181 protein-coding genes, 7 tRNA genes and 1 other RNA gene (2 of these 189 cut by a window edge) are annotated in these 230686 nt (G+C 37.8%); 123 read left to right on the plus strand and 66 right to left on the minus strand.

The window, feature by feature from the left end; genetic code table 11:
• Positions 1–1548 carry the 3' portion of a KUP/HAK/KT family potassium transporter gene (locus G7Y57_RS00585; protein ID WP_165020232.1) on the plus strand. It extends 429 nt beyond the left edge of the window, so 1548 of the gene's 1977 nt are visible here — the last part of the coding sequence; its start codon lies off the left edge, out of view; the stop codon is at positions 1546–1548.
• Here the strand turns inward: G7Y57_RS00585 and G7Y57_RS00590 are convergent.
• From G7Y57_RS00590 to G7Y57_RS00615, 6 genes are all read right to left on the minus strand, one after another.
• Complete coding sequence (locus G7Y57_RS00590; RefSeq protein ID WP_165020233.1) at positions 1525–2592, minus strand: M20 family metallo-hydrolase; 1068 nt, start codon at positions 2590–2592, stop codon at positions 1525–1527. The two genes, G7Y57_RS00585 and G7Y57_RS00590, sit on opposite strands and share 24 nt — an antisense overlap.
• Positions 2593–2602: 10 nt before the next feature.
• Positions 2603–2971 carry a DUF1801 domain-containing protein gene (locus G7Y57_RS00595; RefSeq protein ID WP_165020234.1) on the minus strand — a complete coding sequence of 123 codons (369 nt, stop codon included), beginning with the start codon at positions 2969–2971 and terminating at the stop codon, positions 2603–2605.
• 89 nt (positions 2972–3060) lie between these two features.
• Entirely contained in the window at positions 3061–3735 is a 675-nt protein-coding gene (locus tag G7Y57_RS00600) for a 2-C-methyl-D-erythritol 4-phosphate cytidylyltransferase (RefSeq protein WP_165020235.1), read from the minus strand.
• Complete coding sequence (xseB, locus tag G7Y57_RS00605) at positions 3732–3929, minus strand: exodeoxyribonuclease VII small subunit (RefSeq protein ID WP_165020236.1); 198 nt, start codon at positions 3927–3929, stop codon at positions 3732–3734. The genes G7Y57_RS00600 and xseB overlap by 4 nt, the downstream gene beginning before the upstream one ends.
• On the minus strand, positions 3929–5236 hold the full coding sequence (gene xseA, locus G7Y57_RS00610; protein WP_165020237.1) for an exodeoxyribonuclease VII large subunit: 1308 nt from the start codon (positions 5234–5236) through the stop codon (positions 3929–3931). The genes xseB and xseA overlap by 1 nt, the downstream gene beginning before the upstream one ends.
• Before the next feature lie 3 nt (positions 5237–5239).
• Complete coding sequence (locus tag G7Y57_RS00615) at positions 5240–6655, minus strand: S8 family peptidase (protein WP_165020238.1); 1416 nt, start codon at positions 6653–6655, stop codon at positions 5240–5242.
• Positions 6656–6875: 220 nt separating this feature from the next.
• Here G7Y57_RS00615 and G7Y57_RS00620 point away from each other — a divergent pair, with 220 nt between their 5' ends.
• From G7Y57_RS00620 to G7Y57_RS00640, 5 genes are all read left to right on the plus strand, one after another.
• Positions 6876–8705 (plus strand): ABC transporter ATP-binding protein, encoded by a 1830-nt coding sequence (locus G7Y57_RS00620; protein ID WP_165020239.1) that lies wholly within the window; start codon positions 6876–6878, stop codon positions 8703–8705.
• Positions 8706–8725: 20 nt separating this feature from the next.
• On the plus strand, positions 8726–9487 hold the full coding sequence (gene trmB / locus G7Y57_RS00625) for a tRNA (guanosine(46)-N7)-methyltransferase TrmB (RefSeq protein WP_165020240.1): 762 nt from the start codon (positions 8726–8728) through the stop codon (positions 9485–9487).
• A 10-nt stretch (positions 9488–9497) separates the two neighbouring features.
• Positions 9498–10613, plus strand: a complete 1116-nt coding sequence (locus G7Y57_RS00630) for an Mrp/NBP35 family ATP-binding protein (RefSeq protein ID WP_165020241.1) — start codon at positions 9498–9500, stop codon at positions 10611–10613.
• Positions 10614–10726: 113 nt separating this feature from the next.
• Positions 10727–11971: a TlpA family protein disulfide reductase gene (locus G7Y57_RS00635; RefSeq protein ID WP_165020242.1), complete on the plus strand. Its 1245-nt coding sequence runs from the start codon at positions 10727–10729 to the stop codon at positions 11969–11971.
• Positions 11972–12413: 442 nt separating this feature from the next.
• Positions 12414–14756: a GH92 family glycosyl hydrolase gene (locus tag G7Y57_RS00640; RefSeq protein ID WP_165020858.1), complete on the plus strand. Its 2343-nt coding sequence runs from the start codon at positions 12414–12416 to the stop codon at positions 14754–14756.
• A gap of 118 nt (positions 14757–14874) precedes the next feature.
• Here G7Y57_RS00640 and G7Y57_RS00645 read toward each other — a convergent pair whose 3' ends face one another.
• The 3 genes from G7Y57_RS00645 to G7Y57_RS00655 all read right to left on the minus strand — a co-directional run bounded on the left by G7Y57_RS00645 (position 14875) and on the right by G7Y57_RS00655 (position 18585).
• Positions 14875–15303 carry a VOC family protein gene (locus tag G7Y57_RS00645; protein ID WP_165020243.1) on the minus strand — a complete coding sequence of 143 codons (429 nt, stop codon included), beginning with the start codon at positions 15301–15303 and terminating at the stop codon, positions 14875–14877.
• A gap of 420 nt (positions 15304–15723) precedes the next feature.
• Complete coding sequence (gene mazG / locus G7Y57_RS00650) at positions 15724–16506, minus strand: nucleoside triphosphate pyrophosphohydrolase (RefSeq protein WP_165020244.1); 783 nt, start codon at positions 16504–16506, stop codon at positions 15724–15726.
• Positions 16507–16560: 54 nt separating this feature from the next.
• A complete protein-coding gene (locus G7Y57_RS00655; protein WP_165020245.1) occupies positions 16561–18585 on the minus strand; it encodes a protein-disulfide reductase DsbD family protein in 2025 nt (674 codons plus the stop codon).
• Between the two features lie 153 nt (positions 18586–18738).
• Between G7Y57_RS00655 and dnaG the strand changes: the two genes are divergently transcribed.
• The 3 genes from dnaG to G7Y57_RS00670 all read left to right on the plus strand — a co-directional run bounded on the left by dnaG (position 18739) and on the right by G7Y57_RS00670 (position 23062).
• Positions 18739–20751, plus strand: coding sequence for a DNA primase (gene dnaG, locus G7Y57_RS00660; RefSeq protein ID WP_165020246.1), 2013 nt, complete (start codon positions 18739–18741; stop codon positions 20749–20751).
• Between the two features lie 92 nt (positions 20752–20843).
• Positions 20844–21755, plus strand: a complete 912-nt coding sequence (locus tag G7Y57_RS00665) for an ABC transporter ATP-binding protein (RefSeq protein WP_165020247.1) — start codon at positions 20844–20846, stop codon at positions 21753–21755.
• Positions 21752–23062, plus strand: coding sequence for an ABC transporter permease (locus G7Y57_RS00670; protein ID WP_165020248.1), 1311 nt, complete (start codon positions 21752–21754; stop codon positions 23060–23062). Before G7Y57_RS00665 ends, G7Y57_RS00670 begins: the two co-directional genes overlap by 4 nt.
• A 181-nt stretch (positions 23063–23243) precedes the next feature.
• On the opposite strand, the gene G7Y57_RS00675 is transcribed toward G7Y57_RS00670, so the two are convergent.
• The 8 genes from G7Y57_RS00675 to G7Y57_RS00710 all read right to left on the minus strand — a co-directional run bounded on the left by G7Y57_RS00675 (position 23244) and on the right by G7Y57_RS00710 (position 40314).
• Positions 23244–24089: a patatin family protein gene (locus G7Y57_RS00675; protein WP_165020249.1), complete on the minus strand. Its 846-nt coding sequence runs from the start codon at positions 24087–24089 to the stop codon at positions 23244–23246.
• A gap of 25 nt (positions 24090–24114) precedes the next feature.
• Complete coding sequence (locus G7Y57_RS00680; RefSeq protein ID WP_165020250.1) at positions 24115–24444, minus strand: DHCW motif cupin fold protein; 330 nt, start codon at positions 24442–24444, stop codon at positions 24115–24117.
• Positions 24445–24824: 380 nt separating this feature from the next.
• Positions 24825–28043, minus strand: a complete 3219-nt coding sequence (locus tag G7Y57_RS00685; protein WP_165020251.1) for a glycosyl hydrolase — start codon at positions 28041–28043, stop codon at positions 24825–24827.
• A 369-nt stretch (positions 28044–28412) separates the two neighbouring features.
• Positions 28413–30449, minus strand: coding sequence for a glycoside hydrolase domain-containing protein (locus tag G7Y57_RS00690; RefSeq protein ID WP_165020252.1), 2037 nt, complete (start codon positions 30447–30449; stop codon positions 28413–28415).
• A gap of 452 nt (positions 30450–30901) precedes the next feature.
• A complete protein-coding gene (locus G7Y57_RS00695; RefSeq protein WP_165020253.1) occupies positions 30902–33547 on the minus strand; it encodes a glycoside hydrolase family 78 protein in 2646 nt (881 codons plus the stop codon).
• Between the two features lie 372 nt (positions 33548–33919).
• A complete protein-coding gene (locus G7Y57_RS00700) occupies positions 33920–35458 on the minus strand; it encodes a RagB/SusD family nutrient uptake outer membrane protein (RefSeq protein ID WP_165020254.1) in 1539 nt (512 codons plus the stop codon).
• Between the two features lie 65 nt (positions 35459–35523).
• Positions 35524–38673: a SusC/RagA family TonB-linked outer membrane protein gene (locus G7Y57_RS00705; RefSeq protein ID WP_165020255.1), complete on the minus strand. Its 3150-nt coding sequence runs from the start codon at positions 38671–38673 to the stop codon at positions 35524–35526.
• 747 nt (positions 38674–39420) lie between these two features.
• The gene (locus G7Y57_RS00710; protein WP_165020256.1) at positions 39421–40314 is read right to left on the minus strand and encodes an AraC family transcriptional regulator; all 894 of its coding nucleotides are present in this window, start codon (positions 40312–40314) and stop codon (positions 39421–39423) included.
• 218 nt (positions 40315–40532) lie between these two features.
• On the opposite strand from G7Y57_RS00710, the gene G7Y57_RS00715 reads away from it, so the two are divergent.
• The 5 genes from G7Y57_RS00715 to G7Y57_RS00735 all read left to right on the plus strand — a co-directional run bounded on the left by G7Y57_RS00715 (position 40533) and on the right by G7Y57_RS00735 (position 47866).
• The gene (locus G7Y57_RS00715) at positions 40533–42011 is read left to right on the plus strand and encodes a rhamnulokinase (protein WP_165020257.1); all 1479 of its coding nucleotides are present in this window, start codon (positions 40533–40535) and stop codon (positions 42009–42011) included.
• Between the two features lie 24 nt (positions 42012–42035).
• Positions 42036–43292, plus strand: coding sequence for an L-rhamnose isomerase (locus G7Y57_RS00720; protein WP_165020258.1), 1257 nt, complete (start codon positions 42036–42038; stop codon positions 43290–43292).
• Between the two features lie 92 nt (positions 43293–43384).
• Positions 43385–44419 (plus strand): L-rhamnose/proton symporter RhaT, encoded by a 1035-nt coding sequence (rhaT, locus tag G7Y57_RS00725; RefSeq protein ID WP_165020259.1) that lies wholly within the window; start codon positions 43385–43387, stop codon positions 44417–44419.
• Positions 44420–44474: 55 nt separating this feature from the next.
• Positions 44475–45275 carry a rhamnulose-1-phosphate aldolase gene (gene rhaD / locus G7Y57_RS00730; protein WP_165020260.1) on the plus strand — a complete coding sequence of 267 codons (801 nt, stop codon included), beginning with the start codon at positions 44475–44477 and terminating at the stop codon, positions 45273–45275.
• A gap of 1283 nt (positions 45276–46558) precedes the next feature.
• Positions 46559–47866 (plus strand): site-specific integrase, encoded by a 1308-nt coding sequence (locus G7Y57_RS00735; protein WP_165020261.1) that lies wholly within the window; start codon positions 46559–46561, stop codon positions 47864–47866.
• Between the two features lie 338 nt (positions 47867–48204).
• On the opposite strand, the gene G7Y57_RS00740 is transcribed toward G7Y57_RS00735, so the two are convergent.
• Positions 48205–49086: a helix-turn-helix domain-containing protein gene (locus G7Y57_RS00740; RefSeq protein ID WP_165020262.1), complete on the minus strand. Its 882-nt coding sequence runs from the start codon at positions 49084–49086 to the stop codon at positions 48205–48207.
• A gap of 762 nt (positions 49087–49848) precedes the next feature.
• On the opposite strand from G7Y57_RS00740, the gene G7Y57_RS00745 reads away from it, so the two are divergent.
• The 14 genes from G7Y57_RS00745 to G7Y57_RS00810 all read left to right on the plus strand — a co-directional run bounded on the left by G7Y57_RS00745 (position 49849) and on the right by G7Y57_RS00810 (position 68487).
• A complete protein-coding gene (locus G7Y57_RS00745) occupies positions 49849–51099 on the plus strand; it encodes a fimbrial protein (protein WP_165020263.1) in 1251 nt (416 codons plus the stop codon).
• Positions 51100–51286: 187 nt separating this feature from the next.
• On the plus strand, positions 51287–52237 hold the full coding sequence (locus G7Y57_RS00750) for a hypothetical protein (RefSeq protein WP_255491297.1): 951 nt from the start codon (positions 51287–51289) through the stop codon (positions 52235–52237).
• A gap of 36 nt (positions 52238–52273) precedes the next feature.
• Positions 52274–52873, plus strand: coding sequence for a DUF3575 domain-containing protein (locus tag G7Y57_RS00755; RefSeq protein WP_165020265.1), 600 nt, complete (start codon positions 52274–52276; stop codon positions 52871–52873).
• A gap of 12 nt (positions 52874–52885) precedes the next feature.
• Positions 52886–54889, plus strand: a complete 2004-nt coding sequence (locus tag G7Y57_RS00760) for an OmpA family protein (protein WP_165020266.1) — start codon at positions 52886–52888, stop codon at positions 54887–54889.
• Positions 54890–54906: 17 nt separating this feature from the next.
• Entirely contained in the window at positions 54907–57366 is a 2460-nt protein-coding gene (locus G7Y57_RS00765; protein WP_165020267.1) for a Calx-beta domain-containing protein, read from the plus strand.
• Between the two features lie 79 nt (positions 57367–57445).
• Positions 57446–57946, plus strand: a complete 501-nt coding sequence (locus G7Y57_RS00770; RefSeq protein WP_165020268.1) for a hypothetical protein — start codon at positions 57446–57448, stop codon at positions 57944–57946.
• 117 nt (positions 57947–58063) lie between these two features.
• Positions 58064–59293 (plus strand): hypothetical protein, encoded by a 1230-nt coding sequence (locus G7Y57_RS00775; RefSeq protein ID WP_165020269.1) that lies wholly within the window; start codon positions 58064–58066, stop codon positions 59291–59293.
• 11 nt (positions 59294–59304) lie between these two features.
• Positions 59305–61929 (plus strand): BACON domain-containing protein, encoded by a 2625-nt coding sequence (locus G7Y57_RS00780; RefSeq protein WP_165020270.1) that lies wholly within the window; start codon positions 59305–59307, stop codon positions 61927–61929.
• 11 nt (positions 61930–61940) lie between these two features.
• A complete protein-coding gene (locus tag G7Y57_RS00785; protein ID WP_165020271.1) occupies positions 61941–63260 on the plus strand; it encodes a hypothetical protein in 1320 nt (439 codons plus the stop codon).
• A gap of 51 nt (positions 63261–63311) precedes the next feature.
• Positions 63312–64283: a hypothetical protein gene (locus tag G7Y57_RS00790; RefSeq protein ID WP_165020272.1), complete on the plus strand. Its 972-nt coding sequence runs from the start codon at positions 63312–63314 to the stop codon at positions 64281–64283.
• Between the two features lie 192 nt (positions 64284–64475).
• Complete coding sequence (locus tag G7Y57_RS00795) at positions 64476–64826, plus strand: hypothetical protein (RefSeq protein WP_165020273.1); 351 nt, start codon at positions 64476–64478, stop codon at positions 64824–64826.
• Between the two features lie 24 nt (positions 64827–64850).
• A complete protein-coding gene (locus G7Y57_RS00800; protein WP_165020274.1) occupies positions 64851–65459 on the plus strand; it encodes a porin family protein in 609 nt (202 codons plus the stop codon).
• 63 nt (positions 65460–65522) lie between these two features.
• Positions 65523–65933 (plus strand): polymer-forming cytoskeletal protein, encoded by a 411-nt coding sequence (locus tag G7Y57_RS00805; RefSeq protein ID WP_165020275.1) that lies wholly within the window; start codon positions 65523–65525, stop codon positions 65931–65933.
• Between the two features lie 154 nt (positions 65934–66087).
• The gene (locus G7Y57_RS00810) at positions 66088–68487 is read left to right on the plus strand and encodes a hypothetical protein (protein WP_165020276.1); all 2400 of its coding nucleotides are present in this window, start codon (positions 66088–66090) and stop codon (positions 68485–68487) included.
• A gap of 90 nt (positions 68488–68577) precedes the next feature.
• Here G7Y57_RS00810 and G7Y57_RS00815 read toward each other — a convergent pair whose 3' ends face one another.
• From G7Y57_RS00815 to G7Y57_RS00825, 3 genes are all read right to left on the minus strand, one after another.
• Positions 68578–68772 (minus strand): hypothetical protein, encoded by a 195-nt coding sequence (locus G7Y57_RS00815; RefSeq protein ID WP_165020277.1) that lies wholly within the window; start codon positions 68770–68772, stop codon positions 68578–68580.
• A 506-nt stretch (positions 68773–69278) separates the two neighbouring features.
• Positions 69279–69542, minus strand: coding sequence for a DUF4884 domain-containing protein (locus G7Y57_RS00820; RefSeq protein ID WP_165020278.1), 264 nt, complete (start codon positions 69540–69542; stop codon positions 69279–69281).
• A gap of 124 nt (positions 69543–69666) precedes the next feature.
• Positions 69667–69739, minus strand: a tRNA-Lys gene (locus tag G7Y57_RS00825).
• A gap of 145 nt (positions 69740–69884) precedes the next feature.
• On the opposite strand from G7Y57_RS00825, the gene queC reads away from it, so the two are divergent.
• Both queC and queF read left to right on the plus strand, forming a co-directional pair.
• Positions 69885–70541: a 7-cyano-7-deazaguanine synthase QueC gene (gene queC, locus G7Y57_RS00830; protein WP_165020279.1), complete on the plus strand. Its 657-nt coding sequence runs from the start codon at positions 69885–69887 to the stop codon at positions 70539–70541.
• A 1-nt stretch (position 70542) separates the two neighbouring features.
• A complete protein-coding gene (queF, locus tag G7Y57_RS00835; protein ID WP_165020280.1) occupies positions 70543–71010 on the plus strand; it encodes a preQ(1) synthase in 468 nt (155 codons plus the stop codon).
• 15 nt (positions 71011–71025) lie between these two features.
• Here the strand turns inward: queF and G7Y57_RS00840 are convergent, their stop codons facing one another.
• From G7Y57_RS00840 to G7Y57_RS00875, 8 genes are all read right to left on the minus strand, one after another.
• Entirely contained in the window at positions 71026–72399 is a 1374-nt protein-coding gene (locus G7Y57_RS00840; protein WP_165020281.1) for an MATE family efflux transporter, read from the minus strand.
• Between the two features lie 28 nt (positions 72400–72427).
• On the minus strand, positions 72428–73753 hold the full coding sequence (locus tag G7Y57_RS00845; RefSeq protein ID WP_165020282.1) for a YihY/virulence factor BrkB family protein: 1326 nt from the start codon (positions 73751–73753) through the stop codon (positions 72428–72430).
• A 55-nt stretch (positions 73754–73808) separates the two neighbouring features.
• An RNA gene (gene rnpB / locus G7Y57_RS00850) (RNase P RNA component class A) lies at positions 73809–74170 on the minus strand.
• 103 nt (positions 74171–74273) lie between these two features.
• Entirely contained in the window at positions 74274–75572 is a 1299-nt protein-coding gene (locus G7Y57_RS00855; protein WP_165020283.1) for an NAD(P)/FAD-dependent oxidoreductase, read from the minus strand.
• A gap of 78 nt (positions 75573–75650) precedes the next feature.
• Positions 75651–76325, minus strand: a complete 675-nt coding sequence (locus tag G7Y57_RS00860; protein ID WP_165020284.1) for a DedA family protein — start codon at positions 76323–76325, stop codon at positions 75651–75653.
• Positions 76326–76396: 71 nt separating this feature from the next.
• Positions 76397–76936: a DJ-1 family glyoxalase III gene (locus G7Y57_RS00865; RefSeq protein ID WP_165020285.1), complete on the minus strand. Its 540-nt coding sequence runs from the start codon at positions 76934–76936 to the stop codon at positions 76397–76399.
• A gap of 6 nt (positions 76937–76942) precedes the next feature.
• A complete protein-coding gene (locus G7Y57_RS00870; RefSeq protein ID WP_165020286.1) occupies positions 76943–77806 on the minus strand; it encodes an energy transducer TonB in 864 nt (287 codons plus the stop codon).
• 16 nt (positions 77807–77822) lie between these two features.
• Positions 77823–78554, minus strand: coding sequence for a pyridoxine 5'-phosphate synthase (locus G7Y57_RS00875; RefSeq protein WP_165020287.1), 732 nt, complete (start codon positions 78552–78554; stop codon positions 77823–77825).
• A gap of 216 nt (positions 78555–78770) precedes the next feature.
• Between G7Y57_RS00875 and G7Y57_RS00880 the strand changes: the two genes are divergently transcribed.
• Complete coding sequence (locus tag G7Y57_RS00880) at positions 78771–79637, plus strand: NAD kinase (protein ID WP_165020288.1); 867 nt, start codon at positions 78771–78773, stop codon at positions 79635–79637.
• A gap of 84 nt (positions 79638–79721) precedes the next feature.
• On the opposite strand, the gene lpdA is transcribed toward G7Y57_RS00880, so the two are convergent.
• Positions 79722–81074, minus strand: coding sequence for a dihydrolipoyl dehydrogenase (lpdA, locus tag G7Y57_RS00885; protein ID WP_165020289.1), 1353 nt, complete (start codon positions 81072–81074; stop codon positions 79722–79724).
• Between the two features lie 128 nt (positions 81075–81202).
• Complete coding sequence (locus G7Y57_RS00890; protein WP_165020290.1) at positions 81203–82177, minus strand: adenosine kinase; 975 nt, start codon at positions 82175–82177, stop codon at positions 81203–81205.
• Between the two features lie 86 nt (positions 82178–82263).
• On the opposite strand from G7Y57_RS00890, the gene G7Y57_RS00895 reads away from it, so the two are divergent.
• From G7Y57_RS00895 to G7Y57_RS00945, 11 genes are all read left to right on the plus strand, one after another.
• Positions 82264–82337, plus strand: a tRNA-Asn gene (locus G7Y57_RS00895).
• A 30-nt stretch (positions 82338–82367) separates the two neighbouring features.
• Positions 82368–82441: transfer RNA gene (locus G7Y57_RS00900), tRNA-Asn, on the plus strand.
• 296 nt (positions 82442–82737) lie between these two features.
• Positions 82738–85575, plus strand: coding sequence for a triple tyrosine motif-containing protein (locus G7Y57_RS00905; protein ID WP_255491298.1), 2838 nt, complete (start codon positions 82738–82740; stop codon positions 85573–85575).
• Between the two features lie 293 nt (positions 85576–85868).
• Entirely contained in the window at positions 85869–88949 is a 3081-nt protein-coding gene (locus G7Y57_RS00910; protein WP_165020291.1) for a SusC/RagA family TonB-linked outer membrane protein, read from the plus strand.
• 19 nt (positions 88950–88968) lie between these two features.
• A complete protein-coding gene (locus tag G7Y57_RS00915) occupies positions 88969–90432 on the plus strand; it encodes a RagB/SusD family nutrient uptake outer membrane protein (protein WP_165020292.1) in 1464 nt (487 codons plus the stop codon).
• A gap of 81 nt (positions 90433–90513) precedes the next feature.
• The gene (locus G7Y57_RS00920) at positions 90514–92676 is read left to right on the plus strand and encodes a glucoamylase family protein (RefSeq protein ID WP_165020293.1); all 2163 of its coding nucleotides are present in this window, start codon (positions 90514–90516) and stop codon (positions 92674–92676) included.
• Between the two features lie 10 nt (positions 92677–92686).
• Complete coding sequence (gene bglX, locus G7Y57_RS00925) at positions 92687–94927, plus strand: beta-glucosidase BglX (protein WP_165020294.1); 2241 nt, start codon at positions 92687–92689, stop codon at positions 94925–94927.
• 91 nt (positions 94928–95018) lie between these two features.
• On the plus strand, positions 95019–97277 hold the full coding sequence (gene bglX / locus G7Y57_RS00930) for a beta-glucosidase BglX (RefSeq protein WP_255491326.1): 2259 nt from the start codon (positions 95019–95021) through the stop codon (positions 97275–97277).
• Between the two features lie 220 nt (positions 97278–97497).
• Positions 97498–98850 carry a glucoamylase family protein gene (locus G7Y57_RS00935; protein WP_165020296.1) on the plus strand — a complete coding sequence of 451 codons (1353 nt, stop codon included), beginning with the start codon at positions 97498–97500 and terminating at the stop codon, positions 98848–98850.
• An 18-nt stretch (positions 98851–98868) separates the two neighbouring features.
• The gene (locus G7Y57_RS00940) at positions 98869–100626 is read left to right on the plus strand and encodes a discoidin domain-containing protein (RefSeq protein WP_165020297.1); all 1758 of its coding nucleotides are present in this window, start codon (positions 98869–98871) and stop codon (positions 100624–100626) included.
• A gap of 163 nt (positions 100627–100789) precedes the next feature.
• Positions 100790–101638: a hypothetical protein gene (locus G7Y57_RS00945; RefSeq protein ID WP_165020298.1), complete on the plus strand. Its 849-nt coding sequence runs from the start codon at positions 100790–100792 to the stop codon at positions 101636–101638.
• 13 nt (positions 101639–101651) lie between these two features.
• Here the strand turns inward: G7Y57_RS00945 and G7Y57_RS00950 are convergent, their stop codons facing one another.
• Both G7Y57_RS00950 and prfB read right to left on the minus strand, forming a co-directional pair.
• Positions 101652–102587, minus strand: coding sequence for an FkbM family methyltransferase (locus G7Y57_RS00950; RefSeq protein ID WP_165020299.1), 936 nt, complete (start codon positions 102585–102587; stop codon positions 101652–101654).
• A gap of 120 nt (positions 102588–102707) precedes the next feature.
• Positions 102708–103821, minus strand: a protein-coding gene (prfB, locus tag G7Y57_RS00955; protein WP_165020300.1) for a peptide chain release factor 2 whose coding sequence is annotated in 2 segments (ribosomal slippage) — positions 102708–103757 and positions 103759–103821 — 1113 coding nt in all. Because the reading frame shifts where the segments join, the coding sequence is not laid out codon by codon here.
• A gap of 123 nt (positions 103822–103944) precedes the next feature.
• On the opposite strand from prfB, the gene G7Y57_RS00960 reads away from it, so the two are divergent.
• The 17 genes from G7Y57_RS00960 to G7Y57_RS01040 all read left to right on the plus strand — a co-directional run bounded on the left by G7Y57_RS00960 (position 103945) and on the right by G7Y57_RS01040 (position 119673).
• Complete coding sequence (locus tag G7Y57_RS00960; RefSeq protein WP_255491299.1) at positions 103945–104400, plus strand: GNAT family N-acetyltransferase; 456 nt, start codon at positions 103945–103947, stop codon at positions 104398–104400.
• Between the two features lie 257 nt (positions 104401–104657).
• Positions 104658–104849 (plus strand): 30S ribosomal protein S21, encoded by a 192-nt coding sequence (gene rpsU / locus G7Y57_RS00965; RefSeq protein WP_165020301.1) that lies wholly within the window; start codon positions 104658–104660, stop codon positions 104847–104849.
• A 63-nt stretch (positions 104850–104912) separates the two neighbouring features.
• Positions 104913–105800 (plus strand): tyrosine-type recombinase/integrase, encoded by an 888-nt coding sequence (locus tag G7Y57_RS00970; protein WP_165020302.1) that lies wholly within the window; start codon positions 104913–104915, stop codon positions 105798–105800.
• A 20-nt stretch (positions 105801–105820) separates the two neighbouring features.
• The gene (gene hpf, locus G7Y57_RS00975; protein WP_165020303.1) at positions 105821–106120 is read left to right on the plus strand and encodes a ribosome hibernation-promoting factor, HPF/YfiA family; all 300 of its coding nucleotides are present in this window, start codon (positions 105821–105823) and stop codon (positions 106118–106120) included.
• Between the two features lie 170 nt (positions 106121–106290).
• Positions 106291–106364, plus strand: a tRNA-Thr gene (locus G7Y57_RS00980).
• 142 nt (positions 106365–106506) lie between these two features.
• A tRNA-Thr gene (locus G7Y57_RS00985) sits at positions 106507–106579 on the plus strand.
• A 60-nt stretch (positions 106580–106639) separates the two neighbouring features.
• The gene (gene tuf / locus G7Y57_RS00990; protein ID WP_165020304.1) at positions 106640–107827 is read left to right on the plus strand and encodes an elongation factor Tu; all 1188 of its coding nucleotides are present in this window, start codon (positions 106640–106642) and stop codon (positions 107825–107827) included.
• 51 nt (positions 107828–107878) lie between these two features.
• Positions 107879–107951: transfer RNA gene (locus G7Y57_RS00995), tRNA-Trp, on the plus strand.
• 21 nt (positions 107952–107972) lie between these two features.
• The gene (secE, locus tag G7Y57_RS01000) at positions 107973–108161 is read left to right on the plus strand and encodes a preprotein translocase subunit SecE (protein ID WP_165020305.1); all 189 of its coding nucleotides are present in this window, start codon (positions 107973–107975) and stop codon (positions 108159–108161) included.
• Positions 108162–108175: 14 nt separating this feature from the next.
• On the plus strand, positions 108176–108721 hold the full coding sequence (gene nusG, locus G7Y57_RS01005; RefSeq protein ID WP_165020306.1) for a transcription termination/antitermination protein NusG: 546 nt from the start codon (positions 108176–108178) through the stop codon (positions 108719–108721).
• Positions 108722–108783: 62 nt separating this feature from the next.
• On the plus strand, positions 108784–109227 hold the full coding sequence (gene rplK / locus G7Y57_RS01010; protein ID WP_165020307.1) for a 50S ribosomal protein L11: 444 nt from the start codon (positions 108784–108786) through the stop codon (positions 109225–109227).
• 18 nt (positions 109228–109245) lie between these two features.
• A complete protein-coding gene (gene rplA, locus G7Y57_RS01015; protein WP_165020308.1) occupies positions 109246–109941 on the plus strand; it encodes a 50S ribosomal protein L1 in 696 nt (231 codons plus the stop codon).
• A 19-nt stretch (positions 109942–109960) separates the two neighbouring features.
• Positions 109961–110473 carry a 50S ribosomal protein L10 gene (gene rplJ / locus G7Y57_RS01020; protein ID WP_165020309.1) on the plus strand — a complete coding sequence of 171 codons (513 nt, stop codon included), beginning with the start codon at positions 109961–109963 and terminating at the stop codon, positions 110471–110473.
• Positions 110474–110514: 41 nt separating this feature from the next.
• Positions 110515–110886: a 50S ribosomal protein L7/L12 gene (rplL, locus tag G7Y57_RS01025; protein WP_165020310.1), complete on the plus strand. Its 372-nt coding sequence runs from the start codon at positions 110515–110517 to the stop codon at positions 110884–110886.
• Between the two features lie 102 nt (positions 110887–110988).
• On the plus strand, positions 110989–114801 hold the full coding sequence (rpoB, locus tag G7Y57_RS01030; RefSeq protein ID WP_165020311.1) for a DNA-directed RNA polymerase subunit beta: 3813 nt from the start codon (positions 110989–110991) through the stop codon (positions 114799–114801).
• A 114-nt stretch (positions 114802–114915) separates the two neighbouring features.
• Positions 114916–119199: a DNA-directed RNA polymerase subunit beta' gene (gene rpoC / locus G7Y57_RS01035; RefSeq protein WP_165020312.1), complete on the plus strand. Its 4284-nt coding sequence runs from the start codon at positions 114916–114918 to the stop codon at positions 119197–119199.
• A 120-nt stretch (positions 119200–119319) separates the two neighbouring features.
• On the plus strand, positions 119320–119673 hold the full coding sequence (locus tag G7Y57_RS01040) for a TM2 domain-containing protein (protein WP_221412100.1): 354 nt from the start codon (positions 119320–119322) through the stop codon (positions 119671–119673).
• A gap of 55 nt (positions 119674–119728) precedes the next feature.
• Here the strand turns inward: G7Y57_RS01040 and trpS are convergent, their stop codons facing one another.
• Positions 119729–120718 carry a tryptophan--tRNA ligase gene (gene trpS, locus G7Y57_RS01045; RefSeq protein WP_165020314.1) on the minus strand — a complete coding sequence of 330 codons (990 nt, stop codon included), beginning with the start codon at positions 120716–120718 and terminating at the stop codon, positions 119729–119731.
• A gap of 159 nt (positions 120719–120877) precedes the next feature.
• Between trpS and G7Y57_RS01050 the strand changes: the two genes are divergently transcribed.
• The 9 genes from G7Y57_RS01050 to G7Y57_RS01090 all read left to right on the plus strand — a co-directional run bounded on the left by G7Y57_RS01050 (position 120878) and on the right by G7Y57_RS01090 (position 131885).
• Complete coding sequence (locus tag G7Y57_RS01050; RefSeq protein ID WP_165020315.1) at positions 120878–121753, plus strand: alpha/beta hydrolase; 876 nt, start codon at positions 120878–120880, stop codon at positions 121751–121753.
• A gap of 21 nt (positions 121754–121774) precedes the next feature.
• Positions 121775–122998: an isocitrate dehydrogenase (NADP(+)) gene (locus G7Y57_RS01055; protein ID WP_165020316.1), complete on the plus strand. Its 1224-nt coding sequence runs from the start codon at positions 121775–121777 to the stop codon at positions 122996–122998.
• A 140-nt stretch (positions 122999–123138) separates the two neighbouring features.
• Positions 123139–123558: an rRNA maturation RNase YbeY gene (gene ybeY / locus G7Y57_RS01060; RefSeq protein ID WP_165020317.1), complete on the plus strand. Its 420-nt coding sequence runs from the start codon at positions 123139–123141 to the stop codon at positions 123556–123558.
• A 7-nt stretch (positions 123559–123565) separates the two neighbouring features.
• Entirely contained in the window at positions 123566–124489 is a 924-nt protein-coding gene (locus G7Y57_RS01065) for a YeiH family protein (protein ID WP_165020318.1), read from the plus strand.
• A complete protein-coding gene (locus G7Y57_RS01070) occupies positions 124490–125272 on the plus strand; it encodes a sulfide/dihydroorotate dehydrogenase-like FAD/NAD-binding protein (protein ID WP_165020319.1) in 783 nt (260 codons plus the stop codon).
• A 4-nt stretch (positions 125273–125276) separates the two neighbouring features.
• A complete protein-coding gene (gltA, locus tag G7Y57_RS01075) occupies positions 125277–126749 on the plus strand; it encodes an NADPH-dependent glutamate synthase (protein ID WP_165020320.1) in 1473 nt (490 codons plus the stop codon).
• 307 nt (positions 126750–127056) lie between these two features.
• Positions 127057–128982: an FISUMP domain-containing protein gene (locus tag G7Y57_RS01080; RefSeq protein WP_165020321.1), complete on the plus strand. Its 1926-nt coding sequence runs from the start codon at positions 127057–127059 to the stop codon at positions 128980–128982.
• A 392-nt stretch (positions 128983–129374) separates the two neighbouring features.
• Positions 129375–131156 (plus strand): biotin/lipoyl-containing protein, encoded by a 1782-nt coding sequence (locus tag G7Y57_RS01085; RefSeq protein WP_165020322.1) that lies wholly within the window; start codon positions 129375–129377, stop codon positions 131154–131156.
• A 105-nt stretch (positions 131157–131261) separates the two neighbouring features.
• Positions 131262–131885, plus strand: coding sequence for a 4'-phosphopantetheinyl transferase family protein (locus G7Y57_RS01090; RefSeq protein ID WP_165020323.1), 624 nt, complete (start codon positions 131262–131264; stop codon positions 131883–131885).
• Here G7Y57_RS01090 and G7Y57_RS01095 read toward each other — a convergent pair.
• Together G7Y57_RS01095 and G7Y57_RS01100 are read right to left on the minus strand one after the other, a co-directional pair.
• Entirely contained in the window at positions 131882–132553 is a 672-nt protein-coding gene (locus G7Y57_RS01095; protein ID WP_255491300.1) for a DNA alkylation repair protein, read from the minus strand. The two genes, G7Y57_RS01090 and G7Y57_RS01095, sit on opposite strands and share 4 nt — an antisense overlap.
• A gap of 3 nt (positions 132554–132556) precedes the next feature.
• Positions 132557–132856 (minus strand): Dabb family protein, encoded by a 300-nt coding sequence (locus G7Y57_RS01100; protein WP_165020324.1) that lies wholly within the window; start codon positions 132854–132856, stop codon positions 132557–132559.
• Positions 132857–133053: 197 nt separating this feature from the next.
• Between G7Y57_RS01100 and G7Y57_RS01105 the strand changes: the two genes are divergently transcribed.
• A complete protein-coding gene (locus tag G7Y57_RS01105; RefSeq protein ID WP_165020325.1) occupies positions 133054–136167 on the plus strand; it encodes a glycosyl hydrolase in 3114 nt (1037 codons plus the stop codon).
• 281 nt (positions 136168–136448) lie between these two features.
• Here G7Y57_RS01105 and G7Y57_RS01110 read toward each other — a convergent pair whose 3' ends face one another.
• Positions 136449–137441 (minus strand): metallophosphoesterase family protein, encoded by a 993-nt coding sequence (locus G7Y57_RS01110; protein ID WP_165020326.1) that lies wholly within the window; start codon positions 137439–137441, stop codon positions 136449–136451.
• Positions 137442–137798: 357 nt separating this feature from the next.
• Between G7Y57_RS01110 and trpB the strand changes: the two genes are divergently transcribed.
• From trpB to G7Y57_RS01190, 16 genes are all read left to right on the plus strand, one after another.
• Positions 137799–138989 carry a tryptophan synthase subunit beta gene (gene trpB, locus G7Y57_RS01115; RefSeq protein ID WP_165020327.1) on the plus strand — a complete coding sequence of 397 codons (1191 nt, stop codon included), beginning with the start codon at positions 137799–137801 and terminating at the stop codon, positions 138987–138989.
• A gap of 4 nt (positions 138990–138993) precedes the next feature.
• Positions 138994–140400 carry an anthranilate synthase component I family protein gene (locus tag G7Y57_RS01120; RefSeq protein ID WP_165020328.1) on the plus strand — a complete coding sequence of 469 codons (1407 nt, stop codon included), beginning with the start codon at positions 138994–138996 and terminating at the stop codon, positions 140398–140400.
• A 4-nt stretch (positions 140401–140404) separates the two neighbouring features.
• On the plus strand, positions 140405–140980 hold the full coding sequence (locus G7Y57_RS01125) for an anthranilate synthase component II (protein WP_165020329.1): 576 nt from the start codon (positions 140405–140407) through the stop codon (positions 140978–140980).
• Between the two features lie 9 nt (positions 140981–140989).
• Positions 140990–142348 carry a TrpB-like pyridoxal phosphate-dependent enzyme gene (locus G7Y57_RS01130; protein WP_165020330.1) on the plus strand — a complete coding sequence of 453 codons (1359 nt, stop codon included), beginning with the start codon at positions 140990–140992 and terminating at the stop codon, positions 142346–142348.
• A gap of 93 nt (positions 142349–142441) precedes the next feature.
• Positions 142442–143440, plus strand: coding sequence for an anthranilate phosphoribosyltransferase (gene trpD / locus G7Y57_RS01135; RefSeq protein ID WP_165020331.1), 999 nt, complete (start codon positions 142442–142444; stop codon positions 143438–143440).
• A 5-nt stretch (positions 143441–143445) separates the two neighbouring features.
• Complete coding sequence (locus G7Y57_RS01140; RefSeq protein WP_221412101.1) at positions 143446–143760, plus strand: cupin domain-containing protein; 315 nt, start codon at positions 143446–143448, stop codon at positions 143758–143760.
• Positions 143761–143779: 19 nt separating this feature from the next.
• Positions 143780–144106, plus strand: coding sequence for a chorismate mutase (locus tag G7Y57_RS01145; protein WP_165020332.1), 327 nt, complete (start codon positions 143780–143782; stop codon positions 144104–144106).
• Positions 144107–144127: 21 nt separating this feature from the next.
• Complete coding sequence (locus G7Y57_RS01150; RefSeq protein ID WP_165020333.1) at positions 144128–144700, plus strand: NAD(P)H-dependent oxidoreductase; 573 nt, start codon at positions 144128–144130, stop codon at positions 144698–144700.
• A gap of 62 nt (positions 144701–144762) precedes the next feature.
• On the plus strand, positions 144763–145968 hold the full coding sequence (locus G7Y57_RS01155; protein ID WP_165020334.1) for an MFS transporter: 1206 nt from the start codon (positions 144763–144765) through the stop codon (positions 145966–145968).
• A 14-nt stretch (positions 145969–145982) separates the two neighbouring features.
• Positions 145983–146765, plus strand: coding sequence for an indole-3-glycerol phosphate synthase TrpC (gene trpC / locus G7Y57_RS01160; protein WP_165020335.1), 783 nt, complete (start codon positions 145983–145985; stop codon positions 146763–146765).
• Complete coding sequence (locus G7Y57_RS01165) at positions 146762–147388, plus strand: phosphoribosylanthranilate isomerase (protein WP_165020336.1); 627 nt, start codon at positions 146762–146764, stop codon at positions 147386–147388. The genes trpC and G7Y57_RS01165 overlap by 4 nt, the downstream gene beginning before the upstream one ends.
• The gene (gene trpA, locus G7Y57_RS01170; RefSeq protein ID WP_165020337.1) at positions 147381–148154 is read left to right on the plus strand and encodes a tryptophan synthase subunit alpha; all 774 of its coding nucleotides are present in this window, start codon (positions 147381–147383) and stop codon (positions 148152–148154) included. Before G7Y57_RS01165 ends, trpA begins: the two co-directional genes overlap by 8 nt.
• Before the next feature lie 91 nt (positions 148155–148245).
• The gene (locus G7Y57_RS01175; protein ID WP_165020338.1) at positions 148246–149685 is read left to right on the plus strand and encodes a lipopolysaccharide biosynthesis protein; all 1440 of its coding nucleotides are present in this window, start codon (positions 148246–148248) and stop codon (positions 149683–149685) included.
• A 15-nt stretch (positions 149686–149700) separates the two neighbouring features.
• The gene (locus G7Y57_RS01180; protein ID WP_165020339.1) at positions 149701–150576 is read left to right on the plus strand and encodes an alpha-1,2-fucosyltransferase; all 876 of its coding nucleotides are present in this window, start codon (positions 149701–149703) and stop codon (positions 150574–150576) included.
• Positions 150577–150585: 9 nt separating this feature from the next.
• Positions 150586–151587 (plus strand): glycosyltransferase family 2 protein, encoded by a 1002-nt coding sequence (locus tag G7Y57_RS01185; RefSeq protein WP_165020340.1) that lies wholly within the window; start codon positions 150586–150588, stop codon positions 151585–151587.
• The gene (locus G7Y57_RS01190) at positions 151587–152393 is read left to right on the plus strand and encodes a phosphorylcholine transferase LicD (protein ID WP_165020341.1); all 807 of its coding nucleotides are present in this window, start codon (positions 151587–151589) and stop codon (positions 152391–152393) included. The genes G7Y57_RS01185 and G7Y57_RS01190 overlap by 1 nt, the downstream gene beginning before the upstream one ends.
• Before the next feature lie 14 nt (positions 152394–152407).
• On the opposite strand, the gene G7Y57_RS01195 is transcribed toward G7Y57_RS01190, so the two are convergent.
• From G7Y57_RS01195 to rpmB, 7 genes are all read right to left on the minus strand, one after another.
• Positions 152408–153640, minus strand: coding sequence for an HU family DNA-binding protein (locus G7Y57_RS01195; RefSeq protein ID WP_165020342.1), 1233 nt, complete (start codon positions 153638–153640; stop codon positions 152408–152410).
• Entirely contained in the window at positions 153633–153923 is a 291-nt protein-coding gene (locus G7Y57_RS01200) for an HU family DNA-binding protein (protein ID WP_165020343.1), read from the minus strand. The genes G7Y57_RS01195 and G7Y57_RS01200 overlap by 8 nt, the downstream gene beginning before the upstream one ends.
• A gap of 19 nt (positions 153924–153942) precedes the next feature.
• A complete protein-coding gene (rimO, locus tag G7Y57_RS01205) occupies positions 153943–155241 on the minus strand; it encodes a 30S ribosomal protein S12 methylthiotransferase RimO (RefSeq protein ID WP_165020344.1) in 1299 nt (432 codons plus the stop codon).
• Positions 155242–155249: 8 nt separating this feature from the next.
• Positions 155250–156203: a signal recognition particle-docking protein FtsY gene (gene ftsY, locus G7Y57_RS01210; RefSeq protein ID WP_165020345.1), complete on the minus strand. Its 954-nt coding sequence runs from the start codon at positions 156201–156203 to the stop codon at positions 155250–155252.
• 248 nt (positions 156204–156451) lie between these two features.
• Positions 156452–156613: a DUF4295 domain-containing protein gene (locus tag G7Y57_RS01215; protein WP_165020346.1), complete on the minus strand. Its 162-nt coding sequence runs from the start codon at positions 156611–156613 to the stop codon at positions 156452–156454.
• Positions 156614–156626: 13 nt separating this feature from the next.
• The gene (rpmG, locus tag G7Y57_RS01220; RefSeq protein ID WP_165020347.1) at positions 156627–156815 is read right to left on the minus strand and encodes a 50S ribosomal protein L33; all 189 of its coding nucleotides are present in this window, start codon (positions 156813–156815) and stop codon (positions 156627–156629) included.
• A gap of 19 nt (positions 156816–156834) precedes the next feature.
• The gene (gene rpmB / locus G7Y57_RS01225; protein WP_165020348.1) at positions 156835–157074 is read right to left on the minus strand and encodes a 50S ribosomal protein L28; all 240 of its coding nucleotides are present in this window, start codon (positions 157072–157074) and stop codon (positions 156835–156837) included.
• Positions 157075–157371: 297 nt separating this feature from the next.
• Here rpmB and G7Y57_RS01230 point away from each other — a divergent pair, with 297 nt between their 5' ends.
• The 4 genes from G7Y57_RS01230 to G7Y57_RS01245 all read left to right on the plus strand — a co-directional run bounded on the left by G7Y57_RS01230 (position 157372) and on the right by G7Y57_RS01245 (position 162438).
• Positions 157372–158385 carry an NAD-dependent epimerase/dehydratase family protein gene (locus G7Y57_RS01230; RefSeq protein ID WP_165020349.1) on the plus strand — a complete coding sequence of 338 codons (1014 nt, stop codon included), beginning with the start codon at positions 157372–157374 and terminating at the stop codon, positions 158383–158385.
• A gap of 158 nt (positions 158386–158543) precedes the next feature.
• The gene (gap, locus tag G7Y57_RS01235; RefSeq protein ID WP_165020350.1) at positions 158544–159548 is read left to right on the plus strand and encodes a type I glyceraldehyde-3-phosphate dehydrogenase; all 1005 of its coding nucleotides are present in this window, start codon (positions 158544–158546) and stop codon (positions 159546–159548) included.
• A gap of 485 nt (positions 159549–160033) precedes the next feature.
• Positions 160034–161452 carry an L-fucose/L-arabinose isomerase family protein gene (locus tag G7Y57_RS01240; protein WP_165020351.1) on the plus strand — a complete coding sequence of 473 codons (1419 nt, stop codon included), beginning with the start codon at positions 160034–160036 and terminating at the stop codon, positions 161450–161452.
• A gap of 77 nt (positions 161453–161529) precedes the next feature.
• Positions 161530–162438 (plus strand): AraC family transcriptional regulator, encoded by a 909-nt coding sequence (locus tag G7Y57_RS01245; protein ID WP_165020352.1) that lies wholly within the window; start codon positions 161530–161532, stop codon positions 162436–162438.
• Positions 162439–162650: 212 nt separating this feature from the next.
• Here G7Y57_RS01245 and G7Y57_RS01250 read toward each other — a convergent pair whose 3' ends face one another.
• From G7Y57_RS01250 to G7Y57_RS01270, 5 genes are all read right to left on the minus strand, one after another.
• Positions 162651–163082, minus strand: coding sequence for an acyl-CoA thioesterase (locus tag G7Y57_RS01250; RefSeq protein WP_165020353.1), 432 nt, complete (start codon positions 163080–163082; stop codon positions 162651–162653).
• Positions 163083–163088: 6 nt separating this feature from the next.
• Entirely contained in the window at positions 163089–163382 is a 294-nt protein-coding gene (locus G7Y57_RS01255; protein WP_165020354.1) for a DUF721 domain-containing protein, read from the minus strand.
• A complete protein-coding gene (recF, locus tag G7Y57_RS01260; RefSeq protein WP_165020355.1) occupies positions 163379–164485 on the minus strand; it encodes a DNA replication/repair protein RecF in 1107 nt (368 codons plus the stop codon). Before recF ends, G7Y57_RS01255 begins: the two co-directional genes overlap by 4 nt.
• Before the next feature lie 55 nt (positions 164486–164540).
• Positions 164541–165152 carry a polysaccharide deacetylase family protein gene (locus G7Y57_RS01265; protein WP_165020356.1) on the minus strand — a complete coding sequence of 204 codons (612 nt, stop codon included), beginning with the start codon at positions 165150–165152 and terminating at the stop codon, positions 164541–164543.
• A gap of 71 nt (positions 165153–165223) precedes the next feature.
• Positions 165224–168685 (minus strand): DUF2723 domain-containing protein, encoded by a 3462-nt coding sequence (locus G7Y57_RS01270; RefSeq protein WP_165020357.1) that lies wholly within the window; start codon positions 168683–168685, stop codon positions 165224–165226.
• A 224-nt stretch (positions 168686–168909) separates the two neighbouring features.
• Here G7Y57_RS01270 and G7Y57_RS01275 point away from each other — a divergent pair, with 224 nt between their 5' ends.
• Complete coding sequence (locus G7Y57_RS01275) at positions 168910–170013, plus strand: glycosyltransferase (protein WP_165020358.1); 1104 nt, start codon at positions 168910–168912, stop codon at positions 170011–170013.
• Positions 170014–170162: 149 nt separating this feature from the next.
• Here the strand turns inward: G7Y57_RS01275 and G7Y57_RS01280 are convergent, their stop codons facing one another.
• The 7 genes from G7Y57_RS01280 to G7Y57_RS01310 all read right to left on the minus strand — a co-directional run bounded on the left by G7Y57_RS01280 (position 170163) and on the right by G7Y57_RS01310 (position 179436).
• Complete coding sequence (locus tag G7Y57_RS01280; protein WP_165020359.1) at positions 170163–171647, minus strand: DUF3943 domain-containing protein; 1485 nt, start codon at positions 171645–171647, stop codon at positions 170163–170165.
• A 111-nt stretch (positions 171648–171758) separates the two neighbouring features.
• Positions 171759–172250, minus strand: a complete 492-nt coding sequence (locus tag G7Y57_RS01285) for an isoprenylcysteine carboxyl methyltransferase family protein (protein ID WP_165020360.1) — start codon at positions 172248–172250, stop codon at positions 171759–171761.
• A 1-nt stretch (position 172251) separates the two neighbouring features.
• A complete protein-coding gene (locus G7Y57_RS01290; RefSeq protein ID WP_165020361.1) occupies positions 172252–173313 on the minus strand; it encodes a type III polyketide synthase in 1062 nt (353 codons plus the stop codon).
• 305 nt (positions 173314–173618) lie between these two features.
• Positions 173619–175988 carry a transglycosylase domain-containing protein gene (locus tag G7Y57_RS01295; protein ID WP_165020362.1) on the minus strand — a complete coding sequence of 790 codons (2370 nt, stop codon included), beginning with the start codon at positions 175986–175988 and terminating at the stop codon, positions 173619–173621.
• Between the two features lie 125 nt (positions 175989–176113).
• Positions 176114–178552, minus strand: coding sequence for a primosomal protein N' (priA, locus tag G7Y57_RS01300; RefSeq protein ID WP_165020363.1), 2439 nt, complete (start codon positions 178550–178552; stop codon positions 176114–176116).
• Positions 178553–178630: 78 nt separating this feature from the next.
• On the minus strand, positions 178631–179245 hold the full coding sequence (locus G7Y57_RS01305; RefSeq protein ID WP_165020364.1) for a porin family protein: 615 nt from the start codon (positions 179243–179245) through the stop codon (positions 178631–178633).
• 119 nt (positions 179246–179364) lie between these two features.
• A tRNA-Arg gene (locus tag G7Y57_RS01310) sits at positions 179365–179436 on the minus strand.
• Between the two features lie 203 nt (positions 179437–179639).
• Between G7Y57_RS01310 and G7Y57_RS01315 the strand changes: the two genes are divergently transcribed.
• Genes G7Y57_RS01315 through G7Y57_RS01330 form a run of 4 tightly spaced genes read left to right on the plus strand, consistent with a single transcriptional unit; the run spans position 179640 to position 185606 of the window.
• Positions 179640–180224, plus strand: coding sequence for a DUF3109 family protein (locus tag G7Y57_RS01315; protein WP_165020365.1), 585 nt, complete (start codon positions 179640–179642; stop codon positions 180222–180224).
• A gap of 14 nt (positions 180225–180238) precedes the next feature.
• Positions 180239–180772 carry an NUDIX hydrolase gene (locus tag G7Y57_RS01320; RefSeq protein WP_165020366.1) on the plus strand — a complete coding sequence of 178 codons (534 nt, stop codon included), beginning with the start codon at positions 180239–180241 and terminating at the stop codon, positions 180770–180772.
• Entirely contained in the window at positions 180769–183768 is a 3000-nt protein-coding gene (locus tag G7Y57_RS01325) for a tetratricopeptide repeat protein (RefSeq protein WP_165020367.1), read from the plus strand. The genes G7Y57_RS01320 and G7Y57_RS01325 overlap by 4 nt, the downstream gene beginning before the upstream one ends.
• 50 nt (positions 183769–183818) lie before the next feature.
• Positions 183819–185606 (plus strand): TonB-dependent receptor, encoded by a 1788-nt coding sequence (locus tag G7Y57_RS01330; RefSeq protein WP_185153906.1) that lies wholly within the window; start codon positions 183819–183821, stop codon positions 185604–185606.
• 66 nt (positions 185607–185672) lie between these two features.
• Here the strand turns inward: G7Y57_RS01330 and G7Y57_RS01335 are convergent, their stop codons facing one another.
• Both G7Y57_RS01335 and G7Y57_RS01340 read right to left on the minus strand, forming a co-directional pair.
• On the minus strand, positions 185673–186848 hold the full coding sequence (locus G7Y57_RS01335) for an MFS transporter (protein WP_165020369.1): 1176 nt from the start codon (positions 186846–186848) through the stop codon (positions 185673–185675).
• A gap of 36 nt (positions 186849–186884) precedes the next feature.
• On the minus strand, positions 186885–188765 hold the full coding sequence (locus tag G7Y57_RS01340; protein WP_165020370.1) for an ABC-F family ATP-binding cassette domain-containing protein: 1881 nt from the start codon (positions 188763–188765) through the stop codon (positions 186885–186887).
• A gap of 283 nt (positions 188766–189048) precedes the next feature.
• On the opposite strand from G7Y57_RS01340, the gene G7Y57_RS01345 reads away from it, so the two are divergent.
• Positions 189049–190953, plus strand: a complete 1905-nt coding sequence (locus tag G7Y57_RS01345) for a PQQ-binding-like beta-propeller repeat protein (RefSeq protein ID WP_165020371.1) — start codon at positions 189049–189051, stop codon at positions 190951–190953.
• Between the two features lie 184 nt (positions 190954–191137).
• Complete coding sequence (locus G7Y57_RS01350) at positions 191138–191917, plus strand: hypothetical protein (RefSeq protein WP_165020372.1); 780 nt, start codon at positions 191138–191140, stop codon at positions 191915–191917.
• On the opposite strand, the gene G7Y57_RS01355 is transcribed toward G7Y57_RS01350, so the two are convergent.
• The 7 genes from G7Y57_RS01355 to G7Y57_RS01385 all read right to left on the minus strand — a co-directional run bounded on the left by G7Y57_RS01355 (position 191914) and on the right by G7Y57_RS01385 (position 197996).
• Positions 191914–192603, minus strand: a complete 690-nt coding sequence (locus tag G7Y57_RS01355; RefSeq protein ID WP_165020373.1) for an LrgB family protein — start codon at positions 192601–192603, stop codon at positions 191914–191916. The genes G7Y57_RS01350 and G7Y57_RS01355 overlap by 4 nt on opposite strands.
• Positions 192600–192947 carry a CidA/LrgA family protein gene (locus tag G7Y57_RS01360; protein ID WP_165020374.1) on the minus strand — a complete coding sequence of 116 codons (348 nt, stop codon included), beginning with the start codon at positions 192945–192947 and terminating at the stop codon, positions 192600–192602. The genes G7Y57_RS01355 and G7Y57_RS01360 overlap by 4 nt, the downstream gene beginning before the upstream one ends.
• Positions 192948–193068: 121 nt before the next feature.
• Positions 193069–193875, minus strand: a complete 807-nt coding sequence (locus G7Y57_RS01365; RefSeq protein WP_165020375.1) for a UDP-2,3-diacylglucosamine diphosphatase — start codon at positions 193873–193875, stop codon at positions 193069–193071.
• A 10-nt stretch (positions 193876–193885) separates the two neighbouring features.
• Positions 193886–194200, minus strand: a complete 315-nt coding sequence (locus tag G7Y57_RS01370) for a metal-sulfur cluster assembly factor (protein WP_165020376.1) — start codon at positions 194198–194200, stop codon at positions 193886–193888.
• A 236-nt stretch (positions 194201–194436) separates the two neighbouring features.
• Complete coding sequence (radC, locus tag G7Y57_RS01375) at positions 194437–195135, minus strand: RadC family protein (RefSeq protein WP_165020377.1); 699 nt, start codon at positions 195133–195135, stop codon at positions 194437–194439.
• A 121-nt stretch (positions 195136–195256) separates the two neighbouring features.
• A complete protein-coding gene (gene efp / locus G7Y57_RS01380; RefSeq protein WP_165020378.1) occupies positions 195257–195823 on the minus strand; it encodes an elongation factor P in 567 nt (188 codons plus the stop codon).
• Between the two features lie 55 nt (positions 195824–195878).
• A complete protein-coding gene (locus G7Y57_RS01385; RefSeq protein WP_165020379.1) occupies positions 195879–197996 on the minus strand; it encodes a M3 family metallopeptidase in 2118 nt (705 codons plus the stop codon).
• Between the two features lie 187 nt (positions 197997–198183).
• Between G7Y57_RS01385 and G7Y57_RS01390 the strand changes: the two genes are divergently transcribed.
• The 11 genes from G7Y57_RS01390 to G7Y57_RS01440 all read left to right on the plus strand — a co-directional run bounded on the left by G7Y57_RS01390 (position 198184) and on the right by G7Y57_RS01440 (position 211630).
• The gene (locus G7Y57_RS01390; protein WP_165020380.1) at positions 198184–198594 is read left to right on the plus strand and encodes a hypothetical protein; all 411 of its coding nucleotides are present in this window, start codon (positions 198184–198186) and stop codon (positions 198592–198594) included.
• Between the two features lie 6 nt (positions 198595–198600).
• Positions 198601–199047, plus strand: a complete 447-nt coding sequence (locus tag G7Y57_RS01395; protein WP_165020381.1) for a YhcH/YjgK/YiaL family protein — start codon at positions 198601–198603, stop codon at positions 199045–199047.
• A 21-nt stretch (positions 199048–199068) separates the two neighbouring features.
• Positions 199069–201075, plus strand: coding sequence for an alpha amylase C-terminal domain-containing protein (locus G7Y57_RS01400; protein ID WP_165020382.1), 2007 nt, complete (start codon positions 199069–199071; stop codon positions 201073–201075).
• Between the two features lie 382 nt (positions 201076–201457).
• Positions 201458–202432: a type I phosphomannose isomerase catalytic subunit gene (locus tag G7Y57_RS01405; protein ID WP_165020383.1), complete on the plus strand. Its 975-nt coding sequence runs from the start codon at positions 201458–201460 to the stop codon at positions 202430–202432.
• Between the two features lie 86 nt (positions 202433–202518).
• Positions 202519–203478 carry a ferrochelatase gene (gene hemH / locus G7Y57_RS01410; RefSeq protein ID WP_165020384.1) on the plus strand — a complete coding sequence of 320 codons (960 nt, stop codon included), beginning with the start codon at positions 202519–202521 and terminating at the stop codon, positions 203476–203478.
• 3 nt (positions 203479–203481) lie between these two features.
• Positions 203482–204642 (plus strand): glycosyltransferase, encoded by a 1161-nt coding sequence (locus tag G7Y57_RS01415; protein WP_165020385.1) that lies wholly within the window; start codon positions 203482–203484, stop codon positions 204640–204642.
• A gap of 123 nt (positions 204643–204765) precedes the next feature.
• A complete protein-coding gene (locus G7Y57_RS01420) occupies positions 204766–205530 on the plus strand; it encodes a ParA family protein (protein ID WP_165020386.1) in 765 nt (254 codons plus the stop codon).
• Between the two features lie 36 nt (positions 205531–205566).
• Positions 205567–206475 carry a ParB/RepB/Spo0J family partition protein gene (locus G7Y57_RS01425; RefSeq protein WP_165020387.1) on the plus strand — a complete coding sequence of 303 codons (909 nt, stop codon included), beginning with the start codon at positions 205567–205569 and terminating at the stop codon, positions 206473–206475.
• A 116-nt stretch (positions 206476–206591) separates the two neighbouring features.
• Complete coding sequence (locus tag G7Y57_RS01430) at positions 206592–207305, plus strand: DUF5683 domain-containing protein (protein ID WP_165020388.1); 714 nt, start codon at positions 206592–206594, stop codon at positions 207303–207305.
• Between the two features lie 50 nt (positions 207306–207355).
• A complete protein-coding gene (locus tag G7Y57_RS01435) occupies positions 207356–209272 on the plus strand; it encodes a LysM peptidoglycan-binding domain-containing protein (RefSeq protein ID WP_165020389.1) in 1917 nt (638 codons plus the stop codon).
• Positions 209273–209365: 93 nt separating this feature from the next.
• The gene (locus G7Y57_RS01440) at positions 209366–211630 is read left to right on the plus strand and encodes a RelA/SpoT family protein (protein ID WP_165020390.1); all 2265 of its coding nucleotides are present in this window, start codon (positions 209366–209368) and stop codon (positions 211628–211630) included.
• 74 nt (positions 211631–211704) lie between these two features.
• Here the strand turns inward: G7Y57_RS01440 and G7Y57_RS01445 are convergent, their stop codons facing one another.
• On the minus strand, positions 211705–214611 hold the full coding sequence (locus tag G7Y57_RS01445; RefSeq protein WP_165020391.1) for a beta-mannosidase: 2907 nt from the start codon (positions 214609–214611) through the stop codon (positions 211705–211707).
• Between the two features lie 175 nt (positions 214612–214786).
• On the opposite strand from G7Y57_RS01445, the gene rimP reads away from it, so the two are divergent.
• The 16 genes from rimP to recN form a co-directional block, all read left to right on the plus strand.
• Complete coding sequence (gene rimP, locus G7Y57_RS01450; protein WP_165020392.1) at positions 214787–215254, plus strand: ribosome assembly cofactor RimP; 468 nt, start codon at positions 214787–214789, stop codon at positions 215252–215254.
• A 1-nt stretch (position 215255) separates the two neighbouring features.
• On the plus strand, positions 215256–216512 hold the full coding sequence (gene nusA / locus G7Y57_RS01455; protein ID WP_165020393.1) for a transcription termination factor NusA: 1257 nt from the start codon (positions 215256–215258) through the stop codon (positions 216510–216512).
• 132 nt (positions 216513–216644) lie between these two features.
• Positions 216645–219515, plus strand: coding sequence for a translation initiation factor IF-2 (gene infB / locus G7Y57_RS01460; protein ID WP_165020394.1), 2871 nt, complete (start codon positions 216645–216647; stop codon positions 219513–219515).
• Positions 219516–219710: 195 nt separating this feature from the next.
• Positions 219711–220235, plus strand: a complete 525-nt coding sequence (locus tag G7Y57_RS01465; protein ID WP_165020395.1) for an OmpH family outer membrane protein — start codon at positions 219711–219713, stop codon at positions 220233–220235.
• A 65-nt stretch (positions 220236–220300) separates the two neighbouring features.
• Positions 220301–221128, plus strand: a complete 828-nt coding sequence (murI, locus tag G7Y57_RS01470; RefSeq protein WP_165020396.1) for a glutamate racemase — start codon at positions 220301–220303, stop codon at positions 221126–221128.
• Positions 221129–221136: 8 nt separating this feature from the next.
• On the plus strand, positions 221137–222213 hold the full coding sequence (gene dinB / locus G7Y57_RS01475) for a DNA polymerase IV (protein WP_165020863.1): 1077 nt from the start codon (positions 221137–221139) through the stop codon (positions 222211–222213).
• 76 nt (positions 222214–222289) lie between these two features.
• Complete coding sequence (locus tag G7Y57_RS01480; RefSeq protein WP_165020397.1) at positions 222290–222508, plus strand: hypothetical protein; 219 nt, start codon at positions 222290–222292, stop codon at positions 222506–222508.
• Positions 222509–222516: 8 nt separating this feature from the next.
• On the plus strand, positions 222517–222951 hold the full coding sequence (locus G7Y57_RS01485; RefSeq protein ID WP_221412105.1) for a nucleoside deaminase: 435 nt from the start codon (positions 222517–222519) through the stop codon (positions 222949–222951).
• Positions 222952–223087: 136 nt separating this feature from the next.
• Positions 223088–223783 (plus strand): NigD-like protein, encoded by a 696-nt coding sequence (locus tag G7Y57_RS01490; protein WP_165020399.1) that lies wholly within the window; start codon positions 223088–223090, stop codon positions 223781–223783.
• 207 nt (positions 223784–223990) lie between these two features.
• Positions 223991–224500 carry a Fur family transcriptional regulator gene (locus tag G7Y57_RS01495; RefSeq protein WP_165020400.1) on the plus strand — a complete coding sequence of 170 codons (510 nt, stop codon included), beginning with the start codon at positions 223991–223993 and terminating at the stop codon, positions 224498–224500.
• Entirely contained in the window at positions 224497–225762 is a 1266-nt protein-coding gene (locus G7Y57_RS01500; protein WP_165020401.1) for an adenylosuccinate synthase, read from the plus strand. The genes G7Y57_RS01495 and G7Y57_RS01500 overlap by 4 nt, the downstream gene beginning before the upstream one ends.
• 141 nt (positions 225763–225903) lie before the next feature.
• A complete protein-coding gene (locus G7Y57_RS01505; protein ID WP_165020402.1) occupies positions 225904–226590 on the plus strand; it encodes a zinc metallopeptidase in 687 nt (228 codons plus the stop codon).
• A 259-nt stretch (positions 226591–226849) separates the two neighbouring features.
• Positions 226850–228004 (plus strand): glycoside hydrolase family 99-like domain-containing protein, encoded by a 1155-nt coding sequence (locus G7Y57_RS01510; protein ID WP_255491302.1) that lies wholly within the window; start codon positions 226850–226852, stop codon positions 228002–228004.
• A 156-nt stretch (positions 228005–228160) separates the two neighbouring features.
• On the plus strand, positions 228161–229303 hold the full coding sequence (locus G7Y57_RS01515) for a metallophosphoesterase (protein WP_165020403.1): 1143 nt from the start codon (positions 228161–228163) through the stop codon (positions 229301–229303).
• The gene (locus G7Y57_RS01520; protein ID WP_165020404.1) at positions 229300–230442 is read left to right on the plus strand and encodes a metallophosphoesterase; all 1143 of its coding nucleotides are present in this window, start codon (positions 229300–229302) and stop codon (positions 230440–230442) included. Before G7Y57_RS01515 ends, G7Y57_RS01520 begins: the two co-directional genes overlap by 4 nt.
• A gap of 15 nt (positions 230443–230457) precedes the next feature.
• Positions 230458–230686, plus strand: partial view of a DNA repair protein RecN gene (recN, locus tag G7Y57_RS01525; protein WP_165020405.1) — the start only. The gene runs 1433 nt beyond the window's last position; the window shows 229 of its 1662 coding nt (coding positions 1–229); it begins with the start codon at positions 230458–230460; its stop codon lies beyond the right edge, outside the window.

A 230686-nucleotide genomic window follows, 5' to 3' on the forward strand; every position in this document is an offset into this window, starting at 1 on the left:
GCTATTGTATTAGGTGTTTTCCTCATACAGCCTTTTGGAACCGGCTCTCTTGGTCGATTCTTCGGTATCTTCATGGTTGGCTGGTTTACAATGATGGCTGTGATGGGTATGAGTCAACTGGTTGGAGACCTTAGTGTTCTCAAAGCATTTAGTCCTTATTATGCTGTCAACTTTCTGATAGAGGTACCTCAGGCGATGATTATATTAGGTGCGATATTCCTTTGTACGACAGGGGCAGAGGCGCTTTATTCCGATTTAGGACATTGTGGCTTGAAAAATATACGTGTATCGTGGGTTTATGTGAAAGCTGCTCTCATTATAAATTATCTGGGGCAGGCTGCTTGGATTATTAATTCGCCGCAACTGGTAAGCCACGATATTAATCCGTTCTTTGCCATGATGCCCGAATGGTTTAGCTTTATAGGGGTGATGATGGCAACGCTAGCTGCTATTATAGCCAGTCAGGCTCTCATTAGTGGATCGTTCACCGTGATAAGTGAAGCTATTTCGCTCAATATATGGCCAAATGTCAAGATAAAATATCCGACTAAGATAAAGGGGCAGATGTACATCCCTTCTATCAATTATACATTGATGATATTGTGTATACTTATCATTCTTATGCTCCAATCTTCTATGCACCTCGAAGCAGCGTACGGTTTGGCGATAACCCTGAGTATGCTCATGACATCAATTCTTCTTTTCTTATATTTCATAAAAATGAAGAAGCCATTATGGTATAGTATTCCATTGACATTATTCTTTGTAATTATAGAATTAGGATTCTTCTTTGCCAACATGCAAAAGTTTGCTCACGGTGGTTTTGTACCTATCCTTATGGCGGGAACATTAGTCCTTATCATGTATTCATGGTATAATGGCAGAAGAATAAAACGTAGTTATACAATCTACGATCAGGTAGACGATCACTATATCAACCAGATTGTAAAAATGAGTGAGGATACGACGATTCCTAAGGCAGCCACTCACCTTGTTTATATCGTTAAAGCAAATAAGAAAAACTTTTTAGAAAGTAAAATAGCATATTCTTTGTTCAAAAGAACACCTAAACGTGCTGACACCTATTGGTTTGTTCGTCTGAGAAGGACGGATCAGCCATACGAGTTCAGTTATGAAACAACAGTCTTTGTACCCGGTAAAATATTCCGTGTCGATATTCATGCCGGATTTAAATTAGGCATCCATACAGATAAATATCTTACACTGATAACAAACGAATTGGAGAAAAACGGTATAGTCGATCTCTCATCCCGTTATCCTTCTTTGCAAGATGCCGACGATAAGAGAGGCGATTTTAAATTTATGGTTGTAGACCGTATATTTAGGAATGTGCATATGAATCCTTCGCGTCAGATAATATTCGGTTGCTATAACTTGGTGAAACGATTGACCACATCGGATACTCAAATGTATGACATAGATCCATCACTGGCAGTTGTAGAGACTGTGCCATTGAAAGAAAGTGATCATACCGAAGAGCAATTGAGAGAATTGCTGGAGCAATCAAAGTCTGAGGCCGTCGAGTAATTTAACGTAAAGTTCGATTGCTTCTCTAATTTCACTAAGCAGGATGTATTCGTCGGCTGTATGAGAACGTGCCGAATCTCCGGGTCCTATCTTTACAGTAGGGAAAGGCATCAAAGCCTGATCCGACAATGTAGGAGAGCCGTAAGGTTCTTTACCTATCATGATAGCTCGTTGTACAAAAGGGTTTTCGATTGCTATATTCGAAGAGTTTAGTCTGAATGATCGAGGTTTTATCTCGCTGGTAGTATGCTCGTCGATCAATTTGAAGAGTTCTTCATTGCTATATAATTCATTGCTGCGGACATCTACTACAAAATCGCATTTGTCGGGAACTACATTGTGCTGTGTGCCTGAATTTATCATTGTAACGGTCATTTTCACAGGACCCAATAAATCACTTTCGTTTGCAAATCGGTAATCTCTGAACCATTCAATGTCTTGTAATGCTTTGTATATGGCATTATCTCCCTCGTTGCGGGCTGCATGTCCTGATTTTCCGTAAGAGGTGCAATCTATAACCATGAGTCCTTTTTCTGCCACAGCAGGATGCATACCTGTCGGCTCACCTACAATGCCGAACTCGATTGCTGGCAGTTCTGAAATGATAGACTCTACACCGCCTTTACCTGATACTTCTTCTTCGCATGAAGCGAGGAAAATGAGATTGTAGCTCTGAACTTTATTTGTAAGTATGAAGAATGCATGCAAAAGCGACACTACGCTAGCTCCGGCATCGTTACTGCCTAAACCGAATAGAATATCATCATCGACTACCGAATCGAAAGGGTCTTTTGTCCATGCACTGACAGGTTTCACCGTATCGATGTGCGAATTGAGTAAGATTGTTGGGTTCGATGAATCGAAGTCCTTATTTTGTATCCATAGATTATTGCCTTTACGCTTGGGTTCGAAACCCATATTTTTCATGTAGGTTTCTATGTAATTTGCTAAATTATCTTCCTCCCTGCTGAAAGAAGGTGTTTGTATCATCGTTTTTAATAAATCGATAGCATTGTAATATAGCGCGTCAATATCTTGCTCCATAATGGGTTGATTATTTAATTTTTATTCTTCCGCTTTTGTATAAGTCCAAAGCATCATTTAATATAAGTTCGATTGTTTCGATCGGTAAATCTTCACTTGGATCGATCCTCAATATCTTCATACGAGAGCGATTTCCTTGCTCCAATTCAGGATGGCTAAGAAGTTTACCTTCAACCATCAGGATATATGGTTCGTTGGTTTTCTTATCAGTCCATAAAAAACAAAACATCTTTTTCTTATAACAAAAACAAGGCATCTCATATTTTACAGTCTCCGACACATTCTCATCTAAGTTCAGAATAATACTGCGTAAAGCAAATAAACAACTTTTTTGAGGTTCTACCTGACTCAGATAATAATTTGAAAGTATATCTATCATTGCTTATCTCTTTTATTCCAAAAATCCTCATCGAAATTACTTCGAATTGTCACTTTCTTCATTCTTGTATAATCCTTTATAAAATATTTTCAGAGGGACGAATTAACGATAAACTCTCCTATTTTCAAATCCAAGGGTGTCGTTACTTTTATATTTGTTGTTTCCCCCCTTACCAGATGTATATTTATGCCGATTGCCTCCACTACCGATGCGTCGTCGGTGAAAGTTTCTGTATAATCGGTCTGATATGCTTTTTTAAGTATCTCGACCGAAAAGACTTGAGGCGTTTGTACTAATCTGATCTTAGAGCGATCTATAATTTTGCTTCTTTCAGCGCCTGTCATTTCACGTAGGCTGTCGGTCGAATCGATAACAGGTATTGCAGCCTGATATTGTTGGGCAGCATCGAAACATCTGGCAATCATCTCTTTCGATCCGAAAGGTCTTACACCATCCTGCACTCCGACTAAGCCTTCGTTGATAAATGCCAGTCCGTTTTTTACAGAATGAAATCGTGTTTCGCCACCTGTGGCTATTTGATGAGCAATGTTGAATTTGTATTTTCGACACAACTCTTTCCAATAATCCTGATGTGACTCGGGCAATACAAGCACTATATTTATGTGCTTATCATACTCATAGAATGCATTGATTGTATGCATCAGAATGGGTTTACCACCTATCGGAATAAATTGCTTCGGAAGATCGGCACCCATACGAAGCCCCTTTCCTCCGGCGACAATAATAATGTTTTTTTGATTCATTCTATCTTGTCTAATATCTTTTGTATCTCATCATTTGTTTTGTGTAATTTATCTTTGCAGAATTTGATAAGGGTAGCTGCTTTCTTTACCTCTTCGAGTAATACATCTACATCCAGTTCTTCATTCTCTACACGAGACATGATGTCTTGAAGCTCTTGCATTGCTTCGCCATATGATTGTTCTTTTTTTGCCATTATATTTTTTTTATGATGGATTCTACTTGTCCTTTAGCAAACACAGTTGTTATCGTATCTCCTTTTTCCAAGCTATCTGTATGTTTTACTATCTTGCCGTTTTTCATAGTTAAAGTATAGCCTTTCTTTAGGATAGTTTCGGGAGATATAAGATTGAGATGTTTCTCGAATGTCTCCAGCCTTGTTTCATTGCCCTTTATTGCTTGGTGCATATTTCTTGACAGAGAGTTTCCTAATAAAGAAAATGTATTTTGCTCATTCCTTACTATTTTCTGAACCTCTTTCCGAAGTACCTCTTTTATCGAAAGCATTTTGTTCTGCTGTTCTTTGTGCCAGTTCTTCAAAAGGAAAGAGATATGTGCTTCAACAGTATTTAGTTGTAGCATGTTTTCTTGTAAATGTAGGGCGATAGTAGATGTAATACCAATTTGCAAACTGTCTAACTCCTCTGCAATTTCGCCCATGTTATTAATCAAGAATTCAGCAACAGCAGTTGGAGTTTTAGCACGTGTATGTGCAACTATGTCTAGAACTGTTTCGTCACGTTCATGCCCTATTCCCGTTATTATAGGAAGAGGGAATTGTGCGCAACTTGCAGCCAAAAGGTATGAATCAAAACAGCTTAGTTCGGAAGTTGCCCCTCCACCACGGATAATCACTACAGCATCGAAACAATCCTGATATTCATAAATTTTTTCCAATGCTGAGATTATAGAATCTTCTGCCCTGTCTCCTTGCATAATAGCAGGGAATAGCTTGGTATAGAACGCAAACCCGAAAGGGTTATTCTCTAATTGATTACAAAAGTCCTCATAGCCTGCGGCAGTGGGAGATGAGATTATAGCAATTCTGTTTGTCGGAAGAGGTAATTCCAGTTCTTTATTAAGATCGATAACGCCGTCTTCTTGAAGTTGCTTTATAATTGCCGCGCGATTAATAGCCTGATCGCCGAGTGTATACGTCGGGTCTATATCGTGAACTGTAAGGCTGAACCCATATAGCTCATGAAATTCGATACTGACCTTTACCAATACTTTTAATCCTGAAGCAAAAGGCTGATTGGTCGCATTTTCAAAATACGCTTTCAGTATAAAGAACGTATTAGCCCATATCATTGCGCGGGCTTTCGCTACAATGGATTTGCCTAAAGTATCCTTTTCTATAAATTCAAGATAACAATGCCCATTTTGATTAGCACGTACATCGCTCATCTCTGCTCTTATCCAGAACATCTCAGGGAGGCTGTCATGTATGACGCCCCTTATCAGACGATTCAGTTCATGTAGGGAGATGGCTGTATTATCCATTATTTATTTCTTTTTCTTTTTGGTCATTTCTTTAGCTAATTGCATTGCTTTTCCCATATCGGGTAAGCCATAGCCATACGTGTCGTCCGGAGATTCATATTTATTACCTGCTTCTCTGATAACATGGAGCAATTGTCTGTTGGTCAATTTAGGATAAGCCTGCCATAAGCATGCTGCTAATCCGCACATAACAGGAGATGAGAAAGAGGTTCCATTTTTAAGTGTCTCATAGCCATTATCCCCTATAACTGCTGTTCGTGAGCCAAGAGCCACAACATCGGGTTTGGTTCGTAGGTCGGCCGTTAGTCCACGGGAGCTAAAACCTGCAATGATAGAGTCTTGTTGAATAGCCCCAACCGTTAATACCAGATTTGCGTCTGATGGAGGGGTTATTTTTCTCCATTCAGAGTTTCCCGAATTACCGGCACTCACGACAACAAACATTCCTTTTCTAACTGCCATGTCAGCGCCTCTGGTTATTAATGCAGTCTTGCCATCTAGGTCTGAATGCTCGAAGCTTTTTGCAGGAGTATCGAAATGGTTATATCCTAGGGATGTATTTACAACATCGACACCTATACTGTCGGCATATTCTATAGCTGTTACCCAATAATCTTCTTCTATGGGGAATTCGCTGCGAGAGTCTTCCGACCCCAATAATATATAATTAGCCTCGGGCGCTGTCCCTACAAAAGTATGCGGTTTGTTAGTCGCCATAGCTGATAAAACATTCAGTCCGTGTTGACTGGCATTATGAAATATATTCTCTCTGCCACGCACAAATCCTTTAGAGTCTTGTATGTTGATATTGTCCAGCAAGCTTATTCGTAGAAGGTTGTTATATCCGGCATCAATTACCGCAATATCAATACCTCCTCCTTTAAATCCGGCTTCGTGCAGTAATTGCCCGTTTTGTATTCTGATGTTTTTTTCGGCAAAACCATAATAATCTCTATAAACAGGAGGTTCTATTCTATCTTCGGGTAGTGGTACTATGACCATTATATGCATCATTGTATCGCTTTCACTTTTGGGTGTTTCCGTTACTTTTTTTCCTTTCCATACAAACCTTGCATCTGCAACAAAAGGTAAAGCTTTGAGCGTTTCTACCATGCTACTGTCTCCGCAGTGAACACTTACCGAATTGAGCCACTTACTTTTGGCTACAATAATTCCACCTGTGTTTTCAATGGATTTTATGTAGTCTTCCGAAATTGGAATATCTGTTTTTTCTATCTTTATATTTTGTTTTTCTCTTCTTTCAATAGCTTTTTTTGAAAGAAACTCCTCCGGCTTATTCAAGGAATATTCCGTTGTTCCCTTGTCTTTTAGAGTTAGTCTGAATTGATAATCATAATCCTGTGCTACCAATACGCATGTAAGTAAAAAGGAGACTAATAATAATGTGGTTCTTCTCATGTTTCTTCGTGTTTACTGCAAAAGTAAAGATAATAGTTTAAATGTAGAATCTGGTTCTGATATTTTATAAATCACGGTTCTTTTAATTCTTTCAAGCCATAATGTTCGGTTTCCTAAAAACTACAAAAGACTTTTAATAACAAAATAATTATAACTAACTTGCACCCGTTTTGTAAAAACACGATTTTGAAACAATATTCAGCTATCAAATAGACCATTAATGAACGATTTTATCAAACTGATAAGGCGCTTTATACCGCCATATAAAAAACAAGTAATACTTAATATTTTCTTCAATATATTAAGTGCTGTGTTAAACGTATTTTCCTTTACACTTATCATCCCCATACTACAGATATTGTTTGGTATGGATATACAGAAATATGAATACATGCCGGTAGACTGGGATAACCTATTCAATTTCCATATATTAAAGAACAACTTTTACTGGTTTTTGACCGATTTCATGCAAAAATATGAAGGGGCGACCGTGCTTGTTCTTCTTGGAGCATTTCTTGTATTAACTACCGGATTGAGAACACTTACTACTTACTTTAGCGGATATTTCATTGTAGCAGTGAGAACCGGAGTTGTGAGAGATATACGTAAGCAGATAAATGATAAAATACTTTCTTTGCCACTTGGCTTTTTCTCTAATGAGAGAAAAGGAGATATTATGGCACGTATGACGGGAGATGTGGGCGAAGTAGAAAACTCTGTAATGAGTTCGCTCGAGATGGTTAGTAAGAACCCTATTCTCATCATAATAAACTTAGTAACTATGTTTATTATCAGTTGGGAGCTGACATTGTTTGTATTGGTATTATTACCTATTGCCGGTTATATTATGGGTAAAGTAGGTAAGAGTTTGAAGCGAAAGTCGGTAGAGGCTCAGAATCTATGGGGGGGCTTAATGTCTCAGATCGAAGAAACATTAAGCGGATTGCGGATAATAAAAGCATTTAATGCAGAAGATAAGATGACCCAGCGTTTCGATAAGGTCAGCAATACTTTCAGAGATATGTCGAACCGTATTGCTCGCCGTCAGATGATGGCACATCCGATGAGTGAATTGTTGGGAACTCTGACGATTGCAATTGTCTTATGGTATGGCGGATCGCTTATATTGGGACAAAGAAGTGCAATAGACGCTCCGACATTTATTTTTTACATCTCTATTTTTTATCTGATTATCAATCCTGCAAAAGATCTATCGAGATCGGTATACGCTATTCAGAAAGGTTTAGCCTCGGTAGAACGTATCGACATGATTCTAAAGGCTGATAATAACATAAAAGATCCAGCCAATCCCAAACCAATTCCTTTTGAAAGAGAAATAACATACAGAAATATAAAATTTAAATACGAAACAAGCTGGGTGATTAATAATGTGAGCATAACGATTCCTAAAGGAAAAACAATTGCTCTTGTTGGTCAGTCCGGTTCTGGAAAATCTACAATGGCCGACTTGTTACCTCGTTTCTACGATGTGAACGAAGGGGGTATCTATATTGATGATGTAAATATCAAAGATGCCTCGTTACACGATTTGAGAGGATTGATGGGCAATGTAAATCAAGAGGCTATCTTATTTAATGATACATTCTTCAATAATATATCTTTCGGAGTGGAGAATGCTACTCTCGAACAGGTAATTGAGGCTGCTAAAATAGCTAATGCCCACGACTTCATTATATCCACAGAAAATGGTTACGATACAAATATAGGTGATCGTGGTGGGAAGATGTCAGGCGGGCAACGTCAGCGTATTAGTATAGCTCGTGCTATATTGAAAAATCCTCAGATATTAATTCTTGACGAAGCTACATCTGCTTTAGATACCGAGTCGGAACGGCTGGTACAAGATGCATTGGAAAAACTGATGAAAAATCGTACAACGTTGGTTATTGCTCATCGTCTGTCTACAATTAAAAATGCAGATGAGATATATGTAATGCATGAAGGAAAAGTTGTAGAACGCGGTCATCATACCGAGCTATTTGAACTAAACGGATATTATCGCAAGCTATGCGATATGCAACAATTCTAAATCGACAATAAAACAAAGATATGGGTAAAAATAAGCTCGCTAAGTTTGCCAACATGGAGGAATATCCTCATGTATTTCAATATCCCTTTTCTGTTTTGCAGGAAAAAGGTTTTGAAATGAGGGGAAAATGGAATGAATTATTTTTCAAAAACGACAATCCCATTGTTCTTGAATTAGGCTGTGGCAAGGGAGAGTATAGTGTAGGTCTTGCAAAATTATTCCCCAATAAGAATTTTATAGGCATAGATATTAAGGGAGCCCGTATGTGGACAGGGGCAAAGCAATCCTTTCAGGAGAGTATGACTAATGTCGCTTTTCTTCGTACACACATAGAACTGATCAACAAGTTCTTTGGTGAAGGAGAGATCTCGGAAATCTGGATAACATTTCCTGATCCGCAGATGAATAAAGTGAATAAGCGTATGACATCTACCCGTTTTATGAAATTATACCGCGAAATACTTATTCCAAATGGTATTATTCATCTGAAATCTGACAGTAACTTTATGTTTACCTATACTTGCGAGATGGTAAAAGAAAATAAGCTGCCTGTTCTGTTTCAGACAGATGATCTATACCATTCCGATCTGGTGGATGAAATCCTTAAAATTCAGACGTTTTATGAACAACAATGGCTAGCTCGTGGTTTAAATATAAAATATATCAAGTTTGAATGTCAGGACAGGGATAACTGGATTGAACCCGAATTGGATATCGAAAAAGACAGTTACCGTAGTTTTGGTAGAAATAACACACAATCGCTAAAGGAAGCTAAGCAATAAATAATTAGAAATGAGTACAAAAATATATCCTAAACTGATTCTGGATGCACTTCGCAATGTGCGTTATCCCGGTACAGGGAAAGACGTTGTCGAGATGGGATTTGTATCCGATGATATTCATATAGATGGAATGAAAGTGAGTTTCTCGATGTTATTCGATAAACCTAACGATCCATTTATTAAATCGGTAGTGAAAGCATGTGAAACTGCAATTTTAACATATGCTGATCCGAATATTGAAATAAAGGGAAATATAGAAGTAAAAACGGCGCAAGCTGCACCTCCTAAAGCTGCTAAATTATTACCTCAAGTTAAGAATGTAATAGCAGTGTCTTCGGGCAAAGGTGGAGTAGGCAAGAGTACTGTGTCTGTCAATCTGGCTATATCATTAGCAAAAAAAGGCTATAAAGTTGGGTTGCTCGATGCTGATATCTTCGGCCCTTCACTCCCTAAAATGTTTAACGAAGAAGATGCACGTCCGCTTTTAGAACCTATTGACGGAAAAGAATATATCGTTCCTATCGAAAAGTATGGCGTTAAGATGCTTTCTATCGGTTTCTTTGTGAATAGAGATGAGGCTGTTGTATGGCGTGGAGCAATGGCAGGAAATGCTTTAAAGCAATTGATTGCCGATGCAGATTGGGGCGACTTGGACTATTTCCTTATCGATTTTCCACCCGGTACAAGCGATATTCATTTGACATTGGTGCAGACCCTAGCTATTACCGGTGCGGTAGTAGTAAGTACCCCGCAACAAGTCGCTTTGGCCGATGCTCGTAAAGGTATAAACATGTTTACCAACGAAAAAGTAAATGTGCCGATACTTGGTTTGGTAGAAAATATGGCTTGGTTTACTCCGGCCGAACTTCCTGAAAATAAATATTATATATTTGGTAAAGAAGGTTGTAAGGCTCTTGCCGAAGAGATGAATGTACCTCTTTTAGGGCAGATACCTATTGTACAGAGCATCTGCGAAGGTGGTGATAGCGGAGTCCCTGTTTCGCTGAACGAAAACTCTATAACAGGTATGGCATTTGCATCTCTTGCTGATAGCTTTGTGGCTTCGGTCGAAAAACGAAATGCGGAACATGCGCCTACCCAAAAGGTCGAAGTTCATAAAAAATAATATAATTAGGCTATAATATAACGGGCTGGAGGTTGTTCTAACTTTCAGCCCTTTCTTTTTCTATTTTCTGTCAATTAATATTGTATCTTTATTTTCTTATAAACTAGTATAATATGAAAAAGCCAATTTCTGTTGTTCTCCTTTTTGTTTTATTTATTTTACAAATTGATGCACAACAAGGCGATGACATAATAAATATAAAGTTAAATACTCCCCAGTACTATGAAGAAACAGAAGGAGGTTTAATTTTTATTCCAAACCCTATTAAAATTTGGCCGGAAAATGATCTTGTAGCACCATTCGATAGCATTTTGTATGAATTGGTGTTACAAGATGATCTACAATTCAGAAAATCCACAGATATCGGTCAAAAAATATGTGAGGATATGCCTGACGGATTAAAAATTCTTCTTAGAAAAGAATCGGATTCGATTATAATAAAGTTATCAAAGCATTATAATTATTTTTTAAAAAATGACATAAGGTTATCATATCATGCTGATTCTGCAAAGAAATGGACAAATAAAATTTTACCCGATAATTTATTTCCTCGAATAGATATAATTTATCCTTATTGCCTCGAGAATAAGATAGAATATAAAACCTGTGAATTATTTTTCCTGCCTTTTGTCGATGGAGTTACTTTCAATGATTCACGATTTTACGAATTACCTCTGAATGTTTTTATTTCAAAAATGAGAAATGCAAAATTTCAGAATAATACTATATCCATTATTAAAAACAATCTCGCAAACTCAGATATAGTAGGGCTCGAATTGAATGTAATAGATTCTTTGGGTAATTATCATGGTGACGCATATGTAAATGGGATAAAATATAAAAGAAATTACCGGTTAAACGATTCAATCTACATAAACAATCAATATTACAAACTTACAGAAATTAATGAGAATTGGGATAATGTTCAACTTCAATTATTGACTGATATCAATGAGAAAACTCCATTATTAGCGAATATACTATTAGATAAACTAAATCCTTTTTTTACAGAGAAAAAGAAATTCATTGTTATCGATTTTTGGGGAACATGGTGCAGTCCATGTATAGCGACTCTCCCTAAATTGCGTGAATTATATAACTTATATAATGATAGATACGAATTTGTTAGCGTTTGTTTTGATAGAGCCGATAATTTTGATAAAGCCAAAACAATATTTGAAGAAAATGATATTCAATGGCCGCAGATATTCGATGAATCTAATAACGAATCGATTACAGTCAAACTAGGTATTACAACATTTCCAACTTATATGTTGATAGACCATAAAGGACAAATATTATTGAAAAATGGAGGATTACCCGGGTTTGAAAATTTAGCAAACTATATGAAAAAATGAAACTTGAAATTTTCAAGTTTATATGGCTGAACAATAGGTGTTTTGGCAAAAAAAAATGCGTTTTTAGCTCCAAAGTATTTCATTGATTAAAATTTGAAAGGTTACTTACTATTAACATGACTTTTCATACCCATATATAGATAAATACCAAAATAGGTTACAATGGTGATTTTATCCTGATTATCTCAATTGTTAAGCTATGCAAATAGTTAAATTACTTTAACTATTTGCATACAAGTGGGAGAATAGATGGTCAATTCTCCTACTTGTATTATTTTTGGTATCTTAATCTATTATTTAAATGTCATACCTATGAAGAACTACGCGTTGAGTGCCATTTCGGTAGCAATAATGCTTTTATCAAGTCCGTTCTGTTGTAGGAAGCTATTATAATAAAAACGTTAGAAAATCAATTAATAAGTCAAACAACAAAAAAGAAATGATGAGAAAAGCAAGTGTTTTTTTACTGCTGAGTTTTCTTTGTGTCTGGTCGGCTAATGCGCAGACAAATTTAGACCCGGTAGATTATGTAAGCCCGCTTGTGGGAACACAATCGAAGCATTCACTATCCACAGGAAATACCTATCCGGCAATAGCAATGCCTTGGGGTATGAACTTCTGGATGCCACAAACCGGTAAAATGGGTGACGGATGGGCATATACCTATGATGCAGACAAAATCCGCGGATTTAAACAAACTCACCAACCAAGTCCTTGGATTAACGATTACGGTCAATTTTCTATTATGCCTATCACAGGTAAAGTAATATTTGATCAGGATGAGAGAGCTAGCTGGTTTTCACATAAGGCAGAAGTTGCTAAGCCATATTACTATAAAGTATATTTGGCAGATCACGATGTGGTAACAGAAATCGCTCCAACAGAACGTGCTGCAATGTTTCAATTTACATTCCCTAAGACAGATAGTTCTTATGTTGTGATTGATGCTTTCGACAGAGGTTCGTACGTGAAAGTTATCCCTGGCGAAAATAAAATTATTGGTTACACAACACGTAACAGCGGTGGTGTTCCTGAAAATTTCAAAAATTACTTCGTAATTACATTCGATAAGCCATTTACTTATACAGCTACAGTTGCAAGTAATACAATTACTAAAGGTAAATTGGAGTCGTCTGACAATCATGCAGGTGCTATTATCGGTTTTGCTACAGAAAAAGGAGAAAAAGTACATGCAAGAGTGGCTTCTTCTTTCATTAGCTATGAGCAAGCTGAAATTAACCTGAAAGAACTGGGTAATAATACATTTGAACAAGTTGCTCAAAAAGGAAGAGCAGAATGGAATAAGATATTAGGTCGTATCGAGGTTCAAGATGAGAATGTTGATAACTTAAGAACATTCTATTCTTGTCTTTATCGTTCGGTACTATTCCCTCGTAGCTTCTACGAAATAGATGCTAAAGGACAAGTTATGCATTACAGTCCGTATAACGGCGAAGTACTTTCCGGCTATATGTTTACTGATACAGGTTTCTGGGATACATTCCGTTGTTTGTTCCCATTCTTGAATCTTATGTACCCCTCTATGAACGAAAAAATGCAGGAAGGTCTTGCTAACACGTACAAAGAAAGCGGATTCTTACCTGAGTGGGCTAGTCCCGGTCATAGAAACTGTATGGTTGGTAACAACTCTGCGTCAGTTGTAGCCGATGCATACCTTAAAGGGTTAAGAGGGTACGATATCGAAACGCTATGGGAAGCTGTAGTACACGGAGCTAATAATGTTCATCCGAAAATCGGTTCAACAGGTCGTTTAGGTTATGATTATTACAACAGACTTGGCTATGTTCCTTACGATGTTAAGATAAACGAAAGTGCAGCTCGTACATTAGAGTATGCTTACGACGATTGGACTATCTATCAATTAGGTAAAGCACTAAACAAACCGGCTAAAGAAATCGACATCTTTGCAAAAAGAGCATTTAATTATAAAAACCTATTCTGCCCTGATCATAAATTGATGAGAGGTAAAAATGAGAACGGTGAATTCCAATCTCCATTCAACCCGTTGAAATGGGGTGACGCATTTACCGAAGGAAACAGCTGGCACTATACTTGGTCTGTATTCCAAGATCCTCAAGGACTTATTGATTTGATGGGTGGTAAAGACGGTTTCAACCAAATGATGGACTCTGTATTTAATGTTCCACCATTGTTCGATGATAGCTATTACGGAGGTGTTATCCATGAAATCAGAGAAATGCAAATCATGAATATGGGTAACTATGCACATGGTAACCAACCTATTCAGCACATGATCTACATGTATAACTATTCTTCTGAACCTTGGAAAGCTCAATACTGGGTAAGAGAGGTAATGGATAAACTTTATACTCCACGTCCTGACGGATATTGCGGTGATGAAGATAATGGTCAAACATCAGCATGGTACGTATTCTCGGCAATGGGATTCTATCCTGTATGCCCTGGATCTGATCAATATATCATGGGTTCACCACTATTCAAAAGTGTAACATTGAATCTTGAGAATGGTAAAAAAGTAGTAATCAAAGCAGAAAACAATAGTGTATCGAATAGATATGTTGAGTCGATGGCTCTGAATGGTCAACCATATACTAAGAATTATATCACTCACGATCAATTGATGAACGGTGCTACAATCAATTTCAAAATGTCGGCTACCCCAAATAAACAAAGAGGTATAACAGAAGCAGATCTTCCTTATTCGTTCTCTACAGATTTGAAAGCGAATAATCCGAAGCTTTGGAAAGAAATTAACACAGTATCTAAAAAGAAGAAAAAATAATTCTTTTAATATAATAAAATGTGAAAAGAGTTGTCTTCAATTAGAAAGACAACTCTTTTTTTTATAGTTTTTAGGTTCTATATTATGTGGATGAAGAACCCCATATTCCTCTTATTATTTAGTTGTTCATATTCGGAGCATAATTTATTGCCCAGCTAATGCCGAATTTATCGGTGAACATACCATATAGATCAGCCCAGAACGTTTTTTCTAGTGGCATGATGATTTTGCCCCCTTCAGAAAGAGCATTGAAGATTCTCTTCGTTTCGGCTTCGTTTTCGGTGCAAAGAGTAAGGGTTACAGAGTCGCCGAATTTGGTTGTTTGACCAAATATCTCTGACGAATCTGCTCCCATTAGTCGTACTGCTTCTGTCAGAGGTAATGATATGTGCATGATTTTATCTTTCTCTGATTCTGGTATATCTTCGCCCGGAATATCTTTATAACGTCCGATAAATTCAAAATCGCCCCCAAATACAGATTTGTAAAAATTGAATGCGGTTTCGCATGTGCCATTGAATGACAAATAAGGATTTACTGCTAACATAATCTTTGTTTTTTAATGTGGGTACTGTTGTATTTCTCTCTCTTGGTTGAAAATACTATTGTTTAATAGCACTTTACAAGTTAATTAGAACATTTGGTTTTTCGCACTTGTTCATCTTCTTTACTATTTTTAAGGTCACTGACCTTTTATAGCTTTGCTAAGCGAAATATTAATAATTAATGTGAGTTCGATATAAATATCAGATAATTATGAGCTATGAATTAGTATCTGTCATTCGTCCATTCTGTCATCCCGATACGTAGTGAGGGATCTATTATGAAATAAGCCCTTAGCTAATAGCTATTGGCTAATAACCGCAAGAGATAATGGATCCCTCACTACGTATCGGGATGACAAATTCTTCGAGAAATTTTATTAGTTGTAATTTAATGTCTCACCTACTAAGTATATATCTGTCTTTCACTCCGATTTCTTAGCTTCATTCCACAAGGCATCCATTTCACCTAAAGTCATATCTTTTAGGTTCTTTCCGTCCTCCCTTGCTTTCTGTTCTATATAGTTGAAACGATGGATAAACTTTTGGTTAGTTCGCTCTAAAGCATTATCTGGATTTACTTTGTATAATCTGGCGGCATTTATCAGACTGAAAAAAACGTCACCGAATTCGGCTTCCATTTTGTCGGCATCCATGTTTGTTATTTCGTCTTTCAACTCATTAAATTCTTCGCTGACTTTCTCCCATACGTCTTCTTTTTTCTCCCAATCGAATCCTGCATTGCGAGCTTTGTCTTGTATGCGATGAGCCTTAGCGATAGAAGGAAGTGATGCCGGAACACCTTCGAGCACCGTTTTATTTCCCCCTTTTTCTTTTAGTTTGAGTTGTTCCCACGATTTTTCTACTTCGCCTGCTGTCTTGGAAGCATCGTCCCCGAATACATGAGGGTGGCGGTAAATGAGCTTGTCGCATAACGTATTGCATACATCTACAATATCAAAAGCGTCTTTTTCTTCACCTATTTTGCAGTAGAAAACTGCGTGAAGAAGTACGTCGCCCAGTTCTTTCTTTATCTCGTTATCATCATTTTTTATGATAGCCTCACACAATTCATATACTTCTTCTATTGTGTTGGTCCGAAGGCTCTCGTTCGTTTGTTTAGCATCCCACGGGCATTTTATCCTTAGTTCGTCCATAATGTCGAGTAAGCGGCCGAATGCTTCCTTCTTCTCTTCTCTTGTATGCATATATTTTATATTTTATAGAAAAAAGCAGACCGTTTAAAATCTGCTTTTCTTCATTTATTTTGCTTCCTGTAATTTCTTGAAGTTAGTCAATCCTATGTTTAAGAAGTTGAGGTATTTATTTACATCTTCGTCGTAAGCATAAGAAGGACCTATCGGCTTTCCTTCGTGATCTAACAATACGTAATAAGGTTGCGAGTTAGTTCCGAACTTATGACGTTGCAGATAACTCCACTTGTCTCCAATCGTTTTCAATTTAGCTGTTTTTCCATTTCCTTCGGTAACTTCTATTACTTCAGGCAGCTTTTTCTTATCGTCCACCATCAGTGTTATCAGAACATAGTCGTTGTCCAATATTTGTTTCACACGGATGTCTGTCCATACAGATGCTTCCATCTTGCGACAGTTAACACAGCCATAGCCGGAGAAATCTATCATGACAGGTTTGTTATTTTTTCGTGCATATTCCATACCTGCTTCGTAATCGTCGTATTTGGCATGAACCTCCCCTTTATATAGATTGAAATCTTGTGTAGTAAGAGGTGGCGAGAATGCGCTGATAGCTTTAAGTGGTGCACCCCATAAGCCCGGGATTAGGTATATAGCAAATGCAAATGATATGATTGCCATAAATAAACGAGGTACGGACACATATTTCAAATCGCTATCGTGCGAGAATTTCAGTTTTCCTAATAGATATGCTCCTAGCAGAACAAAAATAGCTATCCACAATACAAGGAATACTTCTCTGTCGAGAATTCCCCATCCGTAGGCTAGGTCTGCTACCGATAAGAATTTCAGTGCTAAAGCAAGTTCTAAGAATCCTAGTACTACCTTAACCGAGTTGAGCCATCCGCCCGATTTTGGCATACTTTCCAAAAGTGAAGGGAAAATTGCAAACAGCGTGAATGGAATGGACAGGGCTAACGCAAATCCGAACATACCTATTGCCGGTGCTGTAATACTGCCTGTACCCGCAGCTTCAACAAGTAAAGTTCCGATCAAAGGACCGGTACAAGAGAAGGATACGAGAGCCAGCGTGAATGCCATAAAGAATATGCTGATGACTCCTGTTGTAGAATCTGCTTTACTATCCATCTTGTTTGTCCATGAGGATGGTAATACCATCTCAAAAGCCCCTAGGAAAGATATTGCAAATACAACGAGAAGGGCAAAGAATATGAGGTTGAAGACAGCGCTTGTCGCCATATCATTGAGAGCACTGGCCCCGAATATGGCAGTTATGATAAGCCCTAGCGATACATATATTATAATAATACCCAAGCCGTATGTTACTGCATCTTTGATAGCTTTAGCTCTGTTCTTCTTATTTCTTTTCAAGAAGAAACTTACTGTCATCGGTATCATTGGCCATACGCAAGGCGTAAGCAAGGCTACGAAGCCATACAAAAATCCCGAAATGAATATAAACCAATATGTTTGGTTGGTAGTGCTGCCTGCAGCGCCAAAAGCTTCTACTTCTTTAATCACAGGAGCCCATAGGTCTGTATCGCTGGAAAATGTAGAGGCTGACTGAGTAACAGAATCAGTAGGGACTTGTTCCACAGCAGCTTCATCAACAATAGCCTCAGCAGCACTTCTACTCGCGGCTACAACAGTAGCAGGTAGGTCTTTGGCCGAAAAAGAGAAGTCGGTCGGTAAAGGCGGGGTACATTCCGTATCGTTACAAGCCTGTGCCCGTATGTCTCCTTTTAGTGAAAAAGCAGCTTTATCTGTTACTTTGAAACGTTGCACAAAAGTGGCTTGTGTCTCATAATAGCCGATCTCCATTTGGAAAATGTCATCAAAGCCTTTATGAAGTTTCGAATTTACAACTTTAAATCCGCCAACTTTTGTAGCACCTTTCGCTTCATCTATTGTAAGCGTAGTAGGGTTAGGTCCGCCATCTGGAATAGTAATATCATAAAGATGCCATCCCGGATTTATTTTGGCAACAGCTGTCAGTTCGACTTCGCTATTTCCTTTATCTACTAATTTGAATGACCAATTAACAACGTCTTGCGCATAAATGTTGATCGCCGAAAAGACCAAAATGGTCAGTAATAAAAGAACCTTTTTCATAAATAGTATCTATATTGGAAATTATAACCAGACATTAGACAAAGATATGAAAAGAGAATAGATTAGTTGAGAGACCCTTCGCCTTTTTTAATTATTTTAAGTACTTCTACAGCGATATTTTTTAGTACTTTCGTGAAAGAATTATATTTATAAATGATCGATCAGGGAACCATAGACCGCATAATGGATGCTGCACAAGTAGTTGATGTAGTATCCGATTTTGTTACACTCAAACGAAGGGGGATCAACTATGTTGGTCTTTGTCCTTTCCATACAGATAAAACGCCTTCGTTCTATGTGTCTCCTGCCAAGAACATTTGTAAATGTTTTGCTTGCGGCGAAGGTGGGACGGCTGTACACTTCATTATGAAGCACGAACAGTTGTCTTATTATGAGGCAATCAGATATCTCGCGAAGAAATACAATATCGAGATTCAGGAGCGGGAATTGACTGATGAGCAGAAGAAAGCATATAACGAACGCGAAAGCCTTTTCATTCTCAATGATTATGCCCGCGATTATTTTATGAATATTCTACACGAACATATCGAAGGTAAAGCTGTAGGGCTTTCATACTTCAAAGAGCGTGGATTCAGAGAAGATATTATTCGGAAGTTTCAACTTGGTTACAGTCTTGAACAGAGAGACGCCTTCACGCAAGAATCGTTGCGAAACGGGTACAAAAAAGAATTTCTTGTTAAAACAGGTCTGACGATAGAGGGAGACAACAATTATGTTGCCGATCGTTTTCGTGGACGTGTAATGTTTCCGGTTCATACGCTATCGGGCAAGGTAATTGCTTTTGGTGGGCGTATATTGAAAAAGGCTGAGAATACAGGTAAATATATCAATTCGCCCGAAAGTGAGATTTATCATAAAGGGAACGAATTATACGGAATTTTCTTTGCCAAGCAAGCCATAACAAAAGCCGATTGCTGTTTTCTGGTAGAGGGATATACGGACGTTATATCCATGCATCAGGCAGGTATTGAGAATGTCGTGTCCTCTTCGGGAACGGCACTGACAAACGGGCAAATACGGCTGATACATCGTTTTACGGATAATGTTGTCGTTATATACGACGGCGATGCAGCAGGTATAAAGGCTGCGTTGAGAGGTATCGACCTCCTTTTGGAGGATGGTATGAATATCAAAGTGGTTCTTTTGCCTGACGGTGAAGACCCCGATTCGTTTGCACGTAAACAGAATGCCGAATCGTTTATAGCTTATATAAAAAAGAATGAAGTCGATTTTATCCGTTTCAAAACCCAATTACTCTTGGAAGAGGCGGGAAATGATCCGATAAAGCGAGCTGCTCTAATTTCTGATATTGTGAATAGTATTTCGGTGATTCCCGATAATATTATTCGCACAGTTTATCTGAAAGATTGCAGTATACTGCTCGATGTGGATGAGCGTATTCTTATTCAGGAAGTAAATAAAAAACGCCAGACTCAGGCAGAAAGAGCTCCTGCAAAACCTAACTATGCTGAAATTGCAGATGTAACTAATTCTCTTTTGCCCCACTCGTCAGAAAAGAAACTGGATACAAGTAAGGTGAGAAAATCGACAGTCGATAAAGCAGAGCTGGCTATACTCTACTATATTGTGCGCTTCGGCATGGAAAGGCTTATAGATGAGGAAGCTGCCGAGCCCGTAGAAGGCGAGGAGGTAGAAGAACCTATGACAGTTATAGAATATGTCAGTTTCGATCTGAAACGTGATGAATTGTGGTTTCATAGTCCTATCTATAAGCAAATATTAGATGAGGCAATTGCACGATCAGAAGACCCGAATTTTAATTCGAGCCGTTATTTTTTGGCACATCCCGATGAGGAGATCAGTAAAATAGCCGCAGATATTGTTAGCGACAGGTATCATCTTAGTAAGGTGCATACTAAGCAATTCGGACCAAATGCAAAGAAGGAAGATACGCCGTTAGCCGAAGAAAAACACCTTGCGAAAAATGTACCGCGTGTTCTTACCGAACTCAAGAATATATATATATCCCAACAAATAAAAGAAATAAAAGAGTTAATGGCTCATAAGCAGAAAGAAGGAGATTGGGATTCAGCTATCGAATTGATTCAGAAGATAAAAAAACTGGAGGAAATTAAGAAAGTGCTGGCAAAAGCTTTGGGCGAACGTATTATTTTACGCTGGTAAACTCCGCTTTGTGATTTTTAGGTCGATGTTGCGACTAACAATATAGTATTAAGTACAATAAAAAGGTCTGCGACCTAAAAAATAAATAAAATATGTTTTATCTCGAAGCTCATGATATTGTAAAGCAATATGGTGATTATACAGCTCTTAACGGTGTGACTCTGGAGGTGCCTCGCGGCTGTGTATATGGTTTACTTGGTCCCAATGGGGCAGGCAAATCTTCTCTAATCCGTATTATTAATAGAATAACAGCTCCCGATAATGGACATGTTCTTATCAATGGAAAACCATCTACCGGAGAAGATATCTTCAATATAGGTTATCTGCCCGAAGAAAGGGGTTTGTATAAGAAGATGAAAGTTGGAGAGCATATTATTTTCCTTGCCCGACTAAAAGGATTATCGAAAGATGATGCTAAAGAGAGAATGTTATACTGGCTTCAAAAGTTTGATATAGCTTCGTGGGAGAATAAGAAAGTCGAAGAGCTATCAAAAGGTATGCAGCAAAAGATACAGTTTATTGCAACTGTTATCCACGAGCCCGATCTGTTCATCCTCGACGAACCTTTCAGCGGATTCGATCCTGTAAATGCCGAATTGCTAAAGAACGAGATACTGGAATTGAAGGCAAAGGGTAAAACAATCATCCTTTCTACACACAATATGGAATCGGTCGAAGAGCTTTGCGATGAAATAACTCTGATCAATAAATCGAAAGTTGTTCTTCAGGGTAATGTTAAAGATATTCGTGCCCGATACAGAAAACACATATTCAAACTGCAAGTGGTAGGGGATAATTTTAATGTAGAATCATCGCACTTTGCAGTGCTTTCGCAAACTACCGAAAAAGGTATAGTAGAAGTTCGTATTCAACGAAATGATGAAGCATCTAATTCTGATCTAATTCAGGAAGTAGCCTCTAAATACGAGATTCTGTCTTTTGAAGAAGAACTACCAACCATGAATGATATATTTATACAAATCGTATCAAAACCAGCAGAATGAAAGCATTAAAATTAATTATACATCGCGAATATACATCGAGGGTAAAGACGAAGGCTTTTATCCTTACTACGATATTAACTCCTTTCTTATTTATAGCAATAACAGTACTTCCTGCATTGTTATCATCAATAAACGATTCATCAATAAAAACTGTTTTTGTTATTGACAATACAGGGTTGTACTCTAATTTATTTGAATCGTCTGATACTTATAAGTTTGTACCTATTACAAATAGCAATAGTCAGGAGAAGATGGACGCCTTACTTCAGATAGATGGCGATTTATCTGAAAATCCTGCATGGGCAAGATTCTCTTCCGAGCAACAACAGCCACCGCGCGACCTGATCGGGTATATTAATGATGTTTTAACGGAGGCGGTAAAAGCGAAAAAAATAGAAAATTTTACAGCTGAAAGTAATCTTGAACCGCAGATTGTAGTCAATTTACAAAATATATTGAAATCGAAAGACCAGATCCAAATCAGGACAATGCGTTGGGATACAGAAGGTAAAAGTGCAGACACACTGGGCGAAGTAGCGTCCGTGGCAGGTATGGCATTTACTTTCTGTATGTTCTTTTTCATTATGATGTATGGATCGATGGTGATGCAAAGTGTTGTGGAAGAGAAAACGAATCGAATAATAGAGGTTATTATCTCATCAGTGAAACCTTTCGACTTGATGATGGGTAAAATAATAGGTGTGGCTTTGACCGGACTGACTCAATTGATGATATGGTTGGGTGTCGGTATTGTAGCAATGTTGGGCATAAGCATTTTTATGGGAATACAAACTCCCGATATGAATTCTGGCGACATGCAACAAATGATGTCTATGATGAATAATAATCCCGAAATAGCTTCGGGGCTGGCCGGTTTGCTTAGTATCAATTGGTTTCAGGTTGTGGTTTGTTTTATTTTATACTTTATCGGCGGTTATCTGCTGTTTGCATCTTTATTTGCCATGTTTGGTTCGGCTGCGAATGATTCGCAGGAAGCACAACAATTTATTACTCCTGTTATGGTAATTCTTATGGTAGCCTTTTATACAGGGTTTGCTGCGGCAAGTAATCCCGAAGGTTCTATTGCTTTCTGGTGTTCACTCATACCGTTTACTTCTCCTATTGTAATGATGGTGCGCACGCCATTCGAGATTCCGATATGGGAACTGGCTCTATCTATTGTATTGCTTTATGCAACTTCGATACTTATGGTGAAATTAGCGGCTAAGATTTATCGTACAGGAATACTGATGTATGGTAAGAAAGTTAGTTTTAAGGAATTATTTAAATGGTTAAGCTATAAATAAGATTATAACTTAATGTGGTTTGATATAAACCCTATATAAGTATGAGTTAGTTTCGTCCATTTTGTCATCCCGAACTGAAAGGAGAGATCTCAACCTTTCCTCGTTGTAGTATACAGATCCCTCCTTTCAGTTCGGGATGACAAATGAGAGTAGAAATTTCATTATTCTTTATCTAGCAAACTCAAGTTAATTTAATATCATTAATAGCTTTTGCGCATTCATAACCTTCTTCATAGAGGGCTATTAATTTTTTAGTATTTTTCTCAATACGATCTACAATCATTGGCTTTTGTGGGCGTATAACAGAAATAACCCCTTCTTCTTCCAGCTTATCTACCAAATCTAGTTGAGAGTTGTATGACGCATTTCTGTTACTAAGAGCTTTTCTAACGGCAGGATATTTTTTGTATAGGAACGAGGGTATTTTTATATCTTTGCTTGTTTTGCGATAGCCTTTATTGCGGGTTAATACAACAATGTTTTTTTTGTACCCTTGGTCTATAGCTCGCTCTATCGGTATAGAATTACATATGCCGCCGTCAAGCATTGGTATCTGATCTACATATGCAATGGGGCACATTATCGGCAGGCTACCCGATGCTTTTACAATGTCAATCACCCGTTCGGTACTTGATTTTTCCTCAAAGTAGTTCGACTCGCCTGTAAGGCAATTGGTTGTCACCATTTCAAAACGGTGGGGAGATTCAAAGTAAGCGTTGTAATCATAAGGGATAATATGATTGGGGAATTCATCAAAAAGTAGATCAAAATCCATAATGTTTCTTTTTCTGATAAAGTGCTTAATCCCTATGTATTTGTACTTTTCCAGTAAATCAATATTGCTGTATTTGGCTCTTCCCCGCTGGCGTGACATGAACGAAAGCCCGTTGCATGCTCCTGCTGAAACTCCTATCGTATAAGGGAAGTAGATGTCGTTATCCATAAAATAGTCTAACACACCACACGTGAACACGCCTCGCATACCACCGCCTTCCAGAACTAATCCTATATCTTTTGTATCAATCATATTAAGTTATTACCCAGTTATTGGGTTAATCTACTATAAAAAGAGTAGCACCATCTTTCGTGTAAGAGCGATGAGGGTTTACGTCGTCAGCAACCTGATAACTTGTGCCTGGATTAAGTGTAAATTTCCTCCCGTCAGATAATTCTGTAATTAAGGTGCCGCTTAAAACGAATAAAACATGCCCTCTGCTGCACCAATGGTCTGCTAAATAACCAGGGGTGTATTCTACCATACGAACACGTATGTTCCCCATTTCAAAAGTCCGCCAATAAGCCTCTCCTTGTATTCCCGGGTGTGTTGTTGGCGATACAGTACTCCAATCAATTGTACAAAATGGAACATCTTGAATTTTCATATCACAATCCTTCCAGTTTTTTATTTATATAAGTAACGGTTTATATTTTACAAATTTACCTTTGTAAATAATTTGCTGATTATAAGAATTTAAATGAGAATCAACAGCTTCGAAGGCGACGATTTTAGCTGACTTATTTCTGCATCTTGCATTGTATTTCCTTAAATAACTCGCTGCAAATCTATGGAATATTTCTTAAATACATAGCATATATTTTTCTTTTATATATTTTATTCTCTTGGTTATACTTGAACGAAGCGAAGCATCTATATTTCGATATTTTTTGTATCTCAGGATGGCGAGAAAAAAGAATAAACAAAAAATATAGACGACTTCCAAATAAAGAAATGATTGTACGAAAGAGTATTTTGTTCTAACCCTTATTTGATATTAACCAATCTAACAGGACCAACTAATCCCGATGATTGCAATGGAGAATCAGCATTCCATGTATTGACCTCCAGCCATGTAGCTCTATCTGCCTCGGGAAGGCGTAAGTCTCCAATGAGGCGATTTACCCATGTGCTCGCAACCTCTATCTCGAGTGTATTGTTGCCTTTTTTTGTGAATTTAGAAATATTCAAACGGTAAGGTGCAGTCCATACACCACCTACATATTGTCCGTTTACTTTTACTTTAGCCATCACACTCACTTTACCGAGATCGAGATATAATTCATCTTTAGGTTTTTCTTTCAGATTGAAACTGGTTGTGTATATCCCTGTTCCCGAATAATAGCGGATACGTTGATCGTCATGTTGAGACCAATCAACTAGTTTATTGAAAGTAATAGTTTCTGCAGGTCCGCGTCTCACTTTATCCGATTCGAATTGAACTTTCCAAGGTGAATTTATAGTTTCGATCAATTGAGGTTGTGGATAGTTAGCTTCGATAGTCGATGCTGTCGGCTCTCCTTTTTGCTGGAATACAATAAATGCACTTTCTAGCGGTTCCAATTGTATTGGCACAGTTGTTATTCCTTTCACCGAACTGAACGCAGGTAATAAACGGGTGGTGCCGTTTGTGGCATCCCATAACTCGGGTTGCATGCCATCTACTCTGAATTTCGGATTTATCCGGATGCGTTCCTCACTTTGGTTGGTGATAAAATAAATTTCATTACCATCTACTGTACGGTGATTGTATAGTACCGGATCTCCATCGTTAAAACTGCAATCGGGTGCAACTTTTAATAAATCTAAAGCTTCGGTCATGCTCATGTTCGTCAGAATTGTTCCTTTGCCATATCTACGTTGTTTTACGGCGATACTTCCCCACATATTGGATGCCATCTGTTTTATTTCCTGATCGGCTTTAGGGTATCTTTCCATACTTGGTGAATGGCTGGGCGGTGGGCCAAGTACGGTAGCTCCATTAGCAACTAATTGCTCTATTTTGCCCAATATTTCGGGGCGCATTGTCTCTAGCTTTGGTAATACGAGTATGCGATATGATGTTCCGTGAGGCAGAACCAAGCGTCCGTCTTTTACTTGTAGGTCGCGTAAGATAACTTCTCCATTAATATAATCGAAAGAATATCCTTTGGGTAATTCGGGGTCACGAATTCCTGTCATTTTTGGCGCATCGTCTCCGATATAATAAGCTACATCGGCTACATTTAATCCTTGTTGAAGCATAAAATTGCTGCGTTTAAGATAATTCACGAATAAATCCATGTGATTAAACCATGTATTTTTTCGGTTAAACTCATTTCCAAACCAGGCATTCATTCCCGGATCTTTATCTTCGTGCGCCTGTTGAATATAAACGTGTAAAAGTGTATTGTTTATGCCCTCAGTGAATGACCAGTCTCCGCGTTTTTTCATTGTAGCAGGATAGCGGCTAAAGACATCGTTTGCACAGGTAAAAGATTCTGCCGATACCTTGCTCTTGCCATAGATATGCGCACATGACGATGCTGCACGATTCTCTATATCACCTAAATTACCTTCGCTCCAGAATTCGCCTCCAATCTCATCCGACTGTCCTCCATATTGTAGAAATTCGCCCGGAAATCCCCAGTGACCATAATTTTCCAGCCACGTGGTAAGCCCATGTTGGTGACTTATTTCTCGAAGACCGCCTACATAGTCGTACGAAACTTTATCTGCTATCAGACGTCGTAAATCCCATAGAAAACGATCGGATAAATCCTGACTTCCAATGGTGTACCCTTTGAATACAGGCAGATAAGGAAGTGGATCGTAACCGTATCGTTGTTCAAATTCTTTAAGGAAATCATCAGTAAAGTTCTGTCCACCTGTTTCATAACTATCCTGAACTACTACTTTCCATGACTTACGATCAGCAGCAGGAATACGCTTTATTATTTCTCCCATAAAAGCATCGAAGTGGCTTGCCACATGCTCCTTACTCATTTTGTCGACTTCACGCCCTTCTCCTTCGGGTGAAGCGGGGGCATTGACTACTCCTGTTGGAGCCATTCCTGTTCGCATAATAATCCAATCGCCCTTTGGTACACTCCATATAAGAGTGCCATCGGCCGACATATACGAGGATATATCCTGTATCTGCTCAGGCTTAACCAAACCCGCAGGATCATAGATCAATGGTTGTGGTTCCCACAAATACTCATCCCAATAGGGTAGTGGTGATTGAAACATCTTTGCTAATGTTTTCTCAGCATACCGTTCTACGATAGGGGTCGGAGAAAGAATAATGTCAGATATCTCGACACCTTTATTCATCTTGTTAAAAACAATGCGGAACTCAGAACTACTGACCTCAGGTAAAGATATTACAATGGGTGCAAAAGGCATAAATCCGACATTAAGAGCCGGGTTTGTCCTATTTATATTGAACTCTCTTATTGTATGAAATTTATCGCCATCTTTTATTTGCAATTCACAATCTGCATAAATATTTCCTTTAGGATAAATAACTAAACTTCGTGCAATAGATTTTTGCGGTAGAACTACATCTATATATTCTTCACTGTTAGCAAATGTAAATCGTGCCGAATTGTTTAAAACTAAGGGTGCAACTACATTATCTGAAATTTTCATTTTAGTGCTTGGTATATCCAGCAGATTCTGACGGTAACCGGGGCTAACAGGCCATGCAAGAACTTTCACATCGTCAAACTCATCAGTTGGTTGTTCCAACTTCTGTGTTAGTTTTCGCGGACCTTTTACTTGTAGTTCGGACGATGCTAAATAACGCATCGACTGTTCTGTTTTTATCCAGGGACCACCAGATTGACTCCATCCCGGACCATTAAAAATACCTATCTCGATACCTAATTCAGTTGCAGTTTTAAGTGCCGTGTGCATAACCTCCCACCATTCATCAGAAAAGAGTTTTATATTCCCGTAAGCATTGGCTTGATCACCTATATTACCGATGAAAGCACGGTTGATACCCACTTTTTTCATCGATTGTAAGTCTTTTACAACAGCCTCTTTCGATATATTGTCGTTGATCCAGTACCAATATACACTGGTCTGTATGGTATCGGGAGGAGTTATAAATCCATTTTTTACAGAAGTAAAATCCTTTGCTGATACAGGCTCTATGTATGAAGACAGGGTCAGAAAGCTCATTACTACTATTACCGACGATCTGAGTAGTTTATTCATATTATTAGTGTATTTAATGATATTTTCATAGTTAACGGGGGCAGAAATCCCATATCGCAAATTAGCTTATCTAATTGTTGTAACTATGTATTTTCTGATAAAAAAACTTTGATAAATGATGTTAAAGTCAGATTAGCCTTTGAAATCGTCTTGACTATTCAAAAGGCTTTCTTTTTGTTTTTTAGACTCTCTGTCATGTTGAACGGTAGTGAAGCATCTTGGTTGCGAGATACTTCATTTCTTAGGGTGACAAAATAATACGAAAAACAAAAAGTCAAGACAACTTCTTTGTAAAATGAAAAACTGTATTACGATTAGTTTCAAAATACAGTTTTATCGAATAATTACATTCGGATATCATACCTTGATTTAATATTCAAGTTCTAATACGCCTCCTTTTTCTGCTATGTCGTTATGATTAATTCTGAAATCAGAAATAACAGAATTGTTAAATCGTACTTGTTTGATTGGGCTGGTAGGCGATAGTTTATTGATTGATTTTATAATCAATTTCTTACCCTTGCCTACTTGAATGGTAACAGTCTCGAAGTTTGGAGAAGTTATTTCATAGAATGGTTCTCCGACAACCAGAGGGAAAAGCCCCATTGAAGCAAATACATACCAGGCACTCATCGTTCCGTCGTCTTCATCCATTTCAAACAAATAGCCTTCGGGTTTGGCGCTGAATACTCTACCATGGCGAGGCTCGGGATATTCAGCATTACCGCCATAGATATGCTTCATGTCGGTATTTAAGATATTGTAGGCAACCTGTTGACCTTTTTCGGGCTGTCCAAGTCTGTTAAATATAAATGGGGCGTGAATGCCAGGTTCGTTACCTTGGTTATTAAGGCTGTTTTGGAAAAAGTAGTCTAATTGTTTTGCCAGAACCTCCTTGCCACCAACACTTTCTGCCATTTCATCCAGATATTGAGGAAGAGCCCAGCGATATTGCCAGCGTGTACCTTGATATAAACCACTGCCTTTCATTTTCATATATGTATCATCCACATTTTTGAAATCTTTTTCCCATGCTGCGAGAAAGATGTCTTTTGACTTCTTTGCATACATATCTGCATCGGCAGTTTCGCCAAGTATTGCCGCAACTTTAGACATGGCCCAAAGGTCGATAGATGTTTCAAAAGCCTGATCGGGACGTTCGGTTTTAAGCGTTTCCATTTCGGCTTTCATACCGGCATATGCTCCTTTCAGATCGATATTTGGAATTCCTTTGTTATAGGCATCCAATAGAACAACTATACTATGTTCTGTGCGTACAGTCGGTGTAGATTCGAAATCTGTAGCCCAGTCTTTCTTTTCATACATGAATAGCTTGCAAAGAGAGTTGCTGATGTCTTTCATTGCGGGAGCATCGAGCAAAGTAATCAGAGGAAATTTGGTGCGGTACGAATCCCACATCGACCATGAACTATAGTAGATGAAATCTTCAGCCTTACGTATTTCACCGTCTGTTCCAATATATTTGTTATTCCATGATGTGGTATTTGCAGGGCTTAAAAATACTCTGTACAAAGAAGTGTAAAACAGGGTTTTGTTTTCTTCGCTTCCTCCCGTTACATCAATTTTAGATAATACATTATCCCATGCTGATGTCGCTTGTTTCTTTATTTTGTCAAAACTGTTATATGTCTGAAATATATTTTCTTCTTTGGCTGTTTCTGTATTGATCGGAGAGATGGCAATTCTTACTTCAAGCGGTTTTTTATCAGCTTTGCCAAAAGCGAGTTCGATTCCTTTGTCTGTTTCTGCCGTAATTCCGAATGGCTTGCTGGTAGTCATACTAAAGTATAATTTGTATGCTCCGTGATCGCAGGTATTACCTGCTTGAATGTATCCTCTTATCTCATTTGCAGAGATTATTTCATAACTACTATCTAAAATTTTGGTAAAGGAAGATGCTACATTAAATGTGAGGAATGTTTCTTCATTTTTTGGGAACGAATATCTTTGGAATGCAATATTTTTAGTTGCAGTAAATTCAGCTATTACACCATTGTTGAGAGCTACAGTATAATATCCCGGTATTGCCGATTCAGTCTTCTTCACAATCCGTAAAGTATCTGTTTGTCTTCCCGGTTTCATACTGAAATTACCTCCTGCACCACTACAACCAATTCCCGACAGGCGGTTAACGGAAAATCCGGATATCTGATCAACATTATAATCGTACCCGCTGTGGCTGCGAGGGTCGGAGTCGGGGGCAACTCGTACCATCCCGTAGGGTACACACGCCGCAGGATCTACCTGACCATTGTCTCCGGCTGTACCGATAAATAGGTCTACATATTTACTTTTCTGAGCAAACGAAAGCGATGCACTTGAGAATAAAAAGATGAAGATAAGAGCTTTAAATGCTACAGTGCAAGATGTTTTAGGTTTTTTCATGATGATTGATAAATTTGAAAAGTAAAAGTAGGAAAAAATGTTAACCCTTCGAAGCTTTCAGTCGAAATATAAAGGGGTATAGCCTTTAAATAATTCAACTCTTCTGTGGTAATATCAGAAGAGTTGAATAAATGTATTATCAGAGTTAACTGATAAACAAATCTAAATAATAGAACGTATTTATATTTCATTTAGAGCCTCTCCAGCCCTCTCTAGGAGAATACTATTCCTCTTCCTGGGGCTTTTTTCTCTTTGTAATCTCGAAACGTAGTGAGGGATCTCAACTCTGCTATAAGGAAATAGATTCCTCCTTTCAGTTCGGAATGACAGAGAGATTAATACATTATTCATCCACAAACCCTCTTTGATTTTTCTTCTTTAGGAGAAATCAAAGAGGGCTTTTACTTTTACAAGGATGACTTATAAATAAGGTCAGAGTTCTTAAGTCTTTCTTATTTTCGGCTTAATTTTAACGAGTGTTTACCAGCTTCTAATTTTATAACCTGTTCTCCTTTTATATCTTCCGGTAAATATAAAGTCGCACTGCTATTCGCAGGGATTTCGATATTATAAGTGATATTTTTCTTTTTACGTTCCCATTGTGAAACAATCATGCCATAAGGCGAACGGTGCTTAGTTTCAGACTGGGTTAATCCTTCTACAAAGTTCGGACGAAGGATGATATGTTTAAATCCGGGTTGCTCCGGATCGGGTTTTATACCCCCTAATCCTTTGAAAAACCAGCCTCCTATTTCGCCAAACATCATATGATTGTCTGATATGTCGCGTTCCGCTTTAAGATCCCAGTTCTCAAGAAGTGTCGTTGCTCCATTTGCAATCCACCATCCCCACGAAGGGTATGTGTCTTGTGCAGCTACTTTATAAGCAGCCTCGGCCTGTCCGTTTTCACTCAAAGCATTTAGTATAGCTTTCGCTCCCAATACACCTACATCCAAGTGAAATCCGGCTTCTTCTACTTTCTTAGCAAGATTTTGCGCCACCTTAATTTTTAATTCTTCGGGAACAACACCCCATTGTAATGGAACACTTAATTCCGTTTGAGTTCCGCTTGCATAGATGCCTGTCTCTCTATTGAGGTATTTTGCATTTACAGCATTCTTGATCTTTTCTGCTAATGCCGTGTAATGTACATAGTCGTCTTGTTTGCCGAATAATTTAGCAGCTTTAGCTAATATTGTCGCATCCACATAATAATATATAGATGAGGTAAGTTCTTTTGATGAACGCGATTTAACAGGTACCCAGTCACCTCTGCCCCATGAAGTCAAACCATTGGGACTAGTACGGTCTACATAGTTGACGTACCTTTTTATGTTTTCATAGCAATCGGCAAGTAATTTGCTGTCACCATAGAACATATATACTTCCCATGGTATAATAGCAATTGTACTTGTCCAATCCAATCCGTTCTCGGTGCCGTATCCCCAGCCACCTGTCGGGATGATATCCGGAAGAACACCATTTGGTTGCTGTTCGTCGCGGTGGTCAGCAAGCCATTTTTCGTAAATGGTAATACCATCGAAATTATATAATGCTGTTTCTATAGCAAAATGTCCGTCACCTGTCCATCCGTTTTTCTCACGTTGAGGGCAATCGGTAGGGAATCCCATTAAATTTGACAGATAGGCATTGTTTGTAGCCCACCATAATTTGTTTACAAGTTCGTTCGATGTTTTGATTTCTCCTACAGGAGCAACATCACTGTGCATAAAATATCCTGTAATACTATTTATATCTAATTTAACAGGTTTGCTAGAGGTAACCTCTACATAGCGGAATCCTTTGTAGTTGAATTTCGCCATGAACTCGTCCTCTCCATTTCCGCTTAATGTAAGGATATCGGTTTGGAATGGATCTTTGTCGTCTTTCGGACGATGATATACATCTATGTTAGACATATCTATATGACCATTGTCGTATAAGCGTTCGCCATGTTTAATTCTAACTACTGTTCCTTCTTCACCTGATACTTTGATTTTTGTAACACCGGCTATATTTCTTTGCAGATCGAAAATGTAAGTGCTATCGTTCAGTTGTTTGATAGTTTTAGCAGGTATCGTTTCCACATTGCGGATCGGTTGCATTTGTTGTGAAAATATATTCTGAGATGGTGCACCTCTATAGCCCACACCTCTCCATTGCGAATCGTCAAACGAAGGAGTGTTCCATCCTTTTTGTTCTAAACGTGCGTCGTAATGTTCGGCTGTATATATACTATTGAATACAACTGCGCCCGATGATGTCTTCCAGTCTCTTTCTGTTGGTATAACTTCAACAGAACCATCGGTGTAAGTAATATGTAAGTCCATGCAAAATGTAGGACGGTTACGCCACGGAGCTTTGTCGAAATCCCATACTCCTATCGATTGATGATTATACCATCCGTTACCAAGCAATACACCGATTGCATTTTTGCCTTGCTGCAACTGTTTTGTCACATCGTAGGTTACATACAATGTTCTTCTGTCGAAGCGTGTGTACATTGGGTCGAGTCGGTGGTTGCCTATTTTCTCTCCATTTATATATAACTCGTATAATCCTGCAACGGCAATATATGCACGTGCCGATTTAACTGTTTTCTTTGTATCGAATGTCTTTCTGAAATAAGGTGCCGGTTTATAATCGATACCTCTTTGGTCGCCAATCCATGCGCCTTGCCAGTTTTTCATACCCATCATCCCTGTTTCGAATGCTGTAACATCCGATTGGGCTAATTGTCCGTCCTTATCCCATACGTTTACCTTCCAGTAGTAGCGTGTAAACGGATTTAATTCTTTGCCGGCATAAGTAACGAGTATAGCATCCGAATTTTTCTTCTTTGAATCCCAAATGTTTCCTTGTCCGTTCACAACTGCCATTGAGTCGGTTCCTACAATCAATTGATAGGCAGTTTGTGCTGCTCCTTGTCGGCTATCATTTATCATCCACGACAATCGGGGGGTAGGGGTATCCACACCAAGTGGGCTTGTAAGGTGTTCGCAGCTCAGATTGTCAGGCTTGCAAACTGTTCCTGTCTGTGCAATCAGAAGATTGGCAGAAATTGCTAAAATAATAGCTAGTAAATAAGTTCTCACCATATTAATATTTAGAGGTTAAATAGATTAGTCGATAGAGATTGTCCGGACAAACTGGATTTAAAGGTAATAATTAAATTAATATCCAGAGTTTTGTTTCAATATTCAAAATTTGATATTGCATGTATTTTATTCAAATAAGGATAAAATGTCTCTACAATAAACAAAAGTAATCTATCGATAATAATATAGTATTGAGTAAAATGATTTAGATACTTGAAAAATTGACAGTGAAAGAAGTTGAGGGCTGAATGCTGCTGTTACTTCAATCGGATAGATTTGTATAGTTTAGTTAAGAGCTATTTTTTTCAGAATAAAAAATCCGCAGAAACCACCGGTATAAACCGATAATTTCTGCGGATATTAAAATATGCATCAATAACCTGGGTTCTGTGTCAATTTACTGTTTATTTGAAGTTCGCGGTATGGCAACGGGAAAATCAAACGCTCTTTTGTCACATTATATGCTCTTGCCTCAATGTAAGGATAGAGAGCTTTCATTTTCACTCCATAGGCATTCATCACTGTGATTGCTTCGCCTGTGCGAATAAGATCGTGCCAGCGTTTGTTTTCGAAAGCAAATTCATGACGACGTTCATCTGCTACAACTTTTGCCGTTACAGCCGTAACATCTGCCAATCCTGCTCGCTTGCGCACTTCGTTAACATAAGGAATGGCTTCACTTGCACGGTTTTGTTCAACCAAGCATTCTGCTAATGATAAGTATACATCTGCATAGCGATATACCGGCCAGTTATCATCCGTATTATCTATTTTGGCATGCGGATTTCTATATTTGTTTACGAAATAGCAATACGATGGATAATTCGCAATTTCCGGATCTCCTACTTTCAATACAGCATCTATTCTCATAATACCACTTTGTGTATCTGTTTTCCCAACTGCTACAGCAATAGATCTGTCAAGACGCTTGTCTCCCGCTTCGTACGAATTTACCATTTCTTGCGTTGGTATTACATATCCTCCGTTACTGGTATTGTTACTACCGGCTACCCCTGTAATGGCTTTCCCATCGTTGGTCAGAGGCATCATTCTGTATATAAAGCTACTTTGTTGTCCGTCGTCACCTTGTTTGAACTGTACCTCAAATATCGACTCTTTGCTATTTTTGTAATTAGGGTCAAACAAGTCGGTATAATCTATCAGGCTATAGCCCATTTTAGTAATCTCTTTCAACAAAGTTTCAGCTTTGGCATAATCGCGCGTCGGTTTTGTCATCAGTACTCTGGCTAACAACATCTTTGCCGATCCTTTACTTGCTCTTCCCGATTGTTTTCCTTTATCATTGAAAGTCGGATTACTTAACATCCTTTCTGCATCTTCGAGGTCTGCAACAATTTGAGCATATACCTCTTCTACACTCGATCGAGGTAAGAAGGCTTTGTCGTCTCCGCTCTCTACAATTTGGAGATTAAGAGAAACACCACCGTAATATCTTACTAATTCAAAGTAAAAATAGGCTCTAAGGAATTTGGCTTGTCCTTCTATTTTATTGTTGAATTCTTCGGAGAAACTTTTCTCGTGAAGACGTTGTATTACAGTATTTGCTTTGGCTATACCCGAAAAACAATCGTTGTAAAACTGGTTTGTAAGGGGATTTATAGCATCGTCGGTAAAATCGGCGATGTCTTCTGCCGGGCGCTGTCCGCGATCTACTTCGTTGCGCACATAATGCGCATTGTCTGATCTTTCTTCTCCCATCAGAAATCCTGATTTTCCGACTGTCGATCTTACGGCTTCGTAAACACCGGCTGTTGCCCGTTCAAATTGGTCTTCTGTCTGGAAAAAAGTTTTGTCGGACAGGTTACTCTCCGGACTCAAATCCAGAAAGCTATCTGAACATCCGAAAAGTAAGAGGACAGAAGTTATATATATACTAATTCGTTTTTTCATAATGTTTCTTTTAATGAAATTCATTTATTTATATGACATTATTGTAACTAATAATTGCTTTAACTTTAGAATGTTATGTTACATCCAATGCTAAATATACGTGGTACAGGGTATGTTGTTCTGTCAATACCTAGTCCTTGCCAGCTACGTGTTGCGCTTCCTGAGTCGTATATGCCGATTTCAGGGTTCAAACCTTTATATTTAGTGAAAACAGCTAGTTGCTGAGCAGTCAGGAATACCCTGGCTTTAGATATATAATCGTTAGGTTTGAACTGGAAAGTATAGCCTAATGTTACATTCTTTATTGCCAGATATGAAGCATCAGATACCCAATGCGAGTTGGCAAAACGATATAATTCGGTTGTTCCCGATTTGGTTCTGGGCACTAAACCGTTACCCGGATTCTCGAGAGAACGCCAGCGATCAGCTACGTATTTTCTTACGTTGAATACACCATCAAGGTTTTCTGTGTCCTCGTAGTTGGCATTCATAACATCTCCACCTACTTGTCCTGAAATAAGGATACTTAAGTCGAAGTTTTTGTAGTAAAATTCATTCGTAATACCATAAATAAAATCAGGGTTAGGATCTCCGATAATTGTGCGGTCGCCTTCGAATGTGATTTCGCCGTCACCATCTATATCTCTCATTTTGGCTGTTCCTACATCAGAAGTCGCGTATTTTGGACTATTGTTAAAATCTTCCTGAGTCATGTACACTCCGTCGTAAATAAATCCAACGAAAACGCCGATTGGTTGTCCTACTTGTAGGCGGTTGAAATCGCTGTCTTTTCCGTAAGCGCCAATAGGTGTATTGTTTGTTCCCAGTTTTAATATTTTGTTTTTATTAATGGACAAGTTGAAGTTTGTAGTCCATTTAAAAACACCGTCTATATTTCTTGAGATAACAGTGAATTCATGTCCCCACGATTTGAAATCTCCCACATTTGAATCGATTTTGCTGAATCCTGTCGAAGTCGGTATATCTATCTGATAAAGCATTCCATCGGTTCTTTTGTGATAATAGTCATACATTACATAGATGCGATCATTGAGGAATCCAAAATCTACACCGATGTCGAATTGCTTGTTTTCTTCCCATGTAAGTTTATTGTTTCCGATACGTTTCAATGCCTGTCCTGACACTAAAGCATCATCAAATACATAATTTTTATTCTCTAACTCGGCAATGTGGTTATAGTTACCGATATTGTAGTTTCCTGTTATCCCATAGCTGGCACGGAGTTTTAGATAATTCATAGTTCTGGTAAGCGGTTCCATAAACGATTCGTCAGACACGATCCATCCAGCCGAAATAGATGGGAAATTGGCATATTTATTCCCTGAACCGAAGCGAGAACAACCATCTCTACGTATTGTGGCTTGTAGTAAATAACGATCCATAAAACTATAATTAACACGGCCGATCATGGAGGCTAAAGCCCAGCTATTGGTGCTGTTCGTGTTTTTTGAACCTCCTTTTGTCGCAGCTCCATCTATCCAAGGAATTTCGTCATCGGGATAGTCTGATCCGTATAGCGAGCTACCTTCCCATGTCGATTTTTGAGCACTGTAACCTGCTAATAAGTTTAACTTATGCTTTTCTGAAAACGTTTTGTCGTAAGTCAACATATTTTCAACAGTCCAGTTGTAGTTGAAGCCTGTGTGGTATTCTCCGCTGGCCTTCCATGGCGGGGTAGAGTTCCAGTTGCCGGCAGATGTCGAAGGGTTAAATACGCGGCGATTATTGCTTGATATATCGGCTCCTGCTTGTAGCTTATATTTAATTCCATCCCAGATATCCAGTTCTGCAAAGAAGTTGTTAAGCACTGTAAATGTCTTATTTTTATCAGTTCTTTCTTGCATTTTTCGAACCCAGTTTACTTGATTAAATGCTCCGGGAGCATTGATCGATTCTCTAAGATTTCCATTTTCATCATACGGACCTACGATTGGAGGTGCTTCGATGGCAGCTCCCAAAATATTACGGTGACCATCCACTCCCTGATTGTTACCGATTACGAATGTAGGCGCTATATTCAATCCTAGTTTTAATCTTGGATTTACCTGATAATCGATGTTGGCACGTAAAGAAGCGCGTTGAAATCCGGTGTTGATCATTACGCCATCTTGGTTGAAATAACCGAGGAATACCGCAGCGTTGAATTTGTCTTTTCCTGTTGTAACGCTTAAGCTATAGTTTTGAACAGTAGCGTCACGGGTCAATTCGTCATACCAGTTTGTTCCTTCACCATAGATCGAAGGGTTTTGATATTCCGTAGGAACACCGCCGGTGTATCCTTCATATTTTGCTTTGTCTTCGTAAAACTCTTTTTTGTACTGAGCATATTCTTGTCCGTTCATCACATCGGGTTTCTTTAACCCTCTTAAGGTTTGAATACCATACGATGCATTGAAACTGACGTCGGTTTTGCCTGCTTTTCCTCTTTTGGTTGTGATAAGTACCACACCATTCGCTGCGCGTGATCCGTAGAGTGATGTTGCAGAAGCGTCTTTCAATATAGAGAAAGACTCAATTTCATCCGGATTTATATTATTAATTCCTGATGTGATCGGCATTCCATCTACTACGTATAATGGTTCGTTACCACTGTTAACTGATGCAGCACCACGTATACGGATAGTCATTCCTTGTCCCGGTTGACCCGATACTTGATTGATCTGAACACCGGCTACCTGTCCTTGTAATTTTTGTGCTACCTGTCCCACAGGGAAGTCGCGTAGAGTACTACCATCTACTTTCGATATGGCTCCGGTTACATCTCTTTTCTTTTGTGTTCCGTAGCTGACTACGATTACTTCATCCAAGAGACGGGTGTCTTCTACGAGTGATACATCGACAGTCGACTGGGGTCCGAGAGGAATTTCTCTTGTCGAATATCCGATAAACGAGAATACAAGTGTTGCTCTTTCTCCACTGATTCGGATCGAGTAATTACCATCGATGTCAGTGACCGTTCCGTTTGTAGTTCCTTTCTCTACAACACTAACTCCGGTAAGAACTTCACCTGAATTATCTTTCACATTTCCTGTGATGATTCGTTGTTGTTGGGTTGCTTGCGTGTGGTTGTCCTCGGCGTAGGTAGTGAGGGAAACCGCAAATAGCAAAACGATTGTAAGTTTGATAGCCAGAAGATTGGGGAAATGCGTATCCCTGAATCCTTTTAGCAAAAGATACAAATCTTTGTTTTTCATAGCGTTTTTAATTAATGTGTTTTTATGAATGTTTCACTTCAAAGTTGCCCGGGCAAAAGGCTCGCAGGGCATTCAAATTGGGTTGGTAATGGTTTAATGTTACATAAGCAGAAGTTTTAGTCAGAAATTGAATTATTTAAATGTATCCCTAGCTAGGTAGATGTTTGTTATACTTAAAATATAGACAGAATATTTATGAAAAATCCGTCTTATGGATAGAATAAATTTTGCAATATTATGCCTATACGCCTGCTTTTGTATTACTCTCTCAAAATGCAGCTAACCTCCAAATTTTCAGAAGAAAAAAGGTGTTTAAAGTGACTGCTTTTGTCTATTATTTAGCATAAAGGTATAGGTGTGTTTTAATATGAATTTACATTGATTAGTAATAGATTTAATACTTAAATCTAATTTATTACAATTAGATTTACAGCTAGCTTTCACCTTTTGCACAAGAATCTTGTTATGGTGGAGCTGTATAAAATGATACAATGTATTTTTCGTTGCACTTCAACGATGAAAAGTGTAAACCTTTCATATTCGACAAAAGTAGTTGATTGAAGGTAATGCGTATTGTATAAAATGATTTATATACTTTGAAAAATGACAGTGAGTTTTATGGCTGTTCTATCTCTTCACCTATTTATCTCAAATAGATATAGAGCTGTATTGTAGCTAAAACTGTAAGGCTTTTATTCGATGTAATAAAGGACTTTTATAAGTTAAATCTTACAATGTTTTTTGCAATTATAAATTTTTTCCTTGTGTAAATTCTCTGTATTTAATCGGAGAGGCTCCGGTCATTTTTTTGAATGCTGTACAGAAATAATCGGGGTTTTCGAAACCAACTTCGAATGCTATTTCCTGACTGGTGAGCATGGTGTTGGTAAGTAGTTCTTTGCTTTTCTGTACGCGCAATTCTTGTATGTACTGGTGTGGAGATAATCCCGTATATTGTTTGAAGATACGTCTGAACCATGAGTAACTCATGAATACCTGATTGGCAACGCTTTCGGGTGTAATGTCCGTATGAAAGTTTTCAAACATTATCATCTTTGCTTTGTTTATCTGGTTTGTTACTTTCATGTCTTCGAAAGCCGCATACTTGTCTTGAGAATAGGCAATACCCAGTAAGTGATTGAGAATACCTGCCAACATTTGTTGGAATCCGGTTGTTTGCTCTTTTGCTACACTGATTGCACGCATATAGAGCTGGACAATATCTTCGCGTGAGCCTACATTAAATATAGGTTTGTGCATATTGAAAAATCCGTTTTGAATCCGGCTATCTATATTTACCCCTTTAAAACCAATCCAATATTCATTCCATCCGGTCGAAGGATCGGGGCTATAAGTATGCCATTCGCCGGGAAATAATAAAAACATATTTCCGGCTTTAATTTCTGTTTTTTTCTGACTGGATGAGACAAAAGTGCCTCTTCCTTGCGTGATGTATATTAATTGGCATTCCTCCAATACGCGTCCCTTCTGTGTCGAGAATAGGTATCTGGTAGGATGGTTTTGGGGTGGATATGGTGTGTGTGGATCGATGTGTTGATAACCGACCGTATTGACAGTAAGTCCCCATAGCATGTCCTGCTCATTTGCTATTAAATACTTGATGTGTACAGAGTTTTTCATTGGTATAACAGTAAGGTAAAACAGAAATTAGAATAGGTCAAAAAACAAAATGAAGATGTAATATTAAAAATAAAAATGTATATAACCAAGAAAATGTTTGAAATATATTAAATGCTGCAAGTGTCAAATTTTTAAATCCTTAAATCAAATACATCAATATTCGAAATGTCCAATGCGTTACTTTTGTACCAAATCAATGCTATATCTAATATTACACTATGAAAACACATTATTTTTTCGCCTTCGACCTCGGTGCCACAAGTGGACGTTCTATTTTAGCGACAGTAGGAGGCGGAAAAATAACATTGAAGGAATTGACTCGTTTTCCCAATAAAATCATATCTGTACATGGTAAATGCTATTGGGATATATATGCCATTTTCGAAGCATTGAAGGATGGGTTGAAGGTTGTAGCAGCGGAGAAAATCAAATTAGATGCTATTGGAATTGATACTTGGGGTGTCGATTTTGTTTATTTAGGAGAAGACGGTTCTTTGTTGAATCTGCCACGATCGTACCGTGACCCTTATACAAACGGGATTCCTGAAGAATTGTTTAAAGTATTGCCTAGAAAGGATTTATACGAATTGACAGGTATACAGATTATGAATTTTAATAGTCTGTTTCAATTATATGCTGCCAAGCTCGAAAATTCTCCGGCTCTGGAGAAAGCCCACGACATTTTATTTATTCCTGATGCCCTATCTTATATGTTAACAGGAGGTAAAGTATGTGAATATACGATTGCTTCGACATCGCAATTATTGAATCCAAAAACAAGAAGAATAGAGCCCGAATTGTTGGATATTTTAGGTCTTAATTCGAATGTGTTCAGACCGATCATAATGCCTGGTGAGACAATCGGCTTTCTAACAGAAGATATTGCTAGAGAGTGTGGTGTTCATAAAGCTCCCGTAATAGCCGTTGGTGGGCACGATACCGCTTCTGCAGTAGCCGCAGTTCCGGCAGATGGTGAGAATTTTGCATATCTTAGTTCGGGTACATGGTCGCTGATGGGAATCGAGGTTAAGGAGCCTATTCTGACACAAGATTCTTATGAGATGAATTTCACAAATGAAGGTGGTGTAGATGGTTCAATCCGTTTCCTTAAAAATATTGCAGGCATGTGGCTTTTAGAGCAATGCCGCAAAGAATGGGGAGGGACTGGTGTCCATTATTCTTATAATGAGATTGTCGAACTTTCTGATTCGGTTGCAGGATTTCAATCTTTTGTAGATCCGGATGATGCAAGCTTTGCTAACCCTGTTAGTATGGTTGTAGCTATTGCTGCATTCTGTGAAAAGACAGGACAAAACGTGCCGAAAACACATGCTGAATTTGTAAGATGTATTTTCGATAGTCTTGCGTTTAAGTATCGATATGTATTGGAGTGCCTGCAAAAAATGGCTCCATTCAATATAGAAAAGCTGCATATAATTGGTGGAGGTTCACAAAATAAATTATTGAATCAGTTGACTGCTAATTCTATAAATATGCAAGTTGTTGCAGGTCCTGCAGAGGCAACTGCTATAGGGAATGTTATGATGCAGTCAAAAGGAATTGGTATGTTCGATTCTTTGCAAGAAATGAGATTAATGGTTCGTAACTCAATAGATTTGGATACTTTTTATCCTCAGGATGTGCATTTGTGGGATAGCGAATACAACAAATTTTTGAATATCATACAAAAGAAATAAAGTTAACACTTAAACGAAAAAACGATGACTAAAAACTCATTAGTACAAAGATCTTATGAAATAGCGAAAGAACGCTATGCTGCCGTAGGTGTAGATATCGATGCGGCTTTAGTAAAATTACAAGATATCTCGATCTCGATTCATTGCTGGCAAGCCGATGATGTTTGCGGATTTGAAAATCTGGGAAATGCCGGAGGCGGAGGTATTCAGGCTACGGGAAACTACCCGGGTAAAGCCCGTAATATAGAAGAATTGCAGTCGGATATTTCTAAAGTTCTGACTCTTGTTGGTGGAAAACATCGTCTGAATCTGCACGCTATATATGGTGATTTCGGTGGTAAAACTGTAGACCGTGATCAGATAGATGCGAGCCATTTTACAACATGGATGCAATGGGCTAAAGAAAGTGATTTGAAATTAGATTTCAATTCTACTTCTTTCGGTCATACTAAAAGTGGTGATTTAACATTGGCGAATCCTGATAAATCGATTCGCGATTTCTGGATAGAGCATACGAAACGCTGCCGTTTGATTTCGGAAGAAATGGGTAAGTTTCAGAATGATCCATGCATTATGAATCTTTGGGTGCATGATGGAATGAAGGATCTGACTGTAAATAAATATAAGTATCGCCAGCTATTAGAGCAATCTTTAGACGAAATATTCGCTATTGATTATAAAAATATGAAAGACTGTATAGAATCTAAACTGTTCGGTATTGCACTGGAAAGCTATACTGTGGGTTCGCATGATTTCTATTTAGGTTATGGTGCAAAAAAACAAAAGATGGTAACGCTCGATATGGGACATTTCCATTTGTCGGAAAGTGTTGCCGATAAGATATCTTCATTGCTTCTGTTTACCCCTGAAATTATGTTGCATGTGAGTCGTCCTGTTCGTTGGGATTCGGATCATGTAACTCTTTTAACAGATGAGGTGATCGATCTGGCCAAAGAAGTAGTTCGTGCAGATGCTATTAATAAAGTTCATGTAGGACTAGACTTTTTCGATGCTTCAATCAATCGAATCGGTGCTTATGCAATCGGTATACGCTCGACACAAAAAGCATTTTTACAAGCGTTGTTAGAGCCTCTTGCTAAATTACGTGAATATGAAGCAAATGGACAATATTTTGAACGCTTGGCTTTGCTCGAAGAAGCGAAGGGTTTGCCTTGGAATGCTGTGTGGGATTATTTTTGCATGAAAAGTGATGTTGCTATTGGTGAAGATTATATAGCAGAAGTACAACAATACGAGAAAGACGTTACTTCTAAGAGATAAAAACAAAGGTTGTGATTTGTGGGTATTTGATATATCTGGTCGGTAACATTCATTTACTCACAATTCATAACATATAATTATAACTGACCAACATGAATACAATAATAGGATTAATCATCATTGCGTTTGGCAGCTTGGGGCAATCAAGCTCGTATGTTCCGATCAATAAAGTGAAAAACTGGTCGTGGGAATGTTTTTGGCTTACCCAAGGTGTCTTTGCCTGGTTGTTATTCCCTCTTCTTGGTCTTTTATTGGCAATACCTTCGGGCTATTCGTTTTCTGAAATAATGTTTTCGGGTGGTGATGCTATCTGGAAGACTATCGGTTATGGTATTCTTTGGGGTATTGGAGGGCTGACCTTTGGTTTGAGTATGCGTTATCTGGGTGTTGCTTTAGGGCAATCTCTGTCGCTAGGTACATGCTCTGCTTTTGGAACATTGATTCCTGCTTTGCTTAAAGGTGATAATCTATTCAGAGGAGACGGTTTAATTCTGCTTATCAGTGTTAGTATTGCTTTGGGCGGTATTGCTGTTATCGGATATGCTGGTGCTTTGAAATCGAGCAATATGTCTGAAGAAGAAAAGAAAAAGGCTGTTAAAGATTTTGCATTGAAGAAAGGTGTCCTGATTGCATTGTTGGCAGGGGTGATGAGTGCCTGTTTCAGTTTAGGGCTGGAAGCCGGAGCTCCTCTTAAGAATCATATTCTTGAGCTCGGTGCAAATCCTTTATTGGCATTGAATCCTGTTATATTCCTTGTTACTTTAGGAGGCTTTATTACCAATGCCAGTTATTGTTTATTTCAGAATTACAAGAATAAAACTTTTAAAGAATATACGTCTATTTCGGGGGGTAACTGGATCAATAATATTTTATTTTGTGCATTGGCCGGATTGCTTTGGTATTCCCAATTTTTCGGGCTAGGTGTAGGACAAAGTTTCTTCGAACCGGGCAGTATTATGATGGCTTTCTCATGGAGCATATTGATGTCGCTCAATGTTGTGTTCAGTAATCTGTGGGGCATCGTACTCAAAGAATGGAAAGGTGTCGGGACGAAGACAATAATAGTACTCCTTTTAGGTTTGTTATTATTAATAGGTTCTATTATTTTCCCTCAATTAATTAAGTAAAGCTGTATGGCGATATGATTAATATTACTTTTATAGAAATAAATTACAATTAAAAATGAAACTAAGTATTAATAATAAATTACAAGCACAACTCGACGAGGTTGCCGAGATTGCAGGTTATTTATGGGAAAAGGGATGGGCAGAGCGTAATGCCGGAAACATATCTATAAATGTAAGTGAATTTATAGGTGATGAGAATAGAAATCTCTCTGCGCAGTCTAAATATCCATTACCTCGCAATATGAAAGAGCTTGCCGGCGATTTCTTTTTTGTAACGGGTACAGGCAAACGGATGAGAGATGTAGCTAAGTGCCCTTTGTCGAATGGCTCGATTGTTCGAGTATCGCAAGATGGAGATTCGTATGATGTAATCTCGGAAGAGAATGTGAAACCGACTTCGGAGCTGGCTTCTCACTTTTCTATCTTAGCATCGTTCAAAAAGAAAGGCTCAAAAAACAGGCTGGTATTACATACTCATCCGACGGATTTGATTGCAATGTCGCACATACCCGAATTGAAAAATGAAAAAGCACTGAATGAATTGTTATGGGGTATGCACCCCGAGACATTTATTGTTGTTCCCCGGGGTATTGGTCTGGTGCCTTATGAAGTACCCGGAACATTAGCTATTGCTGATTTAACTTTACCTGTACTTGACAGGCATGATATAGTTATTTGGGAAAAACATGGAGTATTTGCTGTAGGTGAAAATCTGACTGATACTTTCGACTTGATCGATACTCTATCTAAGTCGGCTCAGATATATGCATTCGCCAGAACTTGTGGCTATACACCAGAAGGACTTACTAAAGAACAGATACAAGGGCTTATAGAGCCTTTTGGGATAAAACTATGAAACTCATTTTGAGATAAAAGCAGTAAATAGTTATTTTATTAGAGAACACTTTAAGAGTAAGTAAGAAGCTGGTTATATTCATAACCAGCTTCTTTGTTAAAACATCTTTTTTGTTTGCCGAAAGCGCTTTAAAATATGAAAAACACGCATGCATCCCTGCGCGCGTGTTCTCTCTCAACACACATTTCACAAAACTGAGTTATGCAACAATACTGCTACACACTCTTTTTCCTGTTACCTTATTATTTCTTCTATCTATTCTCAAAATAAAAAGATAATTTATCTTTTATTATATAAAGGAGAATTTTAATAATAATATCCCTATGTATTAATGATATTCCGGGTCAATTCAATCCTCACAATTTGTACTAATTCTCAATGTATAAAAATACACCATTGTAATTTAGAAACAGTGAATAATTTCGTGTATTATAAACTGCATTTGTGTCGTATTTAGTGGTAAATCCATGTGATGCTGTCTGTTGTTGTCTATTTGGGATTATTGTCTCTTAAAAAGTGTGTATTTTCGTGTTTTGGGATCGTGTTTATTTTTTTTCGTTTGTTCTATGGCTGTTTTAGCTGTGTCGACCTGCTTCAGCAACTTACTCTTATTCGGAGGAATAAATCTTTCAAAGATATTGAACCTTTGCTGAAAAATATGGCAGTAAGAAGAGTCTTACTGCCATAAAACTGTGTTAGATTTTGTATAGAGTTATTTAATTGTTATAAATGTATGTTGCATTGTTGTTAAATCGCTGTATTATGTTGTGCGTAATATTAAATAACCAGATGCTAAAATCCAATTGGGGATATCAAAATGTGTTAAATGGGCAGAGTAATGCAGTTTTATTTTCTAAAGCGTAATACTCAATATATGTTAATGAGAGAAGTGTGTCTAATGCTCAAGGTTAAATTTGGTACTATTCTTCTGATTGGTTTGTTCTTAGACTTATTTTCGTCTGCTATCTTCCAGATAATTTAGAAAACGGTTTTTTCTGACCTTAGTAAGAAAGTCCTTATTTAATATTATCTATTATATTTTGATATTGCTATTGCAAAAGTATGCTGGAATTAAATTTTAAATCTATTTTGAATGCTAGGAAAAATGGCATTTTTTCTAGTTAATATTGGATACATATTATGCTTTTTTCATATAAAACTTCTTAATATTCTATATCTTTGCAATTCTTTTGGTAACAATTTTCCACCTGCAAATGTTATTCTATAAAATATGCATTTGTGAAGACTGTTATTTCAGATTTATATTAATACAATTACTACCTATGGCTTCTGTTAAAATCTTATATCGGCCTTCAAGCAAAGTCGGACAATCGCAAGGCAGTCTTTGCTTTCGTATTATTCACCAGCGTAAAGTGAAAGTGATAACAATAGCATCATCTATTAATCAATCGGAATGGGATAGTAATAAACAGGTTATCGTCTATCCGGCAGCACCTTTATTTCGAGTGAAATTTCTACGGGAGTTAGAAGATAAGATCAAACAGATTGCAAATAGGTTGGAACAAGTAATAGCTGAACTTGAAAAACAAGGGCGTTATGAGATAAGCGATATTGTGTGTAAAAGTTATCTCGAAGAAGAAACAAATTCGTTATATCACTACACTGAAAAGCAGGCCCGATTGCTTTTCGATTATGGGCAAGAGCGAACAGCTCGTGCTTATCGTACAACAGTTCGCCAGTTGATGAAATTTAACAAAGGAGAAGATTTGTTATTGGAGCATATTAATATAACTTTTGTTAAGGACTTCGAGAGACATATGAAACTGCAGAATAAATCATTGAATACTATTTCTTTCTATATTCGTAACTTACGTGCTATTTATCATAAAGCTATTCAAGATAAATTTATTATTGCTAAAGCTGAGAATCCTTTCTCTGGGACTTTTACCGGATTTCAGCGGACAAAAAAACGAGCTTTAAGTTTAGAAGAAATTGCACTACTTAACAATTTAGATTTTTCACAACTATTAAATAATAATGATCAAAAGACTTCATCTGCACTTTCATCTGTTGATGAAAAGCTTTATACTTGCTGGCGTCTGTTTTTCTTCTGTTTCCATGCTCGCGGAATGAGTTTTGTCGATCTGGCATATCTGCGTAAGGATAATATTCGCAGAGGTGTTATTTCTTATTATCGCAAAAAAACGGGACAGCTGATGGAAGTGAAAATTACATCAACGCTGCAAGGTATAATTGATAGCTTTAGTGACGATGTGGCATATTCGCCTTACTTATTTCCAATCATTGCAGATATTGGCAGATCGTCTAGACTCCAGTACGAGAGTGCTTTACGTCTTCAAAATAACAAACTTAAGGAATTGTCTCATCTTGCTGGTCTCAACAAGTCGCTTTCTACACACATGTCTCGACACTCATGGGCTACTCTTGCTAAAAGGGAGAACTTACCATTGTGGGTTATTAGTGAAAGTTTGGGGCATTCTAACGAAAAGACTACTTATACCTATTTAGCTTCATTTGAACGTTCCATTTTAGATCAGGCGAATGAAGCTATTAGCGCAGCTCTTAACAGAACGAGTACTTATCCCTCCAATATTCGTAAGCGAGGCTAATTTATAAGTAGACCTTAATTAATTTATGTGCACTCTTGTGATATTCATGAGGGGATATTTTTATTTTGGGCGCTTTGTTATTCAACTTATGAATAAATATGCCATTTTAGTCTAATTAAAAAACGTTTTATTATGTTAATAAGCAGTCGAAGAGTAGACTTTCACCCTCTTTTTATTACATTTGTATATTAATCACAAGGTAAAAGACATATCTGTCACTTTCTAAGTGTCAGAATGATCAATATGTCTTATGCATTTTAATGTTGACAAAGGTATTACATTCTCAACCCAAATCCGTTCTGTATTTCTCCCTATTTGTTAATAATTTCCGCCATTCGTTAATAATTTCCGCCATTCATTTTATTTTGACGAATATTACCTGGTGTTTGTCCGAAGCAATCTTTGCAAAAATCATTGAAATGAGAAGAAGAATTAAACCCGAAATCTGCACTTATTTCCTTAAAACTACGATCGCTCGTACTTATCTCATGATATATTTTACTGGCCTTTTGCTTTTTCATCCATCTATAAGGTGATGTCCCAAAAGTCCTTTTGAATTTTTTCTCGAAACCTGAAACTGAGTAATTCATTGATTCTGCTAATTGTACCAATGTCGTATATTTGCTGTAGTTTTGCATGATATGTTCAGCAAAATTAGTATTCATACTTAAGGCCATATTGAAAAATATTACCAAATCCTCTTTCTCATAAAATGCTCTAAATAAGAAGAATAGCTCTTTTATTTTTATTTCAAAGAAATATTTACATTTCAGTCCTTTAGAAATGCAAGTATCTAGAAATACTAAATAATCCTTTAAAATAGCATTGATTTCCAAGGACCCTGAGGATGCTATATTATTATCTAACTGAATTGTTGAGGTCTGTTTAACTAAATCTTCAACTCGGTATCGATCACAAAATTGCATTTTATTTTCCAAACGAATAATAATTAAAGCAACATCTTCTTCGACATATCCTTTAAAATGATAGAATGCTGGGATATATAACATCTTCCCCTCTTCTATTATCTCATCGCAGAAATAGCCAAAAGAGAATTTCAGCTTTCCTTTCATCAGAAACACTATTTTATTTGTTAAAGTATTAATATCCCAGGTGGAATCTTTGGTGAGATCTTTTCTTTCAATAACAGGGCTTTCTCTATTGCTATAATTCGCACAGTATAGGTGTTCGTTTGGATATAATAATCTTATATCATTCATATTTACAATGTGTTTAGCAAATGTTTAACGAGATAGATTATATCTTATCGTTTAACATTCAGTTGTATCCGTTGGTAGGTGTTCTTTTTACAGCTTATTTGGTGTAAGCTGTCTCTCATTTTTTGTTTTGATGTTTAACTTTATATTAAACTTTCCTCTTCTTTGCTTCTTCTGTCTTGCATATATGTGTTTGATTATCAGTGAGTATATGTTGTGTTTTTATTATGATCTGACACTTAGAAAGTGACAGATATATAGATTTGTTAAAATATATGTAAGTGCCACCAAACATTAACTGGATATGTACAGAGTTGAGTCTCATAAGAATACCTTAAGGCAACGCAACGGATATATAGATGTTAGTCTGGAAATTGATATCCAATGTTTATCAATTGATAGAGATTGCGCATATGCAATTAGACCTGTTATTGTAGAAGATGGGTGTTGCTGCAAATTGCCGCAAATACTGCTCGATGGAAACTTTATCACAAAGATTATAGTCAGATAATGAGTAATATAGAAGTGTGTATTCTCCACAATGAGCGCAATGGTTACCAAGGTTTTAAGGTGATAAAATAGTAGACTTTGTTATAAATATATGATATCGGTTGTTTACGAACGCCGGATAAACAACCCCCAGAATTACTATTATAAAAATATTTTAAAATATTCAAGAAAAAACTCCTTAAGATCATACACAATAGTTCATAATACATAAAATGTATAGTCATTGCAATTATTTATTTAACATTAATTTTAAAAATGAAGAAAGTATTTATTAGTTTAATTATGTCTGGTTTTTTGTTCTCTGCATGTAGCAGTGACGAGACTCTTGAGACATCAGAAGAAAAGGCTGTAGGTGCAATCGAAGCTACAATCTCTTTCGATCAAACAAACACAAAAGCCGATCCGGCACTATCAAAAGCAATTCCGCTTACTAGTTGGAAAAATATTGAGAGTGTACAGATGTTTTTATATGAGTCTGGAACAGGGAAGATCGTATATGCTTCTGATTACCTAGATCCATATAATGCAGGAGGAACACCAATTACAAAATTTACATGGACTAACATTCCTGTAGGAACAGGAACTTACGATTTAGCTTTAGTTGCGAATGCTAAAAGTGGTGTTGCTAAAAATGTATCAACCTATATTGGAACAGCAGCTGTGCAATGGGGTCAGTATAACGTAAAGGATAAATTACTGAATACTGATGTTTTTGCAAAATTGAAACCTGGAACATTGCCTGCAGCGCATACTTCGCAAAGTGCAGCGCATGCAGCTCAAAAAGGTTATATAGTACCATCTGAAGTATTTACTGCTTATGCTACTGGAATACAAATCGAAGAAGGTGTTACTAAAACATTGGCTACAGCTTTGAAACTGAAACGTGAAGTATCATTATTACGCGTAAGAATAAACAGAGAGGCAATTCCTACGACTGTGAAATTCGATGATGATAAAGCATCTGTACTAATCCAAAGACAACCTCAAAAGTTAGGATTTAAACAAGGTACATTTGCGGGTGGAATCGTGGCAGGTACAGCTAATGATATTAATGAATTAATCGTAGGTGGTACTGGTGCTACTGCTTTTAATACAGGTGTTCCAGCTGCTGCTGATTATTCAAATAATACTCAAATGCTAACAGCTGGTTTTACACTTTGGAAAGATATTGTAGTGTTCCCTAATCTACCTTCGGCAGAAGTAGTAGGTGTTGATGATGCTGTTGCAGGTAACAGACGATATATAATCCGTGTGAGTGCTTTGGCTCCAAAAGATTATGTTTTAGATAATAATACAGTACTGAATGCACCTACTACAGTATGGTGGTATGGTTATATACCTCATGCATTTACAGCGAATACTATAAGAGAAATAAATCTGACACTTACATCTAAAGGTAAGATCACGATACCGGCTGTTCCTGATCCTGAGGGAGGTTTAATTATAAATCTTACAGCTCCTGAAGATTGGAATGCAAACATTGACAGATCTGATTTAGAACTTTAAATAACAATCATTCTTATTCAATAAGTGAGTAGTTCCCTGTATAGTGTTGAGAGTAAGGCTCTCAATGCTATACAGAAGGGGGCTCTCATATCAGAAGCCTTTATCTTTATAAAGTAAAGAACAAATGACAAGTAAATATAAATATACCGGGAGCATCTATCTTATAATTTTTCTAGTATGTATGTGCATGTTTTCATCGTGCACGTATGATTACTTTGAAGATGAGACAAACTATGTTGTATATGTCCCTAAAGCGGATGCCGCGAAAATGACAGATACATACAAAGTAGAAGATGTAAGGATATACATTTTCAATACAGACCTCCAAAGAGAACGTTACTCGGTAAACCCTTTTGCTGAAAACGCAAGATCAAGAGTCGGAAACTTTCATTTCAAACTTTTGCCGGGATTACATCATGTATATTGTTTTACCAATATGCAGAATATCGGATTTTCGGATATTCAATCACACAACACAGCTAGGTTCGGTCTACAACAATCTGAAGATGGTTATTATCAGGAACCACCAGTTATATTAGTCGACTATAATGAGCCGCATATGCGTGTACCAGGGCCACCTATTACCGATACAGCATGGTTCGAACATCAATACGTTGGACGTATTTGTTTTGCAATGAAAAATCTAGGGAAAGTAAATCCTAAACTTTCTTTCGACAATATAAAAAAAGTTGACATTATAGCTTCGGGTGTTGGTACTATCCAATATTTATCTCAACTGTCTGATTCGGTTCAGACCCGCTCATCTCGTAATGGTATAGATGACAAAATGCGATTGAGTGCAGAACTATATCAAAGTCCTTATAAGGATTTTGAATTTGGATTTGAAAACTACTACTTGCCGTCTCCGGATCTTTCTGCCGAAGGTAACTCTTCGGATGCTTTTAGCTTCAAAATAAGTTTCATGGACGCTGGTAACAATATAATAGAAACTCTCAATGTTGATGCGGTTGATAGTAAAACGGGTAAAGCCGTTGTCCTGCATATGGCACAAACCATTGTATTAACAATAGATGGTAATAATGTACAAATACTAGAGTTAGGTAACCCCCATGACTGGTATTCGGATATAGAAGGTACAGATAATAATACTCCAGGTAATGGAGGAATAGAAATGTAATACATATTATAAAATATATTAAACACAATTATTTCGATGAAACATTTTCTAAGATACATATTGGTTTGTTTAACACTCCTTTTGTTTTATTGCCCTCAGTCGCAGGCTCAAGCGATTAAAACGAACATTCCGCTTATTGCGACAGGAAATCCTAATATCGGAGTTGAATGGTCGGTAGGAAAACAGTTAACCCTCAATGGTGACATTCTGTGGGCACCTTATCTTTTCAAAAAAGACGAAGAAGTTTTCAGAGCACTCATTACTAGTGTAGATTTCAGATATTATATCAAACCTAAATTTTATTATACAAATGATTTATGGGATGGTCTTTATGTCGGTCCTTACGCTATGTATGGTAATTTCAATATAGGATTTAAGAATAGCGATGAGTCTAAGATGAGTTATAGAAGAAAGGGATGGGGACTATCCAGTGGTATAACTACAGGTTATAAATTTTATATATCGAGCCGTTTTCGATTAGATGTTAATCTGGGTTTGGGTTATGCTCATATGCAATATGATAAATATCAATTAGGTGGAGAATATGCCGAATACCCACTCGAAAAGAAAAAGACAAAATCATATTGGGGACCTACAAAATTTGGTGTTCATATTGTCTACAATATATTCAGATAATAGTAAGAAATAATGATAAACAGAAAAATAAAAATACGGCTTTTATCCTTGGTTCTTTTATCGGGTATATCTCTTTATACATATTCGAAGGAGATAAAAGGAAGTAAACAAGACAACAAAGCCCGAAAAATAGAGATGAAGGCTGACCGTAAGTTTATCGGGCAGGAGTTCGATAAAGCGATGGAGATTTATGAGTCTGCCTTTGTTAACTCAATGAGTACTGAGTACGCAGCAGCACTTCATTTGAAAACAGCACGGTTATATCTTACATTGCTGGATTATTTGTCGGCAATACCTCATTATGAGGCGGCTATGGCTTCCGGTGAAGAATTATTTACTGCGGTCGATGTATGTAACTACCTAGATGCACTGAGATATTCGGGTCAAAAAATTAAGGCAAGCGGTATAGCCAGACAATATGCTTATCGCGATGTGTATAAACTGGATCAACGTTATCAGAACATATTGCATGCTTTGAATTTCGAAGATGGTTTCTTGCCGGTAGGTGCTCCCGAATATAATGTAGATAAAGTAGAAAGTGCCGGTACTTCCAATTCCGAATTTTGGATCGGTAGGATGCAAAACGACTTTTTCTATGCTACAAGTAATAGTCGGTTTCATGATCCCAATAAGAAATTTTATCACCGGACGAGATACTATTCCTTGGATGAAAATTCAAAATCTTCGTTAAGTAATGAAGATAATCAGAAGGATGCCATATCAAATTCTATACCTGTTTATTTGAAAAACGGATCATTAGGAGATAATCAGAAGGATGCCATATCAAATTCTATACCTGTTTATTTGAAAAACGGATCATTAGGAGATAATCAGAAGGATGACGTATTACGTTCTATTCCTGTTTATTTACAAAACGGACCATTATCTTTTTCTCATGATATGAGCAAAATAATAGTGACCGAAGTGTCTTACGACAAGGGAGATCAGATATCAATGTCAAAGAAGGGTATCAATACATTCCAAACAAAATTATATTATTCACAATACGATGCTAAGCGTCGCGGATGGTCGGCTTTCACAGAAGCTTTTCCACAAAAACAGGGATTTTCTTATGCCCATCCTTATATATTTAACAACGATCGCTCTGTACTGTTTTCGTCCGACATACCGGAAGGATTTGGTGGATATGATATCTACGTAGCACATTGGGACGAAAAAAATAAAAGATGGGGAGAACCTATCAATCTGGGTCCTCAGGTAAATACGGAAGGTGATGAAATATCTCCGTGTTTTTACGAAGACATGCTTGTCTTCTCTTCTAATGGTCATGTTGGCTTTGGTGGATACGATCTTTACGGTATAAGTTATGAAAATAACAGCGTGGTACCCGGTAGCCGAATTCATTTCGATTACCCTCTGAATACCGTACTCAACGATTTTGGTATGTTACGCATCAATCTGAATACAGGTTATATTGTATCGGATAGGCAACGAGTAAACAAAGATGATATCTTTTACTTTGAGCGTAACAAAACAGATAAGAAGAATAGCCTTATTTACGGTATGTCAGAGTCGAAGGCTATATCGAATGGAGCTATTAATCTGATAAATAATGAAGGGAATTATAATAATCTTCGTAAAGAATCTCTACCTCAATTCAATTATACCCAACATATGTTGAGTATATACTTCGATTTCGATAGTTTCAATTTGGATTATGCAGCAACTACGGATTTGGCTAATTGGCTGAAAAAAGTTAATCTGAAAAACATTGAGTCCCTAGTTATAGATGGGTATGCCGACGAAATGGGTACCGAATTCTATAATTATAATTTATCGAATAGCAGGGCTGAAATCGTTGCTCAGTGGCTCGCCGAACAAGGCGTTAATGTCAAGGTAGTTGTTTCCGGGAAAGGGAAAGTTAGAGTCGGCAAAGTTGATTCGTCAGAAGTTCCTTTCCATAGCGATTACTCAAGCAACTATAATTCATGGTCCAATAGAATTTGGATGAATCGCAAAGCAAGGCGCGTAGATATAATAGGAATAATTAAATAACAAATAAATATTTTACAATGCAGTATAGAAAGAGAATATACGGAAGTTTACTGGTTTTGGCTCTTTTAGCCGTATTCTCGGTAGAAAAAGCGAACGCTCAGTATATGCCTATTGTTTATGATAGGATATATGGTGATAATACTAATTTTCAGCATGTTTGCCCGGCATCGTCAGGCGAAGTTGTATTAGTTGGCTGTAATGATGGAAAAACTACAATCTCATGGGTGAAGCGAGACGGAGAAGTACTTTTCTCTCGTAGTCTTCCCGACGGTTTTACAACAGTTAACAATGTTCATTATCTTGGAAATAATAAGATATTGGTTTTGGGGCAGTCTGCTCACTGGAAGGCAAAGAAGAAAACAGCCATAACAGGTGGACGTGCTATTATTATAGATAATGCAGGTGCTGTATCGTCAGATGTTTATATGGGCGAGGATGGCAGTGAATTACTATGCGGAAAACAGCTGAGAGATGGTAGTCTGATACTCGGTGGATATGAAACCAAAATGGGAACAACCCATTCGGGAATGATTGGAAAATTAGATGCTTCCGGTAAAGAAGTGTATAAATATGTTTCCGGAGAAAGTGGTTCATGCATCGGATTTGATGTTTTGGGCAGCAGCACAGAGTATATACATGTGGCTTTCACAGGAGACGAGAACAAAGTAGCATCAGTTGTAAGATTAGACAATAAAGGTAAGCCTGTTTTTGTAACCAGATTGACGGATAATAATTTCCAGATTCAAAAAATGCTGACAGCTGCGGATGATCATATATTCTTGATCGGTAACAGCAATACAACAGGTGGTCGCATAATAAAGATACGTACAGAAGGTGATATTGTTTTCAATAAAGAAATCGCATCATCTTCGGATAAAGCTACAGTTGACTATCTATACCTTGCAAATAACGGTAACATATTAGTGGGAGGAAACGGTTCTAGTAAATCTTATTATTCTCTTTTACGTAATGATGGTACTGATCTTCAAAAGTATATACTTAAAGGTAGTATATCGGGTATGGGCTTGAATCCTGTATCAGGAGAATCGGTGATTGTTGGCTTCGATACAGATCACGGTCGTGGTTCTATTATCGGTTTAGCTAAAGATGGTCGTCAAATATATCAAAAGGCTACCGATGGTAACTTCGATAAAACGCAGTTAACTCCGAATGGTATTTTTCTGGCTAGTAGTGCTACCGGACGTATCTGTATGCTGTCTAATTCAGGTGATCTTCTTTTCGATCGCTATGCTGTGGAAGATGGCCGAAATACATTCGATGAAGTATATTTTACATCTAACGGTGATGTCCTGTTTAAAGGAATGGGCAATCGCTTGATCAAACTGGGACACGGACTGTATGTGTCTGATGTGAGAATAAATAAACCGGTGAATGGTTATACTACGGCGTTGTTTACAGTGACTCTTACGGGCTATTCAACAACAAGTGAAGGTGCTCCGGTACCTGTGACTGTTGAGTACTTCACTAAGGCAGGAACTGCAACGGAAGTGAATAACTATACTCCTATAAAAGGAAGCCTGTCTTTTGTTCCTGCTAATGATGGAGCTACTCATTACATGATAAAACAAGAAATTGAAGTTCCTGTCAAAGCTAATAACCTGATGGAAGGACAAAAAATGTTTGAAGTTCAATTAGCTAATATCAAACAAAGTTATCCTGTTAAACCGGTAGGTATCGGAACAATCGAAGACCATGAGATATTGGTTAAATTGGTTAATACCGAAGATGGTGTAGAAGGTCTCAAAGATGTAGTATATGAGTTGGGTATTTTCAAAACTAATGGAGAACCACTTATTAATTCTACGGGATCAGATATTGTTGTCGACGGTATATATGGTAAGGGTACAGCTGATGTTTTAGATTTCGACATGGGAATTATCCCACGTGTGATGATAACAAAAGGCTCGAAAACGGGACAATTTAATGTGAAAACGCTGAATGATACTCGCTACGAATTACCTAAATCTGTAGTAGTAGACTTCAATAAAATATATGCTATAAATGATGTTAGTATCGGATTCGAAAGTTCTTTATTAAGTTCTACAGGTACTATAATTGATCAACCGGCAATGATCGCCATCAATTCGTTGGGTGACCATGGAAGAATGAATAATATCGTATCAGGATTTTTCAGAGTATCTCTGTTGAGAGCTTCCGATGGAGTATTGTTGACTAATGCAACAGGAGGAGATGTAAACATTTCATGTTCTGTAAGCTCGGAAACTACTGCAACAGAAGGTAAAGATTTTGTATTGACAAACTTACACGATTTACGAATCTGGGGCGATGGTAATAGAAGTGCAGTGAATCTGAATGGTATCATCCTTTTCGATAAAGAAAAACTGGGAGCTAAGAAATTAGTTATTGGTATCGATTCGGTTGCTACACCGGCTAATGCACCTCAAATAAATATTGCGTCCGATGGTAAATATGGCGGCTTCATGATCAACGATTAAGTAGCCTCTTCCATACTCACGTCGTTTGTTTTTAATGTGTTATCCATCTTGAATTAAACTTTAGAATAAGAGAAACAATATGAAAAAGAATATTTTACCCTTGGTTCTATCTTTAAGGAATAGACAAATAAAAGAGTTTAAGATGTTTACTGGTTCCAACAGAGGGGCTATGGAACTCGAAACATCAGATTTAGACCTGAAAAGACTTTGGTTTGATTACATAAGAAACGTAGACACCTGTTACCGGGATTTGGTATTTGCTTTTATCGACGAGTCGAGACTTTGTCTTTTTCCCGATAAAAACATGTATAAGTACCGTTTCGAGAAAGGAGCCTTGCAGATCTATAATGCTCAAAAGGAAGAATGGATAACATTTGCACATGGCGACAAGACGAAGCTAGTCATAAGAAAAGGCTTGACCCATGTCGAAAAACAACATAAAACGAATAAGTGCAGAGTAAAGAGTAGTGATGAGACCTGTTTCGGAGCATTTAATTATGCGGGATTCCCTTCTCTATCTCTGTTGAAAGATAAGCAAGCTAAAATAGCTTGGTGTAATTTACACTACACTTTTCAGTAGACGATCGGAAGAATGCGAAATACAAGTCAATTCCTATACAAGAATTAAGGTTGAGAAATATGGCTTGTATGTCATCATACCATACAAGCTATATTCCTAACTAAAAATGTAAAAAAGATGTACATAAAAATAAAACATATCCTCTCAATTTTAGCTTTACTCATTGTTTGCTTTTCTTGCGGCAATGACGAACTAGCACCGGATTCAGGAGCTGTAGAGGTGCCTGAAACGGGAACGAAAGGTCTCCGAATAAACTTATTTAATGTTTCGGATAACATACGGGATTATTCGGAGGTTTACGTATTTAACGGCGAGGACCCAAACACAAACTTTTTCCATCATAAAATATTGAACAATAACATTGAGCGAACCAGCGAATCTTTAAAAATGATCACAGCTATTGGAAAGTGGAATTTTGTATTAGTGGCTTGCAGCGAAATGGATATCCGTTCAAGATTAACTCCACCTACAGCTTCGTTTATTAGGTCAAATACTCCGATGTGGGTAACTCAACCTTCCGGGGGAATATTGCCTGATGTTCCGGAGATTCGTGTTGCGACTATTAATGGAATAACTATTACAGAGGATACTTATGAAACTGCGGAAGCTATCCTCGAACGAAATGTAGCGAAAGTACGCGTAGTTCTTGCAGATGGTGTTGGGTTTAAAACCGGTACCGGTACTGTTTCTCTTAAAAATGTTCCTACAAGTTTATCTTGGGATGGTTCACTGTTCCCCAATAAAAATACACCTACAGTGGGTGTACCAATGACAAAAACGTTTGCGATATCTAATTCTTCGAATATATCGGGGCATCAGATAAGCGATACAATAGACTTTATCATACCTGCGCATAAGTCTACATCGGCAAGCGATTTTTCAACACATCTGATTACTGTGCAAGTAAATTTAAAAACGGCAGGTTCGACCGACTTCATAAAAGAGGTTGTTGTACCTATTCCTCCTAAAAACAATAAAATTCTGTTGGTAAGCTTAACAGCCAAAGGTGGAGTGGAGGTAAAGGTGGATGTGAAAGACTGGGCAACAGTAGTCTCTAACGAAGATGTCGATATGTATGCCATGTCGCAGATTTCGACTACCGCAACAATGGCTACTTTCAGTATGAATATGAAACAGGAGCGTAATTGGTGGGTTACACTTGAAGACACTAACAATTTTGAGTTTGTCGATGAAAGTAAAACTTTCGGTCAAAAAACAATTTCACCTGCTATTATACAAGTGAGACGCAAAACTTCTGGAGTTGCTCTATCAACAAAAGTAAATCTCTTTATATCCGGTTTGGACGGACTAAAAGAGCAGTATGTCGTAAATAATCTGATACAATAAATTTTTGCTTTATGTATTATAAATATATCCGAAGAATAAGTTTCCTTATTGTTGCTCTATTTCTTCTTTCCTGTTCGGCCGATTTGGATGACGAGCTTGCAAAGTCGAAAGCTCCAATCGATGGAAAGGCAGTTATTGCTTTACAATTGCCTACTGTCCAATCTGATGGTGCAACAACAAGATCTGCAGATAATGAAAGTTTGATTAATAATCTTTCACTTTTTATATTCAATAAAACTACCGGAGCCAAAGAGTTCTATGTACGGTTGAATGTACCTACTGATCCATCTACGGAGGTGGATATGAGCCGATGGGCAAGCGATCAGGTTATAATGTTACTCAATTCGGCAATATTATCGGATTTGAGTATATCCCGAAATATACATGTGGTTGCCAATGTCAATGAAAGTAAACTGAATGCCATTAGCAGTGAAAGCAATCTGAAGGCTGTAATAACTGACGCAATTACAGCTGAGATTGCTGAGCCTGATGCTGACAAACCTTTCGTTATGCATGGTGTGAAAGAAAGCCATGTTTTTGCAACCGATAACAGAGCGTCTGTTTCTTTAGTTCGTAATATAGCTAAAGTGCAAATGACGATTAACACTCAAAATTTCACTTTTGGAGGAGCAGCTATTTCCTTGGCTCCACTTAATCAAAATCCTTCGGTTAAGATGGTGAACGTAGCCGATCGTACTTACCTTGTTTCAAACACAGCGAATCCTGCTACTGCGACTTATTTTTCGTATGCAAATAAGGTAGTTACACCATCTGAAAGGACTGCTACAACAACAAAAACGATAGCTCATTCTTATATCGGCGAAAATTTACGTACGACTTACGATATTGAGAAAAATGCGACCTACCTCCTTCTGCAAATTCCTTATCAGAAAGGTGCTGGTGGCGAAATTATCACAGACAACTATTATAAAGTTCTTATCAATAAAGAAAACGGTTATAAGATTAACCGTAATACAATTTACGACTTAACACTCAATATATCTTCCTTAGGAGGAGAAACAGATGCATCGGCGGCATTAATAGAAGGTACTTTAAATATTCTGCCTTGGGACGAAAATACAGTTATGTCTGATATATCTCAAACATTTCTGACTGTAAAAGAAATAGAAACGGCAATAGGAGTAAAAAAGGATTTCTATTATGCAACCAATGCGGAAACCTCCGATTGCTCCCTAGAATCAGGAGCTCCTTGGTTAACAGCTTCTTTCGATGCAGCTAATAACATTAAGTTGGTGGCCGACGGGGCTGATTATACGGTTCCGCGAACTACTACGTTGAAGATTAAAGTTAAGAATCTCACAAAGACGATTACTGTAAATCAAGCTGCAATGCCAGTCACAAACGGTTCGATAAAACTGGATCCGAAGGTTATTTATATATCTGAAGTATCGCCTAGTAAAAATGTTGCATTGACTGTTAATCCAACTACTTCTTTCTGGACTAAGATTGCAGGTGATCCCACTATGGCCTCTTGTGATGCCATTAATGGCACGGGAAATAAGACTCTCAAATTCACTAGTCAATCGACATATGGTAATACTGAATATCAATTTATGAATACCAGTACATTGGAGTATGATATTGTCAAAGTTTGTAATTTGAGTTTGACTTCTTCTGTAGAAACTATGGAGATTCCAAGTGCAGGCCTTTCTGGAGATATTAGTGGAATCGTAGCTTTGGGTGGAAATGCTGATTGGGTAGTTAAATCGAAATCGTCATGGATTACTAAAGCTCAGAAGGAAGACGGAAAGTTGGTATATGTAATATCGGCGGAAGTCAATGCTCAAGACAGGGAAGGTGAAATTATAATAAATCACGTTGACGATGTCAATCTGATAAGAATTATAAAAGTTAAGCAATCGGCAAAATTCGTCGTATTTCCTAAATTCGATTATTTGGTAATAAGATATAGAGTTGGACTTCACCCTCAACATGCTAGTGGTAAGAGATGGGATATGGATTCAGCAACTTTCTTCGGAGGTACAGGTATCACTACACTTGATAATTATGGGGTAGGGTATGCTGCTACAGGCAATAGTGGTGTTGTACGTCAGGTATTCTATAAATCTGAGGTTGTAATGCAATTTGGTGGAGACAATACGCAGAGTGGATACGAGACAACATATATAAACTTCAAAGATTTAGTGACTTTGTCTACTTTTGATGATTTTCCGCCATCTTTTACTGTGCAAATTTATGCAAGATGGTGGACGACGGGTATAAATAATTACCCAATTCACCTTGATATTGTGACATATTTAGATGGTGATATGGAATCAGACGAGACTTATGATTTTAAAAATGTAGGTGGAACAATAGGTGTAGATGATACTTATTCCTTTATGCTGGAAGTAAACAACCAAACAACGCCGATTGCTCCTGATCATTATGATAGTTCTCAATTGATTGGTTATGTGACATATAATAAAGTAGAGAGTACTGCGGTATTCACAAAAGTGAGTGCAGACCTAGATCCTAACGCTCCGGTGGGAGCATCTGTAACGCCTTTATCTAGCTCTTCACGAGGAGTATCTTTAGATGTAGAGCCTTTACCTGGCGAAACAAAAGATGAGTATGCTATGAGATTATGGAAACTCCGTAATAATAAAAAATAAATAACGTTATAATGAAACACTACATTATATATATCCTATTCCTACTGGCAGCCACTTCGTGTGGGCTGTCGGAGGATCCGGAAGCAATAGAAGAGGGGAGAGAAGTAGAACTATCTTTCTCTCTTGAAATACCGGAGGCATTAAATGAAAATGTAGGCTTAAAAGCCTATGATGAGAATTCGGTACGTTGTATCGACCTGTTGGTATTCGATCAGGCTAATAAGTTTTTGCAAAGAATAAAAGTGAATAGTATCTCCGGAACAGGAGCTACCAAGACTTTTAGTGTAAGAATAGCTGCCACAACTCAAGCCCGTACGTTTCACATTGTTGCTAACGGACGCGACGAGAATAGTGCAGATCTTGTGAATTTCAGTTCTATTACTATAAACACTTTGGAAAGCGTTGCGATCCCTTCGTTAAAAACAAATACCCTAGCCGCCAATACATCCCCCGCATTACCGGTGGTAATGTGGGGAAGGGCTGCATTGACAAGTGTAGCTTCGGGTAGCTCTTTAGGTACGATCAAAATGTTGAGAACTGTTGCTTCTATGTATACCCAATGTGCGACTGCCACGGCTAGTAATGGTATGAGTGATTTCTCATTAACAGCTTTTACAGTCCTTAAGAGTTCAAATGTGGGAAAGGTTGCACCGAATAGCTATACAGTTGAAGCTGCGACACCTACAACTGTCAGTTTGATTGGAGGTTCTGCCTATATCGACTACGTGTTGCCTTCGGGAACAGGTGTATGGGCGAATGCAACCAGTAACAAAACGTCCGAATTGTATATGTATGAAAGAACGAATGAATTAACCAATAACGGCCTTTCTGTTATAATCAGAGGTAAATATAAAGGTGTAGACGGATATTATAAAGTTTGGTTAGCCAATGCATCAGGACAGGTGCTCCATATTGTTCGCAACCATCGTTACCTTATTCAGATCACGAAGGTGTCGGGTACGGGTTATGCTACCCTGCAAGAAGCAATGAATGCTACGTATTCGGCTAATATCTTCGCTGAGATAGTTGATGAAAATAATGAGATTACCGATATGGTAGTGGATGGGAAAAACGAACTAGGAGTTTCGTCGGGTATTACTATTAGTGGAAGTGGCTTAAAGGCTGTCGGTACGGTATTGAATACTAATACAGCGGCTACCCTTACAGCATCAAGTGATGTGGCATGGATAACAAGTATCACATTTACCGGTTCGGGAAATTTCAGAACTGTAACAGCTACTTTTGGTGCTACGGCAGCTGCGCGTACAGGTACTATTACCTTTAGAGCAGGTAGTTTAACAAGAACTATTGTTGTGACGCAGAATCCTTAAAGCCTTTTAGGTTATATATGTCTATAAATAACATATCAAATATTTAAGTTTATGAAAAAAACAATTTTGATTTTCTCTTTAGTTGCAATCTCATTTGCAAGTTGTTCGAGTGACGCAGAGATAAATGATATTTCTGCAAATGGAGCAGTTGAAACAAAGAGTGCTTTAGATAAGATATTTACAGTGGAGAAAGTGGCTGATGACATCCGTTTTGGAGGTGTTAATAGCAATTCTACATGCACAGATTTAGATGGTAATTTATATTTTGTAAAGAGATCAAGTTTGGATGTAATGAAATACGATTTGCAAACAAAAGAAGTTACAGTCGCGTTTAAACTTCCAGAAGGGATATATTCAGGTGGTAGTATATGTGTTGATTACCAGAAAAATTTGTATTATGCTGTAAATAGTAAATTATATAAAATATCAGCAGTTGATGGAAGTGTCACAGATTTGAGTAGTCGTATACCTGTATTAGTTGACCACATAGCAGGAATATGTGCAGCAGAGAATGGGAATGTATTTTTAAGTGGTTATAATAATGCAGAACGCATCTTTAAAATAACACCTCAAGGGCAAATAACAGAAGTGACATCGTATATCAGAGGAGAGTACCCTTATTTAAAAGGTTCTTCTTTGGTTAAATCTAAAGGCTCGTACGTATATGTTGTGAGTTTAATGGAAGAGAATCCTGATAATAAACGTTATTTGAAAATAAATACCACAAACGGACAGATTGAAGATTTATCTGCTCATACCCCTGTACAAGCTATTTCGGCTACGCATAGTAAAGACAATCCATACGCTTTGAGTGGAAATTACATTGTTAGGATTCGTCCAACCGAAACTTCCGATTTATTAATTGGAACTATACCTTCTTATATAACAGACGAAAATGGCGAGCTTGTTCCATTGGAGCACCTAGCAAATTTCTGTATAAATGCCGAAGCAACTGTATTTTATGTGATGTCTTACGATTATGACCAAAATAAAAGTGTTTGCTACAAACTGACTCTAGAGTAGTCATTCGAATTAAAGAAAATAAATAATACTGCATTTTTAAGTAGGGGCAGACCAATGCATTTGCCAATAGCCACATGAGTTTAGCTCCTGCTTAGAAAAGCCACAAATAGAATTAACGGAGAGAAAAACGGGTAATACATACACGGAAAAACCGCTTTTGAGTATTAACAAATAATAGGTGAAAGCAAGATTATGGAAGATATATATCAAATATTGAGAAAAGAAAGAAATGAAGAGAGTAACATCTATTTGTATAAAATGGATGACTATTGGTGTGCCTATGAACGCTCTGCCTTCTATATGTCCTCGATTTGTAAAGTTGATACCATTTTCAAGACAGTGAACGCGATGAAGGAAAGTGTAATGCTTATTACCATTCTCAAGAAGAGAATAAATGATATGAAAAATCCTCATCTGACGATACTGGAACAATCGGATACCAATATGGTTATTAAGTGTCACATAACTTGCAAAGGTTTTTTATTCTGGAAAGAAAGTTTTATCCCGGTGGTTGGCAGCCCGAATTCAATAGAAATAATATAAAAATAGTTGATTTAAATATAGCTGATGAAAGTAAAAGTACTATTCCTGTTGTTCATATTTGTTCCTGTTATTGCACTAAATGCACAGCGTTTAGGTGTGAAAGCAGGGGTTAATCTGAATAATTCTAAAGTCGATTTTAATGGCATGGATGCCGATTTATATACAGGTTTTAATGTAGGCTTGATATCTGATTTTAACTTGCCGTTCAGCGGATGGAAATTTAATACAGGCTTACTATATTCGTATGAAGGATTCAAATTGAAAGAAGACTATGGAAATAATATGGGAATTACTTACCATTTTATAACTAACAATATCGAAATACCGCTTAACATACGTAGAGAGTTCAACCACTTTGTAATTAAACATTATATCCAGGCCGGTCTTAATTCTTCCTACGCTTTGTCAGGAAGAATTAAGGATGGTGAAAGTTCTCGCTCACTCAGTTTCAAAAACAATGCCGATAGATTTGATTTTGGTGCAAGTGTTGGTATTGGTTGCTATCTTACCTCAAAACTCCAACTATTGGCTAGCTATGATCATGGTCTTACCGAAAGCGAGTTGGTTTTCGGTGACCAGATCATTTCCACCAAGAATCGTAGATGGTCGCTTGCTGTGGGATATATGTTTTAACGGTCAACAGACCAAAGGCTGACAAAGAATTTTTATAAGTACAATAAATACAATCTTAAAATAATGTTCAATAAAAAAGCGAAACCAGATACAATCCTTGCAGAAAAGAAATACAGTGTTCTTTCGGAAGGGGTAACTGTTACCGGAGAAGTAAAAATAAAGGATGACCTGAGGGTAGATGGAAATGTTGAAGGTAATATTTCTTGCGAAGGAAAAGTCATTATCGGTCCTAATGGCTGTGTCTCCGGCAATATAGAAAGTAAAAGTATTGAACTGATGGGTAAAGTCAATGGAAATATTTTAGTACATGACATTATCGTACTCAAGTCTTCGTCATATTATGATGGAGATATTACCGCCCTGAATATCGAAATCGAAGCAGGGGCTAATTTCTTTGGGAATTGTAAAATGATTAATAACAGAAAGTCTGAAAAAGATATGATGATTGTTGAAGACAATAGTCTATACAACTAATCATTAGTAGATAAAATTGTATTTAGAATGTAAACCTATATTTTAAATACAGTCTTACGTAGTTTTGTAAAGTTTTTGGAGCCATGTGGGCTGTGAAGTTCGCATGGTTTATTTTTTAAAAATCTTACCTCAAAATAAAGTAAAATAGTATAATATGATTCCGCGATATCCATTTGACTTTTTCATCGTAATTAAAAAAATATTTAACACAAATCTTAGAAATACAAAAGTGTCAATTCTGGAATATATATTTTCTGATTGGCCTGCAAGAGCAGAACAATCTGGACGATTTAGTCCTACAGCTATGGTATGCAAGTCGTTAGCCATAGGCATATTCGTATCACTGATAACAATTTCGTGCTCATCACCTACCCCCACAATTATGACTCAGCGTCTGTTTATGCAGACTAAACGACCTAACATTCAGCTCCCGAATAAAGCAAATTCGGATGAAAATGGAACCTCGATTGTTTCTGAAAAAGTAACATTCAGAGATTCGAGTTCTGGTGTAACTGATGGTGAAGTTGCATTTAAAGAGGGTCAGAACAAATTGGATACAAATGCAGTTTATCGATTGTCTGAGGTTGAAATCAATGCTCAGGGCCGTTTTACCGCAGAACGTGATGGTCGAATAAATGTGGATTTTAAGATTACTGTGCCTAAAGAGATTCTGTCTAATGACTGGCGCTTGGTTTTGAACCCAAAACTTATGCATAATGATTCGGTTGTTCCATTGCAGAAAGTAGTTTTAAACGGGCAGGGATTTGTTGATAAGCAAAAGCAGGATTATGCAGATTATGATAAATATATGAAATCTATTGTGGATAAGTCACAATATGATAGCGTATATCTAGATAAGGCAAATATATCAAAGGATATACGAGCTCGCCAAACCTACTATTATGGTATCTATCAGAAGGATTTCAAAGAGCAGATGGATTACGAGAAATGGAAATATAAGCGTGCAGTAGAAGATGCCTACGAAGATGCCAAGAAAACCAAATACAGGACAGAGCAATATCATGCATATGCCCGTAAGATAATGGAACATAAGGTGCGTAATGTTGTTGAGAAAAAAGATACGACAGGTTTGCATGCTAAATATATGAAAGAATATGAGCATAAGACAAGGAAGTATATAGGACGGTATTTGGATGACTTTAATAATCCTGGTGGCAAAGATTCTGTACAATGGCTGAAAGAAATGGAGTTAAGAGATATTCCGAAAAAATATCGCGCAATACATGAAGAGAAGCGTGGTCTTGGCGATGTTACGAATCATATCTTTACTCTAAATGACTCTGTTGAGATCGCTAAGCACAGATACTTCTTTGATCAGATCGTTCTGAATGAGGTTTCGGCAGCTAGAAGCGATGATATGTTCAAGCATCTGGTGAAATTTCCTTACGACGAGAATAAGGCTGAAATAAGGCTTGATACTATAATTTCTTCAGATAATAATTTTGTTTTCTATTATACGCAAGAGTATCCTGTGGCTCAAGGGCTCAAAACTGTTCGTATAGCAATGGATAGCAAAGTACAGGCTATCGACCGGAGCGAATATACATTCCAGAAAGCTGATACTTTATCTTTTTTTATAGCATCATTAGCTCAACTTGTCGACACATCTCTAATTACTAAACGTACAGAATTGTATCGGAATCTCTATGATCGTATGACAGTTTATACGAAATATAAGACAACTAAAACGCAAATGTCAATTTACGATGCCAACTATCAAGGTAATAAGGAACAGATGGATAGGTTTGTAGAAGCATTCCGCACATATAATAATTCTCCCGAATTTGTAATTGATAGTGTCTCTATGATTTCGACCACTTCCTTAGAGGGCGATTACGATGATAATTATGAATTGACATTAAAACGTGCTGCTTCGGTAAGAAACTATTTGTCTCAAACTTTATCTGGTGAAGTTAATGTAGAAAATCTGTTTAAAATCAATCATAGGGGCGAAGACTGGAATGCTTTACTAGTCCATATTCGAAAAAGAAACGATATTGAAAATCTGAGTGAAATTCAAAATATGCTGACGAATGCTGTGTATCCTGATCAGTGCGAAACTGATATAGCAAAGCAATTTCCGGCAGATTATAAGATTATTCAGGATTCGGTTTATCCATTGCTGAGAAAGGTTGATTTTATCATTGATATGCATCGTACGGGATTAGATGCGGATACTGTAAAGGTTGAATATCGGTCTGACTATGAAGAAGGACTCCGTTTGTTGCAAGATCGTAAATATTGGGAGGCGATTGATATATTGGCTAATTATCCTGATTACAATGCTGCTCTGTGTCTGACTTGCATGGGGTATAACAATAAAGCGTATGATTTATTGATACAGCAGCCTTCATCTGGTAATGCCGAATATTTGTTAGCGATCCTTTCGAGCCGTTTGCAGAAAGAAGACGAAGCAGTTAGTCATTTACTGAAAGCTTTTGAGTTAGATCCTACAAAGGTGTATCGTGCTAAGTTAGATCCGGAGGTATCAGCTTTAGTTAGTAAATATAATTTAGAGTCTCAGTTGGATTGAAGTTTCACTATATTAGTAGATATAAAAGGAAATAAGCAAAAGGGGTTCGAGCCCCCTTTTGCTTATTTATATTAAAGGGGGAATGATAATTTAGTCTTTGCTATTCTGGGCAGAAAACTTACCGGCATAGAAAATGATAAAACCAATGGCTGCTATTATAGCACACGCACCTATAATATAGAGAAAAATAGTGGAGACAACCTTAACTCCGATGACTAATAAGACAATGAATAAAGCTATAGAAATAGCCCCGATGGCGATCAGAAAGTATTTTAGTAATTGCATAATATATTTGTTGAAGTTATTATTCATTATTAGTTTAAACAAGTCTAACGCGGAACTTGTTTACTAATTAAATATGAATCTTCTGCGAGTTTTCGTATATTTATGCAGAAAAGCACCAGACTTTTATTTCTAAAAATAGAAATAACTACTCTTCTATAATTCGGTTAGGTATAAATTCTTAAATATATAAAGTTATGAATGCTATAATTATTCTTTTATTTGCCAGCATTATTCTTCTCGTTTTAAGCCTTGCTATATGGTTTATATCCGGATATATAAACATGAATAGATCTAAAGTGACGAAGAAATATGATAGTATTGCAAGCTACATATTTTCGGCATCCATATTTGGCTTTATTTTGTATTTTATTCTTAGAACAACGCTATAGAAATATTGTTTCCATAACGATGAACGGTTATGGATAACTTACCTAAACGTAACAGAATGTTGATCGTTATTTGTTTAATCCGAAGATCAGAGTGCCTTTGATACAGGTCAATTTTTCTTATTTTCTTTTTGTAATAGTTTGTATACGGGTACTTGTCGAATCATTGCTTATTGCAGTTACATCTCCTGTACAATTTGTAAAGTACACATAATTACCTCTGTCATAAAAGCGGTAAACTTTGCATCCATCATGCTCAAATAAATAATCAACGGTGTATGTTGGGTTATTATCTGACGGGGCTACGAGAAGAGCACTACCACCGCACGATGCGAGAATGAAGGCAACTGCGACGGTCATTAATTGGAGTGTGATTCGTTTCATAATAGGCGTTTTGATATTAGATATGGCAAATATAAACAAATGAGCTGTGATTGATACACAAAAATATTAAGATGCTGTTACTTAAAATAAAAACCACCTACATATAATGTAAGCGGTCTTTAAGTGACCTCGGAGGGGCTCGAACCCTCGACCCACTGATTAAGAGTCAGTTGCTCTACCAACTGAGCTACGAAGTCATTTAACGGGTGTAAAAGTAAAACAATTATTCTTTTCAGTGAAATTTTTGAGGAACAATATCTAAAAATCATTACTTTTGTACCCGAAAAGGAATTCACCTCTTCCGTGTAACTTAGGACTAACCACGTAAAAAACAGAGTAAATATGGAATATAAAGAACCTGCATTAGTCTTGTTCTCAGGAGGTCAAGACTCAACTACATGCCTTTATTGGGCAATCAAACATTTTTCATCCGTACGCACCTTGTGCTTCACATACGGACAACGTCATTCTCAGGAAATAGAAGTCGCTAGAGCTATTGCTGAACAAGCCGGAGTCTCATTCCAGCTAATGGATGCATCTATTATCAGCCATCTTTCAGTTAATTCTCTGACAAGTGATATAGAGATGGATCAGGAAAAACCGGGCGATTCGTACCCGAATACATTTGTACCTGGTCGAAATCTTTTGTTCTTAACTTTTGCCGGAGTAATTGCACGTTCGCATGGTATCCGTCATATCATAACAGGTGTATCGGAGGCTGACTATAGTGGTTATCCTGATTGTAGAGACACCTTTATCATGTCGGCTAATACATCTATCAATTTGGCAATGGATGAGCATTTTCATATTCATACCCCTTTGATGTGGAGAGATAAAACATCGGTATGGCAATTGGCTGACGAACTGGGTGCATTTGATGTCGTACGTTACCAGACGCTTACTTGCTATAATGGTATTGTCGCAGATGGCTGTGGTGAATGCCCATCATGTAAATTACGTCGACAAGGTTTGGATAATTATTTGAAAATAAGAAAATAAAATGAGTATAGAAGGACTTAGCCACTTGGGTGGTAAAACAGAATATAAAGATGATTATGCACCAGAGGTATTGGAAGCATTCGAAAATAAGCATCAAGGAAACGATTATTGGGTAACATTTAATTGTCCGGAGTTTACAAGCCTATGTCCTATTACCGGACAGCCTGACTTTGCGACAATATATATTAACTATTTGCCTGATGTGAAAATGGTGGAAAGTAAAAGTTTAAAATTATATCTTTTCAGTTTCCGCAATCATGGAGCTTTTCACGAGGATTGCGTAAATATTATGATGAAGGACTTGATCGAGCTGATGAACCCAAAGTATATAGAAGTAGTAGGTATCTTTACACCGCGTGGAGGAATTAGTATTTATCCATACTGCAATTATGGTCGTCCGAGTACTGAATACGAACAGTTAGCAAAAGAGCGATTGCTAAGACACAATCCCCAGCAAATCTATAAATAACAGATATAAAAGACTTCAACTAATTTGAGGTCTTTTTTTATTTACTCTCCTATAAACTACCGAGAACCATGTTGGCAATATAATTCCCTTGCATACAGAGGATATCGCGATTGCCCACCATACACCTACAATTCCCATCTGTGAGGCAAGATAATAAGCCAACGGAATACGCAAAGCATTGAATGATATGCTTATAATAGCCGGTTCGATTGTCCGTCCGATACCATTAAACATACCTTGAGTTGTGAGTTCAAACATCATAAAGATCTGCACCAGTCCCATAATCATAAGGTATTGTGCTCCGGCTTTCATCGCATTTTCTTCGGGTACAATAATCCCGAATATTTGTGCTCCGAATAATATAAATGCAATACTCACAAATATCCCGAGTACAAGCATTACACGTATCGTATAGACATATGCCTTTTTTCCTCTGTCCAATTTATTCGCTGCATAATTTTGCGCAACAAAAGCGCTCAGTGCAGTCGAAAATCCTTGCGAAGTGTTCCACGTAACAGCTTCTATTTGTCCGCCTGTTGTCTGTGTCATCAATCCGATATGTCCGCCATGTATAGAAGCTACACGTGCAAGATTCATATTTATGATGGCATACAGCGAATTCATTATAGAAACAGGTGCACCTAGAAAACAAATTCTTTTCAGAAATACCAATCGTGGTTTTATCAAAAATGAGAAGTTTCCTAGTATCCTGCTACCATATTTGATCTGATAGAAGAATAAGCCGAATACAAATAGTTGCGAAACAACAGTACCTATTGCAGCACCGTGCAATCCCATATTAAACGTAAACATCAGAATCGGGTCGAGAATCATATTCAATACAAGTCCTGCTGCATTGTTTCTGAATGGAATAATACTGCGTCCTGCACCGTTGTATATACCCGTAATATTGTAGGACACAAATTGAAAAGGAAGGCAGATGGCGAGTATTCTCAGGTATAATGTAGCAGCTTCAATAATGTCACTCTCCAGTTTGAAGAAAGATAGGATTTGTGGTGCAAAAATAAATAAGAGAGCAGTCCATATACAGCCAAGAATAGTAGCTATTGTTGTTGTATGTGAAGCATAAACGGCAGCTCGTTTCAGTTTTCTAGCACCGATGGATTGCCCAACCGAAACCTCAGCTCCGATCATCGCCAGATATGCAACGGATGCACTTAGCCACAATAGCATCCCGATTGCTCCAATTGCAGCTTCGGCTTTAGTTACATTGCCCGAAGTCGCACTTGCACCTAATCGACCTACCCACGACATAGCCATTAAGGTATATGCCATTTGCAGGAAACTTGTGCCCATTAAAGGTAAAGCAAGGCGAATGAGGCTGGAGAATATCTTACCCTCTGTTAGATTCTGTATTCCGGATTTCATTTATAGTTTTAGTGTTCAAGTGAAAGTTTTATAGGTCTTTCAGCAATTTGTCTTTCTCTTTGAGGTGTATCACCTCTCTTATTTCAAGAATTACTTCCCATTCACTTCTAAATTCGATGTCAGTATCTATCATGAAATCTTCCGAACCATGTAAATTAATTTTATCAAAGAAATAAGCAACACTGATATGATTAATATCTATCGCCGGAATATAAGCCGGTACCATTGTGCTGCCTTCGGATGGTGTTTCGACTATCAATCTTATTTCCTGCAAATAGAAAAGTGTATCGCTTGTCAGTTTTGTTGGTATCTTATAGCGTTCAGATAATTCATCGGCAGTAAATGGAGTATATCCTTTTTCGAAACGTTTTACGATAAGAGTCATTATAAGTAATGTAATGAAATCTTTGTACCGACGGCTAATATTCGATGTTTCATGTTCGAAACTGAACTTATTTACATTCTGATATGCGAATGACAGCTGCACTCCAAATAGAACGAAGAACCACGTTAATTGCAGCCATAATAATAGTAACGGCAAAGCGGCGAAACTACCATATATGGCATTGTATTTCGAAATCCAGATTTGTCCGCTGATATATAGTAATTGGAAGACCTGAAAGCAAATACCCGTGAAAACTCCACCTAATAAAGCACTGCTGAATTTCACTTTCGTATTCGGGATATATATGTAGAGGATAGTAAATAATAAGATCGTGATGAGAAACGGTATAGTCTTAACTAATGGATTGAGAACCAGACCTAGAAAATATTGTTGGTCGGCAGTAGAATTAAGTATAACCGTCAAACCCGCATTACATACTAGAAATACAGGTGCAATAATAATCAATGCCAGATAATCAGTGAACATACGGAAATATGTCCTCCCCTTTTTTATCTGCCATATCATATTGAAATTCTCTTCTATATTCGATAAAAGATTAATCACTGTATATAGTAGCATGATGATACCAATTCCTAAAAAGACACCCCCTTGGGCGTATTCTATCGATTTGTCAATAAAAGCTGTCGCTTTATTAAGCACTTCCTCTTGTCCTGTGAAGTAGCTGAACAATTGCGTCTTAACTATATTCTGAAATCCAAATCCACGGGCTATGGCAAATAGTACCGCCAATAGAGGAACGATGGATAATAAGGTGCTGTATGTGAGAGCTGATGCGCGTGTAAAGAGTTGAGCACCATCTATATTACGGATAGCAAGTATAAATGTTTTAATAATATTATACAGACCTATCTTGTGTGAAGAGTGGCTGGTTGATTTGCTTACTCTCCAGATTCCGTAAGTCAGAAAACGAATAACTCGTTGTACAAACGTTTTTATTTTCTCGATCATATAACTTTATATTTCGTTCAAAATATAGCAGATAAAGAATAAGGCAGAATAATAAAAATACAGTAAGTCTATAAGCCGGGTCCTGTATCTTGCAAGCAAGATGTCTGTCATTTATCTACGGATGCTGTCACCAGCAAACTCTAGCGACCTACCCCCCGACATCGGGCGAGCAGCCCTACATGCGTCGGTATACATGGTCTTACAACTCGCAAGTGGTACGGCTCTGTACATTGCTGCACAGACCGGTGAGCTCTTACCTCACCTTTTCACCCTTACTCCACCGAAGCGAAGCGGTTATTCTCTGTTACCTTAACTCTGCTTTCACAAACAGCTTCCCATTAAGAAGTGCGATGCTCTGTGTTGCCCGGACTTTCCTCTTTCTACCCGAAGGTAGCCAGCGACAAACCGACCTACTGTATGAGGGTGCAAAGATAGGGGTTTTTTCAGTTATGAGTTACAAATGATGAATTATAAGTTTTCTCATTGCCGAATTGACCTGTTTCTCCGTATATCTCACTGATTATTCTTTATCGTACATCTCATTAAATTTAGGACGTATGAACAGACGCAGGGATACATCATAATTGAGATAACTCCATACCCAGTCTATAAATACCGCTAATCTGTTTCGTATTCCCACAATAGATAGTATATGCACCAGCAGCCATAGCCACCATGCAACGAAACCTCCAAATCTGAATTTCCCCAGATCGGCAACGGCTGCATGGCGCCCTATTGTTGCAAGCGATCCTCTATCACTATATTTAAATTTCTCAGGAGCTTTTCCTGTTATCTTATTATTTAAGTTTTTAGCAAGGCATCTTGCCATTTGCAGCGCTACCTGTGCTACCTGCGGATGACCTTTAGGTGTTACCTCCGACATTTGGAGAGATGTGTCGCCTATCGCAAATACATTTTCATATCCATTTACTTGATTATATTGATTCACCACAAGCCGACCTCTATTGTATGCAGATTCATCTAATCCTCTCAATCCATTCGGTTTTACTCCTGCTACCCAGAATACGTTTCTGGTACGAAGGGTAGTATTATCGCTTAGTTCGACAGTGGGTTTGTCGTATGCTTTTACAGATATATCCTGATGTATTATCACACCTCTTTTGGTAAGAGTCTTTGCCGCACCTTCCGATGCATTTTCCGACATGGCAAATAATAGGCGTGGAGAGGCATCTACCAAATGTATTTCCATTTTACTGAAATCTACTTCAGGATAGTCTTTTGGCAATATACTTTTCTTCATATCGGCTAGTGCTCCGGCAAGTTCTACACCCGTAGCTCCTCCGCCAACAATGACAAATGATAGTATTTCTCTCAATTCATCATCGTCTTTTGCGCTTAGTGCTTCTTCGAAACTAAGGAGTATCCTGTTGCGAAGTAGTAGAGATTCAGATACAGATTTTAAAGCAAAGGTGCTTTCTTTCAGGTTGTCATTGCCGAAGTAATTCGTGTCGCAGCCTGTAGCGATTACTACATAATCGTAAGTAATATCGCCGATATTTGTTTCGACTTTTTTGTCTTCAGTAATTATTTGCTTTGCTTCGCACATGCGGAAATGCACATTCTTACTCTTGTTAAATGTCTTTCGATGTGGGTAAGATATCGAACTGGGTTCTAAGCCACCTGTAGCTACCTGATAAAACAGGGGTTGAAACTGATAATAATTATTCTTATCGATTAATACTATTTGATAATATTTCTTGTCTAACCTTTTAGCCAGTTCTAGTCCTGCAAATCCGCCACCAACAATGACCACGCGTTTCTTATCTCCGGCATCGGGGATGTTTACATTATAATTCATTTTATTAAAATATTAAAAGCCAATATTGCATCTAATTAAACAATATTGGCTATTTATAAGTTTTAAATTTAGCTTATTTTAATCGGCTATATCCTTTTTTGCTGTGAATTTTGCCTTTACAACTTCGTATATTGCAGGGAGTATAGACACTACGACTATAATAAGAACTACTTTATCAAGATTTTTTTCTACCCATTCCAATCGTCCTATTAATGCACCTAATGTACAGAAAATAACAACCCAAGCTATGCCTCCGATTACATTATATGAGAAGAAATGTTTATAGCTCATCTTTCCCATACCGGCTACAAATGGAGCAAATGTTCTTACGATGGGAACGAAACGCGCTAAAATGATGGTTTTGCCACCATGTTTTTCGTAGAACTTATTCGTTTTCTCCAGATAGCTTTGTTTGAATATCTTCGAATTGGGGTTGCTAAATAACTTTTGTCCGAAATAACGGCCAATCGTATAATTTACTGCATCACCTATTATTGCAGCAATTATTAGTATAATAACCAAAAAGTATATGTGAAGAGGATTATCAGGTCGTACAGCAATTGCTCCCGCAAGAAATAATAATGAATCACCCGGAAGAAAAGGCGTGACAACTAATCCTGTTTCACAGAATATTATTAAAAATAATATGGCGTAAACCCATACTCCATAGTCTGTTACTAACATATCTAATGTGCCACCTGTATCTCTTAGCAGGTTGAGAAAGAATGTCCATGCTTCGTGTAAAAAATCCATTTTAAGTTTTGTATTATAATTGTAGTGCAGGAGCTAATAAGATTCGTTCTTTTATCCCTACATTATTTTTTTTATACTAATAGCCCCGCAGCAACAGCATCACGTTTCTCTTTTCCGGCAATAAGTTCTACCAGCTTGAGAGCAAAATCGATTGTAAGTCCGGGACCTCTGCCTGTTGTTATATTGCCATCTACTACAACCGCTTTTTCTGTTTGCAATGTTGCGCCTTTCAGGTATTTTTCAAAACCCGGATAACAAGTTGCATTTTTACCATCAAGTAGACCTAGTCCACCCAATACCATTGGCGAAGCGCATATCGCTGCTACTTTTTCTCCTTTTTGAGCGAAAGCAAGTACAGCTTTTTTCAGACCATCATGATCGTTGTATGCAGGCGTTCCACCGGGCAATACTAGCATTTCTGTATCCGAAAGGTCAATTTCATCGAACATTATATCTGCAACAACAGTCACTTGGCGGCTACTTGTCACTTGTTTGCTGTCAGTTAGTGAAACAGACTTCACATTCAGTTCGGCACGACGTAATATATCGATTGTTCCGAGTGCTTCTATTTCTTCAAAACCTGTAGTCAAAAAAACAAATATAGTCTTCATAATAACTTAGTTTAGATTGAATTTATATGTAATGGTTCCTTTTTGATTCGCTGCTTTTTCTACTATGTTGAATTTAGTTTTCCGAGCCGCTTTCAGTGCTTCATTTTTCAGCGTGGCGCTCGGTGTGTTTGTTCCTTTACCTATTGTAGCTTCTGTTACATTTCCCTTAGGATCGACAACAATATCCACAACTACAGTGCCATAGTCGTCTACCGAATAAGTCGGTTTGGCCAATCCACCACTACCAAGGCTACGTCCTCCAAGATCGAACGATCCCCAACCTCCGATGCCCGATGTTTTGCCATAGCTGGCATTTCCGGTCGGTACACCTTGCGTACCTGTGCCCTCGGTGTTTCCACGACTACCGCTGCCTGTTCCATTACCAAAAAGTCCAGCCATCTGATTGTTGATCTGACCTTTCTTTTCAGCTTCTTGTTTGGCTATACGATCTGCTTCCGCTTTTTTACGTTGTTCGGTGGCTTCTTGTTCTTTCTTTTCTTCGGCTTTTTTCTTAGCTTCTTTTATTGCGACAGTTTCCTCAAAATCCTGTGTAACAGCAGACTTTTCGGTATTGGTTGTTGTTGGCTTGGTTTTAGCACTGGTAGGTTCTACCATTGGGATAGGATCTTCACTGACATTTGGCGAGGAAGCTTCTTCTGCCCCCAAATTACCATTGCCACGACCAAAAGGTTCATCGTCGCCGAAAGCATCGGGTACATTGCCGAACATAACGGGCACACCTCCTAAATCTTCAGAAAAACGTGTGTCAATAGAAGGTTTTAAATAGATGAAAAGGAGAGACAGGATAATTATAATATGAAACGCTGCCGTTCCTGCTATACTTATCATTTTTTCTTTTCCGTCTTCCATATTTAGGTGTTTTTTATTAAAGAATCTCTTCCGTATTCTTTAAACAGTTTTTATATCCTATTATTGTCTTCTCAAGTCCGATGTAAAGAGCTTCACTGATAAGAGCATGGCCGATAGATACTTCGTCTAGCCATGGTATGTTCTTATATAGAAAATGTAGATTCTCAAGGCTGAGATCGTGCCCCGCATTTACGCCAAGACCCAGTTTTTTAGCTGCTTTAGCTGCTTCTACAAATGGTGCAACAGCCGCTTCTTTATTCTTCGGATAATTAAGAGCGTAAGGCTCAGTATATAATTCGATACGATCAGTTCCGGCTTTAGCCGCATACTCTACCATTTTTATGTCAGCATCTACAAATATAGATGTGCGGATACCTGCCGAGGTTAGTTTGTCTATTATATCGCGAAGAAAATCCAGATTCTTCACAGTATCCCATCCTGCATTCGATGTTATTGCATCAGGTCCGTCCGGCACAAGCGTTACTTGAGTCGGTTTGATAGTTGTTACTAAATCCATAAACTTAGTAGATGGATAGCCTTCTATATTAAATTCGGTACGTATTCTTCCTTGAAGATCGAATACATCTTTATATCGTATGTGACGCTCATCGGGACGAGGATGTACGGTAATACCATCTGCGCCGAAAGTTTCACAATCACGAGCTACTTTTAAAAGATCCGGAACATTACCTCCGCGCGAATTGCGAAGGGTCGCAATTTTGTTAATGTTAACACTCAGTTTGGTCATAAAAAAACATTAAAAATATCCCGACAAAATAAATACTAAAGAAACAATTCTTATAAGTCAAAACTTTTTTAGCAACTTTGTGCTACAAAAAGAGATACAAATGTAATACGAATTGATGAAATATACGAATCTGACTTCTTATTTCACGCATAAATATAACGATTTGACCTCCTATTTGTTTTATGAATTAATATAATTAGTCTTAAACCAACGATAATGAAGATAGCAATATTCGGTAGCAGACATCAGAAATTAGAGCAGATAGAACGTATATTCAACATCTTGCTCGAAAACCGTGTCGAAATCTATGTGCAGGATCGCTTTTATGAATATCTATCCACCGGATTTGGCTTGCAATACGATGTTGCGGGAATCTTCAATGGTGAGGACTTTTCTGCCGATATGGCAATCAGTATCGGAGGGGATGGAACTTTCTTACGTACGGCTTCGGCGATAGGAAAGAAAGATATTCCCATATTTGGTATCAATACAGGGCGGTTGGGTTTTTTGGCAGATGTCACTGACGAAGAATTAGATTGTGCATTAGCTGATATTCTGGCAGGGAAGTATAGGATCGAAAATCGTAATCAGCTTCAACTTTCTACTAACGAGAAAGCTTTTCATGGTTTTAACTATGCGTTGAATGAAATTGCAATATTGAAACAGGATACGGCATCTATGATAACGCTGCATGCTTATATTAATGACGAGTATCTTACATCTTATGAGGCTGATGGATTGATAATTGCGACACCAACCGGTTCTACTGCTTACTCGCTAAGTGTGGGTGGTCCTATAATGACACCTACTTCTTCGAGTTTTATAATTGCACCTGTTGCACCGCATAGCCTGAGTGCAAGACCGTTGGTCGTAGATAATCATTGTGTGATTACCCTCGAAGTAGAAAGTCGCAGCGATAGCTTCCTTATTTCGCTCGATGGGCGTTCTAATGTGTTTTCTACAGGCACAAAACTGCACATAAAGAAAGCTGACTTCACACTTAAGGTTGTAAAACGCTTAGGTCATACTTTCTATGGCACGCTTCGCGACAAGCTGATGTGGGGTGTCGATCCACGCCAATAATAATATATTCTTAGCCTCCCCAACCTCTCCAGAAGAGGGGCTTGGTTCCTCGCAAGACAAACATCAATAAACTTTATATTGAGCTCACGCGAAGAGTGTTTCGTGTATTATCTCTCCCACAGTAGGATGAGGGAATACTATCTTTTGGAATTCTTCTACAGTGTATTCTTTTTCGATTGCGATTCCTGCTATAACGATCAACTCTGAGGCAGGATTGCCTAGCATGTGGCATCCTACAATTTTTTCGTCGCTATCTATAATTAATTTGCATACGCCGTTTCCTAACTCATTCTCAGCAACAAAACGTCCTGAATATGCCATCGGTAGTTTTAAAATCTTATGCTTTACGTTTTGAGCAATAAGTTCTTCTTCTGTTTTGCCCACTCCTGCTATTTCAGGATTAGTATATACAACACCGGGTATGGCTTTGTAGCTCATCTTATCTTCTATTCCTAGTATGTGATTGATTGCAACCTCTCCTTCGCGTACGGCCGTGTGTGCTAGCAGCGAGTAGCCTGTGATATCTCCACAAGCGTAGATGCTGGGGTGGGAGGTTTGCATATATTCATTTACCTTAATTCCTTTGCGAAATAATTCGATATTTAAAGTTTCCAACCCTAAGTTGCTGATGATTGGTTGACGACCTGTGCTTAATAGTATTTGTTGTGCTTCGATAGCATGTTGTTCGCCATCCTTTTCAACAATAACTTCCTTTTCATTGATCTCTACTACTTTCGTGTCAAGATGAAAACTAATTCCTCTTTTGGCATAGTCTGTTCGAAGCATTGCCGAAAGTTCTTTGTCCATGGCTCCAAGTATTTCGGGAACCATTTCGATTACATTGACTTTCACACCCAAGCTATTGAAGAACGATGCAAATTCTATTCCGATAACTCCACCTCCGATGATAGCTAAAGATTGTGGTAGTTCCTTATTATCAAGTGCTTCTTTTGATGTCCAAAAACTGCTTTCTTTCAATCCTTTTATGGGAGGAATAATAGTTTCGGAGCCTGTGCATAATAATAGTTTCGTTGCAGTATATGTTTCGTCATTGCAAATTATCTGAATGTTTTTATCTGAATCTTCACCAAGAATAGATGCACTGCCATTTACAATTACAACATCGTGTGCAGCTAATTTTTGTTTTATACCTGCTGTCAGTTTGCGTACAGTCTTTTGTTTACGTCCGATAATGCGGCTAAGGTCGAAAGATACTTCACCTTCGACCAATACACCGTATTTAGCGGCGCTTTTAATATTGTCTAATGTTTTAGCCGAATATAAGAGGGTTTTGGTCGGAATACATCCTTCGTTAAGGCAAACGCCTCCTAAAGCGCTTTTTTCAAAGAGAATTGTTTTCATTCCATTTGCAGCAGCTTTTTCGGCAGCAGTGTATCCGGCAGGGCCTCCACCGATAATAGCAATGTCGTATTTCATAATATAATGTGTTTTTCAGTTATTAAGTAGTTACAAGTAATTAGTTACGAGTTACAAGACTGCTTATCAAATAATAAGTCAGTAAAAATATATCAATAAATATTTACAAGAACTTAAGTCTAATCGGATTACATAAAACCCTTTATTCTCTCTCTGATGCCATCCCATTTGTCGTCGGTTATTTTTGCTCCTATAGCTTCGATAACATGTCCCGCCAAGAGTGTTCCTATTTGTCCCGAAACACTAAGTGTGCAATCATGGATGAGGCCGTAGATGAATCCTGCTGCATATAGATCGCCTGCACCTGTTGTGTCTACACAATCTACTTTATTGGCTTCTACAAATACTTTTTCGTTGCCTTTTTGTATCCAAGAACCTTTCTCTCCTGTTTTCACAATAGCTATCTCTGTGTTTGCAGCAAGTAATGAAACCGCTTTTTCGGGAGTTGTGTTAAATAGAGACTTCGCTTCTTCCTCGTTCGCAAAGACAATATCTACATGTTGAGGTATAATGTTAAGAAGGAAATCTCGGTTTTCTTCAACAATATTATAGCTGGCCAAATCTAAAATAACTTTTGCTCCGGCTTCTTTGGCAAGTAGTATGGCTTTTCGTATCAAATCGTGGCTTTGAACAAGATATCCTTCAATATAAAAATATTTATAGCTTTTAAAATCCTCACTGTTCAATTCCTCCGCATTCAGAAGAGCTGCTGCTCCCAGATAAGTGCCAAAAGTGCGTTCGCCGTTTTTCGAAATAAATGTTGTGGCGACGCCGGATGCTTCATCGACTTCGGTTAAATGCGATTTGATATTATACTTTTCGAGATCGCTTTTATAATGTTGTCCGTACGAATCAGATCCTATTCGTCCTATAAAACCTGTACCTATTCCGAGGGATGCAAGTCCTGCAATTGTATTGGATGCTGAACCTCCTGATACAATCGACTTATTTAATTTATTTATTTCTTCAGAAACAACCTGCAATCTTATTTCGTCGATTAACTGCATGCTTCCTTTCGGAAGTTGTAGAACCTCAAGGGTTTTGTCACTTTCTATAATGGCTAAAACATCAACAAGGGCGTTGCCCATTCCTAGTACTTTCATAAACTCTTTTAAAATTTTGTATAAAGATATTGCATAATTCAGAAATATACCCTACTTTTGCCTCACTTTTGAGAAAGTAAAAACACTCTTCAGTAGCTCAGTTGGTTAGAGCATCTGACTGTTAATCAGAGGGTCGCTGGTTCGAGCCCAGCCTGAAGAGCAAAATATAAAAACTCTTCTCAAATAGTATTCTTCAGTAGCTCAGTTGGTTAGAGCATCTGACTGTTAATCAGAGGGTCGCTGGTTCGAGCCCAGCCTGAAGAGCAAAACGAAAAAAGGTAGATGTTTCATCTGCCTTTTTTTGTTGTGTATTGCCTAGACACTCTTCTTTTGAATACTTTTTGAGAGGCTGTGATATACAGTTTTAGTATTCGGCTAGTTGATAAAATAGAAAATTTTGATAACTTCGCCTTGTTGATAAGTATAAATAATGCAATGGAATTACCAAATTATCAAAGAAAATATTAATATAAAGATTCGTTCTTGTTATTCATTATAAGTAAATTGAACAACTGCGCTTTCTGCATGTTAGACCTTAATAAACAAAACAGATTGATTGTATGGAAATGATTTCTCGAAGAATAAAGTTATTCTACATGCTATTCTTCTTTATAATATATACTGCTAATTTATTCGCAAATAATCCCTATATCGTAAATTTTGATAAGAAAAGTTATCAGGCTGCTAATAAAAACTGGTCTATAGCTGAAGATGAAAGAGGTATTGTCTATTTTGGAAATGATATTGGCTTGCTGGAGTTCGATGGTATTGAATGGAATTTGTCAAAGATGCCAAATGCGTCTCAAGTAAGGAGTATAACTGTATTGAATCATGAAACTGTATTTACTGTAGGTTATGAGGAGTTTGGTCGTTGGGATCGGGATGTTTCAGGTCGCCTTGTTTATACATCCTTGAGCGATCAGGTTGATAGCCAACTCTTGAAAGATAATGATTTTTGGAAAGTGTGGATTGTTGATGGATATGTTTATTTTCAATCTTTCAGTTCGCTATTTGTTTACGATTATAAAACAGTTACACAGATACCTACAAATTTTAATATTTTATTTCTGCTGAAAGTGGGAGATGATCTTTGGATGCAAGAAATGAAGGGGCCTTTGTATCGCTTAAATAATAATAAGCTTGATAAAGTTGAGGGCAGCGATGTTTTTGTAGGTAAAGATGTTCGTGTGATTCTTCCATATGATTCTGATAAATATCTGATAGGTACAGCTACGAATGGCTTATATCTTTACGATGGTGAACGTTTTACTGAGTGGAATTCTAAGCTGTCTGACGTGTTTCAGCAAAATGAATTGAATTGCGGGTTATTATCTCATCGTGGTACGTATTTTTTAGGTTCAATCTTAAATGGTATTTACGAAGTCGATAAATCGGGGCAGATATTGAACCATTTTTCGACGGAAAGCCGATTGCAGAATAATACAATCTTGGCCTTGCATGAAGACAAACTGGGTAATCTTTGGGTTGCGTTGGATAGGGGTATAGCCTATGTGCAATATTTGGATAATATGAGCTATTTTACCGATCCCAGTGGCAATATAGGAGCTGTTTATGATGCTGTATTCTGGAAAGACAAACTTTTTTTGGCTACCAATCAGGGATTGTTCTATATATCTAAAGATGAATTAAGATCATCTAATTCATTATCTAAACTAAAACTGGTAAATAATACGCAGGGACAAGTTTGGTCTTTGCAGGTTATTGATGACAAGCTTTATTGCTCTCACAATAGAGGTTTGAAGATTGTAAATGAAAACATGACGATAACTGATTACCCATATTTGAATTCGGGCTTGTATGGAGTTGAGGAGGGTAGGTTAAAAGATCAGGAGGTACTCCTGCTCTCTAGTTATGACCGTCTGAGAATAATACATAAATCTACCAATAAGCTTTATGATATCGGACGACCGAATGACCCGGTGCGGGCAACTGAGATTGATCATTTGGGTAATGTTTGGATGCAGCATCCTTACAAAGGTGTTTATCGTTATATGCTGAATGATAGCTTGACTGAAGTTAAAAATTATGCTTATTATGGAGGGGATTCTAATGATGGCCTGCCATATCGGTTGAGTATGTTTAAGATTGGAGGTCGTATTATTCTTTTAGGAAATGATGAGTTTTTCACATACGATGATATTGAAAATAAAGTGAAGCCCAATGATAAGTTGAATGAATGTTTTAAGTCTATTTCGAATCTGAAAAAGGTTGTTTATATAGGCGAGAGCCTTTTTTGGGCTATTAGTGGTGATTGTGTATTCAAATTTTATTATGATGGGTATAGTGCCTATATTATCGAACGATATGATATCGGGATTCATAACCTTTCTCTGGTCGATGGTTATGAGAATATATCTATACTAGATGATTCGCTTAGTTTAATCTGTTTAGATAATGGATTTCTTCTTTATGATAAAATGACAGCAAAAGCAAATTTGGGATCTATCCAAAATATCCCTCATTTAGAATCTTTTCAGATTAATAATATGAAGGGTGATGCTGTTTATTTAAATCTTTCAGAAAAAGCCGAGGTGCCATATAACTATAATTCCGTTACTGTCAGCTTTACTGTAAATGATATATTCAGTAAGAATCTGTCATTTCAATATATGCTCGACGGTGTTGACCAAGATTGGTCGAGTGCTCAGGAAATAAATAAAATCACGTATGATCGTTTACCTAAAGGTCACTATGTCTTGATGATAAGAACTATTGATAATTTAGGTAACTATTCAGATACGCTGTCTTACGAGTTTCAGGTGCTATCACCTTGGTATCAGACTATCTGGGCCTATTTTGGGTATTTCATTCTTTTTGTTATCCTCTTCTTCATTGTATGGCAAATAATGTTGAAACGATATAGGAATATTCACCTTCAAAAAGTTAGGCTTCGTGAAACAAAGCGATTGAGAGCGATGAATGAAAAATTGCAATTTGAGATTGAAAAAAAGAATGCCGAATTGTTTACTCAAACTTCTTTCATTATTCAGAAGAATGAGTTGATTCTCAAAACAAAAGAAATTGTAGACGAATTTTATCACAGTAGCAAAAACAAAATGCTGGACCCATTGTATCAGAGGATAGGTTCTCTTCTTAGCAACAATCTCAATAGAGAAGATGATTGGAAAATGTTTTTGATAAAATTTGAGCAAAAACACCCTAATTTCTTCAAGCAATTAAAAACTTTATATCCTGAATTGACTACAAATGATCTCAAACTTTGTGCTTGTCTTAAGCTCAATTTGGATTCGAAAGAAATAGCATCTTTTATGAATTTGTCCGTCCGTGCTGTCGAAAATAGCAGGTCGCGGTTACGAAAAAAACTTAATATACCTACTTCGATGCATCTTAGTGACTTTTTATTTTCAATAGATTGATGATCTTAATAGACTCATTATTATATATTTACTATTTAGTGAGAGGTAATGATGAGGTGGTCTATCTGTTAAATGTTTTAGTAGAGTGTTGGTGGTGATGTGTTTTTTTATGTTTTTTTTACTTTCCCTCTCATATTTGTAGAAAATCTGATGCCCTGCAACGAGAATATTGAAGTGATATAATCTTACTTTAAACAAGACTTAGCACTGACCATAAGTCTATCTACTTTTCTTTTCAACGTTGTTCATAGGCGCTTTCTTTTACACGTAACTTAAATTAAAAAAGTTGAACTATGAGATTTAAACTAAAAACCTTCTTTTCACAGAAAAAGAATGATTCTTTGCTCTCAAAGAGTCTTATGCTGTTGGTTTGCCTCTTGCTGGTAAGCACATTTAGCATGTATGCTCAGACAAAAAGCATATCCGGTACTATTACCGATGAAACAAAAGAGCCTCTTATTGGAGTGACCGTACGCGTTAAAGGGACTACTGTAGGTACAGTGACTGATTTTGATGGAAAGTACACGATTTCTGCAAATTCGGGTGATGTCTTAGAATACTCGTTTGTTGGGATGAACTCCCAAGAAGTTACAGTAGGTTCTCAAAACGTTATCAATATTGTACTAACTGATAATGCAACCTTATTGGGTGAAACTATTGTAATCGGTTATGGTAGTGCAAAAGCTAAAGACTTGACATCTCCCATAGCTGTAATCAAAGGAGACGATATCAGTAAGCATCTTACAGCATCTCCAATGCAAGCATTACAAGGAAAGGTACCGGGATTGCAAATTGTGCAAAATGGACAACCAGGTAGCTCACCTAAAGTTCGTATACGTGGTATCGGCAGTTATGATGCAAATAAGCAAGGACCACTCTATGTTGTAGATGGTATGTTCTTCGACAATATCGACTTCTTGAGTAATAATGATATCGATAACATTAGTGTTCTGAAAGATGCTTCATCTTCAGCTATCTATGGTGTTCGTGCAGCAAATGGAGTTATCATTGTCTCAACTAAGAAAGGTTATAAAAACAGTAAGCCTCAAGTTGTTTACGACGGATATATGGGTTTTCAAACAGCATCTAATGTTTTGAAAATGGCAAATTCGAGTCAGTATGCTACAATGATGGGCGAGATAGGTAATACTACAGCCATTAATCAATCGATAAATCGTTTTGGCGGAGCTAACGGAATCCCTTCAACAGATACAGATTGGTATGATGAGCTATTGAGAACAGCAGTGATGCACAACCATTCCGTGAGCATTAATGGTGGTGGAGATAATACTTCTTATGCATTAGGGGTTAGTTATTTGAATCAAGATGGTATTCAGGATAGTGATAATGGCTTCGAACGTCTTAATGTAAGAACAAGAGTTGATGCAGATATAACTAAGTGGATGAAAGTGGGAGGAAATGTAGTTTTAATAAATAGTACTCAGAAACTTGCAAATATGAGTGCTTTTGGAAATGCATATACATCACCATCAATTTATCCTGTTTTTGATGAAAATAATACAGGCGCATTCCCTCGTAAATACGCTTCAGCTCAGGATGTTGGATTAACAACATATTTCTGGAATCCGGTTGCTTTGGCTGATTATTATAATGAGACTTCGCGTATTACACAAGTATTGCCTTCATTCTATGTCCAGTTCTCTATGTTGGACAATAAATTGTCTTTCAGAAGTTCATTCAATCAAGATATAGCAATTACACGCTATCAAAAATTCCTTCCAACCTATTTTGTGTCGTCTTCTCAACAAAATCAAGAGTCGGTTTTGAATAAGAATCAGACATATAGAAATAATTGGCTGGTAGATAATATTTTGACATTTCAAGATACATTTGCCGACAAACATAATTTGACATTGATGGCGGGTAACTCTGTAAGAAGAGATCGAGTAGAGTATATACGATTGACAGCTAAAAATGTGCCGGAAGGAAGAGATGAATATTGGTATATCCATCAAGGTGAATTGCAAAAACCTACTGTTGGTAACGATAATACGCTTTGGATTGATCATGCTGTAGAAGAGAGAAGTGCTTCATTCTTTGGACGTGCAATGTATGATTATGATGGTAAATATTTATTGTCAGCTACATTTCGTGCTGATGGTAGTTCTAAATACCAAGAGAAATGGGGCTATTTTCCGTCTATTGGTCTTGGATGGGTATTATCAGAAGAAGGTTTTATGAAAAACCAAAGTGCTTTCGATTTCTTGAAATTAAGAACAAGCTGGGGACAATTGGGTAATGATAAAATACAGCCTAATGATGGCTTTGGCTCTCTTACATTAGAGAATGCTGTATTTGATAATACAGTAATTCCGGGTACATCAAGTGTATCTTTCTTTAGTAGTCTTAAATGGGAACGCGTAGAGGAATTTAATGTTGGATTGGATTTTGCAACACTGAATAATCGTTTGTCAGGAGAGGTTGATTATTTCAAACGAACTACGAAAAATGCTGTTTTTTCAAGACCTCTGCCTTTTGGTGCAGGTTCATTGTTAATGAATAATGGTGCGGTTGAGAACTCGGGTATGGAACTTACTCTAAACTGGAATGATAAAGTAGGTAAAGATTTCAATTACAATATTGGCTTTAACATGTCAACTTTAAGAAATAGAGTAACGGAATTGGATGGTTTACAGAAAATTGTAGTAACAGGAGACCATGGAATGATAAGGCAAGTAGGAAAAACTGTTGATTCTTATTATGGATATGTAATGGAAGGTATTTATCAAAATCAAGCGGAAATAAATGCCGATCCTACTCTTTCTAATCTGGAACCTAAAGACAGACCTAAGCCTGGAGATATACGCTTTAAGGATCTTGACGGAGATGGACAGATTACAGATGCAGATAGGACTGAATTAGGATCTCCATTACCGAAACTTTTCATAGGAGGTAATTTCGGATTCAATTATAAACAATTTGACTTCAGCACTGTTTTTCAAGGTCAGTTTGGTCATAAAATATTTAATCAAAAGAGATTCCTTAGACAAAAACAAAGTGAGATCAACTTTGAACAGGATTTAATTGATAATAGATGGACAGGCGAAGGTTCTACAAACAAATATCCTTCAGCTGCAGCTTTGTCGAGAGCATGGACTTATAGCAAATTCAACTCTTTCTTTGTAGAAGATGCTGCTACCTTTACTATTCAGAATATTCAGTTTGGATACACATTCTTTGATGTATTCCCAAATAGCAATAGTAAAACCACTTTGCGATTAAGCTTTACAGCAGAGCGACCATTTAGCTTCTTCTCATACAATGGCTTTACCACGGATGTGTCGGATGGTATAGATAATCAGGTTTATCCAAATGCATCTGTTTACAGTTTCGGAGTTAAATTAGTATATTAATAAATAATAAGATTGAAATATGAAACTATATATTTATATTATTATATCCGCAGTACTATTATTTAGTAGTTGCAATGATTTTTTGGATAAGTACCCTGAAAATACTGTAGATATACAAGAAGTTGATTATACAAAGACAGAGGATATGTTTAAACCTGCTGCCGGAATATATGCCAGAATTCGTAGTAATAATGGTTTTGGTTCATGGGCTACTTATGGTTTGATAGCTGTAAGAGGAGATGATATTGATAAAGGGTCATCACCATCTGATCAGCCAGATTTAACAGATGCTGAAAACTTCAACTATTCTCAACTTGGTGGATATTGGGCTCTAAATGGAGCATGGCAAGGGTTGTATAATTTAGTACTTAATTCGAACGCTGCTTTGGTAGCTCTTGATGAGTATAATAAATATACAACTACTGATTCGGAGAAAAAATTGAATACGCAATACCAAGCTGAAGTACGTTTTATGAGAGCATATGCTTATTTCTATCTTGTAAGACTATTTGGTGATATTCCGTTAGTCGTAGATAATAAGGACGTCTTAACTAATTCATTAAAAACACCTCGTGTTGATATCTATAAATTTATTAATGATGAAATAACATTCTGCGTGGCAAATCTACCGGCCTTACGTCCTAATGAAATGCCGTACAAAGGTCAGGTAACAATGTATACAGCATTAGCATTGAAAGCAAAGGCAAATTCCGATATTAACGATTGGGATGCAGTATTGAGTGCCACAAATGAAATAGTAAATAGCGGAAGATTTTCTCTTTATTCTAGTTTTTACGATTATTTCAAATTACCCGGATGTTTGGCTAACGAAAATCTATTCGAATTAGAATACGCAGTAATAGACGGAACAGTATTTGCATCTGATGCATGGTTCGAATTTCAAGGTCCTCGTAATGGATTCGTAGGAGACAAAATCGGTGGAGGATGGGGATTCCTTACTCCATCTCCAAAATTCGAGGCTCTCTTTAAGGCAAGAGGAGAATCTGATCGTTTCGAAACGACATTCTTATTCGCAGGAACAACTACACGTGAAGGTGATGTTTTGAAACCTAGTATTGCTCCGGAAGGATATGACCGTGTATTTAATGGTAAAACTTATTTACCGAGCACACAATTACCTGTAGGAAAAACAACTTATGGTCTTGGAAACAATATCAGAATGCTTAGATATGCAGATGTATTATTGTTGAATGCCGAAGCGAAAGTTCGTAAAGGCCAAAATGGCGATACACCTTTCAACGAAGTGCGAACAAGAGCTAAAATGACAAATTTAACTAATGTGACACTAGATCAGATTCTTGAAGAAAGATCGATCGAGTTAGCAGGTGAGTGGGGTGAGCGCTTCTACGACCTTGTTCGTACAGGTAAAGCGGAAAGTACTCTCAATGGATTCGTGACAGGTAAATCTGAATTTTATCCGGTGCCACAAGCTCAAATAGACTTAAATCCTAATTTAAGGTAAATTATTCCGATAAAGATGTTTAGTTAATTTATCCTGGTGTCGACAAACAGTTGTCGGCATCAGGTTAATAATCTTTTTTCCATGAAGAAAATATTTATACTGACCTTACTATCTTTTGGTTATATATCACTTGTGGCTCAAGAGCCTGAATATGACCATGTCTTTTTCGATAATAGCCTTATGTCAGGTAGTTACTATAATAGCAACGTCGATTATGCATCTCCTAGCTATATAGAAAATATACAGAAAAAATTACCTGTTTCTGAACAGGAATTTTTTACTGCAAAAAATTCACTGCTTCTCAAATATGTCTCAGCACCAAACGGAAGTTGGACTGCTACGGTCTTATATACAGACTGGAGAGGGAAAGACTTTGTTAAAGAAAGCACTTCTCTCGATTTTAGGTTGAAAATAACTTCAAAAACCAATAAAGAAGAATTACCGTCTATAGCTATCGCTATAAAAGATGAAAAACAAATTTCGTCTTATCTTAATCTTGGAAAATATATCACTAATATTAGTAATAATTGGTGTCACGTAAGAATTCCACTTAGTGATTTTCAAAATATAAAATATACACATAGCAAAGAAATTAAGAATGTTCTTTTCAAACAATCGTCACAAGATGGAAAAGAGCATACAATATATATTGATCAAATAGAATTAAGTCCTGCTAAAATAGAAAAACCAAATATCTCTAAAGCTCCTTCAATTACAGCTAAAGGTTATGAAAGACATGTTGATATTGCTTGGAACAAAGCAGGATTAGAAAATATAAAATACATAAAAATTTATAGAGCTTCAGAAAATGGAAGCTATCAGCCCGTAGGTATCCAAGATCCTTCAAGAGGACGTTTTGCCGATTTCATTGGAGACACAGATAAGACGTATAGTTATAAAATTACCTGTCTTGATTATGATTATAACGAAACACCGGCATCAAATGAAGTTGTAGCGAAAACTTATGCAATGACTGACGAGCAATTACTGACTATGTTGCAAGAAGCATCTTTCCGTTATTATTGGGATGGGGCAGAAGAACATTCTGGTTTGGCATTGGAAAATATACCCGGGCGTAAAAATATGATTGCTTCCGGAGCTTCCGGATTTGGTATTCTGGCTATAATAACTGCTACGGAACGTGGTTTTATAACGAGGGAAGAAGCAATCGGAAGATTTAAAAAAATAGTTGCATTTCTGGACAAAACAGAAACTTTCCATGGTGGCTATTCTCATTTTATAAATGGAGAGGATGGCAAAGTCATTCCATTCTTTGGGAATAAAGATAATGGTGCTGATATGGTTGAAACATCATTCTTGTTTCAAGGATTACTTACCGCACGCCAATACTTCGACAAAGATTCGGAAGATGAAACTCATATCAGAAAAATGATAACTAAGCTATGGGAAAACATCGAATGGGATTGGTATAAACAAACCAAAGATAGCAAATACTTATACTGGCATTGGTCACCCGATCAGGCATGGGTTATTAACCATCGGCTTATCGGTTGGAATGAAACAATGATTACCTATTTGTTGGCGATAGCTTCGCCTACTCATGGAGTGAGTAAAGACCTGTATTATACAGGTTGGGCTAGTCAGGATCAATATGCACAAGATTATCGTGCCGATTGGGGACAAACAAGAGATGGATCGATGTATTCGAATGGGAATACTTACCAAGGTGTGAAACTTGATGTGGGCGTATCTACGGGAGGGCCTTTATTCTTTCTTCATTACTCTTACTTAGGTTTTGATCCGCGAGGTATTAAAGATAAATATGTGAGCAAAGATTATTTCGATAATTTCCGAAACATCGCTTTGATCAATCATCGATATTGTATCGAGAATCCTAAAGGTCAACAAGGATACGGAGCAGACAACTGGGGGCTGACAGCAAGTGATGGCCCTTGGGGATATCATGCTGCAGAGGCGGCTCTACATCAGGATGACGGAACAATGGCTCCAACAGGGGCATTGGCATCCTTCCCTTATTTGCCGGAAGAATCAATGGCAGCCTTGAAGAATTATTACCGAAATTATGGTTCTTTTCTTTGGGGTGAATATGGTTTCAGAGATGCATTTAACCTGAATGAGAATTGGTGTGCCAGTATTTATATGGGGCTTAATCAGGCTCCGGTGACTGTTATGATAGAAAATTACAGAACAGGATTACTTTGGAATCTTTTCATGAAAGATCCGGACGTTAGGAAGATGACAGATAAGGTATTCATTAAATAAATTAAAATTGATGGATAAATTATTCAGACATATAGCCGTTTTATTTTTGTTGGGACTAGTATTAAATTCCTGCTCATCCAATTCATCATCAAGAGATGCAGATATGGATAAGTTTGTTGAGGATTTACTAGATAAAATGACCCTCGACGAAAAAATAGGACAAACAGTATTGTACACCAGTGGATATGATATTATCACAGGACCGACAGTTGATCCTAATTATAAAGAATATTTACGCACAGGCATGGTTGGTGGCATATTCAATGCAGTAGGTGCTGACTATACCCGAAGCTTGCAAAAGATAGCGGTTGAAGAAACTCGTTTAGGTATTCCCCTTGTTTTCGGATATGATGTCATCCATGGGCAGCGGACTATATTTCCTATCCCTCTTGCGGAATCATGTAGCTGGGATTTGGAAGCAATAGAACGATCCGGTCAGATTGCAGCAAAAGAAGCATCTGCCGAAGGTGTCAATTGGATATATGCTCCTATGGTCGATATCGCGCGTGATCCTCGTTGGGGTCGTATCGCCGAAGGTGCCGGAGAGGATGTGTATCTAGGTTCGTTAATCGCAGCTGCCAGAGTAAAAGGCATACAAGGTAATAGTTTAAGTGATAAAAGTACAGTAGTCGCTTGTGTAAAGCATTATGCTGCTTACGGAGCGTCGATGGCCGGTAGGGATTACAATACAGTCGATGTAGGAGAGAATGAACTTTGGAATACATATCTTCCTCCGTTTAAAGCGGCGCTTGATGCAGGTTGTGCTACAATAATGACATCTTTCAACGATCTGAACGGTATTCCTGCTACAGGGAATTCATATCTTCTGAAAAATATACTGCGTGATAAATGGAATTTCGATGGTTTTGTTGTGACAGATTATACATCAATCAACGAAATGATACAACATGGTTATGCCTGCGACGAAAAACACTCAGCAGAAATAGCTATGAATGCAGGTGTGGATATGGATATGCAAGGTGGTGTATATATGAAGTACCTCAAAGAGTTGATAGCAGAGGGTAAAGTTTCTGAAAAGGATGTGACTGATGCAGCCCGAAGAATATTGAAAATTAAATATCAATTGGGATTATTTGAAGATCCGTATAGATATTGTGACACAGAAAGAGAAAAAACAGATCTTCTTACAGTTGAAAATAAAGAAGCGGCTCGTGATATTGCCCGTAAATCGATGGTATTACTAAAGAATAAAAACCAATTATTACCGTTAGAAGCGAATAAGCGCATTGCATTAATTGGGCCTTTAGCTAAAGATAAATACGAAATTCTAGGTTGTTGGTCGGCAATGGGTAACAGAGATAGTGTCCCGGTTAGTGTCTACGAAGGGCTGACTGAGGCTTTGGGTAGTGATAAAATAACTTATGCAAAAGGTTGTGATATTCAAAGTGACGATAGAAGCGGTTTCACTGAAGCATTAAGAGTTGCTTCAGCAGCAGATGTTGTAGTTATGGTGATGGGCGAATTTCATAATATGTCGGGCGAAAATAATAGTCGCACAGATATATCACTACCCGGCCTCCAACTCGATTTGCTGAAAGCTATAAAGAAAACAGGTAAACCTGTAGTTCTGGTTTTAATGAACGGACGCCCATTGACAATAAATTGGGAGAATGATAATATAGATGCCATACTCGAAGCTTGGTTTCCGGGAACAATGGGTGGCGCGGCTATTGCCGATGTTTTGGTTGGTAAATACAATCCTGCTGGAAAGTTAACAGTTACTTTTCCTCAAAATGTCGGGCAGATTCCAATATTCTATAATCATAAAAATACAGGACGTCCTTATGATAAAAATGATCCTGAGCTAGCTTATGGATCTCATTACTGGGATGTAACCAACGAACCGCTTTTCCCTTTTGGATATGGATTGAGTTATACAACATTTACTTATTCCGACTTATCACTCTCTTCTACTTCTATTAGTAAGGATAAACCGCTAAAGGTAAATGTGAAGTTAGCTAATACAGGCAAATATGATGGAGAAGAAGTTGTGCAATTATATACTCGCGATATAGTGGGTAGTGTAACGCGACCGGTTAAAGAATTGAAGGGTTTTAAAAAAGTATTTTTGAAAGCAGGAGAAACAAAAGATGTTGAATTTACGCTCTCAGTAGATGATCTTCGATTTTATAATCCTGATTTGAAATTTGTATACGAAACAGGAGATTTCCATCTTTTCGTTGGCGGTGATTCTAATGCTGTATTAAAAGCAGACTTTGTTTTGGAGTAATGCTATTATTGATTTAGGATAGACAGACTATATATAAAATACTAAAATAAATAAGATGAAAAAAATTGTGATGTTACTGTGTTGTGTTTGCATGTTATATTCGTGCTCACAAGATAAAGATAATAAAAAGCAAGATGCAGAAATGAATCGTTTTATAGACGATCTCATGAGTAAAATGACTTTGGATGAGAAAATCGGACAGCTCAACTTACCTGGAGCAGGAGATATAACTACAGGTCAGGCTAAGAGTAGCGACATAGGTGAAAAAATTAAAGAAGGCTCGGTTGGCGGACTATTCAATATTAAAGGAGTAGAAAAAATCAGAGAAGTACAACGTGTAGCTGTTGAAGAAAGCCGTCTGAAAATTCCATTATTATTCGGAATGGACGTGATCCATGGTTACGAAACTGTATTTCCTATTCCTTTAGGCATAGCTTGTACATGGGATATGGCTGCAATAGAGCAGTCGGCTCAGATTGCAGCAGTAGAAGCCAGTGCCGATGGTATTTGCTGGACATTCAGCCCGATGGTAGATATCAGTAGGGACCCTCGTTGGGGACGTGTTTCCGAAGGTAGTGGCGAAGACCCTTATCTAGGCGGAGAGATTGCCAAAGCAATGGTTAGAGGTTATCAGGGAGAAGGTAATACTTTTGCTTCGAATAAAAATATAATGGCTTGTGTGAAACATTTTGCCCTATATGGTGCAGGTGAAGCCGGTCGCGACTACAATACAGTTGATATGAGTCATCAACGTATGTATAATGAATATTTCAGACCTTACGAAGCTGCTGTTGAAGCGGGTGTAGGTAGTGTTATGGCATCATTCAACGAGGTTGACGGTGTGCCTGCAACAGCTAGCAAGTGGCTGATGACTGATGTGCTTCGCGATCAATGGAAATTCGATGGTTTTGTAGTAACCGATTATACAGGAATTGCCGAAATGGTAGAACATGGTATCGGTGATCTTAAAACAGTATCTGCTCGCTCTTTGGATGCAGGTGTTGATATGGATATGGTTGCTGCCGGATTCTTAACTACACTTAAAGAATCGGTGAATGAAGGAAAGATTACAGAGAAACAAATAGATAAAGCATGCCGTCGTATTCTTGAAGCAAAATATAAACTTGGTTTATTTGCCGATCCATACAAATATTGTGATGTAGAGCGTGCTAAGACTGAAATATATGCTAAAGAACACCGTGATGCTGCGCGTAAGATTGCATCAGAAAGTTTTGTTCTTCTTAAAAATAAAGATAATGTATTGCCTTTAACTAAAAAAGGAACAATTGCGGTTGTAGGTCCTCTTGGAAATACACGCTCTAATATGCCAGGCACATGGAGTGTTGCAGCAGATTTCAATAAAGCTGCTACATTAATAGAAGGTTTAGAATCTGTAGTTGGCGGCAATGCTAAAATCGTATATGCTAAAGGTAGCAATCTTACAAGTGATCCTGAATTAGAAGCAAGATCAACAATGTTTGGTCGCGATTTAGGTAGAGATGCCCGTTCGGAAGAAGCTATCCGTAACGAAGCATTACAAATTGCCAGAGGTGCTGATGTAATTGTAGCGGCTCTTGGTGAATCATCTGAAATGAGTGGCGAAAGTAGTAGCCGTACAGACCTGAATATCCCTGATGTTCAACAACGACTATTGAAAGAATTGTTGAAAACAGGAAAGCCTGTTGTTTTGGTATTGTTTACAGGTCGCCCATTGACATTGACATGGGAAGACGAAAATGTTCCTGCCATTCTTAATGTATGGTTTGGTGGAACAGAAGCTGCTTATGCTATTGGTGATGTATTGTTTGGCGATGTAAATCCAAGTGGAAAACTAACGACTACTTTCCCTAAGAATGTAGGACAAATTCCACTATTTTATAATCACAAAAATACAGGACGTCCATTGGCCGAAGGAAAATGGTTCGAAAAATTCCGTAGCAATTACTTAGATGTAGATAACGAACCTCTATATCCATTTGGGTATGGTCTTAGTTACTCTCAATTCGAGTATAGCCCTGTTAAGCTAAGTTCTGCAGCTATTGATGCAAAAGGTGAATTGACTGCTGAAGTAACATTGACCAACAAAGGTAAAGTTGATGGAGCAGAAGTAGTACAATTATATATCCGCGACATAGTAGGTAGTGTAACACGTCCGGTTAAAGAGCTGAAAGGTTTCGAGAAAGTATTTGTAAAAGCAGGTGAATCTAAAACTATAAGTTTCAAGATTACTCCCGAAATGTTGAAGTTCTACAATTACGATTTGGATTATGTGTTTGAACCGGGTGATTTCGATGTGATGATCGGAGGAAACAGCCGCGATGTGAAAACAGCTAGATTTGCATTGAACTAATTACTTCTTTTCGGAAGAAAAGTGGTTTTAAGTTTATCTATATAGAATAAGGTGTTTGGTTATTAGGTTAAGTAGAGAGAAAAGGTAACAAACGAAAACAACATACAAAGTGTCACTTTTGTTACCTTTTAACATTCTCTGATTTAGGTTGGCTATTTTATAGCTTTTGTAAAATTGTAAAAATCAGGTTTGATTCCTGATTGATATTATTTAGAATAATATGAAGAAAATATATATCAGTTTATTTGTAGTATTGTCTATGCTCAACTTTATTAGCTGTAATACAGCCAATAAAGGTTCGAATACTACAACTGTTGCCGAAATATCGGACGAGGCTCTTTTAGATTCTGTTCAGAGAAGAACATTCGGTTATTTCTGGAATGAATCGGAACCGACGAGCGGAATGGCTCGCGAGCGTTTTCATGTTGATGGGATATACCCTCAAAACGATAGGAATGTTGTAACTTCGGGTGGTAGCGGCTTTGGTATCATGGCTATTATTGTTGGTATAGAGAGAGGGTATGTAACCCGACAAGAAGGTCTCGATCATATGGCTAAGATTGTTACTTTCCTTGAAAATGCAGATTCGTTTAAAGGAGTTTTTCCTCATTGGTGGGATGGTGAAACAGGTAAAGTAAAAGGTTTCAGTGATAAAGACAATGGTGGAGACTTAGTTGAAACATCATTCTTATTACAAGGCTTGCTGGCCACTCATCAATATTATATAAATGGTACTGAGGCAGAAAAAGCATTAGCCGCACGTATTGATAAACTATGGAAGGCAGTAGACTGGAATTGGCATCGAAACGGAAAAAATGTTCTATACTGGCATTGGAGTCCTAGTCATTCATGGGAAATGAATTTTGCTATCAGAGGATATAACGAATGTCTTATCACATATGTTCTTGCAGCTTCTTCACCTACGCATGGCGTTCCAGCCGAAGTGTATCACGAAGGCTGGGCTGAGAACGGTAAAATTATAGAACCTCACGAGGTGGAGGGCTATAAATTGAATATGCGTTACCAAAGTAATTCAGGGGCAGGTCCATTGTTCTGGGCTCATTATTCTTTTTTAGGATTAAATCCTACTGGATTGAAAGATCGATATGCTGATTACTTTCAAGAAATGAAAAATTATACATTGATCAACAGAGCATATAGTATCCGAAATCCAAAACAATTTAAAGGATTTGGTGAAGATCTTTGGGGACTCTCGGCGAGCTATTCAACAGTGGGGTATGCTGCGCATGAACCTTCGGAAGAAGGTGATCATGGTGTTATTGCACCTACAGCGGCTTTATCGTCTATCGTTTATACGCCTGAGGAATCTATGAAGGTGATGAGAAGTCTGTATAATATGGGTGATAAACTTTGGGGACCATACGGTTTTTATGATGCTTTTAGCGAAACAGAAGACTGGTATCCACAACGCTATTTGGCAATCGATCAAGGACCTATTATTGTGATGATAGAAAATTATCGTACGCAACTATTATGGAATTTGTTTATGAGTCATCCCGATGTTCAGAGTGGATTAAAGAAACTAGGATTTGAAAGTCCTCAATTAAAATAAGAATTTAACCTGTAGGCCATGAAAAAATTAAAAGTTATATTATTGATATTACTATATGTATTTGTTGGGCAATTATCTGCCCAGCAAAAAACATATTGCAATCCGGTGAATTTAGATTACGCATATTGCCCGATACCCAATTTTACAACATGGGGTAAACATAGAGCTACGGCTGATCCTGTGATTGTGAATTACAAGGGCGATTTTTATTTATTCTCTACTAATCAGGAAGGTTATTGGTGGAGCAGCGATTTATCAGAATGGAATTTTGTATCCCGTTCATTCTTAACTCAGGAAGCTATAGATACAACACCTAATAAATGGGATGACTTGTGTGCGCCTGCTGCATGGGTGAAGGGTGATACACTTATAGTGTTTGGTTCTACTTATTCACGTATATTTCCTATTTGGATGAGTACTGATCCTAAAGGAAATGAATGGAGTAAAGCAGTAGAGCATTTCGATATAGGTGGCTGGGATCCTGCATTCTTTACAGACGATGATAATCGTTTTTATATGTACAACGGTAGCAGCAATGTGTATCCGTTATACGGTATAGAACTCGACCGTAACACATTTCAACCGCAAGGAACCCGCAAGGAATTGCTTTTGCTTGACGATGATAAAATCGGTTGGCATCGCTTTGGTGAACATATGGACAATACTTTCCTTAAACCTTTTATGGAAGGTGCGTGGATGACGAAACATAAGAATAAGTATTACCTTCAATGGGGTGGACCCGGAACCGAATTTAGCCACTATGGTGATGGTGTTGCAATCGGAGATTCTCCTCTGGGACCTTTCGAGCATGTTTCTCTTCCGCTTAGTATGAAAGCCGGAGGCTTTATTCGTGGAGCAGGACATGGTGCTACATTTCAGGATAACTGGAGCAATTACTGGCATACATCGTCAATGGTTGTGAATGTCAAAAACAATTTTGAGCGTCGCATAGGTATCTGGCCTGCCGGATTTGATGCAGAAGATAATATGTATTGTAATACTGCTTTTGGTGATTATCCTCATTATGTGCCGAATGGAAATACTGATCATCTTAAGAGCCGATTTACAGGATGGATGATTTTAAATTATAATAAACCCGTACAAGTGTCTTCTACTTTAGGTGCTTTCTATGCTAACAATATTGTTGACGAAGATGTGAAAACATATTGGAGCGCTAAGACTGCCGAAAAAGGGGAATGGCTGATCACTGATCTGGGAGAGGAATCTACTGTCTATGCTGTGCAAATTAATTATGCCGATCAAGATGCAGAGTTCTTGGGTAAAACTTTCGATAAGTATCACCAATACATGGTATATTATTCTAACGACGGAAAGAAATGGAACACCCTTATCGATAAGAGTAACAACAAGAAAGATGTGCCTCACGATTATGTAGAGTTGGATAAACCAGTGAAAGCCCGCTATCTGAAAATGGAGAATCTTCATATGCCGACCGGTAAATTTGCAATCTCTGGTTTTCGTGTATTTGGGTTTGGAGCGAAAGAAAAGCCATCTCCGGTAAAACAGTTTATGGCTTTAAGGGGAGATCAAACCGATCGACGTAATGTGTGGCTCAAATGGCAACCTGTAGATGAAGCTTATGCTTATAATATCTATATTGGTCTTGAACCGGACAAACTATATAATTGTGTAATGGTTCACGATGTAAATGAGTACTATTACAGTGGTATGGATAAAACAAAACCTTATTATTTTGCTATCGAAGCAATTAATGAGAATGGGACTTCTACTTGGGTAACAGCCGAGGCATTGTAAAGCTCTGGTTTTAATATAAGATACAAGCATCTGATAAAAATCAGATGCTTGTGTTAATTTTATTAGAATTGTTATTTTTTTAGTATATTGCAACAAATATGATACCATTGACGTTATAATATTATTATACTTTGGTATTTATTTACATTTATTTGTATTTGCCATGAAACGCAGGAATTTTTTTTTACTACTACTAATCCCACTTTTTATAGGGGTATTTGCTGCGTGTAGTGATGATGACGGACTTTCTGATACAAGCGAAGCAAAGCATCTTCCATCTAAAATAACAATTAAATTCGTAAATGAGTTTAGTTCAGATTTGGTTGAGTCATATACTTATGATGTCTATAACCGTATTGTTAAGCAAGATGTCCTGGTAACACCCAAGGATGTAGAGTATGGGACATTGTATAGAAATATGTTTGATTATGATAAAGATCAGATAGAAAGCAAGATCATATCGGTAACTTCGTATAAAGAAAATGATCCTAAAGCTACCTATAAAACAAACTATTCATACGGCAATAATTCGTTGGTATATATAAAGAAGGAGGGTGGCGATATCGTTGCAACGATGCAGGTTAATGAAGCCGGCTATATCCAGAAACATACAACGAGTTCTTCTATCGGATTCGGAGAAGATATTACATCTTATCTGTATGACGAAAAGGGTAATATATCAGAATTAGTTATAGAAACGATAGGACAGAATGCTAAAGCTGCATCTTATAATTATATATATGATGAGAAAGTAGGTATCTTTAAATATGTACGTATTCCGCAATGGTTTCTCTTTACTTATGGAGATATGTACGCTACAACATTTAATCCTTTTGTAAACAATGGTTTGAAAATAACCATGGAGGATGAGACCAATCTGATTTATGAGGCCGTTTATGAGTATGATAATTATGGATATCCTGTTGTTATTGAGGTTTATCAACTCACTTCAGGCTCGGAAGAAAGAGTTTTGTACGAGACAATCACAATTGATTATATTTTAGCACAATAGATTGTCTTTTTATCTAATAATTTAGGCCTTTTTGACAACGGATCAAAGCTTTCCGAAAATAGGGTGGTTTTATGTCCAGATCATGTATGAATAGCATATATCTGTCAGTTGTTTCTATTTCATAGCTAATATCTTTCATCAGTTGTGATAAATCTTCGTAATCATTATGCTTATGATAAGTACATATCGCAGCTTTACATTTATATTCGCTGGATGTCAGTGTTTTTTTAGCGCCTTCCAGCGCTTTTTTTTCTGCACCTTCGACATCTAATTTTATGAATATCGAATTTGTGTCAAAAGTGTTAATTAAAGAATCTATGGTTATAGTTGTGTCACTGTTTTCATCCGATACATATTTATTTATAATTTGTACTTTGTCTCCCCATGGCTCAAAGGTTTTTTTCAGTGCTTTTATCCATCGTTCATCGACTTCGAATAATAAAACTTTATATACTTTATCAATCACAGATAAAGATAATATTCCTTCTGCTGCCCCTACATCTAAAAAAATGTCATTAGCGCTAACATTGAATTTGTTAGATAAATAACGATGTGGAGATAATAAATCTTGTTCTATCTGGAGATTTGAATAACATATTTGAACATCTTTATCACTCATCTCTGATGGAAAAAAGAGATTATGTGCATCATATTTTACATATTTAAGATCAGACTCAATATCTCTGAAGACACGAATATTACGATAATCATATTTATTTCTAAACATATAAGGAAAGACGGACATACCTTCTTTCCTTATATATTCTATAGCTTCTTTGAAAGATCCGTCACTATCTTTATGAGATTTATAATATCTCAATATTTCTTTTCGTAATTCCCAGCAGGGGGCCTCAAATCGTCCTCTATTCAGTTTCTTTTTTTGTTTTATTCTTTTGTAAAAATAATAATCAGTGATTGAGGCTAATCTTTTGAAATGTTCGAGTTTCATTATGATTTAGATATAAGGTTATTAGAAGCTGAGGCTAATCCTTGCTATATAACCCAATTGTAATGGATATTATAACAAGGATTCATATTGAAAATTGGCACAGTATAAATATTGAGTAATTCAGGCGTTTTCACCGAATTCCATCAAATATGCTTTAATGAAATCATCAATATCCCCATCCATCACCGCATTTACATTTGATGATTGATAATTGGTTCGATGATCTTTTACACGGCGGTCATCAAATACATAGCTTCGGATTTGTGATCCCCATTCTATTTTTTTCTTTCCGGCCTCGATTAAAGATGTTTCGCGGCTGCGTCTTTCGAGTTCCAACTCATAGAGTTGCGATTTCAATAAACGGATCGCATTATCTTTGTTGCCAAATTGAGAACGGCTCTCAGTATTTTCAATAACTATTTCCTTAGCTTCACCGGTTTCAGGGTCTTTATATTTGTAATGTAGTCGCACCCCTGTCTCTACCTTGTTGACATTTTGTCCACCTGCGCCACTCGAACGGAACGTATCCCAAGTAACATCAGCCTGATTGATTTCAATTTCTATTGTATCATCAACCAATGGAACTACAAATACAGATGCAAACGAGGTCATACGTTTACCCTGAGCATTATATGGCGATACGCGCACAAGACGATGAACTCCATTCTCAGATTTCAGATAACCATAAGCAAATTCACCTTCTACTTGTAGAGTAGCTGTTTTTATTCCGGCTTCGTCACCATCCTGCCAGTTAGTGATGGTTGTTTTGTAACCTTTGTCTTCGCACCAGCGTTGATACATGCGAAATAGCATTGAGGCCCAGTCTTGTCCTTCAGTGCCACCTGCACCACTGTTTATTTTCAGTACAGCACCAAGCTTATCTTCTTCGCGGCGTAACATGTTGCGGAGCTCGAGGTCTTCGAGTAAAGTTATAGCATTGCTATATGCCTCGTCTACCTCTTCTTCAGTAGTAATCCCTTCTTTTTGGAAATCGAATGCCAGCTGTAATTCTTCAGCAGCATTTTTAACCTTATTATAGCCCTCTATCCAGCTTTTTAAACCACGAATGATTTTCATCTGTACTTCGGCGGCTTTAGAATCATCCCAGAAACCCGGAACTTGTGTTCTTAGTTCTTCTTCTTCGAGTTGTATTATTTTCGCATCGACGTCAAAGGTACCCCCTCAACGCGGACTCGCGCTCCAACACTTCTTTTAGTTGGTCTAATGTAATCATAAGATTATCGTTTTATGTTATATGTAATTTAAATTGAGTTGCAAAGGTAGAAAAAAAATAGATAGGAGGTTATGGTAATATGAAAGATAAGTATCTTTGCCTACTTTAGTAGATATATTATTTATGGTGAAAAATACAGTTGACTGGAAAATCAGTCGTTATGAGGATCTTACAAAAGAAGAATTTTACGATATTCTGCATTTACGATGTAAAATATTCGTTGTAGAACAAAACGCTCCGTATCTTGATTTGGATTATAAGGATCAGAAAGCTTTACATTTACATGGTTATGCTGATGGTAAGCTTGTTGCTTATTGTCGCTTATTTAAGCGTGGAGACTATTTTGACGAAGCTAGTATAGGACGGGTTATTGTTGCCGAAGAATGTCGTTCGTTTGGCTATGGACATCAATTAATGGTAAAAGCTATAGATTTAGCGGCCTCTATGTTAAACGAAACAGAGTTGACTATTTCAGGGCAATTATATTTGCAGAAATTTTACGAGAGTCACGGTTTTGAGTGTACCAGCGATGTGTATCTTGAAGATGGTATACCCCATGTTCAGATGAAAAAACGATAAGAGATATCATAAAGACGAAAAAAGTCTTGGAGATTAAGATATTAAACCATAAATTTGCACCCCGAAAATAGAAGGGAGGTTTCATGGTCTTTTGAACTAAACATAATCAAAACAGATGTTTAATATTACGATAAAGTAATGTTCAGGAGGTTATTGAATGATAATCCATATGAGTTTTCGAATAAGATAAAACGGTGTTTTTATCTTGAAAGATTTAAATTAAGAAAGTATAACAAAACAAATAAAATTAAAGAACTATGATCATTGTTCCACTAAAGGAGGGCGAAAATATTGAAAAAGCTCTTAAAAAATTCAAAAGAAAATACGAGAAAACAGGTGTTGTAAAAGAACTAAGAAGACGTCAAGCGTTTGAAAAACCGTCGATTACAAAAAGAAAACAAAGAATACACGCTGTTTACGTAGAGAAACTGCACCGTATCGAAGATTAATGAAATATTGTCTTTCTCGATAATATTATTAACTTCGTTGTTCGTGATACGTAGATAGAAAGAATGACAAAGTTGATAGAAAAATATTTGGATTATCTCCGTTATGAGAAGAACTATTCTTCACATACGGAGATTTCTTATTCTATAGATCTACACCAATTTTCCGATTTCCTTAAGATGTATCATCCTGAAGTAGAAATCCAATCTGCAGATGCAGACGTGATTCGTTTATGGATGGTTTGGTTGATGGAGGAGAAAATGTCTCCCCGATCGGTGAATCGGAAACTGAGTACTTTGAAGTCTTTTTATAAGTTTTTATTACGGATAGAGATTGTGACATTCAATCCAGTGAAAAAAATAGTCGGCCCTAAAATGGCAAAACCTATTCCTTCTTTTGTTAATGATTCGGATATGGAGAGAGTGCTCGATGAGCATAATTTTGATAACTCGTTTCATTCGTTGCGAAATAGGATAATTTTGGAGCTGTTTTATGTGACAGGTATTCGTCGGGCTGAATTAATAGGGCTGAAAGATGCGGATGTCGATTTTTTTGCCGGGTCTATACTGGTGACAGGTAAGCGTAATAAACAACGTCTCATCCCTGTTAGTGGTAGTATGAAATTGCTGTTAAGTCAGTATATGGATGTTCGTAATGCCGAAATTGACAACCTTTCCGGTTATTTCTTTGTTAAAGAAGATGGAGAGCCTCTCTATGAGATGTTGGTGCACCGTATCGTGGTAGAGAATCTTCGATGTATTCCGACTTTGGCGAAAACCAGTCCGCATGTGTTGAGGCATTCATTTGCGACCGGGATGCTGAATAATGGGGCGGATATTAATGCGGTGAAAGAGTTGCTGGGGCATTCGAGCTTGGCAGCAACAGAGATATATACACATACTTCGTTTGAAGAGCTAAAGAAAATATATAACAAAGCCCACCCTCGGGCGTAAATTGAAAAGGAGAATTAATTATGAATATTTCAATTCAATCAGTGCATTTTGATGCAACAGCAGAACTAAAAGCGTTTGCTGAAAAAAAAGTATCGAAATTAGAAAAAATAGCCGACTTTATAGTCGATGCAGAGATTATTCTTAAGGTTGTAAAACCTGAAGTAGCTAATAATAAAGAGGCTTCAATAAAGCTGAATATTAAAAGCGGAGAGCTTTTTGCTAATAAAATAGCAGATACGTTTGAAGAAGCAATTGTGTTATCAGTTGAAGCTCTGGAGAAGCAAGTTCTTAAGGCAAAGGAAAAAGCGCAGGCGAAATAATATTTCGGTCCCGATTTTGCTTTTTGCTCGCAATTGTAGAGTAAATGTTATTAAAAGAAGGACTCTCGAAAAATAAATCCACAAAGTGTTGTGATTGTAAAAAATAATTTCTAATTTTGTCGCCGTTTCGCTATTTAAAGTGCGTAATAGCGGCGAAATTAGAGTATTATGCCTCTTTAGCTCAGTTGGCCAGAGCACGTGATTTGTAATCTCGGGGTCGTTGGTTCGAATCCGACAAGAGGCTCGAAATAAAAGGAGTGAAAGTCGATAGCCTAATGGCTTTTTGTGAGAAGGTTACGACTTAAATTCTATATTTTCTCTTTAAGCAGATAAATAACAAATAAAGGCGTATATTTGTTGACGAGAAAAGAAAGATAAAATATAACGCCAATGTAGCTCAGTTGGTAGAGCACTTCCTTGGTAAGGAAGAGGTCACGGGTTCAAGTCCCGTCATAGGCTCTATTTTAAGATACTGATCAAATAGATATAAATATATACATTAACTAAATAATATTCATTATGGCAAAAGAACATTTTAACCGGTCGAAACCACACGTAAATATCGGTACAATTGGTCACGTTGACCACGGTAAAACTACTTTGACTGCTGCTATTACTAAAGTATTAGCTGACAAAGGATTCTCTGAAGCTAGATCATTTGATCAAATTGATAATGCTCCTGAAGAAAAAGAACGTGGTATTACTATTAATACATCACACGTTGAATATCAAACAGCTAACCGTCATTACGCTCACGTTGACTGTCCGGGTCATGCCGATTACGTAAAGAATATGGTTACAGGTGCAGCTCAAATGGACGGTGCTATTATCGTTGTTGCTGCTACTGATGGTCCTATGCCTCAAACTCGTGAACATATCCTTCTAGCTCGTCAGGTAAATGTACCTAAGCTAGTTGTTTTCATGAATAAATGTGATATTGTTGATGATGAAGAAATGTTAGAACTAGTTGAACTAGAAATGAGAGAACTTCTTTCATTCTATGATTTCGACGGTGATAACACTCCGGTTATCCGTGGATCTGCACTTGGTGCATTGAACGGTGTTGAGCCTTGGGTTAGCCAAGTGATGGAGCTTATGAATGCTGTTGATACTTGGATTCCACTACCTCCACGTGATGTTGATAAACCATTCTTGATGCCAGTTGAAGACGTATTCTCGATCACAGGTCGTGGTACAGTTGCAACAGGTCGTATCGAAACTGGTATCATCAGAACAAGTGAAGAAGTTCAAATTATCGGTCTTGGTGCAGAAGGAAGAAAATCAGTTGTTACAGGAGTAGAAATGTTCCGTAAGATTCTTGACGAAGGTCAAGCTGGTGATAACGTAGGTCTATTACTTCGTGGTATCGATAAAGAAGAAATCAAACGTGGTATGGTTATTTGCCATCCAGGTAAGATTACTCCTCATACTGACTTCAAAGCAGAGGTTTATATCCTGAAAAAAGAAGAAGGTGGACGTCACACTCCATTCCATAACAAATACCGTCCTCAATTCTATCTACGTACGTTAGATATTACTGGCGAAATCACTCTTCCTGAAGGAACAGATATGGTTATGCCTGGTGATAACGTAACTATTCAAGTAGAGTTGATCTACCCAGTTGCTATCAACGTAGGTCTTCGTTTCGCTATCCGCGAAGGTGGTCGTACAGTAGGTGCTGGTCAGATTACTGAAATTACTCAGTAAGAATTAGACAAGAATATAAAAGTCGGTTTGCGATATAGCCGACTTTTTAATACGGGTTTAGCTCAGTTGGTAGAGCACTGGTCTCCAAAACCAGGTGTCGGGAGTTCGAGTCTCTCAACCCGTGCTAAAAAACTCAAAAGAGTAAATGAAAAAAGTAATTAATTATATTAAGGATTCCTATAACGAACTTGTTTACAAGGTTTCTTGGCCTAGTCGTACGGAGTTAACTAGCAGCGCGGTTATTGTTATGATTGCTTCCATAATAATGGCACTAATCGTCTGGGGTGTTGATAGCGTATTCGAGTGGGTCGTTAAGTTTTTCTATAGTCTATAATTTATCAAAAGCAAATGACTGAAATCGAAAAGAAATGGTACGTTTTGCGTGCTGTTAGCGGTAAGGAAAATAAAGTCAAAGAATATCTTGACGCTGAGATAAAAAAATCTGACTTAGGGAAATACATATCTCAAGTTCTTATCCCAACCGAGAAAACTTATATTATGCGTAACGGAAAGAAAGTTTTGAAAGAGAAAGCTTATCTTCCCGGTTATATATTAATAGAAGCTGCCTTAGTAGGAGAAGTTATCCATGAACTTCGCAACATTAATTATGTTGCAGGTTTCCTCCCTGATACTCAAAATCCACAACCATTACGTCAAGCCGAAGTAAATAGAATACTAGGTACGATGGATGAACTGGATGAGCAACAGGTTGAAATGGATGTTCAATATATAGTAGGAGAAAATGTAAAGGTTACAAGTGGACCTTTCTCAGGGTTTTCTGCAATTATTGAAGAAGTGAATGCTGAGAAAAAGAAACTAAAAGTAATGGTAAAGATATTCGGAAGGAAAACTCCTCTCGAATTGAATTACATGCAAGTCGAAAAAGAACAATAAAAATTGGTTACGCAGTTTAATGTTCTATCCAGGTTTTAAATAACTAAAAATTAGAAACAAAAATGGCTAAAGAAATTGCTGGACAATTAAAATTACAGATTAAAGGCGGTGCAGCAAATCCATCTCCTCCCGTAGGACCTGCTTTAGGTTCGAAAGGTATTAATATCATGGATTTCTGTAAGCAATTTAATGCCAGAACTCAAGACAAAGCAGGAAAGATATTGCCGGTGGTAATAACTTACTATGCTGATAAGTCTTTTGATTTTATTGTAAAACAACCTCCTGTAGCAATCCAATTGCTAGAAGCTGCTAAAGCTAAAGGTGGTTCTGCTGAGCCTAATCGTAAAAAAATAGCTGAAATTACTTGGGATCAAGTGCAAGCTATTGCTGAAGATAAGATGACAGACTTAAACTGTTTTACAATGGAGTCAGCCATGAAAATGGTTGCTGGTACAGCAAGAAGTATGGGTATTACCGTAAAAGGGGCTTTCCCTGATGTTAAATAATTAAACTTCAATTGAGAAATGGGTAAACTTACAAAAAATCAAAAGTTAGCTTTCAGCAAAATTGAAGCAGGGAAATTATATACATTGACAGACGCATCTGCTCTTGTAAAAGAGATTACAGTATCGAAGTTTGATGCTTCGGTAGATTTAGATGTTCGTCTTGGTGTAGATCCACGTAAAGCTAACCAGATGGTAAGAGGTGTAGTATCTCTTCCTCATGGAACAGGTAAAGATGTACGAGTTTTGGTATTATGTTCTCCAGACGCAGAAGCTGCAGCTAAAGAAGCTGGCGCTGATTACGTAGGGTTGGACGAATATATAGAAAAAATCAAAGGTGGTTGGACTGATATTGATGTTATCATCACTCAGCCTGCTATCATGGGTAAAGTTGGTGCTCTGGGACGTGTATTAGGGCCTCGTGGTCTTATGCCTAACCCTAAGAGTGGAACAGTTACTCCGGATGTTGCTAAAGCTGTAACGGAAGTGAAATCAGGTAAAATCGACTTCAAAGTTGACAAAGCTGGTATCGTTCATGCGTCTGTTGGTAAAGTATCATTTACTGCCGATCAAATCAAAGATAATGCGAAAGAATTTATCGCTACACTTATCAAGTTGAAACCATCGTCAGCTAAAGGAACTTATGTGAAAAGCGTCTCTCTTTCAAGTACTATGAGTCCGGGCGTGAAAATCGACCCTAAATCAGTAGAAAGCTAATTAAAAATTGATTGAAATTATGAGAAAGGAAGATAAAAGCGCTATCATAGAGACTATTGCAACAACTATCAAAGAATACGATAACTTCTATTTGACTGATATTGCAAGACTCAATGCAGCTAAGACTACCAATTTAAGAAGAGAATGCTCAAAACAGGATATAAAACTGTTAGTAGTAAAGAATACTTTATTACAAAAAGCATTAGATACTCTTGAAGGTGATTACTCAGAACTAGTTCCGGCTTTGAAGGGTAATACAGCTATCATGTTTTCTAATGTAGCGAACGCTCCGGCTAAATTGATAGCTAAATATGTAAAAGAAGGTGTTCCTAGCCTAAAAGCAGCTTACGTACAAGAAAGCTTCTATGTAGGTAAAGAAAACTTGAAAGCATTGGAGAATATCAAGAGCAAAAACGAGCTTATCGGAGATGTTATTGCAGCTCTTCAATCACCAGCGAAGAATGTTATTTCGGCTCTACAATCGGGTGGAAATACTATCCATGGAGTTCTAGAAACTCTATCAAAGAGATAATACTAAAATAAAGAATAATAACAATTTTAAATTATACAAAAATGGCAGATATCAAAGCTATTGCAGAACAACTAGTAAATTTGACAGTAAAAGAAGTTAGCGAATTAGCTGAAATTCTTAAATCTGAATATGGTATTGAACCAGCAGCTGCGGCTGTTGCAGTAGCAGGACCTGCGGCTGCAGCTGAAGTAGTTGAAGAAAAAACAGCATTTGATGTTGTATTGAAAGCAGCTGGTGCTAACAAACTTGCAGTTGTTAAAGCTGTTAAAGAATTAACAGGACTTGGTTTGAAAGAAGCTAAAGATCTAGTTGACGCTGCTCCTAGTGAATTGAAAAAAGGAGTATCGAAAGATGAAGCAGATGCATTGAAAAAACAACTAGAAGAGGCAGGAGCTGAAATTGAACTTAAGTAAAAATAATCCCGTAAAATAGGATATTTGGTTAGGAACCTTCGTTGAGGAAGGTTCTTAACCTTTTTGCGTCAAAAATAATAAGTTCAATAAAATTGGTATCCCATGTCTTCAATAAATAACAATCAAAGAGTCAATTTCGCTTCAATTAAGAATCCATTACCTTATCCGGATTTTCTTGAAGTGCAGCTAAAGTCGTTTCAAGACTTTTTACAACTTGATACCCCACCCGAAAAGAGGAAGAAGGAAGGCTTATATAAGGTTTTCGCTGAAAACTTTCCTATTGCAGATACACGCAATAACTTCGTGTTAGAGTTCTTGGATTATTTTATTGATCCACCTCGTTATACAATCGAAGAATGTATCGAAAGAGGTTTGACATACAGTGTGCCTCTTAAAGCAAAACTTAAGCTTTATTGTACAGATCCAGATCACGAAGATTTCGATACAGTTATTCAAGATGTGTACCTAGGATTAATTCCGTACATGACAGAGAAAGGCACATTTGTCATCAATGGAGCTGAGCGTGTTGTTGTATCACAACTTCACCGTTCGCCGGGTGTATTCTTTGGACAAACAATGCATGCTAATGGTACAAAATTGTACTCGGCACGTATTATTCCGTTCAGAGGATCATGGATTGAGTTTGCGACAGACATTAATAATGTCATGTACGCATACATCGACCGTAAGAAAAAATTACCTGTAACAACTTTACTAAGAGCTATCGGTTTCGAGAGTGATAAGGACATTCTTGAGATATTCGACTTAGCTGAAGAAATAAAAGTTACAAAGCAAAATATTAAAAAAGTTGTAGGGCGTAAACTTGCTGCCAGGATATTAAGATCTTGGATGGAAGATTTTGTTGATGAAGATACAGGCGAGGTAACATCTATTGAACGTAACGAAGTTATTATTGAACGCGAAACTGTATTGGAAAAAGATCACGTAGACCTGATCGTTGATTCGGGTGTTGCATCTATTCTATTACATAAAGAAACTCAGAACTTATCTGACTTTGCAATTATTTATAATACATTGCAAAAAGACCCGAGTAACTCCGAAATAGATGCTGTACGTCATATCTACCGTCAACTTCGTAGTGCAGAACCTGCAGATGATACAAGTGCACGTGAGGTAATCAACAACTTGTTCTTCTCGGAAAAACGTTACGATCTGGGAGAAGTAGGACGCTACAGACTAAATAAAAAATTAGGTCTTTCGACAAGCACCGATATCAGAGTGTTGACGAAAGAAGATATGATCGAGATCATCAAATACCTTATAGAGTTGATTAACTCTAAAGCTATCGTTGATGATATTGACCATTTAAGTAACCGTCGTGTACGTACAGTTGGTGAACAACTTTTCAATCAATTTGGAGTTGGTCTTAACCGTATGGCACGTATCATTCGTGAAAGAATGAATGTTCGCGACAATGAAGTATTTACTCCGATTGATTTGATCAACGCTAAGACGATTTCATCAGTTGTGAATACATTCTTCGGCACAAATGCGTTGTCTCAGTTTATGGATCAAACGAATCCATTGGCCGAGATTACACATAAGCGTCGTATGTCGGCCCTAGGACCAGGTGGTCTTTCTCGTGAAAGAGCAGGTTTCGAAGTGCGTGACGTTCACTTTACCCATTACGGTCGTCTTTGTCCGATCGAAACACCGGAGGGACCAAACATTGGTCTGATCTCTTCACTTTGTGTATATGCGAAAATTAATGATCTGGGCTTTATCGAAACTCCTTACCGTAAAGTTGCGGATAAGAAAGTTGACTTAAGTGAAGATGGTATCATTTATTTAGCAGCAGAAGAGGAAGAAGATAAAATCATTGCACAGGGAAATGCTCCGTTGAACGATGATGGTGCTTTTATCAATACACGTGTAAAAGCTCGTCAGGATGCAGATTATCCGGTAGTAGGTCCTGAAGAAATCGAATTGATGGACGTATCACCGACTCAGATTGCTTCGATTGCAGCATCGCTTATTCCATTTTTGGAGCATGATGATGCCAACCGTGCATTGATGGGATCGAATATGATGCGCCAGGCAGTTCCATTATTACGTACTGAGGCTCCTATCGTGGGAACAGGTATCGAAGGACAATTGATTCGTGACTCTCGTACTCAAATAGTAGCAGAGGGAAGTGGAGAAATTGTTTATGTAGATGCAAGTACTATTAAAATAAAATATGACAGAACAGCGGATGAAGAATTTGTAAATTTCGACAGTGCTGTTAAAACATATGTTATTCCTAAGTTTAGAAAAACGAATCAGAATACAACTATCGACCTTCGTCCTATTTGTAAAAAAGGCGACAGAGTAGTTAAAAATGAAATCTTAACCGAAGGTTATTCTACTGAACAAGGAGAATTGGCAATCGGTAAGAACCTTAAAGTGGCATTCATGCCTTGGAAAGGTTATAACTTCGAGGATGCTATCGTATTAAGCGAGCGCATTGTACGCGAAGATGTTTTTACATCGGTACACGTAGAAGAGTTTTCTCTTGAAGTTCGTGATACTAAACGAGGAGTAGAAGAACTTACATCGGATATTCCGAACGTAAGTGAAGAAGCTACAAAAGATTTGGACGAAAAAGGTATTATCCGCGTTGGTGCACGTGTTGGACCGGGCGATATCCTGATAGGTAAGATTACTCCTAAGGGAGAATCTGATCCTTCTCCTGAGGAGAAACTACTTCGTGCTATCTTCGGAGATAAAGCTGGTGATGTGAAAGATGCATCATTGAAAGCTTCCCCGTCTCTTAAGGGAGTTGTAGTAAATACAAATCTTTTCTCTAAAGCATCTAAAAAAGGTAAAACAAAACTTTCGGCGAAAGCTTTATTACCTAAGCTTGATGAAGAGTATGAGATGAAGATTGCTAAAGTGAAAGGTGTACTGGTAGATAAACTATTGGTATTGACTGAAGGTAAAACATCGCAAGGTGTTAAAGATTATCTGAATGTTGATATCATTGCCAAAGGCTCTAAGTTTACTAAAAGTGCATTAGACAATATCGATTACGAATCTATTCAATTGAGTGGCTGGACAACAGATGCTCACAAAAATGAATTGATCAGAGACGTAGTTGTAAACTACCTGCGTAAATATAAAGAACTAGATGCAGAATTGAAGCGTAAACGATTCGATTTGACTATCGGGGATGAACTTCCTTCAGGTATTATTCAAATTGCGAAAGTTTATGTGGCTAAGAAACGTAAAGTACAAGTAGGGGATAAAATGGCAGGACGTCACGGTAACAAAGGTATCGTGTCTCGTATCGTTCGTCAAGAAGATATGCCTTTCCTTCCTGATGGTACTCCTGTTGATATCGTGTTGAACCCACTAGGGGTGCCTTCTCGTATGAACCTTGGTCAGATATTCGAAACAGTTCTTGGTTGGGCAGGAAAAGAATTAGGTATGAAGTTTGCGACTCCAATTTTCGACGGAGCTAGCCTAGACGACTTGAATACTTGGACTGATAAAGCCAATGTACCTCGTTATGGTAAAGTACGTTTGTTTGATGGAGGTACAGGTGATCGTTTCGACCAACATGCAACGGTAGGTATTATCTATATGTTGAAACTGGGTCACATGGTCGAAGATAAGATGCATGCTCGTTCTATAGGACCATATTCACTTATTACTCAACAACCTCTGGGAGGTAAGGCTCAATTCGGAGGTCAACGTTTCGGAGAGATGGAGGTATGGGCGCTTGAGGCGTTCGGTGCTGCACACATTCTACGTGAGATATTGACTATCAAATCGGATGACGTAATGGGACGTTCGAAAGCTTATGAAGCTATCGTGAAAGGCGAACCAATGCCACAATCCGGTATTCCTGAATCGTTGAACGTTTTGCTTCACGAAATGCGAGGATTGGGATTAAGTGTATCTCTTGATTAAATTATTAAGGCCGTTAGCTTTTAGCTCATAGTTATTAGCTAACGGATTAAATACTCTAATAAACAGCTATCGGCTAATGGCTAATGGCTAACAGCTTTTAAAGACAAAAAGTATATGGCTTTTAGAAAAGAAAATAAAGTAAAGAGTAGTTTCTCGAAAATAACCGTAAGCCTTGCTTCTCCTGAAGAAATTCTGGAAGCATCGAGCGGTGAAGTTTTGAAACCCGAAACAATCAACTACCGTACTTACAAACCTGAACGTGATGGTCTTTTCTGCGAACGTATATTCGGACCTGTAAAGGATTACGAATGTCATTGCGGAAAATATAAGAGAATCCGTTATAAGGGTATTGTTTGTGACCGATGCGGTGTTGAAGTTACAGAGAAAAAAGTACGTCGCGAGCGTACTGGCCACATTCATCTTGTGGTTCCGGTTGCTCACATCTGGTATTTCCGTTCTCTACCTAACAAAATGGGTTACCTTCTAGGTATCCCCACAAAAAAATTAGATACTATCATTTATTACGAACGTTATGTCGTAATACAAGCCGGTATTCAAGCAGAAGAAGGTGTTGCAGATAGAGATCTATTGACAGAAGAAGAATACTTGAATATAATAGATTCACTTCCTAAAGAAAATCAACTGTTAGATGATTCAGATCCTAACAAGTTTATTGCTAAAATGGGAGCTGAAGCTGTTTATGACCTATTGGCACGTATCAATCTTGATTCGTTGGCAAATACACTTCGTCATAAAGCAAGTACAGATACTTCTCAACAACGTAAGAACGAAGCATTGAAACAACTTCAAGTTGTGGAGGCATTCCGTGGATCGAAAGGTAAGAATCGTCCTGAATGGATGATTGTGAAAATCGTTCCTGTAATTCCACCAGAACTTCGTCCGCTTGTTCCATTAGATGGTGGTCGTTTTGCTACGTCTGACTTAAATGACTTGTACCGTCGTGTTATTATTCGTAACAATCGTCTAAAACGATTGATTGATATCAAAGCTCCTGAAGTAATTTTACGTAACGAAAAACGTATGCTTCAAGAAGCGGTTGATTCATTGTTCGATAACTCACGTAAATCAAGTGCTGTTAAGACTGATGCTAACCGTCCTCTTAAATCGCTATCTGATAGTTTGAAAGGTAAACAAGGACGTTTCCGTCAAAACTTGTTGGGTAAGCGTGTTGACTACTCGGCTCGTTCGGTAATTGTCGTTGGACCTGAATTGAAAATGCATGAGTGCGGTTTGCCGAAAGATATGGCAGCCGAACTATATAAACCGTTTGTTATCCGTAAGCTTATTGAGCGCGGTATCGTTAAAACGGTAAAATCTGCGAAGAAAATCGTAGATCGTAAAGAACCTGTTGTTTGGGATATTCTTGAGCACGTAATGAAAGGACACCCAGTGTTGCTTAACCGTGCCCCAACTCTTCACCGTTTGGGTATTCAGGCATTCCAACCAAAAATGATAGAAGGTAAAGCTATTCAACTGCATCCACTATCGTGTACGGCGTTCAATGCCGACTTCGATGGTGACCAGATGGCTGTTCACTTACCGTTAGGTAACGAAGCTGTTTTGGAAGCACAAATGTTGATGCTTGCTTCTCACAATATCCTTAACCCTGCCAATGGTGCGCCGATTACTGTTCCTTCTCAGGACATGGTATTAGGATTGTACTATATTACGAAAATTCGTCCGGGAGCAAAAGGAGAAGGTCTGATATTCTACGGTCCCGAAGAAGCTATTATAGCGTATAACGAAGGGAAAGTAGATATTCATGCACTTATCAAAGTGTATGTTAATGATCTTGACGAGAATGGCAATGTAGCTAAACTTATGCGTGAAACTACAGTAGGTCGTGTATTGGTTAATCAAAACACACCTATCGAAGTAGGTTTCATAAATGAGGTTCTTTCTAAAAAATCTCTTCGTGATATTATCGGTAATATTATTAAGATAGCCGGAGTTGCTAAAACAGCTCAGTTCCTTGATGATATTAAAGATCTTGGTTATATGATGGCATTCCGTGGAGGATTGTCGTTTAATCTCGAAGATGTAATTATCCCTGAAGAAAAAGAAACGCTGGTGAAACAAGGTTATGACGAAGTAGAAACTATTCTGTCGAACTATAATATGGGATTCATCACATATAACGAGCGTTACAATCAGATAATTGATACATGGACACATATCAATTCTAAGTTGTCGAATATCTTAATGAAACAACTTTCGGAAGATGATCAAGGATTCAACTCTGTATATATGATGTTGGATTCGGGAGCCCGTGGTTCGAAAGAACAGATCCGTCAGTTATCAGGTATGCGTGGATTGATGGCGAAACCACAAAAGAGTGGGGCAGAAGGAGCTCAAATTATTGAGAATCCGATCTTGTCTAACTTTAAAGAAGGTCTGTCGGTGTTAGAGTACTTTATCTCTACCCATGGTGCTCGTAAAGGTCTAGCCGATACAGCATTGAAAACAGCTGATGCCGGATATCTTACTCGTCGTCTGGTTGACGTTTCTCAAGATGTAATTATTAATGAAGAAGACTGTGGTACACTTCGTGGACTTGTTTGTACAGAATTGAAGAACAACGAAGAAGTTGTTGCTTCACTTTACGAACGTATCTTAGGACGTGTTTCAGTTCATGATATTCAACATCCGTTGACTGGCGATGTTATCGTAGAGTCAGGAGAAGAAATTAAAGAAGAAGCTGCTCGCATTATTCAGGATTCACCGATCGAACATGTTGAAATACGTTCGGTATTAACTTGTGAATCTAAGAAAGGTGTTTGCGGTAAATGTTACGGACGTAACCTTGCTACCGGACGTATGGTTCAACGTGGTGAAGCTGTAGGTGTTATTGCTGCTCAGTCTATTGGTGAGCCGGGTACACAGCTTACACTTCGTACGTTCCACGTTGGGGGTATTGCTTCTAACATTGCTACTGAAAATAAAATCAGCGCAAAATATGATGGAGTTCTGGAGATCGACGACCTGCGTGTTGTTGATGCTGTAGACGAGGCTGGTAAGAAAACTCAAATCGTTGTTAGCCGATTGGTTGAACTTCGACTTGTTGATCCTAATACCAAAATTGTTCTCCTTACACACAATATTCCTTATGGTTCTAAACTTTACTTCAAAGATGGAGCGAAAGTTAAGAAAGATGAGCTTATTTGTGAGTGGGATCCATTTAATGCGGTTATTATCTCTGAAGCTACAGGTCGAATCAAGTTTGAAAATGTTATTGAAAATGTAACATACAAAGTTGAATCGGATGAGCAAACTGGATTGAAGGAGAAAATCATTATCGAATCTCGTGATAAGACTAAGGCTCCTGAAGCTCACATCTTGGATGAGAAAGGTAAGACAATCAAAACATACAGTTTACCTCTTGGAGCTCACATTGTAAAAGATGATAGCGATACGATTAAGACCGGAGATGTTCTTGTTAAGATTCCTCGTGCAGTAGGTAAGGCTGGTGATATCACCGGAGGTCTTCCTCGTGTAACCGAGTTATTCGAAGCACGTAATCCATCTAATCCTGCTGTTGTATCTGAAATCGATGGCGAAATTTCATTTGGTAAGATCAAACGTGGTAACAGAGAAGTTATTGTTACTTCTAAGTTGGGCGAAGTGAAGAAATACCTTGTGCCTCTATCAAGACAAATTCTTGTACAAGAAAATGACTTTATCAGAGCAGGTATGCCATTGTCGGACGGAGCTACAACTCCTTCAGATATCTTGGCTATCATGGGACCAACCGCTGTTCAGGAATATATCGTAAATGAGGTACAGGATGTATACCGTTTGCAAGGTGTGAAAATCAACGATAAACACTTCGAGGTTATTGTTCGTCAAATGATGCGCAAGGTAGAAGTGATCGATCCGGGTGATACACGCTTCCTTGAACAACAAGTTATCGACAAATATGATGTCATGGAAGAAAATGACAGAATTTGGGGTAAGAAAGTTGTTCTTGAATCGGGTGATTCTGAAACGTTCGAGCCGGGACAAATTGTTACTGCCCGTAAGCTGAGAGACGAAAACTCTATGCTTAAGCGTAAAGACATGAGTCCGGTAATAGTACGTGATGCTATCCCTGCAACGGCTAACCAAATACTTCAAGGTATTACACGTGCCGCCCTTCAAACTCAAAGCTTCATGTCGGCTGCATCGTTCCAGGAAACTACAAAAGTATTGAACGACGCTGCTATCCATGCTAAGGTTGACAGACTGGAAGGATTGAAAGAGAATGTAATCTGTGGTCACTTGTTACCGGCAGGTACAGGACAACGCGAATTCGAAAAGCTTGTAGTTGGTACGAAAGAAGATTTCGACAGAATTACAGCAAACAGAAAGACTGTTGTTGATTTTGATACTGTAGAATAATTATTTCTATTATATAGTTAAGAAAGGAGTGAAAATTTTCACTCCTTTCTTATTTTAATGATATTTGAATCTACTTTTTTTCTACATTTGTTTCATATCAATAATCTAAATGAAATTATCATGAAAACTGAGTATGAAAAGTATTGCTCTAATTGTGGGCAAGTTATAGATATCAATGCGGAAATATGCCCCAAATGCGGAGTAAGGCAATTTACTTCTCCCTACAATAGATATAACTCTTCTACGGTAAATGATGATCCGACCATATCCGATAAAGATTGGTTAACAACAATTGTTTTGTGTGCCTTCTTGGGCTGTTTTGGTATACATCGTTTCTATACCAATAATACGATGATTGGTATTATTCAACTAATAACATTAGGAGGCTGTGGTATCTGGATGTTGGTAGATATAATTCTCTTAGCTCTCGGTAGCTTCAAAGACGGAGACGGACGATATGTAAAGAATAAATAAAGAAAAAAGCCTAAACTCAATTGTTTAGGCTTTTTTTATATAGAATACTCACTTCTTAGAAGTTTTTAAATCCCATTATCTCGCGTACTTCTTTCAGTGTTTTAGAAGCGCTCTCACGGGCTCTGGCGGTTCCTTCCGTAACAACCTTATGCAAGTATGCATCATCATTCTGTATTTCTAGAATTCGCTCACGAATAGGGGATGTTACAGCGATAATATCTTCTGCCAATTGTTTCTTCAGATCACCATAGCGAATTTCGCATGTGTTCCATTTCTCGTCGAAGTGTTTTACTACTTCATCTGTAGAAACAACTTTTAGTATGGTGAATAAATTTTCTATGCACTCCGGTTTTACCGAGTTTGGTTCTTTCGGGCCTTCGTCGGTAAGTGCACGTTTCACTTTCTTCTCTATGCTTTTAGCATCTTCAGCCAGATAAATACAATTGCCTTCTGATTTACCCATCTTTCCACTACCATCTAGTCCCGGAATTTTGATAAGCTCTCCACCAAAGTTGTAAGCAACAGGCTCTTTAAAATATTCAACATTATAGAAGTTATTGAATCGGCGTGCAAACTTGCGGGTCATTTCCAAATGCTGCTCCTGATCTTTACCTACCGGCACTTTGTTGGCATTGTGCATCAATATATCGGCAGCCATCAGAGTTGGGTAAGTAAGCAGACCTGCATTTACATTTTCGGGTTGCTTACGGGCTTTCTCCTTAAATGAAACGGTCTTTGCCAATTCACCCATATAAGCATGCATGTTTAGCAAAAGATAAAGTTCGCATACTTCAGGTACATCGCTTTGTACATATATAGTCGATATATCGGGATCAATTCCTGCGGCAAGATATTCTGTTAGTACATTTTTTACATTACCATGTAATATTTTCGGGTCGGGATGTGTTGTCAGAGAATGATAATCAGCAATAAAGAAAAAGCATTTGTTTTCTTCTTGCATTTTTATGAAATTTCTCAGTGCCCCGAAATAATTTCCTAAGTGTAAATTTCCTGTCGAGCGTATACCGCTTACTACTGTTTCCATATATTTTAAAAATCAATTATCTAACAAAGATAATCAAAATGTAAATTCTTTTTCAATTCTAAAATTCATATCTTTGAATTACGGGATTATTTACACCAAATCAGTCTGTCTTTATATCGGTAAATCTCTAGATGTATCATGTAATTATAACCACTTTGTATGAATAAAAGAATTTACATAATCAGTCTCTTTCTCTTATTTACTATGATGAAAGTTAATTCGCAAACAATAATTAAGCTATGGCCCGAGGGAGCACCTTCGAGTAATGAGCTAAAAGATGCTGAGCAAGTAGGTGATAATTATAGTTGGATATTAAATGTATCGGAAGCCGAGTTATGGATATATCAGGCGGAAAAGGAAAAAGCAAACGGCATAGCTGTTATTATTTGTCCCGGAGGTGGTTACTCAGGGTTGGCATTCAATCATGAAGGCATACAGTTTGCAGAATGGCTCAATAAACAGGGAATTACAGCTGCCATTTTAAAATATAGAATGCCTAATAAACATACAGATATACCTCTTGCCGATGCAAGGGAAGCTATTAAATATATCAGACTTAATGCCGAAAAATTAGAAGTCAATTCCAACAAAGTTGGGGTTGCAGGATTCTCTGCCGGAGGACATTTGGCTTCTACATTATCTACTCATATTATTTCTTCCGAAATTAATATGCGTCCCGATTTTTCAATCTTGTTTTATCCCGTTATCACAATGGGAACCGTAACACATGGAGGCTCGAGGACGAATCTGTTGGGAGATAATCCGTCTCCGGAGGATGTGTTGAAATACTCAAACGAGAAGCAGGTAACAGATGCAACACCTCCAGCTATATTATTGCTTAGTGACGATGACGATGGTGTTCCCCCAATTAATAGTACTCAGTATTACGAAGCATTGAAAAATAAAAATATCCCGGCAACTATGTATATCTTCCCCGAGGGGCATCATGGTTGGGGAATGAATAAAGATTTTAAATACCACAGTCAAATGCTGGATCTGCTGGCTATGTGGTTGAAAGATATAGAGAATAAATAATTTAAACACAATAAGAGATATATGCAGAAAATAAAAGTAGCGAATCCTGTAGTTGAGATGGATGGCGATGAAATGACGAGAATCATTTGGAAATATATAAAAGAAAAATTAATCCTTCCTTATGTAGATGTAGAACTCAAATATTTTGACTTAAGTGTAGAGAATAGAGATATTACAAATGATCAGGTGACAATCGATAGTGCCGAGGCTACTAAAAAATATAATGTAGCGGTGAAATGTGCTACCATCACTCCTGATGAAGCTCGTGTAGAGGAATTCGGGTTGAAAAAAATGTGGAAATCGCCAAATGGTACAATTCGTAATATAATCGGAGGTACTGTATTTCGCGAACCGATTATCATAAGCAATATCCCTCGTTTGGTGACTACATGGACTAAGCCGATTGTGATAGGTCGTCATGCGAATGCCGATCAGTACAAAGCGACTGACTTTGTTACAAAAGGAAAAGGGAAACTAACAATCACCTTCACCCCCGAAGGTGGAGAGCCTGAAATTCGTACTATCTACGATTTTGATGGAGATGGCGTAGCAATGGGAATGTATAATACAGACGAATCTATTTATGGCTTTGCTAATTCATGTTTTAAACTGGCACTAGAGAAAAAATATCCGCTCTATCTTTCTACTAAAAATACTATTCTGAAAGCCTACGATGGTCGTTTCAAAGATATATTTCAAGAGGTATACGAGAAAGATTATAAAATATCTTTCGAGCAAGCAAAAATCACTTACGAACATCGCTTAATTGACGACATGGTTGCTTCTGCTCTTAAATGGGATGGCGGTTTTGTTTGGGCATGTAAGAATTATGATGGCGATGTGCAATCGGATACGGTAGCGCAAGGTTTTGGCTCATTAGGTTTAATGACATCAGTCTTGTTGACACCCGATGGTAAGACAATGGAGGCTGAGGCTGCTCACGGTACAGTGACGCGCCATTACAGAATGCATCAGCAAGGAAAAGAGACTTCGACTAATCCTATTGCTTCTATCTTTGCATGGACAAGAGGTTTAGCTCATCGTGGTAAACTCGATAGTAATGAAGCATTGGTCGATTTTGCTAATAAGCTGGAAGAAACCTGTATCGAAACAGTAGAGCAAGGCAAGATGACAAAAGACTTGGCTCTGCTAGTGCATGGTGATAAAATGCAGTCTTCGGATTATCTAAATACCGAAAACTTTTTGGAAGCTATTGAGCAGGGTTTGCGAGCAAAATTAGCTTAAAAATACATATTATATGATAAAAGGAGATGAATGAGCATTCTATCTCCTTTTATTTTGTTTTTTATGCTTGCCCTAAAAGCAGAATAAATTATCTTTGTAATATTTCAATATCGAACCCTAAGAACAACGCTAAAACTATCATGGCAATCCTGTATCAAGCCGAAGGTGTCAAACTGCCTTCTATAAAAAAGAGAGAAATATCTAACTGGATAAAATCTGTTGCCGCTCACTATGGAAAAAAAGTAGGCGATGTTGCTTATCTGTTTTGTTCTGACGAAAAGATACTTGAGATAAACAATCAATATTTACAGCATAATTATTATACCGATATCATTACTTTCGATTATACCGAGGGTGATATTATTTCGGGAGATATTTTCGTTAGCTTGGATACAGTAAAAAGTAATTCGGAAGAATTCAAAACTGATTATACGGAAGAACTTCATCGCATTATTATCCACGGGATCTTGCATCTTTGCGGAATAGACGATAAAGCTCCCGGTGCTAGAGAGCATATGACCGAATGCGAAAATAAAGCTTTGGAGATGCTGAAAAACTAAATAAGTCATGCAAAAAGTACTGAGTAAACTCTTTTATATTATTCCTGTCTGTTGCTTGTTTCCTTTCTTTTCGCCGCCATTGGCTTTGTTTGCAGGTATTCTGCTAGCCTTTTTGTATAAAGGAGAGGAAGTTGTAAAAACAGGAAAATTGACAAAGTATCTTTTGCAAGCTTCTGTAGTGTGTATGGGCTTTGCAATGTCCGTTAGTGAAGTTATTCATACAGGAAAGACAGGTTTTTTGATAACGATAATCTCTGTTATAACAGTAATTATATTGGGGGTTGTGGTTGGCAAATTGCTTAAGGTCGAAAAAAATACAACATTACTCATTGCCAGCGGAACAGCCATCTGTGGAGGAAGCGCTATTGCAGCGGTAGCTCCGGTATTGAATGCTAAAAATAATGAGATAAGTTTTTCTTTAGCTGTTATTTTTGTGCTGAATGCAGTTGCTTTGTTTGTGTTTCCTATAGTAGGGCATTATTTGTCAATGGATCAGACAGCTTTTGGATATTGGGCAGCTATTGCAATTCACGATACAAGTTCGGTTGTAGGAGCTTGTGCTGCTTACGGCGAAACAGCATTGCAGGTAGGAACAACAGTAAAACTGACACGAACACTCTGGATTATTCCATTGGCACTGTGTCTGGCATTTTATAATAAACAATCGACTTCTAAAATAAGTATTCCCTGGTTTATCCTTCTTTTTGTTGCAGCTATCTTTATCGGTAGTTACTTGCCGGGAATGGAGGATACAAATGCGCATCTTAGTTGGTTGGGAAAGAAAGGAATGACTGTATCCCTCTTTTTTATTGGTACTTCTATAAAAATAGAGGAGGTCAAAAAGGTCGGGTTGAGAGCATTTCTGTTAGGTATTATTCTGTGGATAATTATAAGTATATCATCATTGTACTGGATTAAATTGATGTTTTAAATGAATAAAATTGTAGATAAAGAGTATTTCTCTGAGAATGTAGTCAAATTTGAGGTCGAGGCTCCTTTGATTGCGCGTAGTCGCAAGGCTGGTCACTTTGTAATCTTGAAGGTCGGAGATAAGGGGGAACGTATTCCTCTTACAATAGCTTCGTCTAACAACGAAAGAGGGACGATCACTATTGTTATACAAGCGGTAGGGGAATCTTCTAAGAAAATATGTGCCTTGAATGCTGGTGATTATATTACCGACATGGTTGGTCCGTTGGGACAAGCTACCCATATCGAAAAGTACGGTACTGTTATCTGTGCCGGAGGTGGAGTAGGTGTTGCGCCGATGTTACCTATCATGGAAGCAATGAAAAAAGCAGGCAACAGGGTTATTTCTGTATTAGCGGCACGAACAAAAGATTTAGTTATTCTTGAAAAACAAGTAGCTGAATTTTCAGATGAAGTGATAGTGATGACAGATGATGGTTCGTATGGTCAGCAAGGACTTGTTACTAACGGTATCGAATCGGTTATCAATAGGGAGCAAGTTGATCTGTGTGTGACTATCGGCCCTGCTATTATGATGAAATTCGTATCCCTTCTCACTAAGAAATATAATATTCCTACAATGGCTTCACTTAACACGATAATGGTAGATGGTACAGGAATGTGTGGTGCATGCCGTGTGTCGGTAGGGGGCAAAACTAAATTTGTTTGTGTAGACGGTCCTGAATTTGATGCACACGAAGTAGATTTCGATGAAATGCTAATGAGATTAAAAGCATATAACTAAAGATATGACAGAACAAGAATATATACAGGCTCGTCGTAGCGAACCTTGGAGAGACGAACTCCGTAGAAATATGAAGGCAAAAGAACGTTCGGATAGAACTCGTGTACATATGCCCGAACTGGATGCTGAATATAGAAGTCATTCGTTGAAAGAAGAAGTAAATTTAGGGTTGTCAGAGGAGCAAGCTTTATTCGAAGCTGCACGCTGTCTGGATTGTGCTAACCCAACCTGTATGGAAGGTTGTCCGGTAAGTATCAATATCCCTACCTTTATAAAAAATATAGAAAGAGGCGAGTTCCTCGAAGCTGCTAAAGTTCTCAAAGAAACAAGCGCTCTTCCCGCTGTTTGTGGACGTGTTTGCCCGCAAGAGAAGCAATGCGAAAGCAAATGTATCTACGTTCAGAAGATGAAAAAAGAGGCGGTTGCTATCGGTAACCTTGAACGTTTTGCTGCCGACTATGAGCGCATAAGCGGAAAGGTGTCTTTACCCGAATTAGCTCCTGCTAACAGAATAAAAATCGCTGCGGTGGGTTCAGGTCCGGCAGGTCTTTCTTTTGCCGGAGATATGGCGAAGAGAGGTTACGATGTGACGGTATTCGAGGCACTCCACGAGATTGGCGGTGTATTGAAATATGGTATTCCTGAATTTCGTTTGCCGAACGAAATTGTGGATGTTGAGATCGATGTTCTTCGTAAGATGGGAGTTAAGTTTGTGAAAAACTGCATTGTTGGAAAAACAATCTCACACGAAGATCTGAAAGAAGAAGGATTTAAAGGTATTTTCGCTGCAAGTGGAGCGGGACTGCCTAACTTTATGAATATTCCGGGTGAAAACCTAATTGGTGTTATGTCATCAAATGAGTTTTTGACTCGTGTCAATCTGATGGACGCCTCTAATCCCGAAAGCGATACCCCTGTTCAAATGGGTAAGAAAGTTGCTATCATTGGTGCGGGTAATACAGCAATGGATGCGGTGCGTACAGCTCGCCGTCTGGGTGCTGAGCGCGCTATGGTCGTTTATCGTCGTTCGGAAGAAGAAATGCCGGCTCGTCTCGAAGAGGTGAAGCATGCCAAAGAAGAAGGTATCGAATTTATGACACTTCACAATCCGCTTCAATATGAAGGGGATGCAAATGGACGTGTGCAACGTATGCAGCTTCAAAAAATGGAACTTGGAGAGCCTGATGCATCGGGTCGCCGTAAACCTGTGCCTATCGAAGGTGCTGTGGAATGGATCGATGTAGATGAGGTGATTGTAAGTGTAGGTGTTTCACCTAATCCGCTTATTCCATCATCATTTAAAGGACTTGAAGTAACTAAATGGGGTACAATTGTAGTGAATCAGGACACGATGCAATCTGATCTTCCCGATGTTTATGCCGGAGGAGATATTGTTCGTGGCGGTGCAACTGTTATCCTTGCTATGGGTGACGGCCGTAAAGCTGCTGCTGCAATGGATGCTGCATTGAAAAAATGATATTTAGACTCAGTTTTTTAAAAGTAATTATTATCTTTGTAGTCTAGAAGAAATTGACATTATGCTATTCTAATGACTACTTTATTAAGAATAGCTCTTTGTGTTCTGATGATTTTAATTGTAAAATTGACTTAATTAAAGATAAAAGATAAAACTCTTTTTTTAGTTGCTAATACACAAAGTATCATTCTAAATATAAGAATCGGGTTAATTTCAATATGGAAATTAACCCGATTTCTATTTTTTTTATCTTTCGATGTCCGATTTTATGACTTGATTTGAAGACAAACTAACAAAACTTTATAAAATGAAACAAACCAATAATTTCATCTCTGTTTTAAGTATTCTTGCAATAATCATTTTAAGTATTCCATTAAATGCTCAGGTAACTATCGGTTCGAGTGAGAAAGCGATACAAGGTGCTTTGCTCGATTTGAAAGAGTATGCCCCTGCTGCGGATAACACAACATCTACTAAAGGCTTACTTCTGCCACGAGTAAAACTAACTGTTCCCAACGATCTTGACGATTTACTAACACCCGAGCAGAAACTTGCTGATCCTGATTACAAGCTGAACCATACGGGTCTGTGGGTGTATAATACAGAGAAATGCGATGGTTATTTTTCGGATGGTTTATATCTTTGGGATGGAGACAAGTGGCGTCCTGCGCTTAAGATGTTAGATTATGCTATACCTGGTATTTCATTAAATGGATTGAACCAAAATGTTATGATAGATATTCCCAGTGGCTTAGATGCCCGTGGAGCAACTATTCCTTTGCAAGAATTATCGGTGAGTTGGACGCCTAAAGAAGCAGAAGTTACAATAGCTTCCAGATCGGATTCATATGGCGGTGGTGTCGTTGTAGCATCCGGCAATCCTATAAGCTCGTGGAGTAGTCCTTTGTCTTCTAATCCTACTATTTATAGTTTTCAACCTGCTAATATGAGTAATATTGCCGATATAGCTACTAATCCTTGGCAGACAAGAGAAACACAGGTGGTCTTTACAATACCGAGCAATAAATGTGGTGGAGAAGTAATGAGAACAGTAAGCCTCAATCAAACTAATTATGCGATTAGTCTGATTGAAAGTAGTGTAAGTAATTTTACAGATTTTTCTGTTGCCCCTCTATATAATACAGTTAACAAAAATATTACTGTTAAAGGTAACACCATCTGGAAAGTAACAGTAGAAGATCCTAAGGGCATACTGGAAAGTGCCACTCCTGTAACCGGTGGAGCCGATAACAAAAAAGGATCGACAAATTCTACTTTTTTTTACTACAAGGCGAAAGCAGCAGGGAGTAATACAAGATATGCAGAAGCTAAAATGAGGTTTGAAGATACTTATTCCCCAAAGCGATTTGCCGATATCGTTGTTACAGCCATGTCGTGTATAGGGTCTGAGGGGATGCCTGATGTGAGTTCAGTGCCTCAAGCGCCCGCAAATATTGCTTCTTGGGGAACCCAAGTGCTGAAGCATCAGGATCAAGATGGAAATGATTTTTATTCTGCTTCATTTGGTGCTGCAGGTCGCTGGATGACTACTAATCTGGCTGCTAAACAATACGATCCTGTCCGTACCGATGGTAACGCTGTTCCCCCTGCTATGACAAATAGCTTGGCTGAATCTTTCACCTCCCCTTATTGGACATACCCCAATCCGAGTACAACAGATGCTGGCGATGCTACTTCTTACAATCAAAATAAACATCTGGGTTTATTGTACAATAATTCAGCGGCTACAGGCTCTTTGAATATATCTCAATCGACAGAGGAAAGCGCTGTTAATATTGCGAAACGGCAAGGTATTTGCCCAGCAGGCTGGCATTTGCCATCCGATTATGAATGGACTATGTTCGAAAACGAAATACAAAGGAGTACGTCCAAATATAGTTCTACTCCTGATATTGGTGGTACATTGACACTTCCCGGAGGGATCTTCACTGCTCCTACAGTATTTTCAATGCTTGATATTTGCCAAAATAGCACCTCTACCTCCAATAGTCTAAATCGCGGTGGTTTTTCAGCGCTGCTTGCAGGTTATGCTCAACGAGGTGGCACAGCGTCTTTTGGGTCGGGATTTAGTTTTCACGCGAGCAGCCGGGTCGCTTATAGCAATCGTACATATGGGGTGTCTTACTCCAGTTACTCCGGAGCAGGAGGTATTCTTAGCCGGACAGCTTATGTCAATGTTGTAAGTATGTCGGTAAGATGTAAGAAAGACTAATATATTGTTAGGAATCTTGTATTTTGTTCAGTTCATGCATTAATTTATAGAGTAAGCCATCAGTTAAAAAAACGGTGGCTTATTTTTTATTAACCTCACATTGCATCTATTATGTTCTAACTGATTTTTTGAAAATAAGTTGCAAACTTCTTGCTCACTTATAGGCTGTTTGTGCACTATTTAAGCCATTTTTACGAACTTAAAGAATTAACTTGTTTTTTTATGACAAATTGATAATTTTAGTATTTAAATATTTCTCCTAATTGAAGATAAAGGCTAAATTTGTATTGCTATCAGAGAAATAGTTGTGTAGTTAACGAATTAACAAATTTGAAGGGCAAATAGCTATAATTTAATTCTTTTGTTCTTTCATACCAACATATAAAAACACTATGGGAAGAGAAATCAAATTTAGTCTTGTTTATCGTGACATGTGGCAGTCATCAGGAAAGTACCAGCCACGTGTAGATCAATTAACTCAAATCGCGCCGGTTATTATCGACATGGGTTGTTTTGCCCGTGTAGAGACTAATGGTGGAGCTTTTGAACAGGTAAACCTTATGTATGGCGAAAATCCAAATAAAGCTGTACGTGATTGGACTGCGCCTTTTAACAAGGTAGGTATCCAAACACATATGCTGGAACGTGGGCTGAATGCTTTGCGTATGTATCCTGTGCCAAAAGATGTGCGTCGTTTGATGTTTAAAGTGAAACATGCACAAGGAACAAATATTTCTCGTTCTTTTGACGGTTTGAATGATGCCCGTAACCTCGAATTATCTATTAAGTATGCAAAAGAGGCTGGTATGATTTCTCAAACAGCTCTTTGTATCACTCACTCTCCAATTCATACAGTAGATTACTACCTGAATTTTGCCGATAAACTGGTAGACTTCGGTGCAGAAGAATTTTGTTTGAAAGATATGGCTGGTGTTGGTCGTCCTGCTTTCTTAGGTAAGCTTACTAAAGCGCTTAAAGATCGTCACCCGAATATTCCAATCGAATATCATGGTCATACAGGTCCCGGTTTTTCTGTTGCTTCTATGTTAGAAGTAGCTCGTGCAGGTGCCGACTATTTAGATACTGCTATCGATCCATTGGCTTGGGGTATGATCCATCCGGATATTATTACTATACAAGCAATGTTGAAAGATGCAGGCTTCTCTGTGCCTGACATCAACATGAAAGCATATATGGAAGCTCGTGCTTTGACACAATCTTTCATCGACGACTTTTTGGGTTATTTTATCGACCCGTCTAACAAAATAATGAACTCACTACTTGTAGGCTGTGGTCTTCCGGGTGGGATGATGGGGTCTATGATGGCTGATTTGCGTACAATGCATCCGGCTATCAATATGGCTCTTCGTAATAATGGTAAACCTGAAGTTTCGTTGAACGACTTGGTTGTTGAACTATTCCAGGAAGTAGAATATGTATGGCCTAAATTAGGTTATCCTCCATTGGTAACACCGTTCAGCCAATATACTAAGAATATTGCATTGATGAATATCTTTGCAATGGCACAAGGTCAACCTCGTTTCTCTAACATTGATAAAGATAGTTGGAATATGATACTGGGTAAAGCCGGACAGCTTCCTGGTAAATTAGATGATGAAATCATAGAGCTTGCTAAATCGAAAAATCTGGAATTCTATACAGGTAATCCGCAAGATGAATATCCGGACGAATTGGATAAGTATCGTAAAGAAATGGATGAGAACGGATGGGATTATGGTCAGGATGATGAAGAATTATTCGAACTTGCTATGCATGATCGTCAATACCGTGATTATAAATCCGGTTTGGCTAAAGAGCGTTTCAACAAAGAATTGGAAACGGCAAAAGAGAAAGCCGGAGCTCCAATTATTGTGACTCGTCAGGTGGTGGATGTTCCTGCATTCGATGCAGAAGCTATCCAAGCTAAATATCCTGATGCAAAACCATTGCAGGCAACTATAAGCGGACAGGTTATCTGGCAGATAGATGTTGCTGATGTTTCTACAGCTCCTGTAATCGGTACGCCGGTGAAAGAAGGAGATGTTATTTGCTTTATCCAAACATACTACGGTATAGAGGAGGTAAAAGCATTGGCATCGGGTAAAATTCTTCAAATAGAAACTAAGCAAGGTGCTAAGGTTCAAAAGAATCAAGTGCTAGCTTATATCGGTTAAAAAGATCAACCTTTATATATTGAAAGCGGGGGAAGGATTTTATCTTTCTCTCGTTTTTGTTTTTATCTCAATTATCCGTTTCTTTGTCCGAATAATACAATCCCGATGCTTTATTTAAAAGAAGAAATATCAGATACAATACTAGGTGTATGGCAAATAGAAGAATCGAAAGAAGAACTTTTGCATTTGCTTGACCATCACGATTGGTTGGGAGGAATTCTTTCTATTAAATCAGAATCACGTATTTTGGAAATGCTGGCTGTTAGGGTATTACTCAAAGAGTTGGCAGGTGACGAAAAAGAGATTGTTTATTACCCATCGGGTCGTCCGTATCTAAAAGATGCATCATGCAATATTAGTGTTTCACATACTAAAGGCTATGTTGCGGTGGCTCTAAATCAACATCATAAGGTTGGTATTGATATTGAGAAAATCTCGGATAAAATAAGACGTGTTCAGTCACGTATTATCTCAGAAAGAGAGTATATCGATAAGGATAACGAGTTGATACATCTACTGCTTCACTGGTCGGTAAAAGAAGCAATGTTCAAGTTGCTGGATGTGGAGGGGGTAGATTTCTTAAAGCATTTATACATACATCCGTTTACGCCAAAAATAAGAGGCTGGTTTAAAGCCTCAGAAAGCAGGACGAATGAGGTACATAATTTTAGTGCCTTCTATCAGGTAGAGACTGATTTTGTGTTATCCTATCTCATATTAGATAATTAACCCAAAAAGAATTCGAACTCGAAATCTAGACTGTTATAAGCTTCTTGTTTTAACAAATCCTGATCGTCTTTATATATAGATACTTTTTCCAAAATAAGGTTAGCTTCATCTTTCGATTGACGGCCAATATGTTTTAGGATTAGCAAAGCTGCATTTCTCAGAAATGTATTTTCAGTTATAATATCTTCCCAGATATGTGAAAAGTAATCAGCAGTGAGTACCCCTTCAAATTTCTTTGTCAGTAGTAGTCTTACTAATAACCAATAGCCTGATGTGCGTATATTTTCGTCTTCACTATTTCCCCATGCTATTGCCAGCTGATCGGCAAAAGGAAGCTCTTGGAATAGATTGAGGCATACTTGCTCTCTCATTTCCTGATTAGGGATTTCAGTAACCCATCTGTTCGCTGTATCGGGCGAGAATTTGTCAATAGGGTACAGAAACGTCGATAGAATCTTCAATTCGCGGGTCTCTTCTTTCCAAAGAGTTTCGGCTAACTCTGCATTCGCTTCGTATTGTCCTGCCAAATCTTTGATTTGCTGAATGACTAATCCGAAGTTTAATTTGTAAGTAAGTCCACGTTCGCGCATACTTGCAGAAGCCATGCCGTTCATAGCCATACGGCAACGAGTGCGTATGTCTCTAATAATATCTTCTTGTTTCTCCATTTCTTATATTTCGAAATCCACTGCTTTTCTATCAGCTACAGCTTCTTTTACAAATGGAAGTACAGCTTGGTGTAAAGGATGATTTTGGTAAGTATCCAACGACTCCTTAGTTGCCAGTTCAGAATATAGCGCAACATCATAGTTAGCTCCGCCTAAGAAATCGATACCTACTTCTATTTTAAGCAAACCATCTATTTTACCGCTAAGGGCTTCGAGCTTTTCTTTGATTAATAGGGCATTGGTTTCTTTATTATTACCATGCCCTTCCTCTTTGAGTTTCCAGAATACGATATGTTTTACCATGTTGCTTTTTGATTTATAAGTAGGCAAAAATAGCGATTAATGAGATCATAAGCAAGATATTCGGCTATTGAATTTTATTCTGTTTAAATATCAATTATCAAAACGAATATGTCAATTATTGATACGTGCAACAGGTTGCATCACCTATATTTGTTAACATGTCTTACTATTGAGAAATCTAAATACATCCTACTATTATGAAGAATGCATTAACCATTATTATTGTATTATTATTCTTTTCCTGTAATTCAGGAAATATAGATGATACACCTTCTGATATCAATGATTTTAGCAGCTTAGAGAAAGAGTTTGCCGATCCATCGAAAGAATATCGTACTGCACCACTTTATGTGTGGAATACGAAAGTGACAACCGGTATTATAGACAGTACTCTTACCGATCTGAAAGCTAAAGGTTTCGGTGGTGTATTTATCCATCCTCGTCCGGGTATGGTTACTGAATATCTGTCCGACGACTGGTACAATCTGTACAAACATGCAATAGCTAAAGGTAAAGAGTTGGACATGAATATTTGGATATATGATGAGAATTCTTATCCGAGTGGTTTTGCAGGGGGACATGTGCCCGCCGAAATGCCCGAAAGCTACAATCAGGGTGGGGGATTGGAGATGCTTAAAGTAGAGGTGTTACCCGATACTGTATCTCAATATTATCTGTGTCTCAAAGACGAGAACGGGCAGATGGTCGATATAACTGCTAAAGTGAAAGACGAGCAGGGAAAGAAAGGCACATATTATCTGTTCGCGAAAACCTACGAACGGAAATCTCCTTGGTATGGAGGATTCTCGTATGTCGACCTATTATATCCGGGAGTTACTCAGAAATTTATAGAGATAACGATGGATGGCTACAAGAAGCATATAGGGGAAGAATTCGGTAAAACAGTTCCCGGATGGTTTACCGATGAACCGAATATAAATACGACTGGCGGTATTCGTTGGACTCCCGATCTGTTCGATGTGTTTCAAAAAGAATGGGGCTATGATCTAAAGGTAAACTTACCATCTCTATATGAAGAAACAGGTAACTGGAAAGAAGTTCGCCACAATTATACGCAAACATTACTACAATTATTTATAGATCGCTGGGCGAAACCGTGTTTTGAATACTGCGAGCAAAACAATCTGGAATTTACAGGTCATTATTGGGAACATGGCTGGCCCGATGTGGGTCATGGCGGTGATAATATGGCAATGTACGCATGGCATCAGACCCCTGCAATCGATATGCTTTTCAATCAATTTAACGAAGAATCGCCACAAGCGCAATTTGGAAATATAAGAGCAGTAAAAGAACTGGCTAGTGTTGCCAATCAAATGGGGAATAAAAGAACGCTAAGCGAAACCTATGGCGGTGGCGGTTGGGAGGAAACTTTTACCGATCTTAAGCGATTAGGCGATTGGGAATATGTATTAGGTGTCAATTTTATGAACCAGCACTTAAGTCACCTCACCATATCGGGCGCACGAAAATACGACTATCCACCCTCATTCTCTGCTCATACACCTTGGTGGCCTTATTATAAGACGTTGAACGATCATTATGCTCGTTTGTCTATGGCATTATCATCAGGTCAGCAAAAGAACGATATTCTTGTATTGGAACCGACAACCTCGGTATGGCTTTATTATTCTTATCGAAAAAGTAGTCCCGAATTAATGACTATTGGAACTAACTTCCAGAACTTTGTTACAACACTGGAAAAAGCACAAGTAGAATATGATCTCGGTTCGGAAAACATTATCAAAGATCAAGGGAAGGTAACTAACAATGGTTTTGGTATCGGGAAAAGAAATTATTCGAAAGTTGTGATTCCTCCTTTAACAGAGAATCTTGATGAGCCAACATTTAAATTGTTGAAAGAATTTTCTGACAATGGGGGAACTATCCTAGCTTTCTCTAAACCGACATTACTGAATGGTAAAGCGAGTAAAGAGGTAACAGACTTTTTTGCCGAAAGTAAAAATATAACTTATCTCCAGGATTTGACATCTGCTGTTATCAGTGAGCATTTCTCATCACCTAAAATATCTTTTGCAGATGTTCAAGGGGGCAATTTATTGCATCACCGCCGCGAAATGAAAGACGGTAATGTTTTGTTTCTTGTAAATTCCAGCTTGGATGAGGCTGTCAACGGAAAAGTCTCGATAGTAGGAAAAGATGCTGTGGAATTGAATACACTAACAGGTGAAATACTGGATTATACTGAGACAATAGAGGGCAACAAAGTTATTGTCGATTATAATATTCCTCCTGCTGGCAGTCTGCTTCTATATGTTTTCGATAAAAAACAAGATAAGTTTGAGCCTTCGCCTAAGAAAGCAAATAAATATGAGCCTGTAGTTGCCAAAGGTGAGGTGAAAGTGAAAGCTGATAAGGATAATATACTAGCTGTCGACTTCTGTGATTTATATCTTGGTAAGGATGTATTTAAAGACATTCATATGTTTGATGCAGCGGATAAGGTATTTAAATATCATGGCTTTGTAGATGGGAATCCATGGAATACATCTGTACAGTACAAGGATAATATAGTAAAGAGGGATATATTCCAAACGGGAGGCTTTAAAGTGATTTATAAATTTGCCATCGATGGAGACTTCGATATGTCTGCTATGCAGGCGACTATCGAAAGATCGTGGTTGTATAAGATATCGCTGAATGGCAAAGAAATTAAAACAGAGCAAGGTGTTAGTCCTATCGATCCTCAAATGAGAGTGTTCAATATAGGAGGCATAGTGAAAAAAGGGGAGAACCAATTAGTCCTCGAATTATCACCAATGAAGATCATGGCTGAAATAGAGCCTATCTATATATCGGGTGCGTTTGCTGTAAAACCGATAGCCAAAGGTTTTGCGATAATAGCACCACAATCACAGTTAAATCTTGGTAGCTGGAAAGAACAAGGCTTACCTTTCTACGGACAAATCGTTACATATAGTAAAGCATTCGATATTCCGAAGGTGGAAGGTGCATATCGTGTAAGCTTAGGCGAATGGACTGGTACTGTTGCCGAAGTATTGGTTAATGGTAGATCGGCAGGACTGATTATAACTAAGCCTTACAATATCGATGTAACTAAGCTTATGAATCAAGGTGAAAATAAAGTAGAGATAAAGATCGTTGGTAGTAATAAGAATTTGTTAGGACCATTTCATAAAGCTCAAAAAGGTATTGTAGGACCTTGGCAATTTAGGGGTGTTCCTACTTATCCCGCAGGTAAAGATTATAATCAATTGGATTATGGGTTGATGACTGATTTTAATTTAGAGGTTGGTCAGGTGAATTGATTTTGGATATAATAAATAATTAAAAAGCCTTGCCGTTCAATATACTGCAAGGCTTTTCTATGCTTGGTGATCAGTTTAACGTGAGTTCTATATAAGCATCGTATAATTATGAGTCATTATCTGATATCTATCTTTCGTCTATTCTGTCATCCCGATACGTAGTGAGGGATCTGTTATCCTGTAACAAGGTATAATCGAGATCCCTCACTACGTATCGGGATGACAAAATATTTATTCCATTTTTTTGTTCCTTTCCTTATATAGAACTCACGTTAGGTTTATTATTTTTTAGAAAAAGTCTTAGGATATTCCACAGGATATAGCTTTTCTCCACCAAGTAAACGTATATAAGTCGTAAACTCTCGTTTGCCTTCTTTCATTTCGATAACACGACAACCGTTCTTTCCGAGGTTGTTATAAACTGTTTTACCACCCGAATAACGACCATAAGCAAGATATATATTGTAGTATTCACCGATGTAATCATTATCGTGATCATGTCCTACAAATGTGCCCATCACATCACCTGCCTGACGCATTGCTGCAAACATGCCCGAATTTAGTTTACCATTACATTCATCTTCTCTTTTTTCTCCGATTATCTTCGCATCCTTAGCAGTAGTCATCAATGGATATTCAGCTAGTGGGATATGGAAAAATGCTAGAGCCGGATAAGGTTTCCCATTGTTGTTTTTAGTATAAGCAGCACTTTGATTCGTGTACCATTGTATCTGGCTCAGTCGCATCCAGTCGTAGCTTCCAAGATTCTTTATTGAGGTATATGCTCCCGAATCAAATAAATAAAGAAGAGTTTTTAGCTTTTCATTTTTCTTATCTTTCACTTCTAATATATAGTTGCCCACACCATCAAGACTTTCGTCTCCTGCTTGTGCTAGACAATATGGTTTTTGTACCACATAATCCATTAATTCTTGTCGCGACATGCTAAATTCATCATCATGATTGCCAAAAACATAAGCCCAAGGTATCCCTCTTTCTATAACCGGAGCAAAAACTTCATCTAAGCCTTGTTTTACAGGTTTAGCCCATATAACATCGCCAGTGAATATAACAAGGTCTGGTTTTTCGGCATCCAATACTTCGTTGATTAGTTCTATTGCCACTGCCGATTCAGCTTTTCCTTGTTTGTAATGAACATCTGTGAACTGGATTATTTTAAAATCTCCGCTTGAGTTGAATTTCAATGTTTTTTCTTGTGCTTGTACCGAATAAGTAAATAGTAGCAAGCAAAAAGCTAATAGTAATTGTCTCATGATTAAATTTTATTTGAAAATTAGATTTTGAATACCGCTAAATTACTAAAAAAGAGAAGATGATAAAGCCTTTTTAGTTGCAAAAAGGGTTAATTAGCTGACAGTTCTCCAAAAAGGCAAAAAAAAGTAAATTAAGATTTGACAATATCATTTTTTTTATATCTTTGCAAATACATAAAGAAAGAAAAGATGCAGTTTCAATTATTAAATACATATTGGTGGTGGCGTTCTCAACTCAAAAAGTCGTGAGCAGAATCGCTATGTATTAACTAAATTGAATGAAAATAGAATACAAGGCCTATCGTTACTCACGATGGGCTTTTTTTATGAACAAGAAATAAATAAAAACAAAATATAATGGGAAAATTTAACGTCGATAGCAATGGATTTTATGGAGAATTTGGAGGGGCTTATATCCCTGAAATTCTTTATGATAATGTTGAGGATTTGAAGAATACATATCTGAAAGTATTGAATGATCCTTCGTTTCAGAAAGAGTTTCACGACTTATTAAGAGATTATGTCGGTCGCCCTTCTCCGCTTTATCTGGCAGAACGTCTTTCCGAAAAATACGGATGTAAAATTTATCTTAAACGTGAAGACTTAAATCATACAGGTGCTCATAAAATAAATAATACCATCGGTCAGATATTGCTTGCCCGCCGTATGGGTAAGACTCGTATTATTGCCGAAACAGGGGCCGGACAGCATGGTGTCGCCACTGCTACTGTATGCGCCTTGATGGATATGGAGTGTATTGTCTACATGGGTAAGACTGATGTAGAACGCCAGAACCTGAACGTGCAAAAAATGGAAATGCTTGGTGCGACAGTTGTGCCTGTTACCAGTGGAAACATGACACTGAAAGATGCGACCAACGAAGCCATTCGAGACTGGTGCTGTAATCCATCCGATACGTATTATATTATAGGTTCTACCGTAGGACCTCATCCTTATCCCGATATGGTTGCTCGTTTGCAATCGGTAATCAGTGAAGAGATTCGTAAACAATTGCTCGAAAAAGAAGGGCGTGAGACTCCCGATTATATGATAGCATGTGTTGGCGGAGGTAGTAATGCAGCCGGAGCAATCTACCATTTTATCGATGAGCCTGATGTGAAAATAATACTTGCCGAAGCTGCCGGAAAAGGTGTATATTCAGGAGAATCAGCCGCAACTATTCATTTAGGAAAAACAGGAATTATTCATGGTAGTAAAACTCTGATTATGCAATCGGAAGACGGACAAATAGAAGAACCGTATTCTATTTCTGCCGGACTCGACTATCCGGGTATAGGACCTATGCACGCTCATTTAGCAAAGACAGGACGCTCGGAAGTGCTTGCTGTTACCGACGATGAAGCAATGGAATACGCATTCGAATTGACAAGACTTGAGGGCATCATACCCGCTATCGAATCGGCACATGCGTTAGGTGTATTAGGGCAAAAGAAATTTAAGGCAGATGATGTTGTTGTTCTATGCCTATCTGGACGTGGCGATAAGGACATGGAGACTTATATCAAATATAATGAAGCTAAAAGCTAAAAATATGAACTATAATATAAAGGTAAAAACGACAAAGCTACTTGCCGATCTACAAACACCGGTAGGTATCTATCTTAAGGTACGGGATATATACCCCGAGTCGGCATTGTTGGAAAGTTCTGATTATCATGGTGGTGAGAATAGTTTTTCTTTTATCGGTATTGACCCGATCGCTCGGTTCAAGGTGGAAAAAAATCAAATTACGACGACCTATCCCGATAATACAATTAAGCACCAGGTATTGCTTGATAATGAAAAATTGACTGACAAATTCAACGAATTTATTCATCAATTTAATGTACAAGGCGAAAACGCTACAAACATCAATGGCTTCTTTGGTTATACTTCGTATGACGCTATCCGCTATTTTGAAGCCGTAGATCCTATCAATAAGAAACTGAATAATTCCGATATCCCTGAATTTTATTATATTCTTTACCGTTTTATTTTGGTTATCAATCATTTGAAAAACGAATTGACAATTGTAGAAAATATCGCAGAAGGAGCACAGGCAGAATCATCTAAACTCGAAGGCATCTTGGCGAATAACAATATCGCTTCTTACAATTTCGAAGCAATAGGTAACGAGCAATCGATGATTACCGATGAGGATCATAAAGAGATGATAGAAAAAGGTATTGCTCATTGCAAACGTGGAGATGTATTCCAGATCGTACTATCGAGATGTTTCACCCAACGATTTGCAGGCGATGATTTTAAAGTATATCGCTCGCTCCGTTCTATCAACCCATCGCCTTACTTATTCTACTTCGATTTCGGATCGTTCCGCATATTCGGTTCATCGCCCGAAACTCATTGCCGGATTCAAAAAGGAAAGGCTTACATAGACCCTATAGCAGGAACATATTTCCGTACAGGAGACGACGAAAAAGATCGTATTTTATCGGAAGCCTTATTAGAAGACGAGAAAGAGAATGCGGAGCATGTAATGCTTGTCGATCTGGCTCGCAACGATCTTAGCCGCAATTGCCACGATGTGAAAGTCGATTTTTATAAAAATGTACAGTTCTACTCGCATGTTATCCATCTGGTATCACGTGTTAGCGGTATTGTCGATAAAGACAAAGACAGCATATCGGTTTATGCCGATACTTTCCCTGCGGGTACTCTTTCGGGAGCGCCTAAGGTGAGAGCAATGCAATTGATTCGCGATATAGAAAAACAAATGCGGGGTGCTTATGGTGGTTGTATCGGTTATATCGGATTCAACGGCGATCTTAATCAGGCAATAACGATACGTACCTTTATGAGTAAAAATAATACACTCCATTATCAGGCAGGTGGTGGTATCGTATCCAAATCGAACCCAGATACCGAAGTAATGGAAGTGAAAAATAAACTCGGAGCATTGAAAAAAGCTGTGGATGCAGCCGTGAATCTAAAAAATTAAGAAAATGAAAATATTAATATTCGATAATTACGACTCATTCACATACAATCTGGTACACCTCGTTAAGTCACTTGGTTATACAGATGTCGATGTGTATCGTAACGATAAGATCAGCCTTGCGGACGTAGCGCAATACGATAAAATCATCCTATCTCCCGGTCCCGGTATTCCATCCGAAGCAGGCTTATTACTCCCTCTGATAAAAGAATATGCGGGTAAGAAACCAATTCTAGGTGTCTGCCTCGGTCATCAGGCAATAGGAGAGGCTTTTGGGGCTAAGCTAATCAATCTGGAAGATGTATATCATGGGGTAGCTACACAAATAAAGGTAGTGCGACCCGATTATTTGTTTGAAGGATTGGACAATGAATTTGAAGTGGGGCGTTACCATTCGTGGATTGTCGATCCTCAAAACTTGCCCGACTGCATTGAAGTAACAGCAGTAGACGGTAGTGGGCAGATCATGGCTCTAAAGCATAAGCAGTACGATATACACGGTGTGCAATTTCATCCCGAATCGGTGTTAACTCCTGTGGGAGAAACTATAGTAAAGAATTTTTTAACCTACGAATCAAAATAATTAGAAAACATGAACAAGAAAATTTTATTAAGCGAAAACGATATTCCTAAGCAATGGTACAACATAGTGGCAGATATGAAGACCAAACCTCTTCCTCCACTCAATCCTAAAACAAAAGAGGTCATAAATCCGGCTGATTTGGAACCTATTTTTGCAAAAGAATTAATAGGACAGGAGCTATCTCAAGAAAGATGGATCGATATTCCGGATGAGGTGAGAGAACTATATAAAATATGGAGACCAACTCCACTTGTTAGAGCTACCGGTTTAGAAAAAGCGTTGGGTACACCAGCTCACATCTATTTCAAGAACGAAGGTGTAAGTCCTATCGGTTCTCATAAATTGAACTCTGCGTTACCTCAGGCATATTATAATAAAAAACAAGGTATTAAACGTCTGACTACCGAGACAGGAGCCGGACAATGGGGTACGGCATTAAGTTTCGCTGCAAGCGTATTCGGTCTTGAATTGGATGTATATATGGTAAAGGTTAGTTACGAACAAAAGCCATATCGCCGTTCTATGATGCAAACGTGGGGAGCGAATGTAATACCGTCGCCAAGTAACAAAACCGAAGCGGGTAGAAGTATTCTTGCTAAAGATCCCAATAATTCGGGTAGCTTGGGTATTGCGATATCCGAAGCGGTAGAAATGGCGCTTAAAGATGATGATACACGATACACTTTGGGTAGTGTACTGAATCACGTTTCTCTTCATCAGACTGTTATCGGCTTGGAGAGTGAAAAACAAATGGAGATAGCAGGCGAATATCCAGATATTGTAATCGGTTGTTTCGGTGGTGGATCAAATTTCTCAGGGATCAGTTTCCCATTCTTACGACATAAAATCCTTGATGGAAAAGGAATTCGCATAATTGCTGCCGAGCCGGCAAGTTGTCCTAAACTGTCGAGAGGTAAATTCGAATATGATTATGGTGATAGTACTGGTCTGACTCCTTTGTTGCCAATGTACACACTCGGTCACGACTTCCAACCGGCGGATATCCATGCAGGCGGATTGCGTTATCACGGTGCAGGTACAATTGTTAGCCAACTGCATAAAGACGGGTTGGTTGAGGTACAGGATATTCCACAATTAGAGACTTTCGAAGCCGGACAAATGTTTGCCAATACAGAGGGAATTATCCCTGCTCCCGAATCGACTCATGCTATTGCAGCCGCAATCAGAGAAGCGTTGAAGGCTAAAGAAGAAGGAGTGCAAAAGAATATCTTATTCTGTCTGTCGGGTCATGGATTGATTGATATGAGTGCTTACGATCAATACCTGAGCGGCACAATGACAAATTTCAAGTTGACTGACGAAGATATTGCCAAAACAACAGATACGTTAGAAAAATTAGCCCCCTAATCCCCCAAGGGGGACTTAGGTCAATAAAATAGTAATGATGAATAATAATAGTAAAATCAAAGCCTCTCTTATGGGGAGGTTGGAGTGGCTGATATGAAACAAATACTAAATAGACTTTTTGAGCATCAATATCTCAACCGTGACGAAGCGAAAGAGGTAATGACCAAGATGGCAGCAGGAGAATACAACGAATCGCAAATTGCCGCTTTTATAAGCGTATTTCTGATGCGTAGTATCAATGTCGATGAATTTCTCGGTTTTGCCGATGCTTTGCTCGATCTGCGTACCAATGTAGACGCTTTAGTTCCTTACAATCCGATCGATATCGTAGGAACGGGAGGCGACAACAAAAATACGTTCAATATTTCTACACTTTCGTGCTTTGTTGTTGCAGGCGCAGGATATAAAGTTGCAAAACATGGTAACTATGGTGCGACTTCTGTTAGTGGGGCATCTACTGTAATGGAACAGCATGGTGTGAAATTCACGAAAGATATAAGTAAACTCGAAGAGTCGTTGGATAAACTGAATATTGCTTACCTGCATGCACCATTATTTAATGACGCGTTAAGAATAGTAGCACCTGTGCGTAAAGCATTGGGAGTGCGTACATTCTTTAATATGTTAGGGCCGATAGTGAATCCTATCAAACCCAAAAGGACAGTGTTAGGGGTATTCAATCTTAAAATGGCTCGTATGTATTTCTATACATATCAGCAGACCGATGTGGATTATTCGATAGTACATAGTCTGGATGGGTATGATGAAATTTCGCTTACGAATGACTTTAAGGTTATCAACAAGTTTGGCGAGAGTATTTATTCACCCGAAGACCTTGGCTTTAATCGTTGTACAGACAAAGATCTGGATGGTGGCACAACGAAGGAAGATGCGGCAGTAATCTTTAGCAGTGTCATAAATAATACGGCTACCGAGGCGCAGAAAAATGCAGTTATAGCTAATTCGGCGATTGCTATTCAGACAATAAATTCAAATCTATCTCTTGAAGAATGTATTGCACAGGCTCGCGAGTCGATAGATAGCGGCAAGGTGAAGATTCTGTTTAAGAAATTTATTGAACTAAATAGCTAATTATAATGAACGACTTTACTGTTCCTAAAGATCATATCAACTTTTTGGCAAAGAAATTATTTGACAATTGTGGCGAAATCATTGATGGTTCTATCGCTTACTTAGATGTAGACGGCGGCGGTCCAATTGAATCGCATACTCACGAGCATTCTCATCTGTTTATTGTAATCAGTGGAGAGGCTCGAATAAAGTTAGGCGATAAAGAAACAATAGTAGGGGCTAATGAGTCGTTTCTTGTAGATGGCATGATCCCTCATTCGGTATGGAATAATATAAATATACAAACGGTGATGATTGGTATTTCGGTAAAGAGTAATTAAGAATAGAAAAGGATAACTTATGGAATCAAATAATATTACTCATTGCACTTCCTTAGATGAAGTCCGTCTCAATATAGATAAGATAGACAACGCTTTGGTGAAGCTTATAGCAGACAGAAGCCGCTATGTGGATCAGGCTGCGCAATTTAAAAAGACAACGAACGATGTTGTTGCAGTAGATAGGGTGAGCTTGGTAATTAATAAAGTAAAATCATTAGCAGAACAGCATAGTTTAGACCCTTCTATTGTGGAAAAGGTATATAGAACAATGATTAGAGTTTTTACGGAAGAAGAGCTTGCAAAACAAAATCCATTATATAGTGATATGAAAAAATCATATTATTAATAGAGTTTTAGAAAAGATAAAATGAAAAAAGTTCTGATTATAAACGGACACCCTGACAGAGAAAGTTTTTGTCATGCTTTACATCAAAGCTATAAAAAAGGGAGTTTAAGTAAAGGTAGCGAAGTACAAGAAATAGCTCTTGCTGACATGGTATTCAATCCCAATCTGGCTTATGGATATAGAAAGCGTACAGAATTGGAGCCCGATATGTTAGAAGCTTGGGCAAAGTTGCAATGGGCTGAGCATATTGTATGGATCTATCCTACATGGTGGGCTTCTATGCCAGCTATTTTGAAAGGATTTATAGATCGATTGTTTCTCCCCGGATTTGCTTTCGAGTACCAAGAGAAATCTCCATTCCCTAAAAAGCTATTAGTGGGTAAAACTTCCGAAATAATCAGCACAATGGACTCTCCTGTCTGGTATTACAAATGGATAGTAGGAGATATCGGTGGCAAACTCATCCGTAAAAATATCGGAGCTTTTTGCGGAATAAAAAATATACGCACCACGTATCTGGCTGTAATGAAGACATCGACAGCAGAACAGCGAATCAAATGGCTGCAAAAAGTAGAAAGAATAGCATCTAAGTAATATTAATTAGTTACGAGTTACAAGGTTGTTTTTAAGAACAACAAATCAAGAAATAGAATTTAATGGAAACCCAACAATTACAGCTCAAGCGCATACGTTTAGCAGTCTTTGCATTTTATTTTTGCCAGGGCTTATGCTTTTCGAGTTGGGCAAGTCGCATACCCGATATTAAATCGTTTCTCAGCCTCGACGATGCCGCTTGGGGAACAATTTTATTTATGATACCTATCGGGCAGGTTTGTGCCATGACCATATCGGGGCTACTTGTTTCGAAACTGGGGAGTAGAAATATCTTAAAGTATGCCTTTCCATTATATTCTCTAAGCTTGTTGGCTATCGGTTTGTCAACTACTCAATACTCATTGATCTTGAGCCTTGTGTTTTATGGAATATGTGGTAATTTCTGCAACATATCGGTAAATACGCAAGGTGTCACAACCGAGAATTTATATGGGAAATCTATCATGTCGTCCTTTCATGGAGGTTGGAGCCTGGCAGGATTCACAGGCTCGTTGATCGGACTCTTGATGATCAATCTGAAAGTCAGCCCCTTTCATCACTTTATTTTCATTATTATTCTTGTTAATTGTATTGCGTTCTTCAATCATAAATACTTGCAGCCGGATATGAAAAAAGTGAGGGCTAATCCCGAAGATCAATTGGCTAAAAAGAGAAATAAACCTGAAAAATTCCTCTTTATGCTCGGTATAGTGGCTTTCTGTGGAATGGCAGCCGAAGGCAGTATGTTCGATTGGAGCGGTATCTATTTCAAAGATGTGGTGAAAGTGCCCGAATCGCTTGTTCCGATTGGATTTACAGCTTTTATGATAATGATGGCATCGGGGCGTTTTGTTGCAGACAAGGCTATAAGAAGATGGAGCAGAATGCGGATCATACAAATGAGCGGATTTTTAATTTTTCTTGGTCTACTCATTTCAGTTGCCTATCCACATATTATTGTGACCACTATCGGTTTTATGATTGTAGGATTGGGCACATCGAGTATAGTACCTACAATATATAGTATTGCCGGACAAAAAACAAGGATACCGACAGGTCTGGCACTGACAATCGTATCGAGTATCAGCTTTCTTGGATTCCTTGCAGGACCGCCATTGATAGGCTATATTTCGCATGTAACCAGTTTGCGGTACTCGTATGCAATGGTTAGCTTGTTAGGGATATGTATTATAATACTTGTGTCACAAATAAGAGTGTTTAAGAAAGATAAGACAGAGATCGTCGAGAATGTAGTAATTAATGAATAATTAACCCAAAAGATATGGACAATATATTAGATAAGATAATAGCAAATAAACGTATCGAAGTAGCGCAGCAAAAGAGTGTTATCAGTATCGCTGAATTAGCAAAGAAGATTATCGACACTACGAATAAGTATTCTTTTAAAGAGTCCCTTTTAAATTCTTCTACGGGAATTATATCCGAATTTAAGAGAAGGTCACCATCTCGTGGATGGATTTTCGAGAATGCTAGGATCGAAGAAGTTATTCCTTTCTACTCGAAAAACGGAGCAAGTGCTATATCGGTACTTACCGATCTTGATTTCTTTGGTGGTACGCTCGCCGATTTGGAATTAGCTCGTAGTATAACTGAAACTCCCCTTTTGCGTAAAGATTTTATGATAGACGAATATCAGCTTTATCAGGCAAAAATATATGGGGCGAATGCCATATTGCTTATTGCATCCGCATTATCGGTTGACGAAACAAAACAATTGGCTGCTAAAGCAAAAGATTTAGGCTTAGATGTTTTGTTAGAAATACATAACGAAAAAGAGTTAGACCATATTAACGATAAAGTGGATGTGGTAGGCGTAAACAACCGCAACCTGAGCACTTTCGTTACAGACATACAAATATCGTTCGATTTAGTAGAAAAGATACCCAATGAATTTGTGAAAATATCGGAAAGCGGAATTTCTCAACCTCAAACAGTAATCGATTTGCAAGGGGTCGGATACAGAGGATTCCTGATGGGAGAGAACTTTATGAAAACCGATAATCCGGGTAAAGCATTAGACGATTTCATTAAGCAATTGAAATGAAGATAAAAGTTTGCGGGATGAAAGATCCCAAGAATATAGAGGCTCTGGGCAAATTGCCGGTCGATTTTATGGGATTGATATTCTATCCTAAATCGCCACGGTGTATAAATGATCTGGACCCGCAGGTTTTGAATGTATTGCCTAAAACAATCGAGCGGGTAGGAATATTTGTCAATGAGGATATAGATATCGTTTTAGGGCGAATAGCTGAATACAATCTGAATAAGGTTCAATTGCACGGACAGGAATCTGCTGAATATTGTTCTCAGTGTAAAAGCTTATCTAAAGCCGAGGTGATTAAAGCATTCAATGTATCGGACGAAAAGGATTTTGAGCAAACGAAAGAATATGAGACTGTTTGCGACTATTTCTTATTCGATACAAAAACAAAACATCACGGTGGCTCGGGTCTGAAATTCGATTGGTCTATCTTAAAAGCATACGATGGTGAAACCCCTTTCTTTTTAAGCGGAGGAATATCGATAAATGATGTCGAAAATATAAAAACATTGTCCTTTCCAAAACTATACGCTTTAGATTTAAACAGCAAGTTCGAGACAGAACCCGGAATAAAGGATATTCCATTAATAGAGAAATTTATAAAAGAACTAAGATATGAATAGAATAAAACAACTTTTTGAAAGTAAACAAAAGGATATACTTTCCATCTATTTCACAGCAGGGTATCCGCAATTGAATGATACATGCGATGTGATTCGCGAGTTGCAGGCTAACGGCATCGATTTGATCGAGATAGGTATACCTTTCTCCGACCCGATGGCAGATGGTCCGACAATACAGGCTAGCGGTACAGTAGCTCTCCGTAATGGTATGACTCTAAGAATACTATTCGACCAGTTAAAAGACATTCGTAAAGATGTAACGATACCATTAATCTTGATGGGCTATTTAAATCCGATTATGCAATATGGCTTTGAGGATTTTTGTAAGAAATGTAAGGAAGTGGGTGTAGACGGAGCTATTATTCCCGATCTGCCTTTCAAGGATTATATTGAAGAATATAAACCGATAGCCGATAAATATGATATCAAGATAGTAATGCTTATTACCCCCGAAACTTCGGATGAGCGTGTTCGTCTGATAGATGAGCATACCGATGGATTTATCTATATGGTATCGTCAGCATCGACTACAGGTGCGCAAAAAAGCTTCGACGAGGGTAAACAGGCTTATTTCCGAAAAATCAATGGAATGAATCTGCGTAATCCTCGTCTTATCGGCTTCGGAATATCGAACAAGGCGACTCTTGACGCAGCGCAAGCTAACGCCAGTGGTGCAATTATAGGCAGTAAATTTATTACCTTATTGAAAGAGTCGGCTAGTATAAAAGAAGCGGTGAGCGAATTAAAGAAGAGTTTGGAAAGTTAATCGATAACTTAGAATTTATATAAGAGAGCTTGAATGTGAATATTCAAGCTTTTTTTTTGATACCTTTGTCTTACAAAGATGTACAAAATAAATGTCTGAACCTCTCAAGAAAAAAACAGCAGTAGCTCTTACATGGAGCTTTATAGATAAAGGTGGACAACAAGTTATCCAACTTGTGTTCATGTTTATATTGGCTCGTTTGCTCTCTACCGACGATTTCGGATTAATCGCAGTATTGGCTATTTTTACTGCAGTAGCAAACTTGCTTCAAGAGAGTGGATTCTCTTCCGCCCTTATTCGCAAGAAAGAGGTATTAAATCAAGAATATAGCTCTATTTTTTACTTCAATATTTCGATTAGTATATTTCTATATATTGTACTTTTCTTTTGTGCACCATTCATTAGCGCATATTATGATAAACCGATACTGACTAATCTATCACGCTTCATATTCCTTTCTTTCGTTTTTAATGCGTTAAGCATTATTCAAAACGTGAATCTGGTACGTAATATGGATTTCAAAACCAATACCCGAATCACGCTTATTGCTGGCTGTATATCGGGCATAATTGCTATTGTAATGGCATTTAGTGGTTATGGAGTTTGGAGCCTTGCAGCACAATTGGTAATCCAAAGCTTTCTGCGAAGTGTATTCCTTTGGATTTTTATCAAGTGGAGACCGCAGGGCGGCTTTACATTTCTGCATATCAAGCGGATGTCTTCTTTCAGTATAAAGGTTTTACTGACAGCTATTCTCAATCAGGTTTGTAGTAATATTTATGCTATTATTATAGGGAAATATTTTTCGATATCTCAGGCGGGTATATATGGTCAGTCGGTCAAATTGAACAATATACCTCAATCGGTGATAAGCGATGGCATCAAAAGTGTAGCATACCCATTGCTTACACATATAAACGATGATGAGAGAGGGATCAGAGCCTATCGGAAAATAATGCGCATTACAGCATTTATATCGTTCCCTATTGCGCTAATAATGATTGTGATGGCAAAGCCTATCGTCATGATACTGTTGTCCGAAAAATGGATTGATGCCATCCCTATCTTACAGATATTAGCGGTTGGAGGATCGGTATTCCCACTATATAGCCTTATAGCTACCCTTCTTCAACATAGGGGGAAGTCGGGGCGATTCTTTATTATCGAATTGATACGTAATATTCTATCTCTTACTTCTATTCTGATATCTATCCGATATGGCGTTTTAGGATTGGTAACGGGGGTAAGTATTGTCAATATTTTAGCCTTTTTTATAGGGTATGTGTTTGTAGGTCGGGTTACAACCTATAAGTTGAAACATGTATTATCGGATATATTTCCCTATATCTCAATTGCAATTATATCTTTTGCCCCACTCTATTTTTTTAATAGAATAATTGAGAATAATTTCCTGCTATTGGCTGTACAGTTAATTTTAGGTACAGGGATATATATATTGATCGTAAAACTTCTGGGGTCGAAAGTGTTGGATGATTGTATCAATCTGATAAGGCGAAAAGAGCAGGATTAATTTTATTTTATACGAATGGTTACAGTTATATTATCGGGAGGGTTAGGCAATCAGATGTTTCAATATGCTGCGGCTAAGGGATTAGCAAAACGTTTGAATACATCTGTGGCTATAGATTTATACGCTCTTGAAAAGAAGACTCAAACTACTAACCGATTGTATGCCCTTGATATCTTTAATATAGATGAGAAAATAACTTCATCACTTAAAACCAAGCTATTCGTAAAAGCCCGCCCCTTTATCCAGAAACACTACCCGTTCTTTCAGAAACTGGGATTCTTTTCCGATCGATGGGCTATCTTGTACGAACCGAAGTTCGAGACGCTGGGAGGTAATATTTTTATGTCGGGTTATTTTCAAAGCGAGCGGTATTTTAAAGAAACAGAAGAAGACATTCGACGTGATTTTACGTTCAGATATCCTCTTGATGGCAAGAATTTAGAATTGTCAGAGGAAATTAAAAATACAAACTCTGTTGCGGTGCACATTCGTCGCGGAGACTATGTTACAGATAAAAGTGCAGTTAATAATTTTGTAACTTGCGATAAAGGTTACTACGAAAAAGCTATTGAAATTATCCGCACGAAGGTGGTTAATCCTGTATTTTATATCTTTTCCGAAGATTTTGATTGGGTGAAAGAAAATCTTAGCTTTGGTGATGCTCCTATTCATTATGTTAGAGGAAATAGTGGTAATAAAAGCTATATTGACCTCCAACTGATGAGTTTGTGCAAGCACAATATTATAGCAAACAGCACTTTTAGTTGGTGGGCTGCATGGCTCAACAATAACTCAGATAAAATAGTCATAGCACCCGATAAGTGGTATGCTGATGAGAATAAAAACGAATTACTGGATGAATTTTACCCGAAAGGGTGGATTAAAATATAATAAAAAACGATGCCTAAAGTTTCAATCTTGATGCCTGTCTACAATGCCGAGTTATATATTGCTCAGGCTATTGAAAGTATCATTACCCAGACCTTTACCGATTGGGAATTGATACTTATCAATGATGGCTCAACTGATAGGAGCGAGGCAATAGTATCGAAATACAAAGACAATCGGATTTATTACTTGAAGAATACCGGAAATATTGGCTTAATCAAAACGCTTAATCGTGGTATCGATTATTGTGGCGGTGAATATATTGCCCGCATGGATGCCGATGATATTTCTTTTTGTGACAGATTGGAAAAGCAGGTGGAATTCTTAGATAAGCATCCCTCGCATATTATGTGTGGAACAAATGCATTGGTTATAAACAATTTTAATGATGTTACAGGTCGGATAAGGAATCTGGCAAGTAATAATCTATTACAGATAAATCTGTTATTCTCCGATCCTTTTGTACATCCGAGTATGATGATACGCCGCAATATCTTAATCGAAAATAGGTATGACGAAAGATATAAGCATGTCGAGGATTATGAATTGTGGTGTAGGATTGCTAATCTGGGAGAAATAGCGAATCTTAAAAAAGAACTATTCTTATATCGTTGGCACAATTCGAATGTATCCGTTTTGAATGCTGATACACAAAGCATACTGAAAGATAAAATCATTATCGATGGATTAAAAGAACTCGGTATTCAGCCAAGTGAAGAGGAACTATATTGTCACAAAATTACATTTCAATTATATGCTTTAGGTAAGAAACAAGAAGTCTCGATAGATCAATTTGATAATATAGCCGCTTGGTTTTCCAAACTGACTCGCCAGAATAAGATAAAAAGGAAATACAAACAATCTGATTTTATAGCATTTATTTGGAGTCGGTGGGCTGTTTTATGTATCTCTCAGAAAAAATATAACAAGCTGCTTTTTCCTAAATTTGCTTCATACAACCCGATTGTATTAGTAAAATTAATAAAGCTGGTTTGTATTTTAAGCCGTAAATAATGAAACAAGATATAGAAGATCTAAGTGTATATAATCCCGAAGGTTCTGAGCTAAGAATATTGCAACTGAAAATGTTTGATATTCTTGTTTCGGTAACAGATATCTGCAATAAACACAATATTCCCTATTGGATAAGCGGAGGTACTTTACTAGGTGCTAAGCGTCATGGAGGCTTTATCCCTTGGGATGATGATATCGACATCGAACTTATGCGCAGAGACTATAAGAAGCTGCTTAAAATACTTCCTGGGGAGTTGCCTGACAGCCTCTATCTGCAAACGCCGAAAGAGAAAAGCTATCGATTGCTATTCTCAAAAGTAAGAGATCGGTTCTCTATTGTCTATTCCGAAGAGGAAGATATGGCTTGTTATAAAGAAAAGGGTATCTTTATAGATATATTTTCCGAAGAGAGGAGTTACAGATGGCTTAAAAACAGTGTAGATTTCTTTTATGGTCGTGCATTCAGACGATTAAAGCGTGGACGACCTTTCCATTCGGCAAAATATTTCTATGAATATTCTATCTCTTTGCTGCTTTACCCGATTGGGGTTGTTTCTATGTGGGTAGCAAGGGCAATCTGTTCGGTCACTAAACCCGACAATATCTTGCATAGCTATGGTATCGGTAACTCGACCAACCACAATGCGCAATATATGTTTCCATTAAACAAAATAGAGTTTGAAGGGAAGTCTTTTTCAGCTCCTAAGGATGTTGATAAATACCTGACTAAGCAATACGGAGATTATATGAATATTCCACCTAAAGATAAGCGGCTTACGCACTTTCTTAAAGTGGAATATCTATGAAATGATCTTGGACTTTAATTAGTTTCAGATATTATTTGTCCCTCCATTTTCTGAGCTTTCTTTACCTCTTGTGGATTGGTCGGATCGACATTATATTTATCTAAAGATGGAATGACCAATCTTGTACCGATCGGCACATTATTCGGATTTCGTATCTTTGATTTATTCTCCTGATAGATATATACCCAAAAAGATTTATTCCCATAGTATTTCAGAGCAATCAAGCGGAGGGTTTGTCCTTCTCGAATTGTTTCTTCACCGAGGCTTTTGCTCTTGGTATTAGATTTTATTACCTCTTCATTAACTGCATCCTTGGTTATTTCTGGCTTATTTGGAATTGAATCTTTTACGGTATTTACCGTTGATACGATATTTATTGTATCTGTTTTTCTTGGATTAAGATTATCTTTTTGTTCAGTTATTATTGCAATATCAATAGGTTCTTTATCACTAAAGAATCTGGATATTTCGTTAAAGAATAAGCCTCCTATCGTAAAGCAAGCAAGCATAATTGCAATAAAGAAGCCAAGATAGATATATCTCCATTTTCGGGAAGATTGCTTCGACGACTGATATTCGTCTTCTATATCTCTATCCTCTAAAAATGTAGTAATTTCTTTTTTCTCATTTTCTACAATTGGGAGTTCAGTTTCCTTTTCCTCTTCCTTTATTATTACAGCATCTTCTTTAGGGTCTGATATATCTGATTTACGATCTTGTGTAGAATCTATCTCCGGGCTTTGATCTTCGATTATAATAGTATCTTCCGTTACCTCCTCTTGTATTTTATCTTCAGACTTAGGATTCTCATTAACGATTTCTTCTATGCTATCTTCCTCTAAAATTGTTACCTCGTCCGTACTGTTATACTCATCATTTCCGTCTGCATTGAATGCCTCGTCTTCTATATTGTCAAAAGAAACACCATCTTCTAAAATTATACTTTCGAAATGAGAGAATGGTAGGTTGACAGCTTCGCGAAGAGATTTATCGGGAGCGAAGCTTAACTTATAATGAGCTGCTATTTCTATGGCTTCGCCCGTATTAACGTCTACACTTCGGCGAGAGTTAACTTTCACTAATTTGAACGTGCCAAAATCTTTAATCTTTACAGGCTCATTTTTTTCTATATTTTCTGTGATGAGTGCAATTAATTCGCGCAAAAATAATTCTGCATCTTTCTTCGTAATCTCCTGCTTTTTAGCTAAAAGGTCGATTAAATCCTGTAGTGTAAGTCGCTCATTCATTTACCTCTATTTTTTTAAGGTTATCTTTTATAGTCTGTCCCGGGCGGAAAGCTAATGTAATCTTTGGAGGAATGAGAAATCGCTGTTTCGAAACAGGATTTACAGAGATGCGTTCACCTTTTTTCTTTGTTTCAAACAAACCAAAACCTTGAATATTGATAGAATTGCTATCTTCAAGATTCGTATTAATAATGGATACGGTAGCATCAAGTGTATCTGATGTTTGTCGTTGTGTCCACCCTAAGCGTTTGGCTAAGGCAGCTATTAATTCCTGGTTTGTCATGGGTCTGCGTATTTAGAATTTAGGAAACTATTTCTGCATATAAATCGAAAGGTTGTGCACCTGTTATTTTAACGTTATAGAATTCGCCGATGGTCAGCGATTTGTCTTTGTTGATCAATACTTCCGGATCTACCTCCGGAGAATCATATTCGGTTCTTCCTATATAATAATCCTCTTCTTCTTTGTCAATGATGACTTTAAGGATTTTATCTATTTTTTGTTCATTGGTCTCTAATGCAATTCTTTCTTGCAAAGCCATTAGTTGATCCATTCTCTCTTGCTTAATAGCATCGGGAATACTATCCTTATAGTTGTCATACGCATAAGTTCCATCTTCGTGAGAGTAAGGAAAAGCTCCCATACGTTCGAACTGTACGTCTTTTACGAACTGCAATAGTTCATCAAAATCTTTTTGTGTTTCTCCGGGATGTCCTACCATTAATGTTGTACGAATATGAATGCCCGGAACTTCTTCTCTTATTTGTTTTAAGAGATTATATGTTTGTTCTTTCGATATATTTCTGCGCATCTTGGTCAACATGTTGTCACTAACATGTTGTAAAGCGATGTCGAGGTATTTGCAGACATTATCATTCTCGCGCATTACTCGCAATAAGTCTAAAGGGAAGTTTGTAGGATAAGCATAATGTAGACGAATCCATTCCACTCCTTCTATTTTTGCAATACGTTCAACCAGTTCAGGTAATTTCATATTTTTATACAGGTCTAACCCATAAAAAGTCAAATCCTGAGCGATCATCTGAAATTCTTTAACTCCCGATGCGACTAAACCACGTACTTCTTCTTCTATCTCCTCTATCGCTCTTGACTGATGCTTTCCTGTCATGATAGGAATAGAGCAATAAGAACAAGTACGGTTACATCCCTCTGATATTTTAAGGTAGGCATAGTGCTGAGGAGTAGTAATGCTACGCTCCAGAGCCATATCCTGATTATATGATTTTCCTAAATCGCTGATTAATGTTTTCCAGTTGAACTTACCGTAAAAATTATCGACTTCGGGAATCTCGGCTTTTAGCTCGTCCATATACCTTTCAGTAAGGCAGCCCATTACAAATAGCTTATTAAGCCTACGCTCTTTTTTTGCTTCGGCAAATTCAAGAATCATATTTATCGATTCTTCTTTGGCATCGCCGATAAATCCACATGTATTGATTACTACGATTTCTCCTTCCGATTTTTCGGGATCGTGTTTTACAGTATAGCCATTTGCTAATAGTTGCTTCATAAGCAACTCTGAATCTACAAGGTTTTTCGAACAACCAAGAGTTATGACGTCTATTCTATTTTTCTTCATCCTAAAAATTACTCACCAAACAAGCTATCCACAAATTCTTTTCGTCTAAATACCTGAAGGTCTTCTATGCCTTCGCCCAGTCCGATGTATTTTACCGGAATCTTGAACTGGTCTGAAATACCAATTACTACACCACCTTTAGCAGTCCCATCCAGTTTAGTGATAGCAAGTGCTGTAACATCGGTAGCTGCTGTAAATTGAGTGGCTTGTTCGAATGCGTTTTGCCCTGTCGAGCCATCAAGAACCAATAAGACTTCGTGCGGAGCTTCGGGTATGATTTTATCCATTACTTTTTTGATTTTGGATAATTCATTCATCAAACCTATTTTATTATGAAGACGCCCTGCTGTGTCTATTATCACAACATCCGCATTGTTCGCTTTAGCAGAACTCAATGTATCGAATGCTACAGATGCAGGATCAGATCCCATTGCTTGTTTTACAACCGGTACGCCGACTCTCTCTCCCCAGATAACCAATTGTTCTACAGCAGCAGCTCTAAAGGTATCGGCAGCCCCGAGATAAACAGATTTGCCTGCTTTCTTGAACTGATTGGCTAGCTTTCCTATTGTAGTTGTTTTACCTACACCATTAACTCCTACAACCATTATTACATAAGGTTTTTTGTCTTCAGGAATGCTGAAGTCTTCGGTATCCGTTGTATTGTTTTCAGTTAATAATGCAACAATTTCTTCTCTTAGAATATTGTTTAGTTCTTCTGCATTTACATACTTGTCTTTCTCTGCACGAGCTTCTATCCGTTCTATAATCTTCAGGGTTGTATTGACGCCTACATCAGAAGTAATCAGTACCTCTTCAAGATCATCAAGCACATCCTCGTCAACCTTCGATTTTCCGGCTACAATTCGTGATAGTTTAGAGAACATCGATTCTTTGGTTTTTTCGAGCCCTTTATCTAATGTTTCTTTTTTCTGTTTTGAGAAGAAATTAAACAATCCCATAGATTTATATTTTCAGGTCAGAGACCTATTTGTTATTTCCGGATCATAACAACAGTATCTGTTATGATTGCAAATATGTAATATTAGTAATTTGATAACACTTGGTACGATCCGGCACTATATACTTTGCCGAATAAGATTCTTTGTAATTATATTGTGCATCTAAGGTATTACAAAGCTAGTAAATGGGAAACAAAAAACCTCCCTGCATAAAAATGAAGGAGGCCTTTTAGATATTTTTAACGAAATTATTTCGTGAAATAGTCTTTTACTGATTCGTTAGGAACCATTTCCTCTTTAAATGTGTAAGCACCTGTTTTAGGTGATTTTTCCATTTTGATTACTTTTGCGTAGTTACGACCATCTTTAGACGATGGGTCACGATAACCAGCGACTGTTTTCTTTGCCATGGTTTATGTCTTTTTACTTGATTTCTTTATGAACAGTTACTTTCTTCAAAACAGCGTTGTATTTTTTCAACTCTAGTCTTTCTGTTGTGTTTTTTCTGTTTTTAGTAGTAATGTAGCGAGATGTACCCGGCATACCACTTTCTTTGTGCTCTGTGCACTCCAATATTACTTGGACTCTGTTTCCTTTTGCTTTCTTAGCCATTTCTCGATCCTCCTAATTATTAAGCGTTCAAATAACCTGCTTCAGCCGCTTTCTTAAGAGCAGCATCTAAACCTACTTTGTTGACTGTACGTAGACCTGCAGCAGATATATTTAGGCTGATCCAACAATCTTGTTCTACCCAGTAGAATTTTTTTCTGAATAGATTGACATTAAATTTTCTCTTAGTCTTTTTGTTAGAGTGAGAAACGTTGTTGCCAACCATAGCTTTTTTTCCTGTAATTTGACAAATTTTGGACATTGCTATCTATTTTATTTATTGTTTATTTTCTTCTTTTCCTGCTTAAATTGGGATGCAAATTTAGTTATATTTTTCAAAATCACAAATAATTATACTGTTAAAGTTCTTTTTATCTTTTATTTTGACAATCAGGTAGAAAAACATAGTTGGTGCAATATCTCGACAATGCTTATTTTTACTACCTTTGGCAAAAATATCTGAGTGGCTCTGGATAATAGCAAACTAAACAGAATGCTTTTTAATAGCTTCATCTTTATTGTCTTACTTTAGGTGATTTGGAACTCAAAGGTTGATTGAATGAATAAAAAGAAGATACTCATTACAGGTGCTAGCGGATTTATAGGTAGCTTTCTCGTCGAAAAAGCTTTGGAGAAAGGATATGCTGTGTGGGCTGGTGTGCGTAAAAGCAGTAGCAAGGAATATTTGCAGGATGAGCGTATTCAATTTATTGATCTGAATTTTGCTAATAAAGAATCTTTGACCAATCAATTACGTGAATTTGTTTCTTTGCATGGTAAGTTCGATTATGTTGTTCACAATGCAGGAGTCACCAAATGTCTCAAGAAGGAAGACTTCAATAAAATAAACTACCAGTATACAGTCAATTTTGTAGATGCGCTCAAGGCTGCAGATTGCACTCTTCAAAAGTTTGTTTTGATGAGTAGCCTTAGTGCAATGGGGGCCGGCGATGAAATCAACTATACCCCATTAAAATCTACAGATAAGCCAAATCCTAATACGGAGTATGGGAGAAGTAAACTCAAAGCGGAGCAATATTTAGAATCAATAACTGACTTTCCTTATATAATACTTCGCCCGACAGGGGTGTATGGACCACGTGAGAAGGATTATTTTCTCATGGTTAAGACGGTAAGATCAGGATTGGATGTTGGAGCAGGCTTCAGACCACAGCATCTTACATTTATATATGTAAAGGATTTAGTAGATGCTGTGTTTCTCAGCCTGGAAAGCAATATTAGTAATAGAATATACTTTGTTGCCGATGGTGATGTATATACCGATAAGGAATATACGCAGCTTGTAAAGGAATCGATAGGCAAGAAGCATGTCTTGAGCCTGAAAGTCCCTTTGTGGTTGCTTAAAGTTATTTCTACAATTGCCGAAGGTCTTTCTGTATTTACGAAGCAACCTTCGACCCTCAATAAAGATAAGTACAAGATAATGAAGCAAAGGAATTGGGAGTGCGATATACAACCGCTTGTCGATGATCTTGGTTTTTCGCCACAGTATAATCTTCGCCAAGGTTTGGCTGAATCAGTACAATGGTACAGAGAAAACCACTGGTTGTAAGTTAAAAATAATGAACATTATACCCCCAATAAGAAATATTTTTGCTATTTTTGTACTGCTTTTAGATGGAAGCTTTTTTCTTTGTGGAAAAGCAATATTTAGTCTAAAATACTAATTACGGATTTATTCAATTTTTTAACCAATAAAAGTAAAACAAAATGATTAAAGTAGGTATTAACGGTTTCGGACGTATCGGTCGTCTAGTTTTCCGTGCTGCTCAAGGCAGAAGCGATATTCAAATCGTAGGAATCAATGACCTTATAGATGTAGAGTACATGGCTTATATGCTACGTTACGATACTATCCACGGAAGATTCGACGGAACTGTTGAAATCAAAGACGGTAAATTAGTAGTAAACGGAAACGCTATCCGTGTAACTGCTGAAAGAAACCCAGCTGACTTGAAATGGGATGCTGTAGGTGCTGAATATGTAGTAGAATCAACAGGTCTTTTCCTTGACAAAAAATCTGCTCAAGGTCATATCGACGCTGGTGCTAAATATGTAGTTATGTCTGCTCCTTCTAAAGACGATACCCCTATGTTCGTTTGCGGAGTAAATGATAGCTCTTATGTAAAAGGAACTCAATTCGTTTCTAACGCATCTTGTACTACTAACTGTCTTGCTCCTATCGCTAAAGTATTGAACGACAAATTCGGTATCGTAGAAGCATTAATGACAACAGTACATGCTACAACTGCTACTCAAAAAACAGTTGACGGACCTTCTGCTAAAGACTGGAGAGGTGGACGTGCTGCTGCTGGTAATATTATCCCTTCTTCTACAGGTGCTGCTAAAGCTGTAGGTAAAGTTATTCCTGAATTGAACGGAAAACTTACTGGTATGGCTTTCCGCGTTCCAACTTTGGACGTGTCTGTAGTTGACTTAACAGCTCGTTTAGCTAAAGAAACTTCTTATGCTGACATCTGTGCTGCTATGAAATCTGCTGCTGACGGAGAATTGAAAGGTATCCTTGGATATACTGACGAAGAAGTTGTTTCTTCTGACTTCATCGGCGATGCTCGTACTTCTATCTTTGACGCTAAAGCTGGTATCCAATTGAGCCCAACTTTCGTTAAAGTTGTTAGCTGGTATGACAATGAGTGGGGTTATTCTAACAAAGTTCTTGAACTTGTTGCTAAAATGGCTAAAGTTAACGGATAATTATAAATTATCTCTATATAAGAAAGCATCCCAATATTGGGGTGCTTTCTTGTTTTATAGCCCATCGTGCACTTTCTGTATAATTTGCTTGATCTCCCCTTATTTTCCGGAAATGTTAAAAGGTAACAAAAGTGACACTTTTTACAATTTTTTTCATCATTCCTTTTTTGTTACCTTTTATCAACCTTAATTGCTAGTTATAGATAAATTATAGAAGTCGTCTTGACTTTTCAAAAGATTTTCTTTTTGTTTGTTTTTTACTCTCTTTGTCATTCTGAACGGTAGTGAAGCATCTCCTAACCGAGATCTTTCGTTCCTCAGGATGACAAAATAATACGAAAAACAAAAAGTCAAGACGACTTCATAGTATAATTGATCTGTTCATTTATCCCTTCTATCAAAAAACAATCAATTAGTATCACTTTTCAAAAAAGAGATTGTATCGGCCTGCCTTATTTTTGCTATGAACCTAAATATCTATAATAATGAAAAAACTCAAAGTTGGCGTAGTCGGAATAGGATTAGATACATATTGGACGCAGTTTGACCAATTACTTAACCACCTTCAGTCATATCAAAATACAATTGCAGCGAATATGCAGCAAGAAGAGATAGATATAATAAATGTCGGGATAATTGATAATATGGATAAGGCTTTGATTGCTAAAACAAAAATGATTGTAGAGGAAGTCGACATTATCTTTCTCTATGTTTCTACGTATGCACTTTCATCGACGATACTGCCACTTGTGCAGCAACTCAATAAGTTCGTCGTTATTCTTAATATACAACCGGCAAGTCGGATTGATATTGATAGACTTAATAGCCTGCCTGACCGGAAAGATAGAACCGGAATGTGGCTTGAGTATTGTCAGGCATGTGCTGTGCCTGAATTGTGTTCGGTATTCAATAGGGCGAATATCCGATACGATATTGTTTCGGGGTATATGCAGGATGAAGGCACTTGGCTCGAAATAAAGCAATATCTGAATGCGGCGAAAACTAAAAAAGGGCTTCAATGCTCTACTTTCGGAATACTAGGGCATTACTATAATGGTATGCTCGATGTATATACAGATGTCACTCGTCAGCAGGCTACTTTTGGTTCTAACTTCAAGATGCTTGAAATGTGTGAAGTGAAAAAATATAGAGATGAAGTCGAAGAATCAGAATTGGATAATAAGATAGTTGAATTTTCTGATGTATTTGATGTTTCTAAAGAATGTGATTCTTATGAGGTAAAACGTGCAGCACAAACATCTGTTGCATTGGATCGCCTGATTGAGGATAATGATCTTGCCGGATTAGCTTATTATTATGAAGGAACAAGCGGCAATGAATATGAGAATATTGTGACATCTGTAATTGCAGGCAACACCTTGCTGACAGCTAAAGGAATACCGGTAGCGGGAGAGTGCGAAGTGAAAAATCTGATAGCAATGAAAATCTTGTCTTTATTGGGTGCCGGCGGTTCGTTTGCCGAATTTTATGCGCTCGATTTTGATAAAGATATAGTGATGCTCGGTCATGATGGTCCGGCTCACGTTGCAATAGCAGAAGAAAGGGTGGGACTGGTTCCGTTACCTATCTATCATGGTAAACCGGGCAAAGGACTGTCGATACAAATGACTGTTAGGCACGGGCCGGTAACACTGTTGTCGGTAGTCGAATCGAACGATGGAGTATTTCTTCTTATTGCTCAGGGTGAATCTGTTGCCGGCAAAATACTTCAGACCGGAAATACTAACAGTTGCTATAAATTCCCTATTTCGGCAAAAGAGTTTATTAATAGCTGGTCGAAAGCAGGTCCGTCACATCATTGTGCAATAGGGGTAGGGCATTGTAGAGAAACAATAGAGAAGTTAGCTCAATTACTATCGATTCCAGTGAAAAATATATGTTAATGCTTTCTCTTTAGCAGGGGCGTGTTACCTTTTTATTTTACTTTGTCTTACGTCATCAACCTTTTATGCTAAATACTATGACACAAGATAGGCTTACCATTGTAAAATACTTAACTATAAACGAGCGGGATAATGACTGGGGAAGTTATGTTACGACCCTCGGTTATCAGAAAGTGAAGGCCGATAGCCCTTACCCTCCTCTGGGGCATCCCAAGGGGTATATGTTCGATAAATGCAAAGGACGGGTATTAAAGGAATATCAATTAATCTACATTACCGAAGGTGAAGGCTATTTTGAAAGTTCACATTGTTCGAATATGGTTGTGACAGCTGGTGATATGATTCTTCTTTTTCCAAACGAATGGCATACTTACTACCCTAGTAAAAAAACAGGTTGGGCTACCTATTGGGTAGGATTTGAGGGGGAATATATTGATAACCTGATTAAGAAAGATTTCTTTTCGATCGAAGAGCCTGTTTTCAATATTCATCTATCGGAATCTATTACAAGCCTTTTCATTCAGGCTATAACTACAGCTCAATCCGAGTATAGCGGTTATCAGCAAGTGTTGGGAAGTGTTGCTGTCCTTTTGTTGGGGTTGATGCGTTCCGAATCTATAAATAAGCAATTTGAAAGGAATAAACTAGGCTCTATTGTCGAGCGGGCACGACTCTTGATGAAACAGGATGTTGATAGCAATGTCAGCCCACAAGATATAGCGTCCGCTCTTGATGTAGGGTACTCATGGTTCAGAAAACTATTCAAAAGCTATACAGGTATATCTCCGGCGAAGTATCAAAGCCAGTTGCGTGTAATACGTGCGAAAGAATACCTGACCTATTCGGCAATATCGATTAAGGAAATTGCATATCAGATGAATTTTGAATCAGTTACTTACTTTTCTGCATTCTTTAAGAAAAATACAGGACTCTCGCCTTCGGAATATATTAATAGATATGTTGTAACTAAACAACTTGTGGAATAGATTATTTAAAGTGAGCTCGATATAAGGAAATAAACAATAAAAGCTTCATTTAAATTTGTCATCCCGATACGCAGTGAGGGATCTGTTCTCCTATAAATCAAGGAGTAGTCAAGATCCCTCACTGCGTATCGGGATGACAGAATGGGCGAAAGATAAATTGATCCTAGCTCATAACTTATAATTGCATAATGCTTATATTGAACTCACATTATTTACAATTCTTTTCCTTCAAATTCAGAAATGGCTTTTCTCCAAATATCGGGTATTGCCATCGATGATTGCGTATCGGGATTGTATGTAACGAATACAGACTCACATCTGCACTTTATTTCGTTTGTTTTGATATTTCTGATTTGTTGAAGGCAGACTCCACTTTTCTCTCCCAGTTTTATAACTTTGGTGTCTACCGCAACAATCTCTTTGTAGTAGATAGGTGAAAAGAAATCGACACTGATATGTGCAATAACGACAATACCTTCTGTCCAATTTACCAACGAAGATTTTATTTTCTCGAAATAGTCAGTCTTTCCAAGATCGAAGTAGCTGAAATATATGTTGTTGTTGATGTGTCCTAAGGCGTCGATGTCACTAAAGCGAATTTGAATAGGGAGTGTGGTTTTAAATGTTTCTTCTTTTATTTCCATAACGGTTTATCTGAATATTATATCATTTACAACAGGCATGCCGGCATGCTTATTGAGATTTGTAATTAATCTTTCTTTTGCCATCAGTAGTTCAGACCTCAGTACCGAAGAGCTGAGGTGTACATATAATATACTGTTTCGCAAATAAATATTTGTTGTATATCCGCTGATAGAAGGACCTAACAGTTTAGACCATCCTGAGATAACACGGCTTTCGGCAAACTTCTTTTTGAAAAACTGATTTTCTTCGAAGAACTGCCTGAGTACTTCACCAATAGTTTCTGTATTCTTCTTTCTCATACAGTAACATTTGTTTGAATAACAGCACCTTTGTATACACTGTACAAGTGGTACAGGCTATTAGTCCGTGATAATATGTGGTCTAGATGCTCTCTATTGGTATCAGTGATAAATATCTGCCCGAAATCTTTATCTAAAACAAGTTTTACAATTTGCTCTACGCGCGATGAATCCAGTTTATCAAAAATATCGTCGAGTAGTAATATCGGAGTAGTGGCAGTAGCCTGTCTCAGGAAATCGAATTGAGCTAGTTTAAGAGCTACTACATAAGTTTTATTCTGTCCTTGCGAACCTACCCTTTTAATTGAATATCCGTCCATCTGCATGTCCAGATCATCCTTGTGGACGCCAATGCTTGTATAGCCTAATATCTTGTCCTTTTCTCTTTTTTGTTTGAGTAAAGCCTCAAAGTTATTGTCAGAAAAATGAGATTCGTATTTTAATTCTACTCTTTCATTCGAAAGGCATATAAAATCATAGAATTTCTGGAATGTAGGGATAAATTTTTCTATAAAATCAAATCTCTTCTTATAGATAATTTTACCTTCTTCTATCAGTTGTTCGTCCCAAAGTTCCAGAAGTGTTTCGTCGATACGCCCATCACTTTTTAATAAAGCATTACGCTGTTGAAGGGCTTTGCCGTACCTTATAAGTGAGTGTAAATATTCTTTGTCGAATTGCGACAGAAAAAGGTCCATAAACTTTCTTCGTTCATCACTTCCTCCATTTATTAAATCGGTGTCGGAAGGCGAAACCATAACAAGTGGTAATGTTCCTATATGGTCGGAAAAACGTTCGTATTCCTTTTTATTTCGCTTAAACTGTTTCTTTTGTTTTCGTCGCAGACTACAGAAAAACTCTTCTTGCTTCCCCTCTAATTGATACCAGCCTTGCATAACGGCAAAGTCTGCATCATGATAGATATTTTGCGAATCGATAGGATTGTTGTGACTTTTACAGAACGAAAGGTAATAGATCGCATCCAGTAGGTTAGTTTTACCCATACCATTGCTGCCTAAGAAGCAGTTTATCTTAGGAGACAGGCTCAAGTCGGCTTGCTCTATATTTTTATAGTTGAGTATGGATAAACGTTCTAGAATCATTCACATATAAATTTGCTCTTACAAAAATACAATTTTTATATGTGATATCGGAAGTTTATAATAATTTAAAGGTATAACCTTGCTCTTTAAGCCACTCTATGCTCTTAGGTAGAGCATATTTCATATTCTTCTCTGCTTTTATTGAATCGTGGAATACAATAATAGATCCGTCACGTGTATATTTCTTCACCGCATTCAATACTTTATCGGGAGTCATACACTTGCTGTAATCGCGGGTGACAACATCCCACATAATAATCTTGTATTTTTTTCTCAGAGTGAGATATTGAGGTATTCTCATATGTCCGTGTGGTGGACGGAAGAGATCGGAATCTATGTATTCAGATGCGAGACGGGTATTTTCCACGTATCTTTTTGTGAACTTACGTATACCCTGAATGTGATTGAATGTGTGATTGCCTACACGATGCCCTCTGTTGAGTACCATTTGATAGATATCGGGATGTTTACGGACATTATCGCCTACGCAGAAAAATGTCGCTTTGACCTCGTATTGATCCAACAAATCTAATACCCATGGAGTGATCTCCGGTATAGGTCCATCGTCGAAAGTTAAGTATACCGTTTTCTCCCCTTCTACAGGTATCCTCCATATAGAGTCTTTGTATAAGAGACGGTATAATATAGGCGGCTGTTCTATTAGCATAAACTTATTTTATGAACATAAACAGACTTGCAGCACTTTTATTGCTGCAAGTATATTTTAATTCATCTTTTTTATTGACCAAAATATTTTTGTAAAAGTTCAGGTTTGTATTTTTGTATCAATCCGGCTGCTTTTTCCATTGTTGCACCTTCTGCTTTTTTAGCAGTGGTATCCTCTTCGATCATATAGCCTCTTATGGCTACTCTCATCAAAAAGTCAAGTGGATGGGCACGATCGTTGAAACTTACTCCATTGCTTAAGAATAGATCAGTTTCAGCCATAATCTGATCAAGTAGCGGTTGATATTTTGTTCTGTCGTATCGTTGATAAATATCTAATATTTTCAGTTTGATATCCATATACTCTCTGATATCCGAACTGCAATATACCATATCTTGTTGTTTCAGACGTTTGTACCATTGCAATGATGCATCAACCCGATCCATAATCTCATTTGCAACCATTTGCCCCTTCTCTTTCTCTCCCAATTCGAAGTATGCATCCGCAAATAGTATGGATTCTCCTCCTCTTGGAACGGTGTTGCCCGGGATGGCGGTAATACACTTGTCGAGAGCTACCAGAGCTTTGTCATTTTTTCCTTGTTCTAATAACGCTGTGATAAGTCTGTCGAACATCATGCGGAACGAACGGCACATTCTTAGATTATTTTCATCCAGATATACTTTCGGATTCTCTATTCCACCCCACTGGTATTTGTTTACCATATTGTCGAACATTACTTCGGTATTTACTCCGGTGCTATCCAGTACTCCCGGAAGTATTCGATAAGTAATACCTTCAAGCATTGCTTGATCAGACAGGTTTATAGGGCTTTCTCCAATTGTTACAGCATAATATAATGGGCGCTTCCAATCATCTTTATTAATGTTGTAAAGCATTTCCATAATCATAATCTCTTGGCGGTATACTGCATTCTTATCATCACCCACGTTGATCGTAAAATCTGATTTAGGCTTAGTTCCCAATTTAGCCCAGTCTACATTCGCTGTATTAATTGGAGTTGTGTATATGCTGCTCGGTATAACTACGCCTTTCTCGATAAATGGATTGCGTGGCACATGGTTATCCTGCGTTTTCAATATCTCTGTTACCTCACTTAGTTGCATTGTGTCTTTAAATGCTGCTACATCGAAGTAATCATTGAAACGAATATGTCCCATGAAATTCTTCATATCCGATTGTTGAAGCTGGCTTGTAATTGCTTTTTCAAGATCTTTTCTCGATAAAACATAAGCAGCCTGACCTTTATTACCGAAATAACGATCTCGTTCCCAGTTGATAGGTAGTGGTTCCGAATCGTATGCTTGTCTACGCATTTGATCTACATACCAGTCTGTTTGCAGGTAGCTGAGATTACATACACGTACATCGGTACGGAATCCTTCTACTTCCTGTGCATACCATAACGGGAAAGTATCATTGTCTCCCATCGAGAAGAGTATCGAATTCGGTTCGCAACCACGTAAGTAGTTCATACCGAAATCTCTCATCGTATATCTGTCCGAGCGATCATGATCGTCCCAGTTTTGACTGGCCATTTGTATCGGAATCAGTATTGTGGCAACTGTTGCTATGGCAGCGGCAGGTGCTTCGGGCAGTACCTTTTTGAGTAGTCTCCAAAGGAATGCGACTCCAAATCCTATCCATATACAGAAGGCATAGAAAGAGCCTGCGTAAGCATAATCACGCTCGCGTGGTTCGAATGGTTGCTGATTCAGGTATAATATGATGGCTATACCGGTCATAAAGAACAACATGAACGTAATTAGGAATTGTTGTTCCCCTTCTTTTTTACGGGTCAATTGGAAGAAAATTCCAAGAACTCCGAGAAGGAATGGTAGTGCATAATATGCATTATGCCCTTTGTTGTCGGCTATATCTGGTGGTAGATTGTCTTGCGGACCTCTGCCCAGCATTTCATCTACAAAACTGATGCCTGTTATCCAGTTTCCATTATTCAAAGAACCTGTTCCTTGTATATCGTTCTGACGACCCGAGAAGTTCCACATAAAATAGCGGAAGTACATGAAATCTAACTGATAGGTAAAAAAGAACTGAAGGTTTTGGAACATCGTAGGCTGTACCTTTGTATCTTTTATTCCTCCCCATATCTGATAACCGATCAAATGTCTGTTTTCATCGGAATACATACGTGGGAATGTCATTGTATTTGAATATTCGTAAGTTGGAGCTGTTCCGCTTACAACATACATATCTTTTTGATCAGGCGATTTTTTTACAACCTTATCATAATTCTTTTTTTCACTTACCGGCGGTTTGATTCTTCCTGTTTGAGGGTCACGAGCTTCGCTCGAAGCAAATGTTTTTCCATGAAAAAGAGGTCTGTCACCATATTGTTCACGATTCAGGTAATTGGCTAATGTAAACAGATGCTCAGGTGAGTTCTGATCCATAGGCGGATTTGCAATCGAACGGATAGGTATTAGTGCAAATGAAGAATACCCTATAAGGATAACCATCAGACATAAAATAGTTGTATTTAATTGTCTGAAATTTATTTTCTTATTGATAAATATAAATGCAACTAAAGCACCTATTAGCAGAATAGACAGAATAGCGTTCGACCCGATGAATGTAACACCACTTAATATCATGCAAATGATAAAAGCAATCTTCGCTCTGGTCATATTTCCTTTGACTGACATTGTTTCGTACAATCCCCAAATAATAGAGATAGCTATCAAGATGATGTATACGAAAGCACCGGTATTGTATGAGAAGCCTAAATCGTTAACGAAAAGAAGTTCGAACCATCCGCCAACTTTTGTAAAGCCCGGTATTATACCGTACATTAACAATACGATAAGCGCAAATGAGCCAGCCAGAGCTAGTAATGTTCCTTTCAGATTGGCATTTTCTCTTTTCTTAAAGTAGTAAACCAATACAATGGCCGGAATACATAATAGATTTAATAGATGGACACCGATAGATAGCCCCATTGCATAAGCAATGATTATCAGCCATTTGTCCGATCCGGGTTTGTCTGCCCTGTTTTCCCATTTAAGTATCAGCCAGAATACGAGAGCTGTAAACATAGATGAATAGGCGTACACTTCGCCTTCTACAGCCGAAAACCAGAATGTATCTGTAAATGTATAAGTCAAAGCACCTACCAGTCCGCAGCCCATGATAATGATAAGCTGCCCTAAAGTCATTTCATTACTTTTGTCACTATATATAAGCTTCTTAGCTAAGTGTGTAATAGTCCAGAAAAGGAACAGAATAGTCAATGCACTGAGTAGTGCCGACATTGCATTCACCATCATGGCCACCTGCGAAGTATCAGACGCAAATAGTGTGAAAAACTTTCCTGTAAGCATAAAGAACGGCGCACCCGGCGGATGTCCTACTTCTAGTTTGTATGCTGAGGTTATAAACTCACCACAATCCCAGAAGCTTGCTGTAGGCTCAATGGTCATTAGGTAAACAATTGCTGCGATAGCAAAACTAAACCATCCGAAGACGTTATTTATTAAGTTATATCTTTTCATATCGAAAATGGTATACTTACAAAATTCTTTGTAATAAATGATTGTATTTTATACATTTGGGTGCAAAGATAGTTAAAACACTGAAAGTATCGGTTCACATATCTCTGTTTTTGAGTTCGAAATTTAAAAACTTCTTAATTTCTGAACAGATATACATTGTTTGATCGTTTCCTTTTGTGTGATGTATCGATACTTGTGTTACTTTTGTATAAAACGATTACTTTATGCGAATACTTCTTATCGGAGAATATAGCCGTGTGCATCTAACCTTAGCTGAGGGCTTACGGGTTCTAGGTCATGAGGTTGTGGTAGCTTCAGACGGAGACCGGTTTAAGGATTATCCGCGTGATATAGATTTGACGCGTAAGAGCTCGGGGTTTATTGATACACTATTATGTTTAGTATCAGTCTTCAATAAATTCTCTAAATTCAAAGGCTATGATGTCGTGCAAATAATTAATCCCTGTTTTGTAACGCTTAATGTACGTATCAATCAATACCTTTACAAACAGCTGAAGAAAAATAACAAACGGGTTTTCTTAGGTGCTTTCGGAGATGATTCCTACTGGGTAAGGGCTTGCTTAGCGAAAAATGTTTTTAAATATTCTGAGTTTTTTGTCGATGGCAAAAGCACAAATTTGCAGTATAATCAGAAGCTGGAGTCTCTATGGATTAATTCAAATAGGGAGATTGCTAACAATGAGATGGCTGTGTCGTCTGATGGTATTGTAGCTTGTCTCTACGAATACTACAAATCGTATGAGCCTTATTATTCGGAAAAGCTTGCTTATATTCCTTTACCTATTAATACGTCAAAGATAGAATTTCAACCCATTGATCGTATTCCGGACAGAATCAATTTTTTTATTGGAATCAATAAAGACAGAAGTGAATATAAAGGTACTGATGTAATGGACAGAGCATTGATTCGTTTGGCTCGGAAATATCCTGATCAGGTAGTTGTCTCTCGTGTAGAATCGGTAGGTTATGATGAGTATCAAAAACTTATGATGCAGGCTCACGTCGTCTTGGATCAGCTTTATTCGTATAGTCCGGCAATGAATGCCTTACTGGCGATGGCGCAGGGAAAGGTTGTGGTAGGAGGTGGAGAGCTCGAAATGTATGAGTTATTGGACGAAGAAGAGAACCACCCAATTATAAATGTCTACCCAACGGAAGATGATGTGTTTAATAAGTTAGAATATATCGTTCTGAATAAGTATAAGATTCCTGAATTATCTCAAAATGGGAGATTGTTTGTCGACAAGCATCACGATTTTATAAGTGTCGCCCGACAATATCTAAATTTTTGGGGTGAGGAAAAATAAGATTACATGTCTTTCTCTCTCTGTCATCCCGATACGTAGTGAGGGATCTGTTATCCTACAACAAGGAGTAGCCAAGATCCCTCACTACGTATCGGGATGACAAATTCAAAAAAAGACATTATTGTACCTTTCCTTATATCGGACTCACCTTAAAATCTATAAGTCATCATTAGATAGCCTTCTTTTGCATGAGCTCTCACATCCTCATATTGGTCATAATTAGTTATGCGACTATAAAAATAAGACATGAGTGTAAAGTATATGCGTCTATGAAGTTTCACATCTGCTCTCAAACTAAAAGCTTGAAGAGTAGCCTGAGATTTGTCTCCCTGTACATTTAAAGTATTAGGATCGATAGTATTCCAATCTATTCCGACGGGATAACCTTTCCATGTAAACATACGGTAACCTTCGTAGGTACTATGTAATCCGAATATATCTTTATATGTTAAATTAAACCCTGCTTGCCAGCCCAAACCACTTCCCATATTATAATTACGCATATCCACTTTGTAGTGATCACTTAGGGATGCCCCTAAAATGACAGCATTGAGATGTGTATACGCATCAAATAACCAACTGGCAGATCTTTTGTTTTGATAGATTAATCCTCCTCCAAAAGATGCCGGAACAGAAAATCGATAGGGTATTCTGTTCGATTCAGATGAGATGGTATCTGAATCGTAATAGGCAAAGTGTTGGTATAAACCAAGACTCAAGTAATCTTTCTCGGTATCTATCAGCTCGGTTCCGTGAAGCCGCGCGGTTAAATTAAATCTGCCTAGGATAGGTTGTGATTTATGGGCATTTAAACTGGCTCTGAACATAAAATAATCGTAGGGCTGTTTGTTATATGTGTCGAATCGATCTCCATATTCGACATTAAGATTTGTTGTCCAGATCATTTCTTTCGCCCAATATGTTTTTCCAAGACTCAATGTCCTCACTCCTGTAGATGCTTCTATACGTATTTCGGGTATACCATATTGCCGTCCCGAAGTTGGTTTCTTTTGCCATGCATCACCATTCATAATACGGGTAAGCCCACGAGTAGGTGATATGAGAAAGGCTGCAAATTCACGTCCTAAACGTTCTGTACCTTCAGCTCTATTGTCCAAAACTAAATCTGATGCACTATAGGACACTTCACCTATAACAATTCCTCCGATAGAAGTGGCAATTAGATCGTTGGTAGATGGAGGTTGATTTTCAAGAAGGACTTCCCATATAACACTGCCTCCAAGGGTAAAAGCAGCAGATTCCCAAAAATTGAATCCATTTGCACGAGCTGAGTTGTAATACAAACTACCGGTATATGGATGCCCGAACATATTGGTCGCCATCTGATCGTTATCCCATTTAAAGCCATTTTTTAAATTATTCTCTACTGTATTGATACTGATATAAGCATAATTTGCTTTTAGTGCGTATCGGTCAAATGCCCAGAGTCCTATATTCATTCCTACAATCTGTCCTACTGCCAACTTCCAGTTCTTTTTAGAGTTGTAAGCTATGTCTATTGAGTCAGGAAGTACACGTTTCATCGCTGGCGCCTGATGCATAGAGTATTGAGCAGATACAGAAATGCAAGAAAAAAATGCAATTACTGATATTAAAAAAAATAAGCCTTTCATTGAAATATACTTATCCAGTTTGTATTATGTCGATATAAAATATTAACATAATACATCTTAAAATGTTCGGCAGATTTCAATATTAAGACAAATCTGATTTTTAGATTATGTTCAGATTTTCAGCACTTTATTTTCTTCTTTAATTCTGACAAACAGCATTATACTATTAAGTAATGTGAAAATAATGGCAGTGTAATATAGACCAAATGCAAGAGGGATAATTGCTATCTCAGCAATGACAATGATGTAATTAGGATGCTTGAAGTATTTATAAGGGCCTTTCTTTATCAATGGAAAATTGGGTGCACGGTATATTTTTGTATTCCAAAATCTACCTAGCGACAAAATAGTCCATGCCTTTAAGGCAATCAAAATGAAAAATAATATAAGCAAGAGGTAGTTGTACGAGCCTGTTCCTGCAAGAGTGTATTCTGTGATCAACGAAATGAAAAACAAGGTATGAAGTGCAATCATAAACGGATAGTGCTTCTGCCCGTATTCTATCGCTCCGTGTTTTAAAAGCCATTGTCCATTACTTCGGGCAAGAATTAATTCACCGATTCGTAGTAGAATTACAAATGAAATAAAAAAGAAAAAGGCCATATTATTTTTTCATTTGAAGTAGAACAATCTCACAAGAAAATCCCGGTCCCATAGACATCATCAATCCATAACCGTCTTCAAAATCATGAGTGAAAAACTGTTCCAAGACATACAATACAGTGGAACTCGACATATTGCCGTAATTGTTCATTACCGTTCTGGTTGTCTTCAAAAAATCACCTTCTACACCCAGTGCTTCCTCATAAGCAGCAAGTACTTTTTTACCTCCCGGATGAAAAATGAAATTCTTTATATCTGAAATTTTCAACTGATATTTGGCTAAGAAAGAAGAGACATCATTGTGTACATTTTGAGCAATAATAGCAGGAATACCCGAAGAAAATAAAACTTTAAAGCCATTATCTGTAAAATTCCATCCCATTATTTCTTGCGAATCGAAATATAATTTGCTTTCGTTACCAACAAATTTGATTTGGTGCTTAGCTTTATTTATACGATTATCTCCCATAACCAGGCAGGCAGCAACCCCGTCCGAAAATAAACTGGAACCGATAAAGTTGCTTTTACTAAAATCATCACGCAGAAAAGTAAGTGAACATAATTCTACCGCTACTAACAATACCACAGCTTCAGGATTTGCTTTAGCTACAGTACATGCTTTTGCATAACCCGATACGCCTCCTCCACATCCCAAACCAAAAATAGACATGCGGTTGACATGCTGGTTGAGCCTCATTTTATTTATTATCAGGGCATCCATGCTTGGAGTGGCAAGTCCGGTGGTTGAGATGAAAATAATATCGGTTATATCGTCCTTATTAATTTGTGCGGAAGAAATACACTTTTCAATCGCCTTGACGGAATATTCAAGAGCAAGCCTGATGTATTCGAGATTCTGCTCTTGAAAAGTATGCACGTCAGAATAGTAATCAAGCGACTTACACAAATTTCTTGTTACAATCTCTGTGTTATCAAATGCACCCAACATTCTTTCTACTGCAGGAAATGATACAGCAAATAAACCTTTGGCATACTCTTTTACATCTTGTTGATTCGTTTTGAAAGGAAAATCTATTGTAGATATTGCTGCTAATGAGGGCATAATTTATAATTTTATGAAATAAATAAAATGAAGGAGTCTGCTGTAATATTGTCGTTTTAAACAATTAACAGAGTATAATAGTTTTGCCTTACTCTTTATCTTTATTCATAATTCTAAAATTACCCGATAGTTTCTCATAAAAGGTAAGGAAGGAATGAAGAACCAATCGAAGATTTCCGACGTGATAAACTAAACAGAAATGGCTATTCGATTAAGAATAGCCATTTCTGTTTAAACATTTATATATTACACCACATTAATACAAAGTTATGGATGATAACTTTGTGGTTCGAAGCGTATTCTCTTTAATTAAACATCTTGTCAATCACAACAGGCTGATGATCTATTATATCGTCATCATCGGAGGCTCTGTCGCACGGACTATATTTGGCCGATTGAAACTGGTCTGTTTGCTTATACTCTAAATCGGGGTCGGCATATACTTTTTTCATAAATAATCCGAATATAGGTAATGCCATACTAGCACCTTGGCCGTCGCTTGTGCGATCGAAGTGAATAGAGCGATCTTCTCCACCGACCCAACATCCGGCAGATAATTTCGGCGTGAAGCCCATATACCAACCATCGGAGTTGTTTTGTGTTGTACCCGTCTTACCACCCATCGGAGCTGTTATCCCATAATTCCGTCTGACGCGGCCTCCTGTTCCTCCATCCACTACGCCGCGGAGCATATCTATCATTTTCACATAAGTGCTTTCTCCGAATACTTCATCGAGTTTAGGAGTGAAAGTAGCTACAATGTTTCCGTACATGTCTTCGATGTGAGTAACATATATAGGATTTGATCGGATACCCTTGTTTGCAAATGCAGTGTAAGCAGCAGTCATTTCAGCGACAGATACATCATGTGTTCCCAACGACATAGATACTACGGGATCTATTCGTCCTGTAATTCCAAACGAGTGTAGCAGACGTGCAAATGTATAAGGGGATGTTTGTTTCATTAAATAGGCTGTAACCCAGTTGTCAGAATTTTGTAGCCCCCATTTGATAGTTACTACTTCGCCAACTCTACGTGCGCTCGCATTTCTCGGACGCCATTCTTTTCCGGTTTCGGTTATAAGAACTTGCTCCACATGCAGCATTTCATCGCAAGGAGTCATACCTTCCTCCATAGCAAGCGTGTACAGATATGGTTTGATTGTTGAACCAACTTGTCGTCGTCCCATATTTACCATATCGTATTGAAAGTATTTGAAGTCAATTCCGCCGACATAAGCTCTCACAAAACCTGTTTGAGTATCCATTGCCATAAATCCGGTACGGAGAAATCCTTTGTGATAACGAATCGAATCCCATGGAGTCATCGTGGTATCGATTTCTCCCTTCCACGAAAAGACTTTCATGTCGGTAGGCGTCTTGAATTCTTTGAGGATTTCTTTTTCAGATAATCCTTGATTCTTAAGCCCTCTGTATCTGTCAGTCACTTTCATTGCGCGCAGCAAAAGAGAATCTACATTCTTGGCTACAGAAGATGAAAATGGAGCATACGAACGGCCTTTCTTTTCTCTGTCGAAATCGGGTTGTAACTCTTTGCTGAAATGTTCTTCTACAGCTTCTTCTGCATATTTCTGCATGCGGGAATCAATTGTAGAATATATCTTTAACCCGTCAGTTGTCAGATTGTAATTTGAGCCATCGGCTTTTTTATTTTTGCTACACCAACCGTACAACGGGTTTGTTTCCCACTGCAGCGAATCGGATGCAAACTGTTCTGTTTGCCATGATGCGTAGTTCGATTTACTGGGTTTTTTTGCATTCATTGCCATGCGCAGATATTCGCGGAAATAAGGAGCAAGCCCGTCCTTATGGTCTACCTTTTTGAAATCTAGTACTAATGGCAATTGCTTTAACGAATCCAGTTCTTGTTTTGTAATGTAGTCGGCATTATACATTTGCTCAAGCACAACATTGCGCCGTCCTCTGGTGCGTTCATTTTTACGAAGAGGATTGTAATACGAAGGATTTTTACACATCCCGATCAGGGTTGCTGCCTCTTCTATTTTTAAGTCTTTAGGTGTTTTGTTGAAATATACCTGAGCGGCAGATTGGATACCCACTGCATTATATAAGAAGTCGAATTTGTTGAGATATAGGTTTATAATCTCATCTTTGGTGTAATATCTCTCCAATTGAACTGCAATAACCCATTCAATAGGTTTTTGCAATACACGTTCTACTACATTTTCGGCAGTAGGCGAATATAACTGTTTTGATAATTGTTGAGATATGGTACTACCTCCGCCTCCGCTGGATTGCTGAAGAATTCCTGTTTTTACAACAGCGCGGATTAATGCGAAAATATCTATTCCCGAATGGGAGTAGTATCGTGCATCCTCTGTTGCAACAAGAGCTTCGACAAGATAAGGCGATAAGTCGCTATAGCTCGAGTTGATCCGATTGTTCTTATCTTGAGAAAATGTTCCTAGCAACTGTCCATCTACCGAGTATACCTGTGAAGCGTATTTGTCGATGGGATTCTCAAGGTCTTTGATAGGAGGCATATAGCCGATAATACCTGTGCCTATAAGGATAAATATAAGTGTAACTGATACTATGCCTGCTATGAAAAGTACCCACAATGCTTTAACAATCTTGTTGGGACTAAGTTGCTTAAAGAATGTGTTTTTATTTTTCTTTGTTTTCTTGCTCATATATAGAACTTCTAAATTGCTGCAAATTTATATAAAACGTTTCAATTATACAGATAAAAAAACTTAAATGCCTATGCTATTCATTTCTCTGTTTATAATATTCCTCTCTGGATATAGCCGCATACTCACACCGGATCGACATCGAAATGAAATAATACGGCCTTGAATGCAGGATCGGTCAGTAGAGTTTTCTGATGAAAAACAATAGACTCCCTTACCTTTTGTATCGATGCCTGATTTTCTATCTTTAATAGGATTTTTCTGATATATAGTGCCTGCACTCGGGCAACAGGCGGTTTGCTTGGGCCAAGTATGCGATCGCCGAATGATTGTTTCAGTAATTGAGTGAAGTGTCGTGCGCCACCATCAACAATATTTTCATCTCGTCCTCGGATAACAATTGCTATTAATCTGAAAAATGGGGGGTAATGAAACAGCCGCCTTTCGTCCGTTTGAAGTTCGTAGAATGATTCATAATCATTATTCCTAACATAATTGATAACAGGATGTCCGGGATGCGATGTTTGAAGAAGTACAAGCCCTTGTTTGTTTTTGCGACCGGCTCTTCCGCTAACTTGCGTCATCAGCTGAAACGCTCTTTCGTGTGCCCTGAAGTCGGGATAATTGAGCAGATTGTCGGCATTCAGTATTCCTACAACACTAACATTGTCGAAGTCCAGACCCTTAGATACCATTTGTGTGCCGATAAGGATATTTGTTTTATTGTCTTCGAAATCAGAAATGATTCTCTCATATGATCTTTTCCCTCGAGTTGTATCAAGATCCATTCTTCCGATAGATGTGTCGGGGAAAATGGTGCTTACCTCTTCTTCTATACGTTCTGTTCCATAGCCTATTACCTCTAGGGTGGGGGTTTCGCATTCTTCGCAGACCGAAGGTGCAGAATAAGTTGCTCCACAATAATGGCAGATCATCATCCGTTGTCCTTTGTGATAAGTGAGACTCACATCGCAGTGCTTGCAATGCGGAGTCCATGAGCATGTTTTACATTCTAATAAAGAGGAGAAGCCTCGTCTGTTTTGGAATAATATAACCTGTTCTTTCTTAGATAAAATATCTTTCATCACCTCAATTAGAGGAGGAGATAAGACAGATTTCATTTGTTTCTTCCTTCGAAGTTCCTTCGTGTTGATAACAGATATATGAGGTAGCTTTATATCTTCGTGTCTTTTGGTTAGTTTTACTAATCCATATCTCCCGTTCAGTGCATTATAGTAGGTTTCGATAGCAGGTGTTGCCGTACCGAGTAGTGTTTTTGCTTTATGTATATTTGCCAGAACAATAGCAGCATTACGGGCATTGTACCGTGGTGCAGGGTCTTGTTGTTTATACGAAGCCTCATGCTCTTCATCTACAATAACGAGTCCAAGATCGGTGAAGGGTAAAAATACGGCAGATCGTGCACCTAAAACAACTTTGCATTCATCATTTTTCAGTAGTTTATTCCATATTTCGGCTCGTTCGTTATCGTTGAACTTGGAATGGTAGACAGCTAATTGATTTCCGAATACACTTTTTAACCGCTCTGTAATCTGTGTTGTCAGGGCTATTTCTGGCAATAGGTACAACACCTGTTTGCCTTTACTGATCATGTCTTTAATCAGATGAATATATATTTCTGTTTTTCCGCTCGATGTTACTCCGAATAATAAAGTTACGTCTTTTTCTACGAATGAAGTTTGGATTTCATTATATGCCTCTTGCTGATAGTCATTCAAAGCGTATGCCGATTCTATATTCGATTCTCCATAGTAAAGCCGATTGACTTCGTTGTTGTATATTTCTAAAAGACCTTTTTTTACCAGTTCATTAAGTACGACAGATGATACATCAGCTTTTTCAAGAAGCTGTTTTTTTAATATGAGACCCTGGTTTTCATTGAGATGCAAAAAAGTCGTGAACAAATGCTGTTGCTTTTTGGCTTTACTGAGGCTGTCTAATAAGTTATTCAGTTCTTCGTCTGTATGCGATTTTGTTAGTCGAACGGCTGATTGTGTTTTTGGAGAATAAGTATTCTGGATATCTTCGCTGATGAAAGCTGCCTGCTTGTCTACTAATGATTTTATTGCAGGAAGGGGATTCGGTAAGCCTGTTAGCTTTTCTATATCTGCAATTGTTTGAGCTTTTGTTGGTGAAAGCTGATTGAAAACCTTCTGTTCATTTGGTGTAAATATTTCTTGTGCCTCAAATTCGGGATTAAGAATCACAAAAGTTTTGCTTTCAAGTTTGAGGGAAGACGGAAGTGCAGCCTTATATACATCACCGAGGGTGCACATGTAATAAGTGGAAATCCATTCCCAGAAACGCAATTGAGTAGGTAAAACAATTGGGTGATCTTCCAGTATGGACGTGATTTCTTTTATCTCATTTCGGGCTTCCGATTTGTATACACGGAAAATGATACCTGTGTAGTATTTCTTTTTGCCGAAATGCACCACTGCCCTTACACCCTCTTTCGCTATATTACTTAATTCGCTGGGAACTTCGTATGTGAAAAGAGTATCTAAGGGCAGTGGCAATATTAGATCGGCATATAGTGGCATTTTATAAGTACTATAAATGTATTGTTGTTACGCATCTAGTCATAACAAGCTTGTTTATGACACCTATAAAATTACAAATTAAAAGTAATATGCAGCAGTTATAGACCAGATATTTCTATCTACCTTGTTGTATCGACTAAGATCTGTAGTAGAACTAGAATAGGTATCACCTAGTTTGTGACGGTAGATAAAACCTAATTCCAAATGATTTAATAGGCTAACTCCAGCTCCCCCACTTAATCCGGTTTGGAAACCTTTAGCTTCATATTTTGCTCCGTCTAGTGTAAGGTCGCCACCACTTAGTTTAATGTTACCATATGCACCAGCAGTAAAATATAAGCCAGCAAGACCTAATATAGAGAATTTCTGTTTTATAAATGCAGGTACTTGCAAATAGTTAAAGCTAGATATGTCATTGTTTTGATTTTGCATAAGACTATTTGAGTCGTAGTTGTGACGACCGAATAGTGCTCCTGTTTCTAGACCAAGGCCTATAATAGGTACTGTTAAGTCAAGAGATGCTCCTAATTGATAGCCAACACGATTACTCACTTTAAGAGCATCAGAGTTAAAGCTAGGATTTATAACATCAATGCCTCCTCTAAAGCCATAGCGAACTATTTGGGCTGAGGCTGTTTGTATGCTTAGTACAGCTAGGCTGAATGTTAAAGCAAGAATAATTTTCTTTGTCATTTTCATTTTTAGTTTTTGTTTGTTCTACATCGAATACTATAGCAGTTAAACAAATGTGGTTTTCTTTTGTTCGGTTCCTGTTAAATTATGTTCACAGTCATTGCGTTAGTGAGTAAAAGTAGCACAGCCGGGAATCGAACCCGAATCTAAAGTTTAGGAAACTTCTATTCTATCCATTGAACTACTGCGCCAGATATTTCACTTTGGTCAGAGTGAAAAATTCAACTGCAAAAGTAAAAGAATTTCGGACAATAGTCAAATAGAATTCAATTTTAATCAAATTGTGTTAAAAGAAATCTCTCTTTTGCTCAATTAGCAGTTCTGATAATGGCATGTTGTAGCAAAAACAGTTATCTTTGCTAAGTAATTTTTTGATAACTGCAAACAATAAAAAATGTTTCAAATAAACGATACGATAGTTGCAACAGATATAGTTGAAGAGAGCTTTTTGTGCGACTTGTCTGCCTGCAAAGGTGAGTGCTGTGTTGAGGGAGACTCCGGAGCTCCGCTAGAGGATGAGGAAGTGAAAATAATTGAAGACATATTGCCTCATGTATGGGATGATCTATCTCCCGTAGCTCAAGAACTAATAAAAAAAGAAGGTGTTGCTTACAAAGATAGTGACGGTGAGATGGTAACATCTATTGTCAATGGTAAAGACTGTGTTTTTACTTACTACGATGAGAAAGGTATCTGCAAATGTGCCATAGAAAAAGCTCATAAAGAAGGAAAGATTGATTTTTACAAACCAATTTCTTGCCATTTGTATCCCATACGTTTACAGCGTTATCGTGAATTTACTGCGGTAAATTATCACCGATGGAAAGTCTGCAAAGCAGCAGTAGCTTTGGGTAATAAAAACGGATTGAAAATTTATCAGTTTTTGAAAACTCCGCTTATTCGTCGTTTTGGCGAGGGGTGGTACAACGAACTGGAATTGATAGCCGAAGAATATGCTAAGAGCAAAGAAAATCAGTAATTCGCTATAATCTAATGAAAAATACCCTACACCCATTATCTCAGTTTCGCTTTTGCCCCAAATGTGGCTCCCACCACTTTGTTGAGAATAATTTCAAATCGAAAAAGTGTGAAGATTGTGGTTTTGTGTATTATTTCAATTCCTGTTCATCTACAATAGCCCTCATCATAAATGATAAAGACGAGTTGCTAGTAGCTACTCGTGCTCATGAGCCGGCTATGGGTACACTCGATTTGCCTGGTGGTTTTGTAGATATGTACGAAACCGGAGAAGAGGCTGTTACCAGAGAGGTAAAGGAAGAAACTAATCTGAATATTTTAGACCTACGTTATTGGTTCTCTATTCCAAATACTTATGTTTATTCCGGATTTGAAGTTCACACTTTAGATCTTGTTTATTTGTGCAAAGTTTCGGATAAAGAACAATTAAAAGCGGATGACGACGTTGAAAAATTAGAGTTTATCAAAATATCGGAACTCGATCCTGAGCGGTTTGGGTTACACTCGGTAAAAGAAGTAATTAAGAAAATAAAAAATACTACTATATGAAAAAAATACTCGTAGTACTGGGTATCGCTGCAAGTGTACAATTTGCACACGCACAGAAATCTGTGTATGCCGAATTGCCTAACAGGCTCTTTACGCAGGGCCAAGAAATGTTTATGAACAACAACTATGTGGGGGCTATAAATGCTCTTGAAGAGTTCAAGAAACAGTCGAAAGATGCAAAACTTCAGCAAGAGGCCGATTACATTATTCTGAGTTCTATGTTTTATCAGGGTAAAGCGGGAATCGGTAATATGTTGAAAGATTATCTGGAAAAATATACTGAAACCTATCACCGTAATCAGTTGGCTTTTTTTATCGGTTCGACTCACTTTAGTGAAAAAGACTGGCAGAAAGCTGTTTACTGGTTATCGCAATGCGATGTGGATTATCTCTCCATAAATGAGCAGGAAGATTATAGCTACAGAACTGCTTTTGCAAATTTACAGATTGGCAATACAGCTAAGGCAGTACAATTGTTTGAGGTACTATCGAGAAGAAGCAATAGATATGGTGAGCCTGCATCTTACTATCTGGCATATATCCATTTCCAAAATAAAGATTATGCACACGCTACTCCCATATTTCGTAAGTTGAAGAATAAGCCGGAATATAAGGAAAATGCAACATTCTTTTTAATTCAAAGCGCATATATGGAAGGTAATCTTTCGGAAACCATAACTGAAGGATTAGATTACTTAGCTTCTTATCCAAATAGTAAAAATTCGACAGAAGTTTATCGTTTATTGGGTAATAGCTATTATCGCACAGGAAATACGAGTAGCGCTATAAGTTATTATGAAAGATATTTTCAGGCAGAATCGAATCCGATTCGTGAAGATATGTACCAACTTGGAGATGCTTATTATAGTATAGGTAATTATACAGAGGCTGCACACGCTCTTAAGTTCGTAGCTTCGAGTATAGATCAGCTGGGGCAGGCAGGTAATATGTTGCTTGGTCAATCTTATCTAAAACTAAATGATACTCAAAATGCTTTGTTGGCTTTCGATGCAGCGGCACGTAGTCAGTTTGATTCTACAATCAGCGAAGAAGCTCTGTATAATTATGTAATGCTGGTAAACAGAGAGTCTGTTTCTGCATTTGGGCAGTCGGTGACAGCTTTCCAACGCTTCCTGACTGAATATCCGAATTCGAAACATGCAGATGAGGTGAACAGTGCATTAGCTACAACCTTACTGTCTGTGAAGAATTATAAAATGGCGCTCGATGTGATAGATAAGATAAAATCGCCCGGTAAACCGGTATTGGATGCCAAGCAGGTAATACTTTATCAATTAGGTGTTCAGGAGTTTATTGACGGGGACTATGTTTCTGCAACAAAAGACTTCAATGCAACCATCAATATGGGTACTTACAATACGGATGCTAAAAATGAAGCTTATTTCTGGAGAGGTGAGACGGCTTACCGTCAATCGAATTATCAATCGGCAGCCAAAGATTATAGTACATATATCGGGCAGGTAAGTTCTTCACAAAAGAATTATCCGTTGGCACTATATAACTTGGGTTATACCAACTTCCAGACAAAAAACTACAGTGCTGCACTGACAAACTTTAAGAAATATGTATCTGTCGAGAAAGATCGCTCATCGTCTAATTATCATGATGCACTTAACCGAATAGGTGATTGTTATTTGTACAGCCGTAATTTCTCCGAAGCGGAAAACTATTATGCACAAGCCGTAAATGCTAACCCTGCGAATGCAGATTATTCGGAATTCCAAAAGGCTTTCGTTTTAGGACTGCAACGCAATTATAGTGGTAAGATTACTGCTTTGAATAGCATGATGTCTAAATATCCAAATTCTCAATATTACGATGATGCTTTATTTGAAAAGAGCAGGGCATTAGTTATGTTGAATAAAGAGCCGGAAGCAATATCGGTACTGGAAAAGCTATTGAGTGAACACCCTAAAACAAATCTAGCTCAAAAGGCAGGTGTGCAATTGGGACAATTATATTTCAATACAAATAATCCTCAAAAATCTATTGCAGCTTACAAGCAAGTGGTATCCAACTATCCGAATACAGATGAAGCACGTATTGCAATTCAAAGTATGGAAGGGGTATATAAAGATATTAACGATATCGGTTCATATGCTTCGTACGTAAATTCGTTGGGTAAAGGAAATATTCTATCTGCAAGCCGTCAGGATTCATTAACTTATCTGGCTGCCGAGAATGTATTTATGAAAGGTCGTAAAGATGAAGCAAAATCTGCGTTAAATAAATATTTACAAGCTTATCCTAAAGGAGTTTTTGCTAGCGATGCCAGTTTCCATTTAGGAACTATGGCGTTCGATACTAAAGATTTTACGACAGCGCTCGATAATTTTAAGAATGTAATAAGTTCTAATAATCCGAAATATCTGGACGATGCACTTATTTATGCTTCGGGTATAGAATTCGATAACAAAAATTATGCAGCTGCGTATGCTACATACGAACATCTTAACCAATCGGCTTCAAGTGCTGAGAATAGAGATGTGGCACAACTCGGTATGTTACGCTGTGCATATCTGATGAAGAAAGATAATGATGTTGTTACCGCAGCAAGCAAGATTTTAGCTAGTACTAAGGTTTCAGCTGATGTTGCTAACGAGGCTCGCTTTTATAGAGGACAATCGCTGAGAAATCTGGGTAAGGTAGATGAGGCTATTGTAGACCTGCAATTTGTAGCTAAAAACACCAGAACAGTATTCGGTGCAGAATCTCAGTTCTTATTGGCAGAGGCATATTATAAAGCCAAATCGTACGATAGGGCAGAAGCGCAAGTGGTTTCATTTATGAAAGAAGGTACTACTCACGAATACTGGATGGCACGAGCTGTGATCGTTCTGGCAGATGTATACGTTGCTAGAGGAGATAAATTCCAGGCACGTCAGTATCTTGAAAGCTTGCAGGCGAATTATAAAGGTTCGGAGCAGGATATTACCGATATGATAGCAGGACGTTTATCTAAATTGAATAATTAATAATTCTGTTACAGATGGAATCAATAAGAACGAATTCAAAAAAGAGTAAAATGAAAAATATACATAAATCCATTTTAGTAGCAGCGTTAGGTTTAATAAGCCTTACTACCGCAGCACAGAAAGATACAACACTCACCCGTCAGGTAATGCTCGAACGTGAATACACTCCGACATTGCAGGATGCGTCTAAAATAAATTCGCTCCCTTCTATTTACGAGCCAACAATAGCTAAGAGGGATGCCCGCTTTGTAAGTCAGCCGCCACAAATATCTTTAGCTAACAATCTGTTGGGCAGTGTAGCTTCGGGTGATATCAAAACAGATATAGAGTATAGCAAAAAGCGTGGCTATCTGATATTCGGGGGAGGTACTAATGCCAATTTAGATGGAGCTTTCGGATATAGATTAGTAAACTCCGGCAATGATAGATTAGATATATCGGCAACTCATAATTCGATGAATGGTGACGTTAAGTTCGCCGATCAGGGATATGTATTCGATGAGGTAAAAGCAAAATATGCCGATACCAAAGTAAAATTGAAATATGAGCATGCTTTCGAACCGTCTGTTTTATCGTTCTATGGTTCTTATTTCAATACAGCTTATAATTATTATGGTAACAGTTTCTGGTCTCTGTCAGCAGCTGAAACTTTCCCTTACGATATAAAATCGAAACAGAATGTCGATGTTGTAAGTTTTGGCGCAGGATTGAAATCGACCGATACGAATGGCGGCTTGTTGAAATATAAAGGGAATGTAAGCTACGACTATTTCAAAAGTAAATACGGACTTCAAAAATCAGATAAAGCTCCCGGTGGAGGAATTATAAATTTGGATGCTGATATTTATACAGAGTTCGGCTCTGATAAGGTTGTAGGGGTGAAAGGGTTAATAATGAATCAATCGTTCAATAGCCCTACTGAGCATCTGAAAGATGCCTATCATTCGTTTACGAATGTCACAGGAACTCCTTATATCCGTTTCGAAGGTGTATCATGGACTGCTGAACTGGGTCTGAATGCCAGTGCATTGTTCGACTCTGATAATGCAATATTTTTGAGCCCGAATATTATCGCTAATGTTCATGTTGACGAAACAAGTACACTTTATGGTGAGATTACAGGAGGTGTGAATAATAATACATTCTTAGACATTCTTCAAGAAAACAGATATACATCGCCGATGGCTCGTGTAGAGTATTCCAAAACTGTTTATGATGCTAAAATAGGATTTAAATCGGGAGTTGTTCCCGGTTTTGAATTCGATATATTTGGTGGTTATAAACATACAAAGAAAGACCATCTGTTTATTGCACGTCCAATGTTTGAATGGGGAAATATGAGTGTACCTGTTTATGCGAATATATCGACTGGTCATATTGGTGGTTTGCTTAAGACAAATCTGATTCCTTATACAACTTTGTCTGCAAAGGCTATTGCTTATTTCTACAATGTGAAATATACGAAACCTTTTGTTTATGACAGGGAAAATCCGATAATGGATACTTATCCTACCGAGCAAAAAGCATGGGGGCTTCCTACTTTTACCGCTGAACTGAATGCTGATGTGAAACCAATGGATCAATTAACGATGTCAGCAACTTTTCTGTTTGCCGGAGGACGAAAAGCGTATTTAGAAGATATTACTCCTACTAATAGAGTGTCATCTGTAAGCATGAATGATATCACAGAACTGAATCTTAGAGGAGAGTACCAGATTAACGATTGGGTATCTGTCAATGCCAGACTGAACAATATACTATATGGGAAATATGAATTGGTGAAAGGTTATACTTTGCAAGGATTTAATATCTTGGGTGGAGTAAGCTTGAAATTCTAAGTTACCTATCAGATAAAATAAAAGCACCTGTAATTTCATATTACAGGTGCTTTTATTTTATGACTACTATCTTAATCTCTTCTTTTCAAAAACAATTCTTGCCCAGAACCAGTATACAAATATGCTTACTACACAGAGAGCAGAACATATCAAAAATAAGAATTCAAATGTTTTGATTCCTGTTATATATCCGCCAATGAGCATGCCTAATGCCAGACCTAAATCGAATCCCAGCAGGTAGGTAGAGTTGGCTGTACCGCGTTGGTTATTTGGGGCGAGATTGATATAGAGCGTTTGCAAGGCGGGTGCCATCATACCGAATCCAATACCGATAAATAATCCGGAGGCACAGAATGCATAAATATTATGGACAGTTGCGAAGGCGAAAAATGAGAGTGCAACAATGACCATTGCCGATACATTTACGATATGTATTTTACCTCTGTCGACTAATTTCCCCGAAAAGACACGTGAAGCAATAATACCTCCAGCCCAGAAAATAAAGAATATACCGGCATTCGATATATTTACTTGTTTGGCATACTGGGCAACGAAAGGCCCGATTGTACCCCATGCAAAACATGGAAGTAATTGATTTAAGAATATAGGCCAGCCCTTGAATAGGAAGAAGCGGTCTAACGAGAGCTTTTCCCGTTCCACTTTAGGTCTTACAGGTGCTTTTATTAATGAAACGGCTACGATTCCGAGCATTCCCATACCTACAGCTCCCCACAATAGTATTTGGAAACTGTAGTGATTGTAGATATGCAGAGCGACAAATGGTGCGATAGCCATTGCGACATTCATAAATGTACCATAATAACCAATCCCTTCGGCTCGTCTTTCGGATGGAACTACGTCAATCGCCAGTGTACTGGATGATACGGTGGATAATCCCCATGTGATTCCATGTATGAATCGAACGAGGATAAATAATAATACGGTGGTAGCAAAGAAGTATCCGAAAAAGATAAGCACATAGCATGTGAATGCAAGGAGCAGTACTTTTTTTCGGGGGAAGATGTCGACCATATATCCCGAAAATGGGCGGACAATGAGCAATGCAATAGCATACGAAGCTAGTACGATACCGGTTTTAGATTGAGCAACACCCATTTGCTCTGTAATATATAAGGGGATGGCAGGCATTAACAGGTTAAATGAACATGCCATCAGAAAGTTAGCTATACATACATTCAGGTAGCTTAACGACCAGAGTTTGGGTTTAGATAATACTTCCATTTTTTGATTGCTTATTGAAAAGAAAACACTTCTTATTTATATATGTTCACTGAGTTCTATCCAACGCATTGTTTTTTCGTCAATTTCATTAATAAGTTCACTGATACGGCTCGATTTAGCTAGGAGTTCCTCGTTCGAGAGTGAACCAGTGGATAGTTCATTTTCTATTTTAGCTTTCTCCTCTTCAAGTTTGGGTATCAGAGCATCGAGTTGTTCAAATTCACGTTTTTCGTTGAATGTGAGTTTCTTTTTTTCTTCTTTCTTTGGGGCTTCAGCCTGTGGTTTTATTTCTTTAGGTGCGACAGATGCAGATACTTTTTCTTTTTCTATTAGTTCGCTGACTTCTTTCCATTCGCGGTAATCAGTATAGTTTCCCGGAAAATCTTTAATAGCAGCATTTCCGCTGAAAGCCAGTAAATGATCTACAACCTTATCCATGAAATAACGGTCATGAGATACAACAATAACACAGCCTTTGAATGTTTGCAGATATTCTTCCAGAATATTCAGAGTCATTATATCCAGATCGTTTGTCGGCTCATCGAGTACAAGGAAGTTCGGATTCTTAATAAGAACAGTACAAAGATATAAGCGTCTTTTTTCGCCTCCCGATAACTTGTAAACGAAACTGTGTTGTTTCTCAGGTGCGAATAGGAAGTGTTGTAAGAATTGCGATGCAGTCAATTTATTTCCATTACCCAAGTCAATAACTTCGGCAATGTCCTGAATAACATCGATAACTTTCATTTGCTCGTCAAACTTCAATCCATCCTGACTATAATAGCCAAATTTGACTGTTTCGCCAATATCGAATAATCCTTTGTCGGGAGCAACTTCACCCATCAGCATTTTGATGAAAGTCGATTTACCTGTTCCGTTGTTTCCAACGATGCCTAATTTCTCATAGCGTGAGAATACATAGTTGAAATCTTCGAGGATTTTGATATCACCGAACGCTTTATATACGTGCTGTGCTTCGAATATTTTGTTTCCTATATAAGAGCCTTTCATTTCGAGTTTCACATTACCCGCATCACGTGTTTGTTGTGCTTTCTTTTCCAAATTGTAGAAAGCCTCTATACGTGATTTTGCTTTTGTTGCACGAGCTTGCGGCTGACGGCGCATCCATTCCAATTCTTTGCGTAAAAGGTTATTCGCTTTGTCTAATACTACATTTTGTGTGCTGACACGTTCGTCCCTCTTTTCCAAAAAGTAGGAGTAGTTACCTTTGTATTGATAGATCTGTTTTTGATCTATTTCGATAATCTCAGAACATACACGATCTAGAAAATAACGGTCATGCGTTACCATTAGCAGGCTAAGGCGTGAGCGTTGCAAATATCCTTCGAGCCATTCCACCATATCCAGATCGAGGTGATTGGTCGGCTCATCCAGAATGATAAGATCGGGTTCGGTAATAAGTACATTAGCGAGTGCAACACGTTTAAGTTGTCCTCCTGATAATTCCGATATTTTCTGATCGAAATCTGTAATTTTCAGCTGGGCTAATATTTGTTTCGCTCTGTGTTCATAATCCCATGCTTGAAGCATATCCATGCGTTGAAGTATATCGTCAAGAGTAGAATGTTCTGTCGAATTAATAACCCGCTCGTATTCAGCAATAAGATCGGTTACTTCGTTGCCCGATAAGAAGCAGGCTTGTAAAACTGTAATATCTTCGGGGTAACCGGGATCTTGCTCGAGGTAAGCTACACGTAAATCGCGACGAAAGCTTATAGTACCTTTGTCGTACGACTCTTTTCCTGTAAGAATATTTAGTAGAGTTGTTTTACCTGAACCGTTTTTTGCAATTAGTCCGATGCGTTGTCCTTCGGCTATACCAAAAGAAATATTTTCGAATAGAATCAGATCACCAAAGCTCTTTGTTAATCCTTCAACTTGTAAATAGGATGCCATATATAAGTACTGTATATTTTCTACAAAGGTAAGTAATTAAGATTGTTCTAATCTGTAATAGCTATATAATCTAAATTAAATATAACAAAAGAGTTACATACCTTCTTGTAATACTCTTGAACACAGTAAGAAAAAAGTCATAAAAGTTGAATACATCGTTTATTTTATTATTTTTGCAATAATAAACATTCTTTATGAAAAGGGACATCTGACACACCTTTAATAAATACATTTGCGCTTATCACGAAATACTTTTACAACATATTACTAAATTAACCTATTCATGAACAAAAAAAACACGCTATTACTGCTTTGTATTTTGATACAAAGTAGCTTGCTTTTTGCGCAGCAAAAGGCTGATGTAGTCGTTCCTTTCGGAGCGAAAGTCGAATCAATCTTAATCAACCACTACACAGGAAGTGTTATCGTTAAGGATCGGGATGCTGTTCAGAGTTATAACCCTGAAACTAACACTATAGAGTGGAAGATAAATGATAAAGAGATATCGAATGGTAATGCTCTCAATAATGCTCAGGCTGTTATAGATAATGTCGAAAGTGGCGATTTCCTGAAATTGCTGGAAGCTAAAAAAGACGAAATTAACTTTATCGATAATTCGCCCTTCATCTCATTAGCTATTGATAACAAGGATGTTATTATTAATTCTGCAGATGGTAAAGTTGTCTATAATTCCGGAGAATTTGGGTATCGTGTGTTGCAATCCGAATTTATGCCGGCAGAAAATGCTTTGCTTCTGATGGTGATTAACAATAAAACATATAGCTGTGTATATTACGATTTGGAAAAAGGAACCCAGAAATGGATAACTGAACTTGCTTCGGTCGATTCGTTTTTGAAGTCGTTAAAGTCTTTGCTTAGCTTCAAATCCGAGAATCTTTCGGAGGATAAAGTTATTACTACCGATTCGGATTTATATGTTTCAATAAACGGATCCTTATATAAGATGAATAAGGCAGACGGTAAAATTGCATGGCAGACCGATTTCAAGATGAGTAATTTTTTCCTGTCGGAAAGTCAAAAGAACTTAGTCATGATACGTACAACCGGTAATATTTTATCATCCAAAATAGCATTGAATCTATTGGATGTTAAAACCGGAGACAAACTTTGGAAAGATGATATTACGACTAAGTATATTACATATATAGAAGATGCCGGAGACAAAATTCTGATTGCCCATGCCAACGGGTTTAATTTCTACTCATATGCAGATGGCAAAAAAGTGTGGAAGAAAGATGCTAAGGGTAATAAGATAAAAAAAGTAATCTCTGTTGGAAATGACTATCTCTATGTTGCCGATAAAGAAATGAACCTGATTGGTAAAGATGGTATAAGCAAATGGAAGAAATTCATTGAGATTTGTGATAATGATGAGGATGAGATTTATAATTTAGGTAAAGTAGACAATAATCGTGTTTTCTATTTGACAGATAGCTATGGAAATATGGTAGATTATACGACCGGTAAGAAGGTATGGAAAAAAGATATCAACTTCGATAAGAATCGTCCCGTTCTATATAAATATGATGAAGGACAGAAAGTTTATCTTGTATACAATGACAAGAAGCTGTATAAGTTTGATCCTAAAAGTGTTGATGAAAAAAAGAACGAACCTTTTGCTAAACTGAAAGATGTAAAAAGCGATCATACAATGGCCGATATTGAATTGTTTGATTGGGGAGTATCTTTGATTGGTCAAAGCGATGCAATTGGAGTTGGTTTCGATGGCGAAGTTAAATACCACAATACATATAAAGAACCGGGTGGTAATAAACGAGGATGGCTTAAAGGCGGAAGAGCGTTGTATTCATTTGCTACAACAGGGCAGGCTTCGTTTGCAACAGATTCAGGAAAAGGTGGTTTCGGTATGAGTTTTAGTGGTGCTGAAGACGAAAATGGGAGACCTGATTTTAGCAATACAGATCCTTTGTTTACTGCAAGAATGGAATCTCGTTTCAATGCTCTTAAGCACAACAGCGAATATGCCTTCCTGATAAATAAAGCAGAAAGCGGTGGCGAAGAATTGGTGAAAGTGCGTAAATCGGATGGCAAAGAAGTCGATAGAATATCAGTCGAAAGTGAAAAGCCAATCTATGAGATCGATCATGTAACAAACAATGTGTATTATATATACGACAACGAAATGAGAGTTTACAGCCAGAAATAAAGGTTCGGTAAACTAATTAAGAGTATAATTATGCGCTCAGCAGAGACTTGTGTAAGCAAATTCTGTTGAGCGTATTCTTTTTAAAATTGGTGAAATAGATATAAATATAGATATTCTGTTTTGCTGAAAATACTATCTTTGGGTCGATTTTAAAACTAATTGTATAATTCTAACGACATACGATATGGTAGATATTCTTTTTGGTTATAAGGCTTTGATGGCTGATTATTTAAATCCTGCAGATGTCTTGTTTTGGGGCATTGTCGGTGGTTTAATTGGTTTTACAATAACTCTTCTTGTTGAGCTTCTACTTCGTAAGAAGATTATGGTTAAACGTTGTCATTGGAGTTTGACAATTTTATCATATGTTTATATGTTCTTTTTACCTCTTTATGCCGGATTTTGTTTTACACAATGGTTTGCATTCCATAATTGTGAAACCCAATTGGTTGAAAATATGCCGAAGTACTTAGGGGATACCAAAACATTGTTCAATACATATCTGAACGATGAGATACAGGAAGTGGTGGCACAGAAATACCCAGAGTTTGCCGCATCCATGAATGGTGTATCTGTTGCTTCATTGGCAAAAGGGTTAGGCATGAATGAGAATGATTTGAGAGCTAAAGCTGTTGAATACATTGAATCTAATCCCGACGAAGCCGATTTTTTACAAGAGAAAGCAAGGGCTTATGTGGAACAAAAGATTGCCCCTTTTATAATAATAGATAAAGATCTATCAGAAAGATTGGCACGTGTTAGAATCGAAGATTTGTTGGTAGATGGTGCATTGAATATAATAGTTGAAGATCAGATTAGACAATTTTTCGGTGGTCTTAAACTACAAGCAATATTGCTGTTATTAGTTGGTATTCTGATTCCCGTAACAGAAATTGTTATCGCCAATCGATTAGAAAAGAAACGGTTGTCTCCTCCACCTTTCCCTCCGCATATAACTGCTTAAAGTATCTGATGTATAATCGGAATAAGCAGTGCTGTAATAACACCCATCAGCCCGATTGCTAGACCGCTTATCGCACCTTCGAGTGCTCCCATTTCCATTGCTCGTGCTGTACCCACACTGTGCGCCGATGCTCCCATGGCCAGTCCTTTAGCAATACTGCTTTTGATGCGAAGTAGTCGCAAAACGGGAGGTCCGATGATGCTGCCGAATATACCGCAGAAAACAACGATTATGGCAGTTAGTGATACGTTACCGCCTGATTGTTCGGCGATACTCATGGCAATAGGTGTCGTTACCGATTTTGGTTCGAGGGAATGTATCAATATCTGATCGGCTCCTGTCAGGTTAGCCAGGATTATAACGCTGGTGATCCCTACGATACTGCCAATAAATACAGATGTAAGTATAGATATAACATTGCCTCGCAGATAGTCTAACTGTTCATATAATACATAGCCCAAGGCTACAATAGATGGTCCGAGCATGAAACTAACAAACTGACTGCCTTGTTCAAATTTTGCATAGTCAATATCTGCAATCTTGAGAAAGGCTATAACAAGTGCGATAGATATAATTAATGGATGGAAAAGTGCAAATCTGGTTTTCTTAAATACCCATTGTCCAAACAGATATGTGCCGAAAACGAGGATAAGACAAAATTCTGTAGATTCAAATAGTGCTCTCATTTTTTTTGTTTCTCCATTTTTTGTTGAACGATGCCAACTACGGCAATTACCAATATTGTGCTTATAGAGCATACAATAAGGATAGACATCCAGAATTGACTAATTATACCATAAGAACCTAATAATCCGGCTCCGGCAGGTATGAAAAATATAGCCATATTTCTAGTGAATGCATTAGCTATATCGCGTACGCTATCGGGTGAGATTGCTTTGAAATAAAGACTTAGGAATAATAATATCATTCCGATTATGCTACCCGGAACAAAGCCGTTTATAAGATAACTGAGACATTGTCCTACAAAATAGAACAGCAAAACGATGAAGATACCCTTTACCATTTTCATAATGAAAACCTTCTAAATTAAATAGAGTAATAAAAAAAAGTCTGTGACTCTAAACTGCCGCAAAGGTACTACAAATTTGAACCGGAGATAAGGCGGCAGAGTTAAAAAAATAGCTGGAATGTTATTCTTCGTAAACGTCCAAAACGAAATTCTCACCATCCCATACTCCATAGGAGAAATAACGAAGCCAGTCGCCGAGTATAACAATCCGGCCTGACTGTGAAAGCATCAGATCGAGCATAATGTGACGATGTCCGAAGATGAAGAAATTAATATCCGTCTTCGTCTTTAATTCTTCCTTAGCATAAAGCACAAGGTGTTCTTTGTCTTCACCCATATAGTCGGGCATCTCGCCTGTACTTCTGTTATGATTAGACCACCAATGGGCAAAGCCTACTGTCCAACGGGGGTGTATTGCGGCAAAAGGTATTCGGCATATACTGCTATGGAATAGTTTACGTAGTAATTTAAATGATCGGGAGTCATCTCCTAATCCGTCGCCATGTGCGAGGAAGAACTTCTTACCTAAAAGCTCTGTTGTTAATGCCTCTCTGTGGATAATCATTCCACATTCATTTTGAAGATAATCGGTAAGCCAAATGTCGTGATTACCAATAAAAAAATGTACTTCTATACCCGAATCAGTTATTTCTGCTATTTTTCCTAAAAAGCGTGTATAGCCTCGAGGAACAACATTCTTGTATTCGAACCAGTAATCAAATATATCTCCCAACAAATAGATTGCTTTTGCATCCTGTTTCACCATGTCGAGCCATCGGCAGAGTTTTTGCTCTACTTTGAGTTGGGCATAATGGTTGATGTCTATCCCTTTAGATGCCAGTGATATCGATTCGTCTTTATTCACGTGTTTTCTGTGATAAGCCGAACCTAAATGTACATCTGACAAGAAGTAGATTTTTTTCTTCACACTGTTCTGTTTAGAGGAATCCTAGTTCCAGTTTAGCTTCTTCGCTTAGCATATCTCTGTTCCATTCCGGTTCGAAAGTAAGATTAACAAGAACATTGTTAACCTCTTTTACCGATTGTACTTTCATTCTTACATCTTCTAATATGAAATCGGCAGCCGGACAATTAGGTGCAGTCAATGTCATTGTGATTGTCACATTCTTGTCATCGTCGATCTCTACATTATATATAAGTCCAAGGTCGTAAACATTCACAGGTATTTCGGGGTCGTAAACTGTTTTTAGCATGTATACGATATCTTCTTCTAATTTTAGTAATTCGCTCATTCTCTTTTGTTATTATGTTAAAAAGTGACAAAGGTGACACTTTTACGCTGTTTTTGATCGTAACTTTTCTTGTTTACTTTCGGACAATATTACCGTGTATTATATAGATAAATCAGGAACTAATATATCCATCGATATACGGTTATTACCGTCTCTTATAAACATACAGAATAATAGATAGTTTATAATACATCTAAATTCTATCGACAAAAATAATCAAAAAACAGATATAAACCTTACAATCTTCCTTTATCCAGATAACTGTAATACGAATGATCGCATACAATAATATGATCGAATAGTTGGATATCCATTATTCGTCCTGCTTCTTTCAACTTCTGGGTAATTGTATCGTCTTCTCCGCTTGGATTTGCGCTACCAGATGGATGGTTATGGCATAGTACCATGCCCGAGGCTAGGGTCTCTATTGCTTCTTTCATTATCATGCGTATGTCGACCACAGTTCCTGCTACGCCGCCCTTGCTGACTTGTACCTTCTTCAATACTTTATTTGCCCTGTTGAGTAATAGTACCCAAACCTCTTCGTGTCTCAGATCGGCTAGCACGGGATGGAAAATTTGATAGACATCTTCACTTGATGTTATCTGTGGTTGTGTGATAACTTCAGATAATTTTCGTCGTTTGCCTAATTCCAACGCGGCTACAATCGTAATAGCTTTTGCTTCACCTATCCCTTTAAAGTTTTTGATAAGGTCTTTTATTTCAAGCTTACCAAGGGTGTTGAGATTATTGGATACATTGTGTAGAATGCGTTGGGATAATTCGACTGCTGTTTCATTTTTATTGCCCGAACCAATAAGAATAGCTAGTAGTTCGGCATCAGAGAGAGCAACCATACCTTTAAGTAGCATTTTCTCTCGTGGGCGATCTTCCTCTGCCCAATCTTTTATGTTGAGTTTTGTAATGTTATTCATGTACAGTAAAAATATAGATCAAAGATATATCTCTTTTGTGGAAACTTAATTTGTTTTGAAATAAAAAGGCTCATAAACTTTTATGAAGTTATGAGCCTTTCAGTATTTTATATAAAAAGAATTATCCTTTTACTCTTTCTACGTACGAACCGTCTTTTGTGTTGATTTTGATTTTCTCTCCTTCGTTGATGAATAGAGGAACACGTATTTCAGCACCGGTTTCTACAGTTGCAGGTTTTGTTGCATTTGTTGCAGTATCACCTTTCAGACCCGGCTCGGTATATGTGATTTGGAGTACTACTGTTTGAGGAAGCTCTACTGTAAGAACAGTTTCGCTTTCTGCATGTACCTGAACCTCTACCATATCGCCTTCTTTAAGAAATGCCACACCTTCTATTTGGCTCCCTTGCAGTGATATTTGTTCATAAGTCTCGGTGTTCATAAAGTTGTACCCCATATCATCCTGATAAAGGAATTGATAAGGACGTCTTTCGATACGCACTTCGTCAAGTTTTATACCGGCATTGAATGTTCTGTCCAGAACGCGACCTGTAGCTACGTTTCTCATTTTAGTACGGACGAATGCAGCGCCTTTACCCGGTTTAACATGCAGGAACTCAATGATTACATAGTATTGTCCTTCGATATCGAGGCACATTCCGTTTCTTATATCTGATGTAGTTGCCATTAATTATATTATTAATTTATTGTTATGTTTCTTTTTTCGAGTTGCAAAGATAATATTATTTTACAAAACCTCTATTTTTCAATAAATAGATTGGATTTGGTTCTGCACCTCTGAATTTTTTGTACAATACCATCGGGTCGTCTGTACCACCTTTCGATAATACATTTTCTCTGAATGATTTTGCTGTTGCCTGATCGAAAATATTACCTGTAGCTACAAATGCTTGGAAAGCATCGGCATCCAACACTTCAGACCACATATAGCTATAATATCCCGCAGAATAACCACCACTGAATATGTGAGAGAAGTATGTGCTTCTGTATCTAGGTATAATATCCGAAGGTAATCCTATTTCGTTCATTGCATCAGCTTCGAATTTACGCACATCGAAGTCTTGCGCTTTGTCTATTGTATGCCATTTCATATCCAAGATAGATGCTGCAAGGAATTCTGTAGTTGCAAATCCTTGGTTGAAATATGATGCGTTTTGTATCTTTTTAATTAGTTCATTTGGTATAACAGCTCCTGTTTCATAATGCTTAGCATACATTTTTAGCACTTCCGGTTCGAATGCCCAATGTTCCATTACTTGCGATGGTAATTCTACGAAGTCACGAGGAACCGATGTGCCGGATAGTGTATAATATGTGCACTTAGATAGTAAGCCGTGCAGACCATGTCCGAATTCGTGGAAAAGTGTCTCTACTTGTTCCAGAGTCAACAGAGATGGTTTGTCACCAATAGGAGGATTGAAATTTCCTACATTGTAGATAATAGGATGAACAAATTTTCCTTTATATATTTCTTGTTTACGGAAGCTACCCATCCATGCACCGTTACGTTTTCTGCCGTCACGGGCGTAGTAGTCAAGGTATATGATACCGATAAGTGTACTGTCTGCGTCTGTAACCTCAAATACTTGAACATCTTCTTGATAAACAGGAATGTCTGTTACTTGTTTGAAATTGATGCCATATAGTTTATTTGCAACCATGAATACACCATCACGTACATTATCAGCTTTGAAATATGGTTTTAATGCTTCTTCGTCAAGGGCATATTTTTCTTCACGAAGTTTTTCAGCATAATACCACCAATCCCATGATTCCAGTGTTATATCCTTTCCTTCTTTTTTAGCTAAAGCCTGAAGTTCTGCCGATTCTTTTTGGGCTTGAGGTAATGCATATTTCCATACATTATTCAGTAGTTCCATTGCGGCCGCTGGAGTTTTAGCCATTGTTTCGTCAAGCGAGAAGTCTGCATGAGTTGCATAGCCAAGCATATTTGCTTTTTCTAGTCGAAGGTTTACGATCTTGTTGATGATTGCTTTGTTGTCGTTTGCATTATCGTTATCACCACGGTTATACATTGCTTTATACAATTTCGCTCTAAGATCGCGATTGTCTGCATATTGCAAAAATGGTACCCAGCTCGGTTTGCTAAGGGTAAACATCCATTTACCTTCTTCTCCATTGCTTTTTGCGGTTTGAGCAGCGGCAGCTATTATATCGTCAGGCAGACCGGCCAGATCTTCTTTTTTATCTATCGTTAGTTTGAAAGCAGCGGTTTCGGCCAATGTATTATTGGCGAAATTAAGGCTGAGCATACCTAATTCTTTGTTTATTTCGCGTAGGCGTGCTTGTTTCGATCCATCTAATAAAATTCCTGAACGAACGAATCTTTTATAATATTTGTCGATTAGTTGATTTTGCTCTGTCGTCAATTTTGTACGGTCAGCATTATCGTATACCGATTTAATGCGGGCAAATAATTTTTCGTTAAGATAAATATTGTCACTATGTTCAGATAGTTTAGGATTTATCTCCTCATCTATTTTTTGTAAAACAGAATCCGTCTGAGCTCCGGTTAGTGCACCAAATACAGAGGATACTCCGCGTAACATCTGACCCGATTCGTCGAGAGCTACAAATGTGTTTTCGAAAGTTGCCGGTTCGGCGTTGTTCGCAATCGAATCTACTTCGGCTGCATTTCTTAATATTGCTTCTTCAAAAGCCGGAAGGAAATGCTCCGCTTTTATTTTATCGAACGGAGGGACTCCGTTAGGGGTGTCAAACTCAGTGAAAAACGGGTTGTCACTTTTTTTCTGATCGCCTGTGCTATTACATGAATAAAGCATAGTTAACAAACTAAAGATTAATAGAAACTTTTTCATATAGTTCTAATTGTATGATTGAAATGATTTTAGCTGCAAAAGTAATCAAAAAAACAGAACAAGTCGAAAGATATTAGAATCTTAGGTTTAAAAAACACACTATTTTATCAAAAAATCGGATTAAATTTAGTAAACTTGTAATAATTAAGAACATGAATTTGTTTGTGATTAATTATATTGAAATTAAATGGAACGAGTTTGCTTAAAAAAGATTTTCATTTTCTCTTTTGCAGTTATTTTATCCTTAATATTTGTACAATGTTCGAATGCTAATAAGGTACAGGATGAGCTGGAAAAATATGTCGAGCGTGAAAATAAGAATTATCCTAAAATAATAGATGATTTCACACGGCTTGAAGGCTGTGAGGCTCTGCCTTCGAATACATTACGATATAATTATACAATACAGGTCGAAAGCGCCATGCTCGATACTGTTGTACTGAAAAAAGCATTGAAAGAAAAGCTTATACACTCGATAAAAACAGAACCGGGTTCAGCTTTTCTTCGTAATAATAATGTGACGTTTCAGTATCAATATAATGACGCCGCTAATAGCCCTGTTTTTAGAATAGATATACCATCGGAAGATTACAAATAACAGACAATGATTGTAGGAAGTTTAAAAGATACAGAGAGATACGAAGATATTCATCCGTTATTTAAAACGGTATTTGATTTTTTAAGGAATACCGATTTCTTAAAATCGGAGGTCGGCACGATAGAATTGCAAGGAAAAGATGCTTTCGCCATTATAAGCGATAGTGATCTGAGAAATAAAGAACTTGCTAAACCGGAAGCACATAATAGATACCTTGATATACAGTTGCCAATCAGTAAGGCTGAAACATTCGGATGGAAATCCCGATTGGATTTGAATGAAGAATGCGAGCCGTTTAATGATGAACGGGATATTCAGTTTTTCGAAGATAAAGTTGAAACTTACTTTTCGGTTTCTCCCGGTGATTTTGTAATATTCTTTCCCGAAGATGGACATGCTCCATGTATTGGTGAAGGAAAAATAAGAAAAGTAGTCGTGAAGATAAAAATCTAAATTAATAAACATTGTTGCCTTATGCTAAAGCTAATAAAAAATGATACGTGGCTAAAGCCCTATTCCGAAGCTATCGAGGGACGTTATAAATACACGCTCGAAAAAGAGGCTGCATTGACAAATAATGGGTCAATCTCATTGTCTGATTTTGCTTCAGGGTATATGTATTTCGGATTACATAAAACAAAGAACTCGTGGGTTCTTAGAGAATGGGCGCCCAATGCTACTGCCATATATATGGTCGGTACATTCAATGGATGGCAGAAGCAAGATGATTTTAAATTGCAACGTAAGGATAATGGCGAATGGGAGCTGGAACTTCCTCTCGATAAGGTCCAACATGAAGATTTATTCAAGCTGATTGTTTGTTGGGATAGCGGCGAAGGCGAGCGTATTCCTGCATGGGCTAATCGTGTAGTACAGGATGACCATACCAAGATATTCTCTGCACAGGTTTGGAGTCCTAAAACTCCGTATAAATTCAAGCAAAAAACATTTAAACCCGATACAAGCCCTTTATTAATCTACGAATGCCATATTGGCATGTCGTCGGAAGAGGAAAAGGTTGGCACATACGACGAATTCAGAAGAAATATATTGCCCCGTATAAAAGAAGATGGTTACAATACCATTCAGATAATGGCTATTCAGGAACATCCTTACTATGGATCGTTCGGTTATCATGTATCCAGTTTCTTTGCTGCATCATCGCGTTTTGGTACACCCGATGAATTGAAACATCTGATAGACGATGCACATGCATTGGGTATAGCAGTAATTATGGATTTGGTACATTCGCATGCCGTAAAAAATGAAGTGGAGGGCTTAGGGCGTTTTGATGGGTCGTATGATCAGTATTTCTATGCCGATTACAGAAGGGAGCATCCTGCTTGGGATTCACTGTGCTTTAATTATGGTAAGAACGAGGTTGTTCATTTTTTGCTTTCTAATTGTAAATTCTGGCTCGAAGAATATAAATTCGACGGTTTCCGTTTCGATGGGGTGACTTCGATGCTTTATTACAGTCATGGGCTTGAAGAATCATTTTCGGGTTATGCCGATTATTATAATGGGCATCAGGATGGTGATGCTATTTGCTATCTGACTTTGGCTAATAAGTTGATCCACGAAGTAAATCCCACAGCGATAACAATAGCCGAAGAAGTTAGTGGTATGCCCGGTTTAGCTGCTAAAAACAAAGATGGAGGCTACGGTTTCGATTATCGCATGGCGATGAATATTCCCGATTACTGGATAAAGATAATTAAGGAAAGAAGAGACGAAGACTGGCATCCGACAGGTATATTCTGGGAATTGACAAACAGGCGGGAAGATGAGAAAACAATCTCGTACGCCGAAAGTCACGATCAGGCATTGGTAGGAGATAAGACAATCATATTTCGACTCATAGATGCCGACATGTACTGGTATATGTCGAAATTGAAAGAAAGTTCGTTTATTACCGATAGGGGTATCGCCTTACATAAAATGATTCGTTTAGCTACGGCTTCGACGATCAACGGGGGGTATCTCAACTTTATGGGGAATGAATTCGGTCATCCCGAATGGGTTGATTTTCCGCGTGAAGGTAACGGCTGGTCGTATAAATATGCCCGTCGCCAATGGAGTCTTGCTGATAATTATGATTTAAGATATCACTATTTAGGTGACTTTGATAAAGCTATGCTGGAACTGATAAAATCGGTGAAGCAATTTGAGAAAAGCGAAATATTGAGGCTTTGGGACAAAGATGATGATCAGGTGTTGGCATACCAACGCAAAGATTTGATTTTTGTTTACAATTTCAATCCGAGTCAATCTTTTACAGATTATGGATTTTTAGCTCCTACCGGTAAATATGAAGTTGTATTGGACACAGATAATCGCGACTTCGGTGGTAATGGACTTACAGATGCTAGTATCCCTCATTATACAGTTGCCGATGCGCTTTATCAAAAAGATGGGAAAGGCTGGCTGAAATTGTATATTCCGGCACGGACTGCTTTTGTGCTGAGAAAAGTAGATTGAGAGTGTATATGATATATTAAAGAAAGACCTGAGTAATCGGGTCTTCTTTGCTTATATGATTCATTATCTGTAGTTAGAAGTTCAATAAATAACGTGAGTTCGGTATAAACATCTTATAATAATGAGTTCCGATATTTATCTTTCGTCCATTCTGTCATCCCGATACGCAGTGAGGGATCTGCTCTCTTACAACAAGTAGGATTCGAGATCCCTCACTGCGTATCGGGATGACAAATTCGAATGAAGATTTTATTGTTCTTTTCATTATATTGAACTCACGTTAAGTAAGAGCTGTTTTTTCTTATATCGAAATACATCGAATTGCCAATAACTTTAGTTATTTTTGTGGAATCATTTTAAATAACCAATAAAGAAATAAAATATGAATTTGTATCCGTTAAAATTTAAATCTATCCTTAAGTCTATTATCTGGGGTGGCGATGAAATATGTAAATTTAAAGGTATAGCTCCTGAGCAGGATGGTGTTGGCGAAAGCTGGGAAATATCTAGCGTCGAAGGCAACGTTTCTGTTGTTGCCAACGGTGAATTAGAAAATAAAAGTTTGGATGAAGTAATTGCTACTTACAAAGAGCAATTGGTCGGAAAACAAAATTTCGCAACATTTGGTACAACTTTCCCATTACTTATCAAATTTATTGATGCTCGTGACAATCTTTCTATACAAGTACATCCTGACGATGCTCTGGCTAAAGTGAGACACAATTCGTTCGGTAAAACCGAAATGTGGTACGTGATCAACGCTGCTCCGGGCGCATTTCTTTATTCGGGATTTGCAAAAGAGATGACTCCCGATCAATATGTGCAAAGTATAGAAGATAATACATTCGTAGATGCATTAGAAAAACATGATGTGAAAGCAGGAGATGTGTTTTTCCTTCCGGCAGGCCGTGTGCATGCTATCGGTGCAGGTACGTTTATAGCAGAAATTCAGCAAACATCTAATATTACTTATCGTATCTACGATTATAACCGTAAAGATGCAAACGGTAATGGTCGTGAATTGCATACCGAATTAGCGAAAGATGCAATTGATTTCAAAGTATACGATAACTATCAGAATTCATATACAAGAAAAGAGAATGAAGCGGTAGAGCTTGAATCGTGTAAATATTTTACAACTAATCTTTTGGAATTGAACCAATCGGTTGACAGGGATTATTCTAAAATAGATTCTTTTATAGCATATATCTGTATGGGTGGTGCTTGTACGATAAAAGATAATAAAGGGAACGAATTGAGTGTTAAGCAAGGAGAGACAATTCTTATCCCTGCCGATACTACAAGTATGAACATTAAGCCCGAAGGAAACGTTCTTCTTTTAGAAACATACGTATAACCGTAAATTATAATCATAAAAATGATCACCACAAATTTTCGACTAAAGGGAATCTGTGGTGTTCGTTTTTTATATAAAATTGTTAGATGAAAGGAGTATTATTAGTAAATACAGGCAGTCCCAAAGCGTGTACAAGAGCTGACGTAAAGTTCTTTGTGGGAGCGATGCTGTCTGATCCCAAAGTGATGACTGTTCCCGATTGGTTCCGTCCTATTCTTGTTAAAGGAATTATTTTGCCATTGCGACAATTCAGCTCTACGGCTCATTACTCACTTATCTGGGATCATAAGCGTAATATATCACCTCTGCTTTATAATATGCAGCAATTGGCTGCAAAACTCGAAGAACAATCCGAAATGCCGGTAGAAGTGGCGATGAGGTATGGCGAACCCAGTGTTGCCTTAGCTCTCGAACGATTGATGGAAAAAAATGACAGATTGCACGAAGTGATTGTTTTACCAATGTTTCCTCAATATGCCGAATCGTCTTACAAAACAGTGGTAGATTGGATTGGGCAAATTTTCTTTCAGCGCCCCTATCCGTTTCGTCTGAAAATTATAGAGCCTTATTTTAATCATCCTGCATATATCAATGCTTTGGTCGAGTCATTAAAGCCTTACATCGAGCAGGATTTCGATAAATTGGTCTTTAGTTTCCATAGTCTTCCTCTTTCACATGTGGAAGAAGCATGGAAAAAAGGGAAAGAATTCGATTATGTGTATCAAACAAAGGAGACAGTTCGTTTGGTGCTAAATCAGTTAAATGTAGATGTGAGAAAAACAAGGCAGGTGTATTCGTCGGCTATGGGGAGTAAATGGTTAAAGCCCGGACTAGACGAAACTATACAATCGTTAGCCGAAGGAGGAGCAAAGAACATAATTGTTATATCTCCCGGATTTTCGGTTGATAATCTTGAAACATTGTATGATGTGGGTGTTCGCGCTAAAGACTTATTTATTAAACATGGAGGCACTCGGTTAGACTTTGTACCATGCTTGAATAGTCGGGACTGCTGGGTCGATGCAGTGCAGAAAATAATATCTTAGGTGATGAAACGTATTCTTATTTTTAACGATAGCCTGGCACAGGGAGGTACAGAAGTGCTTCTTGTCGATTTGGTTAACCATCTTGCCAAAGAAGGATGTGTTGTCACTCTTCTTTTGCCCGAACAATCGGATAAAGATGTTTTATTGGAGCAAGTATCGTCAAGAATAAATATAAAATACCTATATGATAAAGGAACATCGCATCTGGAAAAGAAAATAGGTGAGAATATAATGATTTTCTTTCCTTCAGTTTTCTTAAAATTAAAAGGGTTGAAGGATTCGGATTACGATGAGGTAATTTGTTTTAAAGATTCTTTTTTTGCAAAGATGTTTACTAAAATGGGTATCCCTAAACTATTGTGGATACATAATATTCTATATAAGCGTACTTATGAGATTCGCTCTTTTCGTGAAAAAGTATCCGTTTGGCTGAATAAAAAGCAGTTGAAAACAACACAACGCTCTTATAACCGGTTTGATAAAGTGATTTGTGTGTCAGATGCCTGCAAAAATGCTTACATTAATGTGTTGCACGATGGTGTTCATCCTCAGCAGGACATCGAAGTGTTGTATAATGCAATCGATTTAAGTAAGGTTGTTGAAAAATCTAAGCAAAAAATCGAAGACTTGCCGCAGGGGGTAACCAATTTTGTTTTAGTAACACGCAGTTCACCCGAAAAACGGACAGATCGATTAGTGAATGCTGCTAATAGATTGAATCAGGATGGTTATAATTTTCATGTATATATTTTAGGCGAGGGTCTTGATAACGAAGATATGATAGCAAATCTTGCATCATTAGGATTGAAAGATAAGATAACCTTGATGGGACGCGTAGATAATCCTTATCCATATATTTTACAAAGTAATTGGTTGTTGTGCGTGTCGGAACGGGAAAGCTTTTCGCTCGTTTTGCTGGAGGCAATGGCTCTCGGCACACCTGTTATTACGACCAACTGTGGGGGACCAGCTGATATTGTAGATGGAGGTAAATACGGCATTCTAGTAGATAATAGTACCGAAGGTGTATATGAGGGTATGAAGAGGGTTCTCGACGATTCTACTCTTTCGGTTCAGTATAGTGCTTATTTGGATAAGGTCTTAATTCGCTTTAGCTATAAAGGATGGCTCGAAAAAATAGATACTATATTGGGATTGATATAAACATCGTACTTATTAACAATAAAGTGGACTTTTCAACAACAATAACAATGTTTCACAAAATTAACGCTAAACTCCTGTTTTTTATTATTTAATTTGTTCTCAGAAACTAATTGTACAACTTTTATGGGTAAAATAATAGCTCTGGCCAACCAAAAAGGAGGAGTTGGTAAAACCACTACAACAATAAACCTTGCCGCATCCTTAGCAGCTCTTGAAAAAACGGTTTTGGTAGTCGATGCCGATCCGCAGGCAAATGCATCGTCTGGCTTGGGAGTTGATATTCGAAAAGTGAATAAAACTATCTATGAATGTTTGATCGGGGAGACACCTGCCAAAGAAGCAATTGTGAAAACCGAAATAGAGCGTTTAGACGTTCTGCCTTCCCATATTAATCTGGTGGGCGCCGAATTGGAAATACTGAATGTTGAAAATAGGGAAAAACTTTTGTCAGCCGTTCTTCAGCCACTCAAAGATGATTATGACTTTATTTTGGTCGATTGTTCTCCGTCATTAGGGTTAATAACTGTGAACGCATTGACTGCTGCCGATTCTATAATAATTCCCGTGCAATGTGAATATTTTGCACTCGAAGGAATCAGTAAACTTTTGAATACGATCCGTATCATAAAGTCGAAATTAAATCCTAATCTTGAAATAGAAGGTTTCTTATTGACAATGTATGATGCTCGTTTACGCTTGGCAAATCAGATATACGAAGAAGTGAAAAATCACTTCCAGGAATTGGTTTTTACGACTGTTATTCAGCGAAATGTGAAATTAAGCGAATCACAAAGTTTTGCTCAGCCTGTTTTGGTTTACGATGCGACTTCGCGTGGTTCGATCAATCATATGCAGCTGGCAAAAGAGCTAATTGAGAAAAATTCTTAACTTTGTCAATCTTACTTTATATTTTTTTAAACTGTTATGGCTAAAAGACCAGTTTTAGGAAGAGGGCTCGATGCTCTTATTACTATGGATGAAGTAAAGACGCAAGGTTCTTCTTCTATCAACGAAATAGAGTTATCCCGAATAAATGCAAATCCGGATCAGCCCCGTCGTGCATTCGACGAAGAGGCTTTGCAGGAGCTTGCTGTGTCTATTGGTCAGTTGGGCGTAATTCAGCCGATAACATTGCGTCAGATAGATGATGAAACATATCAGATAATAGCAGGGGAGCGCCGATACAGAGCCTCTTTGTTAGCAGGTTTGACATCTATTCCGGCATATGTGAAGACAGCCGAAGATGAGACAATGATGGAAATGGCGCTGATAGAAAATATACAGCGTGAAGACTTGAATTCTATCGAAATAGCTTTGGCTTATCAGAATCTCATAGAATCTTATAATCTTACTCAGGAAAGATTGAGCGAACGTATTGGAAAGAAAAGAACGACCATCGCAAATTATCTTCGTTTATTGAAATTACCTGCCGAAATACAGATGGGTATAAAAGATAAGAAGATAGATATGGCGCATGCCCGCACAATTATAACTCTTGACGATGCAGCGGCACAATTGGAAGTTTACGAACTGATACTGGAGGAAGGTTTGTCTGTACGTAAGGTAGAAGAATATGTAAGAGCTATCACGAAGGGTGAGAAATTAGAAGATTTATTGAAAGAAGAAAAAGCTATCGACGCTGTTAAAAAAACAGGAGTTAAGCAAGCTACACCAGAGGAGTTTGAGTTACTGAAAACTCACCTGTCCAAATTCTTTCAGACTAAAATACAATTAACCTGCAACGATGCAGGAAAAGGGAAAATAAGTATCCCTTTTAAATCGGAAGAAGAACTTGAACGCATAATTACGTTATTTGATCAAATAAAGAAATAAAAAACAGTTTTCTCCGTATTATAAGTATCGTAACTTTTTAATGATGTATCTCCAGCTATGATTGACTTTGGTTATTTTGATAATCAAAGTGAAAAATAAGATCTGGACAATAAAATATGAGAAAAGAATCAGTCGTTTGTTTGTTGCTTTTGTTGGGAGGATTCATATTTTCTCTGAGAGCGCAGACTGATAATAAGTTGGATTCGGTAAAACAGATAAAAGAATCTTCTTTATCGAATAGTAGGAATCCTAATGTAAAAGTGGCTTTGTCTACCGATTCATTAATGCCTGCTGAAAAAGAAAAAGTGGCAGTTTTAGAAGACTCTGTCATTTTTAACAATTCTGAATTTAAACCTAATCCAACTAAGGCAGTCATATATTCTGCTATATTTCCGGGGTTGGGACAAATATATAATAGAAAGTACTGGAAACTACCTTTAGTATATGGTGGTTTTGTTGGTCTTTCGTATGCTATATCTTGGAATGCAGGCATGTATAATGATTATGCACAAGCGTATCAGGATTTAGTAACAGGTAATGGGACGAGTTGGAAAGATTTTGTATCAAACCCTAATCTCAGCGAATCTCAGATACAGGCGCTAATACCTAGTTTTAAGCGAAAAAAGGATTATTTTAGAAGGAACAGGGACTTGGCTATTATTTGTACAGTTGCATTTTATGGGCTCGTTATGCTTGATGCCTATGTCGATGCCCAGTTATATGATTTTGATATATCGCCCGACTTATCGATGAGAGTCGAGCCAGTAATGTACCAGCCAACTATGTTTACCAAGAGAACATTTGGCTTACAGTGTAGTATAAATTTTTGATTCCGGAGATTACATCTGTAATCGTTTGGAAGATACCATTAAAAACGCATATGTTGAAGAAAATAATATTTACCGGATTACTCCTATGTGTTACATTCGCAGTTTCAGCACAGTCTCAAAGAGAACTGTCTGATCGCGAAAAAGTGACGGATTCGTCTATAGTATATCCTGCCGATATGGAGCGTAACTACGATCAGCTTCTGTCGACATGGAGTAAGGATGTGAAGTACGCAGACGATTGTACCAATTCTATTGATGAAACAACAATAGCACCAGACTCTACTTATATCAATCGTTTATATTCGCTACCAACCAAAATGGAGCTTGTATTCAATCCGGTTGTTCGTACTTATATAGAAATGTATGCCGGACGTAGACGTAATCAGGTTAGCTATATGCTTGGTGAAGGGAAATATTATTTTCCGATGTTTGAAGAAGCATTGGATAAAGAAGGGATTCCTCTAGAACTGAAATATCTGCCTGTTATAGAATCTGCACTTAATCCGATTGCCCGATCACGCGTTGGGGCTACAGGCTTGTGGCAGTTTATGGCAGGAACAGGCAAAATGTACAATCTGGAAATCAATAGTTTGGTTGACGAACGGAGCGATCCGCAAAAATCGACTGATGCCGCAGCGAAATATTTGAAAGATTTATATTCTATTTATGGCGATTGGAATCTTGTGATTGCAGCTTATAATTGTGGTCCGGGTAATGTAAATAAAGCAATCCGTCGTAGTGGCGGACTTACCGATTATTGGGCAATTTATCCTTATCTGCCTAAAGAAACGAGAGGATATGTACCGGCTTTTATTGCTGCAACATATATAATGAACTATTACGGAGAGCATAATATATGTCCGGTAGAATGTAGTAATCCTGCATCACTCGATACATTGGTTATCGACAAAACTGTCCATTTCCAACAAATTGCAGATATAATAGATATACCTGTCGAGGATATTCGAAAATATAACCCTCAATTCAAAAGCGATGTTGTACCCGGCAATTATAAGGGCTATGCAATAAATCTGCCGATTAAAAAAATAGGAGCATTTATAGACAATAAAGATACAATTTATGCTCATCGCTCAGCAGAGTTGTTGACTCATCGTAAAGTTGCAGGAATAGATGCAGTTAGTGGTATAAAAGGAGCATCTGGCAGTGTTACTCACCGCGTGAAAAAGGGAGATACACTAAGCAAAATTGCAAGTTCGTATGGTGTGACATTGGCGCAAGTGAAAAAATGGAATAATCTCAGAACCAATAGTGTTCCTGTTGGTCGACGCCTAACTATATATCAAGCAGTACCGACTAAAGAAAAAGAATCAACTGAAGTGCAACTCGCTTCGAACGATTCGCCTGTTTCGGGAAATACCACCACGCAATCTGTCACTACCACTTCTTATTATAAGGTGAAGAAAGGTGATACATGGAGCGGAATAGCCAAGAAAAATGGTGTTACAATTGCCGAAATAAAGAAGTGGAATAATATAAAATCAAATTCCCTTATTGCCGGTAAACAATTGAAGATACAGCAAGTGAAAGAAGTTGAGGTTGTGGTAGAGGAAACTGTCAAATTACCAGAACCTAAATTGTCGGTAGTTGCTTTAGATTCGGTCTACATTGTAAGTCTGGTCGATGATTACATGAAGAGGATTGAAAGAGATGAGTCTTCTCTTCCTCTGATAAGAATAGCATCATTGTCAGATACACCTGAACGAAAAACAGGAGATGACACTAAAATTATTTATCATAAAGTGAGAATAGGAGAGACGATCACTCAAATTGCTACTCGTTATAATGTTTCAAAGAAAGATATCGTTTCTTGGAACAGGCTTTCATCTAATGTGGCAAAAGTGGGGCAGCGTCTACTTATTCGTTTACCTGAAGCGGATCAAAGCGATGCTGTAAATAAGGCGGAAAAAGGTACAGAAAGCAGTGGCTCCTTGGTGTCAAATAGATAAACGCATAAATGAGTGTCTTGGCTTGAATATTAACTGACATATATTCTCTTATTAGGATTGAATTTATTAATTTTGTTTACTAACTAAGAATATATGGCTAAAGAAGACAAACATATTCAAGACGATTTACTGATAGAGAAAGAGTATAATGCTCTTATCAACGATTACCTGAACACAAACCACAGGCGTAAAGTCGATATAATAAACAAAGCATTTCTTTTTGCAAAAGAGGCTCATAAGGGGGCGCGTCGTCGTTCCGGAGAACCTTACATCCTTCATCCTATTGCTGTGGCGCGAGTAGTCTGTGGCGAAATAGGTCTGGGGTCTACTTCTATATGTGCGGCTTTGCTTCACGATGTAGTTGAAGATACCGAATATACGGTGGATGATCTGAAAGGCCTTTTTGGTGAGAAGATAGCCATGATTGTGGATGGACTGACCAAGATATCGAGTGGTATGTTTGGCGATAATGTTTCAGCACAGGCTGAGAATTTCCGCAAATTATTGCTTACCATGTCAGATGATATTCGGGTTATTCTCGTTAAGATAGCCGATCGTTTGCATAATATGCGTACTCTTGGTTCCATGGCTCCTGCCAAGCAATATAAGATATCCGGCGAAACAATGTATATATATGCACCTCTGGCGCATCGCTTGGGCTTGTTTGCTATCAAGACCGAACTAGAAGAACTTAGTTTCAAATGGGAAAATCCCGAGGTATATAAAGATATTGTCTCTAAGCTCGAAAAAACACATAAGCAGAGAGCGAATGTTTACGATCGCTTTGCAGAACCGGTAATCGAAAAACTCAATACATTGGGTTTTAAATACGAAATAAAAGCTCGCGAAAAATCTGTTTATTCCGTCTGGAATAAAATGCAGTCCAAGAACATTCCATTTGAAGAGATATACGATATATTCGCAGTTCGGATAATATTCGAGTGTGAGCCCGATGTAGACGAAAAGAAACGATGTTGGGATATATATTCTGCTATAACCGATATATATAAACTTCGACCCGATAGAATCAGAGACTGGGTTAGCCGCCCGAAAGCGAATGGTTATCAGGCTCTCCATCTTACAGTAATGGGACCCGATGGGCAATGGATAGAAATCCAGATTCGTAGCCGCCGAATGGATGAGATCGCCGAAAAAGGTTTTGCCGCCCATTGGAAATATAAAGAAGGGAAAATAGAAGAAGACACCGAGTTGGATAAGTGGTTGAAAACCATTAAAGAAATATTGGAGAATCCTAGCCCCAATGCATTGGATTTTCTTGATACAATAAAATTAAACCTTTTCTCTCAGGAAATATTTGTTTTTACCCCTAAGGGAGAGATCAGAACCTTAGCACAGGGTGCAACAGCCCTCGATTTTGCATACGAACTACATTCCGATATAGGAGACCATTGTATCGGAGCTAAAGTAAATCATAAATTAGTGCCGTTAAGCCAAAAGCTAAATAGTGGTGATCAGGTTGAAGTACTGACTTCTAAATCGCAGCAACCAAAATCGGAATGGCTAAGCCTTGTTACTACGGCTAAAGCTCGTACTAAAATAGAATATGCTTTGCGCAAGATACGCAGGGAATTGGCCAAACAGGGCGAAGAACTGCTAAGAGAAAGTATGGTAGGTAGTCCTATTGAATTAACTCCTGCAATATTGGATAAGATTCAGGACTATTATAAAATGAGTAACAGAGAGGATTTGTTTTATGCTATAGGAAACCATGATATAGACCTTCCTCAAAAAGTAGAAAAACTACTGACTATACGTAAGCAAAATACGAATAATGTATTGCTTAAATATATGAAGCAGGCTTATCGTGCCGTTCGTAAAACAGAGAAGGGTGGGCTGGCATTGGATAATGAGCCAATTGACCCCAAGAAGACTTATCTGCTTAACGAGGGCATGTTTCATAAGAACTTTAAATTGTCGCCTTGTTGTAATCCTATTCCGGGAGATACAGTATTCGGCTATCTTACAGATAATAATGAAGTAGAAGTGCACAGTATAAATTGCCCTGTTGGTCTGAAATTAAAGGCTAGTCATGGTAATAAAATTGTAAACTTGGAGTGGGATGATAGTGCGCAACTAGCCTCACTAACGACCATTATTATAACAGGAATAGATCGGGTAGGCATGTTGAGCGATATTACGAGGATTATTTCAGGTAGTTTATTGAATATCAAAAGTCTTAATATAGAATCGAACGATGGTATATTCGAGGGGCGCATTGTTGTATATGTGCACGATGTAGACGATATACAGGTGCTTTCTTCCCAATTATCAAAAATAGATGGAGTGAAAACAGTGAATAGAATTCAGAATATTTATAATCCCTCCGATAAAGCATAAATATTAATTTGTATAAAACACAGAGAGCCGACTTATCACAAGTCGGCTCTCTGTGTTTTAGTTATATCAAATGCTTAATAAGTACTTTGCTCAATATTGTATCCGTCTGTAGCAATAGAGAATGCTCCTGTTCCTTCAGGTAGGTTTAACTCTACAAAGCGTTTTTCGCCCGGTAATAAGTTGAAATAACCTTCGGAGAAATAAGCAGGGAGAATAATTTCACCACTAGCTTTATTTACTGCATTTAGTTTTATTGCAGCGGCGATAGAGCTGGAAGGGTTCGAAACCTCAATGATACTCTTGTTGCCTGCAATTCTTAGATTTTTAACAGCAATATTAAGTTTTACCGATGCTAATTCATTCATCGCTTGATTGGCTTCAAGATTACCCCAGTTCTTCCAATAGTCATTGGTCGAAACAACTTTGCCTTTACTGTCTTTCAATTCAAGACGAGCTAGTGTATAGCGAGGTATATCTCTTGTCAGAAGTTGAGGTATGAAACACTCTGTTTTTTGATTAGCCGGAGCATCGAACTTTCCTGATTTCTTGAAATATTCTTTGCCATCGATATGATAATAGGTAACAGTAGCGGTCAGTCCTTTTTTATCTTCACGAGTGTTGTTCAGTATGATAACTTTATTATCAGGTAAGTTCATTTGAATGTGAAGTGCTTCTTGTGCTTTCTTCGCTCCAAAATACGAACCCGGAGTTTCGTAGTCATACGTATATGTTTGCCAAGTCATGCTAGGCCAAGCCGGATGGCTCATCCACAGGATCAAACCAGTAGTGTTATCCCACATTTTGCTGTTCCACGATTCTATCATTGCTCTCCATGTGTCATATGTTACCATTTGAGCTTTTTTAGAAAATTCTTCCATGCCTTTTGCCTCACCGTAGCTATTTACAGCGGCCATAAAATCTTGGAAGAAATGGGTGGTATGGTGCAAATCGTGATATGCCCACACATCATTTATAGGCCATTGATCTTCCGGTGCAATAAATTTGCGGATCGTATTAGCCGTAGGGATTGCTTGTGCGCCAAATTCGGTATTGAATCCGTTTGCAACCTGTGTATAATAGCGTGACTGATCTTTGAAAAATCCGTAAGGTCCGCTGTTTACACTATTTAAGAAACGGGAGTTGCCGTGATAATGTCTTGTCGGGTCTTCTTTTGCTATCATCTCATTAAGTTGAGGCTCTAAGCCTTCGGGTGCATAACCCTCATTACGAGGACACCAGATTGCAATAGACGGATGCATTCTGAATCGGCGAACCACATCTGTTGCATTTTTCATGAATAATGCATGATCATTAGGGTCGATAGTATCATCAGTTGTAATCCAAAAGTCATTCCAAACTAATAAACCGTATTCATCAGCCAATTCATAGAATAATTCTTCGGTGTTTTCTCCTGTCCAGTTACGGATAAGATTGAAGTTCGCATCTTTATGTAGTTGGAAGTAAGGTTCCATTTTCTCACGCGAAACTCTTTTCATCATTTCGTCCATTCCCGAAGTACCACCTTTTATAAAAATACGTTTGCCGTTTACGCGGAATACGAAGAAATGACCAACAGGGTCTTCGTTCGATAATTGCTCAAATACTTTCGATTCATCAACACCCTCTTGAATAGTTGGTATTGTTTGGTTCGATTTCGGATTACCTACAAGCATTACTTTTTCGTAATTAAATACAGGTTTTCCATTATTTTCTGCATCCACAGGGGTATAAGCAATTCTATGGTTTCCTTTGCTTGGGCTGTTAACCATCAACTCATACGATAGTTCGCGAATACCAAAGCGAGTTTTCTTTATATCTGAAGAAGTTCCATTTACAGAGGTTTCTAATTCAAGATTATATAAAGCAGGTGCTCCATAGCCGTTAGGCCACCACAATTTAGGATTCTTGATATTTAGTTTTGAGAATTCTTCGGGTGCGAATGTGAGTGTAGTTTCTGCATTAGCAGCAAGTGTATATACTTTTTCGACAGTTACGCCTTCAAATTTAGCTGTGGCTTTTCCCAATACAGGTGCATTTGTAAGATTCTTAATAGGCATTAAGATTGTAACTTTTGCCTGAGTCGTGTCAGGTAAAGGAAGATTAGTGATTACATTCGGGTCACCTATTGCTACCTCGCCTCCAACTTGCAGGCGAACATCTTGCCATAAACCACTGTTGCGGTCTCTGATGCCCGGTATCCAGTCCCAACCCATCGATGCAATGAATGTTGGTCCGTCAAGACTTAGCTGACCACCATTTAGTCCTTGTCCGGCTTTCATTGTTTGTTCGTGAGCAATACCCGGATTGTTTGGCGGCGAAATTAATACAGCCAATACATTTTTTGTTCCTTGTTTTACAAGAGAGGTCACATCGAAGTCACCCCTTATAAAGGCGCCGTCTATATTGCCAATCTTTTTTCCATTCAGATATACTTGCGCACGGTAATTGATACCATTGAATAATAGTCTTACACGTTTGCTATCGATATTAGCCGGCAAATCGAACGTTGTGCGATACCACCATTGCTTATGCGCAAGGTCTTCGGGTATAGCCATATTGTTTAATCCGTAGGTCGGTTCGGGATATACTCCTTGATTGACAAGTGTAGTCAATATCGTTCCCGGAACAATGGCGTTATACCAATCTTTTGTATCGAAATTAAGACTGAATATAGATTCTTTTGCTTCGATAACCTGACTGAATTCTGCCAATTCCCAGCCGTCAGATATAATCCACTCATTATGTTGGGCAGGAATAAGTTTAGTAGGTATGTTTTGTTTTGCTACTCGTTGAGCAATTTGATAAGGGGCTTTTCCTTTTGGCATTTCAGATTCGGGTTGTCTTTGACGAATACCTTGCCATAGAGTAGCTGTCCCTGTTTTGCCCATCATATCTTGGGCATTTGCAATGCTTGGACCTATAATACTTGAAAGTAGTAAGGCTCCAATGCACAATTTCTTGGAGTGTGTTCTTAAATTCATGGAATTATGTTAATTAAAATAATTTAATAATTTATAAGTTTGACAAATATAATAAATAAAGATGATATTTTTTTTGATTTTTTTGGAATGAGCCATAAAAAAATGTATTTTTGCATTCATTACAAAGAGGGAGAGGAGGCTAGGGCTTCCTCTTTTTTCTTCATTTTGGTATACAATGATAGATAAAGACTTAATAAAAGGTATTGCAGAACCATTTCTCGAAAACACTTCGATGTTTTTGGTAGATGTGCTTGTCCGTCCGGGCAATCTCATAATTGTTGAGGTGGATAGTGATGAGGGGGTAAGTATTGATGATTGCATTACTTTGAGCCGCCATATTGAATCGCAGCTGGATAGGGAAATCGAAGATTTCGAATTGGAAGTGGGTTCGGCCGGAGTAACATCACCTTTGAAAATTCCTCGTCAGTATAAGAAGAATGAAGGTAATGAGGTTGAAGTATTAACTCTGAAAGGACAAAAGCTTTCGGGTGTGCTTAAATCGTCTGATGATAATGGTTTTACTATAACCATAACCAAATTGGTGAAACCGGAAGGGGCTAAAAAGAAAATCGCTGTAGATGAAGATTTTTCTTTTGGCTATAATGAAGTGAAACATACAAAATACTTAATAAGATTTAAATAATATGGCTAAGAAAGAAGTTATCAGCCTGATTGATACGTTCTCAGAATTCAAAGAGCTGAAGAATATCGACAGAATGACAATGATCAGTGTTCTTGAAGATTCGTTTCGTAATGTGATTGCGAAATTATTTGGAACTAACGATAATTACGATGTTATTATTAATCCGGACAAAGGAGACTTGGAAATCTGGAGAAATCGTACTATTGTAAACGATGACGAGCTTGAAGATGGAAATATTCAGATATCTCTTTCCGAAGCTAAAAAAATAGACGAAGATTTCGAAGTTGGTGAAGAGGTAACAGATGAAGTGTTTTTCGAAGACTTTGGTCGTCGTGCAATTCTGAATTTACGTCAAACGCTTACTTCTAAGATTTTAGAACTTCAAAAAGAAGGATTGTTTAACCGATATAGCGAAAAAATCGGAGAGATTGTTTCTGGTGAGGTTTACCAAATCTGGAAAAAAGAGATTTTGCTTCTGGATGATGAAAAAGAAGAGCTTTTATTGCCTAAAACAGAGCAGATTCCTAGCGATTTCTTCCGTAAAGGAGAGCATGTTCGTGCAGTTGTAGAGCGTGTAGACAATAAAAATAATAATCCTAAGATTATCTTATCGCGTACATCTCCTGCGTTTTTGGAGAGACTTTTGGAACTTGAGGTTCCCGAAATAAATGACGGTTTGATAACTATTAAAAATATAGCTCGTATACCCGGTGAAAGAGCTAAAGTTGCAGTAGAGTCGTACGATGATCGTATTGATCCTGTTGGAGCTTGTGTGGGTATGAAAGGTTCACGTATTCATGGTATTGTCCGTGAATTACGTAACGAAAATATCGATATTATCAATTATACGTCGAATATGGGTCTTTATATTCAACGTGCACTTAGTCCGGCTAAAATCACATCGGTGAAATTGAACGAAACTGAGCGTCGTGCAGAGGTTTTGCTTCGTCCCGAAGAGGTTTCACTAGCCATCGGTAAAGGTGGTTTGAATATCAAGTTGGCAAGTATGTTAACGGGGTATACAATAGATGTTTACCGTGATATCGACGACTTCGACGAAGAAGATATTTACTTGGATGAATTCCGTGATGAAATAGACGGATGGGTTATCGATCAGTTGAAGAAAATTGGTTGTGTTACCGCTAAAAATGTTTTAGCTACAGATAGAGATAAGCTAATACAAGAAGCCGATCTGGAGGAGAGCACTGTGGATGAAGTGTTAGCGATTTTCCGTGCTGAGTTTGAGGAAGAGGCGTAATTCAATTATTTGGTCGTTCGCCAATTTCTTAGTACATTTGTGTGATTTTGAGAAGTCTAGGTGATTTGTCAAGATATAAACAGTCAAAAGGACTTCCGATTGCTGTTCAATTTTTAGATTTAAAAAGAATATATGTCTATAAGGTTAATAAAAATATCCAAAGATTTAAACGTAGGAATCAACAGTTTAGTTGAATTTCTGCAAAAGAAAGGTTTTGATGTAGAGTCTAATCCAAATACAAAAATTGATGGCGCGCAATATGAATTGCTTGTTCGTGAATTTGGAAAAGATTCGGATATCGAGTCCTTACTTAATCGTAAGAAAGCAGCAGCGAAAGAGGCTGAGGTAGAGGCTGCGAAAGTAGACGAATCTGAAAAAGAAGAACAATCTGGTCCGAATGAAATTAAGACTGAAGTGCCTGAGGATTACAAGCCTCATGTACAAATTGTCGATAAAATAGATTTAGACTCTCTGAATAGAGTCAAGAAGGTGACAGTCGTAGACCATAAAGACGAAAAAGTGGAAGTAGAGAAAATAGAAAAAGAAATTCCCAAAGAAGAAATAATAGTTGAAGAGAAGGTTGCAGAGCCAATTATCGAAGAGGTAATTGCTCCTGAACCCGTAGCGCCAGTGGAAGAACCTGTAGCTGAAGTTATTGTAGAACCTGCTCCGGCAGAGGAGTCAGAGCCGCAATTGGCAGAAGAAGACGGTGATACAGGTGTTTTCAGACTCAACAATCCGACGATTAAATCGAATATTGTACTAAAAGGAACTATAGACCTGAGTGCAATAAATGATAAAACTCGTCCGGCGAAGAAAACAAAGGCTGAAAAGAAAAAAGAACGTCTGGATAAAGAGCAACAAGATCAGAAAAAGGTAAAAGAAAATACTGTTCGCTTGTTGAAGAAAGAGACTGACGAAGAGAAAAAAGCGAAAAATAAAGAAGAAGAAAGCGAAGACGCTAAAAAGAAAAAGCGTAATCGTATCAAAAAAGGTAAAGTAGACATCGAAAAAGGAACTACTCCTGCCGTATCAGGACCGCCAAGTGGCGACCATAGAGCGAAAATTGCTATACGCAAACCGCTTGTAAAATCGGCAGTAAGTGACGAAGATGTTCAAAAACAAATAAAAGAAACTCTGGCACGTTTAACCGGAAAAGGTGGCAAAAACAGAGGTGCTAAATATAGAAAAGAAAAACGTGAACTCTTCTCTCAAAGACAACAAGAGGAGATCGAGCAACAAGAGGAAGAAAACAGAACACTGAAAATAACAGAGTTCGTTACAGCTAACGACTTGGCTAATATGATGAACATACCTGTGATAAAAATTATATCAACATGTATGAGCATCGGTATGATGGTGTCGATCAATCAGCGATTGGATGCAGAGACAATTAATATAGTAGCAGATGAGTTCGGCTTCAAAACAGAATATGTAAGTGCCGAGGTAATTGAAGCGATTGCCGAAGAGATAGATAATGAAGAGGACTTGGAGCACCGCGCACCTATCGTTACCGTGATGGGACACGTAGACCATGGTAAGACTTCGTTACTTGATACTATTCGTCAGACAAATGTTATTGCCGGAGAAGCAGGGGGTATAACTCAGCATATCGGAGCTTATAATGTTAAGTTGAAATCGGGTCGTCGTATTACTTTCCTCGATACACCGGGTCATGAGGCGTTTACAGCCATGCGTGCTCGTGGAGCGAAGGTAACGGATATTGCGATTATTATAGTTGCTGCCGATGATAATGTCATGCCTCAAACAGTGGAAGCCATAAATCATGCTTCTGCAGCAGGTGTACCTATTGTTTTTGCAATCAATAAAATAGATAAACCGGGAGCTAATCCTGAAAAGATAAAAGAAACTCTAGCCAATATGAATTATCTGGTCGAATCATGGGGTGGTAAATACCAGTCTCAGGATATCTCGGCAAAACAAGGGTTAGGAGTTGATGAATTATTAGAGAAAGTATTGCTTGAAGCTGAATTGCTGGATCTGAAAGCTAATCCGAATAGGAGAGCAAGCGGTTCGGTAATTGAGTCGTCTCTTGATAAAGGAAGAGGTTACCTTTCTACTGTACTTGTGGAAAATGGTACTCTTAAAAAGGGAGACATTGTTTTGGCAGGAACTTATTATGGTCGTGTGAAAGCGATGTTTAATGAGCGTAATCAAAGTGTAGATACGGCATCACCATCGGCACCGGCATTAATCCTTGGGTTGAATGGCGCGCCACAGGCAGGAGATTTATTCCATGTGTTAGAGTCAGAGCAAGAAGCTCGTGAGATTGCAAACAAACGTGAGCAATTGCAGCGTGAGCAAGGTCTGCGTACACAAAAAATACTAACATTAGACGATATAGGTCGCCGTATTGCTATCGGAAACTTCCAACAATTGAATGTTATTGTGAAAGGAGACGTGGATGGTTCGGTAGAAGCATTGGCTGACTCGTTGATCCGTCTGTCGACAGAAGAAATACAAGTGAATGTTATCCATAAAGCGGTAGGGCAAATTTCCGAATCGGATATAACGTTAGCAGCAGCATCTGATGCAATTGTTATCGGCTTCCAGGTTCGTCCTTCTCAAGCTGCGCGTAAAGCTGCAGACAAGGGTGGAGTTGAAATTCGTCTGTACTCAATTATCTATGATGCTATAGAAGAAGTTACTTCGGCAATGGAAGGTATGCTTTCTCCTGAGATTAAGGAAGAGATTACCGGATATGTAGAGGTTCGCGAAGTGTTCAAGATAACTAAGGTAGGAACAGTTGCCGGATGTATGGTGAAAGAAGGTAAGCTTAAACGAGCTAATAAAATCCGACTTATCCGTGATGGTATTGTTATCTATTCAGGAGAACTGGGTTCATTGAAACGCTTCAAGGATGATGTGAAAGAAGTTGCTTCAGGATACGAATGCGGATTGAATATCCATAACTTTAATGATATAAAAATAGGGGATATAATTGAACCTTTTGAAGAAATAGAGGTGAAGAAAACCTTATAATACGAAAATATTAATATCTTTGTATGTACAAATTAACCTAAGAAACCAATTGATAGTTGTTGACAAGCTATAATGCCTTGAAAGTCGGTGGTATTAACCTGCCACCGAAAACACAACTATTAATCTGGTATGGGTTATTTGATTTCTTCGTGAGATTTAATATATATTTGCTACCACTACAATTAAGCAATTATCATGATGAAAAAATTAATTCTAATATCTTTCTTTATTTTCTCATTCCTTTTCGCCGGAAATATTGTTGCACAAACAGTACAGCAAATAGCCTTTCTAAACTCGAATGAGATATTGGATGTTATGCCTCAGAAGATAGAGGCTTCGAAAACGATAAATGATTTAAATCAAAAATATAAAACTGAATTGAAGGTAATGCAGAATGACTACAATAAGAAGTATTCTGACTTTATCTCGTATCAGAACACAATGGCTGATAATATTCGTTTACGACGTATGCAGGAGTTATATGAACTGGAACGTCAGATTAATGATTTTATGAAGGTCGCACAAGAAGATATTCAAAATCAGGAGAAACAATTAATAGAACCTCTTCGCCAACGCCTCAAAGATACCATCTATCAGGTAGGGGTAGAGCAAGGGCTTATTTGTATTTACGATTTGGCTAATCCGGCAATAGCTTTTGTTACTCCCACGGCAGTAGATGTTACACCGCTTGTGAAGCAGAAGTTGGGCATAAGGAAATAACTTTATAAAGGAAATGCTTCTATTTTATGGAAGCATTTTTTGTATATAATAAAAACGTAGGATAAATGCTAAAACCAGGGCCTATAGGTGTTTTTGATTCGGGTTACGGGGGGCTGACTATTTTGTCAGAAATACAATCTCTGATGCCCGAATATGATTATTGCTATCTCGGTGATAATTCGCGTGCTCCTTATGGCTCTCGTTCGTTCGATGTAGTATACGAATTTACACGACAAGCAGTCGAGGCTTTGTTCGATATGGGGTGCAATCTCGTTATACTAGCTTGTAATACAGCTTCGGCAAAAGCATTACGTACTATTCAGCAGAATGATCTGCCTAGCCTCAATCCCGAAAAACGGGTACTCGGTATTATCCGCCCTACGGCAGAGATCATTGGTTCTGTAACTAAAAGCAGACATGTTGGTATATTGGGGACAATAGGTACTATTCAATCAGAATCTTATCCGATCGAAATACATAAACTTCATCCCGATATACAAGTAACAGGTGAAGCTTGCCCTATGTGGGTACCGCTCGTAGAGAATCGGGAGTATGATAAAGAGGGAGCAGACTATTTTATAAAAGAAAATCTGGACAGTATTTTAGCAAAAGACCCTCTGATAGATACTTTGATATTGGGATGTACACATTACCCCTTGTTATTGAATAAGATCAAATCATTTCTTCCTGAAAATATACAGCTTGTTTCGCAGGGCGAATATATTGCGCGTAGCTTAAAAGATTATCTGAATCGCCACCCTGAAATGGATGCTGTGTGTACAAAAACTGCCAATACTCATTATTTTACTACCGAATCACCTCAAAAATTTTCAGAAGCGGCAACTGTTTTTCTGAATAAAGATATCGTTGTCGATCGTCTCAGTCTCGAATAAGGAACCCAATCAATATGCGAAAAATAATTCATATAGATATGGACGCTTTTTATGCTTCTATCGAGCAGCGTGACAATGTGGATTATAGAGGTAAGCCATTAGTTGTAGGATATTCCGGAAACAGAGGTGTTGTGGCTGCTGCCAGCTACGAGGCTCGTCGTTATGGTGTGAGGTCGGCAATGGCATCGAAAGTAGCATTACGCAAGTGCCCACATCTAATCTTTGTTCCTGCTCGTTTCGATGTCTATAAATCGGTGTCGAGGCAGATAATGGAAATATTCCACGAATATACAGATTTGGTTGAGCCATTATCTCTCGATGAGGCCTTTCTTGACGTAACCGAAAATCATAAAAATATATCTTCTGCTACACAAATTGCACAGGAAGTAAAAGACAGGATACATGAGGCGACTCAGTTGACAGCTTCCGCTGGTGTCTCTTTCAATAAGTTTCTGGCAAAAATAGCATCGGATTACAACAAACCGAATGGGCTTTTTGTAATAAAACCTAAGATTGCAGAGCGTTTTGTTGAATCATTGGCGATAGAGCAATTTTTCGGTGTGGGTAAAGTTACTGCCGAACGTATGCATCAGCTGGGTATAAAAACCGGTATGGATTTGAAGCAGCGCTCGGAGCAGGAATTGGTATCTTACTTTGGCAAAGCGGGGCACATTTATTATCAGAATGCAAGAGGTGAAGACGACCGTCCGGTAGAATCGCATCGGGTTCGTAAATCAATCGGTGCAGAGATAACTTTCGAAGGGGATATCGATGATTTTGACGAATTGTGTTTGGAACTAGATGAAGTAGCAAAAGATGTAATAGAAAGAATCAGTAAACGTGGTTTCAAAGGGCGTACAGTAACACTTAAAATAAAATTCGCTGACTTTAAAACCATATCGCGAAGCAAGACTCAACTTGACTTTGTTACTGATTTCGATACTTTATACAAAACGGGAGTAGACCTATTGAAAAATGTAGATATTACCCCTAAAGTGAGACTGATAGGACTCACAATAAAAAATAACGATGACGAAATCTGGTCGGAAGCGATTCAACTTCGAATCAAATTTGATGAAGATTAGCTTGTAGCTGGTATTTTAGTGAATATTCTCTATTAAATACTTTCACATTATGGGATAAGTATTTACTTTTGCAGAAATGAAGTCTAAAAAGAAAGCCAACGTAGAGGCAAATCGCACTAAGCATGTCAACTTTTCACTCAACGAGAAGGAATATGCTTTTATCTGTGCTTATATCAAAAAATATAAGATAGAAAATCGTTCGCGTTGGCTTAGAGAGACTATCATATCTAATATACTGAAAAACCTCGATCAGGATTATCCTACACTATTTGACGAAAACGAAATGCGCCGATGACGACTAATATACTTAATGATGAATATTTTATGCGTCAGGCTTTAAATGAGGCTAAAACAGCATTCGAAAGAAATGAAGTTCCCGTGGGAGCTGTTGTCGTTTGTCAGGGTCGTATTATTGCCCGTGCTCATAATCTTACCGAAACCTTGAATGATGTAACAGCCCATGCAGAGATGCAGGCTATTACTGCGGCAGCTAATGTGTTGGGCGGTAAATACCTAAAAGACTGTACACTTTATGTTACACTAGAACCTTGTCCTATGTGTGCCGGAGGGCTTCTCTGGTCGCAGATAACTAAAATTGTTTGCGGAGCTAGAGATGAGAAAAAGGGGTACAGTTTGTTTTCTCCGAATATATTGCATCCTAAAACGCAAATTGTTACAGGTGTTATGCAAGAAGAGTGTGCATCACTGCTGACTGAGTTCTTCCAACGCAATAGATAGTGTTCTCTTTTAAATTCAATAATATACTTTAACCTTTATTAAAATCGATCTGCGCAGCATATTTTATATCTTGCAACCCCTTAATGGATTATAGAGAGAAAAATAAGATTAACTAAAAAGAGAGATTTGAAAGGTTATGAAAAAATTAGTAAAATTATTTTCAGTATTGTTTTTTTGTGGAGTATTGGCTCTGGGTATCTCATCATGCTCGAATGATGATGGACATTCTTTAGGTGATTTTTATCTATCGTGGGCAACGACGAATGACGAAGGTAGAACCTTTATGCTGGACGATAAAGATAGTACAACATTATTTGTATCAGCAACCAGCACGAACTATCAGCCTAAAAACAAGCGGGTAGTAATTAATTTTACAATCCTGTCGGATCAATATAACGGTTATGATCATTTGATAAAACTGAATGGTTATGTTGCAGATGTTCTTACCAAGAATGTTATCTATTTAGATCCGAATGATCAGGCACAGCAAGATAGTATAGGCAATGACCCGATCGAGATAAAAGGTATCTGGGAAGGTGGCGGATATTTGAATATTAAGTTCGCTTATTTAACAGCGAATCAAAATCCACATCTTATAAATTTGATTTCTACAAAACCTGATAAATCTGTGACTGATGATGTTGTAGAATTAGAATTCAGACATAATCGAGAAGGAGATCCTCAGAATTATATGACAGAGGGACTTGTTAGTTTCGATTTAGCTCCATATAGTAAAGAAGGGCGTGATACGGTTGCTTTTAAAATAAAAGTAAAACTATCGGATACAGAAACTAAGATATACGATATAGAGTATAAATATGGTAAGCCCTGATTTCGTGTTTGCTTATCAGATGCGGATTTAGGGAATAAAAAAACGATTTCTTAGAATATTAATAATATTCTTTTTTATTTCATTTTGAAAAGAGAACTTGAGAGAGTTCTCTTTTTTTGTATTCTTATGCTTTTTCTTCCTTGGTTTATAAGGTATTCATTCAAAAAAGATGTATTTTTGTTCATGCCGGATTTTTTTCAGAACTAAATGGATAATATAAAAATAAAAGAGCAGGTCAAAAACGAATTTACAGATTATCTTAGTCTGCATAAACATCGGAAGACCCCGGAGCGGTATGCTATATTGGAGCATATTTACTCTACAAAAGGGCATTTTGATATGGATTCACTTTATAATTCGATGACTCAGTCTCATTTTAGAGTGAGTCGCGCTACACTTTATAATACAATCGAATTGTTGCTTGATTGCGGGCTGGTTGTTAAACATCAGTTTGGGGCTAATGTGTCGCAATATGAGCGGGCTTATGGTAATGAAAACCATGACCATTTGATCTGTTTGGGTTGTGGAGAAGTAAAGGAGCATAAAAACGGCAATCTGTTTACTCCGGCTCAGCAGAAAAAATTGCAGCGCTTCAAGGTGAGCTATTATAGCATGTATATCTATGGTATATGCAATAAGTGCATGCGTGCCAAAAAGGCAGAAGAAAAGAAAGTTAAAACTGTAGAAAACAAAAATACTCGTATAAAAAAGAAATGAAAGTAGATGTATTGTTAGGTTTGCAATGGGGTGATGAAGGAAAAGGTAAGATCGTAGATGTTCTTACTCCCGAGTATGAAATAATTGCCCGTTTCCAAGGAGGCCCTAATGCAGGTCATACACTCGAATTTGAAGGAAAAAAATATGTACTTCGTTCGGTTCCATCCGGAATATTTCAAGGAGCAAAGATAAACGTAATCGGTAACGGTGTTGTTATTGATCCTGCTTTGTTTAAAAGTGAGATAGAATCACTCGAATCATCCGGTCATCAATTGACAAAGCGTCTTTTGATTTCAAAAAAAGCCCATCTTATTTTGCCTACTCACCGTCTCTTAGATGCTTGTTTCGAAGAATCGAAAGGCGACTCTAAAATAGGTACCACAGGCAAGGGGATTGGTCCTACGTATACGGATAAAGTAGGTCGTAACGGACTACGTGTCGGTGATGTGTTACATAATTTCGAAGAGAAATATAATGCAGCTAAAACAAAACATCTGAAAACATTGGCTCAATATGGATTCGATACCAGCGCTTTACCTCAATTGGAAAAAGAATGGTTCGAAGGCTTAGCGAAGTTGCGTGAATTTACATTTATAGATAGCGAACATTATATCAATAAGGCAATAAAAGACGGAAAGAAGATATTGGCAGAAGGTGCGCAAGGTACAATGCTCGATATTGACTTCGGTTCTTATCCTTTCGTTACGTCGTCTAATACAATAACAGCCGGTTCATCCATCGGATTAGGTATTGCACCTCAGGCTATAGGCGAGGTATATGGCATATTTAAAGCCTATTGCACGCGTGTCGGTAGCGGTCCTTTTCCAACAGAACTGTTTGATGAGACAGGAGATGAGCTTCGTAAACTGGGATTCGAGTTCGGATCAGTAACAGGACGTCCACGCCGTTGCGGATGGATAGACTTAGTTGCACTTCGCTATGCTATTATGATTGATGGCGTTACTCAACTGATAATGACAAAGAGTGATGTTCTCGATACATTCGATACGATCAAAGCGTGTGTAGCATATGAAATCGAAGGACAACAAGTATCTGATTTTCCATTTGAGATCGGAGACGATGTAAAATCTGTATTTGTGGAAATGGCAGGATGGAAAACAGACATGACCAAGATGCATAATGAGAGTGAATTTCCTAAGGCGTTTAGTGATTATGTGGAATTTTTAGAAAAAGAATTAAATGTTCCGATTCGTGTTATATCCCTAGGTCCCGACAGAGAACAAACAATCATTAGGAAATAAAAGGTATTTTTAGATAATTAAGAATGTGCCAATATGAACTATTGGCACATTTTTTGTGTTTTAACTTTTAAGGAATCAACGTAAAAACGAGAGAAATAATAAATAATAGGTTATTGACTATAAAAAATAAAAGAACAAACTATGTATTTAAATTGGATACTATTCGGAATCATTGCTATTGTCAGTTATGCTGTATCGGCAATGTTACAAAGCAAATTCAAGAAATATTCTAATGTTCCTATCGATCGAGGTTTGACAGGACGTGATGTCGCAGAAAAAATGCTACATGATAATGGTATTTACGATGTGAAAGTCGTCTCGACACGAGGGATGTTAACAGATCATTACAATCCGGGTGATAAGACTGTTAACCTCAGTGAAGGAGTCTATTCCAGCAATAGTGTGGCTGCCGCAGCAGTTGCTGCCCATGAATGCGGACACGCAGTGCAACATGCACGTGCATACGGACCATTGAAAATGCGTTCGTCGCTTGTGCCTATTGTCAGCTTTTCGTCTAAATGGGTGATGTGGGTCATTTTAGCCGGAGTTTTATTGATAAACTCGTTTCCTACACTCATCTGGGTTGGTATTGGCTTGTTTGCCTTAACAACTATATTCAGTGTTGTAACTTTACCCGTTGAAATAAATGCAAGTAGCAGAGCTTTGACATGGCTTAATACGGCTGGTATAACCAACGTGAATAACCATGATATGGCCAAAGATGCATTGAAATGGGCTGCATATACTTATGTTGTCGCTGCTCTTGGTTCTATCGCTACATTAGTTTACTATGTAACGATAGCATTAAGCGGTAGCAGGCGTTCATAATAACTGATTCTTTATAAATAAACGGGAAAAGAGTAACTAATATTGGTTGCTCTTTTTTTTGTGCTTATGTTTTATTGTATCATTAATTAAAATTATAGAATCAGATATAACAACTCTATTGTAAATCAATATTTTATATTTGTAAATATCTATAACCCTTTATTTGATAATTGAAGCTAATACTTGCTAAATATAAATCACATTCAAAATGGTACATGTTAATAACCGATTAGTGGTAAGTTTTTTAATGTTTGTTTTTATGCAACTTATCAGTAGTATAGATATTTCTGCACAGAAAAACGTAAAGACAGTACAGAAGGAATACGATGTTGCTGCATTTCTCTATCCAGCTTATGCGTCGGATGATCCTCGTTTACTTCCGTTTTGGCCAAAAGGAATAGGAGAGTGGGAAACAGTGGCTAATATGCAGGAGCGTAATCCGGGGCATTATTGGAACAGGAAACCTCTCTGGGGGTATATCAACGAAGCCGATCCGTCGGTAATGTCTATGGAGATAGAAGCTGCGACCAAACATGGTGTGGATGTTTTTATTTTTGACTGGTATTGGTACGATAATCGTCCTTTTATGGAAACAACACTCAATAATGGGTTTCTGAAGGCCGATAATGTAGAAAAAATGAAATTCTATCTTATGTGGGCTAATCACGATGTTGGGAATACATGGGATACACGTATTTCGCACGAGCCTAATATTATTTGGGAAGGAAAAGTAGACAGGCAGGAATTCGAAAAAATATGCAAGCGTAATATTGAGAAATATTTTAAGCATCCTCAATACTATAAAATTGAGGGCAAGCCGGTATTTATGATCTATGATATACCGCAATTGATCTCGGGGCTTGGAGGTGTGGAAGAAACTGTAAGTGCTCTGAAATGGTTTAACGACGAAACTAAAAAAGCGGGATTTCCGGGTGTCGATTTACAACTTACAATGTGGTCTATAAATCTTAATCATAGTGGCTTCGATGGAAGTAAAACCGAAAATCCGGAAAGAGAGTTTGTGAAAAAGCTGGGTTTTACGAGTGCTACTCACTATCAGTTTGTTCATTTTACAAATGTAGATCAGGATTACATGGCAATAATGGAAGCTGTGAAAAAAGAATGGGCACGAATTGATGCTAACTTTGATTTTAAATATTATCCCCATGTAAGTGTTGGATGGGATAATAGCCCGCGTTTAGGGTCTAGTGCCGTTGTGAAAAATAATACACCGGAGAACTTTCAGAAAACACTTCAGATGGCAAAAGAATATGTAGATAGTCATCCCGATCAGGCACCTCTTATTACTATAAATAGTTGGAATGAATGGACAGAAACCAGCTACCTCCAACCATGTAATATTTTTGGCTACGGATATCTTGAAGCAGTAAAGAAAGTCTTTAAAGGTGAATAATTCACTCAGGCTAATAGCCTAAGAGAGGCCGGAAGAAAACAATCTTCCGGCCTCTTATGTTATTAAGGTTGACTCTTTCTTTTTTTACTTTTAGTAAATTATTGTGCATCGGATTCTTTATCTTTGCTCGTCCAAATACAATATATTAAATTATCGATGAAAGCTATAATCTTTATTCCTATAATACTTTTATACTTTGCCGCAAACTTTTACGTTTTTCACCGTCTGTGGGTGGCTATGCCTCCTAATCTGATTGGTCGGATATGCCTTATTTCATTTGCTAGTATTGCGATATTGTCACTGTTCATATCCTTCTTAGTCGGCGATGCTATGCCGGTCGGTATGGCGTCATTCTTCTATCGGATAGGGACTTCTTGGGTTTTTATATTGATTTATGCTTTTATTGTAATCTTTTTCAAAGATCTGTTTGGGCTGACCAATCGTGTCCTTCATTTTATGCCTAGCGATGCACTAACCCGTTATACGAAAGATAACTGGATGGGATTGGGGCTTATGGTCGGATTTATTGCGATGCTAATGATTTGTGGTTACCTTAAGTATCAATGGAAGGTTCGGGTGCCACTTTCGCTGACAATCGAAAAAACGATGGCAGACTCTAGTTTATTCCGACCATTGCGAATCGTTGCCATAAGTGATTTACATTTAGGCTATGGAATAAACAAGAAAGAACTGGAAGGGTGGATTGATCTGATTAATGCAGAGGAGCCCGATATTGTGCTGATAGCAGGAGATATTATAGATAATAGTATCCGTCCGCTCAATGAAGGTAATTTTGCAGAGAGTTTTAAGAAAATAAAAGCGCCAATGGGTATTTATGCCTGTATGGGTAATCATGAATATATCAGTGGAGCCAAGGAAAGTATGGATTTTATCAATCGGGCAGGTATACATTTACTTCGCGATTCGGTAGCCGAGATCGATAGTTGTTTTTATGTCGTTGGTCGCGAAGACCGATCCAATCTGCGTCGTAAACCTCTAGCCGATCTTGTAGCCAATCTTGATAAATCTAAACCTATTATTGTATTAGATCACCAGCCTTATAATCTCGAAAAAACAGAAGCAGCAGATGTTGATTTGCAGATTTCGGGACATACGCATCAAGGGCAGGTGTGGCCCATCTCTATGATTACAAATGCACTCTATGAGATAGATCATGGATATTTGAAGAAAGGAAATACAAATATATATGTTAGTTCGGGTATCGGTCTCTGGGGTGGAAAATTCCGTATTGGTACACAGTCCGAATATGTAGTTATCGATATAAATAAGAAGCTATGAGAGTTTTTTTCAATGCAATAGTTATACAGATTCTGCTTAATGCCTATATTTATTGGCGTGGACGGCAGGCTTTGCCGAACCGTAAATTTATACAGATACCTTTTGCTCTGGTATTTATATTCGAATTATTAGTTTATTTTGTAGGATACTTTGGTTCTCACCGTCTTCCTTTCGAGTATTTACACGATCTGACGTGGATTGGTACCTCGTGGATGATTTTTATTATTTATACAGGCTCGTTGTTACTTATCTACGATTTATTTCGCTTTATAAATAAAAAGAAAAAAATATTTCCCCGATCTGTCGATCTGCAAAATAAGAAATTGAGGCTTAGTTATTTTTGTATGTCATTGCTCGTAGTCTTAAGTTCGATGGCGTATGGTAATTATAAGTTTCGCCATCCTGTCGTTAAAGAGTTGAATCTGACTATTGATAAATATTCCCCTGAAGTCAAAAAACTAAAAATAGTAGTTGCTGCCGATATTCATGTTGGCTATCTGATCGACCGAGATATTTTAAAAATGTATGTCGATAAGATAATGGAGCAAAAGCCTGATATGATTCTGCTTGTCGGAGACATAATCGATTATGATCTCAAGTCGGTGAGAGAGCAAAAAATGGAGGAAGAATTTAAACGATTATCAGCTCCTTTTGGCGTGTTTGCTTCTACGGGAAATCATGAATATATTCAATTGGCCGAAGAGGAAGAAAATGAGAAAATAAAGTGGCTGAGGGACGAAAGTGGATTAACTTTGCTTCAGGATACAGCTGTTTTTATAGCTGACTCTTTTTACGTTGTAGGGCGTGAAGATGACAAATGTTTAACACGTAAACCATTGTCTCAGATAATGCAAAGAGTGGACAGGCAGTATCCGATTATTGTAATAAACCATGAGCCGCATCGTTTGCAAGAAGAAGTCGCTGCCGGAGCAGACATTGCTTTGTATGGGCATACACACGACGGGCAGGTATTTCCTAACAATTTCCTAGTGAAAAGGCTTTATGAGTTGAGTTACGGATATAAGAAGAAAGATAATACACATATCTATGTGACATCGGGATTAGGACTGGCTGGTCCGCAGTATCGCATTGGTACAGTCTCTGAAATTATGGTTTTGAATGTGAAGTTTGATAAATGATCATTATATTTAGCAATGCTAAAATCTCTATACATAAAAAATTACGCACTGATTGATAGTCTCGAAATAGATTTTGAGGCAGGGTTCTCTGTGATAACAGGAGAAACAGGAGCCGGAAAATCAATTATTTTAGGAGCTTTGGCTCTTATCTTAGGTCAGCGTGCCGATATAAAAGCCATAAAGCAAGGAGAAAATAAATGCATTATAGAAGGTGTGTTTGATGTGTCAGCTTATGATCTCCGCG

The sequence above is a fragment of the Dysgonomonas sp. ZJ279 genome, from assembly GCF_011039205.1.
Lineage (GTDB): Bacteria > Bacteroidota > Bacteroidia > Bacteroidales > Dysgonomonadaceae > Dysgonomonas.

Excerpts from the sequence above, each read along its gene's own strand:
- G7Y57_RS00695 (WP_165020253.1), bottom strand. The coding sequence starts at position 33,547 with ATGGTGAGAACTTATTTACTAGCTATTATTTTAGCAATTTCTGCCAAT.
- G7Y57_RS01440 (WP_165020390.1), top strand. The coding sequence starts at position 209,366 with ATGGCTAAAGAAGACAAACATATTCAAGACGATTTACTGATAGAGAAA.
- G7Y57_RS00750 (WP_255491297.1), top strand. The coding sequence starts at position 51,287 with ATGTTTTCATCGTGCACGTATGATTACTTTGAAGATGAGACAAACTAT.
- trmB (WP_165020240.1), top strand. The coding sequence starts at position 8,726 with ATGGGTAAAAATAAGCTCGCTAAGTTTGCCAACATGGAGGAATATCCT.
- G7Y57_RS01085 (WP_165020322.1), top strand. The coding sequence starts at position 129,375 with ATGGGAAGAGAAATCAAATTTAGTCTTGTTTATCGTGACATGTGGCAG.
- G7Y57_RS00805 (WP_165020275.1), top strand. The coding sequence starts at position 65,523 with ATGTTCAATAAAAAAGCGAAACCAGATACAATCCTTGCAGAAAAGAAA.
- G7Y57_RS01425 (WP_165020387.1), top strand. The coding sequence starts at position 205,567 with ATGGCTAAAAGACCAGTTTTAGGAAGAGGGCTCGATGCTCTTATTACT.
- rpsU (WP_165020301.1), top strand. The coding sequence starts at position 104,658 with ATGATCATTGTTCCACTAAAGGAGGGCGAAAATATTGAAAAAGCTCTT.
- G7Y57_RS01040 (WP_221412100.1), top strand. The coding sequence starts at position 119,320 with ATGAAAACTGAGTATGAAAAGTATTGCTCTAATTGTGGGCAAGTTATA.
- G7Y57_RS01345 (WP_165020371.1), top strand. The coding sequence starts at position 189,049 with ATGAACAAAAAAAACACGCTATTACTGCTTTGTATTTTGATACAAAGT.
- G7Y57_RS01185 (WP_165020340.1), top strand. The coding sequence starts at position 150,586 with ATGCCTAAAGTTTCAATCTTGATGCCTGTCTACAATGCCGAGTTATAT.
- rplJ (WP_165020309.1), top strand. The coding sequence starts at position 109,961 with ATGAGAAAGGAAGATAAAAGCGCTATCATAGAGACTATTGCAACAACT.
- G7Y57_RS01070 (WP_165020319.1), top strand. The coding sequence starts at position 124,490 with ATGAATAAAATTGTAGATAAAGAGTATTTCTCTGAGAATGTAGTCAAA.
- rpoC (WP_165020312.1), top strand. The coding sequence starts at position 114,916 with ATGGCTTTTAGAAAAGAAAATAAAGTAAAGAGTAGTTTCTCGAAAATA.
- G7Y57_RS00865 (WP_165020285.1), bottom strand. The coding sequence starts at position 76,936 with ATGAAGACTATATTTGTTTTTTTGACTACAGGTTTTGAAGAAATAGAA.
- G7Y57_RS01095 (WP_255491300.1), bottom strand. The coding sequence starts at position 132,553 with ATGGAGAAACAAGAAGATATTATTAGAGACATACGCACTCGTTGCCGT.
- rplL (WP_165020310.1), top strand. The coding sequence starts at position 110,515 with ATGGCAGATATCAAAGCTATTGCAGAACAACTAGTAAATTTGACAGTA.
- G7Y57_RS00755 (WP_165020265.1), top strand. The coding sequence starts at position 52,274 with ATGAAACATTTTCTAAGATACATATTGGTTTGTTTAACACTCCTTTTG.
- G7Y57_RS01145 (WP_165020332.1), top strand. The coding sequence starts at position 143,780 with ATGGAATCAAATAATATTACTCATTGCACTTCCTTAGATGAAGTCCGT.
- G7Y57_RS00615 (WP_165020238.1), bottom strand. The coding sequence starts at position 6,655 with ATGAGAAGAACCACATTATTATTAGTCTCCTTTTTACTTACATGCGTA.
- G7Y57_RS01325 (WP_165020367.1), top strand. The coding sequence starts at position 180,769 with ATGAAAAAAATACTCGTAGTACTGGGTATCGCTGCAAGTGTACAATTT.
- secE (WP_165020305.1), top strand. The coding sequence starts at position 107,973 with ATGAAAAAAGTAATTAATTATATTAAGGATTCCTATAACGAACTTGTT.
- G7Y57_RS01500 (WP_165020401.1), top strand. The coding sequence starts at position 224,497 with ATGAAAGTAGATGTATTGTTAGGTTTGCAATGGGGTGATGAAGGAAAA.
- G7Y57_RS00935 (WP_165020296.1), top strand. The coding sequence starts at position 97,498 with ATGAAGAAAATATATATCAGTTTATTTGTAGTATTGTCTATGCTCAAC.
- G7Y57_RS01125 (WP_165020329.1), top strand. The coding sequence starts at position 140,405 with ATGAAAATATTAATATTCGATAATTACGACTCATTCACATACAATCTG.
- G7Y57_RS00880 (WP_165020288.1), top strand. The coding sequence starts at position 78,771 with ATGAAGATAGCAATATTCGGTAGCAGACATCAGAAATTAGAGCAGATA.
- trpC (WP_165020335.1), top strand. The coding sequence starts at position 145,983 with ATGGACAATATATTAGATAAGATAATAGCAAATAAACGTATCGAAGTA.
- trpA (WP_165020337.1), top strand. The coding sequence starts at position 147,381 with ATGAATAGAATAAAACAACTTTTTGAAAGTAAACAAAAGGATATACTT.
- G7Y57_RS01250 (WP_165020353.1), bottom strand. The coding sequence starts at position 163,082 with ATGGAAATAAAAGAAGAAACATTTAAAACCACACTCCCTATTCAAATT.
- G7Y57_RS01290 (WP_165020361.1), bottom strand. The coding sequence starts at position 173,313 with ATGCCCTCATTAGCAGCAATATCTACAATAGATTTTCCTTTCAAAACG.
- G7Y57_RS01195 (WP_165020342.1), bottom strand. The coding sequence starts at position 153,640 with ATGAATGAGCGACTTACACTACAGGATTTAATCGACCTTTTAGCTAAA.
- G7Y57_RS01110 (WP_165020326.1), bottom strand. The coding sequence starts at position 137,441 with ATGAGACAATTACTATTAGCTTTTTGCTTGCTACTATTTACTTATTCG.
- G7Y57_RS01480 (WP_165020397.1), top strand. The coding sequence starts at position 222,290 with ATGAAGTCTAAAAAGAAAGCCAACGTAGAGGCAAATCGCACTAAGCAT.
- G7Y57_RS00915 (WP_165020292.1), top strand. The coding sequence starts at position 88,969 with ATGAAACTATATATTTATATTATTATATCCGCAGTACTATTATTTAGT.
- G7Y57_RS01165 (WP_165020336.1), top strand. The coding sequence starts at position 146,762 with ATGAAGATAAAAGTTTGCGGGATGAAAGATCCCAAGAATATAGAGGCT.
- G7Y57_RS00790 (WP_165020272.1), top strand. The coding sequence starts at position 63,312 with ATGAAAAAAACAATTTTGATTTTCTCTTTAGTTGCAATCTCATTTGCA.
- G7Y57_RS01280 (WP_165020359.1), bottom strand. The coding sequence starts at position 171,647 with ATGAAAGGCTTATTTTTTTTAATATCAGTAATTGCATTTTTTTCTTGC.
- G7Y57_RS01435 (WP_165020389.1), top strand. The coding sequence starts at position 207,356 with ATGTTGAAGAAAATAATATTTACCGGATTACTCCTATGTGTTACATTC.
- G7Y57_RS01270 (WP_165020357.1), bottom strand. The coding sequence starts at position 168,685 with ATGAAAAGATATAACTTAATAAATAACGTCTTCGGATGGTTTAGTTTT.
- gltA (WP_165020320.1), top strand. The coding sequence starts at position 125,277 with ATGACAGAACAAGAATATATACAGGCTCGTCGTAGCGAACCTTGGAGA.
- rplK (WP_165020307.1), top strand. The coding sequence starts at position 108,784 with ATGGCTAAAGAAATTGCTGGACAATTAAAATTACAGATTAAAGGCGGT.
- G7Y57_RS00675 (WP_165020249.1), bottom strand. The coding sequence starts at position 24,089 with ATGATTGATACAAAAGATATAGGATTAGTTCTGGAAGGCGGTGGTATG.
- G7Y57_RS00670 (WP_165020248.1), top strand. The coding sequence starts at position 21,752 with ATGAAAGCATTAAAATTAATTATACATCGCGAATATACATCGAGGGTA.
- G7Y57_RS00800 (WP_165020274.1), top strand. The coding sequence starts at position 64,851 with ATGAAAGTAAAAGTACTATTCCTGTTGTTCATATTTGTTCCTGTTATT.
- G7Y57_RS00910 (WP_165020291.1), top strand. The coding sequence starts at position 85,869 with ATGAGATTTAAACTAAAAACCTTCTTTTCACAGAAAAAGAATGATTCT.
- ybeY (WP_165020317.1), top strand. The coding sequence starts at position 123,139 with ATGGCAATCCTGTATCAAGCCGAAGGTGTCAAACTGCCTTCTATAAAA.
- G7Y57_RS01355 (WP_165020373.1), bottom strand. The coding sequence starts at position 192,603 with ATGAGAGCACTATTTGAATCTACAGAATTTTGTCTTATCCTCGTTTTC.
- G7Y57_RS01465 (WP_165020395.1), top strand. The coding sequence starts at position 219,711 with ATGATGAAAAAATTAATTCTAATATCTTTCTTTATTTTCTCATTCCTT.
- G7Y57_RS01190 (WP_165020341.1), top strand. The coding sequence starts at position 151,587 with ATGAAACAAGATATAGAAGATCTAAGTGTATATAATCCCGAAGGTTCT.
- G7Y57_RS00950 (WP_165020299.1), bottom strand. The coding sequence starts at position 102,587 with ATGAAACTCGAACATTTCAAAAGATTAGCCTCAATCACTGATTATTAT.
- recF (WP_165020355.1), bottom strand. The coding sequence starts at position 164,485 with ATGATTCTAGAACGTTTATCCATACTCAACTATAAAAATATAGAGCAA.
- hpf (WP_165020303.1), top strand. The coding sequence starts at position 105,821 with ATGAATATTTCAATTCAATCAGTGCATTTTGATGCAACAGCAGAACTA.
- G7Y57_RS01320 (WP_165020366.1), top strand. The coding sequence starts at position 180,239 with ATGAAAAATACCCTACACCCATTATCTCAGTTTCGCTTTTGCCCCAAA.
- G7Y57_RS01050 (WP_165020315.1), top strand. The coding sequence starts at position 120,878 with ATGAATAAAAGAATTTACATAATCAGTCTCTTTCTCTTATTTACTATG.
- G7Y57_RS01055 (WP_165020316.1), top strand. The coding sequence starts at position 121,775 with ATGCAGAAAATAAAAGTAGCGAATCCTGTAGTTGAGATGGATGGCGAT.
- G7Y57_RS01430 (WP_165020388.1), top strand. The coding sequence starts at position 206,592 with ATGAGAAAAGAATCAGTCGTTTGTTTGTTGCTTTTGTTGGGAGGATTC.
- G7Y57_RS00680 (WP_165020250.1), bottom strand. The coding sequence starts at position 24,444 with ATGAAAATTCAAGATGTTCCATTTTGTACAATTGATTGGAGTACTGTA.
- G7Y57_RS01510 (WP_255491302.1), top strand. The coding sequence starts at position 226,850 with ATGCAACTTATCAGTAGTATAGATATTTCTGCACAGAAAAACGTAAAG.
- G7Y57_RS00820 (WP_165020278.1), bottom strand. The coding sequence starts at position 69,542 with ATGAAACGAATCACACTCCAATTAATGACCGTCGCAGTTGCCTTCATT.
- murI (WP_165020396.1), top strand. The coding sequence starts at position 220,301 with ATGCTAAAACCAGGGCCTATAGGTGTTTTTGATTCGGGTTACGGGGGG.
- G7Y57_RS01200 (WP_165020343.1), bottom strand. The coding sequence starts at position 153,923 with ATGACAAACCAGGAATTAATAGCTGCCTTAGCCAAACGCTTAGGGTGG.
- lpdA (WP_165020289.1), bottom strand. The coding sequence starts at position 81,074 with ATGAAATACGACATTGCTATTATCGGTGGAGGCCCTGCCGGATACACT.
- G7Y57_RS01360 (WP_165020374.1), bottom strand. The coding sequence starts at position 192,947 with ATGAAAATGGTAAAGGGTATCTTCATCGTTTTGCTGTTCTATTTTGTA.
- G7Y57_RS01340 (WP_165020370.1), bottom strand. The coding sequence starts at position 188,765 with ATGGCATCCTATTTACAAGTTGAAGGATTAACAAAGAGCTTTGGTGAT.
- G7Y57_RS00890 (WP_165020290.1), bottom strand. The coding sequence starts at position 82,177 with ATGAAAGTACTAGGAATGGGCAACGCCCTTGTTGATGTTTTAGCCATT.
- G7Y57_RS00810 (WP_165020276.1), top strand. The coding sequence starts at position 66,088 with ATGATTCCGCGATATCCATTTGACTTTTTCATCGTAATTAAAAAAATA.
- nusG (WP_165020306.1), top strand. The coding sequence starts at position 108,176 with ATGACTGAAATCGAAAAGAAATGGTACGTTTTGCGTGCTGTTAGCGGT.
- G7Y57_RS00710 (WP_165020256.1), bottom strand. The coding sequence starts at position 40,314 with ATGAAAAACTCTGTACACATCAAGTATTTAATAGCAAATGAGCAGGAC.
- G7Y57_RS01240 (WP_165020351.1), top strand. The coding sequence starts at position 160,034 with ATGAAAAAACTCAAAGTTGGCGTAGTCGGAATAGGATTAGATACATAT.
- G7Y57_RS01295 (WP_165020362.1), bottom strand. The coding sequence starts at position 175,988 with ATGAGCAAGAAAACAAAGAAAAATAAAAACACATTCTTTAAGCAACTT.
- G7Y57_RS00770 (WP_165020268.1), top strand. The coding sequence starts at position 57,446 with ATGAAAAAGAATATTTTACCCTTGGTTCTATCTTTAAGGAATAGACAA.
- G7Y57_RS01150 (WP_165020333.1), top strand. The coding sequence starts at position 144,128 with ATGAAAAAAGTTCTGATTATAAACGGACACCCTGACAGAGAAAGTTTT.
- G7Y57_RS01180 (WP_165020339.1), top strand. The coding sequence starts at position 149,701 with ATGGTTACAGTTATATTATCGGGAGGGTTAGGCAATCAGATGTTTCAA.
- G7Y57_RS00795 (WP_165020273.1), top strand. The coding sequence starts at position 64,476 with ATGGAAGATATATATCAAATATTGAGAAAAGAAAGAAATGAAGAGAGT.
- G7Y57_RS01415 (WP_165020385.1), top strand. The coding sequence starts at position 203,482 with ATGAAACGTATTCTTATTTTTAACGATAGCCTGGCACAGGGAGGTACA.
- G7Y57_RS01080 (WP_165020321.1), top strand. The coding sequence starts at position 127,057 with ATGAAACAAACCAATAATTTCATCTCTGTTTTAAGTATTCTTGCAATA.
- G7Y57_RS00620 (WP_165020239.1), top strand. The coding sequence starts at position 6,876 with ATGAACGATTTTATCAAACTGATAAGGCGCTTTATACCGCCATATAAA.
- gap (WP_165020350.1), top strand. The coding sequence starts at position 158,544 with ATGATTAAAGTAGGTATTAACGGTTTCGGACGTATCGGTCGTCTAGTT.
- G7Y57_RS00685 (WP_165020251.1), bottom strand. The coding sequence starts at position 28,043 with ATGAATAAACTACTCAGATCGTCGGTAATAGTAGTAATGAGCTTTCTG.
- G7Y57_RS00635 (WP_165020242.1), top strand. The coding sequence starts at position 10,727 with ATGAAAAAGCCAATTTCTGTTGTTCTCCTTTTTGTTTTATTTATTTTA.
- G7Y57_RS00845 (WP_165020282.1), bottom strand. The coding sequence starts at position 73,753 with ATGATCGAGAAAATAAAAACGTTTGTACAACGAGTTATTCGTTTTCTG.
- trpS (WP_165020314.1), bottom strand. The coding sequence starts at position 120,718 with ATGGAAACAGTAGTAAGCGGTATACGCTCGACAGGAAATTTACACTTA.
- G7Y57_RS00870 (WP_165020286.1), bottom strand. The coding sequence starts at position 77,806 with ATGGAAGACGGAAAAGAAAAAATGATAAGTATAGCAGGAACGGCAGCG.
- G7Y57_RS01100 (WP_165020324.1), bottom strand. The coding sequence starts at position 132,856 with ATGGTAAAACATATCGTATTCTGGAAACTCAAAGAGGAAGGGCATGGT.
- G7Y57_RS01315 (WP_165020365.1), top strand. The coding sequence starts at position 179,640 with ATGTTTCAAATAAACGATACGATAGTTGCAACAGATATAGTTGAAGAG.
- G7Y57_RS01395 (WP_165020381.1), top strand. The coding sequence starts at position 198,601 with ATGATTGTAGGAAGTTTAAAAGATACAGAGAGATACGAAGATATTCAT.
- trpD (WP_165020331.1), top strand. The coding sequence starts at position 142,442 with ATGAAACAAATACTAAATAGACTTTTTGAGCATCAATATCTCAACCGT.
- G7Y57_RS00960 (WP_255491299.1), top strand. The coding sequence starts at position 103,945 with ATGGTGAAAAATACAGTTGACTGGAAAATCAGTCGTTATGAGGATCTT.
- G7Y57_RS01350 (WP_165020372.1), top strand. The coding sequence starts at position 191,138 with ATGGTAGATATTCTTTTTGGTTATAAGGCTTTGATGGCTGATTATTTA.
- G7Y57_RS01105 (WP_165020325.1), top strand. The coding sequence starts at position 133,054 with ATGAAGAATGCATTAACCATTATTATTGTATTATTATTCTTTTCCTGT.
- G7Y57_RS00600 (WP_165020235.1), bottom strand. The coding sequence starts at position 3,735 with ATGAATCAAAAAAACATTATTATTGTCGCCGGAGGAAAGGGGCTTCGT.
- G7Y57_RS00815 (WP_165020277.1), bottom strand. The coding sequence starts at position 68,772 with ATGCAATTACTAAAATACTTTCTGATCGCCATCGGGGCTATTTCTATA.
- G7Y57_RS00595 (WP_165020234.1), bottom strand. The coding sequence starts at position 2,971 with ATGATAGATATACTTTCAAATTATTATCTGAGTCAGGTAGAACCTCAA.
- rplA (WP_165020308.1), top strand. The coding sequence starts at position 109,246 with ATGGGTAAACTTACAAAAAATCAAAAGTTAGCTTTCAGCAAAATTGAA.
- rimO (WP_165020344.1), bottom strand. The coding sequence starts at position 155,241 with ATGAAGAAAAATAGAATAGACGTCATAACTCTTGGTTGTTCGAAAAAC.
- G7Y57_RS00855 (WP_165020283.1), bottom strand. The coding sequence starts at position 75,572 with ATGAATTATAATGTAAACATCCCCGATGCCGGAGATAAGAAACGCGTG.
- G7Y57_RS01130 (WP_165020330.1), top strand. The coding sequence starts at position 140,990 with ATGAACAAGAAAATTTTATTAAGCGAAAACGATATTCCTAAGCAATGG.
- G7Y57_RS00860 (WP_165020284.1), bottom strand. The coding sequence starts at position 76,325 with ATGGATTTTTTACACGAAGCATGGACATTCTTTCTCAACCTGCTAAGA.
- bglX (WP_255491326.1), top strand. The coding sequence starts at position 95,019 with ATGTTATATTCGTGCTCACAAGATAAAGATAATAAAAAGCAAGATGCA.
- G7Y57_RS00705 (WP_165020255.1), bottom strand. The coding sequence starts at position 38,673 with ATGAAAAACAAAGATTTGTATCTTTTGCTAAAAGGATTCAGGGATACG.
- rpmG (WP_165020347.1), bottom strand. The coding sequence starts at position 156,815 with ATGGCTAAGAAAGCAAAAGGAAACAGAGTCCAAGTAATATTGGAGTGC.
- G7Y57_RS00715 (WP_165020257.1), top strand. The coding sequence starts at position 40,533 with ATGAAAACACATTATTTTTTCGCCTTCGACCTCGGTGCCACAAGTGGA.
- rimP (WP_165020392.1), top strand. The coding sequence starts at position 214,787 with ATGATAGATAAAGACTTAATAAAAGGTATTGCAGAACCATTTCTCGAA.
- G7Y57_RS00700 (WP_165020254.1), bottom strand. The coding sequence starts at position 35,458 with ATGAAAAAACGAATTAGTATATATATAACTTCTGTCCTCTTACTTTTC.
- G7Y57_RS00875 (WP_165020287.1), bottom strand. The coding sequence starts at position 78,554 with ATGACCAAACTGAGTGTTAACATTAACAAAATTGCGACCCTTCGCAAT.
- G7Y57_RS01405 (WP_165020383.1), top strand. The coding sequence starts at position 201,458 with ATGAATTTGTATCCGTTAAAATTTAAATCTATCCTTAAGTCTATTATC.
- G7Y57_RS01065 (WP_165020318.1), top strand. The coding sequence starts at position 123,566 with ATGCAAAAAGTACTGAGTAAACTCTTTTATATTATTCCTGTCTGTTGC.
- G7Y57_RS01330 (WP_185153906.1), top strand. The coding sequence starts at position 183,819 with ATGAAAAATATACATAAATCCATTTTAGTAGCAGCGTTAGGTTTAATA.
- rpmB (WP_165020348.1), bottom strand. The coding sequence starts at position 157,074 with ATGTCCAAAATTTGTCAAATTACAGGAAAAAAAGCTATGGTTGGCAAC.
- G7Y57_RS01255 (WP_165020354.1), bottom strand. The coding sequence starts at position 163,382 with ATGAGAAAGAAGAATACAGAAACTATTGGTGAAGTACTCAGGCAGTTC.
- dnaG (WP_165020246.1), top strand. The coding sequence starts at position 18,739 with ATGATCGATCAGGGAACCATAGACCGCATAATGGATGCTGCACAAGTA.
- G7Y57_RS01400 (WP_165020382.1), top strand. The coding sequence starts at position 199,069 with ATGCTAAAGCTAATAAAAAATGATACGTGGCTAAAGCCCTATTCCGAA.
- G7Y57_RS01335 (WP_165020369.1), bottom strand. The coding sequence starts at position 186,848 with ATGGAAGTATTATCTAAACCCAAACTCTGGTCGTTAAGCTACCTGAAT.
- G7Y57_RS01390 (WP_165020380.1), top strand. The coding sequence starts at position 198,184 with ATGGAACGAGTTTGCTTAAAAAAGATTTTCATTTTCTCTTTTGCAGTT.
- G7Y57_RS01385 (WP_165020379.1), bottom strand. The coding sequence starts at position 197,996 with ATGAAAAAGTTTCTATTAATCTTTAGTTTGTTAACTATGCTTTATTCA.
- infB (WP_165020394.1), top strand. The coding sequence starts at position 216,645 with ATGTCTATAAGGTTAATAAAAATATCCAAAGATTTAAACGTAGGAATC.
- G7Y57_RS01215 (WP_165020346.1), bottom strand. The coding sequence starts at position 156,613 with ATGGCAAAGAAAACAGTCGCTGGTTATCGTGACCCATCGTCTAAAGAT.
- G7Y57_RS01275 (WP_165020358.1), top strand. The coding sequence starts at position 168,910 with ATGCGAATACTTCTTATCGGAGAATATAGCCGTGTGCATCTAACCTTA.
- G7Y57_RS01265 (WP_165020356.1), bottom strand. The coding sequence starts at position 165,152 with ATGCTAATAGAACAGCCGCCTATATTATACCGTCTCTTATACAAAGAC.
- G7Y57_RS01245 (WP_165020352.1), top strand. The coding sequence starts at position 161,530 with ATGACACAAGATAGGCTTACCATTGTAAAATACTTAACTATAAACGAG.
- efp (WP_165020378.1), bottom strand. The coding sequence starts at position 195,823 with ATGGCAACTACATCAGATATAAGAAACGGAATGTGCCTCGATATCGAA.
- radC (WP_165020377.1), bottom strand. The coding sequence starts at position 195,135 with ATGAATAACATTACAAAACTCAACATAAAAGATTGGGCAGAGGAAGAT.
- rpoB (WP_165020311.1), top strand. The coding sequence starts at position 110,989 with ATGTCTTCAATAAATAACAATCAAAGAGTCAATTTCGCTTCAATTAAG.
- G7Y57_RS00905 (WP_255491298.1), top strand. The coding sequence starts at position 82,738 with ATGGAAATGATTTCTCGAAGAATAAAGTTATTCTACATGCTATTCTTC.
- G7Y57_RS00590 (WP_165020233.1), bottom strand. The coding sequence starts at position 2,592 with ATGGAGCAAGATATTGACGCGCTATATTACAATGCTATCGATTTATTA.
- G7Y57_RS00940 (WP_165020297.1), top strand. The coding sequence starts at position 98,869 with ATGAAAAAATTAAAAGTTATATTATTGATATTACTATATGTATTTGTT.
- rhaD (WP_165020260.1), top strand. The coding sequence starts at position 44,475 with ATGAAACTAAGTATTAATAATAAATTACAAGCACAACTCGACGAGGTT.
- tuf (WP_165020304.1), top strand. The coding sequence starts at position 106,640 with ATGGCAAAAGAACATTTTAACCGGTCGAAACCACACGTAAATATCGGT.
- G7Y57_RS00785 (WP_165020271.1), top strand. The coding sequence starts at position 61,941 with ATGAAACACTACATTATATATATCCTATTCCTACTGGCAGCCACTTCG.
- G7Y57_RS01495 (WP_165020400.1), top strand. The coding sequence starts at position 223,991 with ATGGATAATATAAAAATAAAAGAGCAGGTCAAAAACGAATTTACAGAT.
- G7Y57_RS00760 (WP_165020266.1), top strand. The coding sequence starts at position 52,886 with ATGATAAACAGAAAAATAAAAATACGGCTTTTATCCTTGGTTCTTTTA.
- G7Y57_RS01505 (WP_165020402.1), top strand. The coding sequence starts at position 225,904 with ATGTATTTAAATTGGATACTATTCGGAATCATTGCTATTGTCAGTTAT.
- mazG (WP_165020244.1), bottom strand. The coding sequence starts at position 16,506 with ATGCATACAAGAGAAGAGAAGAAGGAAGCATTCGGCCGCTTACTCGAC.
- hemH (WP_165020384.1), top strand. The coding sequence starts at position 202,519 with ATGAAAGGAGTATTATTAGTAAATACAGGCAGTCCCAAAGCGTGTACA.
- G7Y57_RS01420 (WP_165020386.1), top strand. The coding sequence starts at position 204,766 with ATGGGTAAAATAATAGCTCTGGCCAACCAAAAAGGAGGAGTTGGTAAA.
- G7Y57_RS00775 (WP_165020269.1), top strand. The coding sequence starts at position 58,064 with ATGTACATAAAAATAAAACATATCCTCTCAATTTTAGCTTTACTCATT.
- trpB (WP_165020327.1), top strand. The coding sequence starts at position 137,799 with ATGGGAAAATTTAACGTCGATAGCAATGGATTTTATGGAGAATTTGGA.
- G7Y57_RS01155 (WP_165020334.1), top strand. The coding sequence starts at position 144,763 with ATGGAAACCCAACAATTACAGCTCAAGCGCATACGTTTAGCAGTCTTT.
- G7Y57_RS01140 (WP_221412101.1), top strand. The coding sequence starts at position 143,446 with ATGAACGACTTTACTGTTCCTAAAGATCATATCAACTTTTTGGCAAAG.
- G7Y57_RS01445 (WP_165020391.1), bottom strand. The coding sequence starts at position 214,611 with ATGAATTTAAGAACACACTCCAAGAAATTGTGCATTGGAGCCTTACTA.
- G7Y57_RS01515 (WP_165020403.1), top strand. The coding sequence starts at position 228,161 with ATGAAAGCTATAATCTTTATTCCTATAATACTTTTATACTTTGCCGCA.
- G7Y57_RS01490 (WP_165020399.1), top strand. The coding sequence starts at position 223,088 with ATGAAAAAATTAGTAAAATTATTTTCAGTATTGTTTTTTTGTGGAGTA.
- G7Y57_RS01285 (WP_165020360.1), bottom strand. The coding sequence starts at position 172,250 with ATGGCCTTTTTCTTTTTTATTTCATTTGTAATTCTACTACGAATCGGT.
- G7Y57_RS01520 (WP_165020404.1), top strand. The coding sequence starts at position 229,300 with ATGAGAGTTTTTTTCAATGCAATAGTTATACAGATTCTGCTTAATGCC.
- G7Y57_RS00735 (WP_165020261.1), top strand. The coding sequence starts at position 46,559 with ATGGCTTCTGTTAAAATCTTATATCGGCCTTCAAGCAAAGTCGGACAA.
- G7Y57_RS00640 (WP_165020858.1), top strand. The coding sequence starts at position 12,414 with ATGAGAAAAGCAAGTGTTTTTTTACTGCTGAGTTTTCTTTGTGTCTGG.
- bglX (WP_165020294.1), top strand. The coding sequence starts at position 92,687 with ATGGATAAATTATTCAGACATATAGCCGTTTTATTTTTGTTGGGACTA.
- G7Y57_RS01370 (WP_165020376.1), bottom strand. The coding sequence starts at position 194,200 with ATGAGCGAATTACTAAAATTAGAAGAAGATATCGTATACATGCTAAAA.
- nusA (WP_165020393.1), top strand. The coding sequence starts at position 215,256 with ATGGCTAAGAAAGAAGTTATCAGCCTGATTGATACGTTCTCAGAATTC.
- xseB (WP_165020236.1), bottom strand. The coding sequence starts at position 3,929 with ATGGCAAAAAAAGAACAATCATATGGCGAAGCAATGCAAGAGCTTCAA.
- G7Y57_RS00945 (WP_165020298.1), top strand. The coding sequence starts at position 100,790 with ATGAAACGCAGGAATTTTTTTTTACTACTACTAATCCCACTTTTTATA.
- ftsY (WP_165020345.1), bottom strand. The coding sequence starts at position 156,203 with ATGGGATTGTTTAATTTCTTCTCAAAACAGAAAAAAGAAACATTAGAT.
- G7Y57_RS00655 (WP_165020245.1), bottom strand. The coding sequence starts at position 18,585 with ATGAAAAAGGTTCTTTTATTACTGACCATTTTGGTCTTTTCGGCGATC.
- G7Y57_RS00740 (WP_165020262.1), bottom strand. The coding sequence starts at position 49,086 with ATGAATGATATAAGATTATTATATCCAAACGAACACCTATACTGTGCG.
- priA (WP_165020363.1), bottom strand. The coding sequence starts at position 178,552 with ATGCCACTATATGCCGATCTAATATTGCCACTGCCCTTAGATACTCTT.
- G7Y57_RS01090 (WP_165020323.1), top strand. The coding sequence starts at position 131,262 with ATGCTTTATTTAAAAGAAGAAATATCAGATACAATACTAGGTGTATGG.
- G7Y57_RS01175 (WP_165020338.1), top strand. The coding sequence starts at position 148,246 with ATGTCTGAACCTCTCAAGAAAAAAACAGCAGTAGCTCTTACATGGAGC.
- G7Y57_RS00840 (WP_165020281.1), bottom strand. The coding sequence starts at position 72,399 with ATGAAATCCGGAATACAGAATCTAACAGAGGGTAAGATATTCTCCAGC.
- G7Y57_RS01305 (WP_165020364.1), bottom strand. The coding sequence starts at position 179,245 with ATGACAAAGAAAATTATTCTTGCTTTAACATTCAGCCTAGCTGTACTA.
- queC (WP_165020279.1), top strand. The coding sequence starts at position 69,885 with ATGGAATATAAAGAACCTGCATTAGTCTTGTTCTCAGGAGGTCAAGAC.
- G7Y57_RS00630 (WP_165020241.1), top strand. The coding sequence starts at position 9,498 with ATGAGTACAAAAATATATCCTAAACTGATTCTGGATGCACTTCGCAAT.
- G7Y57_RS00690 (WP_165020252.1), bottom strand. The coding sequence starts at position 30,449 with ATGAAAAAACCTAAAACATCTTGCACTGTAGCATTTAAAGCTCTTATC.
- G7Y57_RS00920 (WP_165020293.1), top strand. The coding sequence starts at position 90,514 with ATGAAGAAAATATTTATACTGACCTTACTATCTTTTGGTTATATATCA.
- queF (WP_165020280.1), top strand. The coding sequence starts at position 70,543 with ATGAGTATAGAAGGACTTAGCCACTTGGGTGGTAAAACAGAATATAAA.
- G7Y57_RS00780 (WP_165020270.1), top strand. The coding sequence starts at position 59,305 with ATGTATTATAAATATATCCGAAGAATAAGTTTCCTTATTGTTGCTCTA.
- xseA (WP_165020237.1), bottom strand. The coding sequence starts at position 5,236 with ATGGATAATACAGCCATCTCCCTACATGAACTGAATCGTCTGATAAGG.
- G7Y57_RS00645 (WP_165020243.1), bottom strand. The coding sequence starts at position 15,303 with ATGTTAGCAGTAAATCCTTATTTGTCATTCAATGGCACATGCGAAACC.
- rhaT (WP_165020259.1), top strand. The coding sequence starts at position 43,385 with ATGAATACAATAATAGGATTAATCATCATTGCGTTTGGCAGCTTGGGG.
- G7Y57_RS01120 (WP_165020328.1), top strand. The coding sequence starts at position 138,994 with ATGAACTATAATATAAAGGTAAAAACGACAAAGCTACTTGCCGATCTA.
- G7Y57_RS00665 (WP_165020247.1), top strand. The coding sequence starts at position 20,844 with ATGTTTTATCTCGAAGCTCATGATATTGTAAAGCAATATGGTGATTAT.
- G7Y57_RS00765 (WP_165020267.1), top strand. The coding sequence starts at position 54,907 with ATGCAGTATAGAAAGAGAATATACGGAAGTTTACTGGTTTTGGCTCTT.
- G7Y57_RS00720 (WP_165020258.1), top strand. The coding sequence starts at position 42,036 with ATGACTAAAAACTCATTAGTACAAAGATCTTATGAAATAGCGAAAGAA.
- G7Y57_RS00970 (WP_165020302.1), top strand. The coding sequence starts at position 104,913 with ATGACAAAGTTGATAGAAAAATATTTGGATTATCTCCGTTATGAGAAG.
- G7Y57_RS00745 (WP_165020263.1), top strand. The coding sequence starts at position 49,849 with ATGAAGAAAGTATTTATTAGTTTAATTATGTCTGGTTTTTTGTTCTCT.
- G7Y57_RS01230 (WP_165020349.1), top strand. The coding sequence starts at position 157,372 with ATGAATAAAAAGAAGATACTCATTACAGGTGCTAGCGGATTTATAGGT.